Raw genomic sequence first — 230,686 nt, forward strand, 5'->3', positions numbered from 1 at the left:
CACCGCCCGGCCCGATCTGACCTCCGCCGTCACCGGCTTCGACCTCATCGAGGTGGATCCGCGTGGCTTCCGGTCGGGTTCCATGAACGAGCTGCTCTAAGCCCTGGACCTGGGTGAACACCGGGCTTCGCCGGGGCTCGCCTGGCGCGGAGCCTGTGTGGTCCGCCCCTGCGGCGGTGGAATCCTGCGCCTGACGGGCGCCGGCCGGATAGCCTGAGGACCGTCGTTTGTCGGTCGCACCAGCCTGCTTTCCAGGCCGGCGTGACCGGCGTGAGGGCGCGGCCAGCCAGACATGGTCGCGCCTTCTTTGCCGCCAGGGATCCCACCGATTGGCGGCGGAGTGGACGACCGGGAGCCGGATCGACGGGCGCCCGACGGTGGGGGAGAAAGCGTCGTAGCTCCCGTCGCGCTAAGAACGAGGTCGCCCGTGCCCACCGGCAAGGTCAAGTGGTATGACGTCGACAAGGGGTTCGGCTTCCTCTCCCGCGACGACGGCGGGGATGTCTTCGTCCACAAGGCCGCGTTGCCGGCCGGGGTCGAGAAGCTGCGCGCGGGCGACCGGGTCGAGTTCGGCGTCGCAGCCGGCCGCAAGGGCGACCAGGCGCTCTCCCTGCGCATCCTGGCCGAGCCGCCCTCCGTGGCGAAGGCCGTCAGAGAAGCCGCCCGGCGCAGCCCCGACGAGCTGCACGCCATGGTCGAGGACATGATCAAGGTGCTGGATGACGTCCAGCGTGACCTTCGCCGTGGCCGCTACCCCGACCGTCGCATCGCCCAGCGGGTGGCCAAGGTCGTCCACGCGGTGGCCAGCGAGCTCGAGGCCTAAGCGCTCGTCAGGGCTAGGGCTGGCGGAGCGGGCTGGGGAGCGGGGGGACCAGGTTCTCGGCGGCGGCCCGGGCCAGGAGCTCCTCGGCCGCGGCGTAGCCCTCGTCGCCGAGGTCGAGGCTGAAGTCGTTGACGTACAGGTCGATGTGCGCCTGGACGACCTCGGGCGCCAGCTCCTGGGAGTGTTCGAGCACCCAGGCCGCGGAGGCCGCCGGGTTGGCGAAGGCGGCCGCCACGCTGGCCCGCACGGCCGCGGCCAGATCGCCGGACTCCGCGGGCAGGTCCCGGCGGGCCAGGATCGCGCCGAGCGGGATCGGCAGGCCGGTCGCGCCCTCCCACCAGTCGCCCAGGTCGGCGACGGACACCAGCCCGTAGGACGGGTAGGTGAACCGGGACTCGTGGATCACCAGCCCGGCGTCGTACCGGCCGGCCTGGACTGCCGGCATGATCTTCTCGAATGGCAGCACGTCGATCGTCGCGACGTCGATGCCCGCCGCCCACAGCCGGAACAGCAGGTAGGCGGTGGTCCGGGTCCCGGGGATCGCCACCCGGGCCCCCCGCAGCACCGCCGCGTCTCCCTGGGCGCCCGCGGCGGTGGGACCGCCGGCGGACATGAGTACCAGGGGGCCGCAGCCGCGTCCCAGCGCTCCGCCGGCCGGCAGCAGCCGGTAGCCGTCGAGCAACCACGGCAGGGCCGCGTACGAGACCTTGACCAGGTCGTCCAGGCCGTCGGCCGCACGGGCGTTGAGCACGTCGATGTCGGCGAACGTGACCGACACGGGCGGTACCCCGGGCACCAGGCCGTGCGCGAGCGCGTGGAAGGCGAACGTGTCGTTCGGGCAGGGCGAAATCGCCAGCGTGAGGCCCGTCCGCTCGCGCTGGTCCGCCTCGCTGGCCGCCGTCACCTGGGACATCGTCATGCCTTCATTGTCTGTCGGTTCCCCGCCAAGCGGGCGTTGGGACGCTCAGCGCCCGACCGGTGGGCGTGACCCGTCAGCCGCCGAAGCGTCCGCCGCGGCCGCCAGCAGGCCGTCCGGGTGGGCGACGAGGGCGCCGGCCGCGGTGCGCAGACTCGCCAGCGCGGCCGGAAGGTTCCAGCTGGCGCGGTCACGCCGGCCGACCTGGTTGCTGATGGCGCGGATCTCGCCGGCCGGGACGCCGAAGGCCGCGGCGGCGGTGCCGACCGCGTAGCCCTCCATGCCCTCGGCGACCGGGTCGAGCCGGGCGGTCAGGGTCGCCGCGCGCAGCTCGGTGCCGGTGACGGTGGCGACGGACAGCACGGGCCCGGTGACCACCCGGCGGCCCGTGATGCCGACGACGGTCGCCAGCCGCTCGACCAGGCCGGACTTCGGGATGATCGTCGACGAGCCGAGGTCCAGGTCGTCGAGGGTGAGGAACTTCCCGTCCGCGGAGGAGCTCGTCGCGCGCGGGAGCGGCGGCGCGCCGGTGCTGTGGAAGCCGAGGCTGCGGTCCATCTCGTGAACCTTGCCGGCCGGCTCGCGCAGGTCCTCCAGGCCGGACTCGGCGCCCAGGTCGGCCGCCACCAGCCGGGACGCGACCGCCAGGTCGCCGACCTCGGCCCAGCCGCGGAACCCGCCGGCGACGCCCATCGAAAGCACCAGGGTGAACGGGTCGCCGGTCGCCGCGGCGACCGCGAGCGCCACGGCGGTACCCGCCGCGGCCGCCGGTCCGCCGGTGCCGGCCGCCAGGACCGTCACCGGGCCGCGGCGGCGGCCGACGTACGGGCCGAGCGTCGAGGTGGTCAGCAGTTGGCGGTCCCAGTCGGGGGAGACGGGCGCGCTCGGCACCTCGGAGGAAGGTCCGCGGGAGCGAGACCAGCTACCCATCAGGCCCGCGCACACCGCGTCCGCCTCAGCCTGGACGGCGGTGACGATCAGGGTGCGGCTCATCGGCGTGTCTGAGGCATGGTCGGTGTGGATCTCCGTGCGCCATCGTCGGGAACAGACAGACCCTCCGGGAAAGACCACCGTGTCGGACGGCGCGGTGACAGCACGAGGTTCCCGAGGAGGGCAAACCGGACTTTGTTGACGGACCTTAGCACTGCCGTCGACCGAGCGTGGTTCCCGCGTCGGGCGGTGACGATGAGTGGCCGGCCTGGTCACCCGTCGGGTGACCAGGGTGCGGCGACGCCCGGTGTCGGTTTCCTGTGCCGGGGTTCTCGCTCGGGAGCGCGGGCCCCGGCGGGGCATTCGCCCAGCACGACCGGCTGGCCGGTGACGCCGTCGCGCCAGTCAGCCCCGCCGGTCGCGCTGAATCGGTCAGGCGTGGCCGTACGGCTCCGGGCGCCCCACGGCGGGGTGGCCGGCGTGCGCGGGCTCGGGCGCGGTGCCGCCCGCCGTCGCCCCGACCAGTTCGACGTCGGTCGGCGTGAGATCTGACGGGTCCTCGTCGAAGGGGACCGACTCCGGGTGCGCCGACGGGGCCACCAGCGCCTCGGAGTGGGCACCGCAGCCGTGGTCGATCGAGGTCACCCGGGCGTCGTCGGGCGCCAGCTCGTTGGCGCACACCCCGAACAGCCGGCCGAGGGCACCGGCCAGCCGGACGTGGAACCCGCAGGTCAGGCACGTCGCCGGGGCGACCTTCGCCACATGGGCGTCGGGGCCGGACTCGCCGGCGTACCAACGGGCCGAGGCCTCCTCCCGGCCCACCGCGGAGAGCACCCGCGGGCGGCCAAGCCCCAGCTCCAGGAACGCGTCGGTGTCGACGAACTCCTCGACGTCGGCCTGGCGCAGCGCCAGCCGCGGGTCGTCGACGGCGGTGGGCAGCAGGTCGCCGACGCCGACGTCGCCCGGGCGAAGCCGCTGCGACCACGGCACCCACGCCGGCGCGAGCAGCGCGTCGTCGCCGGGCGTCAGCACGACGTCGTCGACGGTGACCTTGCGTACCCGCGGCGCGCGGGTGGTCACGACCGTCCACACCCAGCCCCGGTAGGCGCGGGCGAGCGAGGCGAACCGGTGCAGCACCAGCCGGTCGCCCTCGGCCTCGACGCCCAGGTGCTCGCCGACGGCTCCCTCGTCCCCGGCCTCCTCGACGGCGGCGGCGCGGGCCACGTCGACGGCCGCGGCGCAGACCGGGTCCGGGCCGGTGGCCCGGGACCTCGTCCCCCGCGGGGTGGCCGGGTCCTCCTGGTCGTCCTCGTCGTCACCGTCGGCGGGTGGCGCGACCTCGGCCGTGGGGTCGGCCAGTGGCTCGATCACGGCCGTCGTCTCGGGTTCGAGGCTCGGGTTCGGGGCGGGCCTCGGGTTCGGGGCGGGCCGCCGGTTCGGCCGCCGCGTCGATGGACGGTTCGGCGGGCGGCTCGGATGCGGGCGATTCGGGCGCCGTCGGGGCGGCGAGGGCCACCTCGTCGGCGGGTGCCGCGGCCGGCGGCTCGGCGAGAGCAGCCGGGATCGCCGGCTCAGGCGGGTCGCCTGGAGTCGGGGCGGCGGTAGTTGTCAGGTCGGCGGCGGGTTCCGTCGGTGCCTCGGTCGGGCCGTCGGGCTGGGAGCCCGCCGCCGCGTCCTGGGCCTCGGCCGGCTCGGCCGGAGTAGCGCTCACCGCGTCGTCAGCGCCCGTTGCATCGTCCACGAGACCATTCTCGCCCAGGCTCGACAGGTACGCCCGGCGTGGTCGTGGCCGCGCGGCTGTTCGGCGAGCACACTCGGCAGGGTGGGTACTCGCGGGTTCGGCCGGCCGCTGCGCCGCCGTGCGGTCGTGGCGGAGCCCGGCGCGGCTACGGAGAGTCCGACCGGGACCGTCGGCAGGGTCCGCGCGAGTCTTGGAACTGGCGTTGGACGCATCCGGGCGACTACTAGGCGTGATGGCGCCGACCGGTCGGGGCTCGCCGCGCTGCTCGACCTTTCCGTGATCAACGCCGCCGGCGACGCGCTGGTGACCGTCGCCCTGGCCGGCTCGCTGTTCTTCTCGGTGCCGACCGGCCAGGCCCGGTCCAAGGTCGCGCTCTACCTGCTGATCACGATGGTCCCGTTCGTGCTGCTGGCCCCGGTGATCGGGCCGTTGCTCGACCGGGTGGCCCATGGCCGGCGCACGGCGCTGGCGGCGCTCTGCCTTGGCCGGTGCCTGCTGGCCTGGCAACTCGCGGCCCAGCTCTCCGGCCTGCAGGTTTACCCACTCGCGCTGGGCCTGCTGATGCTCTCCCGGGCGTTCGGGATCGCGCGCAGCGCCGTGATCCCTCGGGTGGCGCCACCCGAGCTGACGTTGGTCAAGGTCAACTCGCGGATGTCGATGGTCAACATCGTCGCGAGCTCCGTGATCGCGCCCATCGGGCTCGGGATCGCGCACATTCCGTATGTCGGCTACGCGTGGGTGTTGCGGCTGTGCGCGCTGCTCTATCTGGTCGGCGTGCTGTTGGCGATCAACCTGCCGAAGCGGGTCGACTCGAACGCCGGCGAGCGGGCGCTGCGGGACATCGTGGCCGGTGCCACCGGCCCGCGAGCCGCAGCCGCGCCCGGCCAGCCCGTTGCGGCCGGGCTGCAGTACCAGGCTGTCGCGGGCACGGTCGTGGACGCGGAGAGCCGGGGTCGGCGGCTCGCCGGCAAGCACGCCCGCTGGCACGCGTTGGTCCGAGCGGTGCTCGGCGCGTCGCCGGTGGCGTTGCGCTCCACTCTGGTGTTGCGCGCGATCGTGGGGTTTCTCACGTTCTTCCTTGCGTTCCTGTTGCGCACCGAGGGCGGGACCAACCTCTGGCTGGGCGCGCTGGCCGCGTCCGCCGCGGTCGGCAGCGGCCTGGGCGTGGTGATCGGCGGACGGCTGGGCCGGCGCCGGCCGGAGCGCATCCTGACGCTGGCGCTGCTGCTGACGACCGTCGGCTGCCTGCTGGCCGCCATCGACTACGCGAAGTTCCCGGCGTTGTTCGCCGCCCTGCTGGCGATGCTGGCCGCGGCGATGGCCAAGCTCGCCCTGGACGCGATCATCCAGCGCGACACGGCCGACGACGTGCGCAACTCGGCGTTCGCCCGCTCGGAGACGGTGTTGCAGCTGGGCTGGGTGGCCGGCGGAGCGCTCGGGCTGATCGAGATGCCCGGCCAGCTCGGATTCCTGATCGCCGGGCTGGTCCCCGCGGCCGCGCTGTTCCCGCAGGCTCGGGAGATCCGTCGCGCCCGCGGTGCCGCGGACCGCGCGGAGCGGCTCCGGGCGTCGGGCGGTGACCCGGCGGCCTGGCCCGGGGCGGCGACCGGTACCTGGGTGCAACCGGACGGCACGACCGTCCTGCCGGTGATGATGCCGGCACCGGATCGCCCGTTCCGACCCGTCGCCGGTCAGGCCCCGGACGACGCGACGCGTCCCTGGCGAGCCGCACCCGAGCCGCCGATGCCGGCTGGTGGTCCCGTGGTTCCCGGCTATCCGAGTGTCAGCCCGCCCCCAGCGGCGCCACCGACCCTCTGGTACCCGGGTTCCGGGGAGTACCAGGGCTCCGGCGAGGACCAGGCGAATGGCGGGTATCCGGGGTCCGGCGGGTATGCGGGGTCTGGCGAGTACCCGGGGAATGGTGGGTATCCGGGACCCGGTGGGTACCCGGAAGTTGGGGCTTACCCGGCGCCTGGCGACCAGACGGCGGGACAGCCGGTGGGCCCGTGGGTGCGGGCGCCCGGCCCGGTCGACGAGACCACGACCCGGCCCGCCCGTCGGCGCCCGTGGGGACGCGCCCGCCGAGCCGACTCCGAGGCGGACCCGGACACGACGCTCCCGCTCGGCTCCGACCGCCGCTTCCCCGACGTACCCCCGCCCCGCGACACCCCCAACCAGTCGGCGGACTAGCCAGCGCCCTCTCCGACCGGGGTCGCCGGTCAGGATGTCCTCTTGATCGCGGTTTTGGCCCTGGGATGGTCGTCGCGGGGGCGTTTCAGTGACCACCTCAGGGCCCAAACGGCGATCAAGGTGAGGCAGGCGTTGGCGGGGGGACGGCACTGACCAGCCGGGTGGTGGGTCAGGCGGGCAGGAGGCGCTTGCGGGTCAGGTACTCGGTGGCGACGGCCGCGGACGCTTCGCCGTCGGAGTCGACCCTCCGGTCCAGATCGGCCAGGTCGGCCGTGGTCAGTACGGGGGCCAGCACGTTCAGCGCCGCGCTGATCTCGGGGGTCAGGGATCGGGTGTTGACGATCGGCACCAGGTTGTCGGCGTTCTGGAGCTTCTTGTCATCGGTCAGGATGACCAGGCCGTAGTCGTCGACCGTCGCGTCCGTGGTGGCGACCAGACCTAGCTGGGCCAGGCCGTCGCGGACCGCCGCCTTGGTCTGGGCCGTGTCGAAGCCGGTCTGGACCAGGCCCGCGATCTTGATCCCGTAGGTCCTCTCGAGACCTGGCTGGCAGAACGGCCGGGTCGGGCATTCCGTGGTCGCGGCGACCGTCACCGCGACGCCGCTGGCGCCCAGGTCGGACAGCGTCCGAAGCTGGTGGGCGCTGGCGAAGTCCTTGGTCACGGCGAACGCGTTCTGGTCGACGGCGTTCGCCGGGTTCAGCGCCGTCAGGCCTTTGCCGGCGGCGAACCGGCGCAGCGCGGCCAGCGAGGCGGTCAGGTCGCTCGACGAGACCGGCGGGGTGTCCTTGCCGTTGACGAGGGAGCTGAGCAGGTCGGCGTAGGTGGCGACATACTGCGGCATCACGTCGATCTGGCCGCTCTCCAGCGAGGACTCGGCGATCTCGGTGCTGGCGATCGACGTCCGGTCCACGCCGTAGCCGGCCTTGGTCAGCAGCTGGGCGTATATGTCGGCGAGGATCTTGCTTTCGGTGAACCCTGCGTCGGCGACCGTCAGGTGGCCCCTGGGGACTCCGTTCGTCCCGCCGCCGCCCTTGGCGGAGCCGCCCGAGCCGCCGCACGCGGCCGCGCCGAGCGCGAGGGTCAGCAGCGCCGCGATCCCGACGGCGCGTCCGGGATTCCGCTGGCCTCGGGAGTGACGGTAGACGGATGCCGTGTCTGCCACAGGTGCCTCTCCCGGGTCCCCCGCCGCCGCGTCCGCGGCTGTCAAACGCCGCCAGCATACTTCCGGTGGATCTTCGTGGGCCGCGCGGGGCCGGGCGCGGATCGCGGGTCAGGACCGGCGCCAGCGCGGCTCACCTGAGCGCGGGCGGGCCCACGACATGCCGGCCCCCGGACCCAGCAAAGGGTTCGGGGGCCGGCGGCCGAGCGGGCGATCGGTCAGGCGAGACCGACGCTGGTCAGCCACTGCTTGGCGACCGCGTCCGGGTCGCCGGTCCCGACCTTCGCGTCGAGGTCCGCGAGGATCGCCGTGGTCAGCTTCGCGGACACGGCGTTGACGGTGTCCTTGATGGTCGGCGTGACCTTGGCGGTCGCCACGACCGGAGTCACGTTCTGCGCGGCGAACATGTTCTTCGGGTCGGCCAGGGCGACGAAGCCCTCGGACGCGAACGACGGGTCGGTCGAGAAGATGTCCGCGCCGTCGATCGTCCCGTTCTTCAGCGAGGTCACCGTGACGGTGCCACTGGCCGAGAGCGCGGTGAAGTTCCCGAAGGTGACCCCGTAGACGCTCTTGAGCGCCGGGATGCCGTCAGGCCGGGTCTGGAACGCGGCCGGGGCGCCGAAGGTGAGCTTGTCGGCGACCGAGGTCAGGTCCGCGATCGAGGTCAGGTGGTACTTGTCGGCGGTCGCCTTGGTCACCGTGATCGTGTCGGAGTCCTGGGCCGTGGCCGGGGTCAGCGCGGTCAGCTTGCTGCCCAGGGCGGCGGGCAGCGCGGCGGTCACCTCCGCGGTGCTCTTCGCCGTCGCCTTCGGGTCCAGGTAGGCCAGGATCGAGCCGTTGTACTCGGGGATGAAGTCGATCGAGCCGTCCTGCAGCGCCTTGACGTAGACGGACCGCTCACCGATGTTCAGCTTCTTGGTGATCTTCACGCCCTTGGCCGCCAGCGCGTCGGCGTAGATGTCGGCGAGCAGGGCGCTCTCGGTGAAGTCGGCTGAACCGATCGTCAGCGAGCCCGCGTCGGCGGCCGCGCTGGCGCCGGCCGAGGGGCTGGCGGATGAACCACTGCTGCCGCTCGAGCCGCAGGCGGCCAGCGTCAGCACGACGGGCAGTGCGAGGGCGACAAAGGCCGACGTGGTCTTGCGGTACATGGGTCTCCTCTAGATTTCGGCGGATGCCGGGGGTGCTGCGGATGCCGGGGGTACGGGGGCTGGCAGGGTGGTGCGGTAGCGGCCGGCGATGCCGCGCGAGACGACGAGCCGCTGCAGGCCGAGCAGCAACAGGTCGGCGACGACGGCCAGCACCGCGACGAGCAGGGCCGCGCCGATCATCGCCGGGTAGCCGACGTCCGGGTCGTTGATCTGGGGCAGGCCGTTGATGAAGATCTGGTAGCCGAGGCCGCCGAGGAAGGGCAGGTAGCCGGCGATGGTCGCGGTCGCGATCACCTGGAGCACCGCGCTGCGGACGCCGGCCAGCACCAGCGGCAGCGCGATGGGCAGCTCCACCCTCGTGACAACCTGCCACCCGCGCATGCCCATTCCGCGTGCGGCGTCCCGTACGTCCGGGTCCACGCCCTGCACGCCGGCATAGGTGTTCGTGAGGATGGGGGGGATGGCCAGCACGACGAGCATGGCCTCGACCGGGATCAGGGAGCCGAACGCGCCGCGCGGCACCAGCCAGCTGATCGAGCCGTGATAGTGGATCTTCGGGCTCACCACCACGTAGAGCAGGATCAGCAGCCCGAAGGCGGGCACTGCGCGAATCGCGTTCGCCAACCCGGCGATGGCGAAGCCACCGCGCCCGGTGTGGCCGACCAGCAGCCCGATCGGAACGGCGATGATCATCGCGACGACGACCGCGACCACCGTGTAAAGCACGTGCTCGCGCAGGGAGACCAGCAGACCGTGCGGCCCCCACCAGTGCGACGCCGTCGTCAGCCAGCCGGGCACCAGCCCGAGACTGGGCAGGTTGCTACTGGCCAGCGTGGTCGCCGCGCTCACCGGGCCACCGCCCGCCGCCACGGCGTCGCCAGCCGGACGCCCAGCAGGATCAGCGCGTCGAGCACCAGGGCGAGCAGCACGAACAGGATCAGCCCGAGCCAGATCGGCGCCGTGTCGCTGGTGGTGGCCCCCAGCGTGAACAGGGAGCCGAGCTGGCTGACCCCCAGCGAGGACGCGACGGCGATCAGGCTGACGTTCGAGACGGCGGCGACCCGCAGGCCCGCGCCGATCACCGGCACCGCCATCGGGAGCTGCACCGCGAGCAGGCGCTGGCGCTCGGTGTAGCCCATCGCCGCCGCGGCGTCCAGCACCGTCGCGTCGACGGACCGCAGGCCGTCCGCGACGACCCGCACGAGCAGCGCGACGCTGTACACGGTGAGCGCCACCGCGACGTTGAGCGGGTCGAGGATTCCGGTGCCGAGGACGCCCGGCAGGGCCAGGAACAGCACGATCGACGGGATCGTGTAAAGCAGCCCGCCGAGGCTGATGACCGGCGCGTAGGTCCAGCGGTACCGGCTCGCCAGCCACCCGATCGGCAGCGACAGCACCAGCGCCACCACCAGCGGGACGAGCGACAGCCAGACCGTCGTGCGCAGCCAGTCGAGCACCTGGCTGTGGTTGTCGCTGAGGTACTGCCAGATGTGGTTCATGGCGCCGGCTGTTCGGGTGAGCCGGGCGGGGCGGCGCGCTCCTGCTCGATCCGGACCAGCACGTCGGACGCGGTGACAGTACCGGCGAAGGTGCCGTCGGCGTGGACGACGACCCCCCGCCCGCTCGGCGACGAAAGGGCCGCGTCGAGCGCCTCGCGCAGCGTTCCCGCCTCGGGGGTGAGCGTGCCGCCGAGGTTCAGCTTGTCCGCGTCGACCGTGCCCTCGCCCGTCGCGGTGGCTGCGCCGACCTCCGCTGTCGCAGAAGTGGCGAGCCAGCCCAGCGGGCGCCGCTCCTCGTCGAGTGCCAGAACCCAGCCGTCCCTGGCCAGGTCGGGCGCCGACTTGAGCGGGGCGCCGACCGTCACCGTTGGCTCGTCCAGCAGCGGCAGCTCGCCTGCGTGGGTGAACCCGAGGGCCCGGTAGCCACGGTCGCGGCCGACGAAGCCCGCGACGAACGAGTCGGCCGGGCTGGCCAGCAGTTCGCCCGGCGGGGCCAGCTGCGCGAGCCGGCCGCCGACGCGCAGCACGGCCACCTGGTCGCCGAGCCGGATCGCCTCGTCGATGTCGTGGGTGACCAGCACGATCGTCTTGCGCAGCTCGTGCTGCAGGCGGAGGAACTCGTCCTGTAGCTGGCCGCGGACCACCGGGTCGACGGCCGAGAACGGCTCGTCCATCAGCATGACCGGCGGGTCGGCCGCGAGCGCTCGGGCGACGCCGACGCGCTGCTGCTGGCCGCCGGACAGCTGGGCCGGGTACCGGCCCGCGAACGCCGCTGGCAGGCCCACCCGTTCGAGCAGCTCCAGGGCCTGGCCGCGCGCCTCGCGGCGGCCGCGGCCGAGCAGGCGGGGAACGGTGGTGATGTTGTCGAGGACGGTCCGATGCGGGAACAGCCCGGCGTGCTGGATCACGTAGCCGATGCCGCGGCGGAGCTGGTCGGACCTGATCGTCGCGGTGTCCCGGTCGTCGAGCCAGATCCGGCCCGAGGTCGGCTCGATCATCCTGTTGATCATCCGCAGGCTGGTCGTCTTGCCGCAGCCGGAAGGGCCGACGAGTACGGTGATTTTGCCGGTCTCGGCGACAAGGTCCAGGGCGTCCACCGCGACGGTGCCGTCCGGGTACCGCTTGGTCACCGACTCGAAACGGATCACCACACCATCCCATATGCCTGATGACGACGACCCGCGCGGCGCGCCTGACAGAGGGTATTGCACCGGAAGCCGGTAGACAAAATAGGCTTTTCGTTGTCGCCCGGCAGTGCCATCTGTTCGCCCGTCGATCTGGCCGCCCCGCCGCGGCGGGGTCGGCCGCCGGCGCCGCCCGTCGACGAACCGGCAGCTCACGGCAGTAGCCAGCTGCCCGCGGCACCGGCACGCAGCGGCGGGCGGCGTGTCGCGTCGTAGGGGCGGTCGTGCCCTAGCCTTACCGGATGTCGTCCCCACCGGACGGCGGCCGGACCGGCCGTCGTCCTTGACCTCGGGAGCCCGCCATCGCTCGCCGAACCACCACAGCGCGTCCCCGAACCTCCGCCGCCGGGGCTCCAGCCGCCGGTGCCCACGCGGCCGACGTTCCGCAGGTTGGGCCGCGTGAGCAGTGCCCCTGCGGCTCCGGTCGTCGGTACAAGGCCTGCCACGGCGCCAAGTCGCGCCCGGCGCCGGTGCTGCGGCCGTTCGCGGGGCGGGTGGACGAGGCCGACCTGGTCGCGCTGCGCGAGCTGATCCCGAGCGCGACGGCGCCGCTGACGCTGCACGCCGACCACCTGGCCAAGCACCCCGAGCACGCCGACCGGAAGATCACGCTCGGCACCATGCTGCCGCAGGCCGCGCCGGCGCTGGTCCGGGACACCGGCGAGATCCTCGTCGCCACCCAGACCCTCGCGCCCGGCCTCGATCCGTCGGCGGACATCGCCGGCGCGCTGCTGGCGGCACTCGCCGCCGAGCCGGGCACGGTCATCGCGACCGGGCCGGTCTCCGCCCTGACCGCCGTCGAGCGGCTGCCCGAGGGGCTCGCCGGCCTGCCCAGGCTGGTCGACGTTCTCGACCCGGCGCCGCTGACGATCACCGTGCACGCCGGGTTCGACTGGTGGCTGCCGCCGTCCGAGGACGGGGCCGGCCTGTCCGGCGAGGTCGCGTCGAGCCTGGAGCGGGCGAACGCGACCGTCGTCCCGACCGCGCGGCTGAGCTCCGTCGAGGCCGCCTACTGGACCCAGCCGGGCGACAAGCGCCACCTGCGCTGGGTGCTGCCGTTCCTGGAGGTCGAGGGCGTCAGCGACCCGGACGTCGCCCGCTCCCGCTCCGAGGAGCAACTGCTCGACGCGCTGGCCCGGCTGGCCGCGGCGAACGCGTTGAGCGCCGGCGAGGGGTCGCGGTTCGTCGGCTCCTTCCGGGCCGACGGGCTGGTCGTCCCGGTCTGGGACCTGGCGCCCGACGCGGACGCGGACAGCTGCGAGGCGCCGGCCGCCGCGCTGCGCAAGTCCATGGACGAGGTGCTCGCCGAGCGCCGTCCGCTCACCAGCGAGGAGCGCCGCATCCGTGCCGGCGTCGTCGGCCGCACCCTGACGCTGCGCTAGCGGACGGACCGTGGCCGACACCTCCATGCGGGAGTTCGACGTCGTCGTGATCGGGGCCGGCCCGGCCGGCGCCGCCGCGGCCCGGTCGGCGGCGGTGGCCGGCGCTCGGGTGTGCCTGGTCGAGCGGGCTGAGCTGCCCCGGTACAAGACCTGCGGCGGTGGCCTGGTCGGGATCTCGCGTGACCACATCAGCGGCGCCGGGCTGGACCTCGCCCAGCTCGCCCGCGCCGAGGTCGACGCCCTGACGATCACGCTCGACGGCCGGTACAGGGTCACCCGGCGGCGCCGGGACGGCTCGCCGATCATCGCGATGGTCATGCGCCCCGAGCTCGACGCCGCCCTGGTCGACGCGGCCAGGGCCGCCGGCGTGGAGGTCCGGACGTCGACGGTCGTGACCGGTGTCCGCGACGACGGCCCGGCCGGCGCCGTCGTGGAGATCCGCGGCGGGCCGGACCTGCGGGCCTCGGTCGTCGTGGGCGCGGACGGCACGTCGTCGCGGGCCGCCGGCTACGTGGGGGTGCGCTGCGACCAGGTCGACCTCGGCCTGGAGGCGGAGATCAAGGCGCCCGCCCACGTCGCCGCCCGCTGGGAGCGCCGGATGCTGCTGGACTGGGGCCCGGTGCCCGGCTCGTACGGCTGGGTCTTCCCCAAGGGGGATGTGCTGACGGTCGGGGTGATCGGGGCCCGCGAGGACGGGCCGGCGCTGCGCTCCTACTACGAGCGGTTCGTCGCCCAGCTGGGCCTGGCCGACCTGCCACGCCTGCATGACTCGGGACACCTGACCCGGGTGCGTGCCGACGGCTCGCCGGTGCGCCGCGGCAGGGTGCTGGTCGCCGGCGACGCCGCGGGCCTGCTCGACCCCTGGACCAGGGAGGGCATCTCGTTCGCGCTGCGCTCCGGCCGGCTGGCCGGGTCGGCCGCCGCGGCGGCCGCGGGCGGCGACCAGGGGGCGCTCGACGCCTACCCGGACCGGGTCGACGCCGTGTTCGGCCCCGAGGTCACCGCCGGGCGGACCTTACTGGGGCTCTTCACCCGCCGCCCCGAGGTGATGCACGGGCTGATGGCCGGCTTCCCCGGCGCGTTCGGCCTGTTCACCCGCATCATCGACGGCCGCTCGACGGTCGCGCGCCAGCTCGCCCGCCCCGGCGTGACCAGGACCGTCGCGGCCCTCTCCCGCCAACGCAACCAACGTCCCGACCCTGGACCCGCGCCTACCCCGTAGTTACGCGCCACCCCCGATCCAGGCTGGTAAGGGCGCTCAGCGCCCGGACCGGCGGGTCGGCCGTAGGCGCGCAAGCGCCGGTTCCGGCAGACCGCCCTAAGAGAAGAGGCGGTCGTCTCGGTACGGGTTGACGCCGGGGTAGGACAGGTCGTCCAGCTCCGGCGGGGCGAACCGTTCGGCGACCGCCGCGGCCAGCTCCTGGTACGCGCGGCGGGTCTCGCGCTTCAGCGCGTGCAGGCTGATCCGGCCGCCCGTCGCCAGGTGCGGGTCCCACGGGACCCGCACCACCCGCCGGGTGCGCGCGGCGAAGTGGGCCTCCAGGGCGTCCACGTCGACGTCGTCACCGTTCTGCGGGAACATCGAGATCACCGCGACCGCGTCGCGGACCTGGGCCGCGTACCCGTGCGCGTCCAGCCAGTCGAGCGTGGCGCTGGCGCTGGTGCCGCCGTCCGCGCTGGAGCTCGTGACGATCACGAGCGTGTCCGCCAGCGCCAGGACGCCACCCATCGCGCTGTGCAGCATGCCGGTCCCGCAGTCGGTCAGCAGGATCGAGTAGTAGCGCTGCAGCAGGTCGTCGACGGCGTGGTAGTCCGAGTCGGCGAACGCCTCGGAGATCTCCGGGTCGTCCGCGGACGCCAGCACGTCCAGCCGTGAGTCCGACCGGGCCATGTAGTTGCGGATGTCGACGTACCGGCTGAGGCGGTGCGAGTCCTCCAACAGATCCCGGACGGTGAACGGCGACGGTTGCTGCGCCTTGGTGCCCAGGGTGCCGCGGTCCGGGTTGGCGTCGATGGCGACGACCCGGTCGTCGCGAAGATCCGCGAGGGTGGAGCCGAGGCCGATCGTGGTCGTCGTCTTGCCCACGCCGCCCTTGAGCGACATCACGGCGATCCGGTGGCAGTCGGTCAGCGGGGTCCGGATGTGCCCGAGCAGCCGGTTGTGCCGGGCCTCGTCCGGAGACGGTCCGGGGTTCACCGCCCCGCCCGACACCTGGTAGACCACCTTGCGCCAGCCACGCGCGGCGGTCTCCTGGGCCGGGCCCAACAGGGCGTCGCTGTAGAGGGCCGCGTTCGGGTGGCCGGTGGCGTGCCGCCCGTTCGAGCGGCCCGGCCCACTGATGTCGAGGCCGCTGCGGCCGGGGTCGGACGACGTGTTGCGCCGTCGAGGCGGCGGGCCGGCCGGCTGGATCGCGGACGGCGCTGAGGACACGTCGAACAGGTCGAGGTCGTCGCGACCTGGCCGCTGCCGGGCCGGCGGTGCCTGGCCGCGGCCTGTTTCGGACCTGCCGACCGGGTCTGGGCTCGTCGGGAGATAGGCGTTGGCGCCGCGGCGCGGGTCGGCGAACCCCGGCGGTGCGGCCGGTGGCCGTGGTGGCATCGGCGCGCGGCCGTCGGCCGGGGCCATCGGCCGCTGGGCCGTCGCGCTCGGCGGTACCGGCAGCGGGCTTGGCGCGGGCGCGGGGAACTGCGTCGACGGCTGGAAGTCGGGCTGCCGGTCGTGCAGCGGCGCGAAGGCGGTTGGAGCGCCCGGCATCATGGGCGGGCCGGGGGTGCCGGGCGGTGGCATCGGTGGCCGAGCCGGGTAGCCCGGGCCGGCGGCACCTGGCGCGGCCGGCCGCGGGCCGCTGGGCCCTGCGGTCGGACCACCGGGCACACCCGCCGGCATGGGCGGCCCCCCGGGAACGCCGAGGGGACCTCCGGGCTGGCCAGCGGGCTGGCTGGCCGGCCGCTGCCCGGTGAGCGCACCGGGGAACGCGTCGCTTGGCGCGGCGCCCGGCCCGAACGGGAGATCGCCGAACAGCGGGTCGAACGCCTGGGTCGGCGGACCCACCGGGGCCGGCGGCTGGGCGCCGGCCGGCTGGGCCGCGCCGCGCGGGTCCACGCCGGGACGTTGCTGGCCGGCCTGCTGGTGGCCGGCGGCGAGATGCTGGCCCGTGGCGAAGCGCTGCCCGGCCGCGAGGTGCTGGCCGGACTGGGCCTGCTGCCCGGCCGCGAGGCGCTGCGCGGGCTGGCCGCCTGGGGAGCGCTGGTCGGCCGAGCCTTCGACGATCCACGGCCCGGCCGGCGCGGCGCCCGGCCGGTCGGGAACCGGGCCGCCGCCGACGGCGATGCCGGCCCCGAGGTGGGAGCCGTTGGCCGGTGCGCGGCCGGGGCCGGCTCCCTGCGGGAAGGCGGAGCCGTTACGCGTCGGATGACCGTGTCCCGGGCCGCCGGCAGCCGTGAGCTGTCCGTTGCCTGCGCCCGGGTTCTGGCCGTTGACGAGGAACCCGTTCGCGGTTCCCCCAGGGCCGTTGGTGCCGGTGGGCCCGCGACCGGCGACCGGGCCGCCGTCGACGTTGATCCCGGCGGCGACCGGGCGCGGCTGCGCCGGGCCGCCGAGGACGAACGGGTCGCCCGGCCGCTGGGCGGCGCTGGACGGCGTGCCCCCGGCCGCGCCGGGATATCCGCCGGCCCGGCCCGGGCCGGACCCGGGCCCCGCCACCGCGGTCGGCGTTCCGCGGTGCCCGGCTGTGGGAGCCGGCGCGGCCGGCGCGTTCGGGTTCTCGACCGAGAGGCCGGTCAGCAGCCAGGACGGCTGTGCCGGAGCCGGCGGCGGTGCCCAGGCGCTGTTGGCCGTCGACCAGGGGTCCGCCGGCCCGCTGGCCGTCGCGGCGGGAGCGGTGCCGTAGCCGGTCACGCCGAACGGGTCGTTCGGGCTGGGGGCGGCGGGGCGCGCCGGGTTGGCGGCACCGTTCGGGGCCGGGGCGGATCGTTGGGCGCCGGTCGGGCCGAACGGGTCGGAACCGGCCCGGCCGTCGCGCCCGAACGGGTCGGGGCCTGGGCGACCGGTTTGCCCGAACGCGTCCTGGCCGCCCGGGGCGGGCGCTGCCGCGGCCCGGGTCGCGAACGGGTCCATCGGGAGGCGGGCCGGTGTGAGCTCGGCGGGCGGGCGAGCGCCGGACGGCGCCAGCGGGTCCCAGCTGGCCGGTGGGCCTGGGACCGTGGCGGGGCGGCCGCCCGGGTAGCCGTTCTGCCGGTGGTCCGCCGGCTCACCGACGCCGACGGCCGCCGGCGGGCCGGGCGGCGGTACGCCGGCGCCCGGGAGCGGCCTGCCGGGCGCCGGCGGGGCCGACGTCAGCGCGGCAAGACGGGTGGCAGGGTGTTCGGGAGCTCCGACGGACCAGCCGTTGGGCATCCCGTTCGCCGGCCGGGCCGCGGGCGAGTCGACGGAGAAGCCGGCGTCGAAGCCGTCCCGGCCCTGCGACTGGGCGCGAAAGCCGGTCTGGTCGGAGGGCGCGGCCGGTCGGCCGGCCGGTGCCTGCGCGGGTCGGGCGGCGGCCGCCGGTGGTGGCGGTGGTGGTGGTGCCGGTGGGCCCGGCCGATTCCACGAATCGCTCGGCCAGGGCGACGCGTTCGGCGGCGGCCCGGCGGGCGGGCCGGGGCGGGCACCGTACGGGCCGAAGCCGTCGCTCGGTGGGGCCGAGGGCGTGCTCCCGGCGCCGAACCCGGACCGGGAGGCACCCGGCGAGGCGGTCGGCTGCTGCGGGACCGGTCGCGGCTGCGCGGGCCGCGGGCCCGAGACGTCGATGTCGGTGCCCGCCGGCCGCCAGCCTGGGCCGTCGGCACGGCCGGTGGGGCCAGGAGCGCCATGGCTGCCGGGCCCGCGCCCCGCGCCGCGGTCATCGGAACCGCGGCCGGTGGGGCCGGGCGTGCCAGGCTGAAGGCCCGGACCTGGGGAGCCGGGGCCGCCGGCGAGGCGGTGCCGTCCCGGCTGGCCCTGGCCACCGGGGCCGCTCTGGCCGCCGTAACCATCCGAACCGCCGTAGCCGTTCTGGGCGCCATAGCCATTTTGGCTGCCATAGCCGTTTTGGCCGGTGTAGCCGTCTGGGCCGCCGTAGCCGTTCTGGGCGGTGTAGCCGTTCTGGCTGCCGTGACCAGTCGGAGCGCCGTGACCGTTCGATCCGGCGTAACCGTTCGATCCGGCCTGGCCATTCGCGGCGGCTCGGCCGTTCGGGGGGCCGGCATAGCCGTTCAGACCGGAGAGGCCAAGCGGGTCGTGGCTGCTCGGGCCGCCCTGGCCGCTCGGGCTGGGATAGCCAAGCGGGTCGTGGCTGTTAGGACCGCCGTAGCCACCGTTCGGGCCGCCATTGCCGTTCGGGTTGGCGTAGCCGCTGGGGTCGGCGTATCCGTTGAGACCGGGATGACCGTTCGGGTTGGCGGCACCGTTCGAGGCCGGGTCGCCGTAGGCGCGACCCGGTGGGCGGCCACCGCCGGCCGGGTCGGCGAAGCTCTGTGGGCCGACGGGCGACGCCGCGCGCCAACCGGTGCCGCCCGGCGCCGGGCGGCGACCTGGGGGGCCGGCCTGCTCGGCGAAGCCGGCCGGGCCGCGCCTGGACGCGCCAGGACGCGGGTTCTCGCCGCCGGGCGGTGGGATCGGCGGCGGCGGTGGCGGGACCGATGGCCGCGGCGGAGCGCCGACGCCGAGCAGCCGGCCCGCGCCTGGCGGCCGGTCGTACGGGGCGCCGTAGCCGGGCGGGTCGTCGGGGCCGGTCATCGGCTCACCGGCGGCGGCCCGGCCGAGGTAGCCGTCGGCGAAGGGCAGCGCGGTCGGGCCCAACGGGCCGGCGCCGGCCGGTGCTCGGGCGACATCCACGCGCGGCGGAGCGGTGTACCGCGACGAGGGCGGATACCCGTTGCCGGCGTCGATGTCCGCGTCGTCCCTCATGCTTCCGTCCGGGCTGCCCGGCCGTGGGCAGAACTCTCACGATCCGGCCTACTACCCGCCTTGTCCACAGAAACCCCTCCCATCGGGGGATGGACACACCGTGAACTAGTGCCCCTGGTGCGACCCGGTAGGACTAGCTCCTGGCACGGAAATGGCCAAAGATCACTATAAGCACCCACCCCATAGTCCCACGCCGCCGGACCGTGGGCAGACGGCGGTCGTCCCCAGACTCGCCCGGGTGACCGTGCGCACGTTCCGGTAAGTCCTCGACCGGCTCGGGGAAATCATGATCGTCATGGGGCGTGGCCCGGGTCGACGCCCTGGTCGCCGGTGCCCTGACCGGCGGGTTCGGTCCCGTGCTGATGGTCGTCCGGGCCGTCGGCGGTGGGCGGGAGGTCGGACCACTGGCCGGCGTACGCGAGGGCGCACGCGGCGGCGAGCACCTCCCTGGCCGGCCAGCCGAGCTTCTCCGCGACCAGGGCGACGTCCTCCCACTCGGGCTGCGCGACGGGCACCGGACCCGCGGGTTGGTCAAACGCCCGATCAGGGCCGGGGGAGACCTTGACCCGGACCGGGTGGCCGGCCACCTCGACGGCGCGCATCGACCGCGCCAGCGCGTGCTTGCGGACCGGGATCTCCCGCAGTCCCAACGTCGAGGTGTGCCGGAAGATCGCGGCCCGCACGGCCGGAAGGCGCCCCGGCGCGACCAGGGCCCGCAGGGTGTGCGCCGGGCGGCCCTTCTTCATCAGGATCGGGGTCAGCCAGGCGTCCGCCGCGCCGGCGGCGAGCAGTGCCGCGAGCACCGACGGCCAGACCCGCGGGTCGAGGTCGTCGACGTTCGCCTCCAGGACCAGCTCCGCCGTGACAGCGACCCCGTCGGCCACGTCGATGCCGGCCACGGCGGTCGGCTGGCCGGCGCCCTGGGCGTTCGCGTCGCCGGTGGCCCGGTCCGGCCGAGGGTCGTGCCGGTGCGGCTCGGCCTCGGCGTGGCGGTGGCCAGCGTGGTCGTGAGCCAGCTGGCGGTCGTGGGCCAGCTGGTGGTCGTGGGCCAGGTGGTCGTGAGCGGCGTGCTGGGGCCGCGGCACGGGCGGCGGGACCGCCGTCGCGTCCAGGGCGTCGCCGACGACGAGGCGGACGAGGTTGGGGCGGCCGGGCAGATCCCGGGTGCCGGCGCCGCAGCCGACGGCGGTCACCCGCACGGCCGGGAGGTCGCCGAAGCCGGAAGCCACCGTGACGACGAGGGCTGCCCCGGTCGGGGTGCACAGCTCGACCGCGACCGGGCCGCCGAGGGCCGGGGCACCGGCCGCGCGCAGCAGCTCCAGCACCGCCGGTCCAGGGATCGGCAGCACGCCGTGGGCCGTCCGCGCCCGGCCACCGCCGAGCGCGATCGGGGTGGCGACCAGCCCGGCGAGCGCCAGGTGGGCGAAACCGGCGCTGACGCCGACGATGTCGGCGATCGCGTCCAGCGCGCCGACCTCGTGGAAGTGCACCTCGGCCGGGTCGATCCCGTGCACCCGCGCCTCCGCCGCCGCCAGCGCGGCGAACGTGGCGGTAGCCAGGTCGCGCGTCGCGTCGGCCAGCGGCGCGGCGGCGAGCAGCTCGCGGATGTCGGCCCAGGTCCGCGAGTGGCCGCCGTCGGGAGCGATGACGTCGACCTTCGTCGCGGCGAGGCCGGACCGGCGCACCTGCCGGGCCTCGAGCCGGATCGGCAGCCCCAGCGTGTCGATCGCCGCCGCCGGCACCGCCAGCGGCACCCCGGCGTCGACGAGCGCGCCCAGCAGCATGTCGCCGCTCACCCCGCAGGACAGGTCGAGCCAGCCGACCCGCCCGGCAGCGGCCGGCGCCGGCCCGCTCACCGGTACCCGGCCGAGCCGGCCGCCGCCGCGCGCAGCCCGGCTCCGGGAGAGGTGGCCGCGGCCGAGGCGCTCTCGGGGCTGGCACCGGCGGCGGCACGGGCCACCCGCGCGGCGAAGAGGCCGGCGCCGAAACCGTTGTCGATGTTGCAGACCGCGATGCCGGGCGCGCAGGCGGTCAGCATGCCGAGCAGCGCGGCGAGCCCGCCGAACGCGGCCCCGTACCCAACGCTGGTCGGGACCGCGACCAGCGGCACGCCGACCAGACCGCCGATGACGCTGGGCAGCGCCCCCTCCATCCCGGCGACGACCACCAGACAGTCTGCGGCGGCGAGCACGTCGCGGACGGCCAGCAGCCGGTGCAGCCCGGCGACGCCGACGTCGCGCAGCACCTCGACCCCCGCGCCGCTGGCCGCGACGGTCAGCGCCGCCTCGTCGGCGACGGGCGCGTCCGAGGTGCCGGCGCAGACGACGACGACTCGGCCGCGGGCGGGTGGCAGGGCACCGACGGCGACGGTCGCGAGCCGCCCCGCGTCGCCAGCCGGCCGCGGGTCCGCCGCCGGGTCGGGTGACCAGCGGCCGGTGACGTCCGCGTCCGGCCAGCGGGCGACCAGCGCGTCGACCGTCTCGCGGTTCGCCCGGGTGACCAGGGTGGGGCGGCCGTCGCCGGTGCTCGCGGCCCGCAGCGCGGCCACGATGCCGACCGTCTCGGCCGCCGTCTTGCCCGCGGCGAAGACGACCTCGGGATCACCCGTCCGCACGCCGCGATGGGTGTCGACCCGCGCGTAGCCGAGGTCGACGAAGCCCGCGCCGTCGCCGAGCGGGCCGGCGGCGAGGCGGGCCAGCGCCGTGTCCGTGTCCACTCTGCCGGCGGCGACGTCGGTCAACAGCGCGCGCAACTGGTCGGTGTCCACGGGACAAGTCTGCCCAACGGACGTCCGGTGGCGAAATGTGTGACCGGCCGTGACCGGTCCGCTGCCGTTCGGGGAGGCGGCGCGGACCGGCCCGGCGAGGGCGTCAGCGATAGAGCGACCAGCGGGCGTCCCGGTCGCCGCGGCGCAGGCTGTCGAGCCTGACCCGGAACTGCGCGGCGACCGTCGGGCTGCTCGCCAGGATCGGCAGCACGCTGGTGGCGAGCTTGAGCTCCCGGACGGCCCTCAGCACCTCGAAGCCGTCCCACCGGGTGACATCGAAGCCGTAGGCCGCCGCGAGCAGCTCCTGGCCCGCTGGCGGGTGGCCGAACCGCAGGACACCGACCGCGACGGGCACCAGGTCCCACTCGGCTGGCCCGAGGCAGACCGAGTCGAAGTCACAGGCGACCACCTGTCCGGACGCGCCTCTGATCAGGTTCCCGAGGTGGGCGTCGCCGTGGAGCACCGTCGTGCCCAGGCGGTAGCGGATCGTCCGGAGGCCGGCCGCCACCTCAGCGGTGAGATCTTCGAGGAAGGCGCGGTCGTCCGGGGCCAGCGCCTCCGCGTCGGACATCCGGCGGCGGACGTCGCCGAGCGGGTCCCAGCGGGGCAGGGCTGGTCGCGGTCGTTCGAGGGCGTGCAGGCGGCTCAGCACGGCGCCGAGATCGGCGGTGTCGGGCGGCGGCTCGACACCGGGGCCGACGTCGACCCACACGGTCGCGAGCGTCTCGCCGACGCGGACCGGGGCTGGCGTCCCGGGCATCAGCCGGACGGCGGGCACCCCCTCGGCGGCGAGCCAGCGGGCGACCTGGACGACCTTCGGGACTCGGAAGGCCATCGCGCCCGAGGTCGCGATGCGGACCACCGCGCCCGCGCGCGGCAGCCGGTAGACGGAGTTGACGGTGAGCTTCAGCGCGATCGCGCCGGTGTCGTCCAGGCCGGCCGCGGCGCAGACCGCGGCGAGGGCCCGACGGGACGCGGCGGCCGTGAACCGGCCGCCACCCTCCCCCGCGGGCCGCCCCGTGTCGCGTGGGGTGGCCCGGTCCCGCTGGTCGTCCGGCTCGTCGCGCGGACGACCGGACGTCAGTCGCTCGCTTCCGGGTGGGTCAGGCCCGGTTCGGTGTCACCGCTGGTGATCATTTTGGTGGCGGCCTTGGTGGTGCGGCCGGCGGCCTTGGCGAGGGTGACGCCGCCCGCCGCGACGATCGCCGCGCCCGCGAGCTGCCCGGTCGACAGCTGTGTGGTCGCCAGGCCGGCGGCCGGGCTCTGCTGGGCAGCCGAGCGCTGCCACTCGCGGACCAGCGCGGCCAGATCCCGGACCTCGGGCACCTCACCGTGTACCCGGGTCGCCTCCAGTAGCTGGTCGGCCCGCGAGGACACCGAGGACACCGTGCGGCCCCAGGAGATCTGGATCGCCTCGCTGGCCAGGTGGCAGACCCGTTCCAGCTCGAGGCGGCCGGCCCTGGCGAGCGCCAGCGACAGGTCCAGCCTGATCACCGAGCGGAAGCCGGGGGCGTCCATCGCGTCGAGCTTCGGCAGCGCGAGCTCGGCGTGCTGCTCGGCGGTCCGGGGCCGGCCGAGCAGGCACAGCGCGGTGGTCGCGTTGTAGGCCACCTCCACCGGGTTGAACTCGTCGAAGCTGGGTCCTGGCCGGCCCCAGCGGTCCGGCGAGATCTGGTCGGCGAGGTCGTAGGCCTGGTCGAGCGCCTTCGCGGCGCCCTGCACGTCGCCCAGGGCGGCGAGCGCCCGGGCCTCCTGGCAGACCAGCCTGGCCCGTACCGGCCCGGAGCCGACGTGGCGCTGGCCGTCCCGGGCCAGCCGCAGCGCCTCGTCCGGGCGGCCGTCGTAGAACTCCGTGACGGCGCCGACCTCGCGAGCCGAGCCGCACAGCGGGCCGTCGCCGGCCGCGAGCCCCGCGGCGTACCCCTGCGCGGTGAGCACCCGGGCGGCCGTGACGTTGCCCTGCTTGAAGGCCGCGTCGGCCCGCAGCACGGCGACCCGGCCGGCGAGCAGCCGCAGCCGGCGCCACTGGCTGTCGGGCATCCGGCGGCGCGCCAGCCGCTCGAGGCCTCGGTGCAGCCGGGCGGTCTGGGCGAGGATGTGGGCCGGCGGAATGATCTCGTGGGCGCCGAGCGCCTGGGTCAGGATGTGCTCTGCCCGGTCGAGCGCCAGTTGTACGGGGCTCGCCGCGAGCATGCCGGACACCTCCAGGATCTGTCCCTCGATGAGCAGAGCGCCGATGACCGCCCCGGCGATCCGGTGGAACTGGCGGCGGTCTGACGTCCCAGTACCTGAATCGTCCGCGCCGCAGGACGCGGCGGGCGGGCTCGGCGTGGTCTTGGCTGTGGTCTCCTTGCCGACCGGCTGGCCCACGCCGATCAGGGCGCCGGTCCCGCCGGCGGCGAACGCGGCCTCCGCCGCCCGAACGGGCCGCCCGGTGTCGAGCGGACGGGGCTTGGCCGGGAGGTCCACGACACGGTCGACCGATGCCCGGCCGGCCGGCCGGGTGGCCGCCGGCGGCGTGGTGAACAGGGCGGCGGTGGCAAGGAGTGGGCTGGCCGGACGAATGGGCACGGGGTGGGCTCCCGTCGCCTGACCGCTCGCGGCGCGGTCGCCGGGTGCGCGGTCGCCAGGTCCGCGGGCGGCGTGGGCGCGCTCGTGGCGGCCTGTCAGGCGCGGGTAGTCGGCGGGGTAGTCGTCCGGGGATCGCCTGGCGGGCGGGATGACAATCCCGCGACCGTCGGCGGCCGGTCTCTCGGCGGTGGTGTCGTCGGCCGGCGTGTGCCCGGCGTCGTCGGAGTCGTCCGATGGCTCCTGGGGCAGTCCACCCGTGGCTGGCGGCATCGGGTGTCCCTCCTGTGAATGGCCGTAACCGGGATCGGAGCGGCCGATCGGCGTATGGACTACTTGATGAACGTAAGTCGGGCCCTTTTCGGGACTTTAGGCCCTGGCAGTGAAGGCTAGGGGTCTAGTTTTCCGGCGGTCCGCAGAAGCGGGTGAGGGCAACGGTGGGACCACGCTTCGGCCTGCTCGGCACGGGCCGGCCCCGATCCGGCTCGAACCGTCGTGGCGCCGTTGCCACGGCGGTTCGGCCAGGCATCCCCCCGGCCGATGACTGTGGCCGTGATGACGGAAGGTCACGTTCGCCCCGGCTACAGCCGGCGCGGCGCCGAATGCCGGGCATCGTACGAGCACCCGCCGTGAGCCCCCGCGCCTTGTCAGCACCGGACTTGTCCTGCATGGTCCGGATTTGGGCGTTAGCGGTGTGTAAGGACGGGCAGGAAGACCACATTCGTGGCTTGTTGGCCTGTTTGAGGTGAATCCCACTACGCACAGTTGCCGAGCTGGCGGGACCGCGGCGGCCGCCACCCGGCCAGCGGAGCCCGGGCTCCGCCTCGAAGCGGCTGGCCGGTCAGTGCCACGGTGAGAGGTCCGTTTCGTGGCGGAAAAGGCGGCGCCGGGCGCGGTGGCCGGTCGGTAGCCTCGGGGCATGTCGTGGCGCGGCGAACCAGGGACCGATCCGCTGGTCGGCCCGCGCCGGTTCACCGACCAGGCCGTCGACCCGGCGGTCGCCAGGATCAGCGGGTTCACCGACCGGACCGCGCTGACACGCGAGCTGGAGGAGCTGGCGTTCCGCGGGTGGTCGGCGCTGCGGACCGAGCGGGTCGACGGCTGGGTGCTGCGCGACTCCGAGGGTGCCACCCGGCGCGGCAACTCGGTCTGGCCGCACGACGACGTCGCCGACCTGCCGGAAGCCCTCGCCAGGGTCGACCGGTTCTACGGCCGGGCCGGGCGGCCCGCGTTCGTCCAGCTGACCCCCGCGTCCCGTCCCAGCGGGCTGCGGCAGGCGCTCGACGTGGCCGGCTACGAGCCCGAGCAGGGCCCGACCGACGTCTGCGTCGCGGGCCTCGCCGGGATCGTCGCCGGCGTCGCGGGTCTCGCCGAGCGGGCGGCGCCCCCGGCCGGCCGTGCGCGGGGCCCGGTCCGGGTCGCGCTCGCCGAGACCCCGGACGACGGCTGGCTGGACGTCTGCGCCGCCGGCGGTATGTCGATGTTCGGCCAGCACCGGGCGGCGAGCGTCGCGGTCCTGCGCCGGATCGAGACCCCCGCGATCTACGTCACGGCGACGGTCGACGGCGTGCCAGTCGGCGCGGGCCGGGGCGTCGCCGACGGCGACTGGCTCGGGATCTACAGCATGGCGACGCTGCCCGCGGCCCGCGGCCAGGGCGCCGCGACCACGGTCATGGCGGCGCTGTCCACCTGGGCGACCAGCGTCGGCGCCCGGCGTGCCCTCCTGCAGGTAGAGGAGCAGAGCACCGCGGCCCGACGGATCTACGCCGCCCTGGGCTTCCTGCCGGTCTACCGCTACACCTACCGCCGCAGGGCGACCGGCCCGGCCGCGCCATGACCGTCGACGCGATGGCGCGGCTGCTCGCGGCCGGCCCGACCCGGGTGATGGGCATCGTCAACGTCACGCCCGACTCGTTCTCCGACGGCGGCACCTTCGCCGAGCCGTCCGACGCGGTGCGGGCCGGGCTGCGGATGGTCGCCGACGGCGCCGACATCGTCGACGTCGGCGGCGAGTCGACCCGTCCGGGAGCGGCCCGGGTCGACGCCGCCGAGGAGCGCCGCCGGGTGGTCCCGGTCATCGAGCGCCTGGTCGCCGCGGGGGTGACGGTGAGCGTCGACACGACCAGGGCCGCCGTGGCCGCGGCGGCCCTGGATGCCGGCGCGGTGCTCGTCAACGACGTGTCCGCCGCGGCGGACCCGGACCTGCTCGCGCTGTGCGCCGAGCGGGACGCGTACTACGTGCTCATGCACGCCCGCGGCGAGAGCATCGACATGGCCAAACGGGCGCATTACGGCGACGTCGTCGCGGACGTCGTCGCCGAGCTGCGCGAGCGGCTCGCCGCCGTGTACGCGGCCGGGGTCCGGCCGGACCGGGTGATCCTCGACCCCGGGATCGGCTTCGCCAAGAGGTTCGAGCACAACTGGTCGCTGCTGGCCCAGGTGGGCGCGTTCGCCGAGCTTGGCCGGCCGCTGCTGGTCGGCACGTCCCGAAAGTCCTTCCTGGGCGCGCTGCTCGCCGCGCCGGACGGCACGCCCCGGCCGGTCGAGCAGCGCGAGGACGCCACCCAGGCGACGACCACGCTGCTCGCCGCCGAGGGAGTCTGGGCGGTCCGGGTGCACGCGGTGCGTCCCGCGGTCGACGCCGTCCGCGTGGTCGGTGCGTGGCGCCGGGCCCGCGGCTGGCCGCGGGAGACCGGCTGATCCCACGCGGCGGCCCGGCCGGGGCGACACAGCCGGTCGCGCGTGAGCCCCGGCCGGACCGACTCGGGCATGCTGCAAGGAATGCGGACCCGTGGGGGCGCGCTCACACCAGCTGACCGTGCCCGTACGGGCATGCGGACGGCGACGAATCGGCGAGGGGCAGATGGGGTTCGAGCGGGTAGCCGAGCGGGTCGCGACGGCGGCGCCGGCCGGGGAGATCCGGGACCGGATCACGCTGCGGGGGCTGCGGGTGCGCGGTCGGCACGGCGTTCTGGCGGCCGAGCGGGAGCTGGGTCAGGAGTTCGTGGTCGACGTGACCCTCTGGCTCGACACCGCGCCCGCCGCGGCGACGGACGACGTCACCCAGACCGTGCACTACGGCGAGCTGGCCGAGGCGCTGGCCGCCGTGGTCGGCGGCGAGCCGGTGGACCTGCTGGAGACGCTGGTCGCCCGGCTCGCGGACGTCTGCCTGGCCGACAAGCGGGTGGCGCGGGCCGAGGTGACGGTCCACAAGCCGGCGGCGCCGATCCCGCTGCCCTTCGCCGACGTGGCCGTGACGATCGTCCGGGACCAGTCGTGACGGGCCAGCCGGCGGATCCGGCCCAGCCCTCGGCGGCCGGCGGTTCGGGCCACGCCGTGCTGGCCCTGGGGTCGAACCTCGGCGACCGGGCCGCGACCCTGCGGGCGGCCGTCGCCCTGCTGGAGAAGCGGCTCGGCGTGCTCGCCGTGTCGCCGGTCTACGAGACGGTGCCGGTCGGCGGGCCGCCGCAGGACGACTACCTCAACGCGGTGGTGCTCACCCGGCCCGCGCCGGTCCGCGAGCTGCTGGCCGCCGCCCGGGAGGCCGAGCAGGCGGCCGAGCGGGTCCGCACCATCCGGTGGGGGCCGCGCACCCTGGACGTCGACGTGATCGCCTGCGGCGACGTGACCAGCGACGACCCGGAGATCATCGTCCCGCACCCCAGGGCGCACCTGAGGGCCTTCGTCTGTGTCCCGTGGCTGGACGTCGACCCGGACGCGACCATCCCCGGGTACGGCAGCGTCGCCGCCCTGGTGGCCGGGCTGGCTGCCGCCGGCGAGACCGCCGGGCTGCGCCGGGCCGGCACGGCGACGGACCTCGCCGCGGCCGCCGGGCTCGGATGAGACCGACCCGGGCCCGCGAGCTGGCCGCCGCCGTCCTGGTCGCCGGGGTGCTGGCGTACCTGCTGCTCGTCTGGACATACCGGACACTGCCGCAGCTGCCGCGCACCGGGCCGCTGTCGGTGTTCGTGATCGCGGTGCTGGAGCTGCAGACGGCGAGCATCACCCGCCGCCGGCTGGCCGGCCGGCCGGGAACCAAACCGATCATGCCGATCACGGTGGCCCGGCTGGCCGTGCTGGCCAAGGCCAGCTCGCTCACCGCGGCGGTGATGGCCGGCGGCTGGGCCGCCCTGCTCGCCTACACCACCGCCCATCTGAACACCTATGGCACCGCGGGCGCCGACCTCATCACGGCCGGCCTCGGCCTCGGCTCGGCCGTCGCCCTGGCCGTCGCGGCGCTGCTGCTCGAACGGGTCTGCCGGGTGCGGCGCTGATCGGCCGGCCCGGGAACAGGGCGGCGCGAACGGTCGCTCAGGAAGCTGGGCTACCGTCGGAGAGTGTCATCGCCGGCACTGGAGCCCGATGGGGAGCCGGCCACGCTCCCGGCGTGGCTGCGCGCCCGGTCTGACGACGAGCTGACCAGGCTGTTCGAGCTCCGCCCCGACCTCGCCACGCCGCCGCCCCCCGACTTCGACATCCTCGCGGCCCGCCTGGAGATCAGGGTCAGCGTCCTGCGCGCGCTGGACACCCTGGACACGTTCGCCCTCGAGGTCGGCGCGGTGCTCACGCTGCTGCCGTGCCCGGTGTCCGTCGGCCGGCTCGCCGAGCTGTGCGGTGGCCTCGACGTCCGCTCGGCGGTGGCGGCGCTGCGCGCCCGCGGCCTGGTCTGGGGCGACGGCGACCAGCTACGGCTGGTCGGGACCGCGGCCGACCTGCTCGGCGACCGGGCGCTGGGCCTCGGCCGGGCCGCGCGGGACTGCCTGGCCGCCTACCGGGTGCCGCAGCTGGCCCGGCTGGCGACCGCGCTGGGGGTGACCCGGGCCGGGCGGATCGCCCCGGCTGGCCGCGTCGCCCCGGCCGTGGCCGCTGGCCAGGAGCGGGGGGCCGCGGTGGCCAAGGAGACGCTGGTCGCCGAGGTGGCCGAGCGGCTCGGTGATCCCGCCGTCGTCCGTGGGCTCGCCGCCGAATGCTCCCCGGCCGCCGGCCGGATCCTGGCCCGGCTGGCCGAGGGCCCGGCCCGTGGCGCCACCGCCGAGGCGGGCCGGCTGCTCGCCGTGTCGGCCGCGCGCACTCCCGTCGAGGAACTGCTGGCCCGCGGCCTGCTCGTCGGCGTCGACGCGGACGAGGTCGAGATGCCACGCGAGGTCGGTCTCGCGCTGCGCGGCGACCGGCCCACCGGCACGCTGCATCCGGCGCCACCCCAGCTGACCGGCCGGCAGGTCGCGGCGGCTTCGGTCGATCCTGCCGCGGCGCTGGCCGCGGAGACCGTCGTGCGCCACGTCGCCACCCTGCTGCAGGCCTGGGGCACCAGCCCGATCGTGCCGCTGCGCACCGGCGGGCTCAGCGTGCGCGACCTGCGCGCCGTCGCCCGGCTGCTTGAGATCCCCGAGCCGGAGGCCGCCTTCGTCGTCGAGCTGGCCGCCTCCGCCGGGCTGGTCGACACGACCTCCGGGGTCGACGTGCGGATCGTGCCGACGACCGCCTTCGACCGCTGGAGCGTCGACCTGACCGCGCACCGGTGGGCGCTGCTCGTCGAGGGCTGGGTGCGGTCGGCGTCCGTCGCGTCGCTGGTCGGGGACCGGGACGAGCGGGGACGGCAGGTCTCGGCGCTGTCGGTCGACGTCCGCCGGTCCGCGGCGCCGGCCACGCGGGCCGAGGTGCTGGCCGCGCTGGCGGCCGCCCCCGACGGGGTCGCGCCGTCGCCGGCGGACGTGCGGGCGCTGCTGACCTGGCGGGCGCCCCGGCGGGGCGGCGCGTTGCAGGAGCTCCTCGTCGACGCCACCCTCCAGGAGGCCGAGCTGCTCGGGCTGACGGGCCGCGGAGCGGCGGCGACGACCGGTCGGCTGCTCGCCGAGCTGCTCGTGGAGAGCGCCGGGGCACTGGGCCCGGCGCCGATCGGGGCCGGGCTGACGGCGAAGCCCGGTTCGTTCGTCGACGCGCTGGCCGACGCGCTCGCCCCGCTGCTGCCCGAGCCGGTGGACGAGCTGCTGCTCCAGGCCGACCTGACGGCCGTCGCCCCGGGCCCGCTGGTCGCGGACGTCGCGGCGGAGCTCGCCCGGCTCGCCGACATCGAGTCGACCGGCGCGGCCACCGTCTACCGGTTCTCCGAGGAGTCGCTGCGCCGGGCGCTGGACGCGGGCGCCTCTCCTGGCGACATCCACGACCTGCTGGCCAGGCTCGGCCGGGGCGGCGTGCCGCAGGCGCTCACCTACCTCGTCGACGACACCGCCCGCCGGCACGGCCGGCTGCGCTCGGGCCCGGCCGAGTCCTACCTGCGCTGCGACGACACGGCGCTGCTGTCGGAGGTGGTCGCCTCCCGGCGTACCCAGACGCTCGGGCTGCGCCGGATCGCGCCGACGGTCGTGATCTCCCGGCTCCCCGTGGCAGAGCTGCTCGACGGGCTGCGCGCGGCCGGCTTCGCCCCGGCCGCGGAGGGGCCGGACGGCCGGGTCGTCGTCAGCAGGCCGGAGACGCACCGGACCCCGGCGCGGGCCCGCTCGGCGGCGGCCGACCCGGCGGCGGTGCGCCGTGGCCAGTTGCGGGACGCGGTCAAGCTCGTGCGCCGCGGCGACGAGAGCGCCAGGGCGCTGCGGCTGGCCGGCGGCGCCGCGACGACCTTCGGCAACAGCGCGGTCGAGGGCCTGGTGCGCTCGGCGCCACTGATCCTGGTCCGGCTGCAGGCCGCGGTGCGCGAGCGGAGCCGGGTGCTGCTCGGCTACGTCGACCAGCAGGGGACGCCCAGCGACCGGGTCGTGCGCCCGACCGCCCTCGACGGCGGTTGGCTGACCGCCTGGGACGAGACCGCCGCCGCCCCGCGCCGCTTCGTCCTGCACCGCGTCACCGCCGTGGCCGACGTCGTCGACCCGTTCGCGAGCGCTTAACCCGGCCCGTCGAGCCCGGCCATCCGACCGGCGCGCCCGCACGCCGTTGGCGATGATCGGCGTTTCAGGCCTCCCATGGTCGTGAGAAGGCCCCGGCGACAGCCACCCGAGGGCCGAAACGGCGATCACGACTGGTCTGGTGGCCCGGCGACCCGGGGGCTGTGCGCTGTACGTCGGCTCCGGATCGCCGAGAGGCGTGGATCGGGGCTCACGAGTTCTACGTCCTGGTCAGCCACAGGCGAGATCCACGACCATCGGGTCGGACAGGCCCCGGGCCCCGAATTGGCCGGCGGGGTCTCCAGCGGCCCAGTCGGCCGAATGGGGTCTTAGCGCCGCGCGTGTCCTACGCGGTGATGAGTCTCGTCCGTGGTCGGGTGGGAGGTAGGGGTGGAGTCTGATCTGGGTCTTCCTGCCCACGGGGGCCGGGCGGCCGGGGGCGGGGCCCGCACCTCTGGTCGGTCGGCCAGGTGTCAGGTCGAGGGTGGTGCCGATTCCCATACCCGGTAGTGGATCTTCGGTGGTATCCGGCCGACACGGCCAGCAAGATCGCAGGCCTGGTATGGATAAAAGGCGCATACCGGGCGTGCAGCGACGGTTTCGATACCAGGCTGACGATCATGACGGGTGACCGGGCCACCGACCGTCGATGATCGCCGGTCTGGAATCGAAACCGTCACGGAGCCGCGGAACGCGGAGATCCGTCGTCCTGCGGAACGCCGGGATCTATCGCGCTGCGGAACGCGGAGATCGGCCGTCCTGCGGAATGCCTCGGGCGCCGGGGCGCGATGGGGCGGCCGTTCCCCGGTGGGCGGGTAGTCGACCGGACGGCCGGGTGTCTGGGCGCCCGATCTGCCTGCACATCTGGCGATCTTCGAGCCGTATGGCAGCAGGTAACGGCCATGATCGCCAGATGCGCAGGAATAAATGCGACAAAATGGGGCGCCGGACGACGATTTCCCTTGCCCAACCCGCGATCATGAACAACCTTGACGGCGCCAGAGCACGGTGATCACCAATTGTGCAGGGGAAATGGCAGCCGCGAAGGGCCGACCACCCAGAACGGACGCGCCACCCAGGCAGCCTCTACCCACGCAACCGCTACCCAGACAACCGCCGCACAGACAACCGCTGGCCCGGCGGTCGCCGCCCCGAGACAGGCCATCGCCACCCGGACCGGGCCCGCACTAGGGCCGGAACAACGATCAACCCAGCGAGCGGACCCCGCGGACCCGCAGGAAGCACCGCCCGCACGCGCACCATAGAAACGGACAGCCCCGCTACCGATTTCACGAAACCCCCATGCCCCGTGGTATCCCCACCAAGGCATGCCGATCGCCCGCTCAGCTCCGCCCATATACCTGCCGCTCGGCCAGACCGCGGCCGACCCGGCTGAAACGGCGATCAACAAGTGGTCGCCGCGGCGCGGCCTGGCGGGGACGTGCCGCGTGGCGCTGGTCAGGCGCCTGGGTAGCGGGGCGAGAGGGCGTAGCGGAGCAGGACGACGTCGCCGAGCTGGGTGGTTTCGGCCAGGCGGGCGGGGTGGGTCGGATCGTGCGGGAACGTGCCAGGGCCGACGAAGCGGGGGGCACGGGGGTCGCCGACGAAGAACGGGGCGACCACGAGGTGCAGCTCGTCGGCCAGGTCCTCGGTCAGGAACTGGGTGTGCACGGCACCTCCGCCCTCGACCAGGAGGCGGGCCACGCCCCGGGTCGCAAGGTCGGCCAGCACGGTGGGCAGATCGATGGGGTCTCCCGCTTCGACGACCGTGGCGACCGCGCCGAGACGGGCGCGGGCTCGCGCGGCGGCGTCGGTGGCCGTGTAGACGACCTGGCCGGCCCCGTCCGTCCCATCGGGATCGCCAGCGGTGAAGAACCGTGCGGAGGGGTCGAGGTCTCCCGTGGCGGTGAGCGTCACCTTCAGCGGGTGCGAGGGGAGTCCGCGGCTCATCCGCGCCCGCCGCCGGGCAGGCGACCGGATCAGGAGCTTCGGGTCGTCAGCCCGGATCGTCCCGGCGCCGACCAGGATCGCGTCGCATCCAGCGCGCACCTCGTCTACCCGGTCGAAATCCGCCTCATTCGAGAGTCGCAGCCGGGTCTCGCTCGCGTCGTCGATGTAGCCGTCGATCGAGGTGGCGCAGCTGAGCACAACGTAGGGCCGGGTCACCCGAGGCAGGTCCTCTCGTCCGTGGTGCTGACAACGTAGCGAGGCCGCGGGCGTCGCCGCGAGTGTCCGTCCGGGCGCCTTGGGTCGGCGGGTACCGTCGAGTCATGCGTAATGCCGAGCGCGGTGCGGTGACCGGTGGCTGACGGTCCGCTGATCGTCCAGTCGGACAAGACGCTTCTGCTGGAGGTCGACCACCCGCAGGCGAAGCTGGCGCGGGCGGCGATCGCCCCGTTCGCCGAGCTGGAGCGCTCCCCGGAGCACATCCACACCTACCGGGTCACCCCGCTGGCCCTGTGGAACGCGCGCGCGGCCGGGCATGACGCCGAACAGGTCGTCGACGCGCTGGTCACGTACTCGCGCTACGCGGTGCCGAACGCGCTGCTGGTCGACGTCGCCGACACGATGGACCGCTACGGCCGGCTGCGGCTGGAGAACGACCCGGTCTACGGGCTGGTGCTGCGGGCGATCGACCGGGCCGTGCTGGTCGAGGTGTCCCGGGCCAAGCGCATCGCGCCCATGCTCGGCAACAAGATCGACGACGACACGATCGCCGTTCACCCCTCCGAGCGGGGCCGGCTGAAGCAGGCGTTGCTCAAGCTCGGCTGGCCGGCCGAGGACATGGCCGGCTATGTCGACGGCGAGGCGCACGCGATCGAGCTACGCCAGGACGGCTGGGAGCTGCGGGACTACCAGAAGGGCGCCGTCGCCGGCTTCTGGGAGGGCGGCTCGGGCGTGGTCGTGCTGCCCAGCGGAGCCGGCAAGACGATCGTCGGCGCCGCCGCGATGGCCCAGGCGTCCAGCACGACGCTGATCCTGGTCACGAACACGGTCGCCGGCCGGCAGTGGCGCAGCGAGCTGCTGCGCCGCACGTCGCTGACCGAGGACGAGATCGGCGAGTACTCCGGCGAGCGCAAGGAGATCCGCCCGGTCACGATCGCCACCTACCAGGTGATGACCGCTCGGCGCGGCGGCGAGTATCTGCACCTCAGCCTGTTCGGCGCCCGCGACTGGGGCCTCATCGTGTACGACGAGGTTCACCTGCTCCCCGCGCCTGTGTTCCGGATGACGGCCGACATTCAGTCGCGCCGCCGGCTTGGGCTGACCGCGACGCTGGTCCGCGAGGATGGCCGGGAGGGCGACGTGTTCTCGCTGATCGGCCCGAAGCGCTTTGACGCCCCGTGGCGTGAGATCGAGGCGCAGGGCTGGATCGCGCCGGCCGAGTGCACCGAGGTACGGGTGACGCTCACCGAGGACGAGCGGATGTCCTACGCCGTCGCCGAGGCTGACGAGCGCTATCGGATGTGCGCGACCGCACTGTCCAAGCACGGCGTCGTCGAAAGACTGGTCCGAAAGCACTCCGGCGACCGGGTGCTCGTCATCGGTGCCTATCTCGATCAGCTCGACGCGCTCGGACGCAGCCTAGACGCCCCGGTCATCCAGGGCAGCACCAGGAACAAAGAGCGTGAGCGGCTGTTCGAGGCGTTCCGAACCGGCGAGATCAAGACCCTGGTGGTCTCGAAGGTCGCCAACGTCTCGATCGACCTGCCGGAGGCCGGCGTCGCGATCCAGGTCAGCGGCACCTTCGGCTCCCGCCAGGAGGAGGCACAGCGCCTCGGCCGGGTGTTGCGGCCCAAGGCCGACGGCCGCTCGGCGCACTTCTACACGGTCGTCTCCCGCGACACCCTCGACCAGGAGTACGCCGCCCACCGCCAGCGGTTCCTCGCCGAGCAGGGCTACGCCTACACGATCGTGGACGCGGTCGATATCGCCTGAGCCCGGCCGGTCGCGAACCCGCCCTCAGGCGCACGAACCACCCGCATGGGACAGAACGGGTGACGATCCAGTACTGGGAACAAGCGCCATCTCTTGGCCGACAACGGCGCATTCCGGAGTTCCGGCTCCCCTCTTCGTGGTCTCTTGGCCGCGAAGACATTGCGCGCGATCCTGGTTGTGCTACTCCTTAGTACCGTGTTCTTCCAGCGTGTTTTCGGCTCGCCTGGGCCGCCGTCTCGGTCCGTGGCTACCACGGCGGCCGCACCACGGCTGGACGCCAGGTATGACGTAGCCCACTCTCGTCCATCAATTAACAAAAAATGCGTCCCGGCGAGTGTGGGGCGGATGGTACACTTCAGGCCAACGGGGATCTTGCGGCAGCGAGTCACCCGGATTGATCGCTGGATTTCATAGATCTCGGCCATCAGGGGGATGGGCCGAGAGCCTGCCAGTGATGAACCGTCGGAAGCTGTGGTCTGCGAAAACACACTTACCCGATGCCGTCATGCCATCCCTTGGACCTGCCACGAGAGATGGCGATCGCGGCCGGGTCCTTGGTCTTGGGGGGAGACCAATGTCTACCACTATGCCCAAATTCATCCTGCGCGAACCGACGATTAGCATTGTCATCCCGACGCTCAACGAGGCGAAGAACCTGCCGCACGTCTTCGAGAAGCTTCCGGGTGACGCCGAGATCGTGCTGGTGGACGGCCGCTCGACGGACGGCACCATCGACGCCGCTCGCTCGCTGCGGGCCGACGTCGTCGTCGTCCATCAGACCCGTAAGGGCAAAGGCAACGCGCTGGCCTGCGGTTTCGCCGCGGCCACCGGAGACATCATCGTCATGCTCGATGCCGACGGCTCGGCTGACGCCAAGGAGATCGAGGCATTCACCAAGGCCCTGAAGGCAGGCGCGCACTTCGCCAAGGGCTCGAGGTTCATGCCGGGGGGCGGCAGCGAGGACATCACCCGCATACGCCGGATCGGAAACCGCTTCCTTTCCTTCCTCGTCAACTCGCTGTTTCGGTGCCGGTACTCCGACCTGTGCTACGGCTACAACGCGTTCTGGCGTACCTGCCTGCCGGTACTGGGGCTGGACGCGGGAACGCCCGCCCGCGAGGGCGACTCCGCCGAGCGGCGCTGGGGCGACGGTTTCGAGATTGAAACAATGATTAACCTGCGCGTAGCGAAGGCCGGCCTGCAGGTGATCGAGGTTCCCAGTTTCGAGTACTCCCGGATCCACGGAGTGAGCAATCTCAATGCGATCTCGGACGGCCTGCGGGTCCTCCGGACGATTGTCTCGGAGCGACGGAGATCGCGCGCGCCGTTGGCGATCGAGGCGACCCTGCCTGCCCAAACGCTGCCGGCCGGCGTAACTCCGATCGGCCCGTCGGAGCGGGATCCGGGTGCGGGTATTATTCGGCAGCGCGAGCGCGCCGACGGCGAATCCAAGTCCGTCGGGATGGCCTGACCCCGGCGCCGCCGGCGTATTTCTTCAAGAGGGGGGGCACGGATGGAGTGGTCTCTGCCGTGTCGGCGAAGCCAGCCGATCCATGTGGGGCGCGCGCGGAGCGGACGCCGATGACCGTGGAGTTGCGGTCATCGGTAGGGGCTGCGGGCGCGCGCATTCTGGGGGTCGGTGCCTACCGGCCGCCCAGGGTCGTCCCGAACTCGGAGATCAGCGAGGCGATCGACTCGTCGGATGAATGGATCGTCTCCCGGTCGGGCATCAGGAGCCGCCGGTTCGCCGGCGCCGACGAGCCGCTGGGGAGCATGGCGGCGGGTGCCGCCGGGAAGGCGATGGCGCACGCCGGTATCTCGGCCGCCGACCTGGGCTGCGTTCTCGTGGCGACGATGTCGAATGTCGTGCAGTCGCCGTCGCTGGCGACCGACGTCGCGGCCCGCCTCGGCGCCGAGGGCGTCGCGGCGTTCGACGTGTCGGCCGCGTGTGCCGGGTTCTCCTATGCCCTGGCGATGGCGAACGACATGATCCGGGCGGGCAGCGCCCGCTACGTCGTCGTCGTCGGCGCGGAGCGGATGACCGACATCATCGATCCGTATGACCGGGGAACGGCCTTCCTGTTCGGCGACGGCGCCGGTGCGGTGGTCGTCGGGCCGTCGGACACCGCCGGCATCGGGCCGGTCGTGTGGGGCTCGGACGCCAGCAAGCGGGACGTCATCGGGCATGACTCGTCCTACCTGGAGTGGCGGGAAAGCCCGGAGCGGCCCTGGCCGGTGATGCGGATGGACGGGCCACAGGTGTTCCGGTGGGCAAGCTGGCAGATGGCGCCGGTGGCCCAGCGGGCCCTCGCGGCGGCCGGGATCGAGGCCAGCGACCTGGCGGCGTTCATTCCGCACCAGGCCAACATTCGGATCATCGACACGATGTGCCGGGTGCTCAAACTCCCGAAGAGCGTCGTCGTGGCCCGCGACATCGCGACCACGGGGAACACCTCCGGCGCCTCCATCCCGTTGGCGATGGAGGATCTGCTCGCCCGCCAGCTGGCGCCGAGCGGTGGTCTGGCGCTCCTGGTCGGATTCGGCGCCGGGCTGGTCTACGCGGCCCAGGTGGTTCGGCTGCCCTGACCGGGCGGCAACTCGTACGGCGTCAGGGACGAGCTCGCGATTGGGCTCGTCCCTGACGCTTTTCCCGGGTCAGTTGGCATTGCCGCCGGGTCAGTTGGTGACGATTCCCATCCCGTGGGCGTGGCAGTAGGCCGCGACGGGCTTCACCGCGGCAGGGTCGGGCCTGGGCGGCAGGCCCGCGACCAGCTTGCTGAAGGCCGCGTCGTGGGTGCCGGCGGCGGTGCCGGTCAGGAAACGCCACTCGACCGCGAGGAACTTCTCAAGCTCGGGGTAGCTCGGCGTCGCGACGATGACGTCGGCGACCTCGCACAACACGGCCTGGCGGTTCTTGCGGGCGGCGGCCGCCCGCTCGGTGGCGAACCAGGCGGACAGCGCGCCGACGACCATCAGCGCGGCGACGATCGCGGCGATGAGGCGGGCCCGGTGGGACAGGGCCCACCGGTTGGCGGAGCCGTCCGGATCGGCCGAGCCGGGCCGCCACATCTTCACGACGAGGGCCGCAGCGCGAGATCGGCCACCAGTGGCAGGTGATCGCTGCCGTAGCTCTTGCCCACCCGAAGCCCGGTCGCGGTGAACTGGGGTGAGATGAGCACGTGGTCGAGCCGCCACACCGGCGGCAGGATCGGGAAGTGGGCGTTCCAGGTCGGCGCCCAGCCGGCGTGCACGTCGTCGTGCGCGTCGGTCACCCCCGCGGCGAGGACGTTGCGGAACGGGCGCATGTCCCGGGTGGCGTTGAAGTCACCGGCCAGGACGACCGGCAGTGTCGTGGCCCGCACCTCCCGGCGCAGGTCGGCCAGCTGCGTCCGCCACACGCGAACGTTGCTCGAGCTCTGCGGTGAGAGCGTGTGCACGGCGAACAGCCGGAAGCGCTGCCCCGTCGGCAGAGTGACCGTCACGCGCAGCGAGTCCAGCCCACCGACGAGCGGCGCCGCGACGTCCGACAACGGATAGCGGGACCAGACACCCGCGCCGAACGCCCCGAACTGCGGCCGGGAGGCACTGTAGTGGTAGCCGGCGAGTGCCCCCGACTTCATCAGGCCGTAGTAGGTCACGTTCGACAGCTCTTCGACGACAACCACGTCCGGGGAGTCGGCCCGGATCTGCCGGCCGAGCGTGCCGGCCCGGCCGTTGTCCATCTCCAGGTTCGTGGTGAGCAGCCGGAACTGGGCCGAACCGGCCGGCGCGGCGCTCGCGCTGCCCGGCCGGACCTCCGGCCACAGCCAGACGAGATGGGCGACCACCGCGACGAGGGCCACCGCGGCCAGCGCGTAACGATGCGTGGCGACGCCGACCGCGAAGGCGGGATACGCGGGCAGGAACAGGACCGGGGTGAGCGCGTTCACCAGGACGTAGGGCCAGAGCACGTCGTCCAGATGGGTCAGCCTGCCCAGCACGGCGACAGCGAGCCCGGCCGCCGCCACCCAGGCGAGGACGACCAGCACCTTCGTCACGACCGCCATGCGTCGCGTCCTCCGGCCGGCCACGTGGGTTCGGTCGGGTGGGGACGGATCCTCACCCGACCGGTCATGGCGTGGCCCGCGCGATCGCGCCCCGGCCGTAGCCGGCGACGGTGAACAGCACGCCCACCAGCACCATGGCGGCGCGCCCCCACGTCCGTGGGTGACGCAGGTCCCGCCGGACTGCGCGCGGCAGGACGTGGCGCACGTAGGCCTTCTCGGCCTCGAGCGCCGACTCCTGACCTACCCGGCGGGCGACGACGGCCTTGGAGATGCCCTCGGAGAAACACCGGCGCCGGTAGTACCGCCAGGTGATGCGGTCCGGCGTGACGCCGTGCAGGACGACCGCGGCGGGCTCGTAGAGGATGACGGCATCGGCCACGTCCCGCCGCAGCCGGATGCCGAACTCGGTCTCCTCGCAGCCGAGCGGGATCGACCCGACCCGGCCGAGCCCGTCGCTGAACCCGCCCACCGTGGCGAAGGCCGAGCGCCGGATGGACATCCCGGCACCGATCGGATTTCGCACCGGCCCGACGGAGGTGGGTAGCCCGATGTAGCTGCACCCGATGACCCAGTCGAACTCGGGCGGGAACCAGGACGGCCGGCCCGAGCGCGCGCCCTGCTCGGGCCAGCGCGGCAGGGCTGCGCCCCCGACGCCCTGCACCGCCGGGTCGGCGTAGTGCGCGAGCATGTGCGCCAACCAGTCCGGCTGGGCCCGGGCGTCGTCGTCGAGGAAGAAGACCACGTCGCCGGTGGCCCGCTCCACGCCGGTGTTCCGCGCGCCCGACAGGCCGGGCTTACCGGCGTTCGGCACCACGACAGCGTCGGAGAAGCTGCTCAGGGAACGTTCGAGCAGCTCCTCATTGTGGTCGATCACCACGATGATGTCGCTGGCGGTAACTGACTGGGCGCGCACCGACGCGACCGCGGCCGTCAGATCGTCCCACCTGCGCAGCGTGTAAGCGCAAATCACGACCGAGGCGGTGACTGTTTCGGCGCTGCTTGGCAATCGCGTCGTCGACGTGCCTGCCGATTTGTATTCGTTCCCGGCGGTGCCACTGGCGTCGCCGGGCTTCGTCTCATCGAAAGCCAAGGTGCCCCCCTATCACCCGATACACATTTGGCGGAACCGCCCGCCGCCAACATGGTCGGACGAGGTGGGCGTGTGCCGCGCATGGTGCCTGGGTCGCAATCAGAAATGGCGTGCTCGGTATCCCCCACACCTGGTGCACACCACGTGGCCCACACCTCGTGACCCACACCTTGCGCCACCCGGACAGGCCCACTCAGGAGGATACCCGTCGCCGTCGACCGCCGGACAGCGCCCGGGATCGGGGAACGGTCAAGGTTACGCGGCGGCAACCAAGGAACGACGCCAAATTCACAACAATCAAGTAATACGAATGCAAGCCGATCGCGCATGGCGGCCGTCCGGGTGCCCCCTGGAGTGGTAGGCGGCCACCGTGGCCATCCGAGTACCGTCGGCGACGGCACACAGGGTGAGACTGGTCATAGTGATCGCGTCGCCCGGATCGGTGGCCATCCGCCTCGGCGACGGACGCTACGAACCGTGCCTGTACTTTTAGCAGGCATCGCCTGCCGGGAGGCGCGTCACAACTGATGTCCGCTTGGTGGCGTTTTGTCTTTCTTTTCGCTCGCGCGCCAGCTCACGGGCTGTGCGAGCCACGGGGCGTTGGGGGGCTGCCGTGACCGTGTTCGATCTGGACAAGTTGCCGCCAGACACGGAGCTCACCACCGAGGTGTGCATCGTCGGGAGCGGTCCCGCCGGAGCGACGCTCGCCGCGGAGCTCGCCGGCAGCTCCCTGCGGGTACTCGTCGTCGAGAGTGGTGGCCGGGAGCCTGAGGCCGCCGTCGCGGCGCTCAACGAGGTCGAGAACGTCGGCGCGGCCCGGGTCGCCGACCAGGCGCTGATGCGGACCCGCGCGCTCGGTGGCACGTCACGCATCTGGACCGGGCGCTGCGGCGAGCTGGACGAGATCGACTACGCCGACCGGCCCTGGGTCGCGCACTCTGGCTGGCCGGTCACCGGGTCCGAGCTGCGGCCCTTTCTCGACCGGGCCCGCCCCTACCTCGGGCTTGGCCCCAACCTCTACGACGAGCGGCTCTGGGCCGTGCTCGGCCGGCGCCCGGCGCGGCCGCCGCTGCCGGAGGCGCGGCTCGTCCCGCGGTTCTGGCAGTTCAGCCGGGGCGTGACCGATCCCGCGGGGCCGACCCGGTTCGGTCTCGACGTGCTGCCCGACGCGGTCGGCGACGACGCGGTGGACGAGCCACGAGGCCTCGCCGGCGCGGGGAACGTGAACGTCCTGCTGCACGCGACGGTCACCCACATCGACACCGACGACACCGGCGCGGTCGTGCGCGGGGTCGAGGTGGCGTCCACCAGCGGGCGCCAGGCCCGGATTCGGGCGGCCGTGGTGGTGCTGGCGGCCGGGGGGATCGAGAACGCCCGGCTGATGCTCGCCTCGAACCGGGTCGTCCCGCACGGTGTCGGCAACGGAAACGACCTGGTCGGCCGGTTCCTGATGGACCATCCGGGCTCAGTGATCGCCTCGGTCGACCCCGGCTCGGCCCGGCGGCTGCGCGACCGGTTCGGGCGCTACTGGCTGGACGGGCCGGACGGTCGTCAGGTCTACCTGCACGGTGTCGGTCTGAGCCCGAAGGCGCAGCGCGACGCGGAACTGCTCAACTGCGCGGCCTTCCTGGAGGAGTACCCGGCGCCCGGCGACCCCTGGCACGCCGGGCAGCGGCTGGCGTCCCGGCTTCGCGGGGGCGGCGGGCCGGCGCAGGACGAGGTCGCGCTGGCCAGCTTCTGGCGCCGCGAGGACGAGGTACCCGAGCCCACCGCGGTGCGGGACGCGCTCACGCTGGCGCGGAACGCTCCGGCCCTGGCCACGGGGGCCTACCGGATGACCCGTCGCCATCGCCCGCCGATCTTCCAGGCGAGCCGGGTCGACCTCTACTGCCTGGTCGAGCAGGAGCCGGACCCGTCCAGCCGTGTCACCCTGTCGGACCGGGTGGACGGGCTCGGAGTGCCGCTCTCCCGCGTCGACTGGCGGGTCAGCGAGCGCGAGCGCACCTCGATCGGCCGACTGGCCGGCCTGTTGGCGCAGGAACTCGGCAGTCTTGGCTATGCCAGTCCGGAACCGGCCGTATGGCTCAAGGGTGGCGACGCCTGGCGGGAGAACGTCATCGACCGGGCTCACCCGATCGGCACGACCAGAATGGCCGACGACCCACGCGCGGGAGTTGTTGACCGGAACTGCCAGGTCCACGACACCGAAGGCCTGTTCGTCGCCGGCAGTTCCACGTTCCCGACCGCCGGCCACGTCAACCCGACGCTGACGATCGTCGCCCTGGCGATCCGGCTGGCCGACCACCTGAAGGCGCGCGGCCGGGCCGATCAGCTCGCCTGGGCGCCGTCGCCGTCGGTCAGCTCATGACCGGCGCGTAAGCGACGACCAGGCGAAACAGCCGCCGCCTATCATGAGGCCGGCGTACTGGCGAAAGGCGAGGGGGGACCAGTGGCAATGGCGAAAAGCAGATTGATCGGCCGGCCCGGCGAGGCGCGGGGTATTCCGATTTCCGGCCGCGACCTGATCTGTCTGCACATGCGGACCGTCGCCTATCTCGGCCCGATTGAGGCGCCGTCGCCGGAACAGGTTCGCGGCGCGTTGCGGCGGCTGGCCGAGCTCCTTCCGGCGCATCGGATACTCCGCCGGGTCGACCGGGCGGCGCCGCGCTGGGTGACCGTTCCGGCCGCCGAGCTGCCCGGACACTGCGACGCCATGGTCATCGACATGACCGACACGACAGCCGCGTCCGCCACGTCTGTGCCCGCGACGGCCGCCACGGCCGCGACGCCGGAGACGATCGTCGCGCGGCTCTACAACTGGCCGGTCACGGACCTTCCCTTTCAGATCGCGGTCGGCGCGGATTTCTGCGCGCTGTTGGTCGACCACGCGTGTATTGACGGCCTGAGCATCAACGAGATCTGGCCCGAACTCATCCGGTGCGCCGTCACCGGTGAGTATCCCGTCTCGATCGCGAAGCCGTCGATTCGATTCCCGCTGATTCGGGCGCTGGACAACTACTACCGCAGGAAGCCGAAGCGACTGGTCGAGACGGTGCGCGTCCCGCACCCCACCCCGCCCGCCGACGCGACGGAGCCGGGCCCGCTGGTGCCGTGGCACCAGGAGTTCGGCGTGGTCAGCGTCCGGTTCGGCAAGGACGTCCTCGCCGAGATCCGCTCCTGGCGGCTGGCGAACGCCAAGGGCATCACCAGGACGATGGTCCTGTTCGCCGCGGCTCGGGCCGCGCTGGAGACGTCTGACCTGCCGCCGGTGCGCCCGGGCGTCAACATCAGCGTCGACATGCGCAAGTTCCTGCCCCAGGGCGCTGTGCTGTATGGCAACTTCGCGCCCTCGATCTACGTCTGCCCGGCCGACGGCTGCGACCCGGCCCAGCTGAACGCGGTCATCGACGAGGTCATGTCGGTCGCTCGGCCGCTGGCCACGATGGCGCTGGTCGCCTCGACCGCGAAGCGGCGCTTCAAGCGCACGGCCCAGCCGCCGACGCTCGCCGAGGCCACCGCGCGACCGGCGCTGTCGCTCATCCACTGCGGCCGGCTGAAGGCATTCGAGAAGCTGCCGTGGACGGGCAGCCCGGCCGACCGTCGCTACGTGATCGGCAGCACCCCGGGAGACCCGGACGGAATCTCGGTCTTCATTTCGGAAATCCACGGCGGTGTCGACGTCACGGCGACCTTCAACGTCTCCACCTTCGACCCGGCGGTCGTCCGCGGAGCGCTGGAAATCCTCGCGACCGAGCCGACGCGCGCCCTGGACGCCCGACGTCAGGTCCCGAGCGCGCGCTGAGGCCCGCGGCGCCGCGGCGCGGACCGGCCAGGTCTCTCGGCCTGGCTCGGTCCGTGGGGCGTTACCGCACTCGCCTGCTGGCCCGCGCCGCGTCGCTCCCGCTCGGAGCGCGGCTCAGGGCGTCGGGACCGGGTAGCGAGCCGGCTCGAACTTGAACAGCACCGTGCCGTCCAGGTCCTTCGCGATGGACCAGTACGGCGCGGCCGCGAAGGCGTCCCGCAGCTCCGCGAACTCGGCGGGCGTCTCGACGCCGTAGTCATAGCCGTATTCCGAGGAGACCGGCGACCAGATCGTGTAAATACGGGCCTGCGATGCGGGTTCACCGGAATAGGTGATCAGGCGCGAGGTGAGAATCCGCATCCGGGTCGCGGGCGGCAGGTCGACGTTGGCGGCCTGCGCGTCCTGCAGATCCTCGATCTTGAGCGGCCGGTGGGAGTTCGTCCTGGTGGGAATCGAGGCCGGAAGGTCGCCGGCGCCCAGCTGCAACACGTAGTAGGCGTTGGCCGGCGAGTTGCTGTACCCGACCGTCTGGAAATACCGAAGTGTGTTGAGGTCCGACCACCGGACGACGTTGATGTCGTCGAGCCCGAACGCCGCGACCAGGAAGGTGGCCGTCATGGTCGCCATCACCGCGAGCAGCGGGATGCGTGGCAGCAGGCGCCGCTTGCTCGTGAACATCCGGGCGGCGAGGACCGACAGCCAGGGCAGCGCGAACAGGATGGCCCGGAAGATGCCCTCGTTGCCGTAGGGATTGACCGCGACCACGACCAGGCCGACCGCGGGGCAGCACGCGTAGGCCCAGACCGCGCCGGTGCGCCGGTTGCGCAGCACCGCCAGCCCGCCGATCAGCCCGATGAGCCCGACGCCCAGCATCAGCGCGTGCACGGTCTCGCCGACGATGGGCTGCCGGACCAGCCCGACCGCGCCGGCGGTCTTCGGCGGGTGGAAGTTCTGCGAGGACCCGATGTCGTGCAGGTTGATGAATCCCTTGACCTGGCTCCAGTGCAGGAGAGCCCAGGCCGCGGCCGGCCCCAGCACCGTCACCGGCGTCCACCAGGGGCGGATCTGGCGGAAGACGACGAGGATCACCAGTGCCCCGCCGACGATGTAGGGGCTGAGCTGGTGCGTGACCGAGATCAGGAGACCGGCCGAAACCAGCAGGAGTGTCCGCTGGACGGACCGTCGATGCGAGAGGGCGAGACCGAAGGCCACCAGGCCGATCACGTAGCCCACGGACTGCGGCGAGAAATAGTCCGCGCCGATCGTGTCGGCCAGGACGCCCAGGATCACCGCGATCCAGGCCTGGTACGCGGTCGGCAGCACCTTGCCCGCGAAATAACGCAGCGCGAGGACCTTGAAGAAGCCGATGAGCGGTGGCCAGAACGTCGCCAGCCCCATCGGTTCGCGGATGCCCGTGATGTCGCACAGCCAGGCCATGGCCGCGAACATTCCGGCCCAGCCGTTGTAGACGAGCACCAGCGCGTCCAGGTGGTGCGCGTGCCGGATCTGCTGCACGAGGTCGACGTGCTTGGTGGCTGACGGCTGCCGCGGGGCGTCGTACACCAGTGACGGCGTGAGCAGCACCGCGACCACCAGCAGCAGGACCACGGCGGCCATCACCCGCTCGTCGGCCCGAGGCGCGATGACGATGGCGACGACGATGAGGGCCAGCCCGAGATACCAGGCGGGCCCGACATGGGTCAGATACCCGTACACCCCGGGATCGACGATGTGGCGGTGACGCAGCGCGGCGTACATGCAGAGCACCGCACCGGCAACCGCGCAGTACAGGGCCGAGAACTCGCGAAGGCGCAGCCGGTCCACGACGTCGTTCCACGTTCCGTCGCGCAGCGGGGTGAGGTCAACGGCTGGTCGCGCGTCGCGTCGCTCGACCACCGCGCGGCGGAAGCCAATCCAGTGGAGTGGGACACAGATCAGCGACACCAGCGTGAACGCCAGCGCCGGATGCCACCTGCCGAGCGACAGCATGAACGTCGCGACGAAGGTCAGCACGGAGAAGCTGACCAGCGTGGTCATCGCCATGCGGGTGGTCAGGCGCATCCGGGTGTCCAGAGCCCAGGGCGCCGAGCCGATGCCGATGAGGCAGAACACGAGCAGCGCCGCGATCCGCAGGTGCGTCAGGCCGGCCGCGACCGACAGAACCCCGACCGTGAACGACAGCAGGCTCGCGCCCGAGAGCAGCAGGCGCCCGTGGAGCGTTTCCGCGGCGCGCTCCGGGTCGGCTGGCTGGTAGGCCGAGTTCCACCACAGCACATCGGCGAGGGCGTCCCTGATCCGCTGGATCCGGCTGCCGGCCGGGGCTGGTTCCGGGACGGCGGCGGGCGGTGGCTTGAGCAGTGGCCGAAGCCGGGTCACGTACTCGGGCAGGAGCTGCGACTCGCCGGTACCCGCCGGAGTGCCCGCGTCGGGCGGCGCCGTGGGCGCTTCGGCGGCCGGTGGCTTCGTCTCGACGGGAGTCGCGGGCTTCGTGGCGGCCGGCGCCGGTGGCCGTTCGCCGCCGGGCGCCGCTGGCCTCGCCCCGACAGGCGCCGGCGGCGTTCTGATGGCGGGCGTCGCGGGCCTCGGGTCGGCGGGTGCCGGTCGCTTCGTGCCGGCATCGGCCGCCGGCCGCCGGTCGATGCGCGTCGTGGGCTCTTCGGCGGCGGGGGCCGCCGGCCGCCGGCCGCCGGGTGTTGCGGGCTTCCTGTCAGCGGGCGCCGTGGCCTTCCTGTCGACGGGTGCCGCTGGCTTCGTGTCGGCGGAGGCCGCTGGCCGCTCGCTGACGGGCGTCGTGGCCTTCGTGTCGGCAGGTGCCGCTGGCTTCGTCTCGCTGGGGGCCGCTGGCTGCTGGCCGTCGGTCGGCCTGAGCTCTGCCTTGGCCTTCTCGGCGGCCGGGGCTGGTTCGTCACCGGCCGCCGGTGGGACCGTCCGGCTGGTTGCGGGCCGCCGCGGCGGCGTCGCGGCCACGGGTGGCCGTCGGTCACTCGCCGTCGTGGGCTTGTCCTGGTTGTGCGCTTTCGGGGGGTTCGCCTCGGCGGTCGCGGCCGAATCTTCCGTCGCGGTGGTCGTGGGCTTTCCCGCACCGGGCGCCGCCCGGTCCGTGGTTACCTGGGGCCGCTTGACGCGGGTGGTCTGCTCCTGCCCGGTCGAAGGCTTCCGCGCCGCTGGGCGCTCGTCGCCGCCGAGGGGCGCGGGGGGGATCTCGACGCGCACGGTCGGCTCGTTGTCGGCGGGTGGCATGGGCGGCGTCGCCGCTTCGCCGTCGGCCGCGTCGGCCGGGCGCGATGCCGGCGGCGCATCCGGCGACGGGGTGGCGTCAGCCCGATGCCCCGCGCCTGGGCGCCGGGCGGACTCGTCACCGCGTGCGTCGACTTCCGGGGACCCCATATTGACCACTCTGCCCTGCCCTCTCAGCTGTCGAGATAGGGGGCGTGTGCCATCCGGCGCAGCGGGTTCGGCGGGCCGTTGTGTCCCCTCCACAACCGGACCACTGTGTAACCCTTCGCTCGCTCCGCCGGAAGCGGCGGATCGCTCTGCGCATCCGCCTTGGTCGGTGACAGTCACTGTGGACGCCGCCGACGCGCGACTCATGCTGTGTCACGCCGATGCGTCGCGTCCAGCGTCATTCGGCAAGCGACCTGGATCGGCATTGCTTGCCATCGTGAAGGCGTCACGCGGCTCGGTACTGACAGCGACCCCCGCGCCAGTCCTTGTTACAGTCGCGATACGCCTGGCCACTGTCCCCGTAAACTTGGCCGCGGCAAGCCCAGAACGAATCGATGCCCCCTACATCGCGCAAACCTTATCACGCGGGTGTGGCACGCCCGTGGGCCTCCCGCGAAAATCATCCGTCCCGTAGAAACCGGCTTCCGCCGCAATCACGCGGGCGACTGGCCAGTAAAGGCATTGGCGCGATGTTGCGCACTTGGTCGGCCGAGTTGGCTTGATGCTCGCGAGAGTGGCATTGGTAACGTCGCCGGAGTGATGGAGACCCCGTCCGTGGTGATGTTTGCGCAACCCGGAAAGCCTCGGGCGGGTGGCCGAGGGTGGGGCGACCGTTCGTCCTCACGCTGCGTGACCCATCAGGCGCCGAAACGCCGTGGGCGGCCACCCGCCTAGCGCGGATGGCCGCCCACGGGGAGTGAGTCGCCGGTCCCGGTCCCGGCCGCATCAGCGCCGGGACCGGGTGTGCCCGACTACGGCTTGGTCGAGTAGACCCGGACGTAGTCGACGTCCATGGTCTGGACGTCCGGGCCGCTGCTGCTCGTGATGGCCAGGTTGAGCAGCAGGTAGTTCTCCTGGTCCCAGAGCCAGACCGGTACGGAGCTCTTGTTGATCGTGTGGATCAGCTTGCCGTCGAAGTAGAACTGGAGCGCGGTGCTCGTCCAGTTCAGACCGTAGGTGTGGAAGGAGTCGCCCACGTTGCTCGACGAGGCGAACGTCCCGACCCCGCCCCACCCGGACTGCCAGGACTTCCCGGACGCGTCCACGCCGTGGATGTTGGTGTGCACGGAGGACGGCAGGTTGGCGGTGATCTCGACGATGTCGATTTCACCACTGCGCGGCCAGCCGACGGACGGATAGTTCGCGCCAAGTGTCCAGAAGGCCGGGAACGCACCGGTGGTCGTAGGCATCCGGGCCCGTACCTCGAAATATCCGTACTTGAAGGTGCGCTTGTTCACGCCTTCAAGTCGACCGGAGGTGTAAGGCATCCCGTCGCAGCCGGCCTCACGCCGGGCGGTGAGGACGAGATCACCCTTGCCGTCCATCGCCACGTTGCTGCTCTTCGGGGTGTAGCACTCCAGTTCGCCATGATGCGAGCCGCTGACCGCCGTCCAGTCGGCCTTGTTCACTCCGGTGCCGGCGGCCCCGTCGAACTCGTCCGCCCACTGGAGCGCCGCGCCGTTCGCGGGCGCCGGAGCGGTGGTGGCCGGCGCGGTCGTGACTGTCGGGGCGGTGTGGACCACGGCCGGAGTGGACTGGCCAGGCTGCGGGATGCCAGCCGGGGAGGTCGGAACCGAACTGGGCAGCACGGTGCTGGTCGGCCCGGGCACCGGTGAGGTCGTGGAGTCGTCCGGCGTCGTCGCCGGGTCGGTCGACTGTTCGGTGGGCAGCGCGGTCGCCGTTCCCCCGGCCGTGTGGCCCCCGCCGCGCTGGTGCTTGCACGGCGGCCCCGCGTTGGAGGCGCAGTGGAACCAGGCCACGTACGAGCCGTGGATTCTGCGTCGCTCGACCGGTGCGCCGTCCGGTCCGTTGGCGCGCAGGACGAATCCGTAGGCCCCTACGTTCGTCGCGACGACGGGTACCTTGGTGTCGGATCCGCCGTCCTGGGCCCAGGCTTCGACGGTGAGCTGATCTGGCGTCGCATTCAGGCCGGGGGCAACGGCGCACGACCCGTCGGTCGAGGTGATGCAGGTGAAGTCACCCACAAGCGACGCGTAGGCGGGCATGGGACTTGCCGAGAGGTTGCCGGCCCGGCTCAGCCCGATGCCCACCCCCAACGCGACGACAGCCAGAACGCCGACCGAAGTGAACATTCTTCGTCGGACCGGCCGGCGACCGGCGGGGCGAGGTGCGGGTGACGTCGAGGGGTCATGCGACGTTGGTCGCCGGTTCGAGTGTCTGCCTGTTGTCGTTGTCATGGCGGGGGAGTGTCCCTCCCGAGGTAGAGATATTTATGGGCGTCCGACGCGGATTTCTCCGTCCGTCCGCCCTCCGGCCCCCCGCCCGTTGGTTCTCTGCCTGGTGCCAAAACATCGGGTAGGGGACAGATGCACACGCGGCACTTAATCCGCCCATGCTGGGCCATATTACGAGGATCGATGTTCACCGCCCCAGGGGGTCCTGGCGTTGGGACCCTCGTGCGCAACCAGTGGGTCTGGACGCCTTTGTCTCAACGGACGGCCAAGTGCGATACAAGTCGGGATCATCGCCCGAACCAGCGGCAAATGGTCGGGCAACGCTCCCACGCTGGCGGCGCCGTCCGGGGGTTGGGCCCACCTCCGGCTCACGTGTTCCGTCCCGAGCTTGCGTCTCAGTGGGCCGGGAGTTTCTGGCGCCCCGTGGGAGACGTCCAAGATCATGAAAAGAATTGATTACAGCATTGTTTCCGACTGGCGGCCGGACGGCAAAGAGCTGATGCCGGGATCCTGATGACGGTCGCCTGATGGTGCCAGTGATCTAATGGTAAAGATCTGACTAATTTTCTAGACGTTTCGCGCCCTGTGACCCTCCGGGTAGAATAACACCCCGGGGGGGTCGTCGTGATTGAGTGGATTCTGAAACATCGTCACAGACGGGCTGGTGAACGGGACAATCTCCGGCTGGCGTCGGGCCGGGCTCGCCTTCGTGGAGGGAGCGCGCCGGCTGCCGGGGGCGCCCATATGCGGGTCGCCGCGCTGGCCGTGCTGGTCCTTACGGTGGCCGGGCCGCTGGCTGGCTGCGGCCTCACGCATTCCGGATCCTCGACGGCCAGGCCGAGTGGCCCGGCCGAAAGGTGGGTCGCAGGCTCCGTCGGGATTACCGACAGCCGGGGCACCACGTGGCAGCCGGATGTCTCCGTCGCCCAGGGCGGCCAGGTCACCACGCCCGGTTCCGCCGTAGCCGGAACGGGTAATCCGGCCCTGTACCGCAAGGCGCGGGTGGGCGGTCAGGGCTATGAACTTCCGGTGGCCAGGCCGGGCACCTACGCCGTAGTCCTTCACGTATTGGCGCCACAGGACGTCCGTGCTGGGCAGAATGTGTTTGATATCACCGTTGATGGCCGAACGGTGATATCAGCGATCGACGTCGCCGCGCGGGTCGGCGCCGGCCACGCGTTGGCCGTGCTCGTGCCCGTGACGGAGACGGGCGACAGCATCGACCTGGGCCTGCGCGTGCGCCACGGCGAGGCCAGAGTGAGCGCCGTCAGCGTGGCCTTCGAGAGCACCGCGGCGGCCCGCACCACCTTCGCGGACGACTTCACCGGCCCGGCCGGCGCCACGGTGGACTCCAGGTGGACGTTCGAGACCGGGGGTGGCGGCTGGGGCAACAATGAGCTCGGGGTTTACACGTCCAGCACTCGGAACGTGTCACTCGACGGTAAGGGAAACCTGGCGATCACGGCCAGGCGTGAAAATATTCGCGACACGGACGGGAAAACCTACCAGTACACCTCTGGGCGGCTGACCACCAAGAGATCGTTCGACCTCCGGTACGGTCATGTCGAGACCAGGTTGAAGCTGCCGACCGGCGGCGGGCTGCTTCCCGCGTTCTGGGCGGTGGGTAGCAACGTCGATAACGTCGGATGGCCCGTCAGTGGCGAGATAGACATGCTTGAACTGCCGGCGCCGGACGGATCCATTTACGCCTCGATCCACGGTCCGACGCAGTCCGACGCCGCCTATGCGCACGTGGCCGGAATTTATCCGCTGCCACCCGAGTCGGTGGCCGGCTTTCACACGTTCGCAATGGACTGGTACCCGGGAGTCTTTCAGTTCTCCGTCGACGGAATGGTCTACGGTTCGGTAAGCGAGGACGACATGCCGTCGGGCCAGACATGGGTGTTCGACCATCCCTATTACCTGATCTTCAACTTGGCGGTCGGCGGGAACTGGCCGGGGTCGCCGCCCGCCGGCACCCCGTTTCCGCAGCAGATGGTCGTCGACTACGTCCGTGTCACAGGTCACAACTAGCCCGTCACGGGCTGCACCCGAGGGGCGCCGGGTGTGGTTACGGGCCGGTAATTTCCAGGTCGCTCTTCGTCCGTTCGCTGGATGCGCGCCCGGTCGTCCCATCGCCGGTAGTAAAATCCTGCGTCTGGGTCCTCGAAGTGCTGGCCCTCCGAAGTGTTGGCCAGTGGATAGTGGCCCGGCGACGTCGAACTCGGCGCGGTACCGGTGACCAGCAGCGCTCCATGGATGGTCCACGTTTCGCGAATTGCAACTCGCTGTAGCATGACAACAGTTACCAGGGGGAGACTGTTGATCGACGCACGTCGCCCTGCGCCGCCGCGCAACCTCGTGATGCGACCAGATCGCGCGATGGTGGTGCCATTTGGCGGACGCAGCCCTGTTGGCTCGCTCACTCGCCGCGCGCTGAACGCGACCGTCCGCGCCTCGACCGACACACCTGGCGACCGTGGCGGACGGATGCTCGCGCCGCGGCCGGACCAGCGGCGCCGCCGCGGTCCCTCGGCCTGGTCAGAGAAGGCCGCGATCGCCGCCATTGGCGGTGCGGCCGGCGCCCGCACGCTCGGAGACCATCACGTAGAGAGAAGCGCATGACCAGACCGACCTTGGATGGCTCCGAGCAGGCCGCGGCCGTACCCGGCCAGACGACCGACACGGTTAGGCCGGAGTCCACCTGGTGCGGCGAGGTCGAGCTCTCCTCGCCCGACCTGCCGTCGCTGCCGCGTACCGCGGACGGCCGGCTCTTCGAGGACGCCCGGGTCCTGATCCGGGTCCACGGCGACCCCGTCGGCTACGTCCAGCTCCCGCTCGCCGAGGGTCGGCTGGACGCCGCCGAGGTGCTGCGCCAGGCCGTGGACCAGTTCGGCCCGAGCATCCGCGGACACCTGGCGGCCGAAGGGCTGGAGGACGCCGATCTCTCGCCAGCGCCGGCCGCGACCGCCCGCTGCTCGCTCGCCACCCCACGCGCGACGCGCCGGCGCTCGGCCGCCGCCGTGCCGGTGCAGCCGGCGGTGACCGTCGTCGTCTGCACCCGCAACCGGCCGGAGACCCTGCTCGTCTGCCTGGACCGGCTGCGGCGCCTGCGGCACCCGAACATCGAGATCGTCATCGTCGACAACGCCCCGTCCGACGAGTCGACCAAGGTCGCGTTCACCTCCGCCGTCGCCGATCTCCCGCACTTCCGGTACGTGCGGGAGGAGCGGCCCGGGCTGTCCTGGGCGCGCAACCGAGGTGTCGCCGAGGCGCGCGGTGAGATCATCGCCTTCACCGACGACGACGTCGCCGTCGACGAGGCGTGGATCGCCGGCATCCTGCGCGGCTTCGCACAGGCCGACGACATCGGCTGCGTGACCGGTCTGGTGGCGACCGCGTCCCTGACCGAGGTGGCGGAACGCTACTTCGACTCGCGGCTCAACTGGTCAGCGAGCTGCGCCGCCCGGCGCTACGACCTGGTCGACCACCGCGAGCCGAGCCCGGTGTACCCGTTCTCGGCCGGCATCTTCGGCGCCGGCGCCAACATCGCGTTCCGCCGGACGGCGCTGGCGTCGATCGGCGAGTTCGACACGGCGCTGGGCGCGGGAACGGCGGCGGCGGGCGGCGAGGACCTGGACATCTTCCTGCGGGTGCTCCTCGCGGGATACGCCATCTACTACGAGCCCGCCTCGCTCGTCTGGCACACCCACCGCAGCAGCGTGGACGAGTTGAACCGCCAGATGTTCGCCTATGGCAGCGGGATGGCGGCCTACCTCACCAAGCACCTCACCGATCCGACCATCGCCCGCCGCCTGATGGCCCGCGTCCCGCGAGGGCTGTGGGAGATGCGCAAGATCAGCACCGACAGCCAGGGCGCGGCCGGCAGCGACGACGCGCTGCAGCGCCGGCTGCTCGCCTGGGAGCTCGCCGGCTACGCGGCCGGGCCCGCGCTCTACGCCAAGTCGCGACGGCGTTCGGCGGGGCTCGGCGGCAGCCGCCCCGCGACGACGGTCGTCGCCCCGGATCTGCTCGGCGCGGCCGCGCTGCCCGAGACGGCCGAACCGAGTGCCGGCAGCCCGACCGGGCTGATCTGCGGCGAGCTGGAGCTGGCCGGGCCGAGGGTCCGGCTGCCGGCGGGGGAGCACGACGGTGCCTACGGGCGAGCCCGCCTGCTGGTCCGGGTGCACGGCGAACCGGTCGGCTACGTCGAACTGCCCCTCGCGGCTGACGGCGACGGGCCCGTTGCCGTCGACGTCACGCAGGCGGTGTCCCTCGCCGTGGAGACCCTGGGCGGGCCGATTCGCCAACATCTGGCCGACGACGGCGTCACCCTGCCGGCCGCGCCCGATCCCGGCGTCGTCGTCAAGGCGGTCCGGTCCGGCGCCCCGCACCGCCCGTGCCGGCGCCTGGCGGGCGCGGCACCGCGGATCAGCGTCGTCGTCTGCACCCGGAACCGGCCGGGGCTGCTGACCGCGTGCCTCGACGGGCTGCTCGGCCTGCGGTACGAGAACTTCGAGGTCGTCGTCGTCGACAACGCGCCGACGGACGACGGCACCCGGGTGGCCTTCACCGCCGCGGTCGGCACCGACGAACGCTTCCGGTACGTGGTGGAGCCGGTGCCCGGCCTCTCCAGCGCGCGTAACCGGGGCCTGGCGGAGGCCAGCGGCGAGATCATCGCCTACACCGACGATGACGTTCGGGTGGACGCCGACTGGCTGTTGGGGATCGCCCGCGGCTTCGCCCGGCGCGACGACGTCGCCTGCGTCACCGGGCTGGTCGGCTCGGCCGACCTGGCGACCGACATCGAGCAGTACTTCGACGCCAAGGTCTCCTGGTCGACCAGCTGTGCGCCCCGCGTCTACGACATGGACCCGGCGAACGCGCCCGGCCCGCTGCACCCCTTCACGGCGGGCGTCTTCGGGACGGGCGCCAACCTCGCCCTGCGCACCGAGACGGTCCGGGCGCTCGGCGGCTTCGACACCGCGCTCGGCGCCGGTACCAAGACCAGGGGCGGCGAGGACCTCGACATCTTCGTCCGGATCCTGCTCGACGGCCACGCGCTCGCCTACGAGCCGGCCGCCCTCGTCTGGCACAGCCACCGCTCCGACCTGACCGAGCTGAGCCGGCAGATGTTCGGCTACGGCTCCGGGCTGACCGCCTACATCGTCAAGTACCTGGTGGACCCGGCCACCTGCCGGCGCGTCGTCGCCGGCATTCCCGGCGGGGTGCGGCACGCGAGGCAGTTGGGCAGCCGTACCCGCGAGATTCCCACGGCTCCGAAGCCCGAGATCATGCGTCGGTTGCGGACCAGGGAAATGGCCGGGATGCTCGCTGGGCCTGTGCTGTACCTACAGGCGAGGCGACGAAGCGCACGAGCGTCCGCACGAGGAGCACAGCAATGACCAGCGTCACGGACGAGGCGGCGGCCGTCGCCGGGGCCGAGCAGCCCCGGCGCAAGATGAGCATGCTTTACCGCAACGGCCTGGCCGGCGTCGCCAACAGCGTGTTGTCGGCGCTGCTGGGCGCTGGTTTCTGGGTCATCGCGGCCCGCGAGTCCAGCACGGCGGCGGTCGGCGTCGGAACGGCCCTCGTCTCGGCGCTGATGGCGCTCGCGACGCTGAGCCAGATGAGCCTGGGCGGAGCCCTCTCCGCCTACCTGCCCGGTGCGGGCGAGCACCAGCGGGCTCTGGTCCTTCGGTCCTACGGCATGGCCGTGCTCATCAGCGTGGTGCTCGGTGGCGCCTTCGCCGTGGCGGCGCCGCGTTTCGACCACTCGTTCCACGTGCTGGCGCCGGTCGGCGCGGCGATCGGCTTCACCCTCTCGGTCACGGTCTGGGCGATCTTCTCGTTGCAGGACCTGGTGGTCACCTCGCTGCGCAAGGCGATCTGGCTGCCTCTGGAGAACACCACCTACAGCCTCACCAAGTTCGTGGTGCTGGTAGCCATGGGCTCCGGCACGACGGCGTTGATGCTGCTGTCCGCCTGGGTCGTGCCGGCCGCCATCGCCACGGTCGTCGTCTCCTCGATCGTGTTCGGCAAGCTGCTGAACAAGCGGGACCCGGGCGCCGAGCCGGCCGCCCTGACCGAGGCGCCGCAGCTGGAGGGCTACCGGCGCTTCCTGGCCGGCACGACGCTGGCGCTCATCTTCGAGCAGCTGGCGGTGACCCTGCTGCCGGTGTTCATCGTCGCCGGCCTCGGCACCGAGAAAGGCGCCGAGTTCGGCATCGCCTGGATGCTCATCCAGGCGCTCGACCAGTTCCCGATGATTCTCGGGTTCTCGATGACGGTCGAGGGCGCGCAGCCCGGCGCCGACGTGCGGCCGATCCACCGGACCCTGCGCAAGCGCACCCTGGCCGGCATGGGAGGCCTGGTCGTCGTCGGGATCCTGGCGGCGCCCATCATCACCACGATCTTCGGCGGCGCCTACCGGCACGGCTCGACGACCGTGCTCCAGCTCCTCCTGATCGGCTCCCTCGGCCGGGCCGTGAACAGCCTTGCGCTGTGCGCCGCGCTGGCCCGGCGCCGGCTGGCTCCCCTGATCGGGATTCACGGCGCCATCGCGGTGATGGTCCCGATCGGCGCCCTGATCCTCGGGCGCTGGTGGGGCCTGGTCGGCGTCGGCATCGCCTGGTCGGTGGCGCAGAGCGTCGTCGCTCTCGGCGTACTCGTCGCCGAACGCCGCGAGGAGCGGTCCGAGCGGGTCGACACGCCGCCCGGACTACGACGCCCGGCGGCGATCGAGGCGAACATCGAGACCACCATGCGCCTCACGCCGATCCAGCGACGATCCCGGTAGCCGCTGCCCGGTAGCCCCAGCCCCGGTCAAGCCCTGCCTCGATCAAGCCCCTGTCGTCCCGGCCAGGTCCGCCCGCTGGCTTGATCGCCGTTTCGGCCCTCCCGCGGTCATAAAAGCGCTCCTGTTACAGCCATGCGAGGGCCAAAACGGCGATCTTGCTGGCCTCGGGGCGAGGCGAAACTCAGCTGGGGCAGTAGCCGGATGATCGGCGTTACCGGGCCGACGGACCCGGGATTGGGCCAATCGGGTTGCCACCTGATGTGATGGGTGCGCCGAATCGCGTGGGTGGCATGGCCTTGCCACGTGGCCAGTGGAAAGGTGAATGTATGTCGCAGAACTCCCCCGTGCCGGGTTGGTACCCGGACCCGTCCGGGGCGCCGGGTACCAGGTGGTGGGACGGCGTTCAGTGGACCGGGCACACCCAGGCTCCGCCGACTCAGCCGCCGGCCGCGCCCGTGCCGCAGCAGCAGCCGACGCCGGCGCCGGCGCCGCAGCAGCCCGCGGCGCCGGTGTTGTATCAGAAGCCGCCCCAGCCGCAGGGGGCATTCCAGCCGGCAGGCGCGCCGCCCCAGCAGCAGCCGGGCGGTTTCCCGCCCGGGCCGGGGCCGCAGGGTCCGGGATGGCAGCAGGGGCCGCAAGGTCATCCGGGCCCGCAGGGTCATCCGGGCGCACCGGGCCAGCCGGGCGCACCGGGCTGGGGAACGGCGCAGGGCAACTTCCCGCCTGCCCCGGTGCACACCGGGTTCACCCCGGACAAGATCCAGGAGCAGGTCCAGCAGCGGGCCGGCGTCGCGCCGAGCGGGCCGGGCGGCGGCACGATCTTCACCGAGCCGGTGCTGGTGGTGAACCAGAAGACCCAGTTCATCGAGGTCACGAACCAGTACGCGATCTTCGACCAGGGGGGCCGGCAGATCGGCTCGGTGGTCGAGGTCGGGCAGAGCACCGCGAAGAAGGTCGCCCGGGTGCTCACCTCGCTCGACCAGTACATGACGCACAAGCTGGAGGTCCGCGACCCGGCGGGCAACGTCATGCTGGTGCTCACCAGGCCGGCGAAGCTGGTCAAGTCGAAGGTCGTCGTCACCCGGCCGGACGGGTCGGAGATCGGCCAGATCGTCCAGCAGAACGCGATTGGGAAGATCCGGTTCGGCCTGATGGTCGGCGGTCAGCAGATCGGCCTGATCAAGGCAGAGAACTGGCGGGCCTGGAACTTCTCGATCGTCGACCACGCCGAGGTCGAGGTCGCCCGGATCACCAAGACCTGGGAGGGCCTGCTCAAGACGATGTTCACGACGGCCGACAACTACGTCGTCCAGCTGCACTTCCAGCTGCCGGATCCGCTGCTCAGCCTGGTCATCGCCTCGGCGCTGACCGTCGACACCGCGCTGAAGCAGGACTCGCGAGGCTGGAACTGAGCCGGCGGGGCGGCAGGCCCGCCCCGCTCCCGGCTCGCTCGCCCTGGCGCTAGCTGCGAATCCCGACAACGGCCGCCACGGCGCAGTTCGTCAACAAGTTCTTAGACATAACGCTGGGTGGCGGGCAGGATGGCCGGGTGACTCCGACATCAGGACCTCCGGAGGCGCGAAAGAAGAACCTTTTCGCGCCTCCTCCGGCCGGGGCAGTCACGCAGCCCTCGCGCCGGCGACTCCCGACGGTGGCGCTGCCCGCGCCGCCGGTCACGGTAGCCGCGCTGGACGCGATCGACGCGGACGACGGTCGGGTGGAGCTGCTCGACGGGCTGTGCGTGCTACGCCCGTGGCCCACCCCGCTGCGCACCCGGGTGACCCAACGGCTGGCCGAGCTGCTCACCGCGGCCGCGCCCTCCGGGGCGCACGTCTTCCCGCACGGCCTGCGCGTCGAGATCTCCGCCCGGACGTTGGTGATCCCGGATCTGGTGGTCGGCCCCGTGCCCACCCCGACCGGGCCACCCGCCGACGCCGACCCGAGCGCGACACCGTCGCCAGCCGCCACGACACCGGCCCGGATCACCGAGCCGCCGTTCCTGGTCATCGAGGTGGCCGACGAGCACACCCGCCGCTACAACCGCACGCTGAAGCTCGACCTCTACCGTGACCGCGGGATTCCGTCCTGCTGGCTGGTCGATCCGGATCCGGCGGGGCGCACCGTGACCATCGAGATCTACGACCTGGTCGACGGTGGCTACGTGCGCGCCGGCCAGGCCAGCGAGGCCACCCCGCTCAGCGTCACCCGTCCGTTCCCGGTCACGTTCATCCCGGCCGACCTTGTGGATCCAGGCGACTAGCGCCGCCTTCGGCAAGGCTCGCCCGTTCCGGCGTCCCCGTGATCGCCGTTTCGGCCCTCCAGTGGTCGTAACCACGTCTGTTTCATAACCACCAGAGGGCCGAAACAGAGATCAAGGCGACGGGCGGCGTTCGACTGCGGGCGAGACCCGCCACCGCGTAGGGCTCGCCCGCAGACCTCAAGGCCCCCGAAGGCCCCCGAACAGCACGAAGGGGCGGCCCCGAATCGGGACCGCCCCTCCTGACGTGCGACGAACTTCTACGCCCGGCCCTCCAAAGCGCCCACCCAGCCGACCCCAACCCGCAGGCCGGCTGGCCCCGAACCTTCACGCCTCAGGCGGAAGGCCCTGACCCTCCGTCGCGCGAAGCGCGACATGTGGGGGGTCCGGGGGGTCATCCCCCCGGACAGGCATCTTCTAGGTAGGCCCCGGCGAAAGTGCCCGAAGGACACTGAGCAGGGTTGACCCCTACTAGAAGTCCATGTCCCCGCCGCCCGGCATGGCCGGGGCCGGGTTCTTCTCGGGCTTGTCGGCGATGACGGCCTCGGTGGTGAGGAAGAGGCCGGCGATCGACGCGGCGTTCTGCAGCGCCGAGCGGGTGACCTTCGCCGGGTCGATGATGCCGGTGGCCAGCATGTCGACGTACTCGCCCGTGGCCGCGTTCAGGCCGTGGCCGATCGGCAGGTTGCGCACCTTGTCGACCACGACGCCGCCCTCGAGACCGCTGTTGAACGCGATCTGCTTGATCGGCGCCTCGAGCGCGAGCCGGACGATGTTCGCCCCGGTGGCCTCGTCGCCGGTCAGGTCGAGCTTGTCGAACGCGCTGACCGAGGCCTGAAGCAGGGCCACGCCACCGCCGGCGACGATGCCCTCTTCGACGGCCGCCTTCGCGTTGGAGACGGCGTCCTCGATGCGGTGCTTCTTCTCCTTGAGCTCGACCTCGGTCGCCGCGCCCACCTTGACGACGGCGACGCCGCCGGCGAGCTTGGCGAGGCGCTCCTGGAGCTTCTCGCGGTCGTAGTCCGAGTCGGACTTGTCGATCTCGTTGCGGATCTGCGAGACACGGCCGGTGATCTGGTCCGCGTCGCCGGCGCCCTCGACGATCGTCGTCTCGTCCTTGGTGACGACGACCTTGCGAGCCTTGCCCAGCAGGTCGATCGAGGTCGACTCCAGCTTGAGGCCGACGTCCTCGGAGATGACCTGGCCACCGGTCAGGATCGCGATGTCGCCGAGCATGGCCTTGCGACGGTCACCGAAGCCCGGGGCCTTGACGGCGACGGACTTGAAGGTGCCACGGATCTTGTTGACGACCAGGGTGGCGAGGGCCTCGCCCTCGACGTCCTCGGAGATGATGACCAGCGGCTTGCTGGCCTGCATGACCTTCTCCAGCAGCGGGAGCAGGTCCTTGACGGCCGAGATCTTGGAGTTGACGATCAGGATGTACGGGTCGTCGAGGACGGCCTCCTGACGGTCGGCGTCCGTGACGAAGTACGGCGAGATGTAGCCCTTGTCGAAGCGCATGCCCTCGGTGAGCTCAAGCTCCAGGCCGAAGGTGTTGCTCTCCTCGACGGTGACGACGCCTTCCTTGCCGACCTTGTCGAGCGCCTCGGCGATCAGCGCGCCGATGGCCGGGTCGCCCGCGGAGATCGACGCCGTGGAGGCGATCTGCTCCTTGGTCTCGATCTCCTTGGCCTGCTTCGAGAGCTCCTCGGAGACGCTCTCGACCGCGAGCTCGATGCCCTTCTTCAGGCCGAGCGGGTTCGCGCCGGCGGCCACGTTGCGCAGCCCCTCGCGGACCAGCGCCTGGGCCAGGATCGTCGCGGTGGTGGTGCCGTCACCCGCGACGTCGTTGGTCTTCTTGGCGACTTCCTTGACGAGCTCGGCACCGATCTTCTCGTACGGGTCCTCGAGCTCGATCTCCTTGGCGATGGAGACACCGTCGTTGGTGATCGTGGGTACGCCCCACTTCTTCTCCAGAACGACGTTGCGGCCCTTCGGACCAAGCGTGACCTTGACGGCGTCGGCCAGCTGGTTCATGCCGCGCTCCAGGCCGCGCCGCGCCTCCTCATCGAAGGCAATGATCTTCGGCATGGTGTCGGAGTCCTCCCACAGGGATATGGCAGTGTGATGGCCTGGCCACAACGACGCCCGCGACGGACGATCACGCCACGACCCGCGCACGAGCACCCGCGGAAGCGAGCGCACAGACCTCCCAGGCATTCCTGGGGAACTCCCGGCGCTCGTGCAAGCGAGTGCACCGGGCGTTCCAGGGGGTCTCCCCCCTGGGCCAGCATGACGCGGGAACCCTGCGAAGTTGCCCTGGGGCAACGAGCAAGGCGTCCCTGATCGTGACCTCGTCGTTTCAGCCTGCTGGCACTCAGCTTACCTGAGTGCCAGTCCCCTGTTTAGCACTCGACCCCGGTGAGTGCAAGCTCGCTCCCCGTGCAGGCGAGCCCCGAGACCGTCCTACCAGCTGGCGCTGGCGTCGAGGGGCCGTGATCGTGAGTTAGCTCTCTGGTGGTTGTGACCAGGCCGGGGTAATGACCGCTAGAGGGCCAAAACGGCGATCACGTCGACTGGCGTGTTCGCCTGGCCGGTAGTGGATCGCTGCTTCTGCCCTGAGACGTGCGGCGGCCACGAGGCCGCCGGAGCGACGCGCTCACGCCAGCAGGGCAGAAGCGGCGGTGGTGCCTTCAGTCGTCGCCCAGCCCCGCGGCCTCGAAGGCGGACAAGGTCGGGGGGATCGTCGCGGTGGGGCCGGCGATGCCGACCAGGGGGTCGAGGGTCTTCAGGCCGTCGCCGGTGTTGTAGATGACGGTCTCGGCGTCGGGGTCGAGCAGGCCCTCGCGCAGCTGGCGGCGCAGGTTCGCGACGGTCACGCCGCCGGCGGTCTCGCCGAAGATGCCCTCGGTGCGGGCGAGCAGGCGCATGCCCTCGATGATCTCGTCGTCGGTGACGTCGGTGATCGCGCCGCCGGTGCGGCGGGCGACGTCGAGCGCGTAGGGGCCGTCGGCCGGGTTGCCGATCGAGAGCGACTTGGCGATCGTCGACGGGCGGACGGGGGAGACCGTGTCGACGCCGCGCTCGAAGGCCGCCGCGACCGGGTTGCAGCCGGCGGCCTGGGCGCCGAAGACCTTGTACGGCGTCGGCTCGACCAGGCCGAGCTTGCCCAGTTCGCGGAACGCCTTGTCGACCTTGGTCAGCAGCGAGCCGGACGCGATCGGGATGACCACCTGCGCGGGCAGCCGCCAGCCGAGCTGCTCGGCGACCTCGTAGCCGAGCGTCTTCGAGCCCTCGGCGTAGAACGGGCGGACGTTGACGTTGACGAACGCCCACTCGTACTCGTCGGCCAGTTGGCTGCACAGCTTGTTCACGTCGTCGTAGTTGCCCTTGATCGCGACAAGGGTGCCGCCGTAGACGGCGGTCGAGACGGTCTTGCCGTCCTCCAGGTCGTGCGGGACCAGGACGATCGACCGCAGGCCCGTGTGGGCGGCGTGCGCGGCGACCGAATGCGCGAGGTTGCCGGTGGACGCACAGGCGACGGTGGTGAAGCCCAGGTCACGGGCGGCGGACAGCGCGACGGAGACGACCCTGTCCTTGAACGAGTGCGTCGGGTTCGCGCTGTCATCCTTGACCCAGAGGGTCTTCATGCCCAGCTCGGCGGCCAGCCGCGGCGCCGGACGCAGCGGGGTGAAGCCGGCGCCGAGGGATACCCGACGGGCCGGGTCGTGGCCGGCGGGCAGCAGGCCGACGTAGCGCCACAGGTTCTGCGGACCGGCCTCGATGGACGCGCGGGTCACCCGGCGCAGCCGGTCCTCGTCGTAGGCGATCTCCAGCGGCGCGAAACACTCGAAGCAGACGTGTTGCGGGCCGAGCGGGTAGGTCGCGCCACAGTGGCGACAGGAAAGCGAGACCGCGGGGTTCGCGTCATCGGTCGTGGAGCCCGACTGGGCGGCGCGCTCGGGCGCAAGAGTCATCGCTGATCTCCTCATCTTTCCCGGGGCCGGCGGTGGCACCTCGGGTCGGAATTGGCACCTGCCGCGGGGAGCCTGCCGTGGACCACCCCCAACAAGACTGGGCCGCGCCCATCAGGTGATCGGCTGACCGGCTCGGTCAGAACCACCTTGGTCGCGCGAAGCGCGACACCGGCGGTCCGGGGGTCGCCCCCCGGGCAGGCATCGCGGCTGTGGCGAAGCTGATCCCCGAAGGGATCAGCGAGCAGGCTCATCCGCTCGGTTGCCGGGGCTTCACTGGGCCGTTCCCTCTGCCCCTCTGGATGAGCCATGTTCAGTTGTGTGTCCGTACTGTAGACCGCCGCCACCCCCCGCGCATCGTCCTTTTGGGCGCACAGGGTGTGATGCGGCTTGCGTCCCACTGCACGTCCGGGCGGCGGCCGGGGTGGCTCAGGACCCGATGATGGAGTCCCCCGGGACCCGACTTCGGAAAGACTCGGGGTTGCCGGACGTTGCAGGGACCAGGCCGGACACCGCGCGGCGGATGAGCTGATCGCGCGGCAACCGGCTGCCAGGAGGAGCCACGCGCGTGAGCATCCGTGCCGTCTACACCGATCTCGACGGAACCATGGTCGGCCCGAAAGGCTCGTTCTTCGTCGCCGAGGACGGATCCCACACCCTCGAGGCGGCGCAGGCGCTCGTCGACCTGCATGCCGCCGGCCTGACGCTCGTGCTGGTCAGCGGCCGGACCAGACCGCAGCTCGTCGAGGCGGCGGCGATCTTCGGGGCCGACGGCTTCATCGGCGAGCTCGGCGCGATCGTCGGCTGGGACCACGGCCGCAGCAGCGAGATCCTGCGCGGCGCGATGCCGGAGAGCTACACCCAGGTGCCCGAGGAGCTGCTGCACGAGCTGATCGCGGCCAACCCCGGCCGGCTCGAACTGCACACCCCGTGGCACACGGGCCGCGAGCTGGACGTGATGCTGCGTGGCAAGGTCGACGTGGCGACCGCCGACGCCTGGCTGCGCGACGCCGGCTTCGACTGGCTCTCGATGCGTGACAACGGGCTGATCGCTCCGCACCTCATGCCGGGCCTGGGCGTGAACCCGCACGTCTACCACCTGGTGCCCGAAGGGGTGGGCAAGGGCGAGGCCGTCGCCTGGGACCTCAGGCGGCGCGGCATCGACCCGGCGGACGCGATCGCGATCGGCGACTCGGCGAGCGACCTGACGATGGCCCGTTTCGTCGGCCGGATGCACCTGGTCGCCAACGCCCTGCGGCACCCGGACATCCCCACCCTGCTCACCTCCTACGACAACGTCGTGGTCGAGAAGGAGGCGGTCACCCTCGGCTGGGCCAGCGCCATCCGCGCTGCCGTGGCCGGTCGGGCTCCGCTGGCGGCCACGTCCTGACGGGCCGCCGGGGCCGTGGTCTGGATGTTGCCCGCGGCGGTGCACCGGCAACTTTCGGTCGGCGACCGCGGCCGGATTTTTGCGCGGCCGATCGGCGCCGACCTGGTCATGTGACGCGGTCAACAGGTCTACTCTGCCGTGTGTGCCAAACCTGACCCGAGCCGTGCTGGCGGGGCCCGATCCGGCGGCCGCCGGCACCGCACGGGTGCTGGTCGCCTCGAACCGAGGCCCGGTCGCGTTCTCCCTTTCCGATTCCGGCGCGCTGCTGGCCCGGCGGGGCAGCGGCGGCCTGGTGAGCGGGATGCAGGAGGTGATCCGGGACGCGGCGGCGGCCGCGGCCGGGCAGGGCGACGCCGCCGAGGGCGGTGAGACCGACCCCGAAGATCCGCCGTCCGGCATCGTCTGGGTGTGCGCGGCGCTGTCGGACGCGGACCGGCGGGCGGTGCGGGTGGCACCGGACGGCCGGCTCGATCGGGCCGGTTTCGACACCGGCGGCGCCGCGATCCGGATGCTCGACGTGGACCGGGTCGTCTTCGACCGGGCCTACAACGGGGTCGCCAACCGCACGCTGTGGTTCGTGCTGCACCTGCTGTTCGCCCCGGCCAGCGAGCCGAGCTTCGGGGCCGCGTTCTGGCGCGACTGGGAGGCCTACGAGGCCTACAACGCGATGTTCGCCGACGCGCTGGCCCTCGACGCGGCCCACGGCGCGGCCGTCCTGATCCAGGACTATCACCTGACGCTGGTCCCGGGCCTGCTGCGCAAGCTGCGCCCCGACCTGCGGATCTCGCACTTCACCCACACCCCGTGGGCGCCGCCGGACTACTTCCGGATCCTGCCGGACCGGGTGTCCCGGGCCGTGATCGGCGGCATGCTCGGGGCCGACCGGCTCGGCTTCCTCACCGCCCGCTGGGCGACCGCGTTCCGGGACTGCGCCCGCGTCCTGCTCGGCGACGAGGTCGAGATCGACGGTGTCGAGACCTGCGTGCTGGACGGCGGTCTCGATCTCGCGCCCGCCCCGGGGCCGATGGCCCCGCCGGCAGCGCTGATCGGCGGGCCGGCGCTCGGCCAGGTCTTTGACGAGCGGCCTCCGCCCGTTGTCGACCCGGGCCAGCCCGGTCACCGGGTCCGGATCGGCGTCCACCCGCTCGGGGTCGACGCCCCGGCGCTGCGGGCGCGGGCCGCGGCGAAGGACGTGGCGGCGCGCGCCGCCGAGCTGCGCGAGGAGGTCGGCGACCGGCGTCTGATCGTCCGCGTCGACCGCACCGAGCTGTCGAAGAACATCGTTCGTGGCCTGGACGCCTACCGGGAGCTGTTGCGCAACCATCCGGACTGGTGCGGCCGGGTCATGCACCTGGTCTGCGCCTACCCGTCCCGGCACGACCTGCCCGAGTACCGGGAGTACACCGCCGCGGTGCAGCGGATCGCCACCGAGATCGAGGACGAGTTCGCCACCGACGGCTGGCTGCCGCTGCGCCTGGAGGTCACGGACGACTACCCGCGCTCGCTGGCCGCGCTGACGCTGGCCGACGTGCTGGTGGTCAACCCGATCCGCGACGGGATGAACCTGATCGCCAAGGAGGGCCCGACGGTCTCCGACCGGGACGTGGCCCTGATCCTGTCCCGGGAGGCCGGGGCCTACGCCGAGCTGGGCGCGGACGCGCTGGTCGTCAACCCGTACGACGTCACGGAGACCGCCGAGGCGATGGACGCGGCCCTGCGGATGCCGCCAGCCGAGCGCCGCCGGCGCGCCGACCGGATCGCCGCGCTGGCCGCCCGGCTGCCACCCGGCGACTGGTTTCGCGAGCAGCTCGCCGCGCTGCCCGCCCCTCCGGCCGAGGTCGTGCTGCGCGGCTGACGATCCCGCCCGGCGGGCGACCGGTCCGTCCTTGGTCGCCCGCCGGGGGATGCCCGTCGGAGGCTGGCCCCGTAGCTGTCGGCCCGGTCAGCCGATGCGGGCGGCGAGAACCTGGAGCAGGGCGACGATGCCGGCCGGGCCGTCGACGACCAGGTCCGCGCGCTCCCGTAGGGCCGTGGGAACCTCGGGGCCGTCGCTGCAGACCGTGAGGCCGGCGATGCCGGTGGACCGCAGGGCCTCGACGGCGTCGAAGGCGGGCAGGTCGCCGAGGTCGTCGCCGGCCATCAGCACCGACCGGGCGGAGCGCTCGTCGACCAGCTCGCGCAGGGCCCGGCCCTTGTCGTGGTCCGGCGGGCGCAGCTCCAGGACCTTCTTGCCGGGCGCCGCCTCCAGGCCGTGCTCCTCGGCGAGGCGGCGCAGCGCGGGAGCCAGCGCGCCGAGCGCCGCGTCGGGGTCGGCGGCGCGCCGGACGTGGATCACCAGGGCCTGGCCCTTGTCCTCGACCGTGACGCCGGGCGGGGCGTCGCGCAGCACCTCGGGCAGCCGGGCCCGCACCGCGGCGACACCGGGCAGCGGCTCCGGGCTGACCGTGTCGCCGGTCGCGCCCTCCCAGCGTTGCAGCCCGTACTGGCCGAGGATGGTCAGGTTCGCCAACCCGTCCTCGCCCGCGCCGGCGGTCGGGAGACCGGTCAGCTCCAGCAGCGCGTCCACCGGCCGGCCGGTGATGATCGCGAGTGTCCCGACCCGGCTGGCGAGCGCGCGCAGCGCGTCGACCGCGCCCGGAGCGGGCGCGGCGTCCATCGGCCTGGGCATGATCGGCGCGAGCGTCCCGTCGTAGTCCAACGCGACGAGGGCGTGCCCGGGCGCCGTGATCAGCGCCGCGAGGGCGGCGCCGCCCGGCAGGCCGAACCCCGGCGTGGGGGCTGAATCGGGCGGTTCGGTGGGCGCGCCGACGGTCGGCGCGGAGGCGGGTGGGATTCGCGGGGCGGGGGCAGGGCTGGTCGTCACGACGCGGCCTCGGCGGCCAACAGGCAGGCGTCCATAGGTCCAGTGTGCCGGTGGCTCCGGATCCGACGCCCACCGGACCGCGCCGCGACGCCCTCCGCTGACGGTGCGTCGCGGCCGACCCACACCCCACCCCGAGCGGGCGCATCCCGGGCCCCGCGCCGAGCCACCTGGCGAGGCCCGCGTCGAGTCATGCGCCGCGATTATCCGCGTCGCGCGATCCTGATCGCCGCTCTGGCCGGGAGGCGGTCGTGATCAGGGCATTCTCGCGACCATTTCAGGGCTCAAATGGCGATCACTGGCGCGAGGATGGTGATCCGCCCGGCTGGGCGGCCAAGACCCACCGGAGGGACGCTACGGGGCCGGAGTGGGGAAGTCGCGGGTGACGACGAGGATCAGCTTGCCCGGTTCGTAGAGCTTGATGTCGGTGCCGGCGATCGGCTCGATCTTGACGATGCCGGAGACCCGCTGCTGGAGGTTCTGGGCCGCGGCCTTGAGGTCGTCCTCGTAGAAGACGGTGGTGACCGGCACGTTGTAGGTGCTGATGTAGCCCCCGACCCGGTCGACCGTGAAGCCCGCGTCCTTGACCGGGCCGCTGGCGGCGTCGGCGAGACCCTCGATCTTGGAGTCGTTGAGGATCACGACCGGGGCCACGGCGCCCGAGCCGGCCGGCGGCTGGGTGGTCGGGCGTGGCGAGGACGCGCTGGGCCGGGCCGACGACGTCGCGCTGGTCGGGTGGGCGCTCGCCGTGGCCCGGGGCGTCGCGGACGTGACCGGAGCGGCGGTCGAGGCGCGGCTCGCGGTGGGTGGCTGTGCCCCCGACTTCGGGTTGTGCAGCAGGTTGACCAGCAGAATGCCGACGCCCACGGCAAGCACGGCGATCAGCGCGGCGCCCAAGGCCCGCAGCCGGCTGTTGCCGGTCGGGCGGCGCGGCGGCGGCGCGGCGGCGGAGCGGGCCGCGGTGGTGGTGGAGCCGGGCCCGCTCATGTCGGGTCCGTCGGGTAGGGCTCGACGACGTCGGCACCGGACGGAGCGCGGCCCGAGCCCGCGGTGACGCTCGCCGCCGGGGACCAGCCCTGGCGGCGCGCGGCCCGCAGCCGCGAGAGCCGACCGACCAACACGGGTTCGGCGGCCAGCGCGGCCGGGGACTCGATCAGCGCGTTCAGCAACTGGTAGTAGCGCGCCGGGGAGAGGCCGAACTCCGTGCGGATGGCCTCGTCCTTGGCCGCCGGGTAGCGCCAGGTCCGCCGCTCGAACCGCAGCACCCGGGCATCTCGGTCCGACAGCCCTCCAGCGCCAGCCGGCGGGGACGCTTCAGCAGGCTGGGCCGCCTGGGGGGCCGTCGACTCCTGCTGCTGCGCGTCGTCCACGGCGTCACCCCCTCGGCTGGCCCGACGGCGACCGGCACCGACGGGCGGGGGGCCAGCCGACCGATATCCGCGAACCACAGCTATGTGCTTTGACGTCCACTATTTCACCCCACGGGTCCGACACTCCAGACCGCCCCCACCCGTGGGCCCTGGGCCGGAAGCGTCCAGCCAGCCGGGATTCGGCCGTCGGGGCACGCGCGGCCGGGCGGAGCTCGCGCCCAGGCCCGGGCCAAAAAGCGCGCAGGGGCCACCGGGCCGGCCGCGTCGGCAGCGGCCGGCTCGTGACGGCTCACCGAATGGCGTTGCCGCACCACTCCGGCTTGCCGGCCGGGTCTTTGACAATGTCGTAGCCGTTGCCCGCGTCGTTGACCCGGACGAACGTGTAGCACAGGCTCAGCCGGCCCCAGTTCTTGAAGTCGACCGCGCCGGGCAGCAGGCCGTCAGCGGTGTAGCCGGTCAGGTTCCGCATCGTCGAGATGAAGTCGGCGCGGGTCGGGCAGGCCGGCGCCCGTTCGAGGCCCGTGATGAACATGTCGGTGAGGATGTACTCGATGAGCGCGAGCTCCTGGTCCGGCGGCTGGAGCTCGGGCGCGTAGTCGCTCATCGCCTTGAAAAACGCCTGGTCCGCCGGAGTGTTCGCCTCGAACGGCAGATAGTTCAACCAGGTATAAAGGCCGGCGAGCTGGCGGCCGTCCTGGGCGAGAACGCTGTGGTCGTACCCGCTGGCCGACAGATAGATCCTGATGTTCGCGCCGGCTGTCTTCGCGCCCATCATGATGTGGCTGAAGTCCTGGGCGGACAGCGAACCGACGGCCGTGTCCACGCCGGCCGCCATCAGCTGGCGGCCGAGCGCGATCGGGTCGGTGTGTACCGCGTTGTAGATGAACGTCTGGGTGGAGATCTCGACGCCGACGGCCCGCAGGCTGTCCACGATCTCCCCGTCGAGCTGGTTGGAGGCCGCCGAGACGTCGGTGCCGATGACCGCGACCTTCGTGCCGCCCTGGGCCTTCACGAACTGGCCGAACGTGTCCACGGAGCCGGCGTCGGCGCCGGCGTAGACGTAGGCGTGGGCGAACATGTTCGGGTACCGGTGGTCGGCCCAGATGCTCTCGGCCGGCAGGCCGACCACGGGCACGTCGCGTTGGCGCAGGAAGTCGGCGCCGCCGGAGGCCGCGACGGTTCCCTCCACGATGCCGAAGACCTGGCCGACGTCGACGAGCTGGCGGGCGGCCTGCAGGTTCGTGCCGTTGTCGCCCTGATCATCACCGGTCGCGGTGATGATCTTACGGCCGTGCACCCCGCCGGCGGCGTTCTGCTGCTCGACTCTGGCGATGAATCCGGACCGCGTGGCGAGCAGCGCCTGAGCGAACGGCCCGGTGTCCGGATATAAGTAGCCGATCTTGACGGTGTTCGAGGTAAATCCAGGCGAGTCGCAGGCGCTGCCGCTGCCTCCGGGTTTTGTCGTCGCGCCGCAGGCCGTCGCGGCGGTCGCCAGGGCGGCGGCCGCGGCGACCAAAACCATGCGACGCGACCGGGCAGCAGCGGCGGAAACTCGCGACGGGCGCAGTGCGGGCACTGTTCACCTCCTGGTCGGATTTGCGCGACAATAACCCGTTGTGTTATGAATCGCCAGATGTCCGACTGGTTGCAGTGCGGCGATTTTGGTGCGCCGGTATTGATGAATGGACTCGATTAAACGGTCGGGCGGCATCGGCGCTGGCCGGCGCTCGGGCCTGGACCGGCCTCGCCGCCGCTCACGACGTGATCCACAGTGGGTCTGGGCGTCGCGTTACCGTGACGTGGTGGCCCGTCAGTTCACCCGCACGACCGAGGACTTCTCCTGCCTCGTCTGCGGTACGGCGGTGCGCGGCGACGGGTACACGAACCACTGCCCGCGCTGCCTGTGGTCACGGCATGTCGACGTCGCGCCGGGTGACCGGGCGGCCGGCTGCGGCGGGCTGATGCGCCCGGTCGCGATCGAGGCCCGCGCGCACGACGTGGTTCTCACCCACGTCTGCGAGAGCTGTGGGCACCGGCGGCGCAACCGCACCGCGCCGGCCGATGACGAGGCGGCTCTGCTGCGGGTCGCCGCCGAGGCGGCCGACGCCGCCGTCGCGGGCGGCATCGCGCAGGCGAACGCCGCCGGCGCCAGAACGCGGCGCCGGCGGCGTTGACCGTCGGTATCGCTGGGTGAGCCGGTTTCCCGGCCGGTCAGCCGGTGGCCGTCACGGGTACAGGCCGCGGGTCCGGTGTGCCTCGGCGACCCGGCCCACCCCGATGACGTGCGCCGCCGCCCGCAGCGTCAGCCCGCGTTCGGCGGCGAGCCTGGATACCTGCGCGTAGGCGCGTTCCATCAACTCGGCCAGCCGCTCGTTCACCTGATCCTCGGTCCAGAAGTAGGCCTGCAGGTCCTGGACCCATTCGAAGTAGGAGACCGCGACGCCGCCGCCGTTGGCGAGGATGTCGGGAACGACGACCACGCCCTTCTCGGCGAGGATCGGGTCCGCCTCGGCCGCCACCGGGCCGTTGGCACCCTCGACGATCATCCTGGCCCGGACCCGGCCGGCGTTCTCGGCCGTGATCACGCCCTCGAGCGCGGCCGGGACCAGCACGTCGACGTCCAGCTCCAGCAGCTCGGAATTACTCAGGGTGTCGGTCCCGGGAAAGCCGACGACGGTGTCGGCGCCCCGGGCCAGGTGGCGGATCAGCGCGGTGGGGTTCAGGCCCCGGGGGTTGTAGACGCCGCCCTTCACGTCCGACACGGCGACCACCCGGCAGCCTGCGTCGTGCAGGTACTGCGCGGCGAGCGCCCCCACCTTGCCGAAGCCCTGGATGGCGACGGAGACGTCGGCCGGGTCGAGGCCGCGCTCGCGCAGCGCGGCGAACATCGCCAGCTGGACGCCCCGGCTCGTCGCGCCGGCCCGGCCGGCCGAGCCGCCGACCGACAGCGGCTTTCCGGTGACCACCCCGTGGCTGGTGTGGCCGGTGTGCGCCGAGTAGGTGTCCATGATCCAGGCCATGGTCTGCTCGTCGGTGCCCACGTCCGGCGCCGGGATGTCCTTCTCCGGGCCGATGAGCGGGACCAGCTCCGCGGCGTAGCGCCTGGTCATCCGCTCGCGCTCCTGGTCGGAGAGCATCTTCGGCTCCACGGCGATGCCGCCCTTTGCGCCGCCGTACGGGATGCCCATCAGCGCGCACTTCCAGGTCATCCACATCGCGAGCGCCTTGACCTCGTCGAGGTCGGTGGACGGATGGAAGCGGATGCCGCCCTTGGCTGGCCCGCGCGCCAGGTTGTGCTGCACGCGGTACCCGGTCAGTACCAGCAGCTGTCCGTCGTCGCGCCGCAGCGGGACGCTCACGGTCACCGACCGCCGCGGCATCCGCAGCAGGTCGTGCATTCCCTCGTCGAGACCGAGGTGACGAGCCGCGTCCGCCAGCTGGACGCACGCGGTGTCCCAGGGTGATGACCCGAGGCTCACTGGCCCTCCTATGTGGCCCACGGGCCACGGGTCCGCGGGCCCGCCGCGAGGGCCACCCGGCGGTGCTGGCGCCTGTCGGAGCAGGGCCACGTGGGGCCGGGCGGTCCACCCGCCGGGCGACGTCCCGTCCCCGCGAGCGCATCGCCGTTGATGCACTAGGTCACGCACGGTACCCGCAGTGACCGGTCCCCTCCACGCGGCCCGACGTGGTCGGCCGGTACGGTCCGCGTTATGCGGTCCGAATCGCCTCGCCGAGACAACGCGCGGACCGTAAGGGACTTGGCCCTGCGTCTTCGAACGACAACGAGGATGGCCGCCGCGCCCGTCATTGGGCCGGATCCCGGGTCCGGCGCGGCGCATCAGCGCGGGCCGGCCGGTGACGACGGCGGGTCCACGGCGGACCACGCACAGGCCACGGGCGCTCGGCCGGCCCACCTCGCCGAAGGCCGTTCCGGGGCCGACGGGCGGCCGGGCACCGGCCGGCTCGGCCGGGCCGTGACGCGCTGGCGGGCGCCCTGGTCGGCCACCCGGCTCTGGGGATTCTGGGCGGTCACCCGGCTGCTGCTGCTCGCGCTGGTGTGGGCCGGCCATCCGCTCGGCGCCCAGCAGGGCGTGCTCGGCGACGTCCGGCTCTATGACGGCTGGGGAACGGCGTTCATCCACGGCCACGGCCTGCCGGTCGGCGACCAGAAATGGCAGTACCCGCCGGGGGCGGTGCTGGTGTTCGCGGTCCCGGCGCTGGCGCACGCGCTCGTCCTGCTGCCGTACCGGGTCGGATTTCCGCTTCTCATGCTGGCCGTCGACGCCGGTGTCACCACGGCCCTGGCGCGGGTGCGCGGACCCGACGTGGGTGGCCTGCCCGCCGGGTCGCCGGGCTCCCGGCTGCCCACGGCGACCCCCGCTCCAGCCCTCCCGGGACCGGGGGCGCGGGTGTGGCTGGTGGGCACCACGCTGCTAGGGCCGGTCACGCTGGCCCGCTTCGACCTGGTTCCGGCGGCCTGCGCCGTGGCCGGCCTGCTCCTGCTCGTCCCCGCCAGGCGCGGCGGGGCCGGGATCTCAGGCCCGCGCTATGGCCGAGCGGGCTTCGCAGCGGCCGTGGGAGCGCTGGTCAAGGCCTGGCCGGCGTTCCTGCTGATCGCGCTCGGCCGGGCCGCGCTCGTCCCCCAGGTCTCGGCCGAGGCGCCGGCCGGGCCGGCGATCTGGCGACGGCTGTGGAGCCGGCCACTGGTCCGGGCCGGCGCGGGAGCCGTCGGCGCGGCGCTGCTGGTCGGGCTGCTGCTGGTGGGGGCCGGCGCCGGCGGGGACCTGTTCGGCTTCCTGGGCGCGCAGCGGGCCAGAGGCCTGCAGTTGGAGGCCGTACCGGCGACGGTGTTCGTCGTCATCCGGATGTTCGGCGTGGGCGAGACCGCGCACTACGAGTACGGGTCGCTGCAGTTCGGTGACCCGGCCGCGCGCACCGTCGCGACCGCCTGCTCGCTGGTGGAGATCGCGGTCGTCGCCGTCGTGGCGGTGCGCTGGTGGCTTGCCCGCCCGGCGCCGGTCCCAGGCCGCGCGCCGGCCCGAGGCCCGGCGGCGACCGTGGGGGACCGGCTGCTGGCCCTGCTGCTGGTCCTGCTGGTCACCTCACGGGTGCTCAGCCCGCAGTACCTGATCTGGGTGCTGGCGGTGGCCGCGGCCGTCGCCGCCCTCGGCGCCACCGAGCCGCCCGACGGTGATCTCGGCGCCGACCCGGCCCAGGCGCACCGGCGGGCCGCCCTGGCCCTGCTGCTCGCGGTGGCCGCCATCAGCCAGCTGATCTACCCGTGGCGGTACAACGACATCATCGAGGGCCGGCCGGTCACCAGCCTGGTGCTGGTCGCGCGCAACGTGCTGCTGCTGGCGGCGTGCTGGCGGGCGGTCCTGGTCATCGCGTGGCGGCCTGCCGGTCGTCGTCCTCGGGGCCGGGCGCGGACCGACGCGGCTGCCCCGAGCGATCCGTCGAGCTGACGGTCCGGGTGGCGATGGTCGCCGCGGTGATCAGCAGGGCGGCGCCGGCGACGGCGGTGACCACCAGCGGGAGCACCCCCTCCGGCCCGTCCGGAGCCAGCAGCCGCCAGGTCTGCGCCAGCGGGGACAGCGTCGCCCCGCACAGCCAGATCGAACCGGCGACGGTCACCCCGACGACGGTGCGGCAGCGTCGGCGCGGGATCAGCGCGGCGGCCGGCGAGCCGGCGGCCAGGTGCTGGAGATGCCAGCCCGCGGCGAGAACTCCCAGCATCGGCAGCGTCGGCGCTAGGTACCACGGGTAGAGCACGGGGCTGCCGAGCGCCACCGCGAGGCCGCCGATCCCGAGCACCAGAAGCCCGTCGTAGCCGGCGTTCCCGGCTGGCACCGCGGTGTCCCCGTCCCCGCGCCCGGCGGCGGCGGTCGGCGCCGTGCGGGCCGGCCGCCGCCAGGCCAGCCACAGCAGGCGGGCGCAGACCAGCCCGGCGACGGCGAGGGCCGCGGCGCGGGCGCCCGTCAGCAGGACCGACCCGCTCCCGGTCGACGCGTGCACCCCGCCGAGGCGGGCGAGCGCCGCGATGAGGCTCGCCAGCACCGACGCCGGCGCGACACCCGTGGTCAGCGCGCCGGAGGTGCTCAACGCGTGCAGCCAGGTCAGGCCGAAGCCGCTGCCGAGCATGCTCAGCCCGAGCACGGCCAGCGCCACGGTGAGGTCGACGACGATGGTGCGCGCCATCGCCCCCCGGCCGGCGGCGGCCCTGGCGTCCCTGGCCTGGGCCACGAGCAGCCAGACCAGCCCAAGGAAGGCCGTCGCCTTGACGGTGCCGGCGAAGCAGGCCAGCGCGACCGCCCCGAGCCCGGCGAGGCAGACAGCGCCCCCGAAAGCGCCCGAACCGGTCGCGGGGACGGCACCGGGGGTGTCCGCTGGCCGCGCCGCGGACCGGCGCCGATCCAGCAGCAGAGCCCCGGCCAGCGCGGCGGTGACCAGGGCGTCGAGGTGCATGCCGCCAATCAGGTGGATCACGGTGACCGGGTTGGCCCCGACGAGCGCGACCGCGACGGCGACCGCCCGGCCGGGCGACCTGTCCTCGCTCGCCTCCCCGCGGGACGACGGGTCGCCGGCCGCGCCGGGCAGGTCGGCCACGAGGCGGTACGTGCAGACGACCAGGGCCGCTACGGCGAGGACCGCGAGGATGCGCAGCGTGACCAGCGCGACGGTCGGGCCGGCGCCGAACAGCTGGGCGACCGTCGCCGCGAGGCGTTCGACGGCGACCGCGCCGCCGCCGTACGGGGTGTGGGTGTCGCGCCAGCGTGGGTCGACGGCAGCCATGAACGCGGCCCCGCGCGAGTCACCGGCCAGGGCCGCGACGCCGTGGGTGGCGGGGTCGATGCCGCGCCTGGCCAGCTCGCCCTGGGCGGCGTACGCGTAGGCGTCCCGGCTGAAAAGCGGCGGGCCGAACGCGAACGGGGCGGCCCAGGCGACGGTCGCGGCCAGGGCCTCCCTGGGCCGGAGCCGGTCGGTCAGCGCCAGCCGGACCAGCACCAGCCAGCACACGCACAGCCCGATCACGGACAGCGCGCTGATCCCGGCGAGCGTGCCCCGTGTGATGCTGGTGGGTGGGACTGGTGGAAGAATGCCCCACCAGGATGTCGGATCGGTTGCGCGCGGATCACGGGGGCCGAGCCGGCCTTCGGCGGTGACGGCGGCGACGGCGGCGATCAGGCCCGCCACGACCAGCCACACCGTCGCTGAACCTGCCCGTTGGGTCGACCGCGAGACGCCCGGCAGACCGCTGGCCGCACGGGCTTCGCCCATGACCAACCGGCCGGCGCCCCTGCGTGGGCGACGAGTCGGAGATGTCTGGGAGGTATCACCGGGTGGCAGGACCTCTGGCCGTGCCCGGATCGCCGACTGGCCCGCGACCGGGGGCTGTGCCAGGGTCGGCAGTGCCACGGCCGGGTGATCCGCCGCCTGGGCCGCGGGCACCCGGGGCTCCGGCGGATCCGGCGGAGGTAGCGGCCACGGAGGTGGTCCCGGTGCCGAGCCGTCCCGCTCTGGGCGATGAGCCGGGTCGGTCACTCCCGTCGTCCTCCTCGTTCGTCGGCACGGCGCCGTCGGCCGCGACCGGTCCCTCGACCATCGAGCTGCCCCGGACGGCCGGCGCGCCCACGGACGAGGCCGTGGCCGACCCGCCGATCCAGGGGATCGTCCCCGGCCCACCGACCGGAACCGGTCACGCCCCCCAGGACCCTACGCGGGTGGGCGAAACCGTCGGGCCAACCGATGATCGGGCCCTGCCTGCCGGCCGCGCCGGGCGTGCCGGCGGTGGCTGGCGACTCGTGCGGCTGGTCGCGGTCCAGGTTGGCCAGCTCGTCCGGGCGCGGCCCTGGCTGCTGACCGCCGCGCTGTGCGCGCTCTCCCTGGGCCTCGGGCTCACCGGCCCCGACACGCCGGCCCAGGAGTACCGCGTCTGGCTCTTCGAGCACGGTGGCGCCCGGCTGTGGGACGACCAGTGGTACGGCGGGCACACCATCCCGGGCTACAGCGTCCTGTTCCCGCCGCTCGGGGCGCTGTTCGGCGCCCAGCTCCTGGCCGCGCTGTCCTGCGTGGCCTCGACGGTGCTGGTGGCGCGGCTGCTGCGCGGGCCGCGCGCCCGGCGTGGCCACGACCTTCCGGTGCTCTGGTTCGGCGTCGTCACGGTCGCCGACCTCATCGTCGGCCGCGGGCCGTTCGCGCTCGGACTGGCGTTCGGCGCGCTGGCCGTGGTCGGGGTGCGCGAACGCCGCTGGTGGGTCGCGCTGATCGGCGCGGTCTGCTCGTCGCTCGCCTCGCCGCTGGCCGGCGCGTTCGTGCTGCTCGTCGGCGTCGCCCTCATCGGCAGCCTGTCGTGGCGGCGCATCTGGCCGCTGGTCGGCGCGATCTGCGGGATCCTGGTCTCGCTGATCTTCCCTGAGGAAGGCACGCAGCCCTTTCCAGCGCTGACCTACCTGTCGTTGCTGACCCTGATCGTCGCGGGATTGCTGGTGGTGCCGCGCCGGGAGCGGGCGGTGCGCCGCGGGCTGCTGCTCTGGGCCATGGCGGCCACGGTGTTCTTCCTGCTGCCGACGACGGTCGGCGGGAACATCACGCGGCCGGCGACGCTGCTCGCCGGGCCGATGGCCGCCGTGCTGCTCTCCAAACGGCCGAAGATCCTGCTGATCGTGGCGGTGCCGCTGATCGGCTGGTCGATCGGGCCGGTCCAGGGCGCGCTTGCCACCCAAGGTGATCCTTCCGCGGCTTCCAGCTACTACAGCGGGATGTTGGACTACCTGGACCGGGGCGGCCCGGTGCCGGTCGGCCGGGTGGAGGTGCCGTTCACCCAGGCGCACTGGGAGGCCCGCTACGTCGCGCCGAAGGTACCGATGGCCCGAGGCTGGCTGCGTCAGCTGGACAGCAAGTACAACTCGCTGTTCTACGACGGGACGCTGACCGCGAAGACCTACCACGACTGGCTGCTGGCGCGCGGAGTCACGTACGTGGCGCTGCCGGACGTCCCGCTGGACCCGTCAGCCCAGGCGGAGGCGGTGCTGTTGCGGTCCGGCCTGCCGTACCTGCAGCTCGGCTGGTCCAACGCGCACTGGAAGATCTGGATCGTGACCGACGCGTCCGGCCTCGTGCAGGGGCCGGCGCAGCTGACCGAGCTGGGCGTGAGCTCGATGGCGGTCAACTTCGACAGACCGGGCCTGGCCACTGTCCTGGTGCACTACACGTCGTTCTGGTCGATCACCGAGGGCAATGCCTGCGTCTTCAAGGCAGCCGGCAACTGGACCGGGATCCTCGCGAGCGAGGCCGGCCCGGTGCGCCTGGGAACCCATCTGTCGGTCGACGGCCTCACTCACGCCAGCGAGCTGGACTGTCCCACCGACCAACGGGTCCACTGATCTCTCGCGGCGCGGCCCGCGGGCCCGCCTGACGGGCCATCCACGCGGTCGGGGAGTGGCCGCGACGGCGTAAACCGGGTTGGGAACCCGGGGTTGCGCCTAGGAGGGCGGGATTCGGGTGGAAGATAGCCTTTCAGGCCCGTCCCGCGGCCGTCTCGCGGGATGATCTGGCCAGACGGGAGGTCTGTCTCGTGGCTGGGCGGAGGTGTCGGGGGTCCGGGGTGTCGCCGATCTACCGTGTCGCCGATCTACCGTGTCGGCGTTCCGACAATTCGCCATTCGGCCCGGGGCTGATGTCGTTGTTTGGACGGACATCGAGATATGGATGGCCGGGGCTGTTCGGACTGGCGGGGGCAGGTGCCGGCGGCCGGACAGGTCGGTGATCTGGCAGCATGGCCGGCACGATCAGTGCCGGCTACGCACGGTTTCCACGTAGCAAGGTTCCCAAGTCGGTCTGATCGCGTCGCGGCGGTGGGGTACGGAGGCCATGAAAAGCTCACTGCTACCGATCATGCTGATCGTCGTCCTGGTTGTGGGCGCCACGGTCTTCGTCGTGCTGTCCAGTCGCTCCGGTCGGACGACGTACGGCCCCGGCGCGCAGCCGCCTCCCACCCAGGACGGGTCACGCGCCCGCCGCCGTGGGCGCAACGACGGGAGCCGGCGGGACATCGGCCGACCGATCCGACGCGGCGGCGGGAGCACGTTCGGCCCGCCGGACGTCGAGTACTCCGATCCGGGCGACCTCGTGCCCGGACTTGGCCAGCGACCGGCCGCCGCGCCTGCCCCCGACGTCGACGCCCGCCGCGTCGACCCTGCCCTCGGCCAAGCCTGGAGAGATGACGTGACGACGCAGGTTCCGACGGACGGCGGCTGGCCGGCCGACGACCGTGACCCGGACGCCACCGGCTGGGCTCCGCCGCCCAGCGGTGCGCCGCACCCCCGGGCGGCCGAGACCGGCCCGACGCCGGTCGGCGGCCAGGACGCGGCGCCGACGATCGAGGACGACGCCTGGAACCTGCCCGCGGGCCGCGACAGCCACCAGCAGCCCGCCGCCCCCGCCAGCTGGCTGGAGGCCGCGCCACCGCCCGCCGAACCGCCGCCGGCGCCCGCGGCGCCCCTGGCTCCCGCCGTGGCACCGAGCGCCGCGGCGGACGCGACGATGGTCACCGCGACGGCCGGCCCCTACGTCGCCGACGAGCCCGAGCACTTCTCCTCGTCACCGCTGCGGCTGGCCGCTGCCGGCCGGACCCGGCGGGGAAAGCGCGGCGGCCCGAACGAGGACGCCTTCGTGGTGGTGGACGGCCTGCTCGCGGTCGCCGACGGAGTAGGTGGCGAGGCCGCCGGGCAGATCGCGTCCACACTGGCCGTGACCACCGTCGCCGGCTTCCGGCCGCAGTACGCCGACGACCCGAGCGAGGGCCTGCGCGCCGCGGTCGTGCGCGCGAACAAGATGGTCCGGGAGCGGCCCAAGGCGGAGCCGAGCTGGCGGGGCATGGCCTGCACGCTCGACGTCGTCGTGCTCGGCCGGCAGGAGCAGACCGGCCGGACCATCACCGTCGCCCATGTCGGCGACAGCACGGTCTGGCTGCAGGCGGGCAAGGGCGAGCCGCGCCAGCTGACCACCCCGCACGCGATCACCGGAGGCCCGTTGCTGAACGCGATCGGCCTGGCCGACGAGGTCGAGATGGACCTCTTCCAGGTCGCGGTCCAGGCCGGCGACCGGGTGGTGCTCTCCAGCGACGGCATGACCAAGGTCATGAAGCCCGAGCAGCTCTACGGCCTGCTGCACCAGCTGGCGAACGATCCCCCGGAGCGCGCCGCCGACGCGCTCGTCGAGGCGGCCCTGCTCGCCGGTGCCCGCGACGACACCACGGTCGTCGTGGCCGACCTCGTCCCGGAGCCCGCCCCGCGCTAGCGCGGGGCGGGCCGCGCGGCCGGGGATCATCGACCTCGGCCGCCCATCCGGCGGCGGATTCCGGCTCGCGGAAGCCGCGCGGCGGAGGCGCTCATGGGTGCCGTCCGGAGGCGTAGTCGCCCCGGAGCTGCGGCGATCGGCTGCTAGGGTCATCTCGGGAATGCCAGGTACCGCCGCCGTACGCCGTAGATGCCCCCCGCTGGGCGCGTCCGCGGGGGTGTGGCGACGAAGTTGGCGCGGGGGATTCACGACGGGGGCGTAGGCAGCGCCATGACTGCACGTGCGGGAACAGGCCTGGCGCGACGGGGGCCGGCGGCGACCTGCCGCCGCGGGCTTGCGGGGGAGACGCCGTGAGCACGGTAAGTGTCGTCGTCTGTAGTCATCTGGTGGCGCGGTTCACGCTGTTGGTGGCGGCGCTGGAGTCGTTGCGCGCACAGACCCGGGCGCCCGACCAGGTCGTCGTGGTCGTCGACGGCGATGACGAGCTGTTGAAGAAGCTGCACGACCGTGGTGGCGACGAGCTGGTTCTGTCGACCGGCGGCCGGACGGGCCTGTCCAATGCCCGCAATACCGGTCTGCGGGCCGTGACGACGGACTTCGTCGCGTTCCTGGACGATGACGCGACCGCGGAGCCTGCCTGGCTTGAGGCGCTGATGGCGGCCGTGTCGAGTTCCGCGAATGTGCTCGGGGTCGGCGGCCGAACGCTGCCCGCGTGGGAGAGTAAACAGCCGGCCTGGTTTCCGGACGAGCTGTTGTGGACGGTCGGGTGCAGTCATCTGGGGCTGCCGGCGTCGTGCCAGCCGGTCCGAAACGTGTTCGGCGGGTGTGCCCTGTTCCGGCGGCCGCTTTTCGACGAGGTCGGTGGCTTCGACGACCGGCTGGGCCGCAAGGCGAAGGGCGCCGCGGGGTGCGAGGAGACCGAGTTCTGTATCCGGGCGCAGCGCCTGCACGCTGGTGGCACCTTCCTGTACGAGCCAGCCGCCGTCATCCATCACCGGGTGCCGCTCGGGCGCAGCTCGCCCCGCTACGTGCTGCGCCGCTGCTGGGAGGAAGGGCGGTCGAAGGCGCTCCTCAGGGTGATCACTCGTGGGGTGGGGCAGCCGGAGCGCGCGGCGCGCCGGAAGTCGTCGTTGGGTCCCGAACGGGACTTTCTGCTGCGGGTTCTGCCCTCCGGCGTGTTCGGCGGGCTTCGGGCGGCGGTGCGCGGCCAGCCCGCCGCGGCCGGCCGGGCCCTGCTGCTGCTCGTGGGTTCCGCGACGACCGTGGTCAGCTTCGTGGGGGCGGCGCTCCTGTCCACCCGTCGTGGCGGAGCGACCGTGCCGGAGCCGGCTGGGCTGGCCCAGCCGTGATCGGCCCAGCCGTGACTGGTCAGCTGTGACCACGCGGTCCGACCGTGGTCACCTTCCGGTCCTGATGTACCACAGTGTCGGGCAGGGGGCGAGCAGCGCGTTTCGCCGCTGGCAGGTCGACCCGGGGCTGTTCGCCGAGCAGCTGGGCGCGCTGGTGGACGCGGGCTACCGGCTGGTCGGGCTGTCCGCGGCGTTGGACGAACCGGACGAGCGCACGGTCGCCGTCACGTTCGATGACGGGTTCGTCGACTTCCTCGGCGCGACGGAGCTGCTGGTCGCCGCCGGCTGCGGCGCCACGTTGTATGTGCCGACCGCGCATGTCGCGCGGCGTGCCCGGTGGATGGCGGGCTATCGCGAGGCCGAGCTGCGGATCATGGACTGGTCGGAACTCTCCGAGGTCGCGGCGGCCGGGATCGAGGTGGGGTCGCACGGGCACGCACACGCGGAGCTGGACCTCATGCCCGCGCATCTCATGCGCGCGGACATCCTGTTGAGCCGCCGCATGCTGGCCGACCGGCTGGGCCGCCCGGTGCGTAGTTTCTGCTACCCGTTCGGCTACCACACCCGGACCGTCCGCTCGGCGGTCGCTTCGGCGGGCTTCGCGTCAGCCTGCGAGGTCGGCTACGGCCTGCATCCCCGAGCGGGCGACGCGTTCGCGGTGCGCCGGCTCATCGTCACCGGCGACACCCGGCCCGCCGACATGCGCCGACTCGTCACCGAAGGCCAGGACAGCCCGGTGATGCAGCTACGCCGCCGGACCCGGACCCCGTGGCGGATCTACCGCGCCGCCCACCACATCGCCACCCGGAGCCATGCCGAGGCCGAACCGGGCGACTGACGACGGCCGAGGCGGCGCCCCTGACCTCAGGCCGAGCCGGCCTCGCCTGGGCGCGGGCGGGTCAGCATGAAATCGTCGAACGGCGGCTCGTCGGGGGCGAGCGAGTCGTGGACCGTGACGCGGATCGTCGTGGTGCCGCCGGGCTCCCCCGGGTCGACGCGCAGGGCGGCGAACGCGTACGGGTGCTCGGTCGAGCGGGCCGCGAGCCACGGCGCGGCCTCGAGCCGGTAGACCGTGCGCCGCCGGCCCGCGCCGTGGCGCTTCTCCGCCTCGACGACCACCCGGCCGGCGGGCGGGTCGAACAGCGCCTCGGAGCTGGGCGTCGACGAGCCACCCGTCCCGATCGTGACGTGCACCGCGCCGGTGGTCGCGTCGATCCGCTCCAGCTCGGCGCCCGCCGGCCTCGCGGTGAGCGACCCGACGACGGGCCGAGCGGTCGCCCGCGGAGCGGTGCTCAGCACGGCGGGCTCGGTCGTCAGCGCCGGCAGCGGGGTCAGTTCGGTGGAGTCGGGCACGACACCCCGAACCGGGTGGGTGCGCTCGTAGTGGTGCTCGTGGCCGCAGAGCACCAGGTCAACCTGGTAACGGTCGAAAAGCGGCAGCCACGCCGCGCGCAGGCCCAGATCACCGCCGTTGTGGTAGGCGGCGGTGGACATCGCGACCTGGTGAACGCCGACGATCACCCAGTCGATCGCGCCGTCGGCGCGGGCCTCGCGCAGGGTGCGCTCCAGCCAGGCGGTCTGCCGGCCCTCGCTGAAGCCGTACAGGTACACCTCGCCGTGGTCCTGGTAGCAGACGTCCTCGCCGAAGAGCATGACGAACCGGGCCCGGCCGACCGTGAAGGCGTACCAGAGACCCTCGTAGTCGGGCCCGGCGCCGTTGGGCGGCGAGGCGAAGTACGCCTGGTACGGCGTCAGGCCGAAGCGGCCCATCCCGCGCTCGCTCTCGTGGTTGCCCGCGACCGGCATCCACGGGCGGTGGCGGGCCGACGGCGCGATCATCCGGAACCAGTCGGCCCAGGCCCGGGCCGGGTCCTGGCGCAGGCTCGCGTAGGTCAGGTCGCCGATGACGAGGTGGAACAACGGGTCGTACCGGTCGAGCGCGCCGACGACCGCGCGGGACGCGGCCGTGCCGTACGGGTCGTCTGGCTCGTCGGTGCCGTGGTCGCCGAAACAGGTGAAGGTGAAGGCCTCGCCAGGGTCGCCAGGCGCCGCGGCGGTGCGGAACTCGCCGGTGGCGGGTGCCTCGGACGGCGCCGGCTCGATCGTGTACCGGTAGCGCGTGCCGGGCCGCAGCCCGCCGAGCCGGGCGTGGTGGACGTGGTGGCGCCGGCGGGCCGCGTCCCGGAACGTGCTGGTCGTCGCGTCCGCCCGCTCGGCCGTGTCGTCGTCGGGAACCGGGTCCAGCGGGACGCTGTCCGGCCCGGCCGGCGCGAACCGTACCGCCGGCCGCTGCGGCCGCAGCCCCTGGCGCAGGGCCGAGAGGGCGCCCGCCGGAGCCGAGGCGGCACCCCTGGCGGCCGGCTCGCCGTCGGCCAGCCAGGAGACGACCATCGACGTGGCGGGATCGGGACCGAACGTCAGATGAACTCCGCTACCCACCGACGGTTGTCGTGCCATCGTCGTTTGCCCCCCGTTCGTGTCCGTGTGCTCGTGCGCCGACATGCGGAAGGGCGGCCACGAATCCGTGACCGCCCCTCCCGAGCCCTGCTGTTCAGTTTATGTCGTGCTAGGTGCCCCTATTCGCCGGACTTGGCCAGGTCGATCGGGGGCGTGTCCGGGACCGAGCTGGGCTTGGTCTCACCGCGGAAGACGAACTTCGCGTCCTCGGCGGTGGGGTCGCCCTCGACGTCGCCGATCACGATCTCGCCCGGCTTCAGGGTGCCGTACAGGATCTTCTCGGACAGCACGTCCTCGATCTCGCGCTGGATCGTCCGGCGCAGCGGCCGGGCGCCCAGCACGGGGTCGTAGCCACGGACGGCGAGCAGCTGCTTGGCGGCCGGCGTGAGCTCCAGCGCCATGTCCTTGTTCTTCAGCTGCGCGTCGACCCGCGCCAGCATCAGGTCGACGATCTGGATGATCTCGTCCTGGGACAGCTGGTGGAAGACGATGATGTCGTCGATGCGGTTCAGGAACTCGGGCCGGAAGTGCTGCTTGAGCTCGTCCTGGACCTTGGCCTTCATGCGCTCGTAGTCGACCGCGCCCTGACCGGTCGCGAAGCCGATGCCGGGGCCCTTGGAGATGTCGCGGGTGCCCAGGTTCGACGTCATGATCAGGACGGTGTTCTTGAAGTCGACCAGCCGGCCCTGGGAGTCGGTCAGGCGACCGTCCTCCAGGATCTGCAGGAGCGTGTTGAAGACGTCCGGGTGGGCCTTCTCGACCTCGTCGAAGAGGACCACGGAGAACGGCTTGCGGCGCACCCGCTCGGTGAGCTGGCCGCCCTCCTCGTAGCCGACATAGCCGGGCGGCGAGCCCACCAGCCGCGAGACGGTGTGCTTCTCCATGTACTCGGACATGTCGAGCTGGATCAGTGCGTCCTCGTCGCCGAACAGGAACTCGGCCAGCGTCTTGGACAGCTCGGTCTTACCGACACCGGACGGGCCGGCGAAGATGAACGAGCCGCCTGGGCGCTTCGGGTCCTTCAGGCCGGCCCGAGTACGCCGGATCGCCTGGGAGACGGCCTTGATGGCCTGCTGCTGGCCGATGACGCGCCGGTGCAGCTCGTCCTCCATGCGCAGGAGGCGGGCCGTCTCCTCCTCGGTGAGCTTGAAGACCGGGATGCCCGTCCAGATGGCGAGCACCTCGGCGATCTCCTCGTCGCCCACCTCGGCGACGACGTCCATGTCGCCGGCCTTCCACTCCTTCTCGCGCTTGGCCTTGTCCGCGATCAGGTTCTTTTCCTTGTCGCGCAGCGAGGCCGCCTTCTCGAAGTCCTGCGCGTCGATCGCGGACTCCTTGTCCCGGCGGACGTTCGCGATGCGCTCGTCGAACTCGCGCAGATCCGGCGGAGCGGTCATCCGGCGGATGCGCATCCGGGAACCGGCCTCGTCGATCAGGTCGATCGCCTTGTCCGGCAGGAAGCGGTCCGAGATGTACCGGTCGGCCAGTGACGCGGCGGCGACCAGGGCGGCGTCGGTGATCGAGACGCGGTGGTGCGCCTCGTACCGGTCGCGCAGGCCCTTGAGGATCTCGATGGTGTGCGCCACCGACGGCTCCGCGACCTGGATCGGCTGGAAACGGCGCTCCAGCGCGGCGTCCTTCTCCAGGTGCTTGCGGTACTCGTCGAGCGTGGTCGCACCGATCGTCTGCAGCTCGCCACGGGCCAGCATCGGCTTGAGGATCGACGCGGCGTCGATCGCGCCCTCGGCGGCACCCGCGCCGACGAGCGTGTGCAGCTCGTCGATGAACAGGATGATGTCGCCGCGGGTGCGGATCTCCTTGAGGACCTTCTTCAGGCGCTCCTCGAAGTCACCGCGGTAGCGGGAGCCGGCGACCAGGGCGCCCAGGTCAAGCGTGTAGAGCTGCTTGTCCTTGAGCGTCTCGGGCACCTCGCCCTTGACGATCGCCTGCGCCAGGCCCTCGACGACGGCGGTCTTGCCGACGCCGGGCTCGCCGATCAGGACCGGGTTGTTCTTGGTCCGCCGCGACAGGACCTGCATGACCCGCTCGATTTCCTTCTCGCGCCCGATGACCGGGTCGAGTTTGGCCTCGCGGGCGGCCGCGGTCAGGTTGCGGCCGAACTGGTCGAGCACCAGCGACGTCGACGGCGTGCCCTCGGAGGGAGCGCCGGCGGTGGCCGGGTCGCCCTTGCCCTGGTAGCCGGAGAGCAGCTGGATGACCTGCTGGCGGACCCGGTTGAGGTCGGCGCCGAGCTTGACCAGCACCTGGGCGGCGACGCCCTCACCCTCGCGGATCAGGCCGAGGAGGATGTGCTCGGTGCCGATGTAGTTGTGACCGAGCTGCAGCGCCTCGCGCAGGGAGAGCTCGAGGACCTTCTTCGCGCGCGGGGTGAAGGGGATGTGCCCGCTCGGGGCCTGCTGGCCCTGACCGATGATCTCTTCAACCTGCGACCGCACACCCTCGAGCGAGATCCCCAGCGACTCCAGCGCCTTCGCCGCGACACCCTCGCCCTCGTGGATCAGGCCGAGAAGGATGTGCTCGGTGCCGATGTAGTTGTGGTTGAGCATCCTGGCTTCTTCTTGAGCCAGGACGACGACCCGACGTGCCCGGTCGGTGAATCTCTCGAACATGTGCGCTCCTTCGAGCTGCGACCGACCACACGACAGCCGGTATCCGCATGCTAGCTCCGCCGAGGCATGTCCTCACGCATCGAACAGAAACCTACCCGTCAGAACCCGGCCACCTCGGCGCGGACAGGGCCGACAGCGCCGTCGTGCCCCGATGGGTCCAGACGTCTTCCTCGACGCCCATCGCAACGGTGACCGAGCAGACATGATTCCGGCATGGCGTTCCGCCGAGAGCGGAAAGGTCCAGGCTCACCTGGCAAGGCCTACCCGCCCGTGCGGCTACCTACCCGACCGGCCCGAGGAACTGACGCCCCGCGCGCATCGATGATCGCCGGGGCCTGGTGATCATTGTCGGCTCGTGACTTGATCGCCGTTTTGGCCCTCAGGTGGTCGTAGACGCCGGGCGATACAGCCATGCGAGGGCGGAAACGGCGATCTTGCAGGTGCCGAGGAGGTGCCAGCTCCCACATCCCTCCGCGCCGCCCGACGGCGCACGGGGCCCGGGCGGCAGATCGGTACGCTGGGTGTTGCCTCGTGGCGCATCGGTGCGCCCGGGAGTCGCCAGGCCGCGACCCAGGGGCTGCCCGTCCGTGCCATCGCGGCGCCGGCCGGCCTCGGACGGTGGCGCGGTGAGCGACGGTCGCGCGGTGTGAAGAAGGTGCGGGTTCGATGACAGCCGACGAGCCGACGGTCGACGGGGCGGCACGGCTGCCCAGGTCCGGGTACCAGACGGACCTGACGTCGGCGGACGTCCAGGCGGCGCCGGACGGGACGCCGGCCCGCGTCGCCGGGCGTCTCATGCTCTGGCGCCGGATGGGTGGCCTTGTCTTCGGGACCATCCAGGACCGCGCCGGCCGGGTGCAGATCTCGCTGAACCGCAACGAACTGGGCGAGGAGACCTACAAGGAGTGGCACAGCTCGGTGAAGGTCGGCGACTTCGTCGGCGTCACCGGCGTCGTCTTCACCACCCGCAAGGGCGAGCGGACCGTCGGCGCCACCGACTTCGCGGTGCTCAACAAGGCCGTGCGCGCGCTGCCGGACAAGTGGCACGGCATCGCCGACGTCGAGACCCGCTACCGGCGCCGCTACCTGGACCTGCTGGCGAACCCCGCGTCCCGGGAGCGGTTCCAGACCAGGTCCCGGGTGATCAGCCGAATCCGGCGCTTCCTCGACGACGCCGACTTCCTCGAGGTCGAGACGCCCGTCCTCACCGAGGCGGCCTCCGGCGCCGCGGCGCGCCCGTTCATCACCCGGCACAACGCGCTGGGCGAGGACTTCTACCTGCGCATCTCGCCGGAGACCTACCTCAAGCGGGTCGTCGCCGGCTCGTTCGACCGCGTCTACGAGATCGGCCGGAACTTCCGCAACGAGGGCATCGATCCCTCGCATCTGCAGGAGTTCACGATGCTGGAGTGGTACGCGGCGTACTGGGACTACCGCGACAACATGCGCTTCGTCCGTGAGCTGATCCTGGCGATCCTCGACGACGTGATCGGTTCCCGGACGGTCACCTACGAAGGAACCAAGCTCGACTTCGGCGCGGACTGGCCGGTCATCGACTACCGGGATGCGGTCGAAAGTCGTACCGGGGTCGATTTGCGGGTCGTGCGCGACTTCGAGACGTTGAAGACGAAGTGCGCCGACCTCGGTCTGGATGTCAGCAAGGCGGCCTCCTACGCGGCGCTCGTCGACCTGCTCTACAAGAAGACGGTCCGGCCCGAGCTGGTCCAGCCTTGCTTCCTGGTCGGGCATCCGGTGGAGCTGGTGCCGCTGGCGCGGCGCAGCGACGACGACCCGACCCGGCTCGACATGTTCCAGGTCGTCGCGAACGGCTGGGAGCTCGTCAAGGCGTACTCGGAGCTGGTCGACCCGGTCGACCAGCGCGAGCGGCTGGAGGAGCAGGCCGACCTGCGCGCGGCCGGCGACGACGAGACGATGATGCTCGAAGAGGACTTCATCGAGGCGATGGAGTACGGCATGCCCCCCATGTCCGGCCTGGGGCTCGGTATCGACCGGTTCATCGCGCTGATTACGGATGCTCCGACATTGCGCGATGTCGTCCTCTTCCCGTCCATGCGCGGCGCGAAGGGCCCAGAGTCGACGGAGCCGGCGCAGGCCGCCGGACCGGAAAGCTGATTTCGGCCTATTTCCGGCTGAGGCTGACGGAAGGCCACGGCCGAATGCGTTGTATATAACCGGCAAGGTCCCAACTATCGGCGGAAAACAGGCTCGCCGGTAGTTGGGAAACGCCTGAAGAAATGGCAGTATCAGGGCGCCCCCAGGGTGCCCGGCCGACACCGGGCCATATTCCGGACAAGGAATCATGCCGGGTGACATCGGTTACTACCTCGTCTATCTGCCGCTCGGGACGATCGGTCTCGTGCGGTGGCTGTGCTGGCTGGCCCGCCGTATCCCGGCCGCGCTGTACCGGCCGGTGGGTGGCGACCTGCGACTGCCGCTGACCGTCGTCGTGCCCGTCTACCAGGAGGACCCGGAGGTCTTCACCCGGGCGCTGACGTCCTGGCTGGCGAACGACGTCGACGAGGTCATCCTCGTCATCGACGCCACCGACACCGCGTGCCGCCGGATCGCGGCCGACTTCCCGGTGACCGTTCTCGTCACCGAAGTCCCTGGAAAACGTGACGCGCTGCGCCGCGGCTGGGAGGCGGCGAGCACCGAGCTGGTCGCGCTGGTCGACTCGGACACCATCTGGGCGGACGACGTCGCCGCCGAGGTGTGCAAACCGTTCGCCGACCCGGCCGTCGGCGGGGTGGCCACCCGGCAGAACGTGTACAACCCGCGCGGTTTTCTGCAGCGGATCACCGACCTGTTCCTCGACTGCCGGTACTTCGACGAGAACGCGGCCCAGTCCGTGATGGGCCGCGCGCTGTCCTGCCTGTCGGGTCGTACGGCGATCTACCGGCGCGCTCTGCTCGTCGAGGTCAGCCACGAGTTCATGACCGAGAAGTTCCTCGGGGTCCAGTGCATGTCCGGCGACGACAAGCGGCTGACCACGCTGCTGCTGGAGCGGGGCCACGCGACCGTGCTCCAGCGCTCGGCCCGGGTCTGGTCCAGCTTCCCGGACACCTGGCGGCTCTTCTGCCGGCAACGGCTGCGGTGGGCGCGCAACACCTGGCGGTCCGACCTGCGGGCGCTGTCACGGCGCTGGGTGTGGCGCCGGCCGTTCCTGGCGTTCTCGATGGTCGAGAAGGCGGTCAGCGGTTTCACCCTGCTGGTCTCGCCGACGTTCATGACGCTCGCGCTCCTGCGCCACCACTGGTTCTTCTGTGGCTGCCTGGCCTGCTGGTGGTGGCTGAGCCGGGCCGCGAAGGCGCTGCCGCACCTGCGCCGGCAGCCGTCGTCGTTCTTCCTCATCCCCGGCTGGATTCTCGTCTCCTTCGCGATGTCAGTGATCAAGATAGGCGCGCTGGTGACCGTGCGACGCCAGCGCTGGCTCACCCGCCAGGTGGCGGTCGAGAACGGGGTGGTGGTGCGCACGGCCGGGGCGGCCGTCGAGGCGATCTCATGAGCCGGGCCCGGCGGCCACGGGTGCGCGGCTCCCGGTGGTTCCCGCCGGGCCCAGCCCGGTCGCTGGCCGCGGCGGCGGTCGTGGCGGGCCTCGTGCTCGCCCCAGCGGCCACCGCGCTGGCGGGGACCGCGCAGGCGCGCGTCCCGCCGGACCATCGGCTGGTCCTCGGCGCGAGCCGGGTGGACGTCCTGCTCGACGGCCGGCTGGTGAGCCGGGTGGTGCGGCCGCCGGGAGTCGTCGAGATCAGCTGGCTGGTCGGCCGGGTGCCGGCCGACTGGGTCGCCGGCAGCGGCGACGGGACGGTCCGGCTGAAGGCCGAGCTCAGCCTCGGTCGGGGAGCCGCGCTCGAGGTCGGGCCGCGCACGAGCCGGCTCGAGCTGGTCGGGGGCGCCGACCCGCGGGCGAGTTCCGGGATCTCCGTCCAGGGCGGCACCCTGCAGCTGCTGGGGACGACCGTCGCGTCGGTCGACCCGAGGACCGGCCGCCCGGTTCCGGCTGGCCTGCCCGGCCGGCCCTGGCTGTCGGCCGGCGCCGGCGGCCGGGTCGACCTGCGCGACAGCCGGGTGACCGGCCTGGGCGACGGGACGACGGGGGCGCGGTCCGCGGGGCTGTTCCTCGGCCCTGGCGCGACCGGCTCGGTGCTGCGGTCGACCTTCGCCGGCAACGGGATCGGCCTGGTGCTGGCGCAGACCCAGGCGGTCAGCCTGAGCGGGGTCACGGTGACCGGCTCGGTGAGCGACGGACTGCTGCTGCGCGGCGACGCCGGCACGACGCTGGCCGCGGTGACCAGCACCGACAACGGTCGCGACGGTGTCGTCATCCTCGGCGGCGACGGCCGGCGGCTCGGCGGTCTGCGCACCGAGCACAACCAGCGGTTCGGCGTGCGCGCGGCCCGGCTGCGCGACCTGGAGCTGACCGGCCTGCGCTCGGTCGACGACACCGAGGGAGCGCTCCTGCTGGTGGGGTGCCGGTCGTGCGTCCTCGACGATCCGGGGGTCCAGGGCGGTCGGGTCGGGCTGCGGATCGGGGCCGCCAGCGGCCCGGTCCGGGTCGGCGGTGGCGTCGTGCGGGGAGCGGCGTTCGGCGTCCAGCTGGCGCCCACGGCCGGCCAGGTCACGCTGACCGGCCTGACCGTCAACGGCGCGACCCGGGTCGGCGTCGAGATCGGTGGCTCCGGGGCCGCGTTGCACGGTGTCCAGGTCAGCCAGGCCGGCGTCGGCGTCCGCGTCTACGGGCAGGCCGCCGGCGCGTTGCTCGACCAGGTGACGGTGACCGGCGGCCGGGACGGCATCGTCGCCACCGACGGCACCCGTGGGCTGACCGTGACCGGCCCGACCGTGACCGGCGTCAGCGGCACCGGCCTGCGGCTCGCGTCCACCGGGCTCACCGTGCGGTCCGGCACGGTGCGCGACGCGGCCGTCGGCGCGGCCCTGCCCGGCGCCGGGCACCTGGCCGGGTTGCGGATCTCCGGCGTGGCACGCGGGATCTGGGTCGGTGAACGCGGGAGGATCACCGCGCAGGGAGTCGACGTCCTCGCCGCGCGGACCGGGATCGAGGTCGACCGCGGCGGCACGTTCGACCTGTCCTCGTCGCGGGTGGTGGCGGCCCGCGCGCTGGTCGGCGAGATCGACCGGCATGGAGCGAACACCATCGCGCTGCCGCCCTTCCCGTGGTTCGGCCTCGCGGCGCTCGTGGCGGTGCTGCTCGCGTTCGGCCTGGAAGCACTGCACCGGGTCCGGGCTGGCCGGTCCGGTCCGCCGCGCGCGCCGGACCACGTCCTGAACATCACCTGACCCCCGCCCGCCTTCTGTCTGGACGGCCATCCGTCCGGACCGCGCCGGGCGCCACCGCCGGACACACCGGAGATGAGGACAGCTGTGTCAGTGACATCGCGGATGACACCGGTCGGCCTTCCGTCGGCCAGGCCGCTGGCCGGGCCACGGCTGGCCCGCCGCGCCGGGCCGGGTGCGGCGGCGCTCGCGCTCGGCGTGCTCGGGCTGACGGTGGTCGGCGCCCCGGGTGCCGCCCAGGCGACCGCCTGCGCGGGCCAGGTGCGGTACGCGGCGACCACCAACACCCTCTACCTCACCTCCGGCACGGCGACGCCGACGGAGATCAAGGCGGCCTGCCCGGCGGCGCCGTTGACCCTCACCAACCCGGCGTCGAACACCTGGGAGCTGGACGCCGATCTGGTCGTCCAGAACGGCGCGAGCCTGCTGCTTCACGGCGCCGCGGCCGGTGGCGACGTGAACGTGCTGCGGCTGCGCAGCCCCGCCGACGCGCTGAAGACCCATGTCAGCACGATCACCGCCCAGTACGGCGACCTCGACCTGAGCTCGGTGACCGTGACGTCCTGGGACCCGGACACGGCGGCGCCCGACACCAACCCGACCCTGCCGGCGGGCGCCCCGGCCGACGCCCGCGGGCGCGCGTTCATCCGGGCGGTGTCGTACCTGGACGGCTCGACGCCGCGCGAGTCCCGGCTGGACATCGTGAACAGTGACGTCAGCAACCTCGGCTGGTATGACGCCGAAAGCTACGGCGTCTCCTACAAGGGCCGTGGCTGCGACGCCAGCCACCTCTCGGTCTGCGCGGCGCTGAACGTGTACGGATCCGAGAAGAACAGCCATTTTCACCAGAACTACATGGGCACGTACCTGTATGACGGCTACCAGCTGGCCTTCACCGGGAACGAGTACGACCACAACGTCATGTACGGGCTCGACGGGCACGACGACTCGGACTATCTGACGATTACGCACAACCATTTCCACGACAACGGCGACCACGGCGTCATCTGTTCGCAGCGGTGCGACCACCTGACCATCGAGGACAACGAGAGCGACCACAACGGGATCCCGCCGTTCGCGTTCCCCGACGACCAGGATGTCTCCGACAACCAGGTGCACGGAATCATGCTGCACCGGGGCATCACGGACTCGGTCGTGGCGGACAACTACGTCCACGACCAGCCGAACGGCGCCGGCATCGCCGTCTTCGACAGCGTCGGGAACGTGGTCAGGAACAACACCGTCACCCGGGCGAAGTACGGACTGCGGTTCAGCGTCGGCGCCACCGGGACACGGCTGCTCGGCAACTCGGTGACCAGCAGCGGCAAGTACGCGGTCTACACCTACAAGGGCAACGACGTGCCCACCTACTCGACCGCCTCCGGCCGGCCGACGAACCTCTACTTCGCCGGCAACACGCTGAACAGCGGCTCCGGCGTAGCCCTCCAGATCAACGACGCGGACGGGACGACCTTCGCCGGCAACACGATCACCGGAACCACCCAGACCCGCGACAGCACCGGCACCACGTTCAGCTGAGCCCGGACCCTGGCGGCTTGGCCCTCGGCTGATCTGGCACTTGGCTGATCTGGCTCTTGGCTGGTCTGGCTCTCGGCTGTCGTGCCGCCTCCGGGCAAGGCGCGCCGTTCCGGAGTTCCCATGATCGCCGTTTCGGCCCTCGCATGGTCATAAAAGCGCTGCGGTTACAGCCATGCGAGGGCGAAGACGGCGATCTTGTCGGCCTTGGGACGAGGCGAACCTCGTCAGATGCGACGCGGCTAGCTGTGGGAGACGCGGAGGTCGTAGAGGGCGACCTCGCCGTAGGCATCCGGTGGCTCGCCCTTGCTCAGGTTGGACTGGGTGTAGCAGCCGGCCTTGAAGTACAGGCCGCCCTCGCGCAGCGGGAACGTGACCGGGGCCTTGTCGTTGTAGTAGACGCTGACCAGTCCGCCGGCGGCGACCATGCGGATCCTGAAGACCGTGCCGAGCACGTAGTGGGTGTTCAGGTCCCCGACGTTCTGGCCGTCGTGCTCGACGTACAGCCGGCTGCCGTCGAGGCGGATCATGGCGACGTAGCCGTTCGCGTCGTGGATCTGCCCGGCGACCATCTCGGGCTTCCTGGTCGGCAGATGTGTGATCGCCTCTCGGATGCTCATCGTGTTGGTGCCCGTGGTGCTCGACCAGGCGGCGGGGACCCGGTCCGCGGACATCTCGCGCAGCTCGGAGCGCGGGTAGGAGGAGCCGGGGGTGGTCGCGCCGTTGACGGGGGCGCGGAAATGCACCCCCTTGTTGTCGCCCGTGGGCGTGAAGTACGGCGCCATCGAGAAGGTCCTCAGCGCCGGCCGGCTGATCTGGGCGGCCTCCCGGCCGTTGGTGGAGTCGGCGCCGGGCGCGCTGGTGACCGGCAGCGTCAGCTTCCACTTCGACAGGTCCAGGATCTGGGCCGGAACCGGCGCGGTCGAGGAGCCCGCGGCGGCCGCGCCCACGCCGCCGGCCGCGGGTGACGGTGCCGGCGCCTGAGGCGCCAGAGCCGCCGGCAGCGGGCCGCCGGCGGGCGCGACCGGGCGGGGCGCCGCGCCCTGCTGGCTAGGTGGCAGCCGCGGCGCCGGGAGGCAGGCGGTGAGTGTCGCCATCCCGAGCACGACCCCGAGCACGCCACGTGCCGGTCTCATCTGTCACAACCTCCGGATGCTGCGATCACACGGTCGTCCGTGCGCGGCCCGCCGATTGTGGGCCGACCGGCGGGGCCAGCCCGCCTCTCGCCGAAGGGTGTGTCCCACCGGTGTCCATGCTGATGGGCTGGCATGTCGTTGTTGACAGCGCCGAATTTGGGCGACGCGGCGCGCGAATGTAACCCGGCTACGTATGTTTTCGTCCGCTAAGTGACCGGCGGGCGACTTGGATCACATTTACGTCTAGTGTGTCATCTTTTCCTTATGGCCTTTTGGCCGCCGACCTGAACAATGCGATGATTTTGACCTCCTGATTCACGGACTTGTTACCAGCGGAATCCCGACGATCCCGCTCCGAGCCATGTAATCTCATGACTGCGCGGCGTATCCGAGTGAGTGACCCGCGCGCGCCAAATCGGGAAATACCGGCGACCTGCCATGCGATGGGGTCGCGGTTCTACGGCAGCCAAACCCACTCCGCTGGCCGTTGCCCGAGCAGCAGCATCCGCCCGGCCTGGCGCCACCCATGACGACCGGCGCGCCGCGGGACAAGCGCGTCCGAGGAGTGAACCAGTGAGAATATTCATCATCGGGTCCGGTGTCGTCGGCACGGCCACCGGCCGTGGATTCATAGAAGCCGGCCACCGCGTCACCTTCGTAGACGTCTCTCCCCAGCGCGTCGAGGACCTCACCGCCCGGGGCCTGGACGCTCGCGCCCGGATTGACCTCGCCACCGAGGAAGCGGCATACATTTTTCTGACGCTGCCGACGCCGAACGATGGCACGCGCTATGACCTCACCGCGTTCCTGGAGGGCACCCGGGCGGTCGGCCGGGCGCTGCGCGAGGCCGATGCGGTGCACACCGTCGTTGTCCGTTCGACGGTTACGCCGGGGACCACAGAGGGTCTCGTCGGCCCCGTTCTGGAACGTGAGTCCGGGCTGCGTCAGGACGAGGGCTTCCTGTTGGCGAGCAACCCGGAGTTCCTGCGCGCGGCCTCCGCCGTAGCGGACTTCCGCTGGCCCCGGATGACCGTCGTCGGCGCCCGCAACAGGCGCGTCCGCGAGCGGCTGGTCGAGCTGTTCACCCCGTTCGGCGGCGAACTCCGGGTCTTTGCCGAGCCGATGACCGCCGAGTTCATCAAGTGCGCGCACAACATCTTCAACGCCACCAAGATCTCGTTCTGGAACGAGATGCACGCCGTCGCGCAGCGGGCCGGTCTGGACCTGGCCGAGATCGCCGAAACGGTGGCCCGCTCCGCCGAGGCGTCGTTCAACCCCACCTACGGGATCCGCGGCGGCGCGCCCTACGGCGGCGCCTGCCTGCCGAAGGACACCAAGGCCTTCCTCGGGTTCGCCGACACGCTCGACATCGACATGCCGCTGCTGCGCGCGGTCGTCGAGGTGAACGACCGGCTCGTCGGGAGCCCTTCGGCCGTCCCGGTGCCCGCCGCGTTGGTGCCCGCCGCGATGACCGGTCCGCCGCGGATAGAGATTCCCGAGCAGCCGACCGGCGACCGGGTCCCCGCCAGGGCCGCGGAAAGCCCGGTGCGATGACCCCCGTCGCCTACGGCCCGACGGCTCGCCCGACAGCCGGCCCGGCTCGTCCGGGAGGCGGCCGATGAAGCACTGGCTTCCGTGGCTGGGCCTGGTCGCCTTCCTGCGCCCGCTGATCGAGGTGTTCATCCTCGCGATCGGGGAGTGGTGGTTCCACGCCGGCTTCAAGGAGAACCCCGGCCTGTTCAGCCGCTACGTCATCCAGATCACGACGGTGGGCCGCGAGCAGGACCGGGTCAACGAGATCATCCGCGAGATCCGCGACTACCCGATGACGATGAACTACCAGATCTGGGTGGTGAACGAGCCGGGCAACGACGACGTCTACCCGGATGCCGACCGCGTCGTCACGGTGCCCGTCGAGTTCGAGTGCGTCGCCCAGTACAAGGCCCGGGCCCTCGAGTACAGCCGGCTGGTCCGCCAGCAGCTCGGTTACAACCAGGGCGACACGAAGATCACATTCCTGGACGACGACACGTCGCCGACCTGGGAGTACCTGGAAACCGCCTTCGCCGGCGACTACGACATCTGCCAGGGCGTGACGGCGCCGCGGATCGGTTACGGCGTCCGGCCGTTCAGCCACTTCCTGCTCAGCCACGTCGACGACCTGCGGTTCCACAACTGCATGACGTACTGCTCGTCGTTCCAGGGCATCTTCGGCAAGCCGCTGTTCGTGCACGGCGAAGGCCTGACGATCACCGGTTACACCGAGGAGACCGTCACCTGGAACTGGCGAATCTTCGCCTCGGAGGACCTCACCTTCGGCTGCAACGCGGCGGCGAAGGGGCTGCGCTGGGGCTTCTTCCACGAGTACATCCAGCTGACCTCGCCGTGGACCTGGCAGGCCTACTTCAAGCAGCGCCGCCGGTGGATGTGGGGCAACATCCACGCGATCGTCAACCGGGACGTGCTGCCGAGGGGCGCCGCGATCCGGATCGCGATCCGCTACTTCCTCAGCCTGTTCACCTTCTTCGCCTCCGGAACCTCGGTGGCGCTCATCCTCACGCACACGATCGACCTGCCCGGCTGGGCGCATTCCCTGTTCTGGTGCTCGCTGGTGATCTGGCTGGTGAACTTCGCGCTCTCCGGCTGGGTGAACGCCGGCCTGCGCACGGCGGAGCAGACCACCGCGCAGTTCTGGTGGAACCGGGTGACGCAGACGGCGGCGGCGGTGGTGCTGTCCCCGGTCACCGCGACCTTCACCATCGTCGCGCTGATCGTGACGCTCTACATGGGCAACCCGCGCAGCTTCGAGGTGATCGCCAAGACGGCGGCGACCAGCGGGCAACGTGAGTCCAGCCGGCCGCTCGTCCGGGGGGCCGCCTCGTGACCGGGCCGACCAGGCGGTCTCGCGACGATGAGGACCGCCACGCCCAGGAAACCGTGCGAGTCCCGTCCCCGCGGTCAGGCGGGGCCGACGAGGTCGGCGGCGGGGCGACGAGCGCGGGCGGCGCCCGCCGGGCGGCCGCGCGCGCCGCCAGGGCGACCGCCGCCGGCACCCGCGGTCGCGGCGTGTACCTGCTGGTCACGGTGATGACCCTGGTCGCCGCGGCGGTCCTGAGCGTGACCGTCGGGCGCCACTACCGGGCGCTCACCTCGACGTCCGAGTTCTTCCACCGGCATGCCTACACGCCGTCCTACGACCCGATCAGCAACGTCGAGCGGGGCCTGCAGCCGAACACCATTGACACCAGGACCAGCAAACCGGACCCGTCGATCAGGGCGATCTCGATCAGCCCGACCGGCGTGGACCTGCTGGTCGGCGGCCAGGTCCACCACAGCTTCCCCCAGCAGGCGTCGGTCAACGGGCTGCCCCAGCTGGCGTCGATCGTCAACGATCCGGACTGGCTGGAGTACGACGGGCAGGGCCATGCGGTGCTGCACGCCGCGCTGGTCGTCGTCGGCCAGACGGCGTTCACGATCGACGCGCCCGTCACGAGCCTGGTCCTGGAGTCCCGCCGCGGTGTCCTGCTCGGCGCGGAGAGCGGAACGCTGGCGATCGACGGGGTGAGCATCCGGCCCAGCGCACCGAACCCGGACCCCGGCCAGCGCGCGCTCGACCAGCGACAGCCGTTCATCGTCGCCGCCAGCCGGTCTCAGCTGATCATCTCCCACAGCCACCTCAGCACCCTCGGCCGGGACTGGAACAGCTCCTACGGCGTCTCCTGGACCGACGGTGCCAGCGGAAGCATCACCAACAGCGAGGTCGACCACACGTTCATCGCGACCTACACCGATGCCGCGCACGACGTGACGATCGCCAACAACTGGCTGCACGACAACGCGCTCTACGGCGTCGACCCGCACTCGAACTCGACCCGGATCGTGGTCCGGCAGAACCTCAGCGAGCACAACGGCCGGCACGGGATCATCTTCTCGGACAACGTCACCGACAGCGTCGTCGAGGACAACGTCGCTCGGGACAACCACCTGAACGGCATCATGATGGACGCCCAGAGCACCGGTAACCGCATCGTCGGGAACTCCGTCACCGGGAACCGAGGTGACGGGCTGGTGCTCGCCTCGTCGCCGCACAACGTGCTGACCAACAACACGGTCACGGACAACCGGATCGGCGTCATGGTCCGCGGCGCGGACGGGGACGAGGGCGTGACCCTGCGCGGGAACGAGATACGCGGCAACCAGCTCGCGTCACAGGGGATCTCGCTGGCGGGCAACAAGGTCAGCGGCAACGGCACCACCTGGCGACCGCGGGTGCTCGCCGTGATCTGGTCCCTGGTGCCGGTCACGATCCTGCTGCTGATCGGTTTCACCAGGACGCTGCGCCGGCGCCGTGGTCGCGCCGTCGGCCGCGGCCACCGACCCTCGGCGGTGACCATCGGTGCCTAGGCCCGCGGACCTCCGCCTGTTCGCGCCGTCCATCCCGCCGGCCCGCGGCGCGGACGTCACGGAGCGGGGGGCTGCCCGCGGCGCGGACAGCCAGCCGGCCCCGGACGTCCTGGTCGGCCCGGTCCCGGCGGCGGCTGGCGAGCCGGCTGAGGCCGAGCGAGCCGGTGACCAGGGTGCGCCGGAGGCGGACACCGGCGCCGGCCGGCGGGCTCGGGAGTTCCGGCCCGACATCGAGGGCCTGCGAGCCGTCGCGGTGCTGCTGGTGGTCCTGGGGCATTCGAACCTCGGCGTCCCCGGCGGCTTCGTCGGCGTCGACGTCTTCTTCGTGATCTCCGGGTTCCTCATCACCCAGCAGCTGCTGCGCGAGCGGGCGACCCGGGGGCGGATCTCGTTCCGTCGCTTCTACGCCCGAAGGGCCCGCCGGATCCTGCCGGCGGCGGCGGTGGTGATCGTGGCGACGGTGCTCGCCTCCTGGGCGTGGCTGTCGCCGCTGCGCGTGCGGGACATCGCCTGGGACGCCGTGTACTCCGCGTTCTCGGCCGTGAACCTCAGGCTGGCCCACAGCGGCACCGACTACTTCCAGTCCGCCGCGCCGCCGTCGCCGCTGCAGCACTACTGGTCGCTCGCGGTGGAGGAGCAGTTCTACCTCGTCTGGCCGTTGCTGCTCACGCTCGTGACCCTGGCCGCCACCGCGGTCACGGCCCGGCGGCGCCGCTCGGCCCCGCCCGAGGCCGGCGACGAGGGCCGGCCCGTGCCCGGCACCCGACCGGTGGTGCTCGTGCTGCTCACGGTCGTCGCCGGCTCGCTGCTGCTCAGCGTGGTGGTCACGGCCCGGTCGGCCCCCTGGGCCTATTTCGGCGGTCACACCCGGGCGTGGGAACTGGCACTGGGCGCGCTGGTCGCCGTCTGGGCGCCCGCGTTCGAGCGGATGGGACGGGCGCTGTCGAGCCAGCTCAGCTGGCTGGGCCTGGCCGGGATCGCCGTCGCCGCCTTCGCCTACGGCGACAGCACGCCCTACCCGGGCACCGCCGCGCTGCTGCCCGTCGGGGCGGCCGCGCTGGTGGTCGCCGGTGGCTGCGCGGCGCCTCGGAAGGGGGCCGAACTGCTGCTGGGGCGCGCGCCGCTGCGGCTGGTCGGCCGGCTCAGCTACTCCTGGTACCTGTGGCACTGGCCGGTGCTGCGGATCTGGCCCGAGGCGACCGGCCGCCCGTTCCACACCGGCGAGAAGCTGGCGGCGCTCGGGCTGTCCCTGGTGCTCGCCTGGCTCACCTACCTGCTGGTGGAGAACCCGGTCAGGACCCGGCCGCTGCTGGTCCGCCGGCCGTCGCTCGGCCTGGGCCTTGGCGGGGCGCTGGCCGCGGCGGCCGCCGGCCTGGCGCTGCTGGTCGCCGCCGTCGACACGGTGCCCGGCGGGCGGTCCAGCGGGCCACTGCGGGCGCTGGACGCGACCGGCGCGGCCCCCACCGCGCCCACGGCCGCCGGGATCACGACGCAGCCCAGGTTCGTGGGCGTCGGCACGAGCTCGTTGACGCCGCTGATCACCCAGTCGGCCCGGCTGCGCGCCCTGCCGACCAGCCTGCAGCCGTCCCTCGCGAAGGCCGGGGACGACCTCGGCGAGAACAAGTGCCGGACGCCGATCACCTCCAGTACGCCGATCGACTGCGTCGCCGGTGACCCGAACGGGTCCTCGACCGTCGTGCTGTTCGGCGACTCGCACGCCAACCAGTGGTTCAACGCCCTGGACGCGATCGCGAAGGAGTCGCACTGGCGGCTCGTCCCGTACACCAAGGGCGGGTGCCCACCGCCGTACTACCCGAACTTCTACCTGGACGAGCTCAAGCGGGTCTACACCGAGTGCTATGCCTGGCGGGACGCCGTGTTCGCGCGCATCGCGGCGCTGCGCCCGGGCCTGGTCGTGATCGGCTCGGAGGCGCGGGTTCAGGCGAAGGACGCCGGGCCCGGCGCGACGACCGATCTCGTCCGGACGCTGCGGGCTACCGGCGCGAAGGTCGCGTTCCTGGAGGACACGCCGTTCCCCGGCTTCCAGGTGCCGGACTGCCTGGCCAGCCACCCTTCGAACGTGACGTCCTGCATGGTGACCATCCAGAAGTCGAAGATCGCCGAGCCGCAGCGCGAGATCGAGGACCGCGGCGCGCTGGCCGGCGGCGCGACGCTGATCGACCCGTTGCCCTGGCTGTGCGTGCGCGACCAGTGCCCGCCGATCATCGGCAACGCCGTCGTCTACGCGGACAACAGCCATCTCACCGGCACGTACTCGACCCTGCTCGCGCCCTTCCTCGGCCCAGCCCTGCGGGCCGTCCTGCGATGACCGGGCCGACCCGGCCGGCGGGACGCGGGTACCAGGCCCGGACTCGCGGCTCGCGGCGCGACCGGATGGTCCGCGGCGTGACCCTGGTCGTGCTGCCCGCGCTCGCCGGGCTGGCCGCCTGCTCCGGCGGCCGGCCACAGGGCGGCCACGGTGGCTCGGCGCCGACGCCCGCGCCGACGGCGTCGCGCTCCGGGCCGGCCGCCGCCGACGAGCCGACCGCGCCGACCTCGCCGCTGGCCCGGTTCTTCGGGGACGACCTGGTCATGCGCTCCCGTGGCTCGTTCAACCTGGACAAGGTGCGCCTGGTCTCCAGCGGTGACCGGTGCGTGCCGACGTACCTGCGGGTCCGCTACCCGGCCGGCTCGGCCAGCCAGCTCTCGGTCCGCAACGAGGACGCGCCGACCGGTGGGGCCCAGGCCTACCTGCTGCTGAAGTCCGGCCCGACCGACATCCTGCATCTGAGCTACCGTGTCCGGTTCCCGGCCGGCTTCCAGTTCAACAAGGGCGGGAAACTGCCTGGACTATTCGGCGGCGACCACGTGGCGGGCGGCAACATCCCGGACGGCTCGAACGGCCTGTCCACCCGCTACATGTGGCGGGCCGGGGGCGCTGGCGAGGTGTACGCCTACCTACCGTCCTCGCAGGTGCACGGCACCAACATCGGCACCGGTAGCTGGAGTTTTCCGCCGGGTCAGTGGGTGACGATGCAGCAGCGGGTTCGTCTGAACACCCCGGGCCAGGCCGACGGGTCGATCACGGTCTGGATGGACGGCCGGCAGGCCCTTCGAGTCGACAACCTGCTGTTCCGGGACAGCGGGACGCTCCAGATCGACGGCCTGTTCTTCTCCACCTTCTTCGGCGGCGGCGACACCACCTGGGCAAGCCCCACCGACCAGTACGCCGACTTCGCCGACTTCCAGGTCTCCCCGAACTACATCAACGACACGATGCCCGCCGGGTGCGCGCCTCCGGGCCCGACGATCACCCCGAGCCTGTGGCCATCCAGCGAGACTTCCGACGGCTCAGGGCCAGACCAGTAGGCACCGCCCTCGCCGTCCGCGCGCCCCGACCCGGTCGCACGGCGCTCGCGATAGCAGTACGAATCCCGGTCGGTCACCAGGACCTATCGGGTCGCAGGCGTCTTGGCAGGTGCCATCAAGGCTCCCGCCCCTTCCCGGTGCAGATCGACATCACTCAGCTGTAGCCGTCGCTCCGGGTCTCCCCGCCCGTGGTGCGGCCGCGGGATCGTTCGGACGTTTCGGTCCATTGCGGTGATGTCACGAATGGTGGTCGACTCGGCCGCTATCGTGTCCGTCTGGCGGGCGGGGGCGTCCGGGGCGGGGGGATCGAGGCCTTGTTCGGGTTCGAGTTTCAGACGGCCAATGCGTTCGTGAAGGGGCCGTTCGTCGCCGGGGTGGGCGAGCGCCAGGTCGCCTGGCGACACACGCTTACCAAGGCGACGCTGGAGGGCGACGAGTCCCGCCGGCCGGGCGCGACCGCGGACCTGGAGTTCGTCACCCCGGCCGTCGAAGACCTGCAGAGCGCGAATGCGGCCGTGGGTGCCCTCACCGGGCTCGCCCAGGCGATCCTGGACACCAGGCCGGTCTCTGGCGGCATCCGGATTTTCAAAAAAGGCGGCCAGCTCGCCGGAGGCGTCTGGCAGGCCGACTGCGCCATCCTGATCCACGACGAGACGTTCGGCGCGCAGGCGCAGGGCACCGTCGGCGTGCCGCTGACCGGGATCGGCACGCTGCTGTCCAAGGTGTGGGCCCGGACCGCCGGGCACAGCGATTCGCATTCCCAGGTCGCCCAGGAGGAGAGCGGATTCTTCGAGTACCTGAGCACCGCGATTCCCGCCTGTCAGGAGGCCGAGAACGTGGAGGCCGCCGAGCTTTACGGTTTCCTGACCGCGTGCCATCTGTTCCTGGTCCGGGCCACCCGCGCGCCGCTGTCGTTCGTGTCCGGCGAGGACCTGACGGGGTTTCACCCGACCGAGAGCAAGGGCATCTTCGACTTCAGCGACCGCCCCGATGTCCGGGCGGCGGCGGCGCGGGTGCGCGGTCTGGAGGCGCCGCCCGAGCGCGCACTGGTGAAGGTCGGTTCCGACTCGCCGAAGGACATGTTCCAGCTCCTACACCGCACCGACTTCCACTCGATGTACCTGGCGGTGCCGGAGAAACAGCGGAAGATCATTGAAGGGCGCCCGGTCGCCGAGGCGCTGTGGCCGCCGGAATGGAGCGGCGCCGAGGCGTTCGTGTTCCCGCTGCCGTACCGGATCGAAGCCGAGGCAACGGACACTCGGGCCCGCGGCCTCGAACCGCTGACCAAGGCCGAATGGATCAACGAGAAGGCGCCCAGGCTGGAGCGCGCGCCCGTCACCTGGACGCTCGTCGACCACGGCCCCACCATCGGCGACTGGTGGACGTCGGTGCAGAAGGGCGACGTGCGCCGGGACGGTATCCCGAAGGACGCCGCCTCACCGCCGCCCGGCTTCCGCGGGCGGGACCCGAAATACCTGGCCACATTCCCCGACTCGTCCATCGAGGACAAGGCGACCTTCTACGGGATGGGTTCCTTCCCCATCGACGTCGACAAGAAGACGGGCATCCCGCTCGCCGTGTACGAGCACCGCGACCTCATGGCGGACAAGGACATCCCGCCGCAGGAGAAGCTCGGCCTCGCCCAGTGGTCGACGGTCGTCGCGGTGTTCGTCGAGCACTACGTGCCGACCCTCGGCTGACCCGCGCGGACTGCGGCCGGGTCAGCAGCTTCGTTGCCAGATCAGCGCCTTGAACATCGCGCTCCACTGGTAGGCGATGAGGTAGGGCCAGTCGCGGAAGGGCGGGTCGACGCTCACCATGATCTTCTTGCCGGCGTAGCAGCGGTCGATACGCAGCCTTGCTCGGACGTTCTGGGACCTGTCGGTAACGAAGATCATGCGCGTCCAGCCGTACCGCGCCGCGAGCCGGCCGGCCTCGCGGGCCTCACCCTGGGTCGTGAACGGGTCCGGTCGGAAACAGATCACCTTGACGTTCGGGACGGTCGGACAGTGCCGCGCGTTCGGCGTGGAGAGCGCGAGTACGGGCGCGTAGCCCGCGCGGGCCAGTTCCAGCGCGCGGTCGCGGCGGTCGCCGGCTCCGCCCAGCATCAAGATCGCATTCGCGCGGGCTGGACGGTCGGTGGGTGGGAAGACAATGATCGCCAGGGTCGCGCCGATGAACAGTATGAAGAGGACTACCAGCGCGGCTGCCGTGCGTAGGATCGCGCGCCTTGGGAACCTGCGTCGAACCGGTCCGTCGGCGACGGCGGGACCGATCGGAGCGGGTACGACCGGACGAAACTGCCGCGGGAGCCGGACCAGACTTCGGGACACACCTCACGATGTCACGCACGGTTGACACGAACCGACATCGCAACGAGACCTGACCGGCAACGGGACCCAGGTCACAGCCGGAACTCGCCGGACGCGCGGGTGCTGCGTGATCGCCCGGGTCCGAACGGGTTGGTGTAGCTCTGCGGACGGCTGGTCTATCCGAGGGCGCCAAGTCCGTCGAGGGAATCACGATCCGCCAACACTTTTTGACTCTGACGAGGAGCTCGACGAGTTCCTCGCGTTCACCTACGCCGAGCGTCGACGCGACGTCGCCTGAGCCGCGGCCACGGTCGGGCGATGTCGAGTCGTTCGCCGGCCCTGTGACGCGGGCTTGATTGTCGCGTTCCTGGCTATTTGCCCTTGAAGAGGTAGCCGTAGACGGCGTCCGCTATTGCCTGTTCGCCCTGGGCGTTCGGGTGAGCGCTGGCCGTCGTGCCCGCGCCGAGGAGTTCCACCGGATAGAGCCAGGAGTCGGTGGTACACAGCCGATGGCCGTTGAGCGTGTTGGCGGTCGAGACGAACTCGACGCCGGCCTTCCCGGCGGCCCGCTTGGCAACTCGGTCAAGGTCGTCGTTCAGCCCGACGAGTTGCACTCGCTCGGTGCTGTCCATCCACTTGCAGGTGTTGTCGCTGCGGCTCGGGAAGATGTCCGGATATCCGACGACGAGGATCCGCGCGTTCGGGGCCGCCGCCTTCACGCCCTGGTAGGCGGTCTGCAACAGGCCGGGCAGCTGGTTCTCGACGAACTGCACGCTGTTGTTGTCATGACCGGTCCAGAAGCAGCGCCACACCACGCAACTGGCGATAGTTGGCCCGAAGCCCGCGTCGTTGCCGCCGATCGTGATCGTCACGACGTCCGGATGGACCCCTGCTGACAGCAGCGACTTCAGGGCCGTGATCTGGGCCGACTGTCCGTGGAAGGCGCTCGTCAGCGAGTAGGTCTTGGCACCGGAACAGGCGAGCAGCTTCACCGTCGAGCCGGTCAGCTGCTGGCCGAGCAACCTCGGCCACGCGCTGGCGCTGCGGTGACAGGTCGCCGCGTCAGTGTCGAACGGCGCGTTGCCCTCACCCGAGGAGTACGAGTCGCCGAGGGCCACGATCGTCAGCGGCTGGTCGCGGGTCAACGGTTTCCGCGTCGACGATCCGGTGGCGGCGTTCGCGACCGTCGGGGGCTGACAGGCGGTGAGCAAGGTCGCGATGGTCACGAAGAGGCTGACGACACCCAGCGCGACGAGGCGACGAGCCCGCGCCGAAGCGGGCGCACGCAGCTGCATGGTCTCGGAGCGTAGCTGCCCAGCTCCCGGTCGGCCGTCGCGTAGCGGCCATGAGGAGGCACGTCCCGTGTCGCGTGCGAGACCGCGCGGCGTGTCTCCCGGACATAGCGGACATGTCAGCGCGAGGTCTGCTATCTGGCCGGGACCTCCAGCATCGCCGTGCATGGCGGCCGCGGATGGCCGTCAGGTGGCGGCCCCTGGGGCCGCGCTGTCCACGCTGGCGGGTCAGTACGCGCCTTCGCGCTTGACGACCGCGAACAGGGTCCGCCACAGAATGATCAGGTCGAGCGCGAGCGACCAGTTCTCGACATAGCGCAGGTCCAGCCGCACGGCCTCGTCCCAGTCGAGGTCCGAGCGCCCGCTGACCTGCCACAGGCCGGTGAGGCCGGGCCTGACCATCAGCCGGCGGTGCACGTCTCGCTCGTAGGCGGCCACCTCACGTGGCAGCGGCGGCCGTGGCCCGACCAGCGACATGGTGCCGATCAGCACGTTGAACAGCTGGGGCAACTCGTCGAGCGACCATTTGCGCAGGAAGCGGCCCACCGGAGTGACCCGAGGGTCCTCCTTCATCTTGAACAGGAGGCCGGCGCCCTCGTTGCTGGCCTGGAGCTCGACGAGCCTGTCCTCCGCGTCGGTGTACATCGAGCGGAACTTGAACATCGTGAACTCGGTGCCGCCCTTGCCGACCCGGACCTGCTTGAAGATCGCCGGGCCGCGGCTGGTGAGCCGGACCGCGAGAGCCAGACTCAGGAACAGCGGCGAGGCGAGCAGGATGACACTGAGCGCGAGGCCGCGGTCGAGCGCGGCCTTCATCAGGCGCCGGGAGCCGGTGAGCTCGGGCTCCTCGATGTGCAGCAGCGGCAGGCCGGCGACGGGCCGCAGGTGGATGCGTGGCCCGGTCACGTCGGTGATCGCCGAGGAGACGAGCACGTCGACGTCGGACCCCTCCAGCTTCCACAGCACGCGTTGTAGCTGTTCGCCGCCGAGTTGCGGGCCGATCGCCACCGCCGTCGCGTGGGCGGAGCGGATCGCGTTCTCCAGGTTGTCGGACGTGCCGATGATCGGTACGCCGGCGAGGTCGAAGCCGGCCCGGTCCGGACGGTCCGAGCTGTGCATGCCGGGAGCCCGGTCCAGGACGACCCCGACGACGTTCCAACCGGCGCCGGGGTCGCGCTTCGCGGTCCTGATCAGGTGGGCCGCGGTCTCGCCGGAGCCGACGACGACGACCCGGTGCTGGGCCTGGCCGGATCTGCGCAGGCGGTGCAGCCGCTCCCGCACGACCACGCGCCCCATGAGCGTCAGCACCAGAGCGGTGGGGAAGAGCACCGCCAGGTAGCCGCGGGCGACCTCGGCCTTCGTCGCGTAGGAGACGAGGGCCACGACCGCGACCAGGCGGACGGCGGCGTTGAGGACCCGGCGGAACTCCTCGGACCCGATCTCGAGGAAGCGGTGCTCGTAGGCCCGGTTCAGGGCCATCGTGATCACCCAGGCGATGGGCAGCAGGAGCGAGGTGATCAGGTAGGGCCGGTTGGTCGACGGCGTCTCGCCGAAGTGGACGATGCCGCCGAAGCGGATCAGGTACGCGATGCCGGTTCCCGCCAGGCACGCGGCCATGTCGGCGAACACCACCGCGCGGGCGTAGTCCCGCTCCCAGCGCAGCTCCGCCCGGTAGGGCTCGCGCGGCCCGTCGTGTGGCTGTGACGTCAGCAGGGCCTGTTCGGCGGCGCTCCGCTTCGTGGCGTGCGGGTTCCTGGGTTCCGGCGGCTTGCCGGCGAGTCGGTTGCGGAAGTTCCGCATCGAGACCCGCAGGGTGGTCTCGGTGTCCTCGACCGGTGGCTCAGCCGGAGACGGAATGATCGGAAGCGGTCCGGTCGGGGTCTTCGACGCCTTCGAAGTGATCTCCGTCATGACCGCTGCTCCCGCGCGTCGCGCGTGATGTCTCCGACTCGGGGGCCTGCGAGCGCGTCCTGGCGGCGAGGCTGGCCGTCTGGCGGGAGCAGCCACACAACCACGCGTAATCCTCCGCTCGGCGCCGACTGGTCCAACGCCGCGGGTTCCGCACTGATCCGTCCGTGCGCGGTGTCGCGACGTCTGCCCTGAAAGTACCAACACCGCCTATCCCGCTCTTTGCGGGCGGTCGCGGGGCCCGAACCGACGTCCTGCTAGTACGCGCCCTCGCGCTTGATGACGGCGAAGACGGTCTTCCAGAGGATCATGAGATCCATGGCCAGGGACCAGTTCTCCACGTAGCGCAGGTCGAGGCGGACGGCCTCGTCCGTCGGCAGGTCGGAACGGCCGCTGACCTGCCACAGGCCGGTCAGGCCGGGCTTCACCATCAGCCGCCGGTGCACGTCGTCCGCGTACTTGGCGACCTCCCGGGGCAGCGGCGGGCGCGGGCCGACCAGCGACATGCTGCCGTTGAGCACGTTGAACAGCTGTGGCACCTCGTCGAGCGACCACTTGCGCAGGAACCCGCCGGCGCGGGTGATCCGCGGGTCGTTCCGGATCTTGAACATGAACTCGTCCTCGCGCTCGTTCTGCGCGGCGAGCTCGGCCAGCCTTGCCTCCGCGTCGATGAACATCGACCGGAACTTGAACATGGTGAACTCGCGGCCGCCCCGGCCGACGCGGGTCTGCCGGAAGATCGCCGGGCCACGGCTGGTCAGTCGGACGGCGAGCGCCAGCCCCAGCAGCAGCGGAGCGAGCAACGTCAGGGCGATCAGGGCGACGCCCCGGTCCAGCAGGCCCTTCATCAGCCGGCGGGCGCCGGTGAGCTCGGGCTCCTCGATGTGCAGCAGCGGCAGGCCGGCGACCGGGCGCAGGTGGATGCGCGGGCCGGTCACGTCGGTGACGGCGGAGGAGACCAGCACGTCGACGTTGGACCCCTCCAGCGCCCACAGCGCCCGGCGTAGCCGCTCCCCGTCCAGCTGTGGGCTGATCGCGACGGTTGTCGCGTCCGTGAGCCGGATCGCCTCCGGAAGCGCCTCGGACGTCCCGACGATCGGGATGCCGAGCAGGTCAAATCCCGCACGGGCGAGCCCGTCGTGGCTGTGCCGGCCCGGTGCCCGGTCCAGGCAGACGCCGACGACGTTCCACCCGGCGCTCGGGTCCCGGCGGGCGAGCCGGACCAGCGAGGCGGCGGACTCCCCGGCGCCGACGACCAGCACCCGGTGCTGGCAGCGGCCGACCCGGCGCATCCGGTGCAGCAGCCAGCGCGCCGCGACCCGGCTGATCAGCGTGAGGAGGGTCGCCAGTGGGAAGACGATGAGCACGTAGGCGCGGGCGACCTCGAACTTCGTGGTGTACGACCCCACGGCGACCACCGCGATGAGGCGGACGGCGGCGTTGACGACCCGGCGGAACTCCTCGGAGCCGCCGCCGAGGAACCGGCCCTCGTAGGTCCGGTTCAGCGCCATCGTGAGCACCCACACGACCGGGAAGACGGCGCTGACGAGCAGGTAGGGCCGCAGCTGGGTCGGCGCCAGGTCGAAGACACCGACGTCACCGAAGCGCAGCAGGTAGGCGACCCCCGCCGCCAACGCGCCGGCGGCGAGGTCCGCGCCGATCACCAGGCGGGTGTACTTGCGCTCCCAGGAGACCTGGGCCCGGTAGGGCTCCCGGAGGGACCAGCCGTCGAGGGCGGTGGCCTCGCGCCGCCGTGGCGAGCTGGCCGGCCGAGACGACCGAAGGCGGGGCAGCGGGTCGGCCCCGTCGTCCAGGTCGCCGGCGTCGTCGCTCGTCGCGGCGTCCGGTGGCCCCGGGCCGTCCGTCGTCGCCCAGGTGTCGTCCGCCGCGTCGTCGGCTGTGTCATCAGCCAGGTCGTCGTCCAGCGGCTCGTCGACGTGGGGCAGGTCAGCCGGGACGACGTCGACGAGGCCGTCACTCGGCAGGGCTGGCTCGCGCAGCCCGACGCTCTCCAGCCCGCCCTGGGGAAGCGGCAGCAGGATGGGCCCGGTCAGCGCGTTGGGGTCGGTGACGGCGTCCCCGGCCGCCTCGTCGGCCGCCGGCTCGCCGGTCGGCTGGGCGGGGACCCGTGGCTGTGCCCGCCGGGCGCCCGCGCGGGTCGAGATCGCGGGCACGTTGACGGTCGCCGCGTCGTCGCGGCGGTTCGCGTCGTCCTGACCTGCGGCGCTCAACGACAACCGCTGTCGCGGAACTCGCACCGTGGGCTCGCCATCGGTGACAGTGTCGTCGGTCTTGTCATGATCTACGGCGTTCTCGTCCATGGCGCTGAGCTCCAGCGGACTCCGGTCGGCGGCATCGGCCGTCGTGGCGCCACCCGGACGGGCCGCCCCCGCGGCCGTGTCATGGTCGGCGCCATCGGCGAGCGCGGCACCGGGGCGTTCTGCGTCGGGGTGCTCCGTGCCGGGACGATCATTATCGGATTGCCCGGCACTGGGCGGCCGGTTGTCAGTGATCGGGAGGTCTGTCGGGTCCCGCTGAGGGTCGTTTTCCACATCTCGCGCATATGTCCCGATGATGTTGACCGTTTCCGTCAACGGTGCCCCCGCCCCGCCTGTGCTGTGCCGTTTCGTCCGGATTGATGGACTGAGTCGCCAATCCTAGCTGCTCCTGGTTACGTACCAGGTCCGAGGCCTCGACCGCGGTCGATCGAAAGCGCCTGATCGTGCGACCTCGGAGCCGGCAACGGTCGAAACGACAGCTCGTTCGGGAGTCTAACTGCCGCTCATTGCCGCACCGAAGTTCTTACAGGTAACTGCGTCGCATCTTGGACTGTCCCACCCGTCGATCGCCCATGGTCTGGATGTGGTCCGGAATCCGGGCTGCCCGTGCTGCACTGATGCCCGGGTTCTCGCATCGTTGAGCGTTTCTGCGTGCTGGTAGACATTCCGGTTTTCTCGGGTTGGCTGGTCGTGGTTGGCGGCGAGGTGAAGGCGATCGGTGGTCGGGCGGTCGTCGGGTCGGCCGGTTCAGGCATTCTTGGCGAAGACGAGCCGCAGTCCGATCAGTGTCAGGTGCGGCTCGTGCACCTGGAGGGTCTCGCTCTCCTTCAGGACGAGCGGGGCGAGGCCACCGGTCGCGACGGTGGTGGCCTCCGTCCCGAGTTCGGTCCGGATCCGGCGCACCAGCCCGTCGACCTGCCCGGCCACTCCGTAGATCATCCCGGACTGCAGCGCCTCGACGGTGCCCTTGCCGATCACCGACCGCGGCGGCACCAGCTCGACCTTGCGCAGCTGGGCGGCCCTGGAGGCCAGTGCGTCCAGCGCGATCTCGATCCCCGGGGCGAGCGCCCCGCCGAGGAACTCGCCCCGCGCGGATACCACGTCGATGTTGGTGGACGTGCCGAAGTCGACCACGATCGTCGGCCCGCCGTGCAGGTGATGGGCGGCCAGCGTGTTCATGATCCGGTCGGCGCCGGCCTCCTTCGGGTTGTCGATCAGGATCGGCACGCCGGTGCGGGTGCCGGGCTCGACGACGACCACCGGTACGTGCTTGAACAGCCGGCCCGCCATCCGGCGGATCTCGCGCAGCGCCGCCGGCACCGTCGAGCACACCGACACCCCGTCGATCCGGTACTCGCCGATCAGGCCGCGGTAGAGGAACGCCAGCTCGTCGGAGGTGGCGTTGGCCTGGGTGCGCACCCGCCAGGAGTCGGCCAGCGTCTCGCCCTCGAAGACGCCGAGGACCGTGTTGGTGTTGCCGATGTCGATCGTCAGCAGCATGAGGTCATTTCCATCGTCGTTCTACTTGTCGAGAGTCAGGTCGAGGCCGAGATCCAGCGCCATCACCGAGTGGGTGATGCCGCCGACCGAGAGGTAGTCGACCCCGGTGGCCGCGACCTCGGCGGCCACGTCGATCGTCAGCCCACCGCTCGCTTCCAGCAGCACCCCGGCCGGCCGGGCCAGCGCCACCGCGGCGCGCAGCTCGTCCGGGGTCATGTTGTCCAGCAGGATCAGGTCGGCGCCGGCCGCGACGGCCTCGCGGACCTGCTCGACCGTGTCGCACTCGACCTCGACCGGCAGGTCGGGGAACGCGGCGCGCACGGCGGCGAACGCGGCCGCCACGCCGCCGGCGGCGACCACGTGGTTGTCCTTCACCAGCGCCGCGTCCACCAGCGACATCCGGTGGTTGACGCCGCCGCCGGCCCGCACCGCGTACTTCTCCAGCGCGCGCAGGCCAGGCATCGTCTTGCGGGTGTCCCGGACCGCGGCGCCGGTCCCGGCGATCGCGTCGGCCCAGGCCCGGGTCACGGTCGCGACGCCGGACAGGTGGCAGAGCAGGTTGAGCGCGGTGCGCTCGGCGGTCAGCAGGCCGCGCACCGGGCCGCGGACCCGCAGCACCTCGGTGCCGGGCCCGATCCGGTCGCCGTCGGCGGCCGTCAGGGTCACCTCGGCGTCCGGGCCGACCATGGCGTCGAACACGGCGGCAGCCACCGGGAGCCCGGCGACCACGCCGCGGGCCCGGGCGACGATCCGCCCGACAGCGACCAGGTCGGCGGGCACGGTCGCGGCTGAGGTGACGTCCACCCCGAGCCCGCTCGCGGCCGGCAGGTCCTCGGCGATCGCCCGGGCCACCACGTCGCCGACGGCCGACGGGTCGAGACCGGCCTCGGCCAGCGCCTTCTCGGTCGTGGCCGACCAGCCGGGGCGCCGGGCGAGCGTCGCCTGGTCGCTCGCTGGCGACGACCCGAACCCGAAGCTTGCCTTCATCCTGGGGCTCATGGTGCCTTCCCTTCGGCGGCGCCGCCCGCGGTGACCCCATCCGGCGGCGCGGGGGCGTACGTGACGTCGAGCAGGCCGTCCGGGTCCATCCGCAGCAGCAGGTGGCCGCGCCACGCGTCGTCGGCGTCGGCGAAGTCCTCGCGCCAGTGCGAGCCGCGGGTCTCCGTCCGCGTGGCGGCGGCGGCGACCAGCGCCGTCGCGACCGTGCGCAGGTTCGTCATCTCCCAGGCCTCCGGGCCGGCGGCGACCGTCGCGCCGGTCAGCCGGACGTCGCCGACGTCGGCCAGCGCCTTCGCCGTCGTGAGCAGGCTCGGCGCGCTGCGCAGGACGCCCGCGCCCTCGGTCATCACCCGCTCCAGCTCGACCCGCTCGGCCGGGTCGGCCAGACCCGCCGAGCCACGGTCGACGACGGCCTCGACCGGGGCTCCGGGCGACGGCAGGCCGCCGGCCAGGTCGTCGGCGATCCGGGCGGCGAACACCAGGCCTTCGAGCAGGCTGTTCGACGCCAGCCGGTTCGCGCCGTGCACCCCGGTGCAGGCCGCCTCGCCGCAGGCGTACAGGCCCGGCACGCTGGTCCGGCCCTGGGTGTCGGTGCGAACCCCGCCGCTGGCGTAGTGCGCCGCCGGCGCCACCGGGATGGGCTGGGTGACCGGGTCGATGCCGTGCTCCCGGCACCGGGCGGTGATCGTCGGGAAGCGGCGCAGGATCGTCTCCTCGCCGAGGTGGCGCGCGTCCAGAAAGAGATGGTCGACGCCCTGGGCCCCCATCACCCGCGACATCTGCTTGGCGACCACATCGCGAGGCGCCAGGTCCTCAAGGGGATGAACGCCCGACATGACCCGCTCGCCGGCCGCGTCCACCAGGAGGGCGCCCTCGCCGCGCATCGCCTCGCTGATCAGGGGCTGTTGGCCAGCCGACGCCACGCCCGGGATCCGCAGCGCCGTCGGGTGGAACTGGACGAACTCCAGGTCGGCGATGACCGCCCCGGCACGCAGCGCGAGTGCGACGCCGTCGCCGGTGGACACCGACGGGTTCGTCGTCGACGCGTAGATCTGGCCCATCCCGCCCGTCGCGAGGATCACGGCCCGCGCCAGGACCGCGCCGACCCCGTCGCGGGTGCCCTCACCGAGCACGTGCAGGGTGACGCCGGCCGCCTGCCCGTCCGCGTCGACGAGCAGATCGAGCACGAGGGCGTGCTCGATCACGTCGATGCCGTCGTCGGCGAGCAGCGCGGCGATCAGCGCCCGCTCCACCTCCAGCCCGGTGGCGTCGCCGCCGGCGTGCACGATCCGGTCGCGCAGGTGACCGCCCTCCCTGGTCAGCGACAGCTCGCCGGCCGCGGTGAGGTCGAACCGGGCGCCGAGCGCGGCCAGCTCCCGGACTCGCGCCGGGCCTTCCGTGACCAGCACCCGCACGGCCGCCGGGTCGCACAGCCCGACACCGGCGACGAGGGTGTCGCGCAGATGGTCGTCGGGGGAGTCCTCGGCGGCCAGCGCCGCCGCGATCCCGCCCTGCGCCCACCGGGTCGAGCCCATGTCGAGCAGCGCCTTCGTCACCAGCAGCACCCGGCTCGTCGGCAGCTGGGCGCGGACCCGCTGCGCGGCGGTGAGCCCCGCGACGCCGGAGCCGATCACGACGACGTCGGCGTGCCTGGTCCAGCCGGCGCGCGGCGCGCCGAGCCGGGCGGGGAGCACGGGCAGCGAGGGCAGGCCGACCGGCGCCGCCGGCGTGGCCAGGTGTGTCGATGTCACGGTTCCCCCGCTCCGGGCCCGGGGGCGGGCGCCACGGTGAGCTCGATGTTGTCGATCAGGCGGGTGGAGCCGACGCGCGCGGCCACCAGCAGCAGCGCTGGTCCGCCGGCCGCGCCGACGGGGCCGAGGTTGTCGGGGCTCGCGAGGGCGAGGTAGTCGACCTCGACGCCTGTCTCACCGGCCAGCACGGCGCGGGCCGCGGCCAGCGTCGCGTCCGTGCCGCCGTCGGCCGCCGCGACACCGGCGGCCAGCGCCCGCGACAGCGCCAGCGCCGCCGCGCGCTGCGGTGTCGTCAGGTAGGTGTTGCGGCTGGAAAGGGCGAGGCCGTCCGGCTCGCGCACCGTCGGCACCCCGACCACGGTGACCGGGAAGGCCAGGTCGGCGACCATCCGGCGGATGCAGACAAGCTGCTGGGCGTCCTTGCGGCCGAAGAAGGCCAGGTCCGGGCGGACCAGGTGCAGCAGCGTCGCGACGACCGTGAGCATGCCGTCGAAGTGCCCTGGCCGGCTCGCGCCTTCGAGGATCTCGCCGAGGGGCCCGGCGTGCAGCGTCACCAGCGGCCGCGGGTCGTGGATGACGGCCGGCGCGAAGACGACGTCCGCGCCCTCGCGGGCGCACACCTCAAGGTCGGCGTCGAACGAGCGCGGGTAGCGGTCGAGGTCTTCGGTCGGCCCGAACTGGAGAGGGTTGACGTAGATCGTGACGACGACCTGGTCGGCCCGGCGGCGCGCCTCGCGGATCAGGGCCGCGTGGCCGTCGTGCAGCGCACCCATGGTCATCACGACGGCCCGGGTGCCGGCCGGCTCGGCCAGCACCCGCGCGAGCTCGGGTCTGGTACGTGCGACGACAGGGCGGAGACGTGCGCCGGGGACCGGCTGCGCGGTTGGTGCGTAAGGCATGGGGCCGTTCCAGTCCTCGCGGCGGTACCGGACGTCCGGACGACTGTAACCCCAACGCAACGACCATGGAGTCAGTGTGACTGTAACTACCTCCGCAGCCCGTGCTCCGTGACGCGTGGGGCGGTGCCCCGACTCCCCGACGATCAAGATTCGGTCGGGACTGGGAAAGGCGGGACAAGAAAAGTGCCGGCTCCGCCAGCGGGGGACTGGCGAAGCCGGCACGATCACGGGCGCCGGAGCGGGGGCGCCGGGACGGGTCAGCCGGTGTGGCTCGGGAACCGCGTGCCCTGGACGGGGATGCCGCTTCCCGAGGCGCCGGCGGCCGGGAGCTCGCCGTGGCCGCCCTGGCGGGGGCGCCAGACTCGGTCGCCGAGCAGGGTGAGCAGGGCGGGCATCAGGAACACCCGGATCACCGTCGCGTCCACGAAGATCGCGGTGCCCAGACCGATGCCCAGCTGCTTCATGCTGACCTGGGAGAGCGTTGCGAAGATCGAGAACACGGCGACCATGATGATCGCGGCGCTGGTGACCACGCCGGCGCTGCTGCGCAGTCCGGCCAGTGACGCGGACCGCATGTCCAGGCCGGACTGCCGCGCCTCCCGGATGCGGGAGAGCAGGAAGACCTGGTAGTCCATCGACAGCCCGAACAGGATTACGAACAGCATCAACGGGAGCCAGCTGACGATGCTGCCGGTGGCGGTGAAGCCGAGCAGCCCGTCGGCCCAGTGGTGCTGGAAGACCAGCTCAAGCACGCCGTAGGCAGCGCCGACGGACAGCAGGTTCAGCCCGACGGCGACGCCGGCGATGGCCGCGCTGCGGAAGGACAGGTACAGCAGCCCGAAGGCCAGCAGCAGGACGAACCCGATGACCAGCGGGGTGCGGGTGGACAACTGGTCGTTGAAGTCGATCGAGGCGCTGGCCTCGCCGCCGACGTAGGCGTGCGCACCAGGGACCTTGTCGATCGTGGCTGGCACCAGGTTGTCGCGCAGCTGGTGGGCCGCGTCGATCGACGCCCTGTTGTCACCGGTGCCGGCGAGCGGAAGGATCACCCGCGCCACCTTCTTGTCCGCGCTGATGTCGACGACCATCGGCTCGTAGCCGACGTGCGCGGCGACTGCCCGCGTCCGCAGCTCCTGGATGGCGGCGCTCACCGGAGCGGCGGTGACGTCGGGCGCGGTCACGGCGATCACGGCCGGGACCGGGCCGCCGGGGAACGCGACCAGCAGCCGGTCGTAGGTGTGGACGATGGGCAGGTCCTTCGGCAGGTCCGAGACGCCCAGGTCGGAGGTGTGCAGCCGCAGGGTCGGCGCGGCCAGCGCGAGCAGCAGGCCACCGGAGACGACGGCCACGGCCACCGGCCTGCGCATCAGCCGGTCGAGCAGCCGGACCCGGTCGGGGCGGCCCTGCTCGCGGCGGGCCGGGCGCCGGGCGGCAGCGGCGGCGCGCTGGGCGCGGTCCTCCTCGGCCTCCTCGTCGGCAGGCAGCCCGGACCGACGCGCCGCGCTGGCCGCGATGCGGGCGGCCTTGCGCTCCCGGCGGTTGCCCGGCGCGGCGGCGTGGTGCCACGGCAGCTTGCCGAGCTCGATCCGGTCGCCGAGCATCGACAGCAGCGCCGGCAGCACGGTGATCGAGCCGAGCAACGCGATCAGGACGACGATGATCGTGCCCACCGCGATCCCGGTGAACGCGGCCATCCCCGTGATCATCAGACCGGCCAGCGAGACCGCGACCGTCAGGCCGGAGACGAACACCGCGTGCCCCGACGTCTCGGCCGCGATCTCCAGCGCTCGCCGCGCGCTGTGCCCCTTGGCGCGCTCCTCCCGTTCGCGGCGGATGTAGAACAGCGCGTAGTCGACGCCGACCGCCAGGCCGATCAGCAGCATCACCGAGGTGGCGGTCTGGTTGGTCGCCATCAGCCGGCTGCTGAAGGCGACGGCGCCGATCGCGCCGACAAACGCGGTCAGCGCCAGGCCGACCGGGACCAGCGCGGCGACGACCGCGCCGAAGACCAGGAGCAGGATCGCGAGGGTGATCGGGATCGAGAGGTACTCGGCCCGCTGGAAGTCCTTGCCGATCGTCTTGTTCAGCGCCTTGTCCGCGCTGGCCGAGCCGAACTGCTCGATCGACATGCCCTGGTGGGCGGCGCCCGCGGCGGTGACGGCGTCGACCACCGGCCCGACGCGGCTGTCCGCGTCGTCGACCGTGCCGAGCAGGTCGAAGGTGATCAGGACGGACCGGCCGTCGACCGAGATCAGCCCCGGGTCGGCCGTCGCGCCGGGCGTGGCGATCGGCGTGCGCACCGAGGTCACCTCGTGCGTCGCGACGATCCGCCGGACGACGTCGGTGACCGCGGCCTGGACCTGCGGATCCGCGGCCATGCCGCCGGCCGGCCGGGTCGCCAGCTGGATCAGGACGTTCTCGCTGTCCCGGTCGACGAAGCCATGGTCGCGCAGGGCCTGCTGGGCCTGGCCGTCCTGGCCGACCGTCCAGTCCTGGGACTTGAGGTTCTTGGTGCCGATCATGCTGCCGACCAGCACGAGGGCGACGACGGCGACCAGCCAGCCGGCAACGGCGAGCTTGCGGTGCCGCACGCTCCAGCGGGCCGCGCGGGCGGCCACGTGCCCGCCGCGGGAACGGCGCCGGTGGCTGCCGGCAGTCGGGGCGACGGCGTTCGGAGTGACGGAGGACTCGGGACGGCCGGAGCCGCCCGGGCCCGAGGCGGGCTCGAGGTCGGTGAGTTCGGGAGCCGGGTCGGTGGCTGCCGAGGCGGCGTCCGGCTGTCGTGTGCGCATGCCTCGACGGTCCCGGAACGCGAACTCATGGTCACTGGAGCGGGCCGGCGGATCCAGGGTGGGGACAGCGGAACCGGCCGTGCGTGTGAGTACCCCCGTCGGCGGTGGGGAATTCCCCACCCCTGTCGCACTCCGTATCGTCGGGAAGCGGCTATCGGACGACGTCAACGCTGCCGTAACGGCGGGCTGGGATAATGCGCTGACGACTCGGTGAGTGAGGGTGATGAGCGACGCTGGGAGTGGTCCCAAGGCGGGTCCGGAGACGGACGAGGCCAAGGCGGCCACCAGGGGGAGCAGCGAGACGCCGGGCGGGCGCGGACACTCCCCGTCACCAGCCGAGCCGGAAGCGTCGCGAGGGGTCTCCACGCGGCGGCGGACGGAACCAGGCCGTGGCGAGACGCCTGCCGAGGGCTCCGCCCGGGTCGACGAAGGCAGCCAGACCATCAAACTGCCGCCCGGGCAGAACCCGGCGCCGTCGCCGCCGTCCGTCTACTCCCGGGCCGCGGTCCGGGTGGCGGTCGACGAGACGACGACCACACCCCGCCCCGGCGGGGGCCCTCGCGAGCCCACCGCGCCGCCGGCCCCACCGTCGGTCTATACGTCCACTCCGCCCCGCGGGGCCCGGCGACCCGAGGCCCCCGGCGAACGGACCACGCGGGTGGAACGGCCCCGGCCCGAACGGCGTGACACCGTCGATCCAGCCGCGCCGCCGGCGAGCGGAAGCTCGCCGGCCGGCGAGCGGACGACCAGGGTCGACCGGTCGCGGGTCGAGCGCCGGGACACGGTCGATCCGGCCGCGCCGCGGACACCGGGACGTGGCGCGGGCGTGCCGGCCGCCGGGTCCGCCGCGCCCTCGGCGGAACACACCGCGAGGGTCGACCGGTCGCGGGTGACGCGGCGGGACACCGTCGATGACCCGGCGGCCGTGACGAGCCGCGGCGCCGGCCCGCCGAAGGCGCCGCCGCCGGACAGCACGGAGCTGCTCGACCGCCGCAAGATCGCGGGAGCCACGTCCGGTGACCGGCCCTCCGCAGCCGCCGCTGGCCGAGCCGCGACCGACCGAGCGTCGACGGGCGGCGCCCCGACCGACCGGGCCGCGACCGACCGGGCCGCTGCTGGCCGAGTGGCGACCGACCGCGCTTCGACCGACCGAGCGTCGACCGACCGCGCCGCGGGTGGTCGAGCGCCGGCTGAACGGGCCGTGACCCAGGCCACCAGGCCCGTCGGCCACCGCGCCGCGACCCCGGAGCCGAACCCCGCCGAGACGACGATGCGGATCTCCCGCCGGGACCTCCCGGGCGGGAGGCAAGGGCGCATGGCCCTGCTCGCCGACCCGTCGATGGCCGAGACGACGATCCACATGTCGCGCTCGGCGATGCCGCCGGGCTCGCTGTTGTTCCAGACCGGCCCGGTTCCGATCCCGCTTCGGGAGGAGCTGACGGCGGCCGCGCCGACGCCGCCCGCCGAGGAGTCGGAGTCACAGGCGCCGTCGCTGCTGCGCCGAGTGCCGGCCGGCCTCATCGACTCCAGCCTGTCCTCGATGGGCAGCTTCCTGATGGGCCTGTTCGCGCAGTACTTCCTGCCGGCGGCCACGCTGGGCACGTACGGGCTGTTCTACCAGGCCTTCATCGCCGTGTCGGTCATCCCGACGGGCATCGTGTTCTCGCCGGTTGAGTACACGTCGGCGGGCGTCGCGGCCCGGCGCCGGCGGGTGCAGCTGCTGCCGCAGTCGCTGCAGCTTGGCATGGCGCCCGCCATCCTGGCGGCGCTCCTGGTGCCCTTCGTACTGATCATTCCGTCGGACGGGCAGTCGGTCGGCTCCCGGGTCGGGTTCGCCGTGACGGCTGCCCTGGTGGCCGTGGCTTCCCCGATGCAGGACCACATCCGTCGGATGCTGCATCAGGCAGGAATGTCCTGGACCGCGGCGGCGACGTCCCTGGTGCAGGTCGTCACGGTCGCGGTGGGACTGGTGGTGGCCAAGGTCGCCCATGTGCCGCCGGCCTGGGTGCCGTTCGGCGCGCTCGCGGTCGCGAACCTGGTCTCCGGCGCGTTCGCGCTGTGGAAGGGCAAGCCGGGCAACCGGGCGCCGATGCTGCTGAAGCTGCGGTCCCTGTTCGCGCTGGGCGGCTGGATCGTGGTGGGCAACGTGTTGTCGGCCAGCGGCCCGTTCATCAACTTCGCGCTGCTGACGGCGCTGGCCAACTCGACCGACGTCGGTAACGGCGAGGGGTCCCGGGTTCTGGCGCAGCCGGTCACCGTGCTGGTGATCGGCCTGCTCGCGGTGCTCAACCCGGAGATCATGGAGGCGGCGCACAATCGCGCCGTCCGGAAGTTGATCAAGATCTGCCTGCTGTTCTGGGGCATGGTCGCGGTCGCGATCCTCGCCTGGGCGCTGCTGGTCGGCTTCGAGTGGCCGTTCAACCCCCTCCCCAGATTCCAGAAACCGGCCTACGAGGTACACGGCCTGCTGCCATGGACGATCATCACCGAGGGTGCGGGCTACAGCGTCCTGGTGCTGATCACGATCGCGAACGCGGCCGGGCGAGCGCGGGCCGCGTCGGTCGCGAGCCTGGTGGCCGTCGTGGTCTCCGGCGTCGCCGTCGCGGCGACCGCCAAGCACTTCGGCCCGTTCGCCCTGATCTGGGGTGCCGGAGCCACCGTCGTCGCGATGTACGCCGTCAACGGGGCCGTCGTCCTGAACGAGTTCCGTCGCCCGGCGCGGCCTGCCGCCGCCGCGCCATCCGCCGCCGCGGAACCACCGGTTCGTCCGGCCTCGGCCCCACCGAGCCGTCCCATGGCGGGTCCGGCTCGTCCGGTTCCGGGCCAGGCCCGGCCCGTTCCAGGCTCGGCTCGTCCCGGTCCGGCATCGGGCCGTCCGGCTCCGGCGTCGGGCCGTCCCGTTCCGGGGCCGGGCGGCCCGGCGATGCCAGGGCAGGGCCGGCCAGCCGCACCGGGTCCCGTGCCGGCCCGCCTGCCACCTGCCGGAACCAGGCCGGACGACGCTCCCACGCGCCGGGGACCGCTGCCCGCGCCACCGCCGGCCGCGCCGCCCCGCCCACCGGCACCGGCACCGGCGCCGGCACCACAGCCACAGCCACAGCCGGTCGCGGAGCAGCCCGCCCCGGCGCCGCGAGGTGGGCGAGGCCGGCATTCCCGCGGTGGGTCAGGCCTTCGCAGGCCTGACGTGTTCGACCGAAAGCGCTGACGGGCTTCTTCGATGTCGCGAGTGAGCAAGAACCATCACTCTTTGCGTATGAGTGATTCCATAGAGTGGTGGCATCTGCATGCGCGGGCCTCATGACTGGCTCACAGCCGGAGGCTCTAGGCTGGCATCGACGGGGCTCCCGTGTAGAAGGTCTAGCCGTGTCCGCAGGTGGAGCGCGATCCGGCTCGCCCAGACCCGGCCCTGATGTTCGACAGACGGATGTTCGACAGACGGAGACGCTGCGATGACGGAATCCCGGGTACCTGAGGTCAGCATCGGGATTCCGGTGTACAACGGCGCTGACTACCTCGGCACGGCCATCGAGTCGCACCTCGCGCAGACCTTCGGCGACTTCGAGCTGGTGATCTCGGACAATGCCTCCACCGATGGCACCGAGGAGCTCTGTCGCGGCTACGCGAAGGAGGACTCGCGGGTTCGCTACGTGCGCCAGGCGGAGAACATCGGCGCGAACGCGAACTTCAACGAGGTCGTCCGGCTCTCTCGGGCTCCTTACTACCGGTGGGCCGCCGACGACGACACGTTGTCGCCCGAGTACCTGGAAAAGACGTACGGCCTGTTGAGCAAGGACGACGACGCGGTCCTGTGTCACTCCTTCACCACGTACATCGACGAGGACGGCAAGGAGCTGCGCCCGGCCGGCGACGGGGTCGGCTTCGTCGACGACAAGGGCACCTACGTCGACGGCCCGGACCCGAACATCGCCACCCGGCAGCTGCGCTCCCCGTACCCGCATGTCCGGTTCCGGGACGTGCTGCTGCACACGAAGTGGTGTTTCGAGATCTTCGGGCTGATGCGCCGCGAGGTCCTGCTGAGCACCGCGATGCAGCAGAAGTTCTACGGCACCGACCGCGTGATCCTCGCCGAGATGGCGTTGCTGGGGACCTGGCGGGTGGTCGAGGAGCCGCTGTGGCAGCGCCGCTCGCACTCGGGCGCCTCGAACAACATGAGCGTCTGGCAGAAGGCCAAGTGGAGTAATCCAGACGCGAAGAAGAGCCTGCTGCCCCCGGTCTCCAACATGATCCGCGGCTACATCGACGCGATCGACCGGCACACCTTCCCGCCGGTCGAGAAGGCGCAGTGCTACGCCGCGGTCGGCGTGCTCGCGGTCCAGCCGGACAAGTTCCGCAAGCTGCTGGTACCCGGGCCGCACAACTACTTCGGTATCGGCAACAAGCAGTCGAACGCCGCCCACCGGCTGTAGTTCACGGGGCGGCCGCCTCCCGGAGCCGCCAGCACGGCGGGATGGCGGACGGCTGCCCGCTCCCGCGTCGAGGGGGAGCCGGCGCCGGTGGCGTTGGCACGAGGGAGGATGGCCGACGGTGAAGGTCGCGATCGGGGCATTTGCCTGCGGTCCCGGGGGTGGCTCCGAGCCAGGCGCTGGCTGGGAGTGGACCCGTGCCGCGGCGCTGCGCCACGACGTGTGGGTCTTCACCGACCCCTCGTGGATCGAGCCGATTCGGGCCGCGGTGCGCGCCGAGCCGGAACTGCGGCTGACGCCCGTCGAGGTGCCGGCGCCGGCCTGGGCCAACTACCCGGGCGACTTCGGCCGCGGCGAGCGGATGCGTTACGTGGCCTGGCAGTACTTCCTGCGCCGGGCGGTCCGCGCCAAGCACGCGGAGATCGGCTTCGACATCACCCACCACATCACGTACGCGGCGGACTGGATGCCGTCCGGTGTCGTGCTGCCCGGCGTCCCGTTCGTCTGGGGCCCGGTCGGCGGAACGGCGCCGCTGCCGTCCCAGTTTCGCGAGCAGCTGGGTGACAAGCAGTTCGCCGTCGAGGTGGCCCGCGGGGTGATCACCGCCGCCGGGCGGGTCGCCTGCGGCGAGGTGCTGTCTCGACGGGCGAGCGTGATGCTCGCGGCGAACGAGGACGTCGCCCGTCGGTTCCGCCGGGCGCACCCGCGGGTCGAGCCGAACATCGCGCTGCACCTGGACGAGCTGCCGCTGGCCACCCCCGTTCCCGACCGCGGCGCCCAGCCGGCCGCGGCCACGGCACGCCCAGTGGCTGCCGCCGCGCAGGTCGCGGGCACCGAGATCACGGGCACGGACGGGGCGAAGCCGCCGCGGCGCGCGGTCTTCGCCGGCCGGCTGCTGGCCTGGAAGGGTGTCCGGCTCGCCGTGGCGGCCCTCGCGCGGCCGCACGCGGAGGGCTGGACCCTGGACATCTACGGATCCGGACCGGACGAGGACCAGATCCGCGCGGCGTGCGAGCAGCTCGGCGTCGCCGACCGGGTGACGCTGCACGGTCAGCGGCCGCGCGACGAGGTGCTCAAGGCCCTCGCGACCTGTGACGCGCTGCTGTTCCCGTCGATGCACGACAGCGCCGGGTGGATCGTCGCCGAGACGCTCGCGCTGGGCCGGCCGGTGATCTGCCTGGACATCGGCGGCCCGGCCATGCAGGTCGGCGAGGTCAGCCGGTTCGGGATGGGCCCCCGGGGTATCCGGGTCCGCCCGTATGGTGACGTCGTCGGCGCGCTCGCCCGCGCGCTGCGCGACTGTCCCGGCCCGCTGGAGCCGGACCGGCGGTTCGACGTCGAGCGGCTGCCGAACCTTCTTGACGAGCTTTACGTCAAGGCCGCTCGGTAGTCGGATCTCTGCGAGCCCGGTTCGGGTAGTTAGATCGCCCGACTCTGCCGTTACCAGATAGTCTTGACCCTACCGTTGCTGGACGGTCGTGGAAGGTTCGCAATGCGGCCACGCCCGACCGAGGCGCTGCGACTACAGGGCTGTGGCTCCAGCGGGATCTCGTTGGTGCCCCGGTTACCTGTTGGCGGTCCGGTGTCGCCATCCTCCAGATGTCGGTCGCGTTCTGTGGAAAATCAAATGCGCAGACGGCTCGGATGCCGCTGCCGTCTTACGTCCCGGCGGGGCGTATGTGGGGTCGATGTAACCTGAGACCCTCATATCGACCGGCGTGTCCTTCGGGCCCCTCCAGGCTTGAGGCGCGATCATCCCTGTCCTGCGCGCTGGCCGCCCTAACCACCGGGAAGATCATGGATGCACTTGAGGTCTCACCGTTCGCCCCGACGGTCTTCGGCGCAATGGCCCGCCGGCGTGGGCTGGTCCTGGTGTGTGTCGTGCTGCTGGGCGCGATCGGGATCGCCGTCGGGGTGAAGACGTCCAGTGCTGCCACCGCGAAGGCGTCCCTCATCGTCGCGGACCCGTCGACGGGCAGCACCGACTCGCACTACTCGGCGAACCAGGCCGCGGTCATGAGGCTCCCGGTCACGGCGACTGCCGCCGCGAAGCTGGTCAACCAGCAGTTCCCGAGCGCCAACCTGACTGGATCGCAGCTGCACCACGACCTGTCGGTCAGCCTTGACCAGAACAGTGACCTGATCACCGTGTCCTACCGCGACAGCAGCCCGCAGATCGCGGCCGCTGCCGCCAACGCCGTCCTCAAGGCCTACCGCGACGCGATCGTCGCCAGTAACAAGGCCACCAACGATGCCGCGCTGGCGCAGATCACGGGCGCGCTCAAGACGCTGAACACGGAGATCGCCACGCCGGGCTCTGCCGCGTCTCAGCCGAACTCGACGGAAAACCAGCTCAAGTCGCGACTGATCGAGCAGTACGTGCAGTTGCAGTCCAACTCCACGGTCTCGGAAGACGGCATCGTGCAGTCCTCGCCGGCCGCGATTCCCACGGGTCCGTCCAAGTCCGCCGCCATCCGCTTCGGTCTGCTCGGCATCGTGCTCGGCCTGCTGGTCGGCGCGGCCCTCGCCTACTTCACCGTCAACCGGCGGCCTCGGATCGAGAACCGCCTGGAGCCCGAGCTCCTGCTGGAGCGGCCTTTCCTCGCCGAGATCCCTGACTTCACCCTGGACCGCCTGCCGAGTGACCTCCCCGCCTTCGACGGCGAACGATCGGCAGCCGCCGAGGGTTTTCGGTTCGCCGCGGACGCGCTGGAGTCGGGCCAGACGTACGCGGTGATCTCGGCGACCTCCGGCGACGGCAAGAGCGTGACGGTAGCCAACCTCGCAGTCACCGCCGCGAGGTCCGGCAAGCGGGTCCTCGCCATTGACGCCAACTTCGACGGCCAGGGCCTGTCCTGGCTGCTCGGGGTGCCGGCCGAGCGGGTCGGGCTGGCCGAGGTGCTGCACGGTTCGATCAGCGCCGAAGAGGGCATCCGGCTCGTCGAGCAGGTGCCGGGCAAGCTGTTCATCCTCCCGCCCGGCCTCGCGGACGACGGCCGCCCGGTCGTGTTCGACCACGAGGCGATCGGCGACATGCTCAAGGAGGTTCGCCGCCGGTTCGACCTCGTGATCATCGACGCTCCGGCGGTGCTGGAGCGGGCGGCCGGCACGGCGCTCGCGAAGCAGTCCGACGCGGCCGTCGCGATCATCCCGTTCGGCGCCGACATCCGGGTCACCGAGGAGTTCGCGAAGCGGATCAGCCTGCTGAACCTGCCGGTTCGCGGCTACTTCTTCACCCGCTCGCCGCGCCGTGCCGGCGCTGGTGCCGGCAAGCGGCGCGCCGCGCAGCCGGCCGCCAGGAAGGCTGGCCTACCCGGCGGATCCAACGGCCAGGGCGGCAACCGGTACAACAAGCCCTCTGTCGGATCCGGGGTATGACGGCTCCAGCCGCCGAGCTGTCGCGTCCGGCCGGCGGCCTGGGCGGGCGGGCCGAGATCGGCCCGCCCGCCAGGCCCGGCATGTGGATGGGCCGGCGGTGGCGCCCGGCGCCGCGGCCGGCCGCCATGCGCGGCTCGGTGAACTCCGCGGTACGGCGGCTGGAGACGCCCGCCGCCGAGCGGGCCGCCCGGCGGATGACGATGTTCGGCCTGATCGTCACCTTCGGCATGGTGCTCGGCGGGCGTGGCTTCGCCTACCTGGGTATCGCCCCGATCAACCTGTACATCAGCGAGATCACCATCATCACGATGGTGATCTACAGCCCGACCCGCGCGTACATCACCGGCCTGCTGCGCCAGACCGGCCGGGCGGGGCGGCTGCACCTGCTCGCCGTCGCGATGGTGGTGTTCTTCAGCTACGGCGTCATCGAGACCGTCCGTGGCCTGTTCGACGGTGGCAGCTCGACCACCCTGCTCAAGTCGCTGCAGCTGTACTACTACCCAATCCTGCTGTCCTTCGGGATGTGGATGGGCGCCCGGGACCCGAAGATCTTCAGCAAGCTGGTCTGGGCGCTGGCCTGGGGCAACGCGACGTACGGCATCCTCTACGCGATCGTCCTCAACAAGCTGCAGATCACGGTCCCGGGCAACCCCGGCGCGCCGCTGTTCGACCTGGGCCTGACGAATGCGGCCATGGCCATCCTCGGACTGATCGTCTACCACCGTCGCAGCAAGTGGCTGATCCCGCTGATCCTGCTGAACGTGGCGGTCCTGTTCGGCCACCAGATCCGGGCCGAGTGGCTGGCCCTGATCGTCTCGCTGGTGATCTACTGCGTGCTGACCCGGCAGTACCGTCGGCTGGTGGCGGGCCTCGGCGTCGTCCTCGTCTTCGCGACGATCATCACGATCATCAACGTCAAGATTCCCGGCCCGAGCGACCGCGGTGGCGCCGTGCGGCCCACCGACGTCATCGGCCGCGCGGTCGGCTCGGTCGACCCGGAGCTCGCCAGCCAGTTCACCAGCGCCGAGCGGGTCCAGGGCGCGAACGGCACCGCCCAGTTCCGCCAGGAATGGTGGAACGGCATCTGGCACAGCGCCACCAGTGACCCGACCTTCCTCCTCTTCGGACACGGCTACGGCTTCAACCTCCAGACGCTGGCGCCGCCCGGCAACGTGGACACGACGGTCCGCAGCCCGCACAACATCATTTTCTACTCGATCGGCTACACCGGCTTCGTCGGCGTCGCGCTGATGGCACTGCTCTTCTACGCGATCGCCCGGCAGCTCTGGACGGTCTTCAAGCGGACCGGGAACCCCGTCGGCCTCGCGCTGATGGCGCTGATGGTGACGGCGTCCCAGTTCGAGCCGTTCCTCGAGTCGCCGTTCGGCGCGGCGGCCTGCTACCTGACGCTCGGCATGTGCCTCGCGCCGCTGATGCGGCTCGGTGGCGGGGATGGTCGCAGGCTGCCGGCCCGGCTGGAGCGGGCGCTGGCCGGGATGGCCCACGACCGGCCGGCGCTGGACCTCGAGCCGGCGCCGATCCCGGCGCAGCGCCGGTACGCCTCCCGGGGTGGACCCGTCACGAGCACGGACCTCATCCCGGAGCCGGGCAGTTCCGGCTCGGAGGGGCCGCCGCTGCGCAGGCCGGCCGCGCTCTCCGCGGGAGCGCCGCGGCCAGGGCGAAGGTGACCTGTCGTGCGCGTACTTGTGGTGCACAACGACTACGTCAGCGCCAACCCGTCCGGGGAACGCCGGGTCGTGAACGACGACCTGGAGAACCTGCGGGCGGCCGGCGTCGACGTTCGGGCCTACATCCGGTCCAGTGACGAGATCCAGGGGCTGACCGGCGCGGCCAAGGCCGAACTGCTGGTCCGCCCGGTCTACTCCCGTGAGGACACGGCGAAGGTCGCCCAGATCCTGCGCGACGACCGGATCGACGTGCTGCACCTGCACAACCCGTACCCGCTGATCTCGCCGCAGGTCGTCCGGGTCGCGGACGCGGCCGGCGTGGCGGTCGTCCAGACCGTGCACAACTACCGGATGGCGTGCGTCAACGGCGCGTTCTTCCGGGACGGCGAGATCTGCACGAAGTGCGCGACGAAGCGGGTGCCGCTGCCGGCGATCCAGCACGGCTGCTACCGCGAGTCACGGGCGCAGAGCGTGGTCATGGCGGCGGCGCTGACCGCCCACCGGCCCACCTGGCAGCTGGTCGACCGGTTCCTGCCGGTCACGTCGTTCATGGTGAAGCACCTGCGTGACGCCGGCATCCCGGCCTCGCAGATCACGCCCAAGCCGAACACCGTGCACGACCCGGGCCCGGCGACCGCGCCGGGTCGGGGCCTGCTGTTCGCGGGCCGCCTGGTCGAGGAGAAGGGCATCCAGCTGCTGCTGGCCGCCTGGGACCACTTCCACCGTCACGGCGGCGGCTGGCTGGACGAGCTGACCATCGTCGGCGAGGGGCCGCTGCGTACCGAGGTGGAACGGGCCGCGCGGGCGCTGCCCGGGGTGCGCTACCTCGGGCCGGTCCCGAGCGAGCAGGTCGGCGAGCTGATGCGCGCGTCGGCGGCCGTGGCCGTCCCGTCGCTGTGGTTCGAGGGCTTCCCGATGACCGTGTTGGAGGCGTACGCCCGCGGTCGCGCGGTCGTCGGCACCTCGGTCGGTTCGGTGGGCACCGTCGTCGACGGCGAGGTCGGCTGGCGCACCGCCGGCACCGAGCCGGAGGACCTCGCCGCCGCGCTCGCCGAGGTCGATGCCCTCACCGCAGCCCGCCGTGGCGCTGCGGCGAGGACCCGCTTCGAGACGTCGTTCACCCCCGAGGTCGTCACCAAGCAGCTCGTCGCCATCTACGAGGACGTGCTGGCCCTGCGCCGCGCCCGGCCCTGAGGCCGGGCCGGCGCTGGGGCCGGTTGCGCGCTGCCGAACGGGGCCGAGCCTCAGCTCGCGGGCGGGACCGCGACCGCGGCGATGATGCCGTGGGTGTCGCGGCCGGAAGCCTGCCAGGCGGTGAACGAGCCCGCGCCGAGGCTGAACAGGTTCGAGGTCGGGGTGACCTGGCCCCAGGTGAGCACACTGTTGTCGGTGAAGACGATGTCGGTGCCGTCGCTGCCGAAGGCGAAGGCCGCCGTCGGGATGCCGATCGAGATCACGTTCCCGTTGATGGCGTAGTGCGCCGGGTGGATGCGGCCGCCGTAGTGGGACGCGATGCCGAAGCCGCCGTGCGTGCCGACCTGGATGAAGTTCTGGTCGACGGTGGCGTTGGCCGAGTCGGACAGGAAGATCGCCGAGTACTGGCCCCGGGTGTCGAACTGGCGGTTCATCGCCAGGTCGGTGTCGCCGTTGCGGCGGAACGTGTTCTTGGTGATCTCGATGCCGCCGTCGTTCGCCTCGTACCAGACGCCGGCGGCGAGGTTGTCCTCGAACAGGCTGCCCGTGACCTTGATGTTCTTGTTCCCGGTGTCGAACCAGGTGCCGGCGCCGTACGAGTCGTGAATCCAGTCCCCGCTCAGGCTGACGTTGGACCGGCCAGACAGCTTGACCCCGCCGGCCTCGTCCCAGTACGAGTAGCGCTCGACGTTTGACCAGCCGATCTCGGTGTTGGTGATCTGGATGTTGTTGCCGTTCGGCGCCGCATCGAGATGCGGGTCGCCGCCGATGCCGAGGTCGCCGTTGAGCAGTACCTGCATCGAGCCGGAGCGGCCCTGCTGGTCGGACGCCTGGTCGCCGCTGCCGGAGTAGGACCCGGTGGTCGGCGCGATCGTCCCGACGATGGTGTTGTCGATCTCGGTGTTGATGCCGCGGCCATGGTGGCCGAGCACCAGGCAGTCCTTGATCGTCCAGCCGGTCTTCATCTCGATCCCGGCCTCGTTGAAGCCGGTCGCGGTCTTCTCGACGGTGAGGTTCACCAGGTTGACGTTGGTGGCGGTGCCGTTGGTGTCGCCGACGCCGACCCGGCGGACGGCCAGCTCGAAGCGGTGTCCGGCCGGGTCGTCCGCGATGTACACCCGGTGGCTGTCGTAGTCGATCCAGAAGTCGCCCGAGCCGACCTGGCCACGCTGGGCCTTGTGCAGCAGCGGGACGTCGTCGCGGTGCAGCAGGTCGGTGTCCAGGGCGTCGATGTCCGGGGTGACGCCGTCCCACAGAGCCGCGACCTTGCCGCGCAGCGGCCAGGGGTCGGTGAAGTACCAGAGCCTGCCGTCGCGGTGCCAGGACGACGCGGTGACGGCGTTCGCGCCGTCGATCCGGGTGCCGTCCCTGCTCTCACCCTGCAGCGTCTGCCCGCTCTTGGGGATGACGCTCTCCCGGTAGGTGCCGTTCTTGATGTAGATGGTCGCGCCCTCGGGCGCCGCGTCGACCGCCTTCTGGATGCTGGTGTACCGCTGACCGGCGCCGACGACGTACGGCGTGTCCGGTGCGGGGTACGTGGCCAGGTTCCCGGTCGGCGCCGCCGTCGGCACGCCCTGTTCGAGCGTCCCTGGCGCGGCCGGCGTCCCGTGGCCGCCGCCGCAGGCCGCGAGCAGGACGGCCGCGGCTGCCAGCCCGGCGGTGAGCGCCGCGAGCGCTCTCGGCCGTCGGCGCGCCGGAAAACCCCAGGTCGTCGTGGTCGTGTCGGCGGGAGCCCCCATGGGCCCAATTCTTACGTAACGGAAGACCGTTGAAGATTTTCTTGCCTTGAACTTTGCTTGTTTTCTGTCCGTTGGGCTAGTCGCCACCTCGGATTGTGTGGAGGTGGAACTCGCGTCGGTAACGCAGCGCCGCCGACAGCGGCCAGTAGGCCGCGAAGGCCAGCCGTGCCGCCGGCGTCGGCGGCACCACGAGGAACTGCGGGTAGTAGTCGACCTGCTCGCTCCAGCGCAGTTTCGCCTCGTCCGGGCCGGCGGACAGATGGAGCCGGTCGGCGCCCCGCGCCATCGCGTCGGTGGCGACGGTGTGGATGATCAGCGCCATCGGTGAGTAGTTCCACGCCTCGGCGGACAGCCCGGAGACCGACAGGTAGCTGGCCCGCGTGTTGGTCAGCACCAGTTGGGCGGCGATCACCTCGCCGTCGAGCTCAAGCTGGTAGATCGCGGCCCGGCCGCGACCGGCGAGGTCCACCACCGCCTCGCGCAGGAACGGCTCCGCGAGGCCGGTGAGCGAGTTCATGTGTGATTCCTTGCCCGTCAGAGCCGACCGGGCCGTGTGCAACTGGCGCAGCGTCTCGAAGGCCGCGGCGATCTCCTCCTTGCCGGTGACCGCGCGCACCGACCAGGGTTTGCCCGTCTTGGTCAGCCGGTTGCGGGCGCGACGTACCGACTCCTTCACGTTCCGCTTGAGTACCAGGGGAGCGGGAGCGGTCGGCAGCGGCAGGGTGACGACGGCGCGTGGCGCCTTCCCCATGATCGTCGGCGGATGCTCCGCGGCCGACGTCGGCCGGAACCACTGGGCCTCGAGCCAGGGCACGTCGCGGTCGAGCGTGATCTCGATCCAGTGGGCGCGGGCGTCGACGGGTGCGCGGTCGATCAGATAGCGCAGCGCGGTGCGGGTGACGCCGCGGGGGTCCTCGCCGGGATGGGTGAGCGGGGAAGGAAGCTCGGTGATCCCGGACGTGATCAGGCAGCCGAACAGCTGGATCGAGCGGAAGGCCAGCCCGTGGCGGCCGATGGTGGCCAGGTAGCAGGGCAGCACGCCGACGAGCCGGCCCTCGCGACGGACCGTGACAACCCAGAGGTCGTCGTCGACCGGAACGTAGGTCCGGGCCCACGCGAGCAGCCAGCCCGGGTCGTTGAACGGGTTCTGGTGGCCGGCCTCGTACAGCCGCTCCCATTCGGGGCGAAGCGCGGCGATCTCGGCGTGGCTGGCGAGCCGGCCGACCTCGTAGCGCTCGTCGCCGGGCCGCTCGGTGACCTCAGCCGGAGCGCCCAGCCGCTGGCGCGCGGTGGTGACGAGGGCCCGTCCGACCGACCGCGCGCCGGCCAGCGACCGGGCCAGGCCGGCGGCGCCGTCGCCGAGGGGACGCGCGGTCGAGGCGCTGGTCGGCAGCGCCTGCGTCAGCATGACCGGAGGAAGGACGGCCGACATCGGCCGTCGAGGGAGAACGGACATCAGATCCCGCCATACCGAAGGTTTGTGGCAACGACGACTCGACGGTTGGGGACACCGCCTCTGATGGGTGCCGCGGTGGGAACAGCCCTGCTCGCGGCGTTAAAGGTGTTTTCGACCTCGTCGACACCGATGCCCCCCGGGAAACGGACGCTCGCAGGTCGCGTCCCGTCCGGACCTGCCGTTAGGGCAGTGTCGGCGATCGGGTGGGGCGCCTCAACGTCGTCTACCACGCGCAGGCGAGGCCCCATGCCGGCAAATCTAGCATTTTGATCACTAACGAGCCTCTGGCGCGTGCGACCTGTCGTTTGCCGGACATCCCAGCCGGTCCAACCGTCAGAGATCCGTCACGTTCTGACACCTAGGTTCCCGATGTCGGACGCGCCAGGTAGCCCGCCCAGCGGGCCGCGAGCGTGATCTGTGGGCCGCCTGTGGGGCCTGGGGTGCCCGATGTCCACTGGAATGCGTTGTGTAGCATCCCTCGAAGAAATGGCCTGGTAGGCGGCGCGAGGGGGGTTGGTCCGCGCATCGGATAAGTGGCTATGAGTAGCTGTGATCCGAGTAAATGGTCCCGCCTTGACCGTGTGGCGCACGGGGATTGCAGGCGCGGCCAGTAGATCCCTGGGCGACACCTGCTGTTCACACTACGGCCGTCGCTCCCGCGGCTGCGCGGGGCCGCCGGCTTGGTCCGGTCAGCGACGCTGCTCGCCGGGCAACGACGCCGCGGCCAGGCAACCCGTTGGTCCCCGGCCGGCATTACGGCCGACAGGCATCGCCACGCGGCGGTCGCGCGGACCGGCGTCGGACGCCCTCCGGCTGACCGCGGGCCCATCGCCAGGAGAACGAGAGGGAAGCATGAAAATTGGCATCCTCGCGGGTGGGCTCGGTACCCGGCTCGCGGAGGAGACCGCCATCAAGCCGAAGCCGATGGTGGAGATCGGTAACCAGCCGATCATGTGGCACATCATGAAGTACTACGCCCACTTCCACCTGACCGACTTCACGGTGGCTCTCGGCTACCGCGGCGAGTACATCAAGCGGTGGCTGGTCGACTACGCGTCCCTGGCGGCAAACGTCTCGGTCTCGTTGCGGGACGGCAAGGTGCAGTGGCACGAGCCGGAGACCGAGCGCGAGGACTGGAACGTCAGCCTTGTCGAGACCGGCCTGGAGACCAACACCGGTGGCCGGATCAAGCGGCTTCAGCCGTGGATCGGCACCGAGGGCACGTTCATGCTCACCTGGGGTGACGGTGTCGCGGACGTCGACCTCGACGCCCTGCTCGCGTTCCACAAGTCACACGGGAAGCTCGCGACGCTGACCGCTGTGCGCCCGCCGGCCCGGTTCGGCCACATCGAGATGGACGGTGACCGGATCACCGAGTTCTCGGAGAAGCCGCAGACCGGCGAGGGCTGGATCAACGGCGCCTTCTTCGTGCTCGAGCCCGAGATCTTCGACTACATCGAGGGCGACTCGACCCAGTTCGAGAAGGAGCCGCTGGAGGAGCTGGCCAAGGACGGCCAGCTCATGGCGTACAAGCACAGCGGCTTCTGGCAGTGCATGGACACCATTCGTGATCGAAAGCTGCTGCAGACGCTCTGGGACTCCGGCAGCGCTCCATGGAAGGTCTGGGACTAACGAGATGCGCATTCTCGTCACCGGTCATGACGGCTACATCGGCACGCGGCTGATTCCCCTGTTCCGCGCCGCCGGCCACGAGGTCGCCGGCCTGGACAGCGGCCTGTTCGCGGACTGCACGCTCGGGACCGAGCCGGAGGCTGTGCCCGCGGTCCGGGCCGACATCCGGGACGCGAAGCCGGAGCACTTCGAGGGCTTCGACGCGGTCGTCCACCTCGCGGCCCTGTCCAACGACCCGCTGGGCGACCTCAACCCCCAGACGACCTACGACATCAACGCACACGGCACCGTCGCCGTCGGGCGGGCGGCGAAGGAGGCCGGCGTCGGCCGGTTCGTCTTCTCCTCGTCCTGCAGCCTCTACGGCGCGCACGGCGACGCCCCGATCGACGAGTCGGCCGAGTTCCTGCCGGTGACGCCGTACGGCGAGTCGAAGGTGATGGCCGAGCAGGGCCTCGCCGAACTGGCGAGCGACGACTTCCACCCGGTGTTCCTGCGCAACGCGACGGCCTACGGTGTCTCGCCCCGGCTGCGCGGCGACCTGGTCGTCAACAACCTCACCGGGTACGCGCTGACCACCGGCGAAGTGCGGATGAAGAGCGACGGCACCCCGTGGCGGCCGCTCGTGCACATCGAGGACATCGCCCGCGCCATGCTCGCCGTCTGCGAGGCCCCGGTGGAGAAGATCCACCTTGAGGCCTACAACGTCGGTCGCACCGCCGAGAACTACCGCATCCGCGAGGTCGCCGAGATCGTCGAGGAGATCGTGCCGAACAGCAAGATCTCGTTCGCGGACTCCGCCGGCCCCGACCTGCGCAACTACCGGGTCAACTGCGACCGCTTCGCCGACACCTTCCCGTCGTTCGAGCCGGTCTGGACGGTCCGCAAGGGCGTCGAGGAGCTGTACTCGACCTTCGTCAACGAGGCCCTCACCAAGGCCGACCTGGAAGGCGCCCGCTTCCAGCGGATCCGGCGCATCCAGGAGCTGATCGACGCGGGGACGATCGACACGTCGCTGAAGTTCACGGCCCCTGGGGCGTCGGCGTGAGCGACCTTGGCTGTCGGTCCTGCGGGGCCGCTGGGCTGAAGCCGTTCCTCGACCTCGGTGCGACGCCGCTGGCGGACGCTCTCGTCACCGAGGAGAACCTCGCCGGGCCGGAGGGGCACTTCCCGCTGCCCGTCGCGTTCTGCCCGAACTGCTCGCTGGTGCAGATCACCGAGGAAGTGCCGCCCGAGGCGCTCTTCGTCGACAACTACCTGTACTTCTCGTCGTTCTCGCCATACCTGCTCCAGCACTCCCGTGACCACGCGCTCGGCCTGATCGCCAAGCGCGGGCTGGGCGCCGACAGCCTGGTCGTCGAGATCGCGAGCAACGACGGCTACCTGCTGCGCAACTTCGTCGAGGCCGGTGTCCCGGTGCTCGGCGTCGACCCGGCGCCGGACCAGGCCGCCGCGGCCACCGAGGTCGGCGTGCCGACCTGGGCGGAGTTCTTCGGGACCGAGCTCGCCCGCCGGATCGTCGCGGAGAAGGGTCACGCGGACGTCATCATCGCGAACAACGTGATGGCGCACGTGCCCGAACTCAACGACTTCGTCGCCGGCATGGCGCTGCTCGTCGCTGAGGACGGCCTGATCACCGTCGAGAACCCGTATGTGCGCGACCTGATCGAGCACCGCGAGTTCGACACGATCTACCACGAGCACTTCTGCTACTACTCGTGCACCGCGGTGGACGCGCTCGCCCGCCGCAACGGGCTGTTCCTCAACGACGTCGAGTACTTCGCCGATCTGCACGGCGGCACGCTGCGCTGGCACCTCGGGCCGAAGGAGAACGTCAGCGACACCGTCAAGGAGTACCTGGCGGACGAGCAGGCCAAGGGCATGACGACCTTCGACTACTACGCCGACTTCGGCGTCGCGGTCGAGGGAATCCGGACCGAGCTGCTCGGCCTGCTCGGCTCGCTGAAGGCGGACGGGAAGAAGATCGCCGCCTACGGCGCCGCGGCCAAGGGCAGCACGCTGGTCAACTACGTCGGGATCGGCACCGACCTGGTGGACTTCGTGGTCGACCGCAACGTGCACAAGCAGGGCCGCTACATGCCCGGTGTGCACCTGCCGATCAAGGACCCGGCGGCGCTGCTCGACGAGCAGCCGGACTACGTGTTGCTGCTCGCCTGGAACTTCGCCGACGAGATCATGAAGCAACAGGACGAGTACCTGCGGCGGGGCGGCAAGTTCATCGTTCCCGTCCCGAGCCCGAGGATCGTGCCATGACGAGCATCGACCGCTGCCCGGCGTGCGGCGGGGCGAACCTGACCCCGTTCTACGCCAAGGACCGGGTCGCGTCGCACAGCTGCCTGCTGATGGACTCCGAGGAAGAGGCCCTGGCGTTCCCCAAGGGGGACCTGCGGATCTCGTTCTGCGACGACTGTGCCTTCGTCTTCAACACCGACTACGACGGCCACCTCGCCGCCTACTCGGAGAAGTACGAGGAGACCCAGGCGTTCTCGGCGTTCTTCCGCGAGTTCGCCCGTGACCTGGCGAAGCGGTGGGTCGACAAGTACGACCTGCACGGCAAGTCGGTCCTGGAGATCGGCTGCGGCAAGGGCGAGTTCCTGGTCAACATGATCGAGCAGGGCGCGGGCACCGGGATCGGCATCGACCCGGGCGTGCACCCCGAGCGGATCGCCCCCGAGCTTGAGGGCAAGCTCACCTGGATCGCCGACTACTACAGCCCGAGCTACAACCACCTGAAGGCCGACGCGGTCGTCTGCCGGCACACGCTTGAGCACATCTCGCCGGTCGGCGACTTCATGCGCAACATCCGCGAGGCCATCGGCGACCAGCCCGACACAATCGTGCTGTTCGAGCTGCCGGACGTGCTGCGCATCCTTGAGGACGCCGCCTACTGGGACGTCTACTACGAGCACTGCACGTACTTCTCGGCCGGCTCGCTGGCCCGGCTGTTCCGGGCGACCGGCTTCGAGGTGCTCGAGGTCACGCGGGAGTACGACGACCAGTACCTGGTGATCGAGGCCAGGCCGTCGACCGTGCCGGCCCCCGGTGAGCCGCTGGAGATCGAGGACGACATCGCCCGGCTCGCCGCGGCGCTGGCGCCCTTCGAGCAGAAGGTCAACTCCAGCCTGGACAACTGGGCGGACGAGATCCGCGCGGTCCGGGCCCGGGGCGGGCGCGTCGCGATCTGGGGCTCCGGCTCCAAGGGCGTGTCGTTCTTCGCCGGCCTCGGCGAGGCGAGCAAGCTGGTCGACTACGCCGTGGACATCAACCCGTACAAGCACGGGAAGTACATGGCCGGCAGCGGGCACCTGATCGTCGGGCCGGAGCGGCTCGTCGAGGACAAGCCCGAGCTCGTGATCGTCATGAACCCGATCTACCTGGGCGAGATCGGGGACGAGCTGAAGAAGCTCGGCGTCACCACCGAACTGAAGGAAGTCTGACCTCCTGTAACGTGAGGGTCGAGTCGTCCATTCAGACGGAAAGGCCGCGATCCCGGTGGTGTGGAGGGAGTACTCCCAGCAACATCGGGAGGCGGTCGCAGCCGGAGCGCCTGAGGCGAAGCTAGCCAACTCCCTGGTCGTCGGCGGCAGCGCGATCGTCGTCGACGACCAGGGACGCTTTCTGCTCGAACGCCGCCGTGACAACGGCAAGTGGGGCATCCCCGGCGGCGGGATGCAGATCGGCGAGTGGTTCGAGGACTGCGTCGTCCGCGAGATCCACGAGGAGACCGGCCTCGACGTCAGGGTCGACCGGATCGTCGGGGTCTACTCGAACCCAAGCCATGTGATGGTCTACGCGGACGGTGAGCGCCGCCAGGAGTTCACCATCTGCTGCGCCTGCACGATCGTCGGCGGCGAGTTGCGGGCCAGCGAGGAGTCGCTGGACGTCGCGTTCGTCGCGTTCGAGGACCTCGACGCCCTCGACTTCCACGAGAGCGGCCGGCAGCGGATCACCGACTATCTCGCGGGTGGCCCGCCGGTGCTGCGATGACGGACCGGGCGGCGGCCGCCGTCGGCCCGCAGCCGACCGAGCCGGACGAGTCCGGCGAGCCCCCGAAACCTGCCGTGGCCAATGGCGCCACGGCGCCCGCGGTGGAGGACGGCGTCGCGGAGCCAGAGCCGGCGCCCGCGGTGGAGCGAGCCGGGATCTTCCGACGATTCCGCCGCCTGCGGCGCGGCTGGCTCGTTGTCGTCGGGCTCGTTCTCGTCCTGGTCGTGGGTCTCCTGGCCGCCACGCTGCGGCTGTTCGTCTTCCCGAAGGCGGACTCGCTGACGAAGGCCGACGCGATCGTCATGTTCGACGGGATCGGCGGCCGGAAGTACACGACCTTCTGGCTGGCCGGCCACGGCTACGCGCCGGTCGTCGCCGTCTCGACGCAGGACCTGACGTTCTGCCAGAAGTCGCTCCCGACGATCTCCGGTGTCCAGGTGTTCTGTTTCGTGCCCACCCCGGCGACCACCCGCGGCGAGGCCGAGGCGACCGAGCGGCTGGCCACCGAGCACGGCTGGAAAAAGGTGATCGTGGTCACCGGCCGGCCGCAGGAGACGCGGGCCCGGATCCGGGTCGAGCGCTGCTACCAGGGGCAGGTTGAGATCAAGGGCGTCTCGCCCGGCCGAGACAACTGGCCCAAGACGATCGTGTACGAGTGGGGCGCGCTCATCAAGGCGCTTGTCTTCCAGCGGTCCTGCTGACCAGGGACCTGACCGGCGATCCGACGGGCGTGGAAGGCCCCATCCGCCCGGTGATCCCGCCGCAGGCCGGCGTGATCGGCGAATCGCGCCCGTCGCTCGGCCGGTACCCCAGAATGGGCATCGTGGACGCCAACGACGAGACGATCGCCGAACTGCGCCATCTGGTCGCCGTCATCGATGACACGATCGCCCAGCTGGAGCGGGTCCGTCGGCGGGCGGACGAGATCGAGCACCGCCGGGTCGGCGGCGACCTCTACCGGGTGATCGTCGAGGCCGAGGAACGGCCGCTGATCGTCGAGAGCCTCAGCGACGTCCTGGACCGGCTGTCGTCGGCGGCCGGGCGCTTCCGCCGGGCGGAGGCGACCGCGCTGGCCGCCGAGGGCTGGACCCACGAGCGCATCGGACAGTTCTTCGGGGTGACCCGACAGCGGATTGGCATCCTTCTCAGCCGCGAACGGGTTCGTTAGCGGCAGACGTTTTCTCGGCGTTACCGGCGCCCGAACCCTCTCGTAGCGAGAGCCTTTTGGGTGACGCCGGACGCATTCTCCAGGCCTTGATCAAGGTCGACCGCAACGGCCGCGACGCGGATTCCACACGGCCCTTCCGTGCCAGTTAGCTGATCGTCAATCCTGCTTTCCCCGGCCGGCCCGGCCAGGAAGATCCGCTGGTCACAGGTCCGGTGCGCCGGGTCGCACGATGCGCTCATGCCGAACGACCCGCCCGATCGAGGCAGTCGGCTCTATGACACACTTGGAGTCAAACCGTCAAGGCAATACCTATTGCGCCACCGCCCACCCTGGGGCATCCTTGGTCAGAGCACGCATGGGAGCATCGTCGCGACCTGTCTGACAGGCCATGATCCGTGGCCGGGCGGCGGGTCGGTCAGGTGTCACCGCGCCGACGCGGTGAGCGCCTGGACAGGCGTGTAGAAGGGCCTGATGCGCTCCAACATTCTTGAATGCATTCTCACCGTCACTCGTGGCGATGGTGCCGAGGGACGTCCCTGACTCTGGCTGTTCCACGCCGTCGTGCTTCCTCACCGTTCGTCGGCGACGCGAACTGGATCGAAAACCTTGTCGGCTGTGCCGTCCCGGTGGCGGCCGACCGCCCGACCACCAAGGACCGCTACCACCTAGGACAACGATGACGACCGTCTTCACCGATTCCAGAATGCCCGACGAGCGCCGGCGGGAGCGGCTGTACGGCGGCGACCTGTTCGTGACGTCCCCGTCCCCGGCCGTTCAGGCGCTGGTGGACTTCGCCCGCGAGCTCATCGAGGACGCGTTCGCGCCGTACGACCCGGTGGTGGCCCAGCACGAACTGCCCGTCGAGAAGTTCGTGGAGATCTTCGGCCCGCTGAAGCCGAAGTTCATCCACCACCCGAAGACCAAGGGCCTGATCGCCGACGTGGTCAGCGGGCTCGGCTCCGACCTGGACGAGACCTACATCGACGTTCCCCGGCTGCGTGGGGCGACCTCCGACGGGTACCTGACGGCCGGCGTCGGCTACGCGTTCCCGCTGCACCGGGATGTCTGGTGGTCCGCGCCGCTGGCGCAGATCAACTGGTGGCTGCCGATCTACGACTTCGAGTCCGAGTCGTCGATGGCGTTCCACCCGCACTACTGGAGCTCCGGGATCAGCAACGGGTCCGAGGAGTTCAACTACTACGTCTACAACGCGACCGGCCGGGCGCAGGCCGCGCAGCACGTCGCCAAGGACACCCGCAAGCAGCCCGGCCCGCGCGAGCCAGTCCAGGTCGACCCGCAGATCCGGGTCGTGTGCCCGGTCGGCAGCGTCATCGGCTTCTCGGCCGCGCAGATGCACTCGACCGTGCCGAACACCTCCGGCCGCACCCGGTTCAGCATCGACTTCCGCACGGTGAACGTCGCCGACCTGCGGGCCGGTCGCTCGGCGCCGAACGTCGACACCCAGTGCGAGGGCACCAGCCTGCGCGACTTCCGGCGCGGCAGCGACCAGGCTGCGATGCCCGCGGAGGTCGTCGCCCAGTACGACAGCGGCGAGATCCCCGAGGGCGCCGTCCTGGTGTTCGACCCGAACGCCGCCAAGGCCCCCGCCGACTCGATGGCCTAGCCTGCCGCAAATGCCGACGGCCCGGTTCCCCTCGGGGAGCCGGGCCGTCGTGCGTCCTGCTTAGGAAGTAGCCAGGTAGTCGGCGAAGGAGATGCCGGTGAGGCGTTCGTAGGCTTCGACGTAGCGGGACCGGGTCGAGAAGACGATGTCATCCGGCAGCTCGGGCGCCGGGGAGACCTTGTCCCAGCCCGTGTTGACCAGGTAGTCGCGGATGAACTGCTTGTCGTACGAGGGCTGCGCGCCGCCGGGCGCCCAGGAGTCCGCCGGCCAGAAGCGGGACGAGTCGGGGGTGAGGACCTCGTCGCCGAGCCGCAGCACGCCGGCCGGGTCGTGGCCGAACTCGAACTTCGTGTCGGCGAGCAGAATCCCGCGCTCGGCCGCCAGGTCGCTGGCCCGGCCGAAGATCTGCAGGGTGAGCTTCTCCAGCTCGGCGGCGAGATCGTCGCCGATCCGGGTCGCGGCGTCGGCGCGGCTGATGTTCTCGTCGTGCTCGCCGATCGGAGCCTTCGTCGACGGGGTGTAGATCGGGTGCGGCAGCTTCGAGCCGTCGACCAGGCCCTCCGGCAGGGTGTGACCGCTGACGGCGCCGGTGCGCACGTAGTCCTTGAGACCGCTTCCGGTCAGGTAGCCCCGGGCGACGCACTCGACGAGAGCCATGTCGAGGCGGTGGCACAGCATGGAGCGGCCACGCAGCTGCTCGGCGTACGGCTGGAGCTCGTCGGGGTACTCGTCGACGTTCGAGCTGATGACATGGGACGGCACGAGATCGGCGAGCTGGTCGAACCACCACAGCGACAGGCCGGTGAGCACCGCGCCCTTGTCGGGGATTTCGGTCGGAAGGATCACGTCGAACGCCGAGATCCGGTCGCTGGCGACCAGGAGCACGGCGTCGTCGCCGACCGCGAACAGCTCGCGGACCTTGCCGGAGCCAAGGTGGGTGAGTCCGGCGAACTCCACATGGGTGAGCGGCATGGTCCCGACCGTACCGGCTCGCGCGCCCCCTGAGCACGTCACAGAGACCAACGCCGCGCGTCCGACCCAGGCCGACCACGCGGAGATCGTCCGTTCCGCGGAGCGCGGAGGTCTCCCGCACGGCGGGACGCGAAGGTCACCCGTTCCGCGGAACGCGGAGATCAACCGCACGGTGGAGCGCGGAGGTCTGGCGTTCCGCGGAACGCCTCGGGCGCCGGGGCGCTCTCGGCGATCGCTCGTGACGGGCGGGAGGCCGTCGGAGAAACGGCGGTCGTGGGGCGCCGGACCGCGATTGGGCGGAAGACGATCCGGCCGCGTCGCATCGCGGCTGGCCGTTCCGGCCGAGGACCGGCCGTTCCGGCCGAGGACCGGCTGGGCCGCGCGGTGGCCGGCCGGACTGGCCGAGCCCACAGGGGCCGGCGGTTCCGGCTGAGGCGCACGGTCTCCGGCCGAGGACCGCCGTGGGACCGTCGGTGTCCGGTCGATGGGGCCTTACTAGCCGGCCGGGCAGGCGGCGGCCTTGATCGTGGTCTGTTGTGGGCGGGCCATCGGCTGCGCCGGAACGATGGGCTTCGCCGAGGTGGCCGGTTCGTCGGTGTTGACGGTGATGGTCAACGGCTGGCCGGGGGTCGGGAAGACCCACATCTGGATTCTCGGGTGGCCGAGCTCCGTGCCGCGGGTGAAGTTGACGGCCTTCCCGTTGACCATGACGTTCACCAGCTTCGCGCCGTCGGTCAGATAGACCGACAGCTGCAGCGCCTCCTGGCCCCGCGGATAGGAGCCGGGGGGAGCGTCGATCCGCTGCCAGACGAACCGTGGCAGGCCAGCCGGGGCCAGGTTCGTCAGGCCGATCTGGATCTGCCCGGGTCGCCGGCCGGCGGTGCAGGAACCGAGGGTGTAGCTGACGTTGCGCTGCAGGTAGTACTCCAGCTTCGCACCGGAGACGTTGTTGAGGACGACGCCGGCGTACGGCGCGGTTCCCTGGTACACCTCGCCGGTCAGCCCGCCCTTGCGCAGGATGGTCATCTCGGACGCGATCGGCGTCCAGATCTGCAGGTGACCGCCCTTGGCCGCGGTGTTCAGCTCGGTCACCAGCGGCTTCGGCTTGACGTCGCTGCTCAGTGCCGTGTGGAACGCGGTGTCGGCGACCTCCTTCAGGAAGTCCTTCCGGGCGGACCGCTCGTCGGAGTTGGTCGTGTCGTCGTGGAAGTCGGCGTAGGCGTCGACCTCGACCAGCTTGGCGACGGAGTCGCCGTCGACCTTCTGCCCGCTGGAGAGCGTGATCGGCCCGGTCGCCCGTACGAGGTCGGCGAGCATCTCCGGGTCGACGCCGATGACGCCGTCGATGTGCGTGCCGGTCTGGCGCTCATACATCGTCGCCCAGGTCTGGCCGGCGTACGGGAAGTTCGGGCTGGAGTTGCCGTTGGACCACAGCGCGCCGGGAAAGAGGGTGCCGTAGTTGGCGTTGTACTCGGGCCCGAAGTCGACCACGGGCACCTTGAAGTTCTTCAGCTCGTCGTTCGAGCCGGTGTGCACCAGGTTGATCTTGCCGTGGTCCGCGGTCAGGATGCCGTAGACGCCGAGCAGGCCGCCGGTCGCCTTGATCTCCGCGTTGTTCTGGAACGCCAGGAAGTACGTTCGCGGGCCGTTGGCGCCGAGCATCTCCGGGCCGACGGTGAGCGCGTCGGCCATGCCGGACAGCAGCTTGTCCAGCTTGGCGATCTTGGTAACGGCCTGGGTACGGGCGGTCGCGACCGGGCCGACGAGGTGGTCCGACGGCAGGCTCTGCATCCGCTTGTCGACCGTGGCGACGCCGGCGGCGGCGCGCAGCAGGGTCGGGCGGTCCTTCACCAGGGTCGGCACGTCGATCGTGCTGTCCTTGATCAGACTGTCCGGGCTGATCGTGTCCGAGACCGAGACCATGTCGGTCAGCGGGCCGTCCGCGAGGTCGGCGAGCGATAACACCAACTGGCGAGAGGTCCTGAGGTTCGGCCCGGCGAACGGGATGTAGGACGCGGCCCACCAGACCGGCCCGGCCGAGTGCGAGCGGGCGGCGTGGGCGGAGTCGATGACGCGCGAGAGCCGGGCCTTGGCGGCCGGGATGTCGCCGGACGTCGCGGCGTCCTGCACGGCGGTGAGGTCGTTGGACGTGCTGGCCAGGTCGGACTTCACCTTCAGCACCTGGTAGGCCAGCACGGCCCCACACGCGATCAGCAGCACGGCGATGCCACCGACCACCAGGGGCCAGCGACGGCGGGACCCCGGCCGGCGGCGCCGCGCGCCGCCGATCCGCCGGCCTCCCAGGCCTTCTGGGTCATCCGGCCCGGCCGGGCCCGTAGCGCCGTCAACGGCCGCCCCGCCGCGCCTGGAGCCCGACGGCTTCCAGCCGCTGTCCGACTCCCCGGATGGCGTCTGGGGGCCGTCCGTGACCGCGTCCGGCGCGGTCACGCCAGCAGCCCCGAAACCCGCGGTGGTGGCCTCCTGGCCCGTGACGGCGCGGCCGCGGGCGGTGTGCCGGCGACTCCCGGTACGCCGGATCACCGTCGTGGTCGACGGGTCCGCCGCGCTGGCCAGGCTGACCTGCGGCTTCACCCACCGCCGTGGCCCGTTCGGGTCCTCGGTCGGTGGGTCGGGGAACTCTCTGGCGTCCATTCGAGACCTCGGGGCTAGCCGTACGCGGCGCTGGCCGGGGATGCGGCCCGCGCTGGCCTGCCCGCTCCAGACACGATCATTTTCCCCCGATCTTCCCGAAGCCGGCAGGTGCACCCATGTTGGCACATGTGGGCAGGTGGTAAGCCCGCGGCGGACTCCTGTCGGCACCGCCGGTGCCCGCGACGTCACGGGGTGGTCGGGCCACCTGCACGCCTTCGGCCGTTGATTCACCTGTGTGCCCTGGGAGTTGGCAGGGAGAGGCAGGTTGGGGTGGTGGAATGGCCCGTGAGCGCCGGTCGGTACCCGTGGCCGCCGGGGTGTCCGTCCGGGCGGCGCGCGCCTTGCGAGGGCATCCCGCGCCGCTGTCGACAGGTCGGGACGAAGGCCGTCGAAACGATCCAACGGCAGCAGAGTGGACACGGCTAGGCTGGGCCCGTGAAGGGCATCATTCTTGCCGGTGGAACAGGTTCGCGGCTGTATCCGATCACCCGGGCGGTGTCGAAACAGCTGATGCCGGTCTACGACAAGCCGATGATCTACTACCCTCTTTCCACCCTGATGGCCGCCGGTATCCGGGAAATTCTGGTCATCACGACGCCAGCCGACCAGGCGCAGTTCCAACGCCTGCTGGGGGACGGCAGCTGGCTGGGCTGCCGCTTCGAGTACGCGGTGCAGGCCGAGCCGCGGGGGCTCGCGGAGGCCTTCATCGTCGGCGCGGACTTCGTCGGCACCGACAAGGTCTGCCTCATCCTCGGTGACAACATCTTCTACGGGGTCGGGTTGGGCGAGCAGCTCAAGGGCTACACCGACCCGGTGGGCGGCATCGTCTTCGCCTACCACGTCTCGGACCCGGAGCGGTACGGCGTCGTCGAGTTCGACGTCGACCGGCGCGCCGTCTCGATCGAGGAGAAACCGGCGAAGCCGAAGTCGAGCTTCGCCGTGACCGGGCTGTACTTCTACGACAACGACGTGCTGGAGATCGCGGCCCAGACGCAGCCGAGCGCCCGAGGCGAGCTGGAGATCACCGCCGTCAACCAGGCGTATCTCGACCGCGGCCGGCTGGGCGTGCACCTGCTGGACCGCGGCACGGCGTGGCTGGATACCGGGACGTTCAACTCACTGATGCAGGCGGCCCAGTTCGTCCAGGTGATCGAGGAGCGGCAGGGCCTGAAGATCGGCTGTGTCGAGGAGGTCGCCTGGCGAGAGGGCTTCATCACCGACGCCCAACTCGCCGAGCTGCTGCGACCGCTCTCCAAGAGCGGCTACGGCACCTACCTCGAAGGCCTGCTCAACGACGACGCCTAGCGCCCGAACGGCCCTCGTCGCGCGCCGTCGCACCTAGATCGTCGTTTTGGCCCGCTGGCGGTTGTGATCTGACGTCGATCGCGACCGCGGAGGGCCAAAACGACGATCAGGTCGTCTTCAGTGGCCGCGGTTGCGGAGGACCGAGAGGATGAACTGCGGGTTGCCGACGAGGTAGCGCTTCCAGAGCCGCTTGGGCTCGCTCACCAGCCGGAAGATCCACTCGACGCCGTAGTCGCCCATCCAGCGCGGGGCCCGCGGCTTCAGGCCGGCCAGGAAGTCGAAGGCCGCGCCGACCGCGAGGAACACCGCGGGAATCTCGGCGGCGAGCCGCTCGACCTCCCAGTCCTGCTTGGGCGTGCCAAGCCCGACCCAGACCAGGTCCGCGCCGGACGCGATGATCCGCAGCCGCTGCTCGGCCCGCTCGTCGGGGGTCAGCTCGCGGAACGGAGGGCTTTCCACTCCGGCGATCTGGACGCCCGGGTAGGCCTTGCGCACCGACCGCTCGAGCGCCTCAAGGACCTCGGGCGTGGAGCCCAGAAAATAGTGCTTCACATCATGATCGCGGCCGGCGGACAGCACCGCCTGGAACAGGTCCGGGCCGCTGATCTTCTGGCTGTTCGCCTCGGACAGCCGGGTCCGCTGGCGGGTCAGCCGGGCGACCGGCCAACCGTCAGGGAAGTTGAACCGGGCCGTGTTGAGAGTGCTCTTCAACCTGGCGTCGCGGTCCGCCAGCGCGAGGGTGTACGCGTTGCAGAGGTGGATCGCCGAGCCGGCGTCGGTAACGGGCGCCTCGTCGTCGCCCTTGGCCGGAATACCGATGACCGCGGCGACCGCGTCCTCAAACGAGCAGGCCGTGATACGTACGCCGCAGCAGCTGGCTTCCCGGATCACGGGGGCGGAGCGACGCGTGCCGGTCGCCGTCCTCGGCTCGGTGCCCCCTTCCAGCACAGCGACACTCCTTACTCGTTGCCCCCGTGACATGGCACCCGTCATAAATATCAGGCGGCGCGGCTCACACACACCGACACCAACAAAGGACCAGTGACCTCACAGGAAACGCATAGCCCAAAAGGATCGTGACGGATGCGGCACTTTCGCCTGCTGTGCCTGCCGCCGGTCGGCCGTGCTTGCTGTGCTGGCTACAAGCTGTCCGACGTCGATTTGGGGCGATTCCCGGTCAGTCGCGCACTTCGTACCAGGATAACAGTGTGGTCGAGGGGCACCAACACCCGCCGGCCGGCCCGACGGGCTGGCCGGAGGTGTACGTCGGTTGGCGACTCGGTGGGTGCCTAAGGTGAGTTCGCTGGCCGCCCGTGGGACCTCGATGGGACGCTACGTGACGGCCGACTCACCCAATAACAATTGGTCCGCAGTCCTACCGGTCGACGCGCACGAGTCGACCCGACCGCTCGTCCTCGAGCAGCTGGATGTCTCCGTCAACCATGATCTGTACGAGTTCTTCGAAGTTCACCTCGGGCTTCCACCCCAGGTTGGTCCTGATCTTGCTGGCGTCACCCATCAGCGCGTCGACCTCGGCCGGGCGGGTGTACTTCGGATCAAACCGAACGTAGTCCTCCCAGTTCAGCCCGACGTGGCCGAACGCGACCTGGCAGAACTCCCTGACCGAATACGTGGTGCCGGTCGCGACCACGTAGTCGTCCGGCTCCGGCGCCTGCAGCATCATCCACATCGCATTGACGTACTCGGGCGCGTACCCCCAGTCGCGGGTCGCGTCGAGATTGCCGAGGTACAGCTCCTTCTGGAGCCCAGCCTGAATGCGCGCGACCGCACGAGTGATCTTCCGCGTGACGAACGTCTCGCCGCGGCGGGGGCTTTCGTGGTTGAACAGGATTCCGTTCGAGACGTACATCCCGTACGACTCGCGGTGGTTGACCGCCGACCAGTACGCGTAGACCTTGGCGCAGGCATACGGGCTGCGCGGGTGGAACGGCGTCTCCTCGTTCTGGGGCGGCGGCGTCGAGCCGAACATCTCCGACGAGGACGCCTGGTACACGCGGATGTCCAGGTTGCTCGCGCGAACCGCTTCCAGGATCCGCAGCGCACCCACACCGGTCACGTTCGCGGTGTAGAGCGGTGTGTCATAGGAGACCCGCACGTGACTCTGCGCGCCGAGGTTGTACACCTCGCTCGGCCCGGTCTCCCGGAGAATGTTCACCAGGCTCAGGCCGTCGTCGAGGTCCGCGTGGTGCAGCACCAGCTTGCGCCCGTCTTCGTGCGGGTCCTGGTACAGGTGATCGATACGCGCGGTGTTGAAGCTGGACGAGCGGCGGACGAGGCCGTGGACCTCGTAACCCTTCTGCAACAAAAGCTCGCAGAGGTAGGAGCCATCCTGCCCCGTGACGCCCGTAACAAGCGCGACTTTAGTCATGTCGTCCCCGATCAAACGGCTTCTGAAAACAATAGCACCGGTGTCGCCGCTGACCTCGGGCTGGCGGGCGGGATGGTCATGCTCGCCCAATGAAGGGTCCCGGCCCGCCCATAATCAACACCGAACGCGCGATAGCCCCGACAGTGGCTGCGCCCACGGAGACTCGCGCCCCGTGAGCCCGCGGCCGGCCGGGTGTCGGCCGCCGCCGGCCTGGACCGAGGCTGGGCGCGCGCCATGTGACGTGGTTCTCGCCCTGCTACGCGTCCACGGTCACACGACCGCGGGCGACCTGCCCGGAGCTCTTCCACCACGCGAACGTCGACTCGATTCCGTCACGCAGCGAGATGCTCGGCTTCCAGCCCAGCCCCTCCAGCTTGCTGACGTCCAGCAGCTTGCGCGGGGTGCCGTCCGGCTTCGCCGGGTCGAAATTGATCGTGCCGGTGAAACCGACGACGTCGGCGACCAGCTCAGCCAGTTCCCGAATCGTGACGTCCGTGCCCGTCCCAACATTGATCGGAGCCGGGTCGTCGTACTTTTCGAGAATCGTGGCGCAGGCGTCGGCGAGGTCGTCGACGTGGATGAACTCCCGGCGCGGAGTACCCGAACCCCACAGGGTCACCTCGCTGTCTCCCCGTTCGGTCGCGAGATGGAAACGGTGGATGAGCGCCGGCAGCACGTGGGAGGTTTCAAGGTCGAAGTTGTCGCCCGGCCCATAGACGTTCGTCGGCATGGCGGACACGTAATGCGCGCCGTATTCCCGACGGTAGGACTGGATCTGCGTGATCCCGGCGATCTTCGCGATGGCGTACGCCTCGTTGGTCGGCTCGAGCGGGCCGGTCAGCAGTGCGTCCTCCGTGATCGGCTGAGCCGCGAACTTCGGGTAGATGCAGCTGGAGCCGAGGAAGAGCAGCTTCTCGGTGCCCGCGCGCCAGGCCGACGAGATGACATTCAGCTGGATGTGCAGGTTGTTCTCGAGGAACTCGACCGGCTGGGTCGCGTTGGCCATGATTCCGCCGACCTTGGCGGCCGCCAGAACAACCGCCCCGGGGCGCACCTCGTCGAAGAACCGGGAGACCGCGACCGTGTCGGTCAGATCGAGCTCTTCCCGGCCGCGGGTGATCACGTCGATCCCGGCGCCGCGCAGCCGTCGGGTGATCGCGCTGCCGACCAGCCCCCGGTGCCCCGCGACGAAGACCGACCCTTGGTCAAGTAGTCCCGACAAGATGATGTCTCCCCCACTGGACGCGGCGGCCGAGGTGGCAATAGATCCGGCTGTGTCAATCGGGCCAAGTACGGACCTCGTGGATGCAGGCCAAGTACGGGCCTCATGGTCGCACACGGGTGCGAGTGCGAACGAGGGGGGATCGTACAGGACTAACGGTCACTCCTCGTGCGCGTTGCGCGTCCGCAAGCGTGGAGATTCGCCCCGGCTACTACTGCGTTGTCGAACCGTCCGCGGACCATTGTCGATTGATGGATCGTCTTCGACTCATAACGCGACGGACCGTGACAACGCGAGCGCTCTCCGACGTTGTTCGGAGCGGGCGGTCGCGATCCACCCGTCGGCCGCGCGAAGCCGACGGATCGGTCACGATTCCGGAGCTGCCAGACACGCCGGCGCCGGGCACGTCCGTGCCGACGGCGCCAAAGTGTCCCGAGTTTGACGCGGATTTCCAGGGGACGCTGTCATCATCCCGACAGCACGTGGCCCGGGGTCGCGCCCCGGCCCCCGCGGCGGTGGCATCGCCATCGGCGTCACGAGGGCCGGCGCGCAGGGAGCGGCTCAGACGAGGGCGGCCAGCCGGTCGAAGACCGGAGCGAGTCGCTCGACATACCGCTCCGGCCGGCTCACCTCGTCCAGCCGCGGCTCGTCCAGCGGGAGACCGCGGTCGGCGGCGTGCTTGCGCAACGTCTCCCGGAACGGCACGCCGGTCTGCCAGGTCTCCATCGCGGCCGCCTGGGTCACGGCGTAGGCGTCCTCGCGGGACAACCCGGTCTCGACCAGCTCCAGCAGCACGGCGGACGTGTAGACCAGCCCGCCGGTGGCGTCCAGGTTGGCCCGCATCCGGTCGGCGTCGACGACCAGGCCGGTCACCAGGCGGGTCGTCAGGTTCAGCAGGTAATCGACCCCGATCGAGGCGTCGGGCAGCGCGATGCGCTCGGTCGAGGAATGTGAGATGTCGCGCTCGTGCCAGAGCGGCACGCCTTCGAGGATCGGCACGTACTGCGCCCGGACGATCCTGGCGAGGCCCGCGATCCGCTCCGACATGATCGGGTTCTTCTTGTGGGGCATCGCGGACGAGCCCTTCTGGCCCTTCCCGAACGGCTCGGACAGCTCGCGCATCTCCGTCCGCTGGCCGTGCCGGACCTCCAGCGCCACCGTCTCGCACAGCGTCGCGAGCCCGGCGAGCGCCGCGACCCAGCTGGCGACCCCGTCGCGCAGCACGACCTGGGTGGCGACCGGGGCCGCGGTCAGGCCGAGCTTCTCGGCGACGTACTGCTCGACGTCCGGCTCGATGTTCGAGTAGGTGCCGACCGCGCCGGAGATCTTGGCGATGGCGATGTCGGTACGCGCCGCGCGCAGCCGGTCCCGGCACCGCGCCATGCCGAACGCGAGGTCCGCGACCCGGTGGCCGAACACGGTCGGCTCGCCGTGGATGCCGTGCGTGCGCCCGACCCGCAGCGTCGTCCGGTGGGCCAGGCCCAGGTCGCGCAGCGCGGCGACGAGCCTGTCCGCCTTGGCCAGCACGATGTCGGTCGCCTCGACGAGCTGGCAGGCCAGGGCCGTGTCGAGCAGGTCCGAGGACGTCATGCCGAAGTGCACGTAGGCGGCCGCGGAACGCGGCTCGGTCTGGTCGGCCCAGGCGGTGAGGAACGCGATCACGTCGTGCTGGGTGACGGCCTCGATCTCGGCGACGGCGGCCGGCGTCGGCGCGGGCGCCCGGCGGACCGGCTCCACCGAGTCCGCCGGAACCCGCCCGGCGGCGGCGTGCGCCTCCAGGACCAGGACCTCGACCTCGCACCACAGCTCGTACTTGTGTGCCTCCGACCAGACCCGGCCTATCTCCGGGAGGGTGTACCGCTCGATCACGCGGAGGCCCCGGCGCGGGCGAGGCCGTCGGCCGCGGCCTTCTCGAAGTCGTCCTTGTAGGTGGCGAGCTTCGCGGCCAGGTCCGGGTCGGAGACGGCCAGGATCTGGACGGCGAGCACCGCCGCGTTGGTGGCGTTGTTCAGCCCGACGGTGGCCACGGCGACGCCCGGCGGCATCTGCGCGATGGCGAGCAGCGAGTCCATCCCGTCCAGGGCGCCGCCGGAGATCGGGACGCCGATGACCGGCAGCGTGGTGAGCGCGGCGACGGTGCCCGGCAGGGCCGCGGCGAGCCCCGCGCCGGCGATGACCACGGCGACGCCCCGGTCGCGCAGCCCGTCCACCCAGTCGGCCAGAGTGCGCGGCGCGCGGTGCGCGGAGAGCACCGCCTCCTCGAACTCGACGCCGAACCGGCCGAGGGTCGCGCCGGCCTTGCTCATGGTCGCCGCGTCGGACGCGGAGCCGTAGACGACCGCGACCTTGGGCCGGCTGGGGGTGCTGGTGGGGGACATGCTGTTCACTTCTCCTCGTCGTCGGGGAGCTGGGCCGGACCGGCCCGGCGGACGTCCGCCGCGTGCCGCAGCCGGGCGGGGTCGCCGATGTCGGTCCGGTACTGGGCACCGGGCAGCGAGATCCGACTAATGGCCTCGTAGGCCGATCCTCGCGCGGACTCCAGGTTGGAACCGATCGCCGTGACGGACAACACCCGCCCGCCCGCGGAGACGACGGTTCCCTCGTCATCCCGCCTGGTGCCGGCGTGCAGGACGTCGACGCCCGCCAGCTTCCCCGCGGCGGCCAGCCCGCGGATGGGGTCGCCCAGCCGGGGCGCTCCCGGGTAGCCGGCGGCGGCCATCACAACGGTGATCGCGGCTCCGGAGCGCCACACCGGCGCGCGCCGGCCGGTCAGCACGTCGGTCAGCGGGGTGGTCAGCAGCGCGAGGATCGCCTGGGTCTCGGGGTCGCCGAACCGGACGTTGAACTCCACCACCCGGGGCCCGTGCGCCGTCAGCGCGAGACCCGCGTACAGCAGGCCGGTGAACGGGGTGCCCCGCCGGGCCAGCTCGGCGACCGTGGGGCGGATCACCGTCGCGACGATGTCCGCGGACAGGCCGCGCGACGCCCACGGCAGCGGGGTGTAGGCGCCCATCCCGCCGGTGTTCGGCCCGGTGTCGCCGTCGCCGATCCGCTTGTGGTCCTGCGCCGGCAGCAGCGGGAGCACCGTGCCGTCCTCGGCGACGACCGCGAACAGGGAGACCTCCGGGCCGTCGAGGTACTCCTCTAGCACCACCCGGTCGTCCGGCCCGCGCAGGCAGCCGCGCACGGCGGCGACCGCGGCGTCCCGGTCGTCGGTGACCGTGACGCCCTTGCCCGCGGCGAGACCGTCGTACTTGACCACGTAGGGCGGGCCGAACGCGTCCAGGTCAGCGAGCGCCGGCTCCACCTCGTTGTGGTCGCGGGCCGCGGCCGTCGGGACGCCGGCCGCGCGCATCACGTCCTTGGCGAAGGCCTTGCTGCCCTCCAGCCGCGCCGCGGCACCCGACGGCCCGAAGACCGGCAGCCCGCGGGCACGCAGCTCGTCGGCTACGCCGGCGACCAGCGGGACCTCGGGCCCGACGATGGTCAGCTCGGCGCGGACCTCCTCGGCGAGCGCGGCGACGGCGTCCGGGTCGGCGACGTCCAGGGACCGGGGCTCGGCGATGTCCGCGGTGCCCGCGTTACCAGGGGCGCAGACGATCGAGCCGACCCGCGGGTCACGGGTCAGCGCGCGGCACAGCGCGTGCTCCCGCCCGCCCGAGCCGACGACGAGAACCTTCATGCCCACGCCGTCACCCCGTCACGGCCGGACCCCGGCCGCCGGCCGGGAGGTCGCGGGCTGCCCTGGGCGTCGTGGCGCGTCATCGGTCCGTCGGTCCTTTGCCTGTCGCGGTGTCCCGGGGATGGGTGGGCCCGGGTTCCGTCGACGAGCGAGGCCCGGCCCGGCCGCACCTTACCCGCCCGGGCCACCAGCCATGCCGCAAAGACCAGCCATGCGGCAAAGGCGGTCGCTCTCGACGTACCGCGTCAGAGTCCCACGCCCGCCCGCCACAGCAGGCGGGCCATGCCGTCCACGAGATGCAGGGCGCACCGGCGGGCGTCGACCTCCGCCATGCCCTCGACGATCGACGGGGCGTCCACCGGCCAGACCCGGACCTGCCGGCCGAGACCGTCCAGCGGTGCCGGGTCCTCCCGCCCCTCGAAGGTCCGGCCGCCGGGCTCGACGAACAGGTGCAGCGACCGGCCGGCCGACGGGAAGCTCTCGCACCGCCAGTACAGCAGCGGCCAGGCCGTGAGCTGGTTCCGGCCGTGCCAGCGGGCCGGAGCCGGGCCGCCGCCGGCGGAGTCCCGGCCGCCGCGGCGGGACCGGCTCGGCGGGTCGCCGTCGGCGCGTCCCCGGCGGCCGGCCCGGTCAGGGCCGGTCCGGTGCGCCTGGTCGCCTTCGGCGCCTCGCCGGCCGAGGGGACGAGTAGTCGGTCCCTCGGCCAGGTCCGGCAGGCCGATCCGGGTGGCTCGGACCACGCTGGGCCGGCCGCGGCGCGGCGCGGCGGTCAGCGACGGATCCCCGGGGGGATCCGTCGGCAGCGCCGCGCGAGGGCGCCCCTCGCCGCGGTGACGGGCCAGCCGTGGCACGTCACGCACCACCCGCAACGTCACCGGCGGGACCAGCTCGGCCTCCGCGCACAGCTCCAGGAACGCGGCCAGCTGCGCCTCGACGTGCGCGGCGATCGCCGCCGAACGCTCCCGGCGCAGCGTCTCCACCCGCTGCGCGCTGCGCACCCAGTGGCTGCCCCGCAGCAGGACGTCGGTGAGTGCGTCGGGCAGCGCCTCGCCGCTCGGCGAGAAGCCCACCTTCCAGGCGTCGGCGTCCCGAGCCGGGTCGACGTCCCCAAGTCGGTGCGACCCCCGGGTGGCGCGGTAGTCCCCAGCCGCGGAGCGGCGCCACGTCCGGTCGTCGGCCGCGGCGAGCTCGCCCAGCTGGGCCGGGCCTCGACGGACCACGACCGCGCCCGTGACCGTGTCGCCGGATGCGGCCGGGGGTTCGGCGGCTGGGCCGAACCCGGCGCCGGACGGCGGCCCCAGCTGATCCGGCGCCGGCGCGAAGCTGTCCTCCCGGCGAGCCTCCGGCGGCCCCGGTGGTTCGGCCCGTGGTGCGGACGACTCCTCAAACGGGCGGGCGACCAACCGATCCACCTCCCGGCAACTACGCAACGTGACCAATGAAGCGTCACGCGCAGCAGCCCAACGCGCAAGGCGATCGACCGGAACCGGCGCTTGCGCGCCTTCGGTCGCTCCGCCGTCTCGGGCGCTTTGCGCCCTCGCCAACGTGGATCGAGGCGCACGGGGGAGCTACGGGGGTGGGCTGATCCAGGGTCGGGAGCTGGGTCGCCTTACGTCGTCTGGTCGCCGACTTGGTCTAGAGCAGGTCGCGCAGGACCAGGGTCTGGTCTCGGCCGGGGCCTACGCCGATGGCCGAGATCGGGGCGCCGGACATCTCCTCGAGGGCTCGCACGTAGTCACGCGCCTCCGGCGGGAGCTGATCGAACGACGTCGCCTCGGAGATGTCCTCGTGCCAGCCGGGGAACTCCTCGTAGATCGGCTTGGCGTGGTGGAACTCGGTCTGGGTCATCGGCATCTCGGCCATCCGGGTGCCGCCGACGTCATAGGCCACGCAGACCGGAACCGTGTCGAAGCCGGACAGCACGTCGAGCTTCGTCAGGAACAGGTCGGTCAGGCCGTTGACCCGCACGGCGTACCGGGCGATCACCGCGTCGTACCAGCCGGTGCGCCGGGCGCGGCCGGTGGTGACACCGAACTCGCCGCCGATGCGACGCAGCTCGTCGCCGACCTTGTCGTCCAGCTCGGTCGGGAACGGGCCGGAGCCGACCCGGGTCGTGTACGCCTTGATGATCCCGATCACCCGGCTGATCCTGGTGGGCCCGATGCCCGCGCCGGTGGCCGCGCCGCCGGCGGTCGGGTTCGACGAGGTGACGAACGGGTAGGTGCCGTGGTCGACGTCCAGCAGGGTGCCCTGCGAGCCCTCCAGCAGAACCACCTTGCCGGCCCGCAGCGCGGTGTCGAGGACCAGGCCGGTGTCGGCGATGTGCGGCCCGAGTTGGCTCGCGTAGTCCAGGTACTCGGCGACGACGGCGTCGACCTCGATCTTGCGGCGGTTGTAGACCTTGGCGAGCACCTGGTTCTTCTCGCGCAGCGCCAGCTCCAGCTTCTGGCGCAGGATGCCCGGGTCGAGCAGGTCCTGCACCCGGATGCCGGTACGGGCGACCTTGTCGCCGTAGGCCGGGCCGATGCCGCGGCCCGTCGTGCCGATCCGGGCCTTGCCGAGATAACGCTCAGTGACCCGGTCGAGCGCCCGATGGTGGGGCATGATCAGGTGCGCACTGGCGCTGATCAGCAACCGGGAGGTGTCGATGCCCCGCGCGCGCAGCCCGGCCATCTCGGCCAGCAGCACTCCAGGGTCGATCACAACACCGTTCCCGATCACGGGGACGCAGTCAGGGCGCAGGATTCCGCTGGGGATGAGGTGGAGGGCGTACTTCTCGGCGCCGATGACTACGGTGTGACCCGCATTGTTGCCACCCTGGTAGCGCACGACGTAGTCGACGGCGCCGCCCAGCAGGTCGGTCGCCTTTCCCTTACCCTCGTCGCCCCACTGGGCTCCGATCAGGACAAGCGCAGGCACGTGGCGAGACTCTACTAAGAATCGAGCTGGTCGAGCTCACGCTTCTGATCGCCGCGACGTGCGCCGACGCTCGGACCGCTGTCCCAGACGCACCTGGGACAGCGGAACCGGCCGCCCGAACGGGCCGCGCGAGGCCGGTGTCAGGGTGCGAGCGGGCCGAGCTGGTCCGGTGCGCTCGGGTCGCAGTCGACCAGGAAGGCGCGGATCCGCGTGACCTCCTCGGTCTCGCCGATGGCGTCGGCGGCCCGGCCGAGCGCGGCCAGCGCGCGCAGGAAGCCGCGGTTCGGCTCGTGCGACCAGGGGACCGGCCCGTGCCCGCGCCAACCGGACCGGCGCAGCACGTCCAGCCCGCGGTGGTAGCCGGTGCGGGCGTAGGCGTAGGCCTCGACCGCGCGGCCGCCGTCGAGCGCGCCTTCGGCGAGGGCCGCCCAGGCTGCGCTGGACGCGGGGAACTCGGCCGCGACGTCGACGGCTGCCTTGCCGGCGGCCAGCGCGGTGGCACCGGGCTCGGTCGGCAGCAGCGTCGCCGGTGGCCCACCAAGCAGGTCCGGCCGGCCGGAGGGAGAGGTCATGGGCCAACCGTAGTGGACCCGGGGCTCGGCTAGCCCGTGACGGTCGCGTTCCAGAGGTTCTCGCCGACCACGCCGGGCTGGCCGTCGCTCACCTTGGTGAGGTACGAGTACAGCGCGGCGACACCCTGGGACTGGGCGCCGAACTTGCCGTCGACCGCGAGGGCGAAGCCCTGGTCGTGCATCTGGTTCTGCCAGACGTAGGCGTCGGCGCGGACCTTGTTCGCGTCGGCCGCGGAGATCGTGCCGTGGAAGCCCGAGGACTGGACCTCCGCCTTGGCCTTGTCGAGTGTCATGGCCGGCTCGGCCGGCTGCAGCGCCTGCTGCAGTGAGCCGCCGGAGGCCGACGACGAGACCCCGATCGGGCCGTTGCTGGACAGGCCGAGCTTGCGCGAGCAGGCGGGCCATGGCGACCAGCCGCGCGAGTTGTAGAGGCGGTAGGCCGCCTCGTCCTGCACGGCGGGGGCTGCCTGGTCCGGCCGGCCCGAGTAGCCGAGGCCCTGCCAGGTCCGTACGTCGAACTGGTACGCGCCGTAGAAGCCGTTGCCGGTGTTGATCGAGTAGTTGCCGCCGGACTCGCACTGGCGCAGGCGGGCGAAGTCGTCCGGGGTCGCGGCTCCGGCGGGCATCGCGGTGACCGCGAGGCCGCTGCCGACGAGCGCGGTGACCGCGCCGGTGGTGCGCAGCACCCGGACGGTCGTGGACGGGCCCTGCGGCTGGGCGCGGTGACGGCCCCCGGTTCTGCGCTCGGCGGGCCGGAGTTGGCCCGTCTGCTCAGACGGCATGTCCGATCCTTCCCTGCGCCTGCGGGGTGAGCTGTCGGGTTCGGGCTGGGACTGCCCGGCCGGCGCGCCGTGCTCTCGCGAGCCCGGATTGCCGGCTACACCCCAAGGACTCGGCTGTTGCCGGGTCCGAAAGTGGGTCCCCCGCTCCTGCCGAACGGATCAGCGCCCTTGGATCAGGGACGGTGTACATGCGGGTGGGGCAGGATTCGGCGTCCGCCCGCACGACTCGCCCAGGAGAGACGAGTAGTTCCGGACTGTAGCGAGTGGGGCGTCAGGGCCGCAAACCGGGCTCCTCTTGACATCGAGGGCCGAGCGGGTCATCTGCCGCACGGGTTGGTCGGGTCGCAGGTGCTTGGGCCAGGCCCGGCTGGGGGCCGACTAGGCCAGGTCCGCTTGGGCGAGGGTCCGCGGACCGGGGCCGCCTCTGAAGACGGGCGGCCCCGGTCCGCGGCTGGCACGGCGGTGCCGGCCGGAGCGGGAACAGGGCTGTGGCCGTCCCACGTCCGGCTGGCCGCCGACTGGGTGGGGATGGGCCGGTTACCGGCCAAGCGAAGAGCCCACGACCGTTTGGGGGGTTCGGTCGGCGAGGGGCTCCGCGTTACCGGGCGTCCCGACCGGTGGCACCGGCGCCGTGCCGGTCCGAGCGGGACCTCGTTCGGCGGGCCCGCGGGCGCGGCTCACGGCCGGTGATCCGGGTCAGCCGGTCGGGGTCCGTCGGTCGGGGTGAGGCGGGCGTGGGGGTGCCGGGCTAGGCGAAGGTCGCGGCCCAGGTCTGCGGGCCGACGACGCCGTCGACGACCAGGCCCTTCGCGGCTTGCAACTGACGGGCCGCGGCGGCCGACACCGGGCCATAGCTGCCGTCGACGGCGAGCGGGTAGCCGATCGCGGTCATCCGCTCCTGCCAGTGGGCGACGTCGGCGCGGTACTGCCCGACCAGGGCCGTCGTGAACGGCAGCTGTGCCGTCGTGTTGACCGCCGGCGCCGCCAGGGAGGTTCTGTTGGCCGACCGGGAAGCCTGGGGCACGGCGGACGCGCTGGCCCCCGGCGCGAGCTGGTCGGCGCCCATGCCGCGGCCGCAGAGCGGCCATTGGCCGAATCCAGAACGCTGCGCCAACCGCAGTGCGGCCTCGTCCTGAACCGCCTGTGGCGCGTCACTCGGCAGTCCTGAATATCCCAGGCTCGCCCAGGTCCCCTGCGAGAACTGGTATGCGCCGTAATAACCGTTGCCGGTATTGGCGGAATAGTTTCCGCCGGACTCGCACTGGCGCAGCTGCGCCCACGTTGAAGAAGCACTGGCAGGAGTCGCCACGGCGATTGCGCCGCCTACCGCCGCCACGATTACGGGCACTGCGGCGATGCCCTGTCGTATCCGGCGGGTTGGGTGGGTCAATGCCCGTCGGGGTTCCTTCCGGACCGGCGTGGCCGAGCGGTGCGGCCGGTCCGGGGTGTCGGCGATCCGAGCGGTCGCCGGCCGGTGGTGCCTGGTGCTGGTGTCTCGCACGCTTGCGTTGCCGGCGTGTGCGCGGCAGGCCGTCGGCGGGGCACAGTGCCCGCCGGACATGGGATGTCGGCCAGGGTTACGTGCTTCGGACATGGGTGGTAGCCCTTTCCCCACGCCTGCGAGGTGAGCTGTCGGGTTCGGGCTGGGAAGAGAATTGCCCGGCCGAATGACGTGTCCTTTTGTGTCCTCGAAAGCGCATGGAACGCGCCCGCGACGACCGCGGAAGTCAGTCGGCTTCACCCCTAGGACGCCCTGGTGGGTTAGGCCCAGGCGCGGCACTCATGTGGCCGCGCGGGCGGATGCCCGATTCTTCCAGGATCTCTGGGTACGGCGTCCGGAGTCGGTTCCCCCGTTCCTGCCACTGGGTTCAAAACACATCGGGGCGGGGGCAGGATTCGGCGTGCCGCCCGATGGGTGCCTGACCTGTCGTCTGGCACGGCGAAGACCATAACCACATTCCTCGGCGTGGCGACAAGCATTGAATAGGGTGCGTGAAAAAGGACACACCCGCGTGTCGGTGCTTGAGGTCGATCCCGGCCGGTGTTAACGCGCGCGTACGCGCGCTCATCTGTTTCTATCGGGGTCGCCAACCGGTGTGTCGGCGCCCGGAGTCGACTATCGGAGAGCTGCCGAATTCGTCCCGCAACGGCCCGGATGAAGCGGGAACGTGGCGCACACGCACGACTGTGTGGTCCGCCCGTCGCGCCGGAAAACAAACCTACGATTCTGCCGCCCGAGACGTCCGTTCGACGCGCCGACACCCGGATTGCGATCCTGGGCACATCTGTTCCGGCCATCCCGGTATGTACACCAGGTAGTTGTGTGATTGCGGATTGCTCGCAATACGTTCGGCGTGTCGATCTTCGGCGGGCGAGCCCGTGGCTCGTTCGTGGTCCGCCGACGGGGCGCTCAGTGGTCCAGCCGGGACGCGAGTGATCCGGACCCCGCACAGTGGGTCCCGGCCGGGTGTGAGTGATCCCCCCCCGGCGCAGTGGGTCCGGGCCAGGCCCCAGCGATCCGGGCGGGGGGTGGTGGTCCAAAGCGAAGGCGGTGATCCGGGCCGGCACGGCGATCCGGCCCTGGCATGGTGATCTAGGACGGGTGCGTGATCCGGACGGGCGCGGGGTGATCTGGGGCGGACGCGGAGCCTAGGGCGGGCGCGATGGTCCGTGTCCGGTGCGGGGGATCTGTCGAGCCGGGGTGCGGGACGGGCGTCGGCGGCGAAAGTGTCCTTGAGCACACATCGGGGCCGCTATTCGAAGGTGGCCCCGCCGGAGCGAACCTTGCGGCTTGGACGGCGTCTCTAGCCGAACCGGCGTGAGCGCGCCGATTGGGCCAGGCCTGTCGGGCCCTGCTGTGGATCTTCCTGTCGGGCCCACCGTCATCTTGGTGTAAGTGATCGCCGTTTGAGCCCTGGGATGGTCGGAGAAAACGCCTGATCACGACCACGCGAGGGCCAAAGTAGCGATCTCTGGCCGGCCACCGGGCCGGCGGGACGCCGGTACCCCCGTTGATCATCGCGTCACGTCCGGTTTCCCTGCGCAGCTGGCGATCGCTGGCGGTCAGTCGCGGCTGCCGGGTCATGATCGCGATCTAGGTGGCGAAATCGGCGTCCGTGCGCGACTTGTGTCTTTTCTCTCCGCTCGGCTGGCGATCATGGTCGGGACCGATCGAAGAGCCCCGTCGGGTGGGCAATCTAGCGCCCACAGGCGGGCGCGGCGGTCCGGGTCGGGGACGGTGGATCTTCGGGCCGGAGTCTCAGGATGGGTAACCGCGGCGAAGTGTCCTTGAACACACATCGGGGCCGCCCCTTCGAAGGGCGGCCCCGATGAAGGAGAACGTGCGGCTCGGGCGGGCGCCCCCAGCCGACCTGGTGCGGGGGCTAGCCGATCGCGGTGCCGGCGGAGCGGAGGTCCTCGCACGCCTGGACCACGCGCTTGGCCATGTTGGCCTCGGCCGACTTGCCCCAGGTGCGCGGGTCGTAGGTCTTCTTGATGCCGACCTCGCCGTCGACCTTCAGCACGCCGTCGTAGTTCTTCAGCATGTGGTCCGCTACCGGCCGAGTGAAGGCGTACTGGGCGTCGGTGTCCACGTTCATCTTGACCACGCCGTAATCGAGCGCCTCGCGGATCTCTGACAGGTCCGAGCCGGAACCGCCGTGGAAGACCAGGTCGAACGGCTTCGCGTCGCCGGCGAGGCCGAGCTTGCCGGCGACGTACTGCTGGCCGTCGCGCAGGATCGTCGGGCGCAGCTTGACGTTGCCCGGCTTGTAGACGCCGTGCACGTTGCCGAAGGTGGCGGCCATCATGTAGCGGCCCTTCTCACCGGTGCCGAGCACCTCGGCGGTGCGCCACATGTCCTCGGGAGTCGTGTAGAGCTTCTCGTCGATCGCGCCGACGACGCCGTCCTCCTCGCCGCCGACGACGCCGATCTCGAGCTCCAGGACGATGTTCGCGGCCTTGCAGTCGGCGAGCAGCTCCTCGGCGAGCTTGAGGTTCTCCTCCAGCGGCACGGCCGAGCCGTCCCACATGTGCGACTGGAACAGCGGGTTACGCCCCGCCTTGACCCGCTCCCTGGAGATGGCGACCAGCGGCCGCATGTAGGTGTCGAGCTTGTCCGCCGGGCAGTGGTCCGTGTGCAGGGCGATCTGTACCGGGTAGGCCTTCGCCACGTGGTGGGCGAACTCGGCCAGCGCCTCGGCGCCCAGCACCATGTTCTTCACCGTCGGGCCGGACAGGTACTCGGCTCCGCCCGTGGACACCTGGACGATGCCGTCGCTGCCTGCGTCCGCGAAGCCACGCAGTGCCGCGTTGAGGGTCTGGGACGACGTGACGTTGATGGCGGGGTAGGCGAAAGCGCCCGCCTTCGCCCGGTCGAGCATCTCGGCGTAGACGTCTGGTGTGGCGATGGGCATCGAAAGCTCCTGTCAAAAGGCGTCGGGCCACCGAGGGGACGAGTGCGGCAGGCACGCCGAGGACGCGCCGTCCGCCCACCTGGCCGCGACAGGCAGGCGAGGACGGCGTGGACCGGGGCGAGGCCGCGCGCATCGCGGGCAGGTGTTGCGCGAAGGGTATGACGTGCGGGCTGCCCGGGGGAGCCTCTTGCCGCCCACATCGCCTAACCTGTCGGCCGCCCTCAGGCCAGACCGCGTGCCGAGCGCGACGTAACCAAGGCCCCGGCCGCGGCTTGGCGTCGCCTGCGGTTTTCTGCGTCCGTTATGTCAGAGGTTGGGAGGGCGCGGAGCGTCCGACAGGCTGGTTGGCCGAGCGGGCGCTCCGCGCCCGCTCGGCCAACCAGCCACACTGAAGCTATGGATGTCGACCATCTATCCGGCCTCACCCTGTATCTGACCGTCTTCGCGATCGTGTTCCTCGAGAGCGGCGTGCCGATCGGGTTCTGGCTGCCGGGCGACGCCATGCTGTTCGCTACCGGCCTGATGGCGGCAAATCCGGCACACCGGATCTCGCTGCCGGTTCTCGCCGCCGGGGTGACCGTGATGGCCGTCGCCGGGGTCTGCCTCGGCTACGTCACCGGGCGCCGGCTTGGGCGTCCCTGGCTGGAGCGTCGGCACCGGAAGGTGCTCGATCGCACCGAGACCTTCTACGACCGGTTCGGCCCGGTCACGCTGATCGCCGCCCGGTTCGTGCCATGGGCGCGCACCTTCGCCCCGATCCTGGCCGGCGCGGTCCGGATGCCACCGGCGCGGTTCCTCGTGGCGGCCGCGGTGGGCGCACTTGTCTGGGGCACCGGTATCCCCGCGCTCGGGTACGCGGCGTCGTCGGTCCCGGGCCTCAAGGACGCGACCGGCTGGCTCGCTCCCGCCGTCGTCGCGCTCTCCCTCGCCGCCGGTGTGCCCGGCGAGTTGCTGCGCCGCCGGGCCCGGCGTAACCGAGCGGCCACCGACCTCGCCGTCGCCGAGCCGACCGAGCCGGACGGCTCGACGGACCCAGCCGTGGAAACTCCGGGGGCCGTACGGCCCGGGTCGGACGGTTCGACGGCGTTTGCCGGCGCCGAGCGCGGCCCTGCCTGACCGCTTCTCCGGGGGCGCGAGGACGTTCCGCTCCCTCACCTTCGTGCCAATGATCGCCGTTTCGACCCTGGACTGGTCGCGGAGAGTGCCTGGAGACGGCCATGTAAGTGCCTAAACGGTGATCTTCGCCCGGTCGGGCGGCGCTGGGCCGAGACTGACCGGCGAGCCTTCGTAGGGCTGGGCAGACTGGCGCCCGACGACCTCGATGAGGAGCCGTGGGCAGTCTCGGTCCGCGGGGGCGCGGTTCTCCCTGCCGGATGCGCGCGGCCTCGGCCGGCCAGCGTCCGGTCCGCCCCGGATTGGCGCGATACCGGTGCAGTCGGGCGCCTGTGCCGCGCCGGGTGGTCGCCGTGGCGGAGATCGATGTGTGCTGTGATGCTGCAAGCAGGAACGGGGGCTGCTCGCATCCAGAGGCAGGTGTGGCCCGCGCGCGGGAGACGGTCGGGCGGGTGCCCGTCCCGACCCGCGCGGCCTGGCGGCACCGGCAGGTGATCAGGAGGGCTGACGTTGGCTCGGGTGGTGGTGACTGGCGCCGCGGGGTTCGTCGGCGGCGCGATCGCCCACGCCCTGCGCGGGCGCGGGGATGACGTCGTCGCGCTCGACGTGGCCCGAGGCCCCGGCGTGCACGCCGCGGACGTGAGCCGGCCGGGCGACTGGGAGAAGGAGCTCGTCGGCGCCGATCTGGTGGTGCACGCGGCCGCGGTCGGGATGGGTGGGGTCGGGGAGCTGCCGCCGATCCGGGCTGGCCGGCCGGCCGGATCGTCCCGGGTCCCGGCTGCGCAGATGCGCCAGGTGCTGCTCGGCGGGACCGCGACCGTCCTCGACGCCGCGGCCCGGGGCCGCGTCGGGCGGGTGATTCATCTCTCCTGTGTCTCCGCGCTCGGGCCCGACCTCGCCGACGGCGTCGACGAGACCGCGCCCGTCGGCCTGACCGGCGATCCGCGTGCCGACACGCTCGCCGCCGCCGAGCAGGCGGTCGGCGCCGCGACCGCGTCCGGACTGCCCGCGACGATCCTGCGACTGGGCGACGCCTACGGGCCCCGCGCCGGCCGGTGGACCGTGTGGCCGGTTCTGCTGCTGCGCGCGGGCCGGTTCGTCCTGCTCGACGGTGGCACGGGCTGGCTGAACCCGGTGCACATCGACGACGTGGTCGCCGCGGCGATCGCCGCCGCCGGCAGCGAGGCCGCCGTCGGCGAGGTGCTGCACGTGACCGGACCTGAGCCGGCCACCGTCGCCGAGTTCGTCGGCTGCTACAGCCGGATGCTCGACCTGCCGGCCCCGCGGTCGGTGCCGGCCCGGATGTACGGCGCGCTCGACGACGCGACGCACGCGGTCGGCCGGCTGCGTGGCCGGGTCGAGTCCAGGCGCCAGGCGTCCGGCGAGCCCGAGCCGACGGCCGCCGGCCGGCCCGAGCACGGTGCCGCCGACCGGGCGGGCGTGCCCGCGGTGGGCGCGGCCGAGCACCCCGACGCGACCGGGCCGTCGACCGGAGCCGTGGCGCTCGGGCTGGTCCGTGGGATCGGATCCCGGCTGGCGGCAGGGGTCGACCCGCGCCAGCGGATGGATCTGGGCCCGCTTGCCGTGGCCGACGTGACGAGGTCCGGCCGGCTCGCCGGGGACCGGATCACCGCCGTGACCGGCTGGCAGCCCCGCGTCGACCTCGCCGACGGGATGGGCCGCACCGAGACGTGGCTGCGGGACCGGGGCCTGCTCGGCGTCAATGAGCCGTCCCGGACGCGTTGATCCCGCGCGCCGCGGCGCGGTCGCCTGTTCCTCTCCTCTATCTCTGGCGATATCTCTGGTGACGCCCGGCCGACCGGCGACGCCTCATGGCTGACGACGGACCGACGCTGACCACGGCGCGGCTACAGGCGCTCCCGGTGACGCTGTGGAACGCGGGCTACGTGGCCGAGGAACTGGCGCGCAAGGTGGCGCTGGCCTCCCGGCCGCCGCCGGGGCTCGGGGTCGGTGGCCTGTTCGCCGGCCCGGACGCGCGTGGGACGGCCGAGCCGGCGGCGCTGCGCCGCGAGCTGCGCCTCCGGGCCGGCGCGGGACCGTCGATGCCGACCTGGGTGGTCCGCGACCACGACGGTGACCCGGTGGGGCTGCTGGGCGCCGACACCCGGGCCCGGCGGGCCGCGGTCGCGGTGGTGATCGACGCGGCCGTGCGGCGCCGTGGCTACGGCGCCGAGATGATCCGCGCGCTGGCGAGCTGGCTGGAGACCCACCGCTTCGCGCTGGTGGAGACCCGGGTCCGCGCCGACGACCCGGCCGCCGAGCGGCTTGCGCGGGCCACGTCGTTCCAGCCGACCCAGGTGGTGATCGTGACTGGCTGGCGCGTCTGGTGCCGCCCGCCGCCGCGCTGACGCACCGCCACGACTCTTACGGAGGGTGACGGTTGGCAGGGAGGGGCGATTGCGCGTCAGCCACCACCAGCGCGCTAGAGCAGAACGTTATACGCAATGCTCTTTCTGTCATACTCGCAGGCTGGCGCTCTGCCGTCGGCTGGCGCCTTTGGATGCGCGCGACTGGTGGCCGCTGCTAGGTTGTCGGGAAGCCGACACCGGTTGATGCTCCGTTTCGACACCGATGTGTATCTTCTGGCCGCCTGTAGGGCGCCCTGACTGTTCATTCGGTTACGGCCTGGGGCACCATGGGGAATGATGTCGCGGCTGGAGATGGCACCCCACCGTCCCCGGCCCCGGTATCCGCGTCGGTTGGGGACCGGCGTGTGTCCGGGAGGGGAGCCCGACGGTCGGCGCGCTGCGCCGGGGAGGTGCACATGAGCGTCGATACCCCACGCCCGGTCTCGGCCGCGACGCCGCCAGCTGAGGTCACCTACGACCACCTGATCATCCCGCCGCACTGGCGGCGGCCCGAGGACTCGGTGGCGGGCGCCCCGAACCCCCTCTTCCCGTCGGCGGACGGCCAGCCGCACCCGGCGTCCGGCCCGCACCCGATGACGGGGCCGCTGCTGGTCGGCACGACGGCCCGCGCTTTCGCCAAGCTCGACGACATCATCCGGCTGTCCACCGAGGACAAGGCCGTGATCGACGCCCGCCGCGACGAGGCCGAGCGCGCGCTGCGGGCGATCTTCCCGCCGCGCTGCGCGCTGCCGCTGGTCGGCGTCGCCACCATCGGCTCCGCCGGGCGCGACACGATGATCCGCCCGCTCGACGAGGTCGACATCTTCGCCGTGTTCAGTGCGGCGAACAGCGCCTGGAAGCGGTTCCGCTGGGACTCCCGCGACCTGCTGCTGTGCGTGCGGAACGCGATCGGCGGCGACCGGGTCCAGACGATCGGCACCCGCGGCCAGGCGCTGCGCGTCGTGTACGACACGCCGCCGGACGTCCACCTCGTCCCGGCCTTCGACCACCCGCGCGCCGGCTACGTCATGCCCGACCGGATCGGTGGCTGGCTGCCGACCCGGCCCGAGCGGCACGCCAGCTGGACCGAGGATCTCGGCCCCCGGGTGATCTCGGCGGTCCGGCTGCTGAAGGCATGGAACCGGGTGTGCGGCAGCCATCTGCGTTCGTTCCACATCGAGGCGCTGGCCGGGACCGTGCTCGCCGGCCGCGGCCTGAACACCCGGCAGGCGCTGGCGACCGTGTTTCGACACATGGACGAGGCCGGCCTCTCGATGGCCGACCCCGCCGACGTCGGCGGGGACCTGTCGACCTATCTGCGGCCCGACGACCTGGCCGCGCTGGGCGAGTCCGTCCGGATGGCCCGCGCCTACGCGGAGAAGGCCGTCGCCGCCGAGGGCGACGGGCGCCACGAGGAGGCTGTCGCGCTCTGGGCCGCCATCTTCGGCCCCGAGTTCCCCACCTTCGGCTGACAGCAGGGCCGACGAGCGGTCGGCGTGGACCTGTGGCTGAGCCGACCCCGGCCGGGGCCGGCTCAGCTGCCCGCGTGGCCGCGGGCCAGGATCACTGGCTCTTCAGCTTGGCCGCGAGCTGCGCGGTGACGGCGGAGACCAGCGTCTCGTCGGGGGGCCGAATCGCCGAGAAGAGCGCGACCTCGTTCTCGACCCGGCCCGCGCCGAGGAAGACCACGTCGAGGTAGACGCTCGTCTTGGCCCCGGACGCGGTCACCTGGCCGGTATAGGCGACCCGAGCCAGCGCGCCCGCGGGAACCGGGGCGGTCCGCCAGGTGAGGCTCTTGATCGTTTCGTCCTGGCTGGCGCCCGAGCCCGAGGACTGCCCCATCAGCTTCTTGATGCAGCCGTCGAGGCGCGGATCCTTGAGCTCCTGGAGGTGGGCGGCTCGCTGCGCGGTCGTGACGATCTCCGCGTTGGAGTCAACGGAGGTGAACCCGTCCTGGCTCGTCAGCGTCGGGCCGGTCGCCACCGCCGTGGGCGCGCCGACGTTCTTGCCCAGGCAGCCGTCGATGTCCAGGAAGATCGCGTCGTCGTGGCTGGTCGGGTCGCCGGCGCCGGCGGACGACTGGTCCAGCTTGAAGCCGGCGGTCTCGGGGCCCTGCGTGTAGATGTAGTCCATCGGGTCCAGCTTCGCCGTCGACTCGCTGGCCACGGACGGGGCCGGGGTGCCGGCAGCGGAATCGCTTCCGGCCGAGCAGCCGGCGAGCGCGGCCGAGAACGCCAGCGCGACGGCCGCCGCGGTCGCCTGGAACCTGCGGGAGGTGACGCGGATTGACAGCATGATCAGTCGACAGTCCTTGTTCCGCGAGGGAATCCGGACGATCCGGACAGCGCTTGGACGACGACCATAGCGGTGTAGATGGTCCGGGTTCAACGGACCTGCCCCGCAATGCGTGGTTATGGGGCCACCAAACGAGGGGGTCGGCTAGGGGACGTCCTCCGAGACGACGACGTCCGGCGCCAGCAGGTCGGCGGGCGGGGTCGGTGGGCGACTCAACCGGCTCGGCCACCACATGACGCGGCCCAGGTCCAGGGCCAGCGCCGGCACCAGGATCGAGCGGACGACCAGCGTGTCCAGCAGCACCCCGAAGGCGACCAGGAAGCCGATCTCGGCGAGCTGCACCAGCGGGAAGATGAACAGCACCGAGAAGGTCGCCGCCAGCACCACCCCGGCGGACGTGATCACTCCACCGGTGACGGCGAGACCGCGCAGCACGCCGGTGCGGGCGTCGGTGTGCATCGCCTCCTCGCGCACCCGCGTCATCAGGAAGATGTTGTAGTCGACGCCGAGCGCCACCAGGAAGATGAACCCGAACAGGGGCAGCGACGGATCGGCCCCCGCGAAGTGGAAGACCCCCCGGAACACCAGGGCCGACACCCCGAGCGACGCCAGGAACGACAGCACCACCGTCAGGATCAGCACCAGCGGCGCGACCGCGGCCCGCAGCAGCAGACCCAGGATCACCAGCACGACGACGAGCACCAGCGGGATGACCAGCTGCCGATCCCGCATGGCGGCCTGGGCGATGTCGTGGTTCACCGCCGTCGTCCCGCCGACCAGGGCGTCCGCGCCCGGCACCGGGCGAACCCTGGCCCGTAGCCGGTCGATCGTCGCGGCGGCCGCGGCGCTGTCCGGCGGGTCGCGCAGGACGACCAGGAACTGGGTGAGCCCGGCTCCGGTGCCGTCCACGACCGCGGTGGCGACGCCCGGGGTCGCGTCGATGACGTCGCCGAGCCTGGCCGCGCTGTCACTGGCGCCGATCACGAACGTGGGCGCGCTGGCCCCCAGTGGGAAATGCGCCGCGATGCGCTCCTCGCCGATGATCGAGTCGATCGGGTGCCGGAACGCCCCGCGGTCGGTGAGCCCGATGTGGAACGTGACGATGCCCACCGTGAGGCCGGCGAGCACCGCGCTGGTGACCAGCCAGATCGGCCGGGGCCGGCGGGCGATCAGCAGGCCCGCCCGGGCCCAGGCGCCGACGACGTCCGGGTTGCCGGCGTCCTTGAGGCTCGTGGTGACGGCCGGCGCGGCGATCCGGGGGATCTGCGGCCAGAACAGCCGCCGGCCGCAGATCACCAGCAGTGCGGGCAGCAGAGTCCCCATGGTCAGGAACGCCACGGCGATCCCGACCGCGCCGACCGGGCCGAGGCCGCGGTCGGAGTTCAGCTCGCCGAGCAGCAGGCAGAGCAGGCTGAGCACGACGGTGCCGGCCGAGGCCAGGACGGCGGGGCCGGCACGCAGCAGCGCGACCCGCATCGCCTCGGTCGCGGCGGCGTGCCGGGTCAGCTCCTCGCGGTACCGGGCGATCAGCAGCAGGGCGTAGTCGGTGCCGGCGCCGAACACCAGGACGCGCAGGATGCCCGCGCTCTGCCCGTTGACCGTCAGGCCCCCGTGCCGGGCCAGCAGGTAGATGATCGCGGTCGCGGCCTGGTCGGCGGCTCCCACGGCGACCAGCGGCACCAGGCACAGGAACGGCCCGCGGTAGACCACCAGCAGGATCACCGCGACGACGGCCGCGGTGACGAAGAGCAACGGCGTCTCGACCCCGCGGAACGACGTGTACGTGTCCACGATGACGCCGGCCGGGCCGGTGACCGAGGTCTGCAACCCGGGTGGGGCCAGCTTCCGGACGACGGCCCGCATCCGGTTGATCTCGTCGGCGAAGGCGTCCGCGTTCGCCGACTGGGCGACGGGGACGATCATCAGTGCGGCCCGGCCGTCGGGCGCCGGGGCCGCCGGCGTGACGGGAGCGGCCGCGAAGGGCGCCAGCTGGGCGCCCGCGGCCTTCATCGCCGCCTGGTCGGCGGCCGTCAGCCTTCCGGTCGGCCGGGTGAAGACGACGACCGCGGGGATCGCGTCGCCGCCCGGAAGCTGACGTTGGGCCGCGAGTACCTGCGTTGACTCGGCGTTCGGCGGGAGGAAGGCCGCCGCGTCGTTGGTCTGCGCGTTGCCCAGCCGGCCCGCGAGTGGCGTGGCGACCAGCGCCAACGCCAGCCACAGCACGACCGCGACCCACCGACCGCAGCGCCCGATGGGCCATTCGGCGAGGCGCTCGACCCGGTGGCGGTGGCGCCGGGCCGCCTGCTGGGCCGACTGTGCGGAATCTCTCGACCACCGCATGCCCACGCCCCCCCACCGAAGCACCCCCCGCGCGGCCCGCTCTGCGCGACATCCCGACGTTTTCGCCCGGTCTCAGCCCCCTTGGACTCGCACGACACGCCGGCTGCCTGGCCCGATTCGATCGGGCCATGTGGTTGGCTGCCGGTCGAGGCCACCCGCCCAGCGCGCCCCCGTCGTCGTAGCCACGCAAGGAAACCTACGAGGTTCGGCGGCGCGCGGATTGCGGTCGGCCGACTTCTGCTGGTTGGCGCCCACGCTCGTGGCGGCCATCAACCCCGGTGCGCCATCTTGGCCACATGAGGCGTTCGGCACCGTCACCCCGCTGCGCCCGCTGTTCGGGTACCCGGAGACGGACGCGGCCGGCTGGCTCCCTACGCTTTGACTGGGACCAGTCTGTCCGGATCGACCGGTCCTGACGGGTTCGGCCGGCCTGGCCCGGTCGGCGGATGGGGATGGGAAACGGTCATATGCCCTCGACGGCACGCAGGACACGGTGCGCGATCGCGCTCGGGGCAGCGGCCACCTTGGTGGTCGCGGCGGCGGGATGCGGGGTGCTCGGCGGCTCGAAGTCCGCGAGTGACAGCCCGACGCCCACGCCCGAGACCTCGACCGCGCCAGCCACCGCGAGCGCTGCGCCGGCCACCGTCCAGGCCGGCTCGTCGGTCTCGGCGCAGGCCAAGGACTTCGTCCTGACCACGAGCTCCGGGTTCAGCGGGTTCTCGGCCACGACCGGTGGCACTGCCTCCAGCGCCGGGACGTCGCCGCTCGCCAAGCTCGCCTCCTGCCTGGGCGCGACCGGTTCCGCCGTGCGCGACGGGTCGATCGACCGGGCCGAGAGCACCCACCTCACCAACAAGATCACCGGCATCACGCTCTGGTCCGACGCGCAGGTCGTTCCGGCCGGCCAGCTCGACCGGGACACCGGGCTGCTGCGTGACCCGAACTTCACCGAATGCGTGACGTCCCAGACCCAGAAGGACGCCATCGCGGACCAGCAGGCGACCGGCAACCAGCTGATCGACCCCGAGGCGGTGACCAGGGACGCGCCGCTGCCGACCGGGGCGCTGGCACGCACCTCCGTGGTCGTGCTCGGCGGCAGCTCGACGGGCGGCCAGATGCAGCTGTTCTACGACACGATCTACCTGGGGTCGGGCCAGGTCGAGGCGCAGCTGCACCTCGTCGGCACGATCGACCCGCCGAGCGAGGACCTGATCAGCGTCGCCGTCAAGCAGCTCACAGCCAAGCTCGGCTAAGGCGATCGGCGCCGCTCAGGCGTGCCGCCGTCCGGCGTGAGCGGTCGAGACGGCCGCCGCGACCGCGGCGTTCCCGCGGACGACCGCGAGGTTGACCTCGAGGCTCGCGCCCGCGGTCTCACGGTGGAACGCGGCCAGCAGAAACGGCGTGACGGCCTTGCCGCGCAGCCCGGCCCGGCTGGCGGCGGCGAGGGCGTCCGCGAGCACCCGGTCGTGCAGGTCGCGGTCGAGCGCGTCGGCCTGGGCCACCGGATGGGCCACGACGACGGCAGCGGGCGTGCCCAGCTCGTCGGCGGCCGCCATCACCGCGGCGACCTCTCCCGCGTCCTCGACCCGCCAGTCCAGCTGGTGGCCGGTACCGGGCAGGTAGAAGCCGGGGAAGTCGGACGTCTGCCAGCCAAGCACGGTGACGCCCAGAGTCTCCAGTCGCTCCAGGGTCGCGCCGACGTCAAGGATCGACTTCACCCCGGCACAGACGATCGTGATCGGGGTCGTGGCGAGCGTCGGCAGGTCCGCCGACTCGTCATAGCTGAAACCGTCGCTGCCCTCGTCGCCACCGCGGTGGACCCCGCCGAGGCCTCCGGTGGCGAACACACGGATGCCGGCTCTGGCGGCGAGCCAGGCGGTCGACGCGACGGTGGTGGCGCCGGTATGGCCGAGAGCGGTGGCTGGCGCGAGATCGCGCACCGACAGCTTGAGGACGGTGGCCGCGGGATCCGTAATCCTGTCGCGGGCCGCGTCGTCCAGACCGACGGTCGGCACCCCGTCGAGCACCGCGATCGTCGCGGGAATGGCGCCGTGATCGCGTACCAGCTGCTCCAGCTCCGCGGCGAACTCCCGGTTGCGCGGCGCCGGCAGCCCATGCGCGAGCAGCGTCGACTCCAACGCGACCACCGGCTGCCCGGCGGCCAGCGCGTCCCGAACCTCGGTGGACACCTCGATCTCCGGCATGTCCGCACGATAGGCCCCGCACATGGCGATCCGGACCGAGGCGGCCGAGGACGCGGCGCGCGCGGGCCCTACGCCCACCGCCCGGCATGGCGAGTGCCGACGACCCGTGAATGCGCCCCGCGTCCCGTCGGTATGTGCAAATAGACAGTAAGAAACTCGTTAACCGGTAAAGCAATAGTAAGAGTCGAAGTCTTTTGTCTGACATGCCGGTTTACTGTCGAGAGGCGAGGCCTCCAGCTAATCTTGCCCGCATGGATTTTGGCGGAAAAATACACTCGCCGCGTAGTGGACGGCATTTCTTCAGAGTTGTCGTCCCCACTGGTTTCGCCGCGCTGGGCCTCGCGCTGGCCGCCTGCGGCAGCACGGGATCGTCCTCGTCCGGCGCGGCCGCGGGGCCGAAGCTGGACCCCTCCGCATACGTTCTCACCAGCGGGTCGGCGGCGACGAACGGCTACAAGGCCGAGCCGAACACCGACACCACCGAAAGCACGGCCTTTCAGGACCCGGTCCCGAAGTGCATGCACCTGTCCAGCGGCGATCTCGGCCCGGCCTCGACCGCCCACGCCAATGGCGACATGTTCAGTGACGACGACGGCACAGCGATCGAGTCGGGCGCCAGGGTGTTCGGGTCGGCCGACACCGTGACCAGGCATGTCGACCTCGTGCACCGCGCCGACTTCCCGAACTGCCTGGCCCAGGCCGTGATGGGCGAGCTGAGCAAGTCGGGCGGCATGGACGGCGCGACCGTGCGCAGCGCGACGGCGGCGCCGCCGCCGGCGGGCGTGACCGCGCTGACCAGGATCGTCTTCAACGTCAGCGCGAGCGGCAGCACCGTGCAGGTGAACGTCGACCTGATCAGCATCTTCCGCGGCCGGGTCGAGTCCGTGATCCTCGTCGTCAACCCGCTCACCCAGGCCAGCCCCGACACCTTGACCGCCCTGTCTGGACAGGTCGTCGGCAAGCTCGCCAACCAGTAACAACCCGGTTCGGCCGAGGGCTCTGTCCGCGAATCTGCGGATCTTCGGCCCAGCCGGGCGGCAGGCCAAGCAGGCGCCCTTCTCATCCGGGATCGGCGCCCGCGGAGGCGCCGCCCGCTGACTTGATCGCCGTTTTGGCCCTCCCATGGTTGTAATCAGGGCGGTTCTACAACCACTGGAGGGTCCAAACGGCGATCACCGGCACCGAGGTGGCGGCGATCGGCCACAGGCGACCTGGATTCACGCCCTCCATGGCCTCTTCGTGCGTGCGCCGGGGGGCGCCGCGCCGAGATCGGTGCCGTGGGATCAGCGCCGCTCTGCTTCAAGGTCGTCGACGGCCTGCTGGAGGCCGAACCGACCGCTGCCGCGTGACTCGATCCTGTCGAGGACCTCGTCCATCGTCGGGGTCGCGGTGATCCGTGCCAGCTCGGCGAGGAGGTACTCCTCCAGCGGCCGATCCGCAGCCTCGGCCAGCTCCCTCAGACGGCGGAAGACATCGTCGGGCACATCCCGGATCGACTGATGGCATCATCACTGTCTGAGCCGACAGTACCGAATCGTCACGGGGAGCGCAAATGCGATTGGCCCGAGCGATCGTCTCGCTCGGGCCAATCGGTCGTGCGCTGTCCGGGTCGGCAGGCGGGTGCGGTCCTGGCCGGCTGGCCCGAGCGCCGGGCCAGCCGGACTTGCCCGCCGGCGCTGATCAGCTCATCGGGGCCGGCTCCGCGCCGGGGGCGTCCTGGGTGGGCGCGGCCGGGGCGGCAAGGGAGCGGGCGAGGAGCTGGGAGACGTCGAGGACCTCGACGGACTCCTTCGCCGTGCCGGCCAGCTTCTGCTCGGTCACGGCGTCGGACAGCATGACGATGCAGAACGGGCAGGCGGTCGAGACGACGTCGGGGTCGAGGCCGAGCGCCTCCTCCACCCGGTTCGCGTTGATCCGGGTGCCGATCTTCTCTTCCATCCACATCCGGGCGCCGCCGGCGCCGCAGCAGAAGCCGCGGTCCTTGCACCGGTGCATCTCCTGGCCGCGCAGGCCGGGAATGGCCTCCAGGATCTCCCGGGGCGGGGTGTAGACCTTGTTGTGCCGGCCGAGGAAGCACGGGTCGTGGTAGGTCACCGACGACTCGATCGGGGTGATCGGCACCAGCTTCTTCTCCTCGACGAGCTTGCCGAGCAGCTGGGTGTGGTGGACCACCTCGTAGTTGCCGCCGAGGCCCGAGTATTCCTTCGACAGGCTGTTGAAGCAGTGCGGGCAGGTGGCGACGATCTTCTTGACGCCGGTCTCGTTGAGCAGCTCGATGTTGGCCTTGGCCATTTCCTGGAACAGGTACTCGTTGCCCAGGCGGCGAGCCGGGTCGCCGGTGCAGGACTCCTGCGAGCCGAGGATCGCGAACTTCACGCCGGCCATGTCGAGCAGCTCGGCGAACGCCCGGGAGACCTTCTTCGCCCGGTCCTCGATGGCGCCGGCGCAGCCGACCCAGAAGAGGTACTCGACGTCCTCGGGAATCTGCTCGCCCTCACCGATGACCTTGACCTCGAACGGCAGGCCGTCGGTCCACTCGGTGCGGCTGCGCGGGGAGACGCCCCACGGGTTGCCGTTGTTCTCCAGGTTGCGCAGCATGACGCCGGCTTCCGACGGGAACGCGGACTCGATCATCACCTGGTAACGCCGCATGTCGACGATGTGGTCGACGTGCTCGATGTCCACCGGGCACTGCTCGACGCAGGCGCCGCAGTTCGTGCACGACCACAGGACGTCCGGGTCGATGACGCCGCCCTCTTCGGCGGTGCCGACCAGCGGCCGCTCGGCCTGCGCCTTGCCGGGCTCGGCCACGCGGGCGAAGCCCGACTCGGGAACGCCGTGAACCTCGTGCTCGTCGTGGTCGCCGTGGTCGTGGCCCTCGCCCGGGGCGTGGTCGTGACCCTCGTGGGCCTTGGCCACAGCGGCGTCCCAGGCCGCGTCACGCGACTCGGTGTCGGTACCGCCGAGCAGGTACGGCGCCTTCGCGAAGAGGTGGTCGCGCAGGTCCATGATGACGAGCTTCGGCGAGAGCGGCTTTCCGGTGTTCCACGCGGGGCACTGGCTCTGGCAGCGGCCGCATTCGGTGCAGGTGGAGAAGTCGAGCATCGCCTTCCAGGAGAAGTCCTCGACCTTCCCCGCGCCGATGATCGGCTCGTCCTGCTCCATCAGCGTCTCGATGTCCGGCGTCGTGCCGAGCGCGCCGAGCGCCTTCGGCTCACGCTTGAGGACGACGTTGATCGGGGCCAGGAAGATGTGCAGGTGCTTCGAGTACGCGACGAGCACCAGGAAGCCCATGATGATCGCGAGGTTGATCAGCAGGAACGTGGTCTCGATGGCGTCGTTCGCGGTGTGCCCGAGCGGCGAGAAGACCCGGCTGACGGCGTAGGACGCGAAGGCCCACTTGGTCTTGCCCTGCGGCAGGTTGCCGGTGTTCCACTGGGCGCCGCGGGTGATCAGCAGCGTCACGATGACCGCGGTGATCATCCCGAGGATGACCCAGGCCGGGCCGAGGTGCGAGCCGTAGAAGCGCGACTTGCGCTCCAGCCGGGCGGGCGCGCGCTTGACGCGGATGACGGCGAACGTCGCGAGACCGGCGAGCACCGCGACCGCGAAGAAGTCCTCGATGAACCCGATGCCGGCCCAGTGGCCGAACCACGGGATGTGGAAGTCCTCGTCGAACAGACCACCGAACGTCTCGATGATCGTCAGGATCAGGACGGTGAAGCCCCAGAAGGTGAACGCGTGCGCGAGGCCGGGCACCGACCACTTCAGCAGCTTGCGCTGGCCGCCGACCTCACTGACCTCGCTCCAGATCCGGGTCGGGATGTCGTCCAGACGCCCTTCCGCCGGCTGCCCAGTCTGGATCAGTCTGAACAGCCAGAAGAATCGCCTTCCGGCTATCGCCAGGGCGATCAAGGTGATCGCCCCACCGATCGCGATCCTCAGCGCCATCAGTCTGGTCCTCCTATGCTCCGCGAACGGGGCGTAGCCTACCCGTACCCATCGGTAACTTGGGTCTCTAAGTGTCCCGCGCCACCCGTCGCCGACGCTCCGGCCGTGCGGCCGTCCGATAACCCGACCCTGCCACGACCGGCTGCCACTAGCACGAGTTCCCCGCTGCCCCGGCCGCGAATCGGTCTATCCGGGTGGGCAGGCCATCTTGTTTGAGGGATCATCGACCTACCCGCGACGGAGCGGGCGCCCGGCCCCGTCTACAGCCCGCCGGGCTGGCGGGTGACGGTCCGGAGGGCCTGGTTCGGCCACCCGGGCCTCCTGGGCGCTGCTACGCTCAGTCGCAACAGTGACCACAAATGGGAACTCTGCGCACTAGAACCCCGCGCACCTAGAACTCCGTGCACCGCATGTCCCACCCTGGCCACGTGGCGCGCCCAACCGCCGTTCGTGCCAGGCCGAGAGACCTCATGGGCCCCAGTACCGAGCCCCAGACAACCCCTGCGAACCACGGTGGGCACGATGGCGACGATCACCAAGCCGGCGACGACGAACACCAGGACCGGGCAGCCGGGTTCCTACCTCTATTCGGAGTATCGACGCGGGCGTGAGCACCAGGCCTTGGTCCGCCGCGACCGGCTCGGCCGGGTGCTGCCACGGTCGCTCGCCAAATCGGTGCCGGTCGGGTTGCTGGTCTGTCTCGTCCTGACGTTCGGCGTCGGTCTGCCCGGTGGCTTCGGGTTCGGGGTCTTCGCGCTGATCGTCGTCGGGTGGAGCTCGGTCATCGTCGTGTCGGCCTTCGGGCGCGACAACGAGATCGAGACGCTTCGCCTGGGCGCCGAGGCCGAGCGCAAGACCGCCCGGGCGCTCGCCCGGCTGCGGCGGGCGGGCTGGACGGTCCTGCACGATCTGGAGGTGCCGAGCGCGGACGCCGTCGTCGGCCACCTGGTGATCGGCCCGGCCGGCGTGCTGGTCATCAACAGCGAGGCGCGCAAGGGCGTCGTCCGCTACACGAAGAAGGTCGCGACCGTCGACAGCGAACCGCTGACCGCGGCGATCGAGCGGGACGCCTTCGTCAGCACCCAGATCAAGACCGAGCTGCAGGCCAAGGTTCCGCTGATCAAGCTCTCGGTCTATCCGGTGATGGTGATGACCGAGGCCGACGTCCTGTGGAAGGACGGCGCGGTCAACGGCGTGACCATCATCAACATCCGCCGGATCTTCGACTTCGCCCGCGACCGGCCGCGGCGGCTCAACCCGGTCGAGGTCAAGGAGGTCGTGGCGGCGGTGCGGACGCTGTTCCCGCCCTTCGTCGACAACCGGTCGCTGGAGCAGGTGACGATCGGCCGCGACCAGTGGCTGATGCTGATGGAGACGCTGCACGCGATCCGCGACCGCGACGGCGACGCGACCGACCTGATGGACCGGCTGGCCACGTTGGAGGCGCAGCTGTCCCGCGGGGGTGACGGGTTCGCCCGTGTCGGCATCCCCCCGGGCCCGGACGACCCGACCGGCTTCGAGGAGCTGCCCGAGCTGGCGGATGACGGTGGGCCGGGCTCGCCGGACGACCGCGAGGGCATCATCCGCTCGCTGCGCCCGTCCGGCCGGGGGGTTTCCCGCCGCCGGCCCGGTGGCCGCCCGAGCCTCGCCTCCGTCCGTCCGGAACCGGACCCGCCAGCGACAGGTACCGACGACACGCCGGGCGGCCCGGAGCTCTGACGGCCGGAGTTCGCCCAGAACCCGCTTCGCCACAACGATCGAACGGCGCGTCGCCTCTCGGTGACGCGCCGTCGCGTTATGTGCCCGCCAGCATGGGTAGCCGTCGGGAAGAGAACGTGGCTCCGTAAGGTTGAGCCCATACGACTCAGGTTCGAGCGTTATAGTGGCAAGACGATCCTGAGTGGAACGCACTCAACCCATTGGGTCTGCGCCGAGGGCTGACTTAGAGTCAGCGACGAGCGGACCTCGCGGCCGGATCGACCGTCTCGGTCGGCCCCGCGAGCGGACCCACAGACCGAAACGGCGGCCCCGCGCACACGGAAGTGCCGGGTGCCATCAGATCGAGAGGCACACAGACATGGCACGAGCGGTCGGCATCGACCTCGGCACCACGAACTCCGTCGTGAGCGTGCTCGAGGGTGGTGAGCCAACGGTCATCGCGAACGCCGAGGGCTCGCGCACGACCCCGTCGGTTGTGGCCTTCGCGAAGAACGGCGAGGTCCTGGTCGGCGAGGTCGCGAAGCGGCAGGCGGTCACGAACGTCGAGCGGACGATCCGGTCGGTCAAGCGCCACATGGGCACCGACTGGAAGATGAAGGTCGACAACAAGGACTTCACCCCGCAGCAGATCAGCGCCTTCATCCTGCAGAAGCTCAAGCGCGACGCCGAGGCCTACCTGGGCGAGACGGTGACCGACGCGGTCATCACCGTCCCGGCGTACTTCGACGACGCGCAGCGGCAGGCCACGACCGAGGCCGGCACCATCGCCGGCCTGAACGTCATGCGGATCGTCAACGAGCCCACCGCCGCGGCCCTGGCCTACGGCCTGGACAAGGGCGAGAAGGAGCAGACGATCCTGGTCTTCGACCTCGGCGGTGGCACGTTCGACGTGTCCCTGCTGGAGATCGGTGACGGCGTCGTGGAGGTCAAGGCCACCCACGGCGACACCCACCTCGGCGGTGACGACTGGGACCAGCGGATCACCGACCACCTGATCAAGACCTTCCAGGGTCAGCACGGCGTGGACCTGGCGAAGGACAAGATGGCGCTGCAGCGGCTGCGTGAGGCGGCCGAGAAGGCCAAGATCGAGCTTTCGCAGTCGACCCAGACCACGATCAACCTGCCGTACATCACCGCGTCGGCCGAGGGCCCGCTGCACCTGGACGTGTCGCTGACCCGGGCCGAGTTCCAGCGGATGACCCAGGACCTGATCGACCGCTGCAAGATCCCGTTCCAGCAGGCGGTCAAGGACGCGGGCATCAAGGTCGCCCAAATCGACCACGTCGTCCTCGTCGGTGGCTCCACCCGGATGCCGGCCGTCGTCGACGTGGTCCGCGACCTGACCGGCGGCAAGGAGCCGAACAAGGGCGTCAACCCGGACGAGGTCGTCGCCGTCGGCGCGAGCCTGCAGGCCGGTGTCCTCAAGGGCGAGGTCAAGGACGTCCTGCTGCTCGACGTCACCCCGCTGTCCCTGGGCATCGAGACCAAGGGCGGCATCATGACCAAGCTGATCGAGCGCAACACCACGATCCCGACGAAGCGCTCCGAGATCTTCACGACGGCCGAGGACTCGCAGCCGTCCGTGCAGATCCAGGTCTTCCAGGGCGAGCGCGAGATGGCGGCCTACAACAAGAAGCTCGGCATGTTCGAGCTGACCGGCCTGCCCCCGGCGCCGCGCGGCGTGCCGCAGATCGAGGTCACCTTCGACATCGACGCGAACGGCATCGTGCACGTCTCGGCGAAGGACCTCGGCACCCAGAAGGAGCAGTCGATGACCATCACCGGCGGCTCCGCGCTGCCGAAGGATGACATCGAGAAGATGGTCCGCGACGCCGAGCAGTACGCGGAGGAGGACAAGCAGCGCCGCGAGGAGGCCGAGACCCGCAACCAGGGCGAGTCGCTCGTCTACTCGACCGAGCGCTTCCTCGCCGAGAACGGCGACAAGGTCGAGGCGACCCTCAAGGCGGACGTCGAGGAGAAGCTGGCCGACCTGCGCGCGGCCACCGCGGGCACCGACATCGCCGCGATCCGTACGGCCACCGAGGAGCTCGGCAAGGCCAGCACGGCGATGGGCCAGTCGATGTACGCCGAGGCCCAGGCCGCTGGCGCGGCCGGCGGTGCCGCTGGTGCCCAGGCCGACGACGACGTGGTGGACGCCGAGATCGTCGATGAGGAGGGCAAGCAGTGAGCTCGCCGCACAACGCGGGCTCGGCCGAGGAACCGCCGGTCGTGGTGCGCGACCGGCGGCGCATCGACCCACGTAGCGGAGAGGTCCGTGCCCAGGCGGCGGCCGAGTCCGCTGCCGGGGGCGAGTCGGCGGCGGCCGAGGCGGCCGCCGGCGGCTCCGGCGCCACCGGGGACGCCGAGCTGCTTGCGTTGATCGAGTCGCTGAACCTGGCGGTGCAGGAACGCACCGCGGACCTGCAGCGGCTGAAGGCCGAGTACGACAACTACCGCCGCCGCGTGGAGCGGGACCGCCAGCTGATCGCCGAGCAGGCGACCGGACGGCTGCTCGCCGGGTTGCTGCCCACCCTGGACGACATCGGCCGCGCCCGTGACCACGGCGACCTGGAAGGACCGTTCAAGGCGGTCGCCGAGTCCCTCGAGGTGGCGTTGGAGGCGCTCGGGCTGGAGCGTTTCGGCGCGGTCGGGGACGAGTTCGACCCGGTGCTGCACGAGGCGCTGATGCACTCGTACCGCGGCGACGTCACCGCGCCGACCTGCGTGCAGGTGTTCAGGTCCGGCTACTCGATGGGCGGCCGGGTCCTGCGGGTCGCGCAGGTCGCGGTGGCCGAGCCGGTGGACGAGCCGGAGCCCGCCGAACCGGCGGACGCCGACGCCCCGCCGCCAGCGGACGACACCGACGCGTGAGATCGTCTCGCCCGCGACCCCGGCCCCCAGAGTTCCGCGTTCGAGCCTCGCTCGACAATCGGAGTGACGGGTGCCGGGGTGTTGGGCGTGGATCCAGCGCCGTGGCGGGCTGGGTGAGGAAATCATGAAGAGAGGAGGGGCGCCGTGAGTGTTCGCGACATGGTCGAGAAGGACTACTACGCCGCTCTCGGCGTTCCCAAGGACGCGCCGGCTGCGGACATCAAGAAGGCATACCGCAAGCTGGCCCGCGAGCTGCACCCGGACAAGAACCCGGGTGACGCCAAGGCCGAGGCGCGCTTCAAGGAAGTCTCCGAGGCCTACGACGTCCTCTCCGACGAGCGCAGGCGACGTGAGTACGACGAGGCCAGGGCCCTGTTCCAGTCCGGCCGCTTCTCCGGCGGGCCGGGTGGCTTCCCGGGCAACGGCGGCGGCTACGGCAGCGGGTACGCCGGGACCGGGGCGGGCGGCGGGTTCGGCGGCTCCTCCGGCGGCATCAACATGGATGACCTGCTCGGCGGGTTCGGCGACCTCTTCCAGCGTCAGTCTCCTGGCCGGGGCCCGAAGCGTGGCGTCGACATCGAGGCCGAGGTGACGATCTCGTTCGAGAAGTCGCTGACCGGCCTGGAGGCGACCGTCCGGATTCCCGGCGCCGCCACCTGCGCCACCTGCAACGGGCTTGGCTCCCGGCCGGGCACGATGCCGCGGACCTGCCCGGTCTGCCGCGGGCTCGGGGTGATCTCGCGCTCGCAGGGCGGGTTCGCGCTGTCCGAGCCGTGCCGCGAGTGCCTCGGGAAGGGTCAGCTCATCGACCACCCGTGCCCGGACTGCCACGGCAGTGGCCGCCGCGAGCGGGAGCAGCGCATCCGCATCCCCGCCGGGGTCGCCGACGGCCAGCGGCTGAAGGTCCGCGGCCGGGGCACTCCCGGGGAGCGCGGCGGCAGTCCCGGTGACCTGGAGGTCACCGTGCACGTCCAGCCGCACCCGGTCTTCGGCCGGGAGGGCCCGAACCTGACCATCGCGCTGCCGATCACCTTCAGCGAGGCGACCCTGGGCGCCTCGGTGCGGGTGCCGACCCTGGACGGCGCTCCGCTGACCGTCAAGGTGCCGCCGGGCACGTCGAGCGGGAAGCGGCTGCGGGCCAAGGGCCGGGGTGTCCCGAAGACGGGCGGCGGCAACGGCGACCTGATCGTCACGGTCGAGGTCGCGGTCCCCAAGCCCACCGACCTGTCGCCGAAGGCGCGGACGGCGCTGCAGGAGTTCGCGCTGGCGCATCCGGGCGACCCCCGCGAGGCCCTGATGGCGCAGCTCGGACAGCAGTAACAGCAACAGGAGCAGTAGGAGACGTGCTCCCGGCCGGGCCGCTGGCCGCCGGCCGCCGGGAGCCCGACAGGCACGGTATCGCCGGCGAGTCCATCCCCCTGACCCGGAACCACTGCCGGCGGACCAGGCCCAGCAACAGGTAAGACGCAGTCCTGCGGGGGAGGCACTTCGATCGGCCTTCCTGGGCCGGAGCGGAAGTGAGGCAGGGGAGATGAACAACCCACGCGCGAACCGGACCTCTGACCCGCCGACGGGCGGGCCCGCGAGCCCGCTCGGCGCCGACGACCCACAGGGTGCCCCGGGGCACCGCGCCGGCCCGGGCGCGCCCCGCCCGTCGTACCCGCTGCCCGGCCGGGGTGGCCCCGCGCACGACGACGACGCGCCCGTGTACGTCATCTCGATCGCCGCGGAGCTCGCCGGCATGCATCCGCAGACGCTGCGGTCCTACGACAGGCTCGGCCTGGTCACGCCAGGCCGGACGGCTGGTCGTGGCCGGCGCTACTCGGCGCGTGACGTGGCGCTGCTGCGCGAGGTCCAGCGGCTCTCCCAGGAGGAGGGCGTCAACCTCGAAGGCATCCGCCAGATCCTCCAGCTCGGCGCCCAGGTGCTGGCGCTGCAGGCCGAGGTCGTCCGGCTGCACGAGGAACTGGCCAAGGCCAGGGCCGAGGCGGACCGTCGGGTCTCCGAGGCGCACGCCAGCCACCGCCGCGACCTCGTCCCGGTCGACCGCGGCGCCATCGTCGTCTGGCGGCCGGGCCCCCGCCGCTAGCGGAGGGCGCCCGCCGCCAGGGGCGGGGGCCCGAGGTCCGGCGGCCCTCTCCATGGCGCGATCACGGCAAATGATTCGGGCCATTGTCTGATTGTCAAGAGAGGGTGCCACCACCTCCAGTCGAGTCGATTGGTGGTGCTAACTTCAATGGGTCATCCGTCGACGGATGGATCGTCATGTCCGCGACAGTGGGGACAAGAGGCGGACATTCACGAGCCGCCTAGCCCGTTTTCTTCGTCGCTCACGCGGCAGGTTGGCGCAGCCAGAACCCTCGTCTACCAGCCACGATGAGGCGCGATCGGCCAGCCGGCGCGCCGCGAGGCGTAGCGGGGCCTAGGCGTTGTCCGGGCCCCGACATTCATTTTCGCTAGCCCATTTCTTTACTGCTTGGCACCTTCGTCTCCAGTAGGTACCGCCGACAACCGGCGGTCGGAGCTGGTATTCGGAGGTCGTCATGCACGGGCAGGGGTGGGGTCGGCGGCTGCGCCGCGGGGCGTGTGTCGGGGTCGCGGCTACGGCGATGGCCGTCCTCGCGGCGGGCTGTCAGAGCGGGGGTGACCCGACGATCGCGCCGGCGCCCGAGGTCACCTCGGCCGTGACCACCCCGGTGGTCACGACTCCGCCGGCTACCCCGCCGCAGGACCTCAAGGCGACGGACTACGTGCTGACCGCCGGTCCGGAGACCGACGGATTCGACGGCTCGGGCGGAGCCGACGAGGACACGACCGACCCGGCGGCTCGGGCGCGGATCGCGGCCTGCGTCGGTGTGCCCGACTACAACCCGGCGGAGCCGTTCGACCGGTCGAGCGGCGACACGTTCGTCGGCCAGCAGGACCAGATGACCCAGGCCAGCAGTCAGGCGAAGATCCTCTCGGCGGCTCAGGTCCGCCAGGACGCGAGCATCGTCACCAACCCGCGATTCGCCGACTGCATGCGCGCCGAACTCGTCAGCTCGATCGGCGACAAGCCGATCGGAGGCGAGACCTACAAGATCCTCTCGGTCCGGTCGCTCTCGCACCCCGATGGCATCACGGCGTTCTTCCGGACCACCATGGAAGTCTCCAACGCCGACACCACCCAGCGGTTCTTCATGGACGTCGCCTACTTCTACGTCGGTCAGGTCGCCGTCGAGCTGGACTTCCAGAACTTCGACAGCCCGATGCCGGCCTCGACCGAACAGGCCATGGCCGCCCAGATCACCGACAAGCTGACCGACCAGTGAGCCCGCTGCGCTGTTGCCGCTGAACCGGGCCGGCAGCGGGCGTCCAGCCGGACGAGAGGGGCGAACATCGAGGGTCCAGGCGTCATGATCGTCGTCTGGACCCTCGACTGGTCGTAATCAGGGCCTGCGCGCGGGGGCTTCGGGCCGACCGAGGGGTCGCTGAGCGGGCTACCGGCCGGGCGGGGCGGCCGGCAGGCGGCCGCCCGCGGTCACTGCTGCTTGAGCTTCCCGGCCATCTGAGCCGTGGCCGTCAGCACCAGGTCGTTGGCCGGGTTCGCCAAGGAGGTCACGCTCAACTGGTCCTCGATCTGCCCGGAGCTGAGGAAGACCACGTCGATGACCATGACCTGTACCTGCTGGTTGGTGGCGTTGTCGAGAATCGGGAGAGCAAACAGGACGCGAGCCGAGGCGCCGGCCGGGACGCGGGCGTTGCGGGGCGCGACTTCCCCCCAGTGGACGGCGTCGTTGGGCTCGCCCGCACCCTTCACCCAGTCCACGAGCGTCTGCTGAAAACAGGAGCCGAAGCGCGGGTCGCGCAGGGTCTCGTCATCACGCGCACGCTGCGCCGGCGACACGATCTGCGTGCTCGAGTTGACGGCGACCTCACCGTCGTTGAGAGACAGGCCAACACCGTCGCCGGCCGCGATCGGCGGTTCGACCGTCGTGCCGAGACAGGTCGCGACCAGCCGGAACGGGCTGATGTCCGGGTCTGTCAGGTCGGAGTAGGCCGACGCGGCCGAGGTCACCGTGAACGACTTGGTCTCGGCGCCCTGGGCGTAGACGAAGGCAAGAGGATCGAGCTTCTTCGACGACGTGGCGACGCTGGCTTCCGCCGTTCGCGGCGCCGTACTGGCCGAGGTCGCACTGTTCGCGCCGACGGTGGAGCCGCAGCTACAGAGCGTGAACACCGCGACGGCCGCGACGGCCGCGCCTGCCCAGCCGGCCCGAATCCGGGTCAACATCATGATGGTCCTTAGTCCTGGTATCGCGCGGCACAAAACAGGGCGATCAGCCCTGCCCGCGCGGACAACGACCATAGCGTTGTAGATGGTCGCGAACCATTTCAACGCGGACCAATCGGGCAGGCTCGCGGCCTCGCGGCCGGGCCCGCCCCAGACAGCGGGCGGCGGTCAGGCGCCGGGTCAGACCGAGAGAGTCACGGCCTGGGTCCCGGGAGCGGTGCATGATCGCGGTTTCGGCCCTCGGGTGGTCGCAGAAGGCTGCTGAGCATGACCACCCGAGGGCCAAGACGGCGATCACCGGCCGGCCGGTGGTGCCGTGGCCGGGCGCTTCGGCTTCAGATCGGCTTCAGGCGGTGGTTTAGACGGAGAAGGTGACGGTCTGCGTTCCCGGGGGGACGTTGTCGGAGATCACGGCCGAGCCGGAGCCGATGGTCTGGCCGAACTGGACCTCGCAGGACTGGCCGGGGGCGAAGGTGCCGATGCAGCCGTTGGTCAGGATGCCCTCGAAGAGCGGGGCGGGCGGCGCGTCGACGGCGGTGATCTTCAGAGGCGCCGTCCCCGTGCTCGTGATCGTCAGCAGCGGGCAGTGGTGCGAGCCGCCGGGGCAGTCGCCCCAGACGATCGCCGTCCCGATCCCGGGCTTGCCGTGCGGCGGCGGGTGCGAGCCGGGCCCGCCCGCCGGCGGCCAGCAGGCCGTCAGCGCCGCGAGGGCGAGGCTGACCAGGGCAAAGGCGAAGGCCATCCGCCGCCGGCTGGTCCCGCGGGGCAACGATCGTTCTGGGGCGGGCGCCCGCTCGGTCGCCGTCGAGCCAGGGTTGACACCGGAAGTCTGCATCCGGTCCCTCCGTATCGTCTGGATGCGTCGGAGGCGCGAGGAAGCGTTCGCATCCCCCGGCTGGCTGTGCCCGGACAGGGATAGACGACAGCGGCCGGCGGGCCCCGGGCAAATCCCGCCGATCATGAAATCTGGGGCGCGTTCCCGCGTGAACAAAGCCGAATCACGTCGAGGCGGTGCCCGCGTCGGGGTCCGCCACGCCACGAAGCCGCGCGATCACCCCCGACTGCGATCGGGAAGCTTAGGGCCCGCCGCGACGCCGGCACCGATCGCTGTCGCGTAACCGACAGGACCCCCACGATTGCCTGGGAACAAGGGCTCGGCGCTGGTGGGAAGGGCGGCTCCGGCCGGCGACGCCTACCTCGTGGTCGACGATTCGACCCGGTGCCGACCACCACGTATGGCTCCTTCACCCACCCCCCACCGAAGGGCCAGCCAAGACCTCCAGCAAGTCCGCGGAGCCGGACCGACCACCGTCTCGTGGCTGTGGTCAGCGCATTGGTCACCCCCGCGCGTCCTACGCGGTGGCTGCGAATCTTGGCTCTGGGCGGTCGCGGGGCAGGTCTCGATCAGCGGCGGACGGCATGCGGTCGGCGCGAGGAGGCCGGGGAACATCTCGGGGCGGGAACATTGGACGACCGTCCGAGAGTTGAGTGGAAGTGACTCAGGTATGCTTAGCGCTAGCAGCGCTGGGCCTGACGTCACGAACCTTGTAGGCGACGGACGACAGGGCCGCCGACGACGATGACCACTGGGGAACCGCATGAACCCTGACCGGCTGACCGCCCGCTCCCAGGAGGCGCTGGCCTCCGCCATCTCGAGGGCCACCGGCGACGGATCGCCCCTCGTCGACCCGCTCCACCTGCTGACCGCGCTGCTCGCGCAGCCGGAGGGCATCGCGACCGCGCTGCTGACCGCGGCCGGGACCTCGGTCGACGCGATCCGCCAGCGGGCCGAGAACGCCGTCGGCCGGCTGCCGCACGCGACCGGGACGAGCGTCTCGCCCCCGCAGCTGTCCCGCCAGCTGGTCACCGTGCTCGACCGTGCCGAGCGCGAGGCGGGCCGGCTGGGCGACGAGTACACCTCGGTCGAGCACCTGGTCATCGCACTGGCCGAGGAGGGTGGCGAGGCCGGCCGGACGCTGACCGCCGGCGGCGCCACGGCTGACCGGCTGCGCGGCGCGGTCGAGACGGTCCGCGGCGGCGCCCGGCGGGTGACGAGCCGCGACCCGGAGGGCTCCTACCGCGCGCTGGAGAAGTACTCGCTCGACCTGACCGAGCGCGCCCGCGCCGGCAAGCTGGACCCGGTCGTCGGCCGCGACGCCGAGGTCCGCCGGGTCATCCAGGTGCTGTCGCGCCGGACGAAGAACAACCCGGTGCTGATCGGTGAGCCGGGCGTCGGCAAGACCGCGATCGTCGAAGGACTGGCCCAGCGGGTCGTCGCCGGCGACGTGCCCGAGTCGCTGCGCGGCCGGCGGATCGTCTCGCTTGACCTCGGCTCGATGGTGGCCGGGTCGAAGTTTCGCGGCGAGTTCGAGGAGCGGCTGACCTCCGTCCTCAACGAGATCCGCGAGGCCGAGGGCCAGATCATCACCTTCATCGACGAGCTGCACACCGTCGTCGGCGCGGGCGCGGCCGAGGGCTCGATGGACGCCGGCAACATGCTCAAGCCGATGCTGGCCCGCGGCGAGCTGCGGATGATCGGCGCGACCACGCTGGACGAGTACCGCAAGCACATCGAGAAGGACCCGGCGCTGGAGCGCAGGTTCCAGCCGGTCATGGTCGGTGAGCCGTCGGTGGAGGACACCATCGGCATCCTGCGTGGCCTCAAGGAGCGTTACGAGGTCCATCACGGCGTGCGGATCACCGACGCCGCCCTGGTCGCCGCCGCGACGCTGTCGGACCGGTACGTCACCGCCCGGTTCCTGCCGGACAAGGCGATCGACCTCGTTGACGAGGCCGCGTCCCGGCTGCGGATGGAGCTCGACAGCCGGCCGGTCGCGATCGACGCGCTGGAGCGGGCCGTGCGCCGCCTCGAGATCGAGGAGATGGCGCTGTCGAACGAGAGCGACGAGGCCTCCAAGGCCCGCCTCGACCGGCTGCGCCGTGAGCTCGCCGACAAGCGCGAGGAGCTGAACGGGCTGACTGCCCGCTGGCAGCGCGAGAAGGACGCGATCGGCGAGGTGCAGCGGCTCAACGAGGAGCTGGACCAGGCCCGCCGGATGACCGAGATCGCCGAGCGTGACCTCGACCTGGCCCGCGCCGCCGAGCTGCGCCACGGCACCATCCCGGCGCTGGAGAAGCGGCTGGCCGAGGCGGCCGCGGCGCTGGGCGCCAAGGGCGGCGGCGCGGCCGAGCCGATGCTGAACGAGGAGGTCGGCCCCGACGACGTCGCCGAGGTCGTCGCCACCTGGACCGGCATCCCCGCCGGCCGCCTGCTGGAGGGCGAGACCGCGAAGCTGCTGCGGATGGAGGACGAGCTGCACACCCGGGTGATCGGGCAGGACGAGGCCGTCCGGGCCGTCTCGGACGCGGTGCGCCGAGCCCGGGCCGGCATCGCCGACCCCGACCGGCCGACCGGCTCGTTCCTGTTCCTCGGACCGACCGGGGTCGGCAAGACCGAGCTCGCGAAGGCGCTGGCCGACTTCCTGTTCGACGACGAGCGCGCGATGGTGCGCATCGACATGTCGGAGTACGGCGAGAAGCACTCGGTCGCCCGGCTCATCGGTGCTCCGCCCGGCTATGTGGGCTTCGAGTCCGGCGGCCAGCTCACCGAGGCCGTCCGGCGCCGGCCGTACAGCGTGATCCTGCTGGACGAGGTCGAGAAGGCGCACCCGGACGTGTTCGACGTGCTGCTGCAGGTGCTCGACGACGGCCGGCTCACCGACGGTCAGGGCCGGACGGTGGACTTCCGCAACACCATCCTGATCATGACGTCGAACCTGGGCTCCCAGTACATCGCGGACCCGACATTGTCGGCCCAGGCGGCGGCGAGCATGGTCCAGGGGGCGATGCGGGAGGCGTTCAAGCCCGAGTTCATCAACCGGCTCGACGGCTACGTGATCTTCTCCCAGCTCGACAAGGAGAACCTGACGCGGATCGTCGATCTGCAGCTCGACCGGCTGCGCCAGCGGCTGGCCGACCGGCGGATCACGTTGGCGGTCACCGAGGCGGCCAAGAGCTGGCTCGCGGACAAGGGCAACGACCCCATCTACGGCGCCCGTCCGCTGCGCCGGCTGGTGCAGACCGCGGTCGGTGACCAGCTGGCCCGCGAACTGCTCAGCGGCCAGGTGCACGACGGCGACGAGGTGGCCGTCGACGTCGGTGCCGACGAGTCCGGGCTCGTCGTCCGCCCGGCGACCGCGGCGAACCTGGACAGGAAGACGCTCTAGAAGCCGGCGGGCCGGTTCAGGCCTGGTCGGCGACCGGGGGCACCGCGGCGCGGGTGAAGTCACGGTAGGCGCGGGACGGGGTCGGCCCGCGCTGCCCCTGGTAGCGGGAGCCGTAGATCGCGGCGCCGTAGGGATGCTCGGCCGGCGAGGACAGCCGGAACAGGCAGAGCTGGCCGATCTTCATACCCGGCCAGAGCTTGATCGGCAGCGTCGCGACGTTGGAGAGCTCCAGCGTCACGTGGCCGGAGAAGCCCGGGTCGATGAAGCCCGCGGTCGAGTGGGTCAGCAGGCCCAGCCGGCCCAGGCTGGACTTGCCCTCGAGCCGGCCGGCCAGGTCGTCCGGGAGCGTGATGACCTCGAGGGTGGAGCCGAGCACGAACTCGCCCGGGTGCAGCACGAACGGCTCGTCACCCTCGGGCGCGACCAGCTCGGTGAGGTCCTCCTGCTCGGCCGCCGGGTCGATGTGGCTGTACCGGTGGTTCTGGAAGACCCGGAAGGCGCGGTCCAGCCGAAGGTCCACGCTGCTCGGCTGGATCAGGCCCGGGTCGTAGGGGTCGAGGCACACCCGGCCGGCGGTGATCTCGGCCCGGATGTCCCGGTCGGACAGCAACACGCCCTGCAACCTACTGGACCGTCGCTCGACGGTGACGAGAGCCGGGGCGCACCGCCGATCTGGTGCTCTCATCCCGATTCGGCCGGTACCGCCTGGGGGCGTGCTCGCGGTTCGTGACCGGACTGGTCCACGATCGGCCACGATTCGCCACCCGGGCGGAGTCGATCGAGCGGGCGTGGGTAGGACGCCCGACATGGATGTCCCGTTCGCGCACCTGGGTCGGACGGCGCCGGGCGCCCGTCCGCCGGCACGACGACACCTCGGCCGCTCCGGGGCCAGGGCTCACGGCCCGACCGCGGCGCCGGCCCGGCGACGCCGGCCTGGGCCGCTTTCCTGGCTGCGGCGGACGGCATCAGACGGGATGAGAGAAAGCGGAGCCGTGGCCATGCTCGGATTGCCCGATCACATCGATGCGGTGCTGTTCGACCTCGACGGCGTGCTGACCAGCACCGCCGAGGTCCACGCCCGGGCCTGGAAGGAGATGTTCGACGACTTCCTGGACGACTGGGCCCGGCGGTCCGGTGATCCGGAGGAGCCGTTCGACATCGATCGGGACTACGAGCAGTACGTCGACGGCAAGCCGCGTCTTGACGGGGTCCGCTCGTTCCTCGCGTCCCGGGACATTCACCTGCCGGAGGGCGCGGCCGACGACCCGCCGTCCGGGCTCACTGTCAACGCCCTGGGCACCCGCAAGAACATCCTCGTCCTTGACAAGATCGCCAAGGACGGCGTCCAGGCGTACCCGGGGACGATGCGTTATCTGCGCGCCTGCGTTGCGGCCGGGAAGCATCGTGCGCTGGTCTCGTCGAGTGCGAACGCGGGCGCGGTGGCCGAGTCCGCCGGGTTCGCCGACCTGCTGGAGGCCCGCGTCGACGGCCTCACGATCGACGAGCGCGGCCTCGCCGGCAAGCCCGCGCCGGACACGTTCCTCGCGGCGGCCCGGGAGCTCGGTGTGCCGCCCGAGCGGGCCGCCGTGTTCGAGGACGCGGAGGCCGGGGTCGCGGCCGGGCGGGCCGGCAAGTTCGGCTTTGTCGTCGGCGTCGACCGGGTCGGCCGCGGCCATGCGGACGCGCTGCGCGCGCACGGCGCGGACATCGTCGTGGGCGACCTCGCCGACCTCCTCTCCGGTGATCCGGCGCCGGGCACCCCGCCCACCGGCACCGGCCGGACGGACGGGACGTCGGGATCCGCGCAATGAACGAGCAGGCGACCTACACGGTCGACCCCTGGGGCCTACGCGAGATCGGGTTCGATGCCGAAGATCCGGCCCGATCTGAATCTTTGTTCTCCCTTTCCAACGGCCACATCGGACTACGCGGCAACCTGGACGAAGGCGAGCCGCACGGCCTCCCTGGCACCTACCTGAACTCGGTGCACGAGCTACGCCCGCTTCCCTACGCGGAGGCGGGCTACGGCTATCCGGAGTCGGGCCAGACCGTCATCAACGTGACCAACGGCAAGCTGATCCGGCTGATGGTCGACGACGAGCCACTCGACGTCCGCTACGGCGAGCTGCGCTCGCACCGGCGTTCCCTCGACTTCAGGGACGGCGTGCTGGTTCGTCAGGCCGAGTGGGAGTCGCCGGCTGGCCAGGTCGTCCGGGTGACCTCCCGGCGGCTGGTCTCGTTCTCGCAGCGGGCCGTCGCCGCGATCTGCTACGAGGTCGAGTCGCTGACCGACTCGCCGCGGGTGGTCGTCCAGTCGGAGCTGGTAGCGAACGAGACCCTTCCCGCGCGTATCGGCGATCCGCGGGCCGCGGCCGTGCTGGAGTCCCCACTGATCCCGGAACTCAACTTCGCCCGGGACACCACGGTGGAGCTGGTGCACGTCACCCGGCACAGCCAGATGCGGGTCGCTGCGGCGATGGACCACGTGATCGACGGCCCAGGGTCGATCGGCGTGCTCTCCGAGTGCGAGCCGAACTCGGGGCGGGTCACCGTCACCGGCATCCTGAAGCCCGGCCAGAAGCTGCGGATCGTGAAGTTCCTGGCCTACGGCTGGTCACAGCAGCGATCCCTGCCGGCGATGCGGGACCAGGCGGCCGCCGCCCTCGTCGCGGCGCGGGCGACCGGCTGGGAAGGCCTGCTCGACGAGCAGCGGGAGTATCTGGACGCCTTCTGGAAACGGGCCGACGTCGAGGTCGACGGTGACGCCGAGGTGCAGCAGGCCGTCCGGTTCGCGCTGTTCCACGTGTTGCAGGCTGGCGCCCGCTCCGAGCGCCGGGCCATTCCGGCCAAGGGCCTCACCGGGCCGGGCTACGACGGCCACGCCTTCTGGGACACCGAGAGCTACGTCCTTCCGGTGCTCACCTACACCAGCCCCGGCGCCGCGGCCGACGCGCTGCGCTGGCGGCATTCGACCCTGAAGCTGGCCCAGGAACGGGCCCAGCTGCTCAACCTGAAGGGTGCCGCGTTCCCCTGGCGGACGATCAGCGGTGAGGAATGCTCCGGTTACTGGCCGGCGGGGACGGCGGCATTCCACGTCAACGCCGACATCGCCGACGCCGTCAGCCGCTACGTCAATGTCACCGAGGATTTCGAGTTCGAGCGGGCCGTCGGGCTGGAGCTCCTCGTCGAGACCGCCCGGCTGTGGCGCTCGCTCGGGCACCACGACCTCGACGGCAAGTTCCGGATCGACGGCGTGACCGGCCCGGACGAATATTCGGCGATCGCCGACAACAACGTCTACACGAACCTGATGGCGCAGAAGAACCTGCGCGCCGCGGCGGACGCCGCCAGACGCCATCCGGACCGGGCCAAGGAGTTCGGCGTCGACTCGGAGGAGACGGCGAGCTGGCGGGACGCCGCGGAGGACATGTACATCCCGTTCGACGAGAACCTCGGGGTCCATCCGCAGTCGGACGGCTTCACCGGCCACGAGCTGTGGGACTTCGAGCGCACCCGGCCGGAGCAGTACCCGCTTCTGCTGCACTTCCCGTACTTCGACCTCTACCGCAAGCAGGTCGTCAAGCAGGCCGACCTGGTGCTCGCCATGCAGCGCCGGGGTGACGCGTTCACCCCCGAGCAGAAGGTGCGCAACTTCGCCTACTACGAGGGCCTCTGCGTCCGGGATTCCTCGCTGTCAGCGGCACCGCAGGGCGTGATGGCGGCCGAATGCGGTCATCTCGCGCTCGCGCACGCCTACCTGCGGGAAGCCGCGTTGATGGACCTCCATGACATCGAGCACAACACGTCGGACGGGCTGCACATGGCGTCCCTGGCCGGCTCCTGGATCGCGCTGGTCGAGGGCTTCGGCGGGCTGCGTGACCACGGCAGCGTGCTCGCGTTCAACCCGCGGCTGTCCGAGGGCCTGTCCCGGCTCGCGTTCGGCCTGTGCGTCCGCGGCCGGCACCTGCGCGTCGAGGTCACCAACTCGGCGGCGACCTACACCGTGCAGGAGGGCGAGGGCATCACCCTCACCCACCACGGCGAACGGTTCCACGTCGAGCCCAACCTGCCGTTGACGCTCAACATCCCGCCGGCCCCGCGCCGCGAGCACCCCCGCCAGCCCGCCGGCCGCGAACCCCGCTTCTTCCACACCCCGACCGACCCCGAAGACGACTGACCGCGCCCGCCGCCCGGCCCTGCCCCGGCCCCGCCCCCCGGCTTGGCCGGGCGCGGCGCGACCGCTTGTTGATCGCCGATTCAGCCCTCAGGCGGTCGTGTTCCGGATGCTCCTACAACCGCCAGAGGGCCGAAACGGCGATCTTGCGCGGGCGAGACGGCGGCGCGTGACCGCGATCCACGGAGTCCGCGCCGGGTTTGATGCTTGGCTCCAGCAAGATGGCGTGCCCTGGCGCTGGTGGCCGGAAGAGTCGACCGGCGGTGAGAGCGCTGGAGCGGGTGACGGGAATCGAACCCGATCGGGCCGATCCTCCGACCTGCGTCTTTCGCGTCTGGCCTGGTCAGAGGGTCTGATTGGGTCAGTCCCGATGAGCTTCCGTCGGGTTGCACCGGTGCGTGCTACCGCCGGTGCTGCCGGCGGATCATGGCTGGGTGATCTTCGCTGCCTCTGGGGTCAGTGTTGGTGTTATAGCCAATGATACCCGAAACGCGTATTTGACTCACCGATAAGCGCGGTCACCTCTGTGGCGGTTTATGTCTGACGATATTTCTCTTGGGGCTTGAATGCGGCGAGTGCGTTTCCTTCTGGGCCGCCTAATTACGTAGCCGGAGGCTCGAAATCCGCTTCGAGTGGCGCGTCGGACTTTCCTGTTCGGCTGTATCTTGCGGGCGGCCCGGTTAGAATGGGAGTGAAAGTAGAATTCAATAGGGCGGCCCGGGATGGTGCTGGTAACACCAATCCCGGGCCTTGATCCCAAACCTTGCAGACACAAGGAGTGGAACCCATGGCCATGATGGCAGATGGGGTGCGGGCGCTGTCCTTCACCCGTCATGCGGTTGGTTCGATGCGAGAGTTGCCGGTTCAGCGGGCGGTGTTCACGGCGGCGTGTGAGGCGCATGGCTGGTCGGCGGGTGGCTCGGTGTGCCAGATCGGCCGGGGGCTGCGGGCCTGGTGGTCGGTGGTGCGGATGGTCCGGTCGGGTGCGTATGACGTGGTCGTGGTCGACACCTGGGAGCGGATGTCGGCGACGGAGGCCGGGCAGCTCTGGGTCCTGGCGCTGCTCCAGCGCTCGGGGGTGCGCCTGCTGGTGGCCCGGGACGGCATCGACACCGGTGATCCGGTCGGCCACGGTCTGGGCTGTGCGCTGCTGGACATCTGGGGCCGTGAGGCGGTGGCCCGGTGAGCGGGTCGGGTGAGCGTCCGGGCGTGCGGCTGGTGGAAGTGTCGGCCGGGGATGACGGCTGGCATTTCCTGACGGTGCGCTCGGGTGCGACGACACCGGAACTCGTCGCGGGCGTCGCGGCCCTCCCGGCGTCGATCCTGGTCGACGCGCTGTCGATGGACCGGGGGCCGGCTCGGGTGTGGTGATGACGTTCCGGGACTTCCCACCCGGCGTGGTCATCGACTCGGCGCCCTGGCCCGGCCAGACTGCTCCGGAAGATCCGGCAGACGCGGTAACGGTCGCGCCGGGTAGCGGGGCCGGCTGGGTTCCGCAGGTCGGTCAGGCGGTCGGCCCGGATCGGGGTCTGACGCCGTTCGAGCAGGCGGTGTGGGAACTGGTTTCGGCGGCCCGGGACGGCGCGGCGGCGGCCTGGATCGCGGTGCTGATCCGCCGCGTTCCCCCGCAAGGGGTCGTGGCCCTGGCCGACCTTGCGCTCGGTCGGCGCTGCGGCTGCCGAAACGGCGGTCGGCACTCGTAGCCGGGGGCGTACCGTCGAGGACGGCCGGCAGCTTCCATCCCCCCGTTGGAGGCTGCCGGCCCTTCGCGTTTTCGGGGTCTAGGGGCTTTGCCCCTGCATTCCTCGGGCTGAGCGGGGCTCCTCCGGCGGGCAGGCAAGCCTTGCTTTGCTCCAGGGTTCTCGGCCGTGCAAGTCCCGCCGTCGCTGCTTTCGCCGATCGTGTCGGGCGCGGGTCTTGCGCGGCCGGGGTTCCTGGAGCAACCCTCCGGGTGCCTGCCTGCCTGTCGGAGGAGACACGCGGACTCTCGCCGTCCCTCCCCCCTCCTCTGGTGGAAGGGCCGGGGTCCGGGGCAGAGCCCCGCGCTTGGTCTCGTACGCCGTCACGACCAGGGTGCGGGGATCGGGTTTTCGATCCGGGTGGAGGTTCGTGGGCATGATGGAGCCGTGAATGACGAGCTGCCGACGGTGATGCTGCGCCTGTGGCTTGCCGATGCCATCGTGTTGTTCGACTGGTTGAGCAACACGGACCTGAACCTGGTGCCGATCACTCATCCGGCCCAGAAGCAGGCGCTGGCAGATCTGCAGTCGCGCATGGAGTGGGACATCGACACCGATCTCGAAAACGTCACCGACGAAGAGATCGCGGCGGCGCAGGCAGAGGTGGCCCGAGACATGGGCTGGTAGCCGGCGGCCTGGGACAGCGTCGGGGTCTGACGGAATCCGCGGTGACCGCTCCTAGCGACGGGCCGACGCTCCGACAGGCGCGGGCGGGGTGGCAGGCCCGACGCGCCGGGGTGCCGAGCGAAGCGAGGCGGGCCCCCGACGCGCGGCGGGACTGACGGGGCCCCGCCCGTGCATGGCGTGTGCGGCGGCACGGCGCGGCGGCCGAAGGCCGCCCTTGAAACCGTAGAGAAAGTTGGCGACGATCACGTCTCTCGACAACGGCTCTAGGTCAGCCCGTGGCGGCGAGTCCGTCAACTCCGACTGACGACAGCAGTGCTGCCGGCGCCTTCGGGTGACTGCGGTAGTCGGCCTGGTGCTCGGGCAGACGTCTGGTGAGCTTCGTTCTGGCAAGTCTCGGACAGGGTTGAAGCCAGGCTGGTGGGCTCGTTCTAATACGCCTGTGTCATGATCACGGTCATGAGTAGCCACACCAGCAATAGCTCGGGAGCCTGGTTGACCTCGGCGGCAGTGGTCGCGACGTGCGCGCTTGTTTTCACTGTCGCTTCGTTTTGGTGGCTAAACGCGAGACGGGGGCGCCTAAGGACATTCGAGCCGCACACCTTCGCGATGGTTATAGCGCCACGCATCGTCAGGCTTCGTCTTCCACTCGTCTTATACAACTCGGGGGCAATTCCGATCGTCGTTCAGGGTATTAGAATACGATTTGTAGATCATCTAATGGGGGAGCCGCTAGGGTGGGTTGGAAAGCGATCGCAGATCAGGCCTACTTCGAACGAGAATCATGACTTCCCGGCAGTATTTGCAGTATCGGGCCGAAGCGCTGAGCAGATATTTGCCGAGTTCGGAATCGACTCGCTCGGATTTGCTCTTGAGGCCCGAGACTATCGCGTTTATCTGGAAGGCCGGCTCGGTCACCGTAAGAATTGGGTTCGAATCGGCGACTTCACTCTTCGGGCCGGCCATGTCGCGGAGCCATCCGCCTACATAACGTATGACAATACCCCGGGATCTCTGTCGGAAGAGCAGCGCAGAGCAGCCGATTCCGCTCTAAAGGCGCTAGCGGAAGGACAAACGAAATTGCCGAGCGCGCCTGATGCTTGAGAAACCGGCCATTCTCCGCAGGCTAATTGCGCGCTACGGGGCATTGAGGGAACTCGATGGGTACACGCCTCAATCGCGAGGTGTCGAGTTCAATAGACTACTCGCGGAGGTGCTCGATTGCTACGGGATATCCGCCAAGTCATCTGTTCGCGGGCAGGGTGAGATCGATGTAGCCTTTTCAATCAACGGAACTCGGTTCATACTTGAGGCGAAATGGGAGGAGGAGAAGACGGACTATGGAAAGATCGCCAAGCTGCAGGGTCGGGTTAGGCAGCGGCTGGTGACAACGGTCGGTGTTTTCGCATCGATGTCCGGCTACACTGATGACGCGCTGAGTATCGGCATCGGGGGACGACTAGACGTCCTTCTTCTGGATCGCCGGCACCTGGAAGCAATGATTTCCGGTGTTGTTCCGCCAGACGAGCTTTTCGATCTACTGATCGATAAGACTTCCTACGAGGGTGGAGTCTTCCATGATCTTGAAGATCTCTTCCCGTCACCGGCGGGAGATCCGCAGCTGAAATTTGGCTGCCCCGACGACCTGCAGGGCAGACTGGTAAGATCGGCGCGGGAAGGAATCACTGCAGAGGTCGTCGCACACGATTTACCGATGTCTTACTTCGGAATGGCCCTTGATTCTGCTGGGCGTCTAATTCTAAACTACCCAGAAGGGCTGGTCAGGGTCGACCTGGAGCGGGGCCGGGCAAGATGGATGGCACCATTTACTAAGTGCTATCTTCACGTGCTTCCGACTGCGGCAGGCGATATCCTGTTTGGGCGAATGTACGGCGTCGGAAGCCTCAGCGGTGGTCGATTGCGGGCGCTCGCTGGCGGGTTTGCGGGCAATGCAATTTTGTTTTCCGACGATGAAGGCCACGCGCGTGCACTTGACAATGGCGGCGTTCGAGATTGGTCTCCGGAGTTTCCGGGCGAAGCGAATGTTTCCCTTGCGCTGATCGGGGAGAATCTTGGTGACGAGAGGTGGACGGCTACTGACGTCCCGGGTGCAACCGTCGGTGGTGCTACCTGGGCTCACTCTGGGAAAGTTGCTGCGGTTGGTTCCTCGGCACTCGAAATGATCGACGCAGCTTCAGGCGCCAGGACGTCGTTCCAACACGACCTCACCAACACCTTCAGCGTCGTCAGCTACGACGACAACCGTGTACTGGTCGTGGCTGACGGTAGATCGCTTGCAGTGATCGATGTAGCCGCTAAAACCTCAACGGTACTACTTGAGCTGGAGCTGAATGGGAGCGTCTCGGAGTTGTCGAGGGCATCAGGCGAGGTTTTCTACCTACTGTCGACCTACGGGGAGGGGCCTACGAAGCAACCGCGCGCAATTGTTGTACGAATTTCGTTGCCGTCGGCGCTGACGGTCTAACGTTCTCGCTGTACTTTTACGGACGTCCTGAGGTCTCGCGCACGGTTTCTTGAGAAATGAATCGTCCTGATAGGGACGTCTGTGGCGGTGGGCTGCTTCTCGGATTCTCGGCGTCGGTCAGCTTCTGCGGTAGCGGTGCCAGCGCTCGGCCGAGACCTCGACGCGCGTCGTCCATGAGTCGGGGTCGTCGCTGGCGATCTCGGCCCAGAGCCGGCGGTTGGCTTCAATGAAGGCTGCAACTGCTGGTGGGAACGCCGCGTTCCAAGACGGGAATTGGGCGGCCCAGCTTTCGGCGTCGGCGGGGGTGTGGCCGGCGACGATGAGCCAGAGTGCGCATAGGGCCGGGTCTATCCAGCCAGCGCCTCGGGTGGGCCAGGCCCAGTCGACGATGTGGGCGCGGTCGGTGATGAGGATGTTGTCGGGGTTGTAGTCGGTGTGGAGCAGGTGGTTGCCGGCGAGCTGAGCGAGGTCGGCCGGGTGGTCGATGTAGGCACGCCACCGGTGTTCCGCCCGCTTGATGGGCAGGTCGGGTGCCGGGACGGCCTGGAGCTGGTGGAGGCAGGCGGCGACCTTCGGGAGGTCGGCTGATCCCGGTGTGAGGTCGGCTGACCTGCCGTCGATGTACTCGAAACCCAGCAGGTGCCACCACCGGTCTGAATGGACCACAGGAGGCGGGGTGCGACCGTGCCGCCGACGTAGGGGTTGATCGCGGCCTCGGTCTGTTGGGTCCAGGCGCGGGGATGTCCCTCGCGGAGGCCCTTGACGAACACGCGGGTGTCCGCGGTTTGGAGGATGGCGGCGAGCTGGGAGTTCCAGCCTTCGCGGACCGGGGTGACGCCGACGATGGGTCCGCATTCGGCGTCGATGGCCTTGCGGAGCGCGTCGTCCAGACCATCCCAGGTGACACGGTCGATGACCACAAGTTGACCCTAATGTCGGGCGGTCCGGGGGGTGCCGGCGACACGTCGCGGCTGGCACCCCCCGGAGACGGGTGGACTACCGGTAGGGGTTGTCGTCGCCGCAGCCGGTGAGGCTGGTCGGCTCGAAGGTGTCGAGGTCGTCGACCAGGGTGAGGCCTTCGATCTCGTCGGTGTCAGTGGGTGGCGGCGCGGTCTGGGTGGACGACATGGAGCTGTCTCCTTCCGTGGGGGGTTTCCTTGTGCTGGCAGTAGTTCCGCAGCGGCGCGTTGGCCTTGCGGAACAGGGTGACCAGCGGCATGCAGGTGCCGCAGGTGCCCTGCAGGGTGCAGCCAGTACAGCCACCCTGCCGTTGGAGGAGCCCGTCGGCGATGGTGCCGAGTCGGGCGAGCCCATCGAGCCCTTCGTCAAGGAGCGGGATGTTCGGTTCGCGCCCGACCTTGCAGATGCTGGCTTTGCCGAATGGGTCGACGTGGAAGAACGTGTGTCCCGCGTTGCAGCCGGTGAACGGTGTGCGTGGACCGAGAATCTCGGGGGCCTGGCTGGCGAGCACCTCGGCGCCGCCGTAGATCGTCGGGGAGATGTTGCCGTACAGGCTGTGCGGGAGGCCGTAGCGGTCGGCGAGCGCACGCATCTGGTCGACTTCGTGTGCGTTGCTGCGGGTGACGCCGATGCTGAGATCCATGGGGATACCGGCCTCGTGCGCGGCTGCGAGACCTGCGGAGAACGCCTTGAACGCTCCCCGGCGGCGGGTGAGTCCGTCGTAGCTCGCCTCGGTCGCGCCGTAGATGCTCAGGGTGATCCGGTGCGGCGGGCGGCGGGTGAGCAGGTCGAGGATGCCCGGATTCGCGAGTCGTGAGCCGTTCGACAGGACGTCGATCATCATGCCGAGGTCGAATGCCAGGGCGTAGACGTCGGAGAAATGGCGGTCGATCATCGGTTCGCCGCCGGTGAGCTGAAGCCAGAGGACTCCGGCGTCCCGGATGGTGTGCAGTAGCCGGACGCGGTCGTCCCATTCGAGCCCGTCGAACTTCTTCAGTCCCAGGTAGCAGTGCTCACAGTCATAGTTACAACCGAGGTTGACCTCATGGGATGCCCGGCCGTAGTTCAGCGCCGTGGGTTGACGGACGAGGACCGATCCGGCGATGGCCCCGGCAAGGTCGATGCCCCACCGTTGCTTTGCGGCTGCCGTCAACCAGACGGGGACGTCACCATCCTCGGTGTCGAGCGTCTGAAGTGCCTGATAGCGGTCTGGACTGATCTTCACGCCCTGGTTGCTGCCCGGGGTTACCAACAGATGGTGATCGAGAAATGGGCTTGCGATCAGCCGGTATGGCATCGGGTCTCCCTGGCGTGGGCTCGCACGTTCGGCGAGATGAACCGTAGAAAGGCGCACAGTCCCAAGCCAGGCACCAAGCGTGGTAGTTCTTCGCGCTCCGTGGTGTCAACTACCACGGTGCGTGGTAGCGGTCGCAGGTCAGGAGCGGTATTGGTCGACTACGCTGGTAGGAGATCCTCGGGAGGAGGCTGCTGGTGGACGCTGGCGACCGCCCGATCAGCGGCAACTTGCGGGACCTGCGCCGGACTGCCGGTCTGTCTCAAGAGGAGTTGGCGGGACGCACTGGCCTGAGCGTGTCGACGGTCCGGAAGGTCGAACAGGGTGGATCGGCCCGGGTCGAGACGCTGCACGTGCTGGCGCGTGCGCTTGGTGTCGAGACGTCGGCCCTGTTCGGTAGCCAGGCGCCCAAGCCCGCGGACGCCGAAGAGGAAAACAAGCTCAACCTGGTGGCGTTCCGCCATGCGCTCACGCCCGCCGTCGGATTCGGCGGGTCGACGCGGCGCGTTGATGGGTTGGTGGCGGCGGGCATCGAGCGGGAGTCGCTCGGGCGTGATCTCCGCGCGGCGGTCACTCGTTACCACGCGGACGACTTCGAGGGCGTAGCTCGCGGGCTTCCCCGGATGGTGGCTGCCACGAACGAGCTGGTCAGGCAATCGGCCGGCGATGAGGTCGCGTCGCTGGCGGCTCAGCGACTGCGTTCGGATGTGCTGCAACTGGCAGGCTGGTTTCTGACCCAGGTACGCCAATACGATCTTGCATACGTGGCGCTGCGGGATGCGGTGGCTGACGGCGAATCGTCGGACGACCGGTTGTCCGTGGCGGCGAGCGTGATCTCTCAATGCTGGTTGTTCATCCGACAGGGCCGGTTCTCGGATGCGGAGCTTCTGGCCGGCGATGCTGCGACGCAGATCGAACCGCGCATGTCCGAGGCCTCGAAAGAGGAGCTGGCCGCCTGGGGCTGGCTGCTGTTGCGTGGGTCTGCTGCGGCCATCCGCAACAATCGTTCGGACGAATCGCGTGAGTTCCTGCGGCTGGCAGAGGTGGCGGCCGTCCGGCATGACGGTCAACCGCGTCGGATGGCGGCCGGCTATCACCAGTACTGGAGCACGTTCGACGTGTCCACGGTGCGCATGAAGATCGCGGAAGCCCTCATGATCGATGGGGACGCTTCCGGCGTGCTTCGGGTCGCCGAAGGTGTCCAGGCTCCGAGGCGGGCGGGGCGGTCGGACAACTACAGCCGGCACCTGCTGGATGTTGCCGGTGCGCACGCTGCGCTGCGGAACTACCAGGACGCCATCGACATCCTGTCCAGCCTGCGGTCAACGACGCCGGACTGGCTTCGCCACCAGCGGCGTGCCGGCGACCTGGTCGGCGGGCTCGTGACCTCCCGCAAGCGGCGCGTCGGCCAGGACCTCCGGGAGCTGGCGGGCTTCTTCGGTAGCACAGGGTCATAGCGAGACCACTACTACGTTCCGTGGTAGCTCCAGAACGGCGAGCATGAACTACCACGTTAGCCGGCTGGTTACCCACTCTCGGTACTCCTAGCTTCATCTCACCGCAACTGCGGTGAAGACGGAGGATGGGACGGGAGGGGCCGCGATGGGTGCGCCGGTACACGTGGCGTCGCTGGCGGACGGGTCGGGTGCGCTGTTTGCGCCGGTGTTGCCGGTAGATCTGCCGCCAGACGAGGCGGGTCTATTGACACGCTCGGAGCGATCCGCGGCGGCTGGTGGCGCGTCGGGTTGGGAGTTCGCTCCGGCACGTCGGGCGGGCTTGATGCGGCTCGCGGTTGAGCGGGCGGGCGTGCCGGGGGTCTCGTCAGTGGTGGTGTGCCCTGCGGGGATGCCGGTCGAGCGGACGGCGCTGGCGCTGGCGGTCGGGGAAATTTTGCGGACGCGGCGGCCTGGTGGGGCTGCGGTCGTGACGTGCGCGGCCGTCCCGGCGTGGCTGGGTGTGGACCGTTCGGCGGTCGTGCATCCCGTCCTTGTGCGGGCCGGCACGCAGGCGGTGACGAGCCGGCACGTGGAGTACCCGGTGGTCGTCGTACCTGGCGACGTCGGGCGGAAAGGTCGTGTGGGCGCAGTTCCCGGGGGTGGTCGTGACCTCCTTGCCCGCGACTGACGGGGACGGGCCGGCGCTCGACAATCGGGTGGCTCGGCGGGTGCCGCCGCCGCGATGGCCGGTGGCGTTCCGGACGGATCCGGAAACGCTGGGACGGGTGGCGGACAGGCTGCGGGCGCTCGACGACTGGCACCTGTCCGCAACGGCCGGGCTGCGCTCCGGGCTAGAGCCGGCGATGACCAGGATCCGTGCAACCCGTGGTGTGCTACCCGGCGTTCCACTCCAGGTCAGTCACTGTGATCGTCAGAGCGGGTGACGGGAATCGAACCCGCGTTGCAAGCTTGGGAAGCTCGTGTTCTGCCTCTGAACTACACCCGCGTGATGCTGCTTGAGCATCCTAACGGATGCCGGCGCCGGGTGGATGGACGGCCGTCAGTCGGCTGGGTCGACGAGGCGGGCCAGGCTCCGGGGAGCGACGAGGTGTAGGAGATCCGGATCCACTCGGCGATCTGGTCCCAGCGGTCGTCGGTGGCCTCGGGGCTGACGGTCAGCGATACCCAGCCATGGCGGCCCAGGCCGTAGCCGGCGGGCTTGGCGTCCGGTTCCGCGGCGACGACGGCGGCAGCCTCGTCCTTGGGCAGCTTCACGGTGAGCTGGCTGCCCTGCGGGTTGGCGAAGACGAAGTTCTTGCCACGGACGCGGAAGGTCGGTTCGCCGTCCCAGGCCTCGATGTCGACACGCGTCGCCTCGGGGAGCGCGAGAGCGATCTCCCCGACCCGGCGCAGGCTGTCGTGCTCGTGCTCGTGCTCGTGCGCGCTGCTCACGGCTGTGAGCGTGACACGCGTCGGCTTCGGCCCGTGGCCGGGGCCGCGCCGCCCGACCCCGAGATCCGCAAGATTTGAAGCCGACCGGCTTACGCGTGCAATCGGTTACGGCGTAATCACCCCGGGCCGCCAAGGTGTGCGTCATTCCGGTCCGCGCCGTTGATGCGCGATTTCCTTGTACGGCGTATTGCGTGCCCGAGTCCGTGCACTGTGGGTCATGTTGTGACCACTGCCACCAAATGCCGACGTTGGCTAAGGTGGGGCTGTGACCACTGACGGCGAGACCGACGACGCGATTGTGCCGGACGGCAAGGACTGGACGTGGGTCCTGGGGCGGGCGTGCCCGGAGTGCGGATTCAATGCCGCGACGTTCCCGGCGTTCGACGTTTCAGGGCTCGTCCTGCGGGTCGCGTCCGCGTGGCGCCTGTTGCTCGGCGGCCAGCCGGCCGAGGACCTGCGGCGCCGACCGGCCCCGGGCCACTGGTCGCCGCTCGAGTACGGCTGCCATGTGCGTGATGTCCTGCGCCTCTACGACGAGCGCCTCGTTCTGATGCTCACCCGGGACAACCCGCGCTACCCGAACTGGGACCAGGACGCCACGGCCGTCGCCGACCGCTACGGCGAGCAGGACCCGGCCCAGGTCGCCGAGGATCTCGCGACGGCGGCCGCGCGGGTCGCGGCCCGGTTCGCGACCGTGGCCGGCCCGCAATGGCAACGCACCGGTGAGCGTTCGGATGGTGCGCTGTTCACCGTCGACAGCTTCGCTCGTTACTTTGTGCATGACCCCGTGCACCATCTTTATGACGTCAATGGTCTTCCGGGCGGCGGCGTCGCGCCGGTCGCGAGCTGAGTCGACCGGCAAAGGCATTCCAGACCAGAAAACGTCGAGGACGCGCTGGCCTGGAGCTGCGGCAGCCCAGCTGGGTGATTGATCCGGCAACTAACCGACATTGAGTTCGGGCAGGTTTGGCCGTTTTGTCGACAGGCGTCGAGAGCGGTTCGGGCGGCCTGCCCCGGGGGCGCCGCACGGCGCCCCCGGGCTCAGCTCAGGTCGCCGTCGTGGCGGCCCCAGCGGGGACGGCGGGGTCGAGCCCGGTGGCCGACAGGCGCGCGTAGAGCGGGCAGGTCTCGACCAGCTCGTCGTGGGTGCCCGTCGCGATCACCCGGCCCTCGTCCATGACGATGATCCGGTCGGCTGCCCGGACTGTCGACATCCGGTGCGCGATGACCAGCAGCGCTCGTTCCGTGGCGATGTCGTGCATCACCTGGGTTAGTGCGCGTTCGTTGACGCTGTCCATCTGGGATGTCGGTTCGTCGAGAAGCAGTACCGACGGCCTCGCCAGCAGCGCCCGGGCGATCGCGACCCGCTGGCGCTCGCCGCCGGACAGCAGCACGCCGTGGTCGCCGACCTCGGTCCACACACCGCGTGGCATGCGGGACACCAGATCGCCCAGCCGAGCCAGCTCCACAGCGTTGTCGATCTCGGCGTCGGAGCTGTCCGGGGCCGCATAGGCGATGTTGTCGCGCAGCGAGCCCTGAAGTACCGGAGCGTTCTGCTCGACGAGGTTGACCTGGCTGCGGGCGGCGTCCCGCGACATCTCGCGCATGTCGACGCCCTGCAGCAGGATCTCGCCGCGGTCCGGGTCGTAGAACCGTTCCAGCAGTTCCAACGCCGTCGACTTGCCGGCGCCTGACGGTCCGACCAACGCGATATGGCCGCGCTGCGGCACGGTGAACGAGACATCTCGCAGCACCGGCCGTTCCGGGGTGTAGCCGAACCACACGTCGCGGAACTCGACCGCGGGTGCGGCGGTCGCGCCGGACCCGGCCGGTTCCTCGGCTCGGTCCGCGCTCCAGGTCGCGGCGTCCGGCGGCAGAATCCGCACCAGCCGCCCGCCGACCTCGTCCACCGGGCTGGCGCCGAGGGCGGATCCGTCCGCCTCGGCGCCACCGGATCCGTCGCCGAGAGCGGTCGCCGAACCCGTGGCGTCCTGCTCGCGGGGCAGATCGAAGACCGCGTCGACGCGGTCCAGCGCGCCAAGCCCGCGCTGCATGATCCCGGCCGACTCGATCAGCTGGGACAGCGGCACGACGAGGTACGTCGCGTACAGCAGGAACGCGACGAGGGAACCGAGTGATGTGACGTGATGCGCGACCAGGACGCCGCCGACCAGCAGGACGACGAGCACCGAGCCCTGGATGGCCAGCTCCATCGCCGGCGCGATCACCGAGTTCAGCCGGGCCATCCGGATCCCGAGCCGGTAGGCCTCCTTGGCGTGCACGTCGATCCGTTCGGCCTCGCGCTCCTCGGCGCGGCTGGCCCGGACCGTGCGGATCGCGGTCAGCGAGCGCTCCAGGTCGGCGGTCATCCGCCCGACGCTCGCCTGGCCCTGTTCGGAGGTCGTCCGGACCCGGCGCAGGGCGCCAAGCACGAACACGCCCGCGAACAGGACCGCTCCGACCACCAGCGCGAACAGCCGGGCGTCGATGTAGATCATCAGGGCGACGGCGCCGAGCGCGCCGATGAGGCTGGTCAGGAACGTCGCGAAGCTGTAGGCGACGGCCTCCCGGACGACGACCGTGTCGGTGTTCGCCCTCGAGATGAGGTCACCCATCCGGCGCTCGTCGTACACGCTGATCCGCAGCCGCAGCAGGTGGTTGACCAGCCGCGTCCGCAGCCCCAGCAGGATTCCCTGGCCGGTGCGCTCCAGCAGGTAGTGGCCGGCGGTGTCGATCACCGCCTGGCCGACGAACAGGCTCAGCAGGAGCACCAGCAGCCAGCCGGACATCCCACCGTGCTGGGCGGCGTCGATCACCCGTTTGACCAGCAGCGGCTGGACGATGGCGCACAGCGTGCCGATCACGGTCAGGGTGACCCCGAGGGCGACGGGCCGTGAGTGGCCGCGCATCAGCCGCCACAGCCGGACGGCCTGCCACCCGCCGGGCGGCCGCTGCGGCCGCGGGCCACCCGGCCCCCAGCCCGGCCCGCCACCCGGCCCCCAGCCCGGTCCGGGACCGCCGGGGCCGGTCCAGGGCCCGCGATCGCCAGGACCCGGCCCGCCCATCGGGCCCGGCCCGCCCATCGGGCCCGGCCCGCCCATCGGGCCCGGTCCGTTCATGGGTCCTGGTCCGTTCATGGGTCCTGGGCCGTCCATCGGTCCGGGGCCGTCCGGCGGCCAGGGGCCATGCGGCGGGCCGCCGGCGGGTGGGCTGGCGTTGCCTGGCGGTCCGGCGGCATACGGCGACCCGCAGGGCGGCGCCTCGCCGGGACGCGGCCGCCCCCAGGCCAGCCCGGTCACTTCGCCACCGCCTGGTGACGCCGCGACCCGGGTTCTTCCGCCGATGGGTCGGCGGTTACGCGGACCTGGTCCGGGGTGCTCGGTCCGGTCCGGGCCGGCGGCGGCACCGTCATCAAGGGACGGAAGTAGCCCGGTGGCTCCTCCTCACCGACCAGCTGACCGCCGGCCTCCACCCAGGCGTGCGCGGCGAACGGCGCGACCGACCGCACGCCGGCGTGCCAGGTCGGCCAGGAGCCGGACATCCGGCACAGCAGCGCTGTCGCGATCGACCGCGGTACGCAGCCGCGTGCGCCGCGGCAGACCAGGCTGACCGCGACCACGTCGGCCCGGGCCGTCTCCGTCCGTGCCAGGCTGGCTGGCCGGGCACCGCGGCTGACGGCCGTCAGCACCGCGTGGATCCTGGCTGGTGGCTGCGTCGCCAGCGCCCGTGCCGCCACGACCGCGACGCTCGCCAGCAGCCGCCTGGTCAGCGGGGGCGCCGGCGTGCGCCGGCGCATCGACATCGGCATCGTCACCGTCGTCGACCTCCTTCAACTGGCCGCCGGGCTCCGCGCGAACACGGGCCGGCGGGATCCCGAGCACGGGCGAGCAGGGGGGTGAGGGTCCTCACCGATCGCTCGTCCGCGGCCGGGACGACCGACCGAGCGCGGAGCGCAGGGCGTGGCGCGCGCGGGTGCCGGACCGGTGCTGACCCCCTGCCGCGGAAGCCCCTGTCGCGGAACCGCCCGAGGCGGGCGGCGTCGTGCCGGCTGGCGGCTCGATGCCCGACCCACTGACCGAGCCGGTGATGAGGCCTGCGGCCTGCAGATCGTCGACCAGCTTGTCGACGTCGGCCCGCGCCGTCGCGGGGGCGACGTCGTACTGGTCGAGCAGCGCACGGGCCGCCTGCGGCGGGTCACCGCCGTCGAGCAGCACCCGGAGCGCGAGCGCGGCCGTCGGGTTGAGCGTCCAATAGCGACCTGAGCGCTCGTCCAGCAGCGCCGTCCCGTAGTCGGTGTCCGTCGAGACCACCGATCGGTTCAACGTCAACATGTCCTCTCCAGCGGCTCGGGCTCGGGACTGCCGGCGGCCGGGACGGTCGCCGGGCGGGCGCTCTGGTGGGGCGGGCCGCCTGAGGATGGCCGGCGGCCAGCGGCGCGCAGCCAGGACTCGGCGGCGGCGGTCTGCTGCAGCGCCAGGTAGTGACGGTCGGGTGCCGCTGAATAGCGGCAGAGTCCCAGCAGCCTGTCGGTGTCGACCAGCCCGAGCTCGGCCAGCCGGGATCCGTCGAACAGCCCGCGCAGCGCCGTCTGGTGCGCGCGCAGGCCGGCCTCCTCCTCGGCCGAGCACTCCGCCTTGGTCTCGCGCCGCAGGCACGCGGTGGGCACCAGTCCGGCCATCGCGGCCTTGAGCAGCGGCTTGTACTCCCACGGCGTGGAGCGCTCCTCGGGCCGGACCGCGAGGGCGGCCTCGATCACCCGGTCGTCGTAGAACGGTGCCGCCAGTGGCGGTCCCGTCGGCGCGGCCAGCTGCGCGAACCCGCGAGCCACGGCCGCCCCGACCCGGATCGCGAACAGGTCGCCGTGCCGGTCGCGCGTCGGTCCGAGCGGCTCGGCCGTCGCGGCCGCCTGCTCGATCGTCGCGCGCAGCAGCTCGGTGGCGTCGGGCGTCAGCCACGCGCCGATCCGCGGCGGCATCGACCAGTCCAGCTCGGCGACCCGCTCCGGCGGCACCAGGTGGCGCCGGCCGCGCGCCGGCGGTCCACCGGCCGGTCGGGCCAGGGCCGCCAGCCAGTCCCGGTAGGACCGCGGCCGCAGCGTCCGCAACGTCGCGGCGAGCGGCCAGCGGCTCTGCGCGCGCAGTGGCCGCAGCCGGGCCCAGGCGGCCAGCGGATGGCCGAGGGCCAGGCCCGCGAGGTAGTTCGGCATGCTCTCCGCGACCTCGTCGCCGCCGAGGCCGCACAGGTGAAGCCTCGGTCCGTGGCGGGCGGCCAGCCGCAGCCCCGCGAGCAGCTTCGCCCGGTCGATCACCCCGATGAAGGGCCGGTCGAGCGGCTCCTCGACCTCGGTGATGCCCTCGTAGACGAGCGGGAGCCGGTCGCGCGGCAGCATCTCGAAGGTCTCGACGCCCAGCGCCGCCCGGGCGAGCGCCGCCCAGCGCGCGTCGTCGTCGGCCGGGTCGCGGCCCAGGCCCGTGTACGGGACGAGCGCGGCCGGCCCGGTGGCGGCCAGGAAGCACAGCGCCGTCGAGTCGAGCCCGCCGGAAAGATCCGCGGTGACGGTCCCGCCGGCGGCCGTGCGGGCCGCCACAGCGGTGACCAGCGCCTGGCGCAGCGCCGCCGCGCCCTCGGCGCCGTCGAGTGTCGGTTCGGGCGCCAGCCACCAGCGTCGGTGGCTGGGGTGGCCCTGCTCGACGCACAACCAGTGGTCCGGGGGCACGGCCGTGAGGCCCTGCCACAGCGGGCGGTCGTCAAGCGGGTGCGGCGCGACCGGGTCGACCAGGCAGAGCAGGACGGCGCCGACGTCGATCCGGTCGAGGTCGGCGAGCGCGGCGACGACATCCGCTCGGTCGCCGGCGATGATCCCGGCCTCGCCGCCGAGCGCGGCGTGGTAGACGCGGCGCAGGCCGGACGCGGTGCCCTGGACCCGCTGGCAGCCCTCGATCTCGGCCACCAGGTGGAAGCTGCCCGGCAGTTCGAGGGCGACCTGGTCGAGCGCGCCGAGGTCGCGGGCGCTGGCCAGCCGGGCGGCGAGCCGGTCGTGGCTGATCGGGGCGCAGCCGAGCAGGGCCATCCGTGACCGGCCGGCGACCGCGTCGACGATCTCGTCGCCGGCCCAGCGGCCGATCAGCCAGGGACGGCCGGACGGTCGGCGCAGCGCCGCGATGGTCGGATCCGCGGCCTGGAGGGTGCCGGCCAGGGCGGCGCCCGCCGGAGTGTCCGGCAGGACGACGAACCAGGGGGCGGCCGTGGCCAGCGGCGCTGGCGTGGTCAACGGGTGGGTCATCTCGTCGTCAGCCGGTCCTTTCCGGGCGGTTCCGGAGTTCACACGGGTTCACGTCGGCCCGAAATGCCGGCGGGCCGGCCGAGCGATTCGGCCGGCCCGCCGGCCGCGGCGGCTGTGCGCCCGCTGCTCGGCAGTTCCGAGGAGCTGGCCTTAGTAGCGGCGGCCGCCACCGCCCACGATGATGATGGCGCCGCCGCCCCCGCCGTAGTAGCGCGGGAAGCTGCGCCAAAGCCAGTCACGTCCCCAGCCCCAACGGCCGTCGGTGACCTCGCTGAATTCCCCGGCGGCGTCGAGCATCGGTGTGTCGTAACGAGCCTTCATCGGCGCTTCCTCCATTCAGTGGCTGCCGCCTGAGACGGCGTTTCATCGCTCAATGTGTTCCCATTGGCGGTGGGCCGCGAACGCCGGGGACCGGACTTTCTGTCAGTACTGGCAATTCGCCCCTCTGAATTCTTTCCGGGGAACTGGTGGGTGCGGTCGAATCGGGAAACGTCGGCCATTCGCGGGCCGCGGCCTCCCGGCCGCCGGGGCGGCGCCGACCGGAAGACCGCGCAGAAAGAGGCCGCCTGGCGGTGTCCCGACGCGTTGGGCGGCGCCCCATGCCAGAAGGGCGAACAGCGACCTCTGCGCCAGAACGCCGGCTCTACCGGCGGCGCCTTGGTCGTTGTCGGCGTGGGCCACAGTGCTCGTCGTCGACCACCATGCTCGTCAGCGCCACGAAGGCGCTTCGCCGTCCCTTCCCAGGCTCCTCCATGTTCCTCGTGGACACTCCGCGTCGGTCGCCGTGTCGGCGGCCTGGGAGGGAGATGCCCACGGCTGGTTCAGCGGCGGTTCATCACGCTGCGTCGCTCACCTGTGCTGATCCCCGTTCAGGATGCGCTGGTGTTCCAGCCGGAGGTCCTCGCCTGGCTCGATTCCCAGCCGCTCGGTGAGCATCCGGTAGACCGTCTGGTAGGCGTTCAACGCCTCGGCACGCCGGCCGTCCTGGCCCAGCGCCGCGAGAAGCTGGGCCCACAGCCGCTCCCTCGTCGGATGCTGGATCGTCAGGGCACGCAGGGCGGGCAGCACCCGGTTGTGCTGGCCCAGCCTCAGTCGGGCGTCGACCAGGTTCTCCCAGACCGCCCAGCGCAGCTCGTCGAGCCGGCTGGTCTCGGCGACGGCGATGTCCGCCGGCAGGTCGTCGTACGGCTGGCCGCGCCAGAGCGCGAGCGCCCGGTCGAGCAACACCGTCGCCTCGGCCGGTCGGCCGGCGGCCAGCGCCTCCTCGCCCGCGCACGCGCCCGCGTCGAACAGCTCGATGTCGAACTCGTTCGGCGCCAGGCGCAGCAGGTACTCGCCATCGCGGCTGAGGATCCGGCCGAACGGAGACCCCGGATCGGCGTCATGGCCATCGGTCCGGTCGCCGGAGGCCGGCGGCAGCGCCCGACGCAGCTCCGAGACGTAGGTCTTGATGTTGCCGAGGGCCGAGCGCGGCGGGTCGTCCTCCCACAGCGCGACGGCGATCTGCTCGGTGCTCACCCAGCCGCCCGCGTGCAGCAGGAGCAGCGCGAGCAGGCGGCGCTTCTTGCGCTGCCCGATGAACACCGGCGCCCCGTCCGCCGCCAGCAGTTCCAGCGGCCCCAGCGCCGCGAACCGGACGACGCCCGTACCCGGCTCCACGTCCACGTCCACGTTGACGTCCCTGCCCGGTGCGTGCGCGATGAGACCTGGCTCTCGTCCCCGATTCCGCGGGATCAAAGGCTTGCCGACCGATCCAGGTAGCCCCCACGATCAGGAGGTCAGGGGAGACCAGCCGACGGGCCTCACCCGGCTTGGGTGGCTGTAGGTCGAACCCGCTGTGTAGGCCGAACCCATCGTGTAGGCCGAACTTGCAGGGGGCACAACGACCGCCAGTCGCGCCGCGCCGCCGATGCCGGGGGAGAGGCAGAGCCCGTCACCGCGGCTGATCGGGATGCTGACGTCATGGAGGCTAGATGTGCCAGATGTTCGCGCTGACCAGCGGCTCGCAGCCCGTAGAGGCGACGTTCTGGTTGCTCGACTCGCCTGACAGCGAACGCGCGCTCTCTGCCCGCGTGCCCGATGGTGCGGGCCTTGCGACGTTTGGGGAGGATCGGGCCCCTCGGATCGTGAAGCAGCCGATCTCAAGCCGGGCCGGGGCCGACTTCGCCTACCAGCCGCGAACCGTCGTCTCATCGACCTTCATCGCCCATGTCCGACACGCGTCGACCGGGCGGACGAGCCTCGCGAACACCCATCCGTTCCAGCACGCCGGCCGGGTGTTCGCGCACAACGGCGTCATCGAGGAGCTGGACCGGCTGGACGATCAGCTCGGCGAATACCGCGGGCTCGTCCAGGGCGACACCGACTCGGAGCGCTACTTCGCCCTGATCAACCGGGAGATCGACGCCCAGGGCGGTGATGTCGGAGCGGGCATCGTCGCTGCCGCCCGCTGGATCGCGGCCAACCTGCCGCTCTACTCGATCAACATGGTGATGGCGACCGCCGACGAGCTGTGGGCACTGCGCTACCCGGACACCAACCGGCTCTACGTGCTCAGCCGCGAGCCCGGCGGCCAGAACAGCCGCCACCTCGACCACGCGAGCCCGTTCAGCGAGATCCGGGCCCGTTCGCTCGACCTCGCCGACCGCCCGGCTGTCGCCGTCGAAAGCGAGCGGATGGACGAGGACCCGGCCTGGCGCCTGATGGCCTCCGGCGAGCTCCTGCACGTCGCCGCCGACCTGACGGTCACGTCTCGGGTCGTGATCTCGATCCCGCCCGCCCGTCAGCTCTCCCTCGACGACCTCAGCCCCGAGGCCGCGTTCTCCCAGGTCGTCAACGTCGCCCCCGCCGAGACGACCCCCACATCTGCCTGACGTTCAGACGTCGACACCCTTCAGTCCCGTGATCGCCACCTGCTGGCCGGTGATCGCCGTTTCCGCCCTCAAACGGTCGTAAAACCGCCCTGATCACGACCAGGCGAGGGCCAAAACGGCGATCACGGGCCGGCAGGCGCCGCCGCGGGCGATGCTGATCTTGGATGGAGGTGGCGCGAGGCGGGCCGCCGCCTGGCTCCTGGAAGATCCACGGGGCGCACCCTGGAGGACGAACCGCCACGCCGGCTGGAATACTGGTGACGACCAGCCGCCGGCCCTGCCGGTCGGCCGGTTTCGGGAGGGCTCGCCTAGTGGCCGATGGCGGCAGTCTTGAAAACTGCTATGGGGGCAACCTCATCGTGGGTTCGAATCCCACGCCCTCCGCTCTCTACCAGCAGGTTTGCCTCGCCAGACTGCCGCGGCGAAGCGTCGCCGGAGCCCAGAACGGCGTCGGTGCCCAGAGGGTGCCCAGAGCGCGCGGAGCGCGGCACCGCCTTGGCTACCGTCTCGGCCGCCCGCTGGCCCGCCGGGCGCAGCAGATGCGCGTACAGCGCACCCGTGATCGCTGGCGAAGAGTGACCGAGGCGCTTGGACACGAGCGCCAGGTCGATGCCCTCGGAAAGCTGGATCGACGCGGACGAATGGCGAAGGTCGTGCAGCCGCCGGCGAGAGAGCAGGCCGCGGCCGAGCTCCGCGCGGGCCGGCACGTCGCCAGCGAGCGGGACGGCCAGGTCCAGGAGCGCGCCGTTGCCACGTAGCCGGGTCACCCCGGTCACGGTCACCTCGCCGACCGGCACACGGTCGACGTACAGCGTCCACGTGCCGCGCGGATCGATGTCGCGCTGGCGGACGCCGACGGCGAGGGTCCGCGCCTCGGCCTGGGCCGCCGCCCGGACCGCGCCGAGCAGGCCGGCCCGCCGAGCGATCACCTGCATGCGCGCCGACACGTAGCCCGGCCGCAGGTACTGGCCATCCGGCCGGGTGAAGATCAGCCCTTCGAGGTGCACCGGCTCGCCGTGCTCGTTGGGCAAGGTGCCGTTGTCCCAGGCCGGGCCGATATCGTCCCGTTCGCTGTCCTGCGCGATTCGGTGTGCGAGCAGCGACCCGAGCGTCGTGGAGTCCAGGTCGACCTTGCGCCGCCCGGATCGCGTCTTGGGCGCCCACACGCCGTGTTGCCCGCCCGACTCGGTGATCTGCTGGCCGATCGTCAAGACCGACCTCTCGGTGTCCAGGCCGGGCCAGGACGCGCCGCAGGCCTCGCCGCGGCGCACGCCGTGCAGGCCGATCAGTTCCCACATCGCGGCGAGCCGGTCGGTCGATGCCTCGTCGAGGAACGTGCCGACCTCGTGCGCTTCCCAGGGCTCGATCTCGGGCTGGCTGTACTCCGGCAGCTCGACCCCGCGGACCGGATTGAACGGGATCAGGCGTCGGTCCACGGCATCGTTCAGTGCGTTGCGGAGCGTGTCCCGGATCCGCTCGATCGTCGCCGGCCCGGTCGGCTGGGGCTTGCTCGCGCCGGCGGCCTCGATCTGCCGGAAAGCCTTGTCGATGTGGTCGGCCCGCAGGCCCACCAGCGGCACCTTGCCCAGCCACGGCTTGAGGTGCACGCGCAGGTGGCTCTCATAGGTGCGGCGGGCGCTCGGCCGTAGCCGGCGCTTACCCTCCAGCCACTCGTCGAGGTACTGGCCAACGGTCAGCCGGCCAACGTGCTGCTGACCGGCGCGGATGTTCCCGACGGCCTCATCGGCCGCTTTCTCGGCGTCCCTTTTCGTCCGGCAGCCGGATCCGCTGATCTCCTTCTTGCCGACCAGCGGCACGAGTTCGCTGGGCACCCAGATCCGCCAGGCCCACGTGCCGTGCCCGCGATCCTCGATCCGCGGGCAGCCACCGCGCGGGTACTTCTTCTTCGTCTCGGGATCGCGGCACCCGCAGCGCTTCTCCGTCTTGACGTTCACCGGTCGGTCCCATCCGTGCCAACCGGCGCCGCGATGTGATCCCGCCGTGCCAGCTCGGCCGCAAGCTCGTTAACCAGAGCGCGCGTCACCTGGCCCCGTAGTGCCCGCCGCCGGTCGGGGCTGGCGTCTGGTTCGCGCTCGTCTGCCACCCGGTCGCGCTCTTCAGAGAGAGTCCGTCCCCAAAGCTCGTGAGAGAGCGCCACGAGAACGACTGCGGGCTCGTCCAGCCTCCGGGCGGTCTTCTGTTCGGCCTCGCCGATCTCTGCCGCCCAGGCGTCTAGGTCACCCTTGAGGCCAAGACGCTGGATGCGCGTCACGAGGAGAAACAGCTCTGCATTCGCGCGCTTCTCCCGGGCCAAGCTCTCAACCTCAGCGAGAACGGCCTTGTGTCCCGCCGGGGTAAGGGCAATCGCAGGGTCGAGCGCTCCGAGGCTGTTTTGGCCTGCGAGCGACTTCGCGACTTCGCGCGCTGGTACTTGCAGGTGGGGGGTGAGGATCACGAGGTCGTCCGCGTCCAACAGGTCTGGCACGCGGATGGTGCGTCCGCAGACCTGCGTCAACACGAGGGCGAGCGTGACAAGCTCCTCCACGCTGACGGCCTTCGCGCCATTCTCGAGCGCCCCGACCTTCGCGCGCGACCAAGGCAGGCCCATCAGGCGGGCGCCACGGGCCACGTCGTCCTGGCGGCGCTTTGCCGTCTCCCTGATCTTGCGTGCTGCCTCGCCTACAACCTCGCGGAGCGGGCGGGGGGCCGCGTCTTGCGTCATGGACGGACCGTACCTCAGACGCAACGCCCCAAACTAGATGCGCTTGACAGCTCCCGTGAAACGGCATAGACCGGACATGCGCGCCCCGATATTGGAGCGCTGCACGCCCAAGCTGGAGCACCACGTCAAGGGACCTGATGACCGAAGAGCTGATGACCTCCCGCCAGGTGTCCGAGTTCCTGAACGTCCCTGCCGCGACGCTTCGGACCTGGCGTCTCCGCGGATCGGGCCCGCAGTCCTTCCGGCTGTGTGGCACGGTTCGCTACCGCCGGTCAGTCGTCGAGGCATGGCTGGCCGAGCAGGAGCAGGCCGGCCAGGTGGGCCGGTGAACCTCGCCTCCGACCCCCTGGCCGCGGCGACGCCTGGCGGCCGAGCAGAAGGCGGGCGCGTGACTGCCGCCGATCTTGACTCACGGCGCCTGGCCAACCTCACGACGCCGCCCGCGCCGCACCTCACGCGCGCCGAGGCTCGACGGATACGCCGGGCCGCGCTGGCCGAGCTGCGCGGACGCTGGCCCATCGATCGGCTTCGCGCCCTGCCAGCGACCACCGACTTGGCCACGGCCGGGTCCATCCTCGGCATGGCGGAGGACAAGGCCCGCGAGCTGGCCCGCGCCGGCGACTTTCCCGCGCCGCTTATCCGCCACGGCGACCGATACGTGGTGCCCACCCGGCCGCTCCTGGCCCTCTTGGGCATCGACCGGTGACCGGCCTGGTCTGCGCCCGGCGCTTGGCCCTGGTGCGCCGGGAAAGCTCGCCCGCGCCGACGCGCGACGGCAGGCGGGCCGCCTGACGTGGGCTACGAGATCAGGCGCTGGTTGCGCGTGGAGCTGGGCCCGAAGGTCGTGGGCTTGCCTCGCCTTGTCGCGCTTGAGATCGCCGACGATGCCAATGAGATCACCCGGCTCAGCTATGCCGATCTTGCCGATCTTGCCGCGTGGACCGCGGCGAAGGACACCAAGGCGGTCAAGGACGCGCTGCTGAGGCTGGCCGCTCAGGGTTGGGAGTTCCGTCGGGCGATCGGCAAGGGCGCAGACGGCCGTCCGTTGTACGCGGTGCCCGGACGAAAGTTGACCTTCTGGGTTCCCGAAGGGCCGAAATCAGTCGGCCCTTTGAAGGGCCAAGGGCCGAACCTAGTCGGCCCTAAAGGGCCGAACCCAGTCACGGAAGGGCCGAACCCAGTCACGGAAGGGCCGAACCCAGTCACGGAAGGGCCGAACCCAGTCGGCCCCATCTCCTCAGCTATCTCCTCAGCTATCCCCTCAAAGAGCAGCGCCGCCGACCGACAGTCAGCAAAGGGTCTAGACCCTCATCTGACCGACAGGCCCGTCGGCGTCGCGGCCGCCGAACTCGTCGAGTCCCATCCCGCCGACCCTGGCCGGTGGACCGAGCACGAGCGCCACGAGCTCCGCCGCCAGGCCGCCGCCCTTCTCGGCTCGGGCATCCCCGAACTCCACGTCGCCGAAGGGCTCCGCCGCCTCGCCGGCCGACCCGACGGCGGTGTCGGGCTGCTCCGCAACCTCACCCACGACGCGGTCCGCGGCAAGCCCGCGCGCCGACCGCGCCGCGAACGAACGTTCGACCCGAACGCCACCGTCAGCTACCACCACCAGCCCGGCGAAGAAGCCCGCTGCGAAGTCCTCGACATCGAAGATTGGAGGCAGGGCGGATGACCACCCTCGACCGCACGATCCGCCTCGGCGGCGCGGTCGCCCGCTGCGGCCAGCTACGCATCCCGACCGGCGTGGCGCCGGCCGCCGACCCCATCCCGACGGGCGAGACACCCGAGGACGTCACGGCCCGGCTTGCCGCCCAGGCCGCCGGCCGGCTCGCCCGCTACCGCCGCCAGCGGCCCGCCGCGTACGCCGCCGCCAGCCTCGGCGACCTCGGCCCCAACGAGCGCGCCGCCATCTGGCGCTGGCTCGAATCGGACTCGCTCACCCTGGTCATCACCGGACCCGTCGGCACCGGCAAGACCCACGCCGCGTTCGCCGCCGCCAACTGGGCCGCCGGGCAGGGCACCATCCCCGCAGCGTGGACCGTGCCCGACCTCATGGTCGACCTGGCGCCCGAGGGCGACCCGTCCGCCGCGCACGTGACCCGTACCGCCCCGCTGCTCCTGCTCGATGACCTCGGCGTCGAGAAGACGTCCGAGTGGCGCGTCGAGCAGATCACGGCACTGATCGACAACCGACTGGGTAACGGCCTCCGCCAGATCGTGACCGCAAATGCGGACTACGACGCCCTGGCGCGGCGCTACGGCGAACGGGCGATGTCGAGGCTCACCGCGCGGGCCGGACTCGTACGGCTGACGGGCGCCGACCGGCGCCGAGTGACCTGGTGACCGCCCCGCTACCGGTGCCACCCGAGCTGGCCGGCGAGCCGCCGCAGCCAGGCCCGGCGACCGGCCTCCCTGACGGCATCGACGCCCTGCTCGACGAGATCGCCGCGGCCCGGGTGACCAGGGTCCGCCGGCGCCGGCAACAGGTCGCCGACTTCCAGACCGGCCACCTTGAGCGGCGCCGGCACGGCCTGGCCGCCCGCCACGCGGCCAAACTCGCCCGCCTCGCTGCCGACACCGCGGGCACCCCCGACGCCGTCCCCTCGGCGGCCGACCTTGAGGAAGACAACCCCCAGTGACCCCAACCGCCACCAGCAGCCCTGACGGGCCGCCCCGCTGCCGCATCTGCTGCCGCGCGCTCCGCAGCCACCACTCCGCGGCCCTCGGCATGGGCCCGACCTGCGCCCGCCGCGTCGACCCCGACGCGATGGCCCCCCTCGTCCACGCCGCCCACAACGCCGCCGAGGCGGTGCAACTGGGCCTCGTCGACCTCGGCGAGGCGGCCCGCCATGGCTGACCAGCAACCCGAGCCAGGGCAGAGCCCGCGGCGTAGGCCCCGCTTCCCCGGCGACGGGCCACCCCCCGAAGGTGCGAGCCCCGCCGAGGCCCGCGAATGGGCCGAGCAGTGGCTCCGCAGCTACCGCGCCGACCGGCGCGCCCGCCGCGTCCGCGCCGGCACCGTCGCACCCACCACCCACGCCGAAATACGGATGCGCCTCGACGCCGACGAGCAGCGCGAACACCGCCGCACCGCCAGAGACAAACGACGCCAGAACCCCCCGAGCGACGGCGGCGAAAGCGCACCCGAATGACGGCGTGCCGACCGGTCACCCCTCGCGCGCGCGGGCGCGTTGGTGGCACCGGTGCCGGCGAGGCCGGGCCGGACGGGATGCCGCACCGGGGCCGGACCGACGTGTTCGAGGCGGCGTTCCTGCGGGACGGCTTCGGCGCCGCGTTGCGAAGCGCACGGCAGCGTCGGGGCTGGTCAAGGCGGACGCTGGCGGGGCGTAGCGGCGTCAGCTGGAGCGCGGTGCGCGCGCTGGAGACCGGCGTCCGCCGGCCAAGGGCCGTGACCGTTCGCTACCTCGCCGCGGCCCTGGCCCTGGCCGACCCGGCGCCGCTCGCGGCCGAGTTGCTCGGCCTCGCCGGCGAGTCGCTGCGGCCGGACACCGCCGGCGCGGTGCGGCAGCGGCGCCGGGCCTCGCCGCGGGCAGTGGCGCTGCGCGCCTGCGGCCGGTGACCGCGACCCGTGGCGTCAACGTGGCCCGGCTACTCGGCCCGCTCGGCTTCGACGCCGCCGAGTCGGAGCACCGGGTCGCCCGCTATGAGTGGGCCCTCGAAGCGATCGGCCGCCGCCTCGGCCCGACGATGCGACCCGAGGCCCTGGCCGCCCTTGAGCGGCATCTTCGCCGCCTCCCTGGCCGCGGGGTCGTCCTGCTCGTCGAGGAGGCCGCCGTTGCCGACCTGGCCGCGCTGTGCGCCCTGCGCGAGCTGCTGGGCCAAGAGCCGCCCGCGGGCTGGGCGCCGGCCGCGCTCCTGCTGGAGGCGCTGATCCGGCGTGCCGAGGCGTTGGCCCGGGGCGTGTTCGTCCCGGCGGCCGTCGCCGGCGACGTCGGCCGTCTGCTGCGCGTCGGCCTCGATGTCGCGGCACGCCGCGACGGCGGCGACCCCACGGCCTCCTCAGCACTGGTCGCGTTGCTGACCGACCTGGCCGCCGCCGCCCGTGAACCCCTGCCCTGTACCGACATCGGTACTGGCCATCAGCGTGCTGAGCACCGTGGTCTCAGCGTCGCTGAGGCTGCCGCCCGGATGGGCTGCACCCCGTCCTACGTCCGCAGGCTGGCCCGCCGCGGCGCGATCCCCGCCCGAAGGTCGGGCGGCGTGTGGATCGTGACGGAGACGCCTGGCGATGACGACGAACACGGCGGAGACGCTGCCAGCTGACGGCATGGCGCCCGATCTGTCCGACCTGTCCTCTGCCCAGCTCGCCGACTACCTGGATACCTCCGAGCGGTCCGCGGCCGACGCGGGCGAGTTGCTCGCCGGCCTCGCTGAACTTCCCGCCGCCGAGCGGGAGGAGGCCGGTGTGGTCGCCCGTGCGAGAGCCGCGATCGGCCGCCGACGCGCGGAGGCCGCCCGCCGGGAGCAGGAAAGGCGCAATCAGGCCTCCCGCGACCGGCTGGCCCGCGTCACCGCGTCGATCGTCGATCGGCCGGCCGACAGTCCGAAGGTGCTTGAGGCGATCGAGCAGGTCGCCGCGGCGGTCGCGACACTGCGGGCGGTCGCCGCGGAACGGAAGCAGTTCGCGAAGCGGACCTCTGCGGCGTTGCTGAGCGTCGGAATCCAGCCGGGTCCGCGTGGATCAGCTGGGCTGTGGCACACCCGGCCCGGGTTCGGCGACGCCGTCGGCGCTGGCAGGCGCATGGTCGAGCCGCTCGACCCGGACCTACTGTTCGCGCTCGCGGTCCGCCGGGCGTACGGCGGGTCGCTGCCTAGCGGCGCCTGGCAGGTGCCGCAGCCCTCAAGCGCCCTGGTCGCCGCGCCCGACGCCGAGCGGCTCGCCGAGCTGCTCGCCCGCGAGCTGGGGGAAGAGTGACCGCCGCGCACCGTCTGCTGGGCGCGTCCGCCGGCGAGGAGACCCGGGGGCCGGCGTGACCGGCCGGCGCGCGACCCGTCCCGTTGCCCAACGAGACGCCGACTGGCTGGCCGCCGCATCGCCGGACGAGGTGAGCCGGGCGCATCGCGCCGGCGAGCTGGTCGAGCTGTTCGGCGGCCCGGCGCGGTTCGAGCCGGTCGAGGGGCAGCAATGGACCGCGGCCGACCTCGACGGCGCGACGGCCGACCAGATCGGCCAGGCCCTGGCGCGAGGCGACCTCGCCGACCTGCTGGTGGGCCGCGAGCCGGAGCCGTCTGCGCCCGCGGCCCCTCCGGCGGCTGAGCCGGCGCTGTCGGTGATCGACCGGCTTTACGAGTCCGACCCGCTCTCCGCGAACGCGCTGTGGTCGTACGAGGAACGGCGTCGGGGTGGGAACGGCGCATCCGACGACGGCGACGCGGCGGCGTAGCCCGTGGCCTCCGGTGGGACCAACGTCGGCCGCCTCTTCGCGACCCTCGATTTGGACACGAACGCGTTCACGTCGGGGCTGGCCCGCGCCGGGACGATGTTCGCATCGTTCGGCCGGGGGATCGCGACCGGCAGCTCCTACGCGGCGGCCGGTGCGGCGGCGCTGCAGGGGATCGGTGGCGCGGTCGCCGTCATCGGGCAGATCGCCCCCGCGGCCGCGCTCGCCGTCCCGGCGCTGATCGGCATCGGCGCGGCGATGTTCACGGTCAAGGGCGCCTTCTCCGGCGTGCTGTCCGCGGTCAAGGCCTACGGCCAGCAGACCGGTTCGGCCGCGAACACCTCGAGGCAGGCGGAGCAGGCCGCCCATGGCCTGATCACCGCCCAGTGGGGGCTGGCGTCGGCGACGAACGCCTACAACACCGCCGTCAAGGAAGCGAAGCAGAACCTCGCTGACCTGCAGAAGCTGGTCGACCGGGCGCCGACCGACATGGAGCAGGCGTCCCTGGACCTGCGGGAGGCGCAGGAGAACCTCGCGAAGGTCCAGTCGAACGGGTTCTCCAGCAACGACCAGATCGAAGAGGCCCGCCTCGCGGTCACCCGCGCGCAGTACGCCTTCGAGGACCAGACCGACGCGGTCAAGAAGAACCAGGACGCCCTCGCGACCGCCCAGGCGCAAGGCGTCGACGGCAACCAGTCGGTGATCGACGCCGTCCACCAACTGACCCAGGCGCAGTGGGCCCTCGCCGACGCCCAGCGGCAGGCCCAGAACCCGGCCGGGCCGAACGCCTACGCGCAGGCGATGGCGAAACTCCCGCCGCTCGCGCAGGCCTTCGCCCGCCAGATCATCGCCTTGCGCCCGCAGCTGGACCAGCTGAAGGTCTCCGCTTCGTCGATGTTCGTCGGGATGGGCTCCGCCCTTCGCGATCTTGACACGAACTTCCCCGTCGTCAACGCCGGGGTGCGGCAGCTCGGCGAGTCGATCGGCACGGTTGCCGCACGGACCGGGGCGCTGTTCAAAGGCGCCCAGACGCAGGCCGAGCTCGGCACGCTGATGTCGGCGAACGCCACCTCGACGCTGAACTTCGGCTCCGCCCTAGGCGTCGTCGGCCGCCAGTTCCTGACGATCGGCGCGGTCGCCGCGCCGATCCTCGCGAACATCTCGGGCCTCGCCGGCGGCGTCGCCGACAAGTTCGCCGGCTGGGTCCAGGGCGCCGCGGCGTCCGGGCAGCTGCAGGCCGCGATCCAGGGTGCATTGGGCGCGCTGGGCCAGCTCGCCCAGGTCGTGACCAACGTCGGCGCTGGCCTGGCGTCGTTGTTCTCCGGGATCGGTTCGTCGGGCGCCGGGACGCTGAATACCCTCGTCGCGATCTCCCAGGCCTTCCGTGAAATCGCCAGCAACACCGCCCTCCAGTCGATCATCCAAGGGCTGGGGTCGGCGTTCTCGGGCGTGCTGGGGTCGGCGCTGACGCAGGTGATGGGGGTCATCACCGGCCTCCTCCCGTCGATCCAGGCGATCATGCCGGCGCTGCAGCAGGTACTCCCGATCTTCCTGCTGTTCGCGGGTGGCCCACTCGGCCCACTCCTCAAGATCGTCGGCGTGATGGGGCTGCTGGGCCCGCTCGCCGACACGATCGGCCAGGTCCTCGGCCAGGCCATGACCGCGGTCGCGCCGCTGCTGGGCGCCCTCGGCACCGCGTTCACGCAGCTGTTGCCGCCGCTGCGCCTGGTCATCGGGTCGTTGATCCAGTCGCTGATGCCGGTTATCTCGCAGCTGGTACCGCCGCTGACCAAGGTCGCCACGGCCATCGGCGGCGCGCTCGTCACGGTGCTTGGCACGCTGATGACCGCGCTACAGCCGGTGATTCCGGTCATCGGGAGCGCGCTGGTCATGGTCGTCTCGGCGCTGGCCGATGTGATCGTCCAGTCGCTGCCCGCGCTGAACTCGTTGATCCAATCGATCGTGTCCCTCCTGCCGCCGCTACTACCGCTGATCCCGGCGATCCTGGGGCTTGTCGTCGCGGTCCTGCCGCTGATCCCGGCGGTCCTCCAAATCGCGGCGGCGATCCTGCAGGCCCTGATGCCCGTGATCGTTCCGCTGATCTCGCTGCTCGTGCAGCTGATCTCATGGTTCGTCGAGCTGAACACAAGGGCCGTCGGGCTTGTCGTCGGCCTGGTGACAGACATCGCCGGCTGGCTGGTCAAGCTCATCGGCCACTTCGGCGATCTGCCTGGTCTGATCGGCAAGGCGCTGTCCGGCCTGGAGAAGCTGATCACCGCGCCTTTCAAGGCCGCGTTCAACGCCGTGTCGGACCTGTGGAACAGGTCGCTCGGCAGCATCCACTTCACCGTGCCGAACTGGGTACCCGGCGTCGGCGGCAAGGGCTTCTCGTTCCCGACGCTGCCGAAACTCGCGAAGGGCGGCACGTTCGCCTCAAGCGGTCTCGCGATCGTCGGCGACGACGGCCCCGAGATCCTCTCCGGGAAGCCCGGCGCGACGATCACCCCGCTGAGCCGGGCCAGCGGGGGAGGCGGTGGGATCGTCATCAACATGTCGATCACTCACAACGGAATGATCTCCGACAAGCAGGTGCTCGACGACTTCGCCGCGAAGATCGTCGGTCCGCTGAAAACCCAGATCAATCGGTATGCCGCCAGTAACGGCGGCTCGGCTGGTCTCGCGGCCTGAGCCATCGGACGGCGGACCCCTGCGGCCCGCCGCTCGTCCAGACTGATCGGTGGAAGAATCACCTGCGGGTCACCGTGACGATCCGATGGGGGATGCATATGGCCACCGAGGGATTTCCAGGCGGCGTGGACAGCGTCAAAAGTTGGCTCGCTGACCTGTTCGGCGAAGAGCCGGGGCGCAGTCTGTGGACCGTGCTCGACGGGCCGCTCCGCCTCGCACTCGCCCAGGGATGGATCCTCGGCACCAGCGGTTCGCGCGCGGACGACCTCGCCGAGGAGCTCGCCGCGGCCGACTCCAGCCACAGGCGATTCCCTGCGATGCTCGCTGCCTTGGCCGATCACTGGCGGCGCGTGTACGCCGATCTACGCGACGGAGCCGGAGTGGTGAACCTCAACCTCCTCGCCGGCGCCGACATGGAAGCCGTCGTACTCACCGGTCAGGAGTACGGCGACCAGGTCGTCCGCCAGGTCGTCGGGCACGTGTTCATCACTCGGCTGGACGGCGACGGCTGGCACATCGCCGCTCTGAGCCGCAAACTGCCCATTCCCGGGTGGCCCCCGACCGAGCAGGAGATCTCAGGACTTGAAGTGACCAGCCGCCCGCTTGGCCACGCCTAGCAAACGACTAGGTAGCCGAAGACCCGCCGGCCGAGCTCGCGCTACCCACTCAGCTCGGCCGTCTCTTCGCTGTCCAGCTCGCCGGGCGGGTACTCGACGTAGTAGCCGGGCGAAATCGGCTCCAGGATGAGCGCCTCGACGCGGACCTGGCCGTCCTCGGCCGGCTCGGGCGCTGAGACCTCGCGCGTGTCCATGAGCAGGTTCAGGGCGTCGACGGCGAGGTCGCACTCCTGCGCCGTACCGATGATCGTTATCCGCATGGTTCGGCCGGCCCGTCAGACCGGGCCGGTGAGCGTGCTCGGCCAGCCCGCGACCCGCGCCGTGACCTTGCCGTAGCCGCCTTGGCCGCCGGCCCGGGTGTTCTGCGCGAGGATCGAGTCCGCCAGCCATGCCGTCGGCCGGTCCTGGGCGATGTCCACGGCGCGGGCGGCGTGCGCGCCGGCCGTCAGGACGTCGCCGGCGGCAAGCTCGGTGCCGGCCTGCCAGATCGCGATGGCCGAGGCCATCCCGGGCTGGCTGCGCGGCGAGAAGGCATCCGCCACGTCGGCCAGCCGGCGCCGGGCCGGCACGAACATCCCGACCCGGGTCAACGCGACCGCGATGAACGCGAAGGCCTGCGGCGCGGTGAACTCGCCGGGCGTCGGGTCGGCGAGCGTCCCGACGAGCTGGTCGGCGTCCGTCGCCGCGTCGACCACGCGGGCCATGCCGGGCTCTCCGGCCCGGCCGATGAGGCATGCGCGGACGACGGCGGCGTGGACGCCGACCCACGACTTGCCGGCCCGCTCGGCGGCAATGGCTGCCATCCGCATCGGTACGACCGACCCGGGCTGTGCGGCGTCGTGGACCTCGGCGGCGACGAGCGTCGCCCACGCGTGGGTCTGTGGGTCGCCGATCTGCCGTGCGTACTTGCGGGCGGCCTCGGCCCGGTCCAGCGCGGGGTGCGTTTCGCCGATGTCGGCGAGCGCGCGGGCGTGGAGCAGGGCGACCTGGCCGCGTAGCGCCGCCCAGTCGTCACCGGGCCGGCCCTCGGCGAGATGGGCCCAGTGCTGGCAGGCGTCAACCACGGTGATCGGTGGCAGCAGCTCCCAGGCGGCGCGCGTCTGACCTATCGCGTCGCCGAGCTGGTCGCGCAGGTCGGAACCGCCGCTGGCGGTCGGCAGCGCGACCCCGGCGGCAGTGAGAGCCCCCGCGACGACAACGGCCCTGCGGGCTGGTCTGGGGGTGGATGATGGAGCCATACGGCGCCCTCCCGTGGCGTCGTGAGCGCCCCGTCCGCCAGGTGTGCAACCACCTGGAACCCCGGACGGGGTTCTCTTTCGTGCGCCCCGTGACGGCGCGCGATGTATCGGGCACGCTGGCAGGTCGCAGGACAGCCGTCAAGGACTGCCGTCAGCGTCAGCAGTAACGGACGGACAGTCCTGTCCGTGGCCAGCGACAGCAGCCCCGGCCCGCAGTGGGCGCGGGCCGAGGATCTCGTCTCGTTCGGCGACGTCCGGGCCACGCTCGGGCTGTCCCGGCAGCGAGCGAACGTGATCGTGAGCCGGCGGGACTTCCCGGCGCCCTGGCTCACGACGTCCGATGGCCAGACCCGGCTGTGGCGCCGGGCCGAGGTCGAGGTGTGGCTCGACGAGCACCGGCCCGGGTGGCGCCTCCCCTAAGCCCCGCTGTCACGGGGTGGCGGGGATCGTTGCCCGCCAGCTGCCCATCGCGAGGACCACGGCGCCGTCCGGCCTGACCAGGGCGTGGGCGCCGAGCCATGGGGCCATTCCCATGCGTAGCCAGTCGTCGCGGACCCCGTCGAGGAGGTCCCAGAGCCGCCGCGGTCCGCCCTGGTGGACCAGCGGCGCCTCAGTACCGATCGCGGTGGCCCGGGCCCAGGAGCCGTCCGGGTGGGCCATCAGCGCCGTGTGGGCGCCGTCCGGGCCCGGCGGCAGGTACTGGTGCTCGACGTCGACTCCCGCGGCGAGCGCCAGCATCGTCGACAGTTCCCACGCGTCGTCGATGTCAAGCACCGGGTAGCGGCCGGCGCCGACCTCGTCGCCGTCACGGGTCGCGAGGTCGGCGAAGTCGGCCCACTCAGGCGGGTAGTCGCCGCCGCTCCTCGTGGGCATGAACCCGGCCCAATGCCGCGCCACTTTGCCCCAGATCTCGCCGTCGGCGGTCCGCCACGCGGTGAGGACCAACCAGGTGCCTGTGATCGACGTGACGAGCCGGCCGCCGGGCCGCAGCGCGGCCAGCCAGGACGGCGGGATCGACCGCACCGAGACGGTGGAGACGATCCTGTCGTAGGTCCCGGGCAGCGGTCCGGTTGCGTCCACGACCTGTGCGGCCGGGGCCAGGCCGCCCGCGTCGAGCGCGACCGCCGCGGCTTCGACGAGGTAGGGGTCGACGTCCATCGTGGTGACGTGGCTGGCGCCGTACCGGGTAGCGAGCAGCGCCGCGCCGTATCCCGATCCGGTGCCGACGTCGGCGATGTCGAGCCCCTCGGCGAGCTGCGCATCTCGGTACATCGTCAGCAGCAGCCCCGGCAGCGTCGAGGACGAGGTCGAGCGTCCAACGGGTGGCCCGCCGGGCGGGTAGCCGTGATTGGCGTGGTGCGGGCCGACGCGGGTCACCAGCGTCTGGTTGACGTACACCTCGGCGAGCGGGCCGCGGCGCAGCTGCCACCCGCCGTCGCTCCGGGCCCACCAGGCGGGCACGAACGCGTGCCTGGGTATGGACGCGATGACAGGGTGCCACCGAGACCCGGGATGGGTCACCTTGTCGGCGAGGTCGCGGGCGAGCGCCGGCCACTCGTCGTCCGACGCGGCGACGGCGATCATGCGCCCACCTCGGGGTAGTCGGGCCCGCACGCCTCGCTGTCCGGACCGCAGGCCGAGTCGTCAGGGCTGCACCCGGACGAGGCCCGCGGCGGCACGGCGGCGACCGCGGCCCGCCAGACCTCTCTGGTGAGCAACTCGGCGAGTGGCGCGGTCCGGACGTCGCCAGCGGCCAGGGCCCGGGCCATGACGCACGGCGCAAGCGTCCCGTCGGGGAGCACCGCGGCCTTGCCGTGGCCGCAGCGTCCACACAGCTCGCCGGGATCGAACGCCTCACCACCCGCAGCCCGGCCCACGAGCCGCGTCCGGTCGACGTGGATCCGGTCGGCCGGGAGGCCAAGGCCGAGCAGCTCGGCGCGGGTGGCGTCGAGGTTCTGCCCGTCGATCACCTCGATGATCTCGACGCGGATCGGAACGTGCCGGGCGAGCGCCTCGACGATCCGCGCCCGGGTGCGCGCGTGACTACCAGCCCGACCGGTCACCCGGTCGTGGACCGTCGGGTCGGTGTCGTAGTACGACGTCGCGAGCGTCACTCCTGGCCGGTCCAGGACGGGCCACAGCTGGGCGGGGAAGTGCAGGTTCGAGAACACCTCGACCTGCCGGCCGAGGCCCAGCGCCCGCTCGAGAACTCGCCCGAAAGCGGGGGATGCGGTGGGTTCCCCGCCGATCAGCTGCACGGTCGGCGTGCCGGCGGCGGCGACCTGGTCGACGACGTCCAGCCAGTCGGCGGGCGTCATCGACCCATGCGCCGTGGTCGGCGAGCTGGAGGTCAGGCAGTGCTGGCAGGCGAGCGGGCAGCGGCCGGTGAGCTCCAGCTGAACGGTGCGCAGCGTGGACGGCCGGTCATCTACAAGGGTCATAGCGTGTCCGTTCCGGGGTGGCCTTAGCGGCGGCTAACGGTAGATCGCTCGGGCGGTAACTGTCGGCATGGCAGCGCCCTCTCTGCCGGCCTTCGGCGCTGCTGGTCGCCGATGCCTCGTGCTGGTGCCGACGCCGCCCGGATTAGGGGTTGTCGTCCGGGCGGCATCGGGTCGTGGGACGGATGCCGACGAGCAGCGCCGTCACCCGATATGGCTCTACCGGTTACCGCACCGGCAGATCTATGACACGCTGCGGCCGGTTTCGATAACAGCGCGCAATATCCAGTTCCGTCGGGACCGGAACAACTACTTCCGGCCCGCCGCTGTTCGGGGGTGCCGGTGACCGCAGCAGACGACGACTCCAGAACCCGGCTTGTCCGACGTGTCCGCGAGCTCACCCGCGCCCGTGGGATGACCCTCGTGCAGCTCGCCGACGCGGCGTCGTACACGTCCCGCTACCTGACGGACGTGCTGTCTGGCCGGTCTGTGCCGTCCGTGAAGGTCGTCGCGACCCTCGAGCGGGTCCTCGCCGCCGGCGGTGAGCTTGTCGCGCTGAGGGAGCAGGCCGCGCGGGAACAGGTCGCCCGCCGCCACGGCCTGTCGATACCGGAACAGACATTTCCGGCGGCCCCAAGAGCGGGTAGCTCGGGTGCCGTAGACGTGTGGTCACCGGACGGCGCAGTCTGGACGAAGGGGCCCGGAGAGGAGGCCGACGTGGACCAGGACCGGCGGGAGTTCCTCTCCCTCGCGGCGATCGTCGCGCTGGCGGGCCAGGTAAGCGATGACATCGCGACAGCCGACCCGACGCCGCGGACGCTCGACCGGATGGAAGCCGATGCGGACGAACTAAGCGCGCAGATCTACGACCTCCCGACGCCCGTGCTGCTCGGGCGCGCGGCCAGCCAATGGCACGCGGCGCACGTGCTGCTCGACCGGCCCGTCAGCGCACCCGTGCGCGCCCGTCTGCTCATGGTCGCCGGCGCTGTCTCCTGCCGCGCCGCCTTCCTCGGTCGTAGGACCGGAGACCTGACCATTCAGCGCCACTTCGGCGTACTCGCCGGGCAGTACGCCGACGAGTCCGGAGACCCACTCCTGATCGGCCAGGTCGCCGGCCTGCGGTCGCGCACGGCGTTCAGCGCCAAGCAGTACGCCAAGGCGGCGGCGCTCGCCGCGGCTGGCCTCAACACGGCCCATCCCACCCAGCGCGCCCGGCTGGCCGCCTACCAGGCTGAGGCTCTCGCTGCGGCCGGTCGGGCCGGCGAAGCGCGGACCGCGCTCGACACCATGTACGCGGAGTCCCGCCGGACGACCTTCCGATGGACCACCGGTGATCAGCTCATTTTCGGCGCCGTCACCTTGTCCACGCTCGGCGAGCACCGCCCAGCGGCCGACCTGGCCGACGCCTACATCACCGGCGGCGAGTTCGATGGTGAAGGCGTCGGCTGGGCTCACGTCACCATCGGCCAGGCCCTGTTCGCCGCGGATCGGCCGGACCCGGCCGCCGCGGCGCACCACGGCCGGCTCGCGCTCGCGGCGACCCCGGACGCAGACCTCAGCGTCATCACTCGCGTCGCCGATCTGCACACCCACCTACGCCAGGCTGCTGCCGGCGACAGCGAGGTCGCCGAGTTGGGCCAGGCGCTCGCCGGCGCCCGCGCGTCGCTGACCGCATGAGGGGCGGGTGTCGGTGCGTCCGGGTGTGTGAGTGGCTAGGGCTCCCCGACCCTCAACGAGTCCCAGGCGGGCCAGGCGACCCCGCCCGCCGGCCGGGTGACCTAGGCGCCTAGCCCGCAGGTCAGAGCGGATTTTGGCGCCTAGGCGCAGCCCTAGACCTAGGCCTGCCCGGACCTAGCCGCGATGGCCTGGCGGATCGCGTCGCGGGTGACGCCGACGGCGTTGGTCGCGGTGCCCTTGGTGCCGGTCGCCCACATCTGCGGCTCGACCTCGACGCCGGCCGTGCGCAGCTGCGCGCCGATCTGCTGCGCGGTCCAGGGCTCGCCGGCCGCCGTGGTGTACCGCTCGGGCCACCCGTCGGCCAGGCGCCCGGCGAGGACGGCCAGGTGCGTCCGGTCCTCGGCGACCTGGACGGCGTCGGCCAGGAACGCGAACGGCGTGTCCTCGTCGCGCTCGACGACCTCGCCCGCGGCATGCCCAGTCAGCAGACCCGCGGCCGCGCGGATCGCGCGGGCCCGGTCGGCGACCCGCTCGGCGGCCGGCGCGTCGAGGTAGGCGCCGCGCACGACGATCGGGTCGTCCTCGACGCCTGCCAGGTACGCGATGCCCTTGTCGCGGCGCGTGAACGTGTACGCCTGGACGCCGCGGGCCGACATGCCGGTGCCAAGGATCATGTTGTTCTCGACGTGGCCGGCGACCCGCAGGCACAGCCGGATCCCGATGTTCGCCGAGATGTCGAGCGGCAGGCTGTCGCGGCTCGGGCGCTGCGTGGCCAGCGCCAGGATGATGCCGAGCGCCGGGCCGCGCTTCATGATGGCGACGGCCAACTCGGTCGCCTCGTCCTTGTGCTCCTTGCTGCTGAACAGCTCCTGGCACTCGTCGATCGAGAACAGGATCGGCGCCAGGCCGCTGCCGGGCCGGCGCGACAGCTCGGGCGTGACCTTGTTCTCCGGGCACACCGACTTGGGCAGGCCGCGGATGATGTCGGCCCGGCGCTCCAGCTCGGCGTGCACCTCGCGCAGCCCGTCCATGCACGCCGCCAACGTGGCGTTGCCGGCGCCGCTGGCGTACCGGTGCGCGACCTGCTCGCCGGGTGACGACAGGTCGCCGGTGCCCTTGAGCTCGTAGATGTAGAGCAAGACGGACGGGTCCAGGGCGGCGCCGAGCAGCAGCACGCGCAGCGCCATCGTCTTGCCGTACCGGGGCATGGCCCCGATGAGGATCGAGTCGAAGATCAGCGGGACCGAGACCGGTCGTAGCCGCTGGTCGAAGCCGAACGGCAGCGGCGCGAAGATGTCCGCCTGGCCCCGGTTGAGCAATGGCCAGGCGGGCGCCTTGGACTTCGCCAGGGTGTCCTTGCCGACCCACAGGACCATACGGCCTGGGTGCGCGTCGGACTCCGGCTCGGGCCATACCGCGCCGAGCGGGCGGCGCAGGCCGCTGGCGAGCTTGTCGCGATGCTCGGCGACCTCGGCCACGGTGACCCCGTACGGCAGATCGAACTCCGCGCGCCAGCCGGGCCCGTCGATCGCGATCGGCGCGACCCATTCCAGCCCGTTCGCCGTGATCTTCTTCGCGATGTCCGCGGGCAGGCCGCAGTGCGCGAGCGCCCGCTCGACGATGTCGGACGTCAGCTTCGGCGCCCGGCCGGACACTGTCGTGGGGGAGTCGAGCAGCGGCCGGTCTCGCCGGCGGCCGACCGCGCCGAGGGCCAGGACGCCGGCGGCCGTGGTGAGCCCGAAGACTGTCGGCTCCTTGGTGTAGAGCACCGCGTCGCCGATGCCGCCGGCGAGCAGGCTGACGCCGACCAGCGGCAGCCGGCGGCGTAGCCGGGCGTCTCGCTGTGCCGAGAGTGCGAGGTACGCGGGGGTGTCCTTGCGGTCGACGTCGCCGAGCCGCTCGGCGCCGCCCGCGTCCAGCGCCCACCGGGCCACCGTCGCCGCGCTGCGCGCGGCGCCTCGAGGTGAGCCTGCGGCAAGCCGGCCGGTGTAGAGCGGCAGCCGTGCGGCGTGGAAGGCGACCGGGTGCAGCGCCTCGCCGGCGGCCCACCACGCGACCCGGCGCAGCTGGCGGACGTCGCGGACCCACGGCGCGACGACCGGCCGTCGATCGGGCGGCACCTCCCACGGGCGGCCGTCCAGCTCGACGGCCGGCGCCTGATCGACGGCAACCGGAGTGTGCTCCTCGTCCGGAGCGTCGGCCGCCGCCCAGGGGCCCGCGACGAGCAGGCCCCCGGGCGGCGTGACGGTGCCGGCGTCCGGCTCGGTCATGAAGTGCCGCCCGCGCGTAGATCGGTCAGGTACCGGCGCGCGCTGGCCGGCTTGAGGCCGGCCGAGGGAGCCAGGTCCTCGGCGAGCTGACGGGCGCTGCGCGCGTCGTTGGCGGGCACGGCGGCGACCAGCCGGGCCAGCTCGCGGCGGCCCGTGCCGCGCGCGGCGGGAACGGCGGCGGCCGGGGTCGCCACGGGTGGCGATGGTTCGCCACCGGGTGTCGCCACCGTC

Annotated in this window: 175 protein-coding genes, 2 tRNA genes, 2 pseudogenes and 3 riboswitches (2 of these 182 only partly in view); of the genes and pseudogenes, 95 read left to right on the forward strand and 84 right to left on the reverse strand. The window is 71.7% G+C overall.

Translation table 11 applies throughout. The features are described from left to right. Together larE and FRAEUI1C_RS00490 are read left to right on the forward strand one after the other, a co-directional pair. A protein-coding gene (gene larE, locus FRAEUI1C_RS00485; protein WP_013421307.1) for an ATP-dependent sacrificial sulfur transferase LarE crosses the window boundary here: on the forward strand, positions 1-100 show its 3' end. It extends 1,316 nt beyond the left edge of the window; only the last 100 of its 1,416 coding nucleotides appear in the window; its start codon lies beyond the left edge, outside the window; its stop codon occupies positions 98-100. A 327-nt stretch (positions 101-427) separates the two neighbouring features. Continuing rightward, positions 428-823, forward strand: coding sequence for a cold-shock protein (locus FRAEUI1C_RS00490; RefSeq protein ID WP_013421308.1), 396 nt, complete (start codon positions 428-430; stop codon positions 821-823). Between the two features lie 13 nt (positions 824-836). On the opposite strand, the gene FRAEUI1C_RS00495 is transcribed toward FRAEUI1C_RS00490, so the two are convergent. The 3 genes from FRAEUI1C_RS00495 to FRAEUI1C_RS00505 form a co-directional block, all read right to left on the reverse strand. Beyond that, the gene (locus tag FRAEUI1C_RS00495) at positions 837-1,736 is read right to left on the reverse strand and encodes a 1,4-dihydroxy-6-naphtoate synthase (protein WP_013421309.1); all 900 of its coding nucleotides are present in this window, start codon (positions 1,734-1,736) and stop codon (positions 837-839) included. A 51-nt stretch (positions 1,737-1,787) separates the two neighbouring features. Continuing rightward, on the reverse strand, positions 1,788-2,732 hold the full coding sequence (gene mqnB, locus FRAEUI1C_RS00500) for a futalosine hydrolase (protein ID WP_013421310.1): 945 nt from the start codon (positions 2,730-2,732) through the stop codon (positions 1,788-1,790). Positions 2,733-3,101: 369 nt separating this feature from the next. After that, complete coding sequence (locus tag FRAEUI1C_RS00505) at positions 3,102-4,040, reverse strand: DUF3027 domain-containing protein (RefSeq protein ID WP_013421311.1); 939 nt, start codon at positions 4,038-4,040, stop codon at positions 3,102-3,104. Positions 4,041-4,536: 496 nt separating this feature from the next. Here FRAEUI1C_RS00505 and FRAEUI1C_RS00515 point away from each other — a divergent pair, with 496 nt between their 5' ends. Then, complete coding sequence (locus FRAEUI1C_RS00515) at positions 4,537-6,600, forward strand: MFS transporter (RefSeq protein ID WP_013421312.1); 2,064 nt, start codon at positions 4,537-4,539, stop codon at positions 6,598-6,600. A 169-nt stretch (positions 6,601-6,769) separates the two neighbouring features. Here the strand turns inward: FRAEUI1C_RS00515 and FRAEUI1C_RS00520 are convergent, their stop codons facing one another. The 5 genes from FRAEUI1C_RS00520 to FRAEUI1C_RS00540 form a co-directional block, all read right to left on the reverse strand. Next, complete coding sequence (locus tag FRAEUI1C_RS00520) at positions 6,770-7,762, reverse strand: ABC transporter substrate-binding protein (RefSeq protein ID WP_013421313.1); 993 nt, start codon at positions 7,760-7,762, stop codon at positions 6,770-6,772. Between the two features lie 215 nt (positions 7,763-7,977). Further along, complete coding sequence (locus tag FRAEUI1C_RS00525) at positions 7,978-8,907, reverse strand: ABC transporter substrate-binding protein (RefSeq protein ID WP_013421314.1); 930 nt, start codon at positions 8,905-8,907, stop codon at positions 7,978-7,980. A 9-nt stretch (positions 8,908-8,916) separates the two neighbouring features. After that, on the reverse strand, positions 8,917-9,756 hold the full coding sequence (locus FRAEUI1C_RS00530; RefSeq protein ID WP_013421315.1) for an ABC transporter permease: 840 nt from the start codon (positions 9,754-9,756) through the stop codon (positions 8,917-8,919). Next, complete coding sequence (locus FRAEUI1C_RS00535) at positions 9,753-10,406, reverse strand: ABC transporter permease (RefSeq protein WP_013421316.1); 654 nt, start codon at positions 10,404-10,406, stop codon at positions 9,753-9,755. Before FRAEUI1C_RS00535 ends, FRAEUI1C_RS00530 begins: the two co-directional genes overlap by 4 nt. After that, a complete protein-coding gene (locus FRAEUI1C_RS00540) occupies positions 10,403-11,554 on the reverse strand; it encodes an ABC transporter ATP-binding protein (RefSeq protein ID WP_013421317.1) in 1,152 nt (383 codons plus the stop codon). The genes FRAEUI1C_RS00535 and FRAEUI1C_RS00540 overlap by 4 nt, the downstream gene beginning before the upstream one ends. Before the next feature lie 338 nt (positions 11,555-11,892). On the opposite strand from FRAEUI1C_RS00540, the gene FRAEUI1C_RS00545 reads away from it, so the two are divergent. After that, complete coding sequence (locus tag FRAEUI1C_RS00545) at positions 11,893-12,972, forward strand: DUF5926 family protein (RefSeq protein WP_013421318.1); 1,080 nt, start codon at positions 11,893-11,895, stop codon at positions 12,970-12,972. A 25-nt stretch (positions 12,973-12,997) separates the two neighbouring features. Further along, positions 12,998-14,194, forward strand: coding sequence for a geranylgeranyl reductase family protein (locus FRAEUI1C_RS00550; RefSeq protein ID WP_049807079.1), 1,197 nt, complete (start codon positions 12,998-13,000; stop codon positions 14,192-14,194). 96 nt (positions 14,195-14,290) lie between these two features. On the opposite strand, the gene FRAEUI1C_RS40640 is transcribed toward FRAEUI1C_RS00550, so the two are convergent. From FRAEUI1C_RS40640 to FRAEUI1C_RS37945, 5 genes are all read right to left on the reverse strand, one after another. Continuing rightward, positions 14,291-18,898, reverse strand: a complete 4,608-nt coding sequence (locus tag FRAEUI1C_RS40640; protein WP_013421320.1) for a nucleotide-binding protein — start codon at positions 18,896-18,898, stop codon at positions 14,291-14,293. A gap of 293 nt (positions 18,899-19,191) precedes the next feature. Beyond that, positions 19,192-20,754, reverse strand: a complete 1,563-nt coding sequence (gene larC, locus FRAEUI1C_RS00560) for a nickel pincer cofactor biosynthesis protein LarC (protein ID WP_013421321.1) — start codon at positions 20,752-20,754, stop codon at positions 19,192-19,194. Beyond that, the gene (larB, locus tag FRAEUI1C_RS00565; RefSeq protein ID WP_013421322.1) at positions 20,751-21,665 is read right to left on the reverse strand and encodes a nickel pincer cofactor biosynthesis protein LarB; all 915 of its coding nucleotides are present in this window, start codon (positions 21,663-21,665) and stop codon (positions 20,751-20,753) included. Before larB ends, larC begins: the two co-directional genes overlap by 4 nt. A 103-nt stretch (positions 21,666-21,768) precedes the next feature. Further along, positions 21,769-22,527 (reverse strand): phosphotransferase, encoded by a 759-nt coding sequence (locus tag FRAEUI1C_RS00570; RefSeq protein WP_368411153.1) that lies wholly within the window; start codon positions 22,525-22,527, stop codon positions 21,769-21,771. Between the two features lie 218 nt (positions 22,528-22,745). Further along, on the reverse strand, positions 22,746-24,506 hold the full coding sequence (locus FRAEUI1C_RS37945) for an NsdA family TPR-like regulatory protein (protein ID WP_013421324.1): 1,761 nt from the start codon (positions 24,504-24,506) through the stop codon (positions 22,746-22,748). A gap of 646 nt (positions 24,507-25,152) precedes the next feature. Here FRAEUI1C_RS37945 and FRAEUI1C_RS00580 point away from each other — a divergent pair. From FRAEUI1C_RS00580 to FRAEUI1C_RS00605, 6 genes are all read left to right on the forward strand, one after another. After that, on the forward strand, positions 25,153-26,070 hold the full coding sequence (locus FRAEUI1C_RS00580; RefSeq protein WP_013421325.1) for a GNAT family N-acetyltransferase: 918 nt from the start codon (positions 25,153-25,155) through the stop codon (positions 26,068-26,070). After that, positions 26,067-26,933 carry a dihydropteroate synthase gene (gene folP / locus FRAEUI1C_RS00585; RefSeq protein ID WP_013421326.1) on the forward strand — a complete coding sequence of 289 codons (867 nt, stop codon included), beginning with the start codon at positions 26,067-26,069 and terminating at the stop codon, positions 26,931-26,933. Before FRAEUI1C_RS00580 ends, folP begins: the two co-directional genes overlap by 4 nt. A 163-nt stretch (positions 26,934-27,096) precedes the next feature. Next, positions 27,097-27,513, forward strand: coding sequence for a dihydroneopterin aldolase (gene folB, locus FRAEUI1C_RS00590; protein ID WP_013421327.1), 417 nt, complete (start codon positions 27,097-27,099; stop codon positions 27,511-27,513). After that, positions 27,510-28,076, forward strand: a complete 567-nt coding sequence (gene folK, locus FRAEUI1C_RS00595; protein WP_013421328.1) for a 2-amino-4-hydroxy-6-hydroxymethyldihydropteridine diphosphokinase — start codon at positions 27,510-27,512, stop codon at positions 28,074-28,076. The genes folB and folK overlap by 4 nt, the downstream gene beginning before the upstream one ends. After that, positions 28,073-28,507: a DUF3180 domain-containing protein gene (locus tag FRAEUI1C_RS00600; RefSeq protein WP_013421329.1), complete on the forward strand. Its 435-nt coding sequence runs from the start codon at positions 28,073-28,075 to the stop codon at positions 28,505-28,507. Before folK ends, FRAEUI1C_RS00600 begins: the two co-directional genes overlap by 4 nt. Before the next feature lie 63 nt (positions 28,508-28,570). Then, the gene (locus FRAEUI1C_RS00605) at positions 28,571-31,114 is read left to right on the forward strand and encodes a helicase-associated domain-containing protein (RefSeq protein WP_013421330.1); all 2,544 of its coding nucleotides are present in this window, start codon (positions 28,571-28,573) and stop codon (positions 31,112-31,114) included. A 1,455-nt stretch (positions 31,115-32,569) separates the two neighbouring features. On the opposite strand, the gene FRAEUI1C_RS00610 is transcribed toward FRAEUI1C_RS00605, so the two are convergent. After that, the gene (locus FRAEUI1C_RS00610) at positions 32,570-33,277 is read right to left on the reverse strand and encodes a RibD family protein (protein ID WP_013421331.1); all 708 of its coding nucleotides are present in this window, start codon (positions 33,275-33,277) and stop codon (positions 32,570-32,572) included. Between the two features lie 135 nt (positions 33,278-33,412). Between FRAEUI1C_RS00610 and FRAEUI1C_RS00615 the strand changes: the two genes are divergently transcribed. The 3 genes from FRAEUI1C_RS00615 (at position 33,413) to FRAEUI1C_RS00625 (ending at position 37,636) form a co-directional block, all read left to right on the forward strand. Beyond that, complete coding sequence (locus tag FRAEUI1C_RS00615) at positions 33,413-35,050, forward strand: DNA repair helicase XPB (RefSeq protein WP_013421332.1); 1,638 nt, start codon at positions 33,413-33,415, stop codon at positions 35,048-35,050. 586 nt (positions 35,051-35,636) lie between these two features. Then, the gene (locus tag FRAEUI1C_RS00620; protein WP_198318685.1) at positions 35,637-36,521 is read left to right on the forward strand and encodes a glycosyltransferase family 2 protein; all 885 of its coding nucleotides are present in this window, start codon (positions 35,637-35,639) and stop codon (positions 36,519-36,521) included. A 110-nt stretch (positions 36,522-36,631) separates the two neighbouring features. Continuing rightward, complete coding sequence (locus tag FRAEUI1C_RS00625) at positions 36,632-37,636, forward strand: beta-ketoacyl-ACP synthase III (RefSeq protein ID WP_013421334.1); 1,005 nt, start codon at positions 36,632-36,634, stop codon at positions 37,634-37,636. A 90-nt stretch (positions 37,637-37,726) separates the two neighbouring features. Here FRAEUI1C_RS00625 and FRAEUI1C_RS00630 read toward each other — a convergent pair whose 3' ends face one another. The 3 genes from FRAEUI1C_RS00630 to FRAEUI1C_RS00640 all read right to left on the reverse strand — a co-directional run bounded on the left by FRAEUI1C_RS00630 (position 37,727) and on the right by FRAEUI1C_RS00640 (position 40,066). Continuing rightward, on the reverse strand, positions 37,727-38,125 hold the full coding sequence (locus tag FRAEUI1C_RS00630) for a hypothetical protein (protein ID WP_013421335.1): 399 nt from the start codon (positions 38,123-38,125) through the stop codon (positions 37,727-37,729). Further along, on the reverse strand, positions 38,122-39,096 hold the full coding sequence (locus tag FRAEUI1C_RS00635) for an endonuclease/exonuclease/phosphatase family protein (RefSeq protein ID WP_013421336.1): 975 nt from the start codon (positions 39,094-39,096) through the stop codon (positions 38,122-38,124). Before FRAEUI1C_RS00635 ends, FRAEUI1C_RS00630 begins: the two co-directional genes overlap by 4 nt. 64 nt (positions 39,097-39,160) lie before the next feature. Further along, complete coding sequence (locus FRAEUI1C_RS00640; protein WP_232425248.1) at positions 39,161-40,066, reverse strand: glycosyltransferase family 2 protein; 906 nt, start codon at positions 40,064-40,066, stop codon at positions 39,161-39,163. Positions 40,067-40,799: 733 nt separating this feature from the next. Between FRAEUI1C_RS00640 and FRAEUI1C_RS00645 the strand changes: the two genes are divergently transcribed. Both FRAEUI1C_RS00645 and FRAEUI1C_RS00650 read left to right on the forward strand, forming a co-directional pair. Further along, a complete protein-coding gene (locus FRAEUI1C_RS00645) occupies positions 40,800-42,554 on the forward strand; it encodes a GMC oxidoreductase (RefSeq protein ID WP_013421338.1) in 1,755 nt (584 codons plus the stop codon). Between the two features lie 87 nt (positions 42,555-42,641). After that, complete coding sequence (locus tag FRAEUI1C_RS00650; protein ID WP_013421339.1) at positions 42,642-43,988, forward strand: hypothetical protein; 1,347 nt, start codon at positions 42,642-42,644, stop codon at positions 43,986-43,988. Between the two features lie 114 nt (positions 43,989-44,102). Here the strand turns inward: FRAEUI1C_RS00650 and FRAEUI1C_RS00655 are convergent, their stop codons facing one another. After that, positions 44,103-46,364, reverse strand: a complete 2,262-nt coding sequence (locus FRAEUI1C_RS00655) for a hypothetical protein (protein ID WP_157734763.1) — start codon at positions 46,362-46,364, stop codon at positions 44,103-44,105. Positions 46,365-48,184: 1,820 nt separating this feature from the next. Further along, on the reverse strand, positions 48,185-49,525 hold the full coding sequence (locus FRAEUI1C_RS37950) for a glycoside hydrolase family 16 protein (RefSeq protein ID WP_013421341.1): 1,341 nt from the start codon (positions 49,523-49,525) through the stop codon (positions 48,185-48,187). An 846-nt stretch (positions 49,526-50,371) separates the two neighbouring features. Here FRAEUI1C_RS37950 and FRAEUI1C_RS37955 point away from each other — a divergent pair. The 5 genes from FRAEUI1C_RS37955 to FRAEUI1C_RS00690 all read left to right on the forward strand — a co-directional run bounded on the left by FRAEUI1C_RS37955 (position 50,372) and on the right by FRAEUI1C_RS00690 (position 58,686). After that, complete coding sequence (locus FRAEUI1C_RS37955) at positions 50,372-51,661, forward strand: family 16 glycosylhydrolase (protein ID WP_013421342.1); 1,290 nt, start codon at positions 50,372-50,374, stop codon at positions 51,659-51,661. 587 nt (positions 51,662-52,248) lie between these two features. Continuing rightward, positions 52,249-55,032 carry a glycosyltransferase gene (locus FRAEUI1C_RS38855; RefSeq protein WP_013421343.1) on the forward strand — a complete coding sequence of 928 codons (2,784 nt, stop codon included), beginning with the start codon at positions 52,249-52,251 and terminating at the stop codon, positions 55,030-55,032. Beyond that, positions 55,029-56,426, forward strand: a complete 1,398-nt coding sequence (locus FRAEUI1C_RS00680; RefSeq protein ID WP_013421344.1) for a lipopolysaccharide biosynthesis protein — start codon at positions 55,029-55,031, stop codon at positions 56,424-56,426. The genes FRAEUI1C_RS38855 and FRAEUI1C_RS00680 overlap by 4 nt, the downstream gene beginning before the upstream one ends. A 326-nt stretch (positions 56,427-56,752) precedes the next feature. Then, positions 56,753-57,838, forward strand: a complete 1,086-nt coding sequence (locus FRAEUI1C_RS00685; protein ID WP_013421345.1) for a phospholipid scramblase-related protein — start codon at positions 56,753-56,755, stop codon at positions 57,836-57,838. Positions 57,839-58,077: 239 nt separating this feature from the next. Continuing rightward, a complete protein-coding gene (locus FRAEUI1C_RS00690; RefSeq protein WP_049806791.1) occupies positions 58,078-58,686 on the forward strand; it encodes a Uma2 family endonuclease in 609 nt (202 codons plus the stop codon). A gap of 468 nt (positions 58,687-59,154) precedes the next feature. Here FRAEUI1C_RS00690 and groL read toward each other — a convergent pair whose 3' ends face one another. Both groL and thrC read right to left on the reverse strand, forming a co-directional pair. Further along, entirely contained in the window at positions 59,155-60,774 is a 1,620-nt protein-coding gene (gene groL / locus FRAEUI1C_RS00695) for a chaperonin GroEL (RefSeq protein ID WP_013421347.1), read from the reverse strand. Positions 60,775-61,376: 602 nt separating this feature from the next. Continuing rightward, positions 61,377-62,660 carry a threonine synthase gene (gene thrC / locus FRAEUI1C_RS00700; RefSeq protein ID WP_013421348.1) on the reverse strand — a complete coding sequence of 428 codons (1,284 nt, stop codon included), beginning with the start codon at positions 62,658-62,660 and terminating at the stop codon, positions 61,377-61,379. Between the two features lie 244 nt (positions 62,661-62,904). Further along, positions 62,905-62,966: riboswitch (SAM riboswitch) on the reverse strand. Positions 62,967-63,225: 259 nt separating this feature from the next. Here thrC and FRAEUI1C_RS00705 point away from each other — a divergent pair. Together FRAEUI1C_RS00705 and FRAEUI1C_RS00710 are read left to right on the forward strand one after the other, a co-directional pair. Then, a complete protein-coding gene (locus FRAEUI1C_RS00705; protein WP_013421349.1) occupies positions 63,226-64,047 on the forward strand; it encodes an HAD hydrolase family protein in 822 nt (273 codons plus the stop codon). 142 nt (positions 64,048-64,189) lie between these two features. Continuing rightward, positions 64,190-65,902 (forward strand): alpha,alpha-trehalose-phosphate synthase (UDP-forming), encoded by a 1,713-nt coding sequence (locus tag FRAEUI1C_RS00710; RefSeq protein WP_438270010.1) that lies wholly within the window; start codon positions 64,190-64,192, stop codon positions 65,900-65,902. Between the two features lie 87 nt (positions 65,903-65,989). On the opposite strand, the gene otsB is transcribed toward FRAEUI1C_RS00710, so the two are convergent. The 4 genes from otsB to FRAEUI1C_RS00730 all read right to left on the reverse strand — a co-directional run bounded on the left by otsB (position 65,990) and on the right by FRAEUI1C_RS00730 (position 69,799). After that, positions 65,990-66,910, reverse strand: coding sequence for a trehalose-phosphatase (gene otsB, locus FRAEUI1C_RS00715; RefSeq protein ID WP_013421351.1), 921 nt, complete (start codon positions 66,908-66,910; stop codon positions 65,990-65,992). A gap of 351 nt (positions 66,911-67,261) precedes the next feature. Further along, complete coding sequence (locus FRAEUI1C_RS00720) at positions 67,262-67,894, reverse strand: LytR C-terminal domain-containing protein (RefSeq protein WP_013421352.1); 633 nt, start codon at positions 67,892-67,894, stop codon at positions 67,262-67,264. Beyond that, positions 67,891-68,277: a DUF3263 domain-containing protein gene (locus FRAEUI1C_RS40650; protein ID WP_013421353.1), complete on the reverse strand. Its 387-nt coding sequence runs from the start codon at positions 68,275-68,277 to the stop codon at positions 67,891-67,893. Before FRAEUI1C_RS40650 ends, FRAEUI1C_RS00720 begins: the two co-directional genes overlap by 4 nt. A gap of 289 nt (positions 68,278-68,566) precedes the next feature. Then, the gene (locus tag FRAEUI1C_RS00730; RefSeq protein ID WP_157734764.1) at positions 68,567-69,799 is read right to left on the reverse strand and encodes an ABC transporter substrate-binding protein; all 1,233 of its coding nucleotides are present in this window, start codon (positions 69,797-69,799) and stop codon (positions 68,567-68,569) included. A 280-nt stretch (positions 69,800-70,079) separates the two neighbouring features. On the opposite strand from FRAEUI1C_RS00730, the gene FRAEUI1C_RS00735 reads away from it, so the two are divergent. Beyond that, positions 70,080-70,451, forward strand: coding sequence for an RNHCP domain-containing protein (locus FRAEUI1C_RS00735; RefSeq protein ID WP_041258641.1), 372 nt, complete (start codon positions 70,080-70,082; stop codon positions 70,449-70,451). A 51-nt stretch (positions 70,452-70,502) separates the two neighbouring features. On the opposite strand, the gene FRAEUI1C_RS00740 is transcribed toward FRAEUI1C_RS00735, so the two are convergent. Beyond that, entirely contained in the window at positions 70,503-71,756 is a 1,254-nt protein-coding gene (locus tag FRAEUI1C_RS00740) for a Glu/Leu/Phe/Val family dehydrogenase (protein ID WP_013421356.1), read from the reverse strand. A gap of 309 nt (positions 71,757-72,065) precedes the next feature. Between FRAEUI1C_RS00740 and FRAEUI1C_RS00745 the strand changes: the two genes are divergently transcribed. After that, positions 72,066-73,742 carry a DUF2029 domain-containing protein gene (locus FRAEUI1C_RS00745; RefSeq protein ID WP_013421357.1) on the forward strand — a complete coding sequence of 559 codons (1,677 nt, stop codon included), beginning with the start codon at positions 72,066-72,068 and terminating at the stop codon, positions 73,740-73,742. Here the strand turns inward: FRAEUI1C_RS00745 and mptB are convergent. Then, entirely contained in the window at positions 73,660-75,483 is a 1,824-nt protein-coding gene (gene mptB, locus FRAEUI1C_RS00750) for a polyprenol phosphomannose-dependent alpha 1,6 mannosyltransferase MptB (RefSeq protein ID WP_013421358.1), read from the reverse strand. The two genes, FRAEUI1C_RS00745 and mptB, sit on opposite strands and share 83 nt — an antisense overlap. Before the next feature lie 596 nt (positions 75,484-76,079). On the opposite strand from mptB, the gene FRAEUI1C_RS00755 reads away from it, so the two are divergent. From FRAEUI1C_RS00755 to FRAEUI1C_RS00770, 4 genes are all read left to right on the forward strand, one after another. Continuing rightward, positions 76,080-77,660, forward strand: coding sequence for a hypothetical protein (locus tag FRAEUI1C_RS00755; protein ID WP_232425588.1), 1,581 nt, complete (start codon positions 76,080-76,082; stop codon positions 77,658-77,660). 487 nt (positions 77,661-78,147) lie between these two features. Further along, positions 78,148-79,575 carry a PP2C family protein-serine/threonine phosphatase gene (locus tag FRAEUI1C_RS00760; RefSeq protein WP_013421360.1) on the forward strand — a complete coding sequence of 476 codons (1,428 nt, stop codon included), beginning with the start codon at positions 78,148-78,150 and terminating at the stop codon, positions 79,573-79,575. A gap of 350 nt (positions 79,576-79,925) precedes the next feature. Further along, positions 79,926-80,924 (forward strand): glycosyltransferase, encoded by a 999-nt coding sequence (locus FRAEUI1C_RS00765; protein ID WP_013421361.1) that lies wholly within the window; start codon positions 79,926-79,928, stop codon positions 80,922-80,924. Between the two features lie 64 nt (positions 80,925-80,988). Further along, positions 80,989-81,762, forward strand: coding sequence for a polysaccharide deacetylase family protein (locus FRAEUI1C_RS00770; protein ID WP_013421362.1), 774 nt, complete (start codon positions 80,989-80,991; stop codon positions 81,760-81,762). Between the two features lie 26 nt (positions 81,763-81,788). Here FRAEUI1C_RS00770 and FRAEUI1C_RS00775 read toward each other — a convergent pair whose 3' ends face one another. Further along, positions 81,789-83,363: a purple acid phosphatase family protein gene (locus FRAEUI1C_RS00775; protein ID WP_232425249.1), complete on the reverse strand. Its 1,575-nt coding sequence runs from the start codon at positions 83,361-83,363 to the stop codon at positions 81,789-81,791. Between the two features lie 137 nt (positions 83,364-83,500). After that, positions 83,501-86,011 carry an ATP-dependent Clp protease ATP-binding subunit gene (locus FRAEUI1C_RS00780; RefSeq protein ID WP_013421364.1) on the reverse strand — a complete coding sequence of 837 codons (2,511 nt, stop codon included), beginning with the start codon at positions 86,009-86,011 and terminating at the stop codon, positions 83,501-83,503. 666 nt (positions 86,012-86,677) lie between these two features. Here FRAEUI1C_RS00780 and lysS point away from each other — a divergent pair. The 4 genes from lysS (at position 86,678) to FRAEUI1C_RS00800 (ending at position 92,866) form a co-directional block, all read left to right on the forward strand. Next, a complete protein-coding gene (gene lysS, locus FRAEUI1C_RS00785; protein WP_013421365.1) occupies positions 86,678-88,144 on the forward strand; it encodes a lysine--tRNA ligase in 1,467 nt (488 codons plus the stop codon). A 187-nt stretch (positions 88,145-88,331) separates the two neighbouring features. Next, positions 88,332-89,537, forward strand: a complete 1,206-nt coding sequence (locus tag FRAEUI1C_RS00790; protein ID WP_013421366.1) for a glycosyltransferase — start codon at positions 88,332-88,334, stop codon at positions 89,535-89,537. After that, a complete protein-coding gene (locus FRAEUI1C_RS00795) occupies positions 89,534-91,330 on the forward strand; it encodes a right-handed parallel beta-helix repeat-containing protein (RefSeq protein WP_013421367.1) in 1,797 nt (598 codons plus the stop codon). The genes FRAEUI1C_RS00790 and FRAEUI1C_RS00795 overlap by 4 nt, the downstream gene beginning before the upstream one ends. 84 nt (positions 91,331-91,414) lie before the next feature. After that, positions 91,415-92,866 (forward strand): right-handed parallel beta-helix repeat-containing protein, encoded by a 1,452-nt coding sequence (locus tag FRAEUI1C_RS00800; RefSeq protein ID WP_157734765.1) that lies wholly within the window; start codon positions 91,415-91,417, stop codon positions 92,864-92,866. 239 nt (positions 92,867-93,105) lie between these two features. Here the strand turns inward: FRAEUI1C_RS00800 and FRAEUI1C_RS00805 are convergent, their stop codons facing one another. Continuing rightward, entirely contained in the window at positions 93,106-93,999 is an 894-nt protein-coding gene (locus FRAEUI1C_RS00805) for a polysaccharide lyase family 7 protein (RefSeq protein ID WP_013421369.1), read from the reverse strand. 573 nt (positions 94,000-94,572) lie between these two features. Between FRAEUI1C_RS00805 and FRAEUI1C_RS00810 the strand changes: the two genes are divergently transcribed. From FRAEUI1C_RS00810 to FRAEUI1C_RS00835, 6 genes are all read left to right on the forward strand, one after another. Continuing rightward, positions 94,573-95,553 (forward strand): NAD(P)-binding domain-containing protein, encoded by a 981-nt coding sequence (locus FRAEUI1C_RS00810; protein WP_013421370.1) that lies wholly within the window; start codon positions 94,573-94,575, stop codon positions 95,551-95,553. A 64-nt stretch (positions 95,554-95,617) separates the two neighbouring features. Then, on the forward strand, positions 95,618-96,883 hold the full coding sequence (locus FRAEUI1C_RS00815) for a glycosyltransferase family 2 protein (protein ID WP_013421371.1): 1,266 nt from the start codon (positions 95,618-95,620) through the stop codon (positions 96,881-96,883). A 53-nt stretch (positions 96,884-96,936) separates the two neighbouring features. After that, positions 96,937-98,403: a right-handed parallel beta-helix repeat-containing protein gene (locus tag FRAEUI1C_RS00820; RefSeq protein WP_013421372.1), complete on the forward strand. Its 1,467-nt coding sequence runs from the start codon at positions 96,937-96,939 to the stop codon at positions 98,401-98,403. Beyond that, positions 98,396-100,732: an acyltransferase family protein gene (locus FRAEUI1C_RS00825; protein ID WP_013421373.1), complete on the forward strand. Its 2,337-nt coding sequence runs from the start codon at positions 98,396-98,398 to the stop codon at positions 100,730-100,732. Before FRAEUI1C_RS00820 ends, FRAEUI1C_RS00825 begins: the two co-directional genes overlap by 8 nt. A gap of 77 nt (positions 100,733-100,809) precedes the next feature. Then, positions 100,810-101,772 carry a polysaccharide lyase gene (locus FRAEUI1C_RS00830; protein ID WP_157734766.1) on the forward strand — a complete coding sequence of 321 codons (963 nt, stop codon included), beginning with the start codon at positions 100,810-100,812 and terminating at the stop codon, positions 101,770-101,772. A gap of 350 nt (positions 101,773-102,122) precedes the next feature. Further along, positions 102,123-103,472, forward strand: coding sequence for a hypothetical protein (locus FRAEUI1C_RS00835; protein ID WP_232425250.1), 1,350 nt, complete (start codon positions 102,123-102,125; stop codon positions 103,470-103,472). 21 nt (positions 103,473-103,493) lie between these two features. Here the strand turns inward: FRAEUI1C_RS00835 and FRAEUI1C_RS00840 are convergent, their stop codons facing one another. The 9 genes from FRAEUI1C_RS00840 to FRAEUI1C_RS00880 form a co-directional block, all read right to left on the reverse strand. Continuing rightward, complete coding sequence (locus FRAEUI1C_RS00840) at positions 103,494-103,880, reverse strand: YdcF family protein (protein WP_232425251.1); 387 nt, start codon at positions 103,878-103,880, stop codon at positions 103,494-103,496. 575 nt (positions 103,881-104,455) lie between these two features. Further along, on the reverse strand, positions 104,456-105,379 hold the full coding sequence (locus FRAEUI1C_RS00845) for an SGNH/GDSL hydrolase family protein (RefSeq protein WP_013421377.1): 924 nt from the start codon (positions 105,377-105,379) through the stop codon (positions 104,456-104,458). A gap of 225 nt (positions 105,380-105,604) precedes the next feature. Then, positions 105,605-107,287, reverse strand: a complete 1,683-nt coding sequence (locus FRAEUI1C_RS00850; RefSeq protein WP_013421378.1) for a sugar transferase — start codon at positions 107,285-107,287, stop codon at positions 105,605-105,607. A gap of 254 nt (positions 107,288-107,541) precedes the next feature. Then, positions 107,542-109,197: a sugar transferase gene (locus FRAEUI1C_RS00855; protein WP_438270037.1), complete on the reverse strand. Its 1,656-nt coding sequence runs from the start codon at positions 109,195-109,197 to the stop codon at positions 107,542-107,544. 1,113 nt (positions 109,198-110,310) lie between these two features. Further along, positions 110,311-111,063 carry a type III pantothenate kinase gene (locus tag FRAEUI1C_RS00860; protein WP_013421380.1) on the reverse strand — a complete coding sequence of 251 codons (753 nt, stop codon included), beginning with the start codon at positions 111,061-111,063 and terminating at the stop codon, positions 110,311-110,313. Between the two features lie 21 nt (positions 111,064-111,084). Beyond that, on the reverse strand, positions 111,085-112,062 hold the full coding sequence (gene nadC / locus FRAEUI1C_RS00865) for a carboxylating nicotinate-nucleotide diphosphorylase (protein WP_232425253.1): 978 nt from the start codon (positions 112,060-112,062) through the stop codon (positions 111,085-111,087). Beyond that, positions 112,059-113,762, reverse strand: coding sequence for an L-aspartate oxidase (locus FRAEUI1C_RS00870; RefSeq protein ID WP_041259907.1), 1,704 nt, complete (start codon positions 113,760-113,762; stop codon positions 112,059-112,061). Before FRAEUI1C_RS00870 ends, nadC begins: the two co-directional genes overlap by 4 nt. A 47-nt stretch (positions 113,763-113,809) precedes the next feature. Beyond that, entirely contained in the window at positions 113,810-114,712 is a 903-nt protein-coding gene (gene panC, locus FRAEUI1C_RS00875; protein ID WP_049806793.1) for a pantoate--beta-alanine ligase, read from the reverse strand. A 257-nt stretch (positions 114,713-114,969) separates the two neighbouring features. Then, complete coding sequence (locus FRAEUI1C_RS00880) at positions 114,970-117,504, reverse strand: MMPL family transporter (protein ID WP_013421384.1); 2,535 nt, start codon at positions 117,502-117,504, stop codon at positions 114,970-114,972. 223 nt (positions 117,505-117,727) lie between these two features. Between FRAEUI1C_RS00880 and FRAEUI1C_RS00885 the strand changes: the two genes are divergently transcribed. The 6 genes from FRAEUI1C_RS00885 (at position 117,728) to FRAEUI1C_RS00910 (ending at position 128,188) form a co-directional block, all read left to right on the forward strand. Next, the gene (locus tag FRAEUI1C_RS00885; RefSeq protein ID WP_013421385.1) at positions 117,728-120,709 is read left to right on the forward strand and encodes an MATE family efflux transporter; all 2,982 of its coding nucleotides are present in this window, start codon (positions 117,728-117,730) and stop codon (positions 120,707-120,709) included. A 244-nt stretch (positions 120,710-120,953) separates the two neighbouring features. Continuing rightward, complete coding sequence (locus tag FRAEUI1C_RS00890) at positions 120,954-121,931, forward strand: glycosyltransferase family 2 protein (protein ID WP_013421386.1); 978 nt, start codon at positions 120,954-120,956, stop codon at positions 121,929-121,931. 118 nt (positions 121,932-122,049) lie between these two features. Beyond that, the gene (locus tag FRAEUI1C_RS00895; RefSeq protein WP_013421387.1) at positions 122,050-123,318 is read left to right on the forward strand and encodes a glycosyltransferase; all 1,269 of its coding nucleotides are present in this window, start codon (positions 122,050-122,052) and stop codon (positions 123,316-123,318) included. 407 nt (positions 123,319-123,725) lie between these two features. After that, positions 123,726-125,306 (forward strand): tyrosine-protein kinase family protein, encoded by a 1,581-nt coding sequence (locus FRAEUI1C_RS00900; protein ID WP_013421388.1) that lies wholly within the window; start codon positions 123,726-123,728, stop codon positions 125,304-125,306. Continuing rightward, on the forward strand, positions 125,303-126,994 hold the full coding sequence (locus tag FRAEUI1C_RS00905; RefSeq protein WP_013421389.1) for an O-antigen ligase family protein: 1,692 nt from the start codon (positions 125,303-125,305) through the stop codon (positions 126,992-126,994). The genes FRAEUI1C_RS00900 and FRAEUI1C_RS00905 overlap by 4 nt, the downstream gene beginning before the upstream one ends. A gap of 6 nt (positions 126,995-127,000) precedes the next feature. Further along, positions 127,001-128,188 carry a glycosyltransferase family 4 protein gene (locus tag FRAEUI1C_RS00910; RefSeq protein ID WP_013421390.1) on the forward strand — a complete coding sequence of 396 codons (1,188 nt, stop codon included), beginning with the start codon at positions 127,001-127,003 and terminating at the stop codon, positions 128,186-128,188. Positions 128,189-128,238: 50 nt separating this feature from the next. Here the strand turns inward: FRAEUI1C_RS00910 and FRAEUI1C_RS00915 are convergent, their stop codons facing one another. Continuing rightward, a complete protein-coding gene (locus FRAEUI1C_RS00915) occupies positions 128,239-129,927 on the reverse strand; it encodes a right-handed parallel beta-helix repeat-containing protein (protein WP_013421391.1) in 1,689 nt (562 codons plus the stop codon). A gap of 76 nt (positions 129,928-130,003) precedes the next feature. After that, the gene (locus tag FRAEUI1C_RS00920; RefSeq protein ID WP_157734767.1) at positions 130,004-131,335 is read right to left on the reverse strand and encodes a GNAT family N-acetyltransferase; all 1,332 of its coding nucleotides are present in this window, start codon (positions 131,333-131,335) and stop codon (positions 130,004-130,006) included. Positions 131,336-132,235: 900 nt separating this feature from the next. Here FRAEUI1C_RS00920 and rfbF point away from each other — a divergent pair. From rfbF to FRAEUI1C_RS00960, 8 genes are all read left to right on the forward strand, one after another. Next, complete coding sequence (gene rfbF / locus FRAEUI1C_RS00925) at positions 132,236-133,015, forward strand: glucose-1-phosphate cytidylyltransferase (protein WP_013421393.1); 780 nt, start codon at positions 132,236-132,238, stop codon at positions 133,013-133,015. A 4-nt stretch (positions 133,016-133,019) separates the two neighbouring features. Further along, entirely contained in the window at positions 133,020-134,060 is a 1,041-nt protein-coding gene (locus FRAEUI1C_RS00930; protein WP_013421394.1) for an NAD-dependent epimerase/dehydratase family protein, read from the forward strand. After that, positions 134,057-135,286, forward strand: a complete 1,230-nt coding sequence (locus FRAEUI1C_RS00935) for a class I SAM-dependent methyltransferase (RefSeq protein WP_013421395.1) — start codon at positions 134,057-134,059, stop codon at positions 135,284-135,286. Before FRAEUI1C_RS00930 ends, FRAEUI1C_RS00935 begins: the two co-directional genes overlap by 4 nt. After that, entirely contained in the window at positions 135,283-136,470 is a 1,188-nt protein-coding gene (locus tag FRAEUI1C_RS00940; RefSeq protein ID WP_013421396.1) for a class I SAM-dependent methyltransferase, read from the forward strand. Before FRAEUI1C_RS00935 ends, FRAEUI1C_RS00940 begins: the two co-directional genes overlap by 4 nt. A 55-nt stretch (positions 136,471-136,525) precedes the next feature. After that, positions 136,526-137,020, forward strand: coding sequence for an NUDIX domain-containing protein (locus FRAEUI1C_RS00945; RefSeq protein WP_013421397.1), 495 nt, complete (start codon positions 136,526-136,528; stop codon positions 137,018-137,020). Then, on the forward strand, positions 137,017-137,721 hold the full coding sequence (locus FRAEUI1C_RS00950; protein ID WP_013421398.1) for a YdcF family protein: 705 nt from the start codon (positions 137,017-137,019) through the stop codon (positions 137,719-137,721). Before FRAEUI1C_RS00945 ends, FRAEUI1C_RS00950 begins: the two co-directional genes overlap by 4 nt. A gap of 29 nt (positions 137,722-137,750) precedes the next feature. After that, a complete protein-coding gene (locus FRAEUI1C_RS00955) occupies positions 137,751-138,188 on the forward strand; it encodes a hypothetical protein (RefSeq protein WP_198318687.1) in 438 nt (145 codons plus the stop codon). A gap of 676 nt (positions 138,189-138,864) precedes the next feature. Continuing rightward, positions 138,865-139,812, forward strand: a complete 948-nt coding sequence (locus FRAEUI1C_RS00960) for a hypothetical protein (RefSeq protein ID WP_013421400.1) — start codon at positions 138,865-138,867, stop codon at positions 139,810-139,812. Between the two features lie 60 nt (positions 139,813-139,872). Here the strand turns inward: FRAEUI1C_RS00960 and FRAEUI1C_RS00965 are convergent, their stop codons facing one another. Both FRAEUI1C_RS00965 and FRAEUI1C_RS00970 read right to left on the reverse strand, forming a co-directional pair. Next, positions 139,873-140,784, reverse strand: coding sequence for a phosphoribosylaminoimidazolesuccinocarboxamide synthase (locus FRAEUI1C_RS00965; protein WP_013421401.1), 912 nt, complete (start codon positions 140,782-140,784; stop codon positions 139,873-139,875). A 495-nt stretch (positions 140,785-141,279) separates the two neighbouring features. Further along, a complete protein-coding gene (locus FRAEUI1C_RS00970; RefSeq protein ID WP_013421402.1) occupies positions 141,280-143,436 on the reverse strand; it encodes a DUF4012 domain-containing protein in 2,157 nt (718 codons plus the stop codon). A 435-nt stretch (positions 143,437-143,871) separates the two neighbouring features. Here FRAEUI1C_RS00970 and rfbA point away from each other — a divergent pair, with 435 nt between their 5' ends. Next, entirely contained in the window at positions 143,872-144,741 is an 870-nt protein-coding gene (rfbA, locus tag FRAEUI1C_RS00975; RefSeq protein ID WP_013421403.1) for a glucose-1-phosphate thymidylyltransferase RfbA, read from the forward strand. Between the two features lie 117 nt (positions 144,742-144,858). Here the strand turns inward: rfbA and FRAEUI1C_RS00980 are convergent, their stop codons facing one another. From FRAEUI1C_RS00980 to fbaA, 12 genes are all read right to left on the reverse strand, one after another. Continuing rightward, positions 144,859-145,689: a WecB/TagA/CpsF family glycosyltransferase gene (locus FRAEUI1C_RS00980; protein WP_013421404.1), complete on the reverse strand. Its 831-nt coding sequence runs from the start codon at positions 145,687-145,689 to the stop codon at positions 144,859-144,861. Between the two features lie 427 nt (positions 145,690-146,116). Next, positions 146,117-147,220, reverse strand: coding sequence for a GDP-mannose 4,6-dehydratase (gene gmd / locus FRAEUI1C_RS00985; protein WP_497006515.1), 1,104 nt, complete (start codon positions 147,218-147,220; stop codon positions 146,117-146,119). Between the two features lie 166 nt (positions 147,221-147,386). Then, on the reverse strand, positions 147,387-148,352 hold the full coding sequence (locus FRAEUI1C_RS00990; protein ID WP_013421406.1) for a GDP-L-fucose synthase family protein: 966 nt from the start codon (positions 148,350-148,352) through the stop codon (positions 147,387-147,389). 561 nt (positions 148,353-148,913) lie between these two features. Further along, positions 148,914-150,221, reverse strand: coding sequence for an adenylosuccinate lyase (gene purB / locus FRAEUI1C_RS00995; protein WP_013421407.1), 1,308 nt, complete (start codon positions 150,219-150,221; stop codon positions 148,914-148,916). After that, the gene (purE, locus tag FRAEUI1C_RS01000) at positions 150,218-150,730 is read right to left on the reverse strand and encodes a 5-(carboxyamino)imidazole ribonucleotide mutase (protein ID WP_013421408.1); all 513 of its coding nucleotides are present in this window, start codon (positions 150,728-150,730) and stop codon (positions 150,218-150,220) included. The genes purB and purE overlap by 4 nt, the downstream gene beginning before the upstream one ends. A 5-nt stretch (positions 150,731-150,735) precedes the next feature. Then, the gene (gene purD, locus FRAEUI1C_RS01005) at positions 150,736-152,034 is read right to left on the reverse strand and encodes a phosphoribosylamine--glycine ligase (RefSeq protein WP_013421409.1); all 1,299 of its coding nucleotides are present in this window, start codon (positions 152,032-152,034) and stop codon (positions 150,736-150,738) included. Positions 152,035-152,279: 245 nt separating this feature from the next. Then, positions 152,280-153,446: a hypothetical protein gene (locus FRAEUI1C_RS37965; protein WP_232425254.1), complete on the reverse strand. Its 1,167-nt coding sequence runs from the start codon at positions 153,444-153,446 to the stop codon at positions 152,280-152,282. A 223-nt stretch (positions 153,447-153,669) separates the two neighbouring features. Continuing rightward, complete coding sequence (locus tag FRAEUI1C_RS01015; RefSeq protein ID WP_013421411.1) at positions 153,670-154,953, reverse strand: adenylosuccinate synthase; 1,284 nt, start codon at positions 154,951-154,953, stop codon at positions 153,670-153,672. Between the two features lie 140 nt (positions 154,954-155,093). Beyond that, a complete protein-coding gene (locus tag FRAEUI1C_RS01020; protein ID WP_013421412.1) occupies positions 155,094-155,525 on the reverse strand; it encodes a DUF3151 domain-containing protein in 432 nt (143 codons plus the stop codon). Between the two features lie 29 nt (positions 155,526-155,554). After that, positions 155,555-156,307, reverse strand: a complete 753-nt coding sequence (locus FRAEUI1C_RS01025) for a transglycosylase family protein (RefSeq protein ID WP_013421413.1) — start codon at positions 156,305-156,307, stop codon at positions 155,555-155,557. A gap of 1 nt (position 156,308) precedes the next feature. After that, a riboswitch (cyclic di-AMP (ydaO/yuaA leader) is annotated at positions 156,309-156,482 on the reverse strand. A gap of 573 nt (positions 156,483-157,055) precedes the next feature. Then, a complete protein-coding gene (locus FRAEUI1C_RS01030) occupies positions 157,056-157,697 on the reverse strand; it encodes a transglycosylase family protein (protein ID WP_041259912.1) in 642 nt (213 codons plus the stop codon). Between the two features lie 210 nt (positions 157,698-157,907). Beyond that, positions 157,908-158,091, reverse strand: a riboswitch (cyclic di-AMP (ydaO/yuaA leader). 1,599 nt (positions 158,092-159,690) lie between these two features. Further along, the gene (gene fbaA, locus FRAEUI1C_RS01035; RefSeq protein WP_013421415.1) at positions 159,691-160,722 is read right to left on the reverse strand and encodes a class II fructose-bisphosphate aldolase; all 1,032 of its coding nucleotides are present in this window, start codon (positions 160,720-160,722) and stop codon (positions 159,691-159,693) included. 396 nt (positions 160,723-161,118) lie between these two features. Here fbaA and FRAEUI1C_RS01040 point away from each other — a divergent pair, with 396 nt between their 5' ends. The 4 genes from FRAEUI1C_RS01040 to FRAEUI1C_RS01055 all read left to right on the forward strand — a co-directional run bounded on the left by FRAEUI1C_RS01040 (position 161,119) and on the right by FRAEUI1C_RS01055 (position 165,676). Then, positions 161,119-161,838 carry a DedA family protein gene (locus FRAEUI1C_RS01040; protein WP_013421416.1) on the forward strand — a complete coding sequence of 240 codons (720 nt, stop codon included), beginning with the start codon at positions 161,119-161,121 and terminating at the stop codon, positions 161,836-161,838. A gap of 507 nt (positions 161,839-162,345) precedes the next feature. Beyond that, complete coding sequence (locus tag FRAEUI1C_RS01045; protein ID WP_013421417.1) at positions 162,346-163,581, forward strand: NAD-dependent epimerase/dehydratase family protein; 1,236 nt, start codon at positions 162,346-162,348, stop codon at positions 163,579-163,581. An 86-nt stretch (positions 163,582-163,667) separates the two neighbouring features. Then, complete coding sequence (locus FRAEUI1C_RS01050; protein ID WP_013421418.1) at positions 163,668-164,204, forward strand: GNAT family N-acetyltransferase; 537 nt, start codon at positions 163,668-163,670, stop codon at positions 164,202-164,204. Between the two features lie 416 nt (positions 164,205-164,620). After that, complete coding sequence (locus FRAEUI1C_RS01055) at positions 164,621-165,676, forward strand: nucleotidyltransferase domain-containing protein (RefSeq protein ID WP_013421419.1); 1,056 nt, start codon at positions 164,621-164,623, stop codon at positions 165,674-165,676. A 91-nt stretch (positions 165,677-165,767) separates the two neighbouring features. Here the strand turns inward: FRAEUI1C_RS01055 and FRAEUI1C_RS01060 are convergent, their stop codons facing one another. The 3 genes from FRAEUI1C_RS01060 to FRAEUI1C_RS40655 all read right to left on the reverse strand — a co-directional run bounded on the left by FRAEUI1C_RS01060 (position 165,768) and on the right by FRAEUI1C_RS40655 (position 169,611). Beyond that, positions 165,768-166,499, reverse strand: coding sequence for a hypothetical protein (locus FRAEUI1C_RS01060; protein WP_013421420.1), 732 nt, complete (start codon positions 166,497-166,499; stop codon positions 165,768-165,770). Positions 166,500-166,643: 144 nt separating this feature from the next. Then, positions 166,644-168,839, reverse strand: a complete 2,196-nt coding sequence (locus FRAEUI1C_RS01065; protein ID WP_013421421.1) for an MMPL family transporter — start codon at positions 168,837-168,839, stop codon at positions 166,644-166,646. A gap of 463 nt (positions 168,840-169,302) precedes the next feature. Further along, positions 169,303-169,611: a hypothetical protein gene (locus FRAEUI1C_RS40655; protein ID WP_232425255.1), complete on the reverse strand. Its 309-nt coding sequence runs from the start codon at positions 169,609-169,611 to the stop codon at positions 169,303-169,305. A 34-nt stretch (positions 169,612-169,645) separates the two neighbouring features. On the opposite strand from FRAEUI1C_RS40655, the gene FRAEUI1C_RS40660 reads away from it, so the two are divergent. Then, positions 169,646-170,092 (forward strand): hypothetical protein, encoded by a 447-nt coding sequence (locus tag FRAEUI1C_RS40660; protein ID WP_232425256.1) that lies wholly within the window; start codon positions 169,646-169,648, stop codon positions 170,090-170,092. A 15-nt stretch (positions 170,093-170,107) separates the two neighbouring features. Here FRAEUI1C_RS40660 and FRAEUI1C_RS01075 read toward each other — a convergent pair whose 3' ends face one another. Beyond that, positions 170,108-171,043, reverse strand: a complete 936-nt coding sequence (locus FRAEUI1C_RS01075; protein ID WP_041258658.1) for a pseudouridine-5'-phosphate glycosidase — start codon at positions 171,041-171,043, stop codon at positions 170,108-170,110. Positions 171,044-171,294: 251 nt separating this feature from the next. On the opposite strand from FRAEUI1C_RS01075, the gene FRAEUI1C_RS01080 reads away from it, so the two are divergent. Then, the gene (locus FRAEUI1C_RS01080) at positions 171,295-172,020 is read left to right on the forward strand and encodes a hypothetical protein (RefSeq protein WP_013421424.1); all 726 of its coding nucleotides are present in this window, start codon (positions 171,295-171,297) and stop codon (positions 172,018-172,020) included. A 306-nt stretch (positions 172,021-172,326) separates the two neighbouring features. Here the strand turns inward: FRAEUI1C_RS01080 and FRAEUI1C_RS01085 are convergent, their stop codons facing one another. Continuing rightward, a complete protein-coding gene (locus tag FRAEUI1C_RS01085; protein WP_013421425.1) occupies positions 172,327-172,527 on the reverse strand; it encodes a hypothetical protein in 201 nt (66 codons plus the stop codon). 196 nt (positions 172,528-172,723) lie between these two features. Next, positions 172,724-174,988 carry a (Fe-S)-binding protein gene (locus FRAEUI1C_RS01090; protein WP_041259915.1) on the reverse strand — a complete coding sequence of 755 codons (2,265 nt, stop codon included), beginning with the start codon at positions 174,986-174,988 and terminating at the stop codon, positions 172,724-172,726. 528 nt (positions 174,989-175,516) lie between these two features. Between FRAEUI1C_RS01090 and FRAEUI1C_RS01095 the strand changes: the two genes are divergently transcribed. The 6 genes from FRAEUI1C_RS01095 to FRAEUI1C_RS01120 all read left to right on the forward strand — a co-directional run bounded on the left by FRAEUI1C_RS01095 (position 175,517) and on the right by FRAEUI1C_RS01120 (position 182,895). Next, positions 175,517-176,713, forward strand: a complete 1,197-nt coding sequence (locus FRAEUI1C_RS01095; protein WP_013421427.1) for a nuclease-related domain-containing protein — start codon at positions 175,517-175,519, stop codon at positions 176,711-176,713. 358 nt (positions 176,714-177,071) lie between these two features. Next, complete coding sequence (dnaK, locus tag FRAEUI1C_RS01100) at positions 177,072-178,901, forward strand: molecular chaperone DnaK (protein WP_013421428.1); 1,830 nt, start codon at positions 177,072-177,074, stop codon at positions 178,899-178,901. Further along, positions 178,898-179,584, forward strand: a complete 687-nt coding sequence (gene grpE / locus FRAEUI1C_RS01105; protein WP_013421429.1) for a nucleotide exchange factor GrpE — start codon at positions 178,898-178,900, stop codon at positions 179,582-179,584. Before dnaK ends, grpE begins: the two co-directional genes overlap by 4 nt. Positions 179,585-179,728: 144 nt before the next feature. After that, the gene (gene dnaJ, locus FRAEUI1C_RS01110; protein ID WP_013421430.1) at positions 179,729-180,904 is read left to right on the forward strand and encodes a molecular chaperone DnaJ; all 1,176 of its coding nucleotides are present in this window, start codon (positions 179,729-179,731) and stop codon (positions 180,902-180,904) included. 211 nt (positions 180,905-181,115) lie between these two features. After that, positions 181,116-181,673, forward strand: a complete 558-nt coding sequence (locus FRAEUI1C_RS01115) for a heat shock protein transcriptional repressor HspR (RefSeq protein ID WP_013421432.1) — start codon at positions 181,116-181,118, stop codon at positions 181,671-181,673. A 454-nt stretch (positions 181,674-182,127) separates the two neighbouring features. Next, positions 182,128-182,895, forward strand: coding sequence for a hypothetical protein (locus tag FRAEUI1C_RS01120; protein WP_013421433.1), 768 nt, complete (start codon positions 182,128-182,130; stop codon positions 182,893-182,895). Positions 182,896-183,104: 209 nt separating this feature from the next. Here the strand turns inward: FRAEUI1C_RS01120 and FRAEUI1C_RS01125 are convergent, their stop codons facing one another. Together FRAEUI1C_RS01125 and FRAEUI1C_RS01130 are read right to left on the reverse strand one after the other, a co-directional pair. After that, on the reverse strand, positions 183,105-183,857 hold the full coding sequence (locus tag FRAEUI1C_RS01125; RefSeq protein WP_157734770.1) for a hypothetical protein: 753 nt from the start codon (positions 183,855-183,857) through the stop codon (positions 183,105-183,107). A 358-nt stretch (positions 183,858-184,215) separates the two neighbouring features. Beyond that, positions 184,216-184,692: a hypothetical protein gene (locus FRAEUI1C_RS01130; RefSeq protein WP_013421435.1), complete on the reverse strand. Its 477-nt coding sequence runs from the start codon at positions 184,690-184,692 to the stop codon at positions 184,216-184,218. A gap of 763 nt (positions 184,693-185,455) precedes the next feature. Between FRAEUI1C_RS01130 and clpB the strand changes: the two genes are divergently transcribed. Continuing rightward, positions 185,456-188,083: an ATP-dependent chaperone ClpB gene (gene clpB / locus FRAEUI1C_RS01135; protein WP_013421436.1), complete on the forward strand. Its 2,628-nt coding sequence runs from the start codon at positions 185,456-185,458 to the stop codon at positions 188,081-188,083. A gap of 16 nt (positions 188,084-188,099) precedes the next feature. Here clpB and dcd read toward each other — a convergent pair whose 3' ends face one another. Next, the gene (gene dcd / locus FRAEUI1C_RS01140) at positions 188,100-188,696 is read right to left on the reverse strand and encodes a dCTP deaminase (RefSeq protein WP_013421437.1); all 597 of its coding nucleotides are present in this window, start codon (positions 188,694-188,696) and stop codon (positions 188,100-188,102) included. Positions 188,697-189,081: 385 nt separating this feature from the next. Between dcd and FRAEUI1C_RS01145 the strand changes: the two genes are divergently transcribed. The 7 genes from FRAEUI1C_RS01145 (at position 189,082) to FRAEUI1C_RS37325 (ending at position 197,105) form a co-directional block, all read left to right on the forward strand. Further along, positions 189,082-189,894, forward strand: coding sequence for a beta-phosphoglucomutase family hydrolase (locus FRAEUI1C_RS01145; RefSeq protein WP_013421438.1), 813 nt, complete (start codon positions 189,082-189,084; stop codon positions 189,892-189,894). Beyond that, on the forward strand, positions 189,891-192,260 hold the full coding sequence (locus tag FRAEUI1C_RS01150; RefSeq protein ID WP_013421439.1) for a glycoside hydrolase family 65 protein: 2,370 nt from the start codon (positions 189,891-189,893) through the stop codon (positions 192,258-192,260). The genes FRAEUI1C_RS01145 and FRAEUI1C_RS01150 overlap by 4 nt, the downstream gene beginning before the upstream one ends. Positions 192,261-193,044: 784 nt before the next feature. Beyond that, positions 193,045-193,443: a recombinase family protein gene (locus FRAEUI1C_RS01155; RefSeq protein WP_013421440.1), complete on the forward strand. Its 399-nt coding sequence runs from the start codon at positions 193,045-193,047 to the stop codon at positions 193,441-193,443. Between the two features lie 23 nt (positions 193,444-193,466). Then, entirely contained in the window at positions 193,467-193,628 is a 162-nt protein-coding gene (locus FRAEUI1C_RS01160) for a hypothetical protein (RefSeq protein ID WP_157734771.1), read from the forward strand. After that, a complete protein-coding gene (locus FRAEUI1C_RS35800; protein ID WP_157734772.1) occupies positions 193,628-193,960 on the forward strand; it encodes a hypothetical protein in 333 nt (110 codons plus the stop codon). The genes FRAEUI1C_RS01160 and FRAEUI1C_RS35800 overlap by 1 nt, the downstream gene beginning before the upstream one ends. 423 nt (positions 193,961-194,383) lie before the next feature. Next, positions 194,384-194,623, forward strand: a complete 240-nt coding sequence (locus FRAEUI1C_RS01170) for a hypothetical protein (protein ID WP_013421441.1) — start codon at positions 194,384-194,386, stop codon at positions 194,621-194,623. A 1,093-nt stretch (positions 194,624-195,716) separates the two neighbouring features. Then, positions 195,717-197,105, forward strand: a complete 1,389-nt coding sequence (locus tag FRAEUI1C_RS37325; protein ID WP_013421443.1) for a restriction endonuclease — start codon at positions 195,717-195,719, stop codon at positions 197,103-197,105. 117 nt (positions 197,106-197,222) lie between these two features. On the opposite strand, the gene FRAEUI1C_RS01175 is transcribed toward FRAEUI1C_RS37325, so the two are convergent. The 3 genes from FRAEUI1C_RS01175 to FRAEUI1C_RS01180 form a co-directional block, all read right to left on the reverse strand. Further along, the gene (locus tag FRAEUI1C_RS01175; RefSeq protein ID WP_049806797.1) at positions 197,223-197,771 is read right to left on the reverse strand and encodes a hypothetical protein; all 549 of its coding nucleotides are present in this window, start codon (positions 197,769-197,771) and stop codon (positions 197,223-197,225) included. Between the two features lie 330 nt (positions 197,772-198,101). Beyond that, on the reverse strand, positions 198,102-198,233 hold the full coding sequence (locus FRAEUI1C_RS41525) for a hypothetical protein (protein WP_013421444.1): 132 nt from the start codon (positions 198,231-198,233) through the stop codon (positions 198,102-198,104). After that, on the reverse strand, positions 198,199-199,362 hold the full coding sequence (locus tag FRAEUI1C_RS01180; RefSeq protein WP_013421445.1) for a radical SAM protein: 1,164 nt from the start codon (positions 199,360-199,362) through the stop codon (positions 198,199-198,201). The genes FRAEUI1C_RS41525 and FRAEUI1C_RS01180 overlap by 35 nt, the downstream gene beginning before the upstream one ends. 194 nt (positions 199,363-199,556) lie before the next feature. Between FRAEUI1C_RS01180 and FRAEUI1C_RS01185 the strand changes: the two genes are divergently transcribed. Next, the gene (locus FRAEUI1C_RS01185; protein WP_013421446.1) at positions 199,557-200,816 is read left to right on the forward strand and encodes a helix-turn-helix domain-containing protein; all 1,260 of its coding nucleotides are present in this window, start codon (positions 199,557-199,559) and stop codon (positions 200,814-200,816) included. Between the two features lie 914 nt (positions 200,817-201,730). Here the strand turns inward: FRAEUI1C_RS01185 and FRAEUI1C_RS01195 are convergent. Together FRAEUI1C_RS01195 and FRAEUI1C_RS35810 are read right to left on the reverse strand one after the other, a co-directional pair. Continuing rightward, positions 201,731-201,801, reverse strand: a tRNA-Gly gene (locus FRAEUI1C_RS01195). Further along, the gene (locus FRAEUI1C_RS35810) at positions 201,792-202,247 is read right to left on the reverse strand and encodes an MmcQ/YjbR family DNA-binding protein (RefSeq protein WP_013421448.1); all 456 of its coding nucleotides are present in this window, start codon (positions 202,245-202,247) and stop codon (positions 201,792-201,794) included. The genes FRAEUI1C_RS01195 and FRAEUI1C_RS35810 overlap by 10 nt, the downstream gene beginning before the upstream one ends. 265 nt (positions 202,248-202,512) lie before the next feature. Between FRAEUI1C_RS35810 and FRAEUI1C_RS01205 the strand changes: the two genes are divergently transcribed. Next, positions 202,513-203,097 carry a DinB family protein gene (locus FRAEUI1C_RS01205; RefSeq protein ID WP_013421449.1) on the forward strand — a complete coding sequence of 195 codons (585 nt, stop codon included), beginning with the start codon at positions 202,513-202,515 and terminating at the stop codon, positions 203,095-203,097. A 196-nt stretch (positions 203,098-203,293) separates the two neighbouring features. Here the strand turns inward: FRAEUI1C_RS01205 and FRAEUI1C_RS01210 are convergent, their stop codons facing one another. The 6 genes from FRAEUI1C_RS01210 to FRAEUI1C_RS01230 all read right to left on the reverse strand — a co-directional run bounded on the left by FRAEUI1C_RS01210 (position 203,294) and on the right by FRAEUI1C_RS01230 (position 210,201). Beyond that, positions 203,294-205,156, reverse strand: coding sequence for an ABC transporter ATP-binding protein (locus tag FRAEUI1C_RS01210; RefSeq protein ID WP_157734773.1), 1,863 nt, complete (start codon positions 205,154-205,156; stop codon positions 203,294-203,296). Between the two features lie 386 nt (positions 205,157-205,542). Then, positions 205,543-206,055 (reverse strand): lasso peptide biosynthesis B2 protein, encoded by a 513-nt coding sequence (locus tag FRAEUI1C_RS01215; protein WP_232425589.1) that lies wholly within the window; start codon positions 206,053-206,055, stop codon positions 205,543-205,545. 97 nt (positions 206,056-206,152) lie between these two features. Further along, complete coding sequence (locus FRAEUI1C_RS37095; protein WP_013421452.1) at positions 206,153-206,578, reverse strand: lasso peptide biosynthesis PqqD family chaperone; 426 nt, start codon at positions 206,576-206,578, stop codon at positions 206,153-206,155. Then, positions 206,572-208,530: an asparagine synthase-related protein gene (locus tag FRAEUI1C_RS01225; protein ID WP_013421453.1), complete on the reverse strand. Its 1,959-nt coding sequence runs from the start codon at positions 208,528-208,530 to the stop codon at positions 206,572-206,574. The genes FRAEUI1C_RS37095 and FRAEUI1C_RS01225 overlap by 7 nt, the downstream gene beginning before the upstream one ends. Before the next feature lie 150 nt (positions 208,531-208,680). Further along, positions 208,681-208,851, reverse strand: coding sequence for a lasso RiPP family leader peptide-containing protein (locus FRAEUI1C_RS39260; RefSeq protein WP_013421454.1), 171 nt, complete (start codon positions 208,849-208,851; stop codon positions 208,681-208,683). Positions 208,852-209,379: 528 nt separating this feature from the next. Continuing rightward, on the reverse strand, positions 209,380-210,201 hold the full coding sequence (locus FRAEUI1C_RS01230; protein ID WP_013421455.1) for an AfsR/SARP family transcriptional regulator: 822 nt from the start codon (positions 210,199-210,201) through the stop codon (positions 209,380-209,382). A gap of 302 nt (positions 210,202-210,503) precedes the next feature. Here FRAEUI1C_RS01230 and FRAEUI1C_RS01235 point away from each other — a divergent pair, with 302 nt between their 5' ends. Further along, entirely contained in the window at positions 210,504-211,403 is a 900-nt protein-coding gene (locus FRAEUI1C_RS01235; RefSeq protein WP_013421456.1) for a class II glutamine amidotransferase, read from the forward strand. Positions 211,404-211,700: 297 nt separating this feature from the next. Next, positions 211,701-211,787 (forward strand) — tRNA-Ser (locus FRAEUI1C_RS01240). 212 nt (positions 211,788-211,999) lie between these two features. Here the strand turns inward: FRAEUI1C_RS01240 and FRAEUI1C_RS40665 are convergent. Continuing rightward, positions 212,000-212,200, reverse strand: a pseudogene (locus FRAEUI1C_RS40665) (site-specific integrase); the annotation flags it as partial. Between FRAEUI1C_RS40665 and FRAEUI1C_RS40670 the strand changes: the two are divergent. Continuing rightward, entirely contained in the window at positions 212,151-212,354 is a 204-nt protein-coding gene (locus FRAEUI1C_RS40670; protein WP_041258668.1) for a hypothetical protein, read from the forward strand. The pseudogene FRAEUI1C_RS40665 and the gene FRAEUI1C_RS40670 sit on opposite strands and share 50 nt — an antisense overlap. Before the next feature lie 323 nt (positions 212,355-212,677). Next, on the forward strand, positions 212,678-213,052 hold the full coding sequence (locus FRAEUI1C_RS40675; RefSeq protein WP_232425257.1) for a hypothetical protein: 375 nt from the start codon (positions 212,678-212,680) through the stop codon (positions 213,050-213,052). Here the strand turns inward: FRAEUI1C_RS40675 and FRAEUI1C_RS41800 are convergent. Continuing rightward, positions 213,005-213,358 (reverse strand): annotated as a pseudogene (locus FRAEUI1C_RS41800) (site-specific integrase); the annotation flags it as partial. The gene FRAEUI1C_RS40675 and the pseudogene FRAEUI1C_RS41800 overlap by 48 nt on opposite strands. Then, complete coding sequence (locus FRAEUI1C_RS01255; RefSeq protein ID WP_013421458.1) at positions 213,355-214,125, reverse strand: hypothetical protein; 771 nt, start codon at positions 214,123-214,125, stop codon at positions 213,355-213,357. The pseudogene FRAEUI1C_RS41800 and the gene FRAEUI1C_RS01255, both read right to left, overlap by 4 nt. A gap of 137 nt (positions 214,126-214,262) precedes the next feature. Between FRAEUI1C_RS01255 and FRAEUI1C_RS01260 the strand changes: the two genes are divergently transcribed. The 13 genes from FRAEUI1C_RS01260 (at position 214,263) to FRAEUI1C_RS01315 (ending at position 222,832) form a co-directional block, all read left to right on the forward strand. Then, the gene (locus tag FRAEUI1C_RS01260) at positions 214,263-214,454 is read left to right on the forward strand and encodes a helix-turn-helix transcriptional regulator (RefSeq protein ID WP_013421459.1); all 192 of its coding nucleotides are present in this window, start codon (positions 214,263-214,265) and stop codon (positions 214,452-214,454) included. Further along, a complete protein-coding gene (locus FRAEUI1C_RS40685; protein WP_013421460.1) occupies positions 214,451-214,831 on the forward strand; it encodes a hypothetical protein in 381 nt (126 codons plus the stop codon). The genes FRAEUI1C_RS01260 and FRAEUI1C_RS40685 overlap by 4 nt, the downstream gene beginning before the upstream one ends. A gap of 87 nt (positions 214,832-214,918) precedes the next feature. Next, a complete protein-coding gene (locus FRAEUI1C_RS39265) occupies positions 214,919-215,797 on the forward strand; it encodes a hypothetical protein (RefSeq protein ID WP_013421461.1) in 879 nt (292 codons plus the stop codon). After that, the gene (locus FRAEUI1C_RS35815; protein WP_013421462.1) at positions 215,794-216,468 is read left to right on the forward strand and encodes an ATP-binding protein; all 675 of its coding nucleotides are present in this window, start codon (positions 215,794-215,796) and stop codon (positions 216,466-216,468) included. Before FRAEUI1C_RS39265 ends, FRAEUI1C_RS35815 begins: the two co-directional genes overlap by 4 nt. After that, a complete protein-coding gene (locus FRAEUI1C_RS01280; RefSeq protein WP_013421463.1) occupies positions 216,465-216,764 on the forward strand; it encodes a hypothetical protein in 300 nt (99 codons plus the stop codon). The genes FRAEUI1C_RS35815 and FRAEUI1C_RS01280 overlap by 4 nt, the downstream gene beginning before the upstream one ends. Further along, entirely contained in the window at positions 216,761-216,982 is a 222-nt protein-coding gene (locus FRAEUI1C_RS01285; protein ID WP_013421464.1) for a DUF6011 domain-containing protein, read from the forward strand. The genes FRAEUI1C_RS01280 and FRAEUI1C_RS01285 overlap by 4 nt, the downstream gene beginning before the upstream one ends. Beyond that, positions 216,975-217,277 carry a hypothetical protein gene (locus tag FRAEUI1C_RS39270; protein WP_013421465.1) on the forward strand — a complete coding sequence of 101 codons (303 nt, stop codon included), beginning with the start codon at positions 216,975-216,977 and terminating at the stop codon, positions 217,275-217,277. The genes FRAEUI1C_RS01285 and FRAEUI1C_RS39270 overlap by 8 nt, the downstream gene beginning before the upstream one ends. Then, positions 217,274-217,705 carry a helix-turn-helix domain-containing protein gene (locus FRAEUI1C_RS37975; RefSeq protein WP_013421466.1) on the forward strand — a complete coding sequence of 144 codons (432 nt, stop codon included), beginning with the start codon at positions 217,274-217,276 and terminating at the stop codon, positions 217,703-217,705. Before FRAEUI1C_RS39270 ends, FRAEUI1C_RS37975 begins: the two co-directional genes overlap by 4 nt. Beyond that, positions 217,702-218,409, forward strand: coding sequence for a helix-turn-helix domain-containing protein (locus FRAEUI1C_RS37980; RefSeq protein ID WP_013421467.1), 708 nt, complete (start codon positions 217,702-217,704; stop codon positions 218,407-218,409). The genes FRAEUI1C_RS37975 and FRAEUI1C_RS37980 overlap by 4 nt, the downstream gene beginning before the upstream one ends. Further along, positions 218,375-219,061 (forward strand): hypothetical protein, encoded by a 687-nt coding sequence (locus FRAEUI1C_RS01300; RefSeq protein ID WP_013421468.1) that lies wholly within the window; start codon positions 218,375-218,377, stop codon positions 219,059-219,061. The genes FRAEUI1C_RS37980 and FRAEUI1C_RS01300 overlap by 35 nt, the downstream gene beginning before the upstream one ends. A gap of 55 nt (positions 219,062-219,116) precedes the next feature. Next, positions 219,117-219,530 carry a hypothetical protein gene (locus tag FRAEUI1C_RS01305; RefSeq protein ID WP_013421469.1) on the forward strand — a complete coding sequence of 138 codons (414 nt, stop codon included), beginning with the start codon at positions 219,117-219,119 and terminating at the stop codon, positions 219,528-219,530. A gap of 3 nt (positions 219,531-219,533) precedes the next feature. Further along, positions 219,534-222,215: a hypothetical protein gene (locus tag FRAEUI1C_RS01310; protein ID WP_013421470.1), complete on the forward strand. Its 2,682-nt coding sequence runs from the start codon at positions 219,534-219,536 to the stop codon at positions 222,213-222,215. Between the two features lie 125 nt (positions 222,216-222,340). Continuing rightward, entirely contained in the window at positions 222,341-222,832 is a 492-nt protein-coding gene (locus FRAEUI1C_RS01315) for a hypothetical protein (RefSeq protein ID WP_157734774.1), read from the forward strand. Between the two features lie 41 nt (positions 222,833-222,873). Here FRAEUI1C_RS01315 and FRAEUI1C_RS01320 read toward each other — a convergent pair whose 3' ends face one another. Together FRAEUI1C_RS01320 and FRAEUI1C_RS01325 are read right to left on the reverse strand one after the other, a co-directional pair. Beyond that, positions 222,874-223,092, reverse strand: coding sequence for a hypothetical protein (locus tag FRAEUI1C_RS01320; protein ID WP_013421472.1), 219 nt, complete (start codon positions 223,090-223,092; stop codon positions 222,874-222,876). Between the two features lie 15 nt (positions 223,093-223,107). Then, positions 223,108-224,070 carry a hypothetical protein gene (locus FRAEUI1C_RS01325; RefSeq protein WP_013421473.1) on the reverse strand — a complete coding sequence of 321 codons (963 nt, stop codon included), beginning with the start codon at positions 224,068-224,070 and terminating at the stop codon, positions 223,108-223,110. Positions 224,071-224,256: 186 nt separating this feature from the next. Here FRAEUI1C_RS01325 and FRAEUI1C_RS01330 point away from each other — a divergent pair, with 186 nt between their 5' ends. After that, complete coding sequence (locus FRAEUI1C_RS01330; protein ID WP_013421474.1) at positions 224,257-224,490, forward strand: hypothetical protein; 234 nt, start codon at positions 224,257-224,259, stop codon at positions 224,488-224,490. 9 nt (positions 224,491-224,499) lie between these two features. Here the strand turns inward: FRAEUI1C_RS01330 and FRAEUI1C_RS01335 are convergent, their stop codons facing one another. Both FRAEUI1C_RS01335 and FRAEUI1C_RS01340 read right to left on the reverse strand, forming a co-directional pair. Beyond that, positions 224,500-225,654, reverse strand: coding sequence for a methyltransferase domain-containing protein (locus FRAEUI1C_RS01335; RefSeq protein ID WP_013421475.1), 1,155 nt, complete (start codon positions 225,652-225,654; stop codon positions 224,500-224,502). Next, positions 225,651-226,511, reverse strand: a complete 861-nt coding sequence (locus FRAEUI1C_RS01340) for a radical SAM protein (protein ID WP_013421476.1) — start codon at positions 226,509-226,511, stop codon at positions 225,651-225,653. Before FRAEUI1C_RS01340 ends, FRAEUI1C_RS01335 begins: the two co-directional genes overlap by 4 nt. Before the next feature lie 339 nt (positions 226,512-226,850). Here FRAEUI1C_RS01340 and FRAEUI1C_RS01345 point away from each other — a divergent pair, with 339 nt between their 5' ends. Next, complete coding sequence (locus FRAEUI1C_RS01345) at positions 226,851-228,185, forward strand: helix-turn-helix domain-containing protein (RefSeq protein ID WP_157734775.1); 1,335 nt, start codon at positions 226,851-226,853, stop codon at positions 228,183-228,185. Positions 228,186-228,343: 158 nt separating this feature from the next. On the opposite strand, the gene FRAEUI1C_RS01350 is transcribed toward FRAEUI1C_RS01345, so the two are convergent. Next, positions 228,344-230,455: an FtsK/SpoIIIE domain-containing protein gene (locus tag FRAEUI1C_RS01350; RefSeq protein ID WP_013421478.1), complete on the reverse strand. Its 2,112-nt coding sequence runs from the start codon at positions 230,453-230,455 to the stop codon at positions 228,344-228,346. Continuing rightward, on the reverse strand, positions 230,452-230,686 hold the 3' portion of the coding sequence (locus FRAEUI1C_RS01355; protein ID WP_013421479.1) for a hypothetical protein. 200 nt of this gene lie beyond the right edge of the window; the window shows 235 of its 435 coding nt (coding positions 201-435); its start codon lies off the right edge, out of view — the gene reads right to left on this strand; it ends in the stop codon at positions 230,452-230,454. Before FRAEUI1C_RS01355 ends, FRAEUI1C_RS01350 begins: the two co-directional genes overlap by 4 nt.

It is taken from the genome of Pseudofrankia inefficax (assembly GCF_000166135.1).
GTDB classification, from domain to species: domain Bacteria; phylum Actinomycetota; class Actinomycetes; order Frankiales; family Frankiaceae; genus Pseudofrankia; species Pseudofrankia inefficax.

Coding starts and splice junctions, on each gene's coding strand:
- FRAEUI1C_RS00815 (WP_013421371.1), top strand. CDS start 95,618: ATGAAGCACTGGCTTCCGTGGCTGGGCCTGGTCGCCTTCCTGCGCCCG.
- FRAEUI1C_RS01225 (WP_013421453.1), bottom strand. CDS start 208,530: ATGACCCACCCGTTGACCACGCCAGCGCCGCTGGCCACGGCCGCCCCC.
- FRAEUI1C_RS38855 (WP_013421343.1), top strand. CDS start 52,249: ATGACCAGACCGACCTTGGATGGCTCCGAGCAGGCCGCGGCCGTACCC.
- FRAEUI1C_RS00805 (WP_013421369.1), bottom strand. CDS start 93,999: ATGAGACCGGCACGTGGCGTGCTCGGGGTCGTGCTCGGGATGGCGACA.
- FRAEUI1C_RS00790 (WP_013421366.1), top strand. CDS start 88,332: ATGCCGGGTGACATCGGTTACTACCTCGTCTATCTGCCGCTCGGGACG.
- groL (WP_013421347.1), bottom strand. CDS start 60,774: ATGCCGAAGATCATTGCCTTCGATGAGGAGGCGCGGCGCGGCCTGGAG.
- lysS (WP_013421365.1), top strand. CDS start 86,678: ATGACAGCCGACGAGCCGACGGTCGACGGGGCGGCACGGCTGCCCAGG.
- FRAEUI1C_RS35800 (WP_157734772.1), top strand. CDS start 193,628: ATGACGTTCCGGGACTTCCCACCCGGCGTGGTCATCGACTCGGCGCCC.
- FRAEUI1C_RS39260 (WP_013421454.1), bottom strand. CDS start 208,851: ATGAAGGCTCGTTACGACACACCGATGCTCGACGCCGCCGGGGAATTC.
- FRAEUI1C_RS01325 (WP_013421473.1), bottom strand. CDS start 224,070: ATGGCTCCATCATCCACCCCCAGACCAGCCCGCAGGGCCGTTGTCGTC.
- FRAEUI1C_RS01300 (WP_013421468.1), top strand. CDS start 218,375: ATGACGACGAACACGGCGGAGACGCTGCCAGCTGACGGCATGGCGCCC.
- FRAEUI1C_RS00845 (WP_013421377.1), bottom strand. CDS start 105,379: ATGCAGCTGCGTGCGCCCGCTTCGGCGCGGGCTCGTCGCCTCGTCGCG.
- clpB (WP_013421436.1), top strand. CDS start 185,456: ATGAACCCTGACCGGCTGACCGCCCGCTCCCAGGAGGCGCTGGCCTCC.
- FRAEUI1C_RS00495 (WP_013421309.1), bottom strand. CDS start 1,736: ATGTCCCAGGTGACGGCGGCCAGCGAGGCGGACCAGCGCGAGCGGACG.
- FRAEUI1C_RS00960 (WP_013421400.1), top strand. CDS start 138,865: ATGACGACCGTCTTCACCGATTCCAGAATGCCCGACGAGCGCCGGCGG.
- folB (WP_013421327.1), top strand. CDS start 27,097: ATGGGGTTCGAGCGGGTAGCCGAGCGGGTCGCGACGGCGGCGCCGGCC.
- rfbF (WP_013421393.1), top strand. CDS start 132,236: ATGAAAATTGGCATCCTCGCGGGTGGGCTCGGTACCCGGCTCGCGGAG.
- FRAEUI1C_RS00840 (WP_232425251.1), bottom strand. CDS start 103,880: ATGCTGGGCGGAGCCGGCGACCGCCGCGACCGCGCGCTGGAACTGGCC.
- FRAEUI1C_RS00970 (WP_013421402.1), bottom strand. CDS start 143,436: ATGGACGCCAGAGAGTTCCCCGACCCACCGACCGAGGACCCGAACGGG.
- FRAEUI1C_RS00685 (WP_013421345.1), top strand. CDS start 56,753: ATGTCGCAGAACTCCCCCGTGCCGGGTTGGTACCCGGACCCGTCCGGG.
- thrC (WP_013421348.1), bottom strand. CDS start 62,660: ATGACTCTTGCGCCCGAGCGCGCCGCCCAGTCGGGCTCCACGACCGAT.
- FRAEUI1C_RS00745 (WP_013421357.1), top strand. CDS start 72,066: ATGGCCGCCGCGCCCGTCATTGGGCCGGATCCCGGGTCCGGCGCGGCG.
- FRAEUI1C_RS00620 (WP_198318685.1), top strand. CDS start 35,637: ATGCCCAAATTCATCCTGCGCGAACCGACGATTAGCATTGTCATCCCG.
- FRAEUI1C_RS00720 (WP_013421352.1), bottom strand. CDS start 67,894: ATGAGCGGGCCCGGCTCCACCACCACCGCGGCCCGCTCCGCCGCCGCG.
- FRAEUI1C_RS01040 (WP_013421416.1), top strand. CDS start 161,119: ATGGATGTCGACCATCTATCCGGCCTCACCCTGTATCTGACCGTCTTC.
- FRAEUI1C_RS01155 (WP_013421440.1), top strand. CDS start 193,045: ATGGCCATGATGGCAGATGGGGTGCGGGCGCTGTCCTTCACCCGTCAT.
- purE (WP_013421408.1), bottom strand. CDS start 150,730: ATGTCCCCCACCAGCACCCCCAGCCGGCCCAAGGTCGCGGTCGTCTAC.
- FRAEUI1C_RS39270 (WP_013421465.1), top strand. CDS start 216,975: ATGGCTGACCAGCAACCCGAGCCAGGGCAGAGCCCGCGGCGTAGGCCC.
- FRAEUI1C_RS00905 (WP_013421389.1), top strand. CDS start 125,303: ATGACGGCTCCAGCCGCCGAGCTGTCGCGTCCGGCCGGCGGCCTGGGC.
- FRAEUI1C_RS01260 (WP_013421459.1), top strand. CDS start 214,263: ATGACCGAAGAGCTGATGACCTCCCGCCAGGTGTCCGAGTTCCTGAAC.
- FRAEUI1C_RS01180 (WP_013421445.1), bottom strand. CDS start 199,362: ATGCCATACCGGCTGATCGCAAGCCCATTTCTCGATCACCATCTGTTG.
- FRAEUI1C_RS37955 (WP_013421342.1), top strand. CDS start 50,372: ATGCGGGTCGCCGCGCTGGCCGTGCTGGTCCTTACGGTGGCCGGGCCG.
- FRAEUI1C_RS37325 (WP_013421443.1), top strand. CDS start 195,717: ATGCTTGAGAAACCGGCCATTCTCCGCAGGCTAATTGCGCGCTACGGG.
- FRAEUI1C_RS01060 (WP_013421420.1), bottom strand. CDS start 166,499: ATGCTGTCAATCCGCGTCACCTCCCGCAGGTTCCAGGCGACCGCGGCG.
- FRAEUI1C_RS00635 (WP_013421336.1), bottom strand. CDS start 39,096: ATGGCGGTCGTGACGAAGGTGCTGGTCGTCCTCGCCTGGGTGGCGGCG.
- FRAEUI1C_RS37975 (WP_013421466.1), top strand. CDS start 217,274: ATGACGGCGTGCCGACCGGTCACCCCTCGCGCGCGCGGGCGCGTTGGT.
- FRAEUI1C_RS01145 (WP_013421438.1), top strand. CDS start 189,082: ATGCTCGGATTGCCCGATCACATCGATGCGGTGCTGTTCGACCTCGAC.
- FRAEUI1C_RS01210 (WP_157734773.1), bottom strand. CDS start 205,156: ATGCGCGGCCACTCACGGCCCGTCGCCCTCGGGGTCACCCTGACCGTG.
- FRAEUI1C_RS00885 (WP_013421385.1), top strand. CDS start 117,728: ATGAGCGACGCTGGGAGTGGTCCCAAGGCGGGTCCGGAGACGGACGAG.
- nadC (WP_232425253.1), bottom strand. CDS start 112,062: ATGAGCCCCAGGATGAAGGCAAGCTTCGGGTTCGGGTCGTCGCCAGCG.
- FRAEUI1C_RS35815 (WP_013421462.1), top strand. CDS start 215,794: ATGACCACCCTCGACCGCACGATCCGCCTCGGCGGCGCGGTCGCCCGC.
- FRAEUI1C_RS00550 (WP_049807079.1), top strand. CDS start 12,998: ATGCGGGAGTTCGACGTCGTCGTGATCGGGGCCGGCCCGGCCGGCGCC.
- FRAEUI1C_RS01050 (WP_013421418.1), top strand. CDS start 163,668: ATGGCTGACGACGGACCGACGCTGACCACGGCGCGGCTACAGGCGCTC.
- FRAEUI1C_RS00940 (WP_013421396.1), top strand. CDS start 135,283: ATGACGAGCATCGACCGCTGCCCGGCGTGCGGCGGGGCGAACCTGACC.
- mqnB (WP_013421310.1), bottom strand. CDS start 2,732: ATGAGCCGCACCCTGATCGTCACCGCCGTCCAGGCTGAGGCGGACGCG.
- FRAEUI1C_RS00950 (WP_013421398.1), top strand. CDS start 137,017: ATGACGGACCGGGCGGCGGCCGCCGTCGGCCCGCAGCCGACCGAGCCG.
- FRAEUI1C_RS00600 (WP_013421329.1), top strand. CDS start 28,073: ATGAGACCGACCCGGGCCCGCGAGCTGGCCGCCGCCGTCCTGGTCGCC.
- FRAEUI1C_RS00900 (WP_013421388.1), top strand. CDS start 123,726: ATGGATGCACTTGAGGTCTCACCGTTCGCCCCGACGGTCTTCGGCGCA.
- FRAEUI1C_RS01065 (WP_013421421.1), bottom strand. CDS start 168,839: ATGCGGTGGTCGAGAGATTCCGCACAGTCGGCCCAGCAGGCGGCCCGG.
- FRAEUI1C_RS37095 (WP_013421452.1), bottom strand. CDS start 206,578: ATGTTGACGTTGAACCGATCGGTGGTCTCGACGGACACCGACTACGGG.
- FRAEUI1C_RS00625 (WP_013421334.1), top strand. CDS start 36,632: ATGACCGTGGAGTTGCGGTCATCGGTAGGGGCTGCGGGCGCGCGCATT.
- FRAEUI1C_RS41525 (WP_013421444.1), bottom strand. CDS start 198,233: ATGTCGTCCACCCAGACCGCGCCGCCACCCACTGACACCGACGAGATC.
- FRAEUI1C_RS00730 (WP_157734764.1), bottom strand. CDS start 69,799: ATGGTTTTGGTCGCCGCGGCCGCCGCCCTGGCGACCGCCGCGACGGCC.
- FRAEUI1C_RS01095 (WP_013421427.1), top strand. CDS start 175,517: ATGGCGACGATCACCAAGCCGGCGACGACGAACACCAGGACCGGGCAG.
- FRAEUI1C_RS00580 (WP_013421325.1), top strand. CDS start 25,153: ATGTCGTGGCGCGGCGAACCAGGGACCGATCCGCTGGTCGGCCCGCGC.
- dnaK (WP_013421428.1), top strand. CDS start 177,072: ATGGCACGAGCGGTCGGCATCGACCTCGGCACCACGAACTCCGTCGTG.
- FRAEUI1C_RS01150 (WP_013421439.1), top strand. CDS start 189,891: ATGAACGAGCAGGCGACCTACACGGTCGACCCCTGGGGCCTACGCGAG.
- FRAEUI1C_RS00880 (WP_013421384.1), bottom strand. CDS start 117,504: ATGCGCACACGACAGCCGGACGCCGCCTCGGCAGCCACCGACCCGGCT.
- FRAEUI1C_RS01125 (WP_157734770.1), bottom strand. CDS start 183,857: ATGTTGACCCGGATTCGGGCCGGCTGGGCAGGCGCGGCCGTCGCGGCC.
- FRAEUI1C_RS00535 (WP_013421316.1), bottom strand. CDS start 10,406: ATGAACCACATCTGGCAGTACCTCAGCGACAACCACAGCCAGGTGCTC.
- FRAEUI1C_RS01075 (WP_041258658.1), bottom strand. CDS start 171,043: ATGCCGGAGATCGAGGTGTCCACCGAGGTTCGGGACGCGCTGGCCGCC.
- FRAEUI1C_RS40640 (WP_013421320.1), bottom strand. CDS start 18,898: ATGAGGGACGACGCGGACATCGACGCCGGCAACGGGTATCCGCCCTCG.
- FRAEUI1C_RS01255 (WP_013421458.1), bottom strand. CDS start 214,125: ATGACGCAAGACGCGGCCCCCCGCCCGCTCCGCGAGGTTGTAGGCGAG.
- fbaA (WP_013421415.1), bottom strand. CDS start 160,722: ATGCCCATCGCCACACCAGACGTCTACGCCGAGATGCTCGACCGGGCG.
- FRAEUI1C_RS00920 (WP_157734767.1), bottom strand. CDS start 131,335: ATGCTGACGCAGGCGCTGCCGACCAGCGCCTCGACCGCGCGTCCCCTC.
- FRAEUI1C_RS00795 (WP_013421367.1), top strand. CDS start 89,534: ATGAGCCGGGCCCGGCGGCCACGGGTGCGCGGCTCCCGGTGGTTCCCG.
- purD (WP_013421409.1), bottom strand. CDS start 152,034: ATGAAGGTTCTCGTCGTCGGCTCGGGCGGGCGGGAGCACGCGCTGTGC.
- FRAEUI1C_RS00930 (WP_013421394.1), top strand. CDS start 133,020: ATGCGCATTCTCGTCACCGGTCATGACGGCTACATCGGCACGCGGCTG.
- FRAEUI1C_RS37945 (WP_013421324.1), bottom strand. CDS start 24,506: ATGCCGCCAGCCACGGGTGGACTGCCCCAGGAGCCATCGGACGACTCC.
- folP (WP_013421326.1), top strand. CDS start 26,067: ATGACCGTCGACGCGATGGCGCGGCTGCTCGCGGCCGGCCCGACCCGG.
- FRAEUI1C_RS00915 (WP_013421391.1), bottom strand. CDS start 129,927: ATGGGGGCTCCCGCCGACACGACCACGACGACCTGGGGTTTTCCGGCG.
- FRAEUI1C_RS00780 (WP_013421364.1), bottom strand. CDS start 86,011: ATGTTCGAGAGATTCACCGACCGGGCACGTCGGGTCGTCGTCCTGGCT.
- FRAEUI1C_RS01055 (WP_013421419.1), top strand. CDS start 164,621: ATGAGCGTCGATACCCCACGCCCGGTCTCGGCCGCGACGCCGCCAGCT.
- FRAEUI1C_RS00770 (WP_013421362.1), top strand. CDS start 80,989: ATGTACCACAGTGTCGGGCAGGGGGCGAGCAGCGCGTTTCGCCGCTGG.
- FRAEUI1C_RS01320 (WP_013421472.1), bottom strand. CDS start 223,092: ATGCGGATAACGATCATCGGTACGGCGCAGGAGTGCGACCTCGCCGTC.
- FRAEUI1C_RS37950 (WP_013421341.1), bottom strand. CDS start 49,525: ATGTTCACTTCGGTCGGCGTTCTGGCTGTCGTCGCGTTGGGGGTGGGC.
- FRAEUI1C_RS00965 (WP_013421401.1), bottom strand. CDS start 140,784: ATGCCGCTCACCCATGTGGAGTTCGCCGGACTCACCCACCTTGGCTCC.
- FRAEUI1C_RS01080 (WP_013421424.1), top strand. CDS start 171,295: ATGGATTTTGGCGGAAAAATACACTCGCCGCGTAGTGGACGGCATTTC.
- FRAEUI1C_RS01025 (WP_013421413.1), bottom strand. CDS start 156,307: ATGCCGTCTGAGCAGACGGGCCAACTCCGGCCCGCCGAGCGCAGAACC.
- FRAEUI1C_RS01215 (WP_232425589.1), bottom strand. CDS start 206,055: ATGCCGATGTCGATGCGCCGGCGCACGCCGGCGCCCCCGCTGACCAGG.
- FRAEUI1C_RS00860 (WP_013421380.1), bottom strand. CDS start 111,063: ATGCTGCTGACGATCGACATCGGCAACACCAACACGGTCCTCGGCGTC.
- FRAEUI1C_RS01115 (WP_013421432.1), top strand. CDS start 181,116: ATGAACAACCCACGCGCGAACCGGACCTCTGACCCGCCGACGGGCGGG.
- FRAEUI1C_RS01235 (WP_013421456.1), top strand. CDS start 210,504: ATGTGCCAGATGTTCGCGCTGACCAGCGGCTCGCAGCCCGTAGAGGCG.
- FRAEUI1C_RS01340 (WP_013421476.1), bottom strand. CDS start 226,511: ATGACCCTTGTAGATGACCGGCCGTCCACGCTGCGCACCGTTCAGCTG.
- panC (WP_049806793.1), bottom strand. CDS start 114,712: ATGCCTTACGCACCAACCGCGCAGCCGGTCCCCGGCGCACGTCTCCGC.
- FRAEUI1C_RS01020 (WP_013421412.1), bottom strand. CDS start 155,525: ATGACCTCTCCCTCCGGCCGGCCGGACCTGCTTGGTGGGCCACCGGCG.
- FRAEUI1C_RS00680 (WP_013421344.1), top strand. CDS start 55,029: ATGACCAGCGTCACGGACGAGGCGGCGGCCGTCGCCGGGGCCGAGCAG.
- FRAEUI1C_RS01130 (WP_013421435.1), bottom strand. CDS start 184,692: ATGCAGACTTCCGGTGTCAACCCTGGCTCGACGGCGACCGAGCGGGCG.
- FRAEUI1C_RS01120 (WP_013421433.1), top strand. CDS start 182,128: ATGCACGGGCAGGGGTGGGGTCGGCGGCTGCGCCGCGGGGCGTGTGTC.
- FRAEUI1C_RS00850 (WP_013421378.1), bottom strand. CDS start 107,287: ATGACGGAGATCACTTCGAAGGCGTCGAAGACCCCGACCGGACCGCTT.
- FRAEUI1C_RS00760 (WP_013421360.1), top strand. CDS start 78,148: ATGAAAAGCTCACTGCTACCGATCATGCTGATCGTCGTCCTGGTTGTG.
- FRAEUI1C_RS01335 (WP_013421475.1), bottom strand. CDS start 225,654: ATGATCGCCGTCGCCGCGTCGGACGACGAGTGGCCGGCGCTCGCCCGC.
- FRAEUI1C_RS00650 (WP_013421339.1), top strand. CDS start 42,642: ATGGCGAAAAGCAGATTGATCGGCCGGCCCGGCGAGGCGCGGGGTATT.
- FRAEUI1C_RS00890 (WP_013421386.1), top strand. CDS start 120,954: ATGACGGAATCCCGGGTACCTGAGGTCAGCATCGGGATTCCGGTGTAC.
- FRAEUI1C_RS00525 (WP_013421314.1), bottom strand. CDS start 8,907: ATGTACCGCAAGACCACGTCGGCCTTTGTCGCCCTCGCACTGCCCGTC.
- FRAEUI1C_RS01350 (WP_013421478.1), bottom strand. CDS start 230,455: ATGACCGAGCCGGACGCCGGCACCGTCACGCCGCCCGGGGGCCTGCTC.